Origin of the sequence: Pelagimonas sp., assembly GCF_050633425.1 — a bacterium.
Classification (GTDB): domain Bacteria; phylum Pseudomonadota; class Alphaproteobacteria; order Rhodobacterales; family Rhodobacteraceae; genus Pelagimonas.
Genome location: NZ_JBOEGM010000034.1, coordinates 1 through 172189, shown reverse-complemented (window position 1 = coordinate 172189; position 172189 = coordinate 1). Strand labels below are relative to the sequence as shown.

Below are 172189 nucleotides of genomic sequence, written 5' to 3'. Positions count from 1 at the left end.
AGATCCTGTTCCAGCCATTCATACAGGTCGCAACATTCGTCAATGTGGGCTCACTGCCGACATCCGACAAGTTTGGTGGGTCAAATCAGTGATTTCTCGTGTCGAAGGTCGGCAACGCGGGACGAATGGTCTTGAGGAGCGTTGCGACCTCCGCGATATTCAACTCATCAAAAGTGGGATGATTTGGGTGATGAGTATTCTTAGAAAAATAAACGAACACTGGGGGTGGACCGGCTTAAAAGCTATCGAAATTTTAGGACGCAATGAGTTTGGAAATTTCCTGGTTTTGGATGAAAAGCAAAACTATTGGCGGATTTGTCCGGAAGAACTGACATGCGAAGTGGTGGCGGAGAACCGGCAAGCCTACCTCCAACGAGTTAACAGTGAAGACTTTCAGGAGGATTGGAAAATGTCCAATGTAGTTGAACTTGCTCGCAAGCATTTAGGCCGTTTGAAAGCGCACAGGGCTTACTATCTGGTTATTCCGGGTGTGCTGGGTGGCCGGTATGATACGTCCAACATACGTACCGCACCACTAGAGGAGTTGATCGGGCATTCAGGCGATCTGGCATTGGCGATCAAAGATTTGCCCGACGGAGCGCAAATTGAATTACGTGTAATTGATTGACGTCCGATGATCAGATTGGAGGCAAACCGCTCATCCGACAAGTCCAGTCGGGAAATCTATTGTCATCGGTGTCGAATCTCGGTGGTGTGGGCGTTTCCGTCTTGCGCGACACGTGGGCGAGAGATCGCATCGGGTTCGTAGCTCTTCTTAGCCGTAGACTGGGGCCAGTGAAGTTGACCTGCTCCCTGCCCTGACTTTGTCGGCAAACGTGATCGGAGTGTTGATTGCCTCGTTCCGATAAGCGGCCAACACTTTCTCAAATAGTGATCCATTTGGGGCGACAAGCGTTAACGTCCGAGTGTGTGGAACTTGGTCAAACCGAATGAGACCTATTGCACCATTTCGCGGAGCATTTCGATGAGTTTGTCGGCCTCGTCCTTTCCAATCAAAGATTGAAACTCCGCATCTTGTTCTCGCACTTCTTGTCGGATTTGCAGCATCCTTTTCTTGCCAAGAGCGGTGGGAAGAACATTGATCTGACGGTGGTCAACCTGCGCAATCTGCCGGTGAACCAAACCATCAGACACCATCCGATCAACCAGTTTGGTCAGCGTCGGAGGATTCATCAGCACGACATCGGCAAGTTGCCCCATCGTCAGCCGCTCGCCTGCCTCCAGCGTTTCAAGAATGCGCCAGGCCTCGATCTGAATGCCGTGTTGTTTCAGACGGGCGTTGAGTGATGTCGACATCTTTCGATGTGCCGCAGCAAGAGCATACGACAGATAGTTCTGGATGGGGGGGGAGCTCGTGTTCATCGGGGCACCAGTTTATGACAATCAGAATTTAATTGACTTGGAAAGTAAAATCAATTGGTATGTAGCGGTTCCCGATCCGCCTTGGAAGGGCAGAGCTACTTTGACCACGCTACCAAGTGTTCCAACAGAAATTGAGGAACTGCGCGATGATCCAGTGTTGCGCAGCAAGGGAACATATCGGATCGCCCTCCTTATTCCCTTGTGTGGTGCTGCGGGCCTCTGGGCCCCGTCCTGTATCTCAAGTGCTCAAGTCGCTGTCGAGGAGCTGAACCGGACAAACGGCATTGATGGCCGCAAAGTGCAACTCATCATGATAGACGCCGCCATGGAGGCGAGCATTTCGATTGAAGAGACTGTCAACGACCTGATCGAAACGAACTCAATTGATGCCATTGTCGGCATGCATATCAGCGCGATCCGTCAACGTCTTAGCAAGGTTGTCCGACAACGGATCCCCTACATCTATACGCCGCTCTACGAGGGGGGGGAACGAACCGACGGATTGTTTGCCATAGGTGAAACCCCACAAGAGCAACTCGGCCCGTCGATGGCGCATATTCAGAATGAATACCGGCCTCGAAGCTGGGCTCTGATTGGCAACGACTATGTGTGGCCCAGAACGTCACATGGTTATGCCAAAGCCAAACTTCAGGAAATGTCAGTTGGACTGGCATATGAAAAATACCTTCCCTTCGGCCTAAAAAGCATGAGCCGGTTTGTCGAAGAGATTGCCAAAACAAGCGCCGAGGCCGTGCTGATCTCACTGGTTGGTCAGGATGCCGTCGCCTTCAACCGGGCATTCGGCAAGGCAAAGTTGCATGACCGCATGGTGCGATTATCCTGTGCCATCGAAGAGAACGGTCTGCTTGGCTGCGGTGCGAAAAACAGCCAGCGAATGTTCGCGGCATCGTCATACTTCGGGGCCCTGCCGACGGATGCAAACGCGGCCTTCAAAGAAAAATACTACCGCGTCCATGGCGATCAGGCCCCGGCGTTAAACGCATTGGGTCAGTCAACCTATGAGGGGGTTCATTTCCTGGCCGGACTGATGCAAGGGCACGCAACAGTTTGGCGCGAGCACAGCTTTTCCGATGCTCTGCCAGTGATTCACAAAAGCGGGAGAAAACTCTCACCGTCCAACAAGAGTGAGCGGGCACCAATCTACCTAGCCCGCGCCAGCGGCCTCCAATTTGAGGTCATAAAAGAGCTGTAAAACAATAAGTTAGCCAAAAATACTTTCCCATTCAAATTATTTACTTGAATTGGAAATTAAATTCCCCCACGGTTTACCGAACGAATGGGTCGCGGACCGCACGTCCGACGATTGATCACATGGGGAGAATTGCCTTGGCTTGGGTTATCCTGCTGGTTCTGCTGGTTGTTGTCGCGCTGATCGCGATTTGGTTTCTGCAAAAATATTACGCAAAGGCGACTTTGGATACCGCGCTGGTGAGAACCGGCTTTCGGGGGCGCCGTGTTGTCACCGACGGTGGCTGCCTGTCTCTGCCCATTCTGCATCAGGTCCAGAAAGTATCCATGGGGGCGCTGACTTTCAGCATCAGCCGTGAAGGTCGCGACGCAGTTTTGACACGAGACAAGATGCGGGCCGATGTCCAGTTTGAGTTTGAACTGCGCGTAGATCCAACCGAGGACGGCATTTCGACCGCAGCGCAGGCATTGGGCCCGCGGATTGCCAGGGGCGGCGAAACGGTAAAGGACGTTTTTGCGGGGTCTCTTGTCGATGCAATTCAACGCGCGGCCGCCGCTCGGACGCTGGAAGACATCCATCTGGATCGTTCCGGTTTTTCCTCGGACGTGGCCGAGGCGATCCAAGCGCAGGCGATGAAACTGGGGTTAACCTTGGTGTCGGCTTCATTGATTGCAGTTGATCAAAGCGACCTGAGCCAGTGGAATGAAAACAACGCCTTCAACGCCCAAGGAATGCGTCAGTTGGCCGAGCTGGTTGCAGAGCAGCGCAAGGCGCGTATTCGCATCGAAACAGAGGCGGACGTCGCTGTTCGCGAATGCCACCTCACGCAACATCAACGGCAACTCGCATTGCGCCGTGAAGAACGCGAAGCGGAGATCGCGCAGCAAGAACACCTGGCCAAGCTCGAAGCGGAAGCCAAATCGCGCGAGGATAGTGTGCGCGACGCCGCCAAGCTCGCCAGTGAAACCACCCGGATCGAGAATGAAAAACGGCTAAAGGCGACGCAAGTTGAAAGCGACGAGGCGCTGCGCAAGACCGAGATGACGGCCATTCGCACCCTCGAAGAGGAAAAGATCGACAACGATATTCTGATTGCCCGGAAACGTGCAACGGAAGCCCAAGCGCGCGCGGAAGAAGAAGAGGCTCGGGCCAAGGTCATTCTGGCAGCGGAACATGTTCAGGCGCAGAAGGAGCGGGCCATCGCAGAACGCGAAGGTGAAATCGCCCACCTGAGACAGGAAAAAGAACTTGAGCTCGAAAGTGCCAAGGTCAAGAGCGATGTCGAAACACTGCTTGAGAAAGCCAAGGCAGATGCCGCTGCGAAAACCGAGGCCAGCGACGCTGAGCGCGCGCGTATGGAGGCCGAAGCCGCTGGCCGTATCGCCCTGAACAAGGCCGAAAACACGCTTGGGGATGCTGTAATCCGGATGCGTCTGGAAGAACGGAAACTCGACCGGCTGCCTGACATCATGACGCAGATGATGAAGCCGGTTGAGAAGATCGATTCCATCAGGATCAACCAAATCTCCGGTGCTGGTACTGGCGCTGGTACTGGTTCTGGCGGCACCGGTGGTCCGGGCGCAGGCGTTGATGGCGCGTTCGGGGCGGCCATGGATCAAATTCTTGGAATGGCCGTGCGCTTGCCCGCGATGAAACAGATGGGCGAAGACATCGGGCTTGATTTCGATGCCAATCTGGCGGGCCGAACTGCTGATTATGCCAACCGGATCAAAGACAAACCCAAAACCGACACGTGACGCAAACGCCGTCCCGCATCCAACACAAACGACATGAGGAAGGAAACCGATATGACACTGAACCGCCGCAACTTCCTGGCCAGCACGGCTGCTCTTGCAGGGGCCTCCGTTCTGCCCCGCGTGGCAATGGCCGCAGACACGATCAAACTGGGCTCTATCCTTGATAGCTCGGGGATATTTGATGCCTATGGTCGGCCGATGGACATGGCCATGCGCCTCGCTGTGGACGAGATCAACGCAGCCGGAGGCCTTCTTGGTAAGCAGGTCGAGGTTGTCGCATATGACACCCAATCCGACATGGCGCTTTATTCACAATACGGCCAGCAACTGACGCGTCAGGACAAAGTTGATGTGGTGCATGGTGGCATTCTGTCTGCATCGCGTGAGGCAATCCGGCAGACAATGCGCAAGACCAAGACACCGTATTTCTACAACGTGCTTTACGAAGGCGGCGTTTGTGATCGGAACATCTTTATCAACGGCGTAACACCTGCCCAGCAGGTCGAGGCGCTTGTCCCTTACGCCATGGGCAAGTCGGGAAAGAAAGTCTACATTCTCGCCGCCGATTACAACTATGGCCAAATCACCGCACGCTGGATTCAAAAATTCGTGGCCGACAACGGCGGTGAGACAGTGGGCGTCGACTTCTTCCCGCTGGATGTGAGCGACTTTGGGTCCACCATCGCGAAAATTCAATCAGTCGGCCCCGATCTGGTGATTGCACCGCTCGTCGGCGGCGCACATTTGTCGTTCTTCCGTCAATGGGCCGCCGCTGGTATGAAAGACCGTATTCCGCTGGCGTCGACCACTTTGGGTGTTGGCAACGAACACAAGGTTCTGACGCCCGAAGAAGGCAACGGGATCATGGTCGCCTACAACTACAGTCAGGAACTCGACACCCCGGCGAACAACGCGTTCAAGGAACGGTGGGCAGCCGCCTATGGTGACAGCAACCTGATCCATGAGATCGCCGTGTCGAACTATCAAGGTGTGCTGACTTGGGCCGAAGCCCTACGTCAGGCAGGCTCGATGGATCGCGATGCCTTGATTGCGGCTCTGGAAACAGGCCTGTCGATTGAAGGCCCGGCGGGCAAAGTCACGGTTGATCCCAAAACGCACCACGCGGTTTTGGATGTTCACATCATGGAAATCGAAAATCAGGGAATGAAGGTTGTCGAAACGCTGCCGCAGCGCCAGCCGATCGACACGCAGGCTGTGTGCGATCTATCTGCCAATCCGAACGACAACACACAGTACGAAATCGCCATCTGATCTCCCCCAGATTTTGGCAGGGCGGCAAACCCGCCCTGCACGCCCAGAGTTGGGCCGCCTTTCTTGCCAACGGAAACTCGCTCTCATGGACTTATCCGTCGTTATTCTTGTTGAAATGCTCTATGCGGTCGCCTCGCTGATCCTGATCAGTGCTGGGCTTGCGGTCGTGTTTGGTATGATGAAAGTGATCAACCTCGCCCATGGCGAGTTCATGATGATGGGCGGCTACGCGACCATCACCGCCGTGAACCTTGGCGTGAATATCTTTGTGGCCATGCTGGTAATTGCACCGATTGTCGTCGGCTTGATCGGGCTTGTGGTCGAACGGCTGGTCATCCGCCATCTTTACGGGCGGCTGGTTGATACCATGTTGGCCACCTGGGGGCTGAGCCTGTTCTTCATTGGTCTGGCCACCATGATCTTTGGCAATACGACGACCGGAATTTCGACTCCCATTCCCGGCTTTGCCATCGGGAATTATCAGATCAATGGGTACAACTTTTTCATCATCGTGATCGCCATCCTGCTGCTCATTGGGATACGTTTGATCCTAAAGGCCACACGCGCCGGATTGATCGCACGCGGTGCGATGCAACGCTCTGATATGGCCGCGGCGCTGGGGTACAGCCCTGATCGCATCTACATGGCGACCTTCTTTTGCGGCTCTGCCCTCTCTGGATTGGCCGGGGCTGTTCTGGCTCCATTGGTTGGCCTCGTGCCAACATCGGGTGGGGCTTACATCGCCAAGGCCTTCATCACCGTGATCGCGGGCGGGCCATCCCTGATCGCAGGCCTTTTTTCAAGTGCCGGGTTCTTTGGTATCGTCAATCAGGTTTTCACCTTCGCCGTTTCACCCGTGATCGGTGAAGTTGCGTTGCTTGTCGCCGCGGTCGTCCTCCTGCGCCTGCTGCCGCAAGGCATTACGGGCAAGTTTTTCAAGGGGAACCTGTGATGCCCGGGACCCTGACAAAAGACGCCATCACGATCATCCTCGTTTCGGCATTTCTGATCTGGGTGATGCCGCTGATGATCGGCACCTACACGCTCACCATTTTGATTGTTTACGGCATGCTTGGGCTAAGCCTTGGTCTGATCTGGGGGTTCGGCGGCATCCTCTGCTTTGGCCAAGCGGCGTTTTTCGGGCTGGGGGCCTATACCTATGCCATCGCCGCCATCAACATCGGTGAAAGCACGGTTCCGATGATCCTTGCCGTTCTGGTTCCGGCAGTCTTCGCGGCGCTTTTGGGGGCCTTGATGTTCTATGGGCGGCTCACGGACGTCTATCTTGGGGTCATCACGCTGGTCGTGACACTGATCCTGTTCAAGTTCATCAATTCCACCGCAGGGCCACAATATGTGATCGGAAACGCGCGGTTGGGCGGGTTCAACGGCATCCCCGGCTTCCAGACCTTGAACATCCCCGGTCGTCCTGACGACTACATCTGGGGTGACGCCTATTTCTATGTCTGTGCGGTCTTGCTCGGATTGGTCGTCTTCCTCGTGTCTGCCCTGCTGCGATCAAGTTTCGGTCGTATCGCCGTCGGCATTCGCGAAAATGAAACCCGCATGTCGCTGATGGGATACGATGTCCGGGCCAGAAAAACCGTTCTGTTTGCCGTCGGCGCGGCCATTGCCGGGTTGGCCGGGGCGTTGTTTGCCAACTGGGCCGAGATTGTAACGCCCAGCTTATTTTCGCTTGGCCAATCGGCCGAAATCATCATCTGGTGCATTGTTGGTGGTCTGGGAACGCGGCTGGGGCCGATCCTTGGGGCCGCCGGATTGGCCTATCTAAAGTTCCTTCTGGGCCAGCAGACTATGGTGGATAACACACTGATCACCGGCCTGATCCTTGTGCTCTTTGTCCTTTTCCTGCCCAAAGGCATCGTGCCAGCACTGGCCGGTTTGTGGACGGTGAGCTTTGGCCGCCGCCCCTTTGGGCGCATTCATCAACAACGGCGAATGAGAAACAGGGGGCGGGTCAATGGCTGAAACTGTGCTTGAAACGTATGGGCTTACCATGCGCTTTGGCGGCGTGGTCGCCTCCGACAACGTTGACTTCAAACTCCGCGCACGAGAGCTGCGCTGTCTGATTGGCCCAAACGGGGCCGGAAAATCCACGTTCTTTAAATGCGTGACAGGGCTGCAAACCCCGACCGAAGGCGAAGTGTTTATGCGCGGAGTGGAAACCACGCATTGGATGCCGCACCAGATCGCGTCGCTTGGCGTCGGGATCAAGACACAAACGCCCAACGTCATGGACAGCCTGAGCGTTTTCGAAAACATCTGGCTTGCGGCACGGCGGTTTCACGATCCCTCGACCGCCAACAGAAAGACACAGGACATCATCGAACGTCTGGCCTTGGGCGCGATTGCCCGAGACGATCTCGGGCGGCTGGCCCATGGGGAACGCCAACGCGTGGAACTTGCTCTGGTTGCTGTCGGGGACCCTTGGCTGGTGCTTTTAGACGAACCGGCAGCGGGTATGAGCGCGCAAGACGTTGAGCGGATGACCGGCACAATCCATGAGCTCAATAAAACCGCTGCGATCATCATCGTCGAGCATGACATGCAGTTCATTCGCTCAATTGCCGAGAAGGTGACGGTGTTCCATCAGGGGAAAGTATTGATGGAAGATCACGTTGATCGCGTCATGTCCGATCCTACCGTACGCAATGTCTATCTTGGAAAGAAGAGCTGAGATGAATGACGACGTGACACATGTCCTCGAAGTCAAAGGAATTTCGGGCGGGTATGGCAAAGTGCCGATCCTGCACGGGATCGAATTCGCGGTCGCCGAAAACGAAGTCGTTGGCATTCTCGGCCATAATGGCATGGGCAAGACCACCCTTCTCAAGACCCTCATGGGGTTTCTGCCTGCCGGGTCGGGAACGATCAGGTTTCATGCCACCGACATCACCGGGATGCCCCCCTTTGAGCGCGCCGGTCTGGGGCTTGGCTATGTTCCGCAAGGGCGGGGCATTTTCCCGCAATTGACGGTTCGCGACAATCTGCGGTTCGCCTGGCATGATTATGCTGGTGCATCCGAACGCGATGTCATGGACGCCGTGCTCTCGGATTTCCCACGCCTGCGGTCGTTGCTTGATCGCCAGGGTGGTGCGCTGTCCGGCGGCGAACAACAATTGCTGGCCCTTGCCCGCTGCCTTATGGGCGACCCAGATTTCCTGCTTCTTGATGAGCCGACCGAGGGTATCCAACCCTCAATCATCGAAGAAATGGGCGAAACCTTGTTGGCCCTGCGCAAGAGCCGGGGGCTTTCCATCCTTCTTGTCGAACAAAACTTCGACTTCATCTCCGATCTCTCTGACCGGGTTCTCATCCTTGAACGCGGCCGCATGACCGGCGAGCTGAGCAAAGCCGATCTGTCCGATCAGGCCAAGGTCGATCAGTTCCTCGGTTTCGGTGCGGCTCGCTCAACCCGTGGACAAGCCAGCGGGCATCCCACCGCTCAGCCTGCCACACAGACATCTCCCAAATCCCAGGCAGAACCCGCAATGAAACTGGCTGCCGCAAGCATGGTGACCAACATGACCGTTAAACGACCAACACTTTCGCAGATGCGTGACATGGCCAGCCGGTTCGGGATGAACCTGTCGGATGAGGACCTGAACGAATACCGCGAGATCATCGAACCTTATATGCAGTCCTATGACCGTTTGGATGCAATGCCGGACTACTTGCCCGAGGTGCGCTATCCGCGCAACCCCGGCCATTTCCCAAGCCAGACCGAAAACCCTTTGAACGCATGGTACGTGAAAACCGAAGTGCGCGGCGCACCGGATGGCAAATTGCGTGGCAAGCGCATCGCGCTCAAAGACACGATTTGTCTGGCTGGTGTACCGATGATGAACGGCTCGTCGATCATGGAAGGTTATACGCCCGAGATTGACGCCACCATTGTGACCCGGATGCTCGATGCGGGGGCAATTATCACCGGCAAGGCGCATTGCGAAAACTTCTGCCTTTCGGGGGGCTCGCACACCAATGCCAAGGGGCCGATCCACAATCCTTGGAAGCGCGGATACATGGCGGGCGGCTCGTCTGGTGGCTCAGCGGCGCTTGTGGCGGCGGGTGAGGTCGATATGGCCATCGCGGGCGATCAAGGTGGATCAATCCGCATTCCGGCCTCCAATTGTGGCGTATACGGGATGAAACCCACGCATGGGCTTGTGCCCTACACCGGTGCGATGCCGATCGAACAAACCATCGACCATCTTGGGCCAGTGACCAACACAGTGGCCGATAATGCCTTGCTTTTGGAGGTTTTAGCAGGCGAAGACGGCCTTGATCCGCGCCAATACAAGCCGACGGTCTACAGTTATACCGAGGCACTTGGCCGGGGGGCGCATGGGATGCGGATCGGCCTGTTGAAGGAAGGCTTCGGCCATGCAAACTCGGAAGCCGACGTGGATGGCAAGGTGATGCAAGCCGCTGATCGCTTTCGTGAACTTGGCGCCCGTGTCGAAGAAATTTCCATTCCCGAGCATTATACCGCCATGGATGCCTGGACGGCGATTACCCTGGAGGGGCTCCAGGACGGGATGATGTGGGGCAATTCGACCGGCACCAATTACCGAGGCCTTTTCCTGCCCTCGATGACCGACCATATGGCGCAATGGCAGGGCCGCGCGGATGAGCTGAGCCATTCGCTCAAGGCCTGCATGTTCGTGGGTGAGCATTTTCAGCGACAGTACCGAGGGCGGTTCTATGGCAAGGGCCAGAATATCATGCGGCTTTGCAACGAACGCTATCTTGCTGCGCTCAAACAATACGATTTGCTACTGATGCCGACGCTGCCGATCAAGCCGCAACAGCATCCACCGGCCGACTGCTCGCTTAGCCTCTATGTGCAGCGGGCCTTTGAAATGGTGCCCAACACGGCCCCCTTCAACGGTGGGTTGCCGGCGATGAGCATACCCTGCGGGCTCAGCGAAGGTCTGCCCATCGGCATGATGTTGGTCGGGCCGCACTATGGTGAGATGAAGATCTACCAAGCGGCAGATGCCTTTGAGAAATCAAGCGAATGGCGCAACATGTAAGGGAGGTTCAACATGTCAATCCTGAGCGAAAGCCTGGCGACCCGGATATCTGATTGGGGGTCCAAGACCGAAGCGGCCCCGCAAACCGTTGCTCCGCAGGGCGGCCAATCCTATGTCCGTGGACCCTCAAGCCCACCATTGGCCTATATTACCATCCCACAGCTGTTGCGTGATGCGGTGTCGAGATTTGGTCCCAGAGAGGCCGCCGTCTTCTCGGACCAAAACATTCGGATGAGCTATTACGATCTGGACCGCGCCGTCGATGAACTGGCCTCCGGGTTGCTGGCGCTCGGCTTGGAAAAGGGGGATCGGGTCGGGATCTGGTCCCCCAACCGGTTCGAATGGGTTCTGACACAATTTGCGACGGCCCGTGTCGGGCTGGTTCTTGTGAACATCAACCCAGCCTATCGTTTGGCTGAGCTGGAATACGCGTTGAACAAGGTCGGCTGCAAAGCCCTCATCGCGGCCAAATCCTTCAAGTCCTCTGATTATACTAGAATGATCCGGGACCTTGCTCCCGAGCTTGATGAGTGCGAACCGGGACGTCTGCGCGCACCAAAATTGCCGAATCTGCGCAGCGTCATTATTATGGACGACCAACCGGGTGCTGGGGCCTATTCCTTTAAAGACCTCAGGAACCTGGGCGGTCCGGCCCAGCAACTCCGCATTCCAGAGATCGACAAGACACTCACGCCGGATGACGCAATCAACATTCAGTTCACCTCGGGCACGACGGGGATGCCCAAAGGGGCCACGCTTTCGCACTACAACATCGTTAATAATGCGCGCTATGTGACGGATCGCATTTGCCTGTCCGAGACTGATCGGCTGGCAATTCCTGTGCCGCTATATCACTGCTTTGGCATGGTGATGGGGGTTCTCGGGGTGGTCAGCAAAGGCGCGACGATGGTCTTTCCCGGCGAAGGTTTTGATGCGGCCCAGACACTTGATGCGCTGGCCAGCGAGCGCTGCACGGCCCTCTACGGGGTGCCAACCATGTTCGTCGCGATGCTTGAAAGTCTCAAAGGCACCCCGCGTGACCTGTCCAACATGCGCACGGGCGTCATGGCAGGGGCCCCCTGTCCGGTCGAGGTCATGCAGCGTGTGAACTCCGAGATGAACATGAAAGACGTCACGATCTGCTACGGGATGACCGAAACCTCGCCCGTCTCCTTCCAGAGTTCAGTGGACGATCCCACCGATAAACGCTGCGAAACGGTCGGTCGGGTTCATCCCCATCTCGAGGTCAAGATTGTCGATCAGGACGGGCAAATAGTACCCGTCGGCACCCAAGGCGAACTATGCACCCGTGGCTACTCCGTCATGAAGGGCTATTGGGAGGACACAGACAAAACCACCCAGAGCATTGTGAACGGGTGGATGCATACCGGTGATCTTGCCGTGTTCGACGACGAAGGTTTCTGCTCAATTGTGGGCCGTGTGAAGGATATGATCATCCGTGGCGGGGAAAACATCTATCCACGCGAGATCGAGGAATATCTGATGCGGAATCCAAAAGTCAGCGACGTTCAAGTCTTTGGCATTCCAGATGAAAAGTTCGGCGAGGAAGTCTGTGCCTGGGCAATTGCCAAGCCCGGAATGGATCTGACCGAAGACGACCTTCGAGATGGGCTAAAGGGCCAGATCGCTCATTTCAAGATTCCACGACACATCCGGGTCGTCGACGAACTTCCCATGACAATCACAGGGAAACCACAGAAGTTCGTCATGCGTGACAAGATGATAGACATGCTTGAATAGCGGCCATTTTAGCGGCGCGCAGCCTCTGTAAAGAGAGGCCCGCGCCGCCTTGCCGTCGCCCGGCACGCGCGCCTGCCTTTCCCGATCGGCTTGTTTCAGCTACGGCTGCGCTTTACCTGCCAAGCAGCGTTCCGGCCAAAAGCTGAACAACCGTTTGCTCATCCAAGAACCCGGAAACACGCAAACTATGCGCGCGCTGATATCTGCGGATGGCGTCGCGGGTGCGTTTGTCAAACTTTCCGTCCACCGGGCCGGGGTTCATTTTCAGATTGGCCAACCGTGACTCGGCCAGTTTGCGCGCGACCGAGTTGAGCCCTAAAGATTGCTCCTCACTCAGCGCCGCTTGGCGGTCGCGTTTTCGCTTGGCCAGCACCTTAAGCTCGGCAATTCGCGCCTTGGCTTCTGACGCAAAGGCCCCACCGGGTCTTTCCTTCAAATAGGCATTCAAAGCCGCAACCGTATCGGCCTCACGCGCGGCATTCCACGCCCGTTGATCCGCCGATGCCGCCGCCCCACCGCGTTGCTTTTCAATGGCGCGCAACAGGCGACGTGCCTCAACCGCGTGCAAACCATCGGGGTATTTGGTCAGATATTGGCGGATCGACACTTCGGTCCCCTGCTCCATCACCTTGGCCCACAAAGCCCGATCCGCCCTTTCCTGAGAGGCCTGACGTTTGAGAGCTTCTTGCTCCAATTCTTCGGCACGCAGGCCCGCTGCTTCTGAGAGGCGCTCGATCTCTTGTGCGGTCAAATAGGTGCTCGGGGCATCGCCAATGGATTCCTGCCAGCGACCAATCGCCTTGCGTGATCCGGGGCCAAAAATGCCGTCGATGCCGCGCGGATTAAAGTCGAGAATGGTCAAGTCACGTTGAATTTTACGGCGGGCATCACGGGACAGGCCCAAAGCCTCTTCGGCCCTGCGTTGTTTGTAAAAAGGTTCGGTCTCAATCGCCTTGAGGCGCTGTTTGGCTGCCGAGGCAAATGCCCCTTCCGCAAAGCTATCGAGATAGGCCTGATAGCCTTTGGCATTGTCCAAACGTTGCGCAGTTTGCCACGCCTCGACATCAGCATCCGGGTCAACCTTGGGCACAACAGGCAGGGGTTGTGCGATGACAACCTCGGTATCCCGCAGCAAGACCAAATCGCGCGGCAAATATCCGGCGACCTCCAGCCCATAATCGCTGGCCGCTGACAGGATCTTGGCGTTTTGTCGTGTTAATTCCTTGGAGGCAAACCGCACCACATCCGACGCCGCCCCACGGATCGCGGTCACACCGGACGGCAGATCAAGCCGCCCTGCCCCAGGCTGTAAATAGGCCCCCAGATCAAGGTCGACGGGGGTTTCGCCCAGCACAAGAAAACCGCGCCCCGGATATTGGCCCAAAATGGTCAGTGCGGCATCAATGGGAAAAGCGCGGGTCAAAACCTGTGCCGCTTCGGCCGCGTCTCCTTCACCCACCGGAAGCAAATAAGCTCCAGAGGACCCATGGACAATTGCCCCGGCAAGCAAAATCACCACCGGGCTGTCGGTCTCTTCTAACTCTTGCAGGAAATCCGCAAAGCCGAGACGCATTTCGTCGGATGAGGCGTCTTGGAGTTCGGTAACGTCCAGACCTTTGTTGCGCAGCGCTTCGGCGGCGACATCCATTCGGTCGGCTCCAAACAGGGTCTGGATGGTGTCATACTGGCTATTGCCAATCACCAGCGCGTCGCCTGCGGCCTGTGCTGTGCCGGACACTGTGACCAAGGCTGAGACTAGGGTCGAGAGCAGGGCCGCGCTCATAGAAGTAACGGAAATACGCATACAAACAATCCTCCTGCCCCAAGCCTAACCCCCGTCAGGCATGGGGCAAGACAGAATGTTAGTCGTAGGAGCGCGCGTCCTCGATCACCAGCCCATCGCGCGGCAATCCGCCGATTTCGACCAGTTCAACCCGGCCTTTAAGCTTAAGCAGCTCGGCCACCGACTTTTCAAACACAGCCGTATCGCCACCACCGGTTTCGATTCGCACCGTCATCACATCCATTTCGCCTTCGCGCGACGCCACGACCCGCGCCCGCGCGATATCGTCATGTTTGGCGACCAATTCGGCAACCTGCTCGGGGCGGACAAACATGCCCTTGATCTTGGTCGTCTGATCCGCACGCCCCATCCAGCCTTTGATCCGCATATTGGTGCGGCCACAGGGGCTAATGCCCTCCATAACGGCGCTTAAATCACCGGTGGCAAAGCGGATCAGCGGGTAATCCGGGTTGAGCGTGGTCACAACCACTTCGCCCACTTCACCGGGGGCAACAGGGTCACCCGTGCCGGGGGTAACGATTTCGACGATGACGTTTTCATCGACGATCATCCCCTCGATCGCGTCGCTTTCATAGGCAATATTGCCGAGATCGGCGGTGGCATAACACTGCAAACAGGTGATGCCTCGATCGGCATAATACTGTCTGAGCGACGGGAAGAGAGCGCCACCGCCAACGGCTGCGCGGGTGATCTTCAGCTCAAGGCCAAGCTCATCGGCTTTCTCAAGAATAACCTTGAGATAATCCGGCGTGCCCGCATAAGCCGTCACCCCCACGTCATGGGCAGCGCGCGCCTGCAGTTCGGTTTGTCCGATACCTGCAGGCAAAACAGCGGCCCCCACCGCGCGCGCGCCGCTTTCAAAAATCATGCCAGCCGGGGTCAGGTGATAGCCAAAACAGTTTTGGACAATATCGCCGGCTTTGATCCCAACCGCGTGCAAGAACCGCCCCATACGCCACCAATCATGGCTGACCCCACCGGGTTCATAAATCGGGCCGGGGCTTTGGAAGACATGAGCTAGATTGGACACTGGCAAACCACCAAAGGGCGGCTGTTCCTTTTGACGGGCCACAAGGTCGGATTTGCGCAAAACCGGCAGCCCCGCGAGATCGGCCAAAGAGCCAACCGGATCCATGCCATTGCGTGCCAGTTGAGCATTCAGAGCGTCAAGCTGGGCAGCTTCGCGCGCGTCTTGGCTCCGGGTTTCAGAGGCGTCGAAATAGGTGCTCATGCCACCCTCCGTCTGTCACTTTGATTTACATTTGAAGTACAAGGTCTTGCTAACCTCTGTCGTCTAGAGTGCCGCAACTGCGGAACGAGAGGAGGAGAAGCATGACCGACGAGTTTGCGAACAGATTGCGGTTCCACCACGATTTGGAGACTCTGGAAGCGGATTTTTCCGACTTCCGTTTCTGTGATCAATCTGTGGTTAATCGGTTCTATGATTTTATCGAAGACAGCATTGCCCAATCGGGGCATCGTCATTGGTTTTTTCTTGTCAACCTGCACGGTCTGCAGATCGATCAAAGCGCGTGGCCTGCCTATGCGTCGCGCGCAAAGGCGCTGAATATTGCCCATAGTATGGGAACGGTGCGCTTTGATGCCTCGTTCGAAACGGCCAAACGCATCGCTGACGCGGCCAAGACTGAACACTTTGACCCCAATTTGTTGAGTGATCGGGAAGCGGCCATTGCGCGGATCACCAAGCTGCCATCCCGACGCAAAGGTCGGTCTGGCAACATGCCGAACCATACCGAAGAGGATCTTGCCCGCCGGATAAGCTTCAACACCGAAGAAGACCTGCTTGAGGCTGATTTCTCGGGCTTTACCTTGTACCATTCGCGGGACGTCAACGATCTTTATGACCATATCCACAAACGGATTGACGCCAGCGGGCGCGACACATGGTATTTTTTGATCAATTACGACGGCTGCACCATCGAACCCGGTGCCTGGGTCCAATTTGCCCATCGCGGCAAACTGTTGAACAAAGCGCATTCGCTTGGCACGATTCGCTACGCCCCAGGAAGCGAAACCAAAGCCGACATTCGGATGCGCGCCGAAAGTCAGGACGTCCGCCCCAACGTTCGCAACAGCCGAGAAGAGGCTCTTGCGCGCATAGCTGAATTGAAAGCGTCGGAACACGCTTGATCTCCCTTCGGGTTTATGGGTCAGTTGGACGTCGAAACAGCAGGCGGCGTTAAGCAAGCCACCGTTTACGGCGGCGATAAGACCGCACATCGCGAAAGCTCTTGCGCCCGTCATCGGACACGCCGAGATAGAATTCTTTAACGTCCGGGTTTTCGCGCAAATCAGCGGCCAGCCCATCCATCACCACGCGGCCATTTTCCAGAATATAACCGTAGTGGGCGTATTTCAGGGCCACATTGGTGTTCTGTTCGGCCAAGAGGAAGGACACACCTTCGTTTTCATTCACTGATTTCACGATCTCAAAAATCTGCTCAACCAATTGCGGCGCAAGCCCCATTGATGGCTCATCAAGCAAAACCGTGTCGGGCCGAGACATCAGCGCGCGACCAATGGCAACCATCTGTTGTTCGCCACCCGAAGTATAGCCAGCCTGAGAACGTCGGCGCTCCTTGAGACGTGGGAAATAGTCGTACACCATCTGCAAATCGGCGTCGATTTCACCCTTGCTGGCCTTGCGGGTATAGGCCCCGGTCAGCAGGTTTTCTTCGACGGTCAGGTGTTCAAAACAGTGACGGCCTTCCATCACCTGAATGACACCGCGTTTGACCAATTGCGCCGGGTCCAGATCCTGAACCCCTTCGCCTTTGTAGATGATCGAGCCTTTGGTGACTTCGCCACGTTCGGAATGCAGCAGGTTTGAAATCGCCTTGAGCGTCGTGGTTTTGCCGGCACCATTGCCGCCGAGCAGCGCGGTGATACCGCCCTTTTTAACGTTCAGGCTTACGCCCTTGAGAACGAGGATCACATGGTTGTAGATCACCTCGATATTATTGACCTCAAGAAGGGTCTCGTCGGTCTTTGCGGCGTCTAGCATAGCGGCATCTTCTCTTGCAAAAGTCGCGGATTCCAGCGGCGAACCATGCCGCCGCTGGAGATGAAAAGGCGGATTAGCCTTCGCACTCTTCGTTTACAGCCCAAGGCGCATTCGCTTCGGCGTATTCGGCTGCTTTCGCCTTGGCGATGTCAGCATAGGCCGCAGTGTCAGGTGCCAGGTGATCGGACACTTTGACAAACTTCGCGCCGTCCCATTCCAGCATCCAACCACCAGAGTGACCAGTGTGGTTTGCACAGGATGTCGAGAAGGCAGGAACCATGCCGGACATGCCCAGCTCGGCCAGACGCTCTTCGGTAATGTTGATGTTTTCCAGACCCCAGCGCAGCTGTTCTGCGTTGACTTCGGCAACGCCATACTTGTCCTGAGCGACCTTGATGCCTTCGGCCAAGATCATCGACATAACCAGACCACGACCATAGAAAACACCCGACATTTCTGTCTCGTTCGACTCAGACAGGCCTGCGTCTACAACGTGCTTCTTGATGTCGGCCATAACGCCGGATGCGGCATCAGGGAAGGACCAGCTGATTGATTTGTAGCCTTTGCCTTTGTCGCCAACGATTGCCAGATCGGCATCGTGACCAGACCACCAAACGCCAACCATTTTCGACATGTCGAACTTGGTTTTAACCGCTTCGGTGATGGCACCGGCGTTCATCGCCCCCCAGCCCCACATGACAACATAGTCAGGACGCTCGCGGCGGATTTGCAGCCACTGCGCCGACTGGTTTTGCATTTCTTTCAGACCAACAGGGATCGGCAGAAGCTCATAACCCATTGACTCGGCTTTGGCTTCCAGCAGCGGCAGAGGCTCTTTTCCGTAGGGGTGGTCAAGGTGCAGGAAGGCAACTTTCTTACCCTTCAGGTCGCCCTGAGACTGTAGATACTGCAGGATCATGTCCGCACCATCCCAGTAACCCGATGGCATGTTGAATGCCCACTGGAAGGTTTTGCCGTCCATCATCGGAGAAAAGCCATAGCCCGGAGCCAGGATTGGGATCATATCGACGTTGGTTTTGGGCAGAACCTGCAGGGTGATACCGGTCGACCAAGGCTGGGTCACAATTGCTTTGCCTTTGGTTTTCTCGTAGCACTCAACGCCTTTTTCGGTCGAATAGCCGGTTTCGCATTCCTCAAAGTCAATCGCAACGCCGCCAACACCGCCGTCACGGGCGTTGAGCATCGCCATATAATCTTTCTGGCCATTCATCAGCGGAATACCAGTCGCCGCAAATGGGCCGGTCCGGTAGCTGAGGTTTGGCGTATAGAGGCCCTCGGCCATCGCGGCACCGGCTACAACGGATGCCACTACGGCGGCCGCTGCCATTTTTGCAAAAGTCTTCATCTTGTCTCCTCCCATGGATTTTGATGTCGAATATTGAAACTATTCAGGTGGTTCGGGTGGTCCGCCCCGCTTAGTGCGGGAAGGGCCAGATAATGAGTTTTTCGCGGATCAGGCGCCAAAGTTGGGCCAAGCCATGTGGCTCAACGATCAAGAAGAAGATGATCAAGCTGCCGATACACATGATATTGAGGTGCTCAACCGTGGCCGAGCTAATCGGGATGCCCAAGGCGGCAGGCAGCAGGTTGAGAACAACAGGAAGGCCAACAATCAGGATCGCGCCCAAGAAGTTGCCCATAACCGAACCAAGCCCACCGATGATCGCGATGAACAACACCCGGAAGCTTAGCGGGATGTCGAACAGGTTCGGCTCAGCCGCACCGCGCCACATAAAGACGAACAGCGCACCAGCCACACCAACGATATAGGACGAGACAGCAAAGGCGGTCAGTTTTGATTTCATCAGGTTGATGCCGATCAGTTCTGCCGCGATATCCATATCGCGTGTCGCTTTCCACGTCCGGCCAAGGTTGCCACGGGTCAGGTTGATACAGACCATGGTCAGCAGACTGACAATGAACAACACCACAAAATATTGCACAACCGAGCTTGCCTGAGGACCGGCGATATACACACCGAACATTTTCAGGTTAGGCACCTGGATCGCGCCCGAGGCGTTGTAGTTATAAAGCCAAGCCCATTTTTCAAACAGCCAGACCAGAAAGAACTGGGCCGCCAAGGTGGCAATCGCGAGGTAAAACCCTTTGATCCGCAAGGATGGGATACCAAAGGCAACCCCAACCCCGGCGCTAAAGACACCCGAGAACAAGATCGCAACGATCGGGTTCATCCACGGCATCAAGGTGACCATCTTGTAGCAGGCATAGGCCCCAACGCCCATAAACGCCGCCGTTCCAAGCGATAGCTGCCCCGCGAAACCGGTCAGAATATTCAACCCAAGCGCGGCGAGCGAATAGATCAGGATCGGGATCAGGATGGTTTGAAAGGTAAATTCACTTGCCGTCAGTGGAAAGATCACCACCGCGAAGAGCAGGATAACCCCCAACAAAAAAGCGTCTTGTTTGATCGGGAACAGCGCCTGATCAGATTTGTAGCTGGTCTTGAACTGGCCAGCGGTACGGTAAAGCATCAGACCATCTCCTCATTGGTGATGCGCACGCGGTTGGCGGGTTTGGCGTATCCGATTGCCTCGGAATGACGCACCAGCCAGAACCATGCCCAAAGTCCAACCGCCGCCCCGCCTGCTGCGAGCAGGACCGCGATGGTGGTTTGGTTCGGGTTTTCGGTGCCTGCGCTCAGCGCGAGGTATCCAAAAGACCAGAAGCCGGACCATGCCACGACGTTCAGGATTGCAATCAGTTTAGCCATGTTTTTCCACGTCCAATTCTAGTATCTTGTGTCTCAGTCTTTGGGTCGGGTGGGGCGCTCCTCCACGCCCCGCCCGATTTTGGATCCTGTGCAGCGCGCCCCGCGCTGCGCTAGACCCGTTCGATAATCTTTTCACCAAAGAGACCTTGCGGGCGGAACAGCAGAACAAAGAGCGCGAGGACAAAGGCAAACCATGTTTCGGTGTTGCCGCCCAACAGCGGTTGGCCCCAATAAATCTCAAACAGCTTTTCGAGGATGCCGATCATAAGGCCACCGATGATGGCACCCGTGATCGATTCCAAACCACCCAGCATTAGAACCGGCAGGGCTTTGTAAGCGATGACCTCTAGGGCAAAGCTCACCCCGGCCCGTGCACCCCAGGCGATGCCGGTGACCAGCGCAATGATACCGGCGATGAACCAAACCAAAACCCAAACGGTTTGCAGCGAGATGCCAACCGACAGCGCGGCTTGGTGATCATCCCCCAAGGCCCGGATCGCCCGGCCCATCTGGGTGTAGTTCAAGAAAGCCAAGAGCGCCGCAACCAAGGCCGTCGCCACAACAACAACCGTGATATCAAGGTGTTGTAAGATCAACAGACCGCCCCAAGGCTCCAGAACGGTATCCCCTGTCGGAATGCCGAGTTCTTCTGAGATCATGATCTTGTTTTCGCCACCAAAAATGATCTCACCGCCGCCAATCAGGAACAGCGTGATGCCGATGGTGGCCATAAACAGGATAATGTCAGGCTGCCCGACCAAGGGCCGCAGCACGATGCGTTCAATGCTCACCGCAAGAACGAACATAACCCCCAACGTCAGAGCCACCGAAATCCAGGCCGGAATGCCCATCGCATGCAGGCCGACAAGCGTCAGGGCGGCGAACACCACCATGATGCCTTGGGCAAAGTTAAAGATCCGGCTTGAACGGAAGATCAGAACAAAGCCAAGCGCGATCAGTGCATAGAGAATGCCGGAAACCAGCCCTTCCCAAAGCACCTGAAGCAAGAAATCCGGTGCCGCAATCATGTCGGCAAACGGTGCGATAAAGATGTCGTTCAGCATTGTTTTTACTGCCCCTCGCGGCTCAAGAGCGTCTGCGTGCGTGTGTTGACTTCGGCCATAACCAGATCACCGGCCTTGTCACCGGCCTTGTCGGGGAAACGGTATGTAACACCTCGGATCAGCAGGGCATCTTTGTGTGTTTCGAACACGATATTCTCCGGCTGCGCCCCGTCATTTTCTGTCGGAACCGTTTGATAAACCTCGAAACCCGCAGCACGAAATCCGTCATTCAGCGCGTGTCGGAGCGCAGTGCCATCTTGCGACGAGACCTGCCTCCAAGTCACCGCACAACTGTCACTGACAGGCCCTCTCCGGCGCCGTCCGGTTGGCGATCCTTGCTTAATACGCTTGTGACTGACTTCAAACGAGGCCCCCTGCTCCAAGATCCGCCGCCATTCAGTGTCAGCCTCCGCCGGTTCATCGCTTTGCGGAGAGATATCCTCGCCCACGAATACTGTCCCAATATCCCGCGCAAGCAGGACCTTGACGCAGCGCTCAATGAGATCGCTGGTAATGTCGGGGGACAACTCTCCGCTCACAATTTTGTTGTTATCGACCATCAGTGCGGCACCCCCAGATAAGCGTCGATGACGTCTTGGTTGTTGCGCACCTCATCGGGTGGGCCGTCGCCGATCTTTTTGCCGTAATCCATCACAACCACGCGGTCGGATAGGTCCATGACAACGCCCATGTCGTGTTCGATCAGACAAATCGTGGTGCCAAATTCGTCATTCACATCAAGAATAAAGCGGCTCATGTCCTCTTTTTCTTCAACGTTCATGCCGGCCATCGGCTCATCCAACAAAAGGATCGACGGTTCCGCCGCCAAGGCCCGTGCCAGCTCAACCCGTTTCTTCAACCCATAGGGCAAACGGCCAACCGGCGTTTTGCGGATATTCTGGATTTCAAGGAAGTCGATAACCTTTTCAACCACTTCTCGGTTGGCAATTTCTTCGTCACGGGCCTTGCCATACCACAAAGCCTGCGCGCCAATGCCCGCCTTCATGTGCGTCAAACGACCGGTCATGACGTTATCGAGAACGGTCATCCCTTCGAACAACGCAATGTTTTGAAAGGTCCGGGCAACCCCCATTCGCGCGATTTCATACGGTTTCATCGCCGGGCGCTTTTCGCCCTTGTACCAAAGCTCACCCACCGTTGGGGTATAGAACCCGGAAATGATGTTGAGCATCGACGATTTACCAGCGCCGTTTGGCCCGATGATCGCGCGAATTTCACCTTCGTGAATGTCGAACGAAATATCGCTGATCGCGGTCACACCACCAAATTTGAGCGTGATGTTTTTCAGCTCCATTAACTGGCCACCGATCTGACGGCCATCGGCGGTGACGTATCCTTCTGTCTCTGTCATGCCTGTGTCTTCTTTCTAAAATCGCGGCGGCTGCGGGATGGTGGGCGGGGCGATGTGCATCGCACGAGCGTCGTCCTCATCACTCCGCCGCCATTTTGGCCGCAACCGGCTGCACTTTGGTATCCCGAATTTGCAATGTCGCGGTGATTTTCCCTTTGCGGCCATCCTCATAGGTGACTTCCGTTTCAGTATAAATCTCATCCGACCCATCATAGAGAGCCGTCACCAGGTCATCGAATTTTTCGCCAACAATCTTGCGGCGCACTTTGCGCGTCCTTGTCATTTCCCCGTCATCCGCATCCAGCTCTTTGTGCAAGATCAAGAAGCGATGGATCTGACATCCTGCCAACATCTCATCCTGAGCAATGGACATATTGGTCTCTTCGATATGGCTTTGGACGGTGTCCAAAACCTGCGGATGCCCAGCCAACTCCTGATACGACGCATAGGCAATGTTATTGCGCTCTGCCCAGTTCCCCACCGCTGTCAGGTCGATGTTCACAAAGGCCGTGCAACGATCACGCCCGGCGCCAAACACCACAACTTCCAAAATGTTGGGATAAAACTTCAGTTTGTTTTCAACGTATTTGGGTGCGAACATGCCACCATCAGACATTTTGCCAACGTCTTTGATCCGGTCAATAATCCGCAGATGCCCGCTCTCTTTTTCAAAGAAACCCGCATCCCCAGTTGCAACCCAACCTTCCGCGTCCTTGGTATCCGCTGTCGATTCTGGATTATTGTAATACTCAACAAAGGTCCCCGGTGAGCGATAGTAAACCTCACCACTGTCCTCGATTTTGATTTCAACACCGGGGCTTGGCACGCCAACAGTGTCTGATCGCACTTCACCATCTGGCTGTTGAGTGATGAAAACAGTGGCTTCGGTCTGACCATAAAGTTGCTTCAGGTTGATCCCCAAAGAGCGATAAAAATCAAACAATTCCGGGCCAATTGCTTCACCAGCCGTATACCCGATGCGCACATTGGAAAAGCCCAGCGCGTTTTTCAGCGGCCCATAGGTTGTGAACTCGCCCAATGCGTATTTCAGACGATCAAATAGCCCGACCGACTTGCCTTCCAACAGCTTGGGGCCAACCCGCCGCGCATGGGCCATGAAATAATGGAACATCTTCTTCTTAAAGTTGCCCGCATCTTCCATCCGGATCATGATCTGCGTCAGCTGGCCCTCAAACACCGCAGGGGGCGCAAAGTAGTAAGACGGGGCGATTTCGCGCAAATCCGTCTTCATCGTCTCGGCACTCTCAGGGCAGTTCACACAAAAGCCCGCCCAATAGGCCTGCCCCAGCGAAAAGATGAAATCGCCAACCCAGGCCATCGGCAGATAGGCCAGAATTTCTTCACCTTCCGTCAGGCTATCAAAATCGGAACTCGCCTTGGCAGTCTCAACGATATTGCGGTTCGACAGAACAACACCCTTCGGCTTGCCCGTCGTTCCCGAAGTGTACAGCATCACACATGTATCATCATAGCTGAGCCCGGTGCGGCGCGTGTTCAGTTCCTCGATGAACTCATCATAGGCGGCACGCCCCTGATTTTGAACATGACCAAACTCATGCAACCGGCGGTGGTCATATTTCCGCATGCCACGCGGATCAACATAGAGCATATGTTCGAACTGATGCAGGTGCTCTTGGATGTCGATGACCTTGTCGACTTGCTCCTGATCGGCCGCAATGACAAAGCGTGCGCCACAATGCGACAGCACATATTCCATCTCTTCTGCCACCGCATCGGCATACAAAGGCACGGGCACCGCACCAACCATTTGCGCCGCCACCATCGACCAGTACAAATAGGGACGGTTGCGGCCGATAATCGCCACATGATCCCCCTTGTTCACCCCGAGGTTCAGCAGGCCAAGCGCCAATGCCTCAATCTCATCGGATGCCTCTTTCCAGGTCCAGCTCTGCCAGATCCCGTATTCCTTCTCGCGATAAGCGGGACGGTCGCCGAAAACTTCGGCGTTGCGTTGCAATAATGCAGGTACCGAGCACAGACCATCTGCGCCCTCAGCCAACTTAGCCACGTTGTGTCCTCCCTAATGCCAGCTCCTCAACTGGCACCAATCAGCGGCCCTGAAATCAGGACCAGATCGCTTGTGCGATTCTGCCGCCTATTTGGTCAGGCTCCAATCTGTCGGTCAACTTTTTCCTGAACATTTCCTGAATCTTACGAATTGTAACAGCCCGGCTTTTGCGCTTGGCCCCACCCTTTTGGGCGCGCTACCCTAAGCTCAACATGTAATGGACACTGCTCCGTCCGATCCATCCAACAGATGTGAGATGCGCTGCGGGATGGCGGGTGGGGCGATGTCCGCAGGACAAGCGACCCGTCATTCCAATGCTCAACCAAGCACTCACCCAAGCCGGCCTAAATCTGATTCAACAGGCTCTGTCGATCTATGACAGCGACCTGCGCCTTGCGGTGTGCAACGCCCCATTTGTGGAAATGTTCGATCTCCCGGATCGACTCAAAACCCCCGGTGCCAGTTTTGAAGACACCATCCGCCACCTTGTGATGCGCGGCGAATATGGTGAAGTCGATGACCCGGACTCATTTGTCCGCGCCCGCGTCGAGACTGCCCTCGCCTTTCAATCCCATTACGTCGAACGCACCCGCGCCAATGGTCGCATCGTGAGCATCGAAGGGGCCCCGCTTCCTCAGGGCGGCTGGGTCACGGTTTACACAGACATCACCGAAACCCGCGCCCAAGAACAACTCTTACGCACCCATTCCGAACAACTCTCCGAAGAAGTCCTCAAGCGCTCCGAAGAGCTCTCCGCCACCAACCGCGCCCTCGCCGCCACCAACAAAGCCCTGATGGAAGCGCGCCGCGAATTGACGGAAATGGAAGCCCGCACCCGTCTGACCACCGAAATGATGCCCGCACATATCGCCCGGGTTGATGAAAACGGTCACTACACGTTTTCTAACAAACGCCTGCATCTGGTCATGCCCGGCCGCCCGACGCAAATTCTGGGCACCCATATCTCCGACGCTTTGGGTGATCAGGCCTACACCAAAGTTCTGCCCTTCCTTGAGGCTGCCTATGAAGGCCAGCAAAACACGTTCGAGTTTACGCACGAAGCCTCGTCTCGCCGCATTCGCGTCGTCTTCACCCCCGATCCGCTGGAACCCGGCGTTTACATCCTGTCTCAGGATGTCACCGAAGAAACCCAAACCCGCGCGGCCCTGCAACAAACCCGCCGCCGCGAAATGGCAGCCCAACTCACCAGCGGCTTAGCGCATGATTTTTCCAACTTGCTGACCATTATTTTGGGCATGCAATCCAAGCTCGACCGTATGGACGTTGGTCCCGAGGCAGAGCCGCTTATTCAAGCAACATTGCAAGCGGCTCGGCGCGGTGGCAACCTGTTGAACCGCATCGCCGACATCACCGCTCATCGCGCCTGGCAGCCCGAACCGCTTGAACTGGGGCCGTTTTTGCAAGATTTACAGACCCTTGCGACCCCATCCTTGCCAGATGACATATCGCTCCAAGTCTCGGACGAAACTCAGAGCCGCCTCATGGTGGACGCAGGGTTGCTGCAAGATGCGCTGCTCAACCTGGTCCTCAATGCCCGCGATTCCTGTGGCAAGATCGGAACCATTCGTGTGGTCGCCCAAGAGGTCCAAGACACATGGCTACAACTCAGCGTCACCGACACCGGGCCGGGCTTTTCTGAACACGCGCTTGATCACGCGCTTGATCCGTTTTTCACCACCAAGGGCGGTGAAGGCTCTGGCCTCGGCTTGGCGATGGTCTACGACATGACCAAACTCGCGGGCGGGGATTTGCGCCTCTCCAACACCGAAACCGGTGCCAAAATTCGCCTGCGTCTGCCACTGCGCCGCGCCGATGCCCTGCCTCAAACCGGGTTGGTTTTGCTGGTAGAGGATAGCCCCGATATTCGTGCCTCGGTGCGTGGCATGTTGACGGATATGGACTATGCGGTTGTCGAAGCCGCATCCGTTGCCGAAGCCCGTGCATTGGCTGACGGTCTGCCTGATATTGCTCTTGTGCTTTCGGACATATCGCTGGAAGGTGACGAACCCGGTCTCGTATTGGCCGAAGATTTGCCGAAACTCCCTTTGCGTCTGATGACGTCGCTGCCGCGCTCGCATCCTTTGCATGCCCAAGCTCTGACACGTGTGCCGGTTCTGGCCAAACCCTTTGACGCTGACGATCTGGCCCGCTTTCTCAGTCATGGAAAGGACCACACATGAGTGCCTTGGTTACCATTCTCGACGATGAACCTGCGATCCGTGACATGCTCTCCGAAGCGCTCACCGAAGCGGGGTTTCGAACCTTGACGTTTGCGCGCGCAACCGAATTCGAAGCCGCATTGCGCCGGACGACCCCGGATGTCTGCCTCGTTGATCTGGGCCTGCCTGATCGGGATGGCCTATCAGTTGTGCACCGTCTTGCCCTAGAGCAAGGTGCAACAATCATTATCATTTCGGGGCGCGCACAGGTTCAAGACAAAATCACCGGATTGGAATTGGGGGCCGATGATTACATCATCAAACCCTTCGATCCCGCCGAAGTCGTCGCCCGCATTCGCGCCCGTCTGCGCAGCCCCAAAGCCGCCGCGCCCCATGGTGACACCGCCCGGTTTAACGGGTGGACAGCTCATTTTGACCGCTATTCCCTTGAGGACAACAAAGGAGATGAAACCCCGTTTAGCCATGCCGAAGGCGAAGTGCTCCGCCTGTTTCTGGAAAGCCCCAAACGGCTGATTTCACGCGCGCATATGCAAGAATCCCTCGGCGGGGCTGCGGGTGAAAGCTTTGATCGGACCATGGATGTCCGCATCTCACGGCTGCGGACGAAACTGCGCGAAGACCCCAAGAACCCGCGTTTGATCAAGACGATTTACGGCGCGGGATATATCTTTTTGGGCGATGTGGACTGGATCTAAGGGCGAGGGTCTGGACCCATTAATTGTCCAGCCTCAGGGGCGTCGATTTTATTTCTCGCCAGGAAAATCACCGCAGGAATAGTTGTTTTTCAATATGATATGACGCAGCTAGGCCCAAACTCCACGCCATCCAAACGGTAAAAGGCACTGCACCAGCTCAGCTGCGCGCGTCCCTTATCATGACCGAAGTCGTCACTTCGGAAAGCAATCCGCTGATCCCTCACAGTTTCCTTTGCTAAGGCCCAACAATTAATGGGTCCAAAGCCTAGGGCGAAACCGCGACATAACTCTCGGCCGCCCCCAGCAAAACCTTGAGATGCGGCAGAACTGACACCGCAACAATCCCAACAGCAGCACCGACACCAAGCCGGATCGGAGCCGTCCCAAGCTTGGGCCCGGCCAACCCCAACACACCGCACACCGTCGCATAAAACCCCAATGAAATCGGATCCATTGCTATCTCCTCCGCTCACTGAAGCCAGTATAGCGCAGAAACGGCTTTTTCGAAACGATCCTAGGTCTGCTTATCCGAGGTATGCTCGTCCTAAGTATATTTGGCGGGATGGCGGGTGGGGCGACGTGCCCATGGCACGAGCGTCCCCGTCATTGTGCCGCCAATTTTGAAGCGGCCTCGACCCGAACCGCGGAAAACTTGAACTCAGGAATTTTGCCATAAGGATCGACCGCCGGGTTGGTCAACACATTGGCCGCCGCTTCCACATAGGCAAAGGGAACAAAGACCATGTCTTCGGCAATCGCCCGATCCGCCCGCGCCATGATCTCAATCGACCCACGCCGTGTCGTCAATTTGAGCATATCACCGGCCTCAACCCCCAAAGCTCTCAATGTCTTGGGATGTAATGAACAATTCGCTTCTGGCTCCACCGCATCCAAGACTTTGGACCGTCGGGTCATTGACCCGGTGTGCCAATGCTCCAACTGGCGCCCTGTGGTCATGATCATCGGGTAATCTGCATCCGGAGCCTCGTCTGGGGCAATCACCGATGCCGGCGTAAACCGCGCTCGACCTTCTGCGCGTGGGAACCCATCGCCAAACACGATCGCCTGACCTGGATCGGTCTCATGCAGTGACGGATAGGTCACCGTCTCGGTCTTCAACCGCTCCCATGTGATGTTATCGAGCGATTTCATGTTCAGCTTCATTTCATCAAACACTTGGCTGACTTCGCTATATGTCCAATCCAAGCCACAGCGTTGCGCCAACTCAACGGTGACGGCCCAATCTTCGCGGGCCTCACCGGGCGGGGGCACAGCGGGACGCACCCGTTGCACCTGACGGTTGGTGTTCGAAACCGTGCCATTTTTCTCATACAAAGCCGACGCAGGCAGGATCACATCCGCGTAATTCGCCGTTTCGGTCAGGAAAATATCCTGCACCACCATACATTCAAGCTTGGCAAAGGCGTCACGGGCATGTTCCACATCCGGGTCCGACATCGCCGGGTTTTCGCCCTGAATGTACATGCCCTTGATATTGCCCGCATATACTTCATCAACGATTTCGGTGACCGTCAGGCCCTTTTCATTGCTGAAATCATCGCTATCCCACACATCGGTAAACGCCTGACGCACGCCATCATCTGTGACCGATTGGTAATCCGGCAGGAACATCGGGATAAGCCCCGCATCCGACGCCCCCTGCACATTGTTTTGCCCACGCAGCGGATGCAGACCTGCTCCGGGTTTCCCAACATTTCCGGTCATCAGCGCCAGCGAGATAAGACAACGCGAATTATCTGTGCCATGGATGTGTTGCGATACGCCCATTCCCCAGAAAATCAGGCCGGCTTTGGCCCCCGCATAAATCCGCGCGACGCGGCGAATTTGTTCGGGCGAGATGCCACAGATCTCTGACATCGCTTCAGGGCTGAAATCGGCGAGATGGGCTTTTTCCGCCTCCCAATTCTCGGTGAATTTTTCGATATAGGCGCTGTCATACAGCTCCTCTTCGACGATCACATGCATAATTGCGTTAAGCATCGACACATCTGCGCCGGGGCGGAATTGCAGCATTTCATCGGCAAAACGCCGCATGCCCACGCCGCGCGGGTCCATCACAATCAACTTGCCGCCGCGTTTGGTGAACTGTTTGAAAAAGGTCGCTGCAACAGGGTGGTTTTCGATTGGATTGGCCCCGATGACGATCGCCACATCAGCATTTTCGATCTCATTAAATGTCGCGGTCACGGCGCCCGATCCGACATTCTCAATCAAAGCCGAAACCGAAGACGCGTGGCACAATCGCGTGCAGTGATCGACATTGTTATGTTTAAAGCCCTGACGGATGAATTTCTGGAACAGATAGGCCTCTTCGTTGGTGCATTTGGCCGACCCAAAGCCAGCCACCGACCGGCCCCCATGGTCCCTGCGCAACCCCGTCAGGCCCTTGGCCGCCACATCCAGCGCCTCGTCCCAAGTTGCTTCACGAAAATGCGTCGACAGGTTGCCCGGATCAACGTTCAATCCCTTAGCTGGTGCATCATCGCGGCGGATCAACGGTTTGGTGAGCCGGTGCGGATGGTGGATATAGTCAAAGCCAAAGCGACCTTTGACACACAACCGGCCCTCGTTTGCAGGGCCATTGATGCCTTCCACATATTTGACTTTGCCGTCTTTCACCTTGAGCGACACCTTACAGCCAACACCACAAAACGGGCACACGCTCTCAGTTGCGCTGTCAAAATCCTTGCTGTCGCCGATCTCTTGGTCATCCAACACAGTTGCAGGCATCAATGCCCCGGTTGGACAGGCCTGAACGCATTCGCCGCAGGCCACACAGGATGACGTCCCCATCGGATCGGCCATATCAAAGGTCGGATAGGCGTCATGCCCCCGCCCCGCCATCCCGATAACGTCATTCACCTGGACTTCACGACAGGCCCGCACGCACAGACCACATTGAATACAGGCATCCAGATTGACGCGCATGGCAACATGCGTGTCGTCCAAGAGCGGAATGCGCTCTGGCTCAAGTGTCGGAAAACGGCTGTCCGTCAGATCGTTTTCATCGGCCATATCCCACAAATGGCTGGATTTATCATGCGAGGAGTCACGCTCGGGCTGATCTGCCAACAGCAATTCCATCACCAGCTTGCGCGCCCCCGTCGCGCGGGCATTGTTAGTCGTCACAACCATGCCCTCACTGGGTTCGCGAATGCACGAGGCCGCCAAAGTCCGCTCGCCTTCGATCTCAACCATACAGGCACGGCAATTGCCGTCAGGGCGATAGCCCGGCGCAGGCTTGTGACACAGATACGGGATTTTTAGCCCCCGGCCATTGGCCACTTCCCAAATGGTCATCCCCTGCTCAGCCTCAACTTCGGAGCCATCAAGTGTGAAACGAATTTTATCGGACATGCGTGCTTTCCTTTGGTCTTGCCAACAGTCTAGACCATTTCGGCAGCCAAAAGGGTGAGCTATTCCCGACACCTTCGCGCGAATTTGCGCCGAAATCGTTTCCTATGCAAAACAAAGGGCGCGCATTGAGACCACATGCAGGCGCGCACCATCCCCCCCCCGACCTTCACCCATTTTCATTTGGCGCACCAAAACGATCAACAAGCCAAGGATGGGCCAACCTAAAACGCGCGCCCCAGTCGCGGATTGAGCAAGCCCCGCCCCCCCAATTTCAGACAATACCGCACCTGTTTCTGGGTTTCCTTGGGCAAGATGCGACCCGAGCCTGCCCCGCTGATTTTGTCAGCCTGTGTCTCTCCCGTTGTATCTCGGCTCATTTTTGGCTGATGCCACTCATCAAGAAAAATGATGAATTGTGGGCCTTTGGGCGGCGCACTGCCCTAGACCTCTGCGTCGCACAGGCCTAGCTTGCCCAAAAATCAGGAGAACAGAAGATGGCGATCGGTAAAAACATCCGCACCTATTTCAATGGCGCATGGCACGATGGCGATGCGATGGTGATGCGGGCGGCGGATCACGGATCGTGGCTTGGGACCACAGTTTTTGATGGCGCACGGATGGTCAATGGGCTGGTCCCCGATCTGGAACCCCACTGTGCCCGCACCAATCGCTCTGCGACCGCTTTGCTGCTCAAGCCAACGGTCTCGACGGAGGATATGGTTGAGATCGTGCGCGAAGGTCTCAAGGGGTTTGCCCCCGGTGCCGCCGTGTACATTCGGCCGATGTATTGGGGCATTCATGGCAATCCGACAGCTATTATGCCGTCTGAGGATGAGACGGGATTTGCCATCAGTCTTGAAGAAATCCCAATGGCCCCGGAAACAGCCTCAACCACCTTGGGCTATACCCGTTTTCGCCGCCCTGTGATGGAAAACGCCGTGGTGAATGCCAAGGCCGGCTGCCTTTATCCCAACAATGCCCGTATGTTGGCCGAAGTCCGCACCCGCGGATTTGGCAACGCTCTGGTTGCCGATGCCATCGGAAACGTCGCCGAGACCGCTACGGCCAACGTGTTTATGGTCAAGGATGGCGACGTTTTCACACCCGCCGCAAATGGCACTTTCCTTGCTGGCATCACCCGAGCCCGCCACATCAGCAACTTGCGCGCAGACGGGATCACAGTACATGAATCAGTGCTGAGTTTTGAGGACTTCAACGATGCCGATGAGGTGTTCTTGTCGGGCAATATGAACAAAGTCACCCCGGTGACTGGCATCGAAGACCAGAGTTACCAAGTCGGGCCGATGACACGCCGCGTGCGCGAGTTGTATTGGGATTGGGCTGCCTCGCAATAGAGGCCGCTTGCCAGTCGCAAATCGCGCAGGCATGATCGACGCGAGAGGGAGTGTACCATGCGCAAGTTTCTAGTTGTCCTGGATGACAGCCGTGAATGCCTGAATGCGATGCGTTTCGCGGCGATGCGGGCGGCCAATACCGGCGGCGGAGTGGCTATTCTTTCGGTGATTCCGCCGGATGAGTTTAACCACTGGATCGGCGTGGGCGCAGTGATGCGCGAAGAAGCGCGGGAACGTATTCACGCCCATTTTGAGGTGTTCGCCAAATGGATGCGTGACAAACAGGGTGTCGACCCGGAACTGGTGATCCGCGAAGGCGACGCCGTGCCAGAGATCATTTCTCATGTGCAATCCGATCCCGAAGTCGGGGTTTTGGTTTTGGGGGCCGCCGTCGATAAAAAGGGCCCCGGTCCGATTATCACCCAATTGATGCGCAACAGTTCCGGGCTTCCAATCCCAATCACGGTTGTCCCCGGCGACATGTCCAAAGAACGTTTGGAAGCCGTGACCTAAACCTGCCGGCAACCAAGAGGTGACGGCAGGCGCAAAGGGATGGAAACGGCCATTTTTCGCCGTGCCAGGGATTGCGCAAACACGCCTTCCACAGGGGCATCTCAATTGTCTTAAAAGGTGTTTTCCGTTTTTTTCGCAGGTGCTTAACGCCTTGGCGGGCTGTTTTACCAGGTCTAAGGCCTAGAACCACACATCGTGTGATTGGATAAACCGGGGGCCGCCCCGTTTCGCCGCCCCAAGCGATGAGCCATGTCAAAGCCTTGCAAAAACGAACCCCTTAGTCTTCGCGACAAAGGAGAGAATCTATGCCCGCAGCCGCCTGCAAAGCCGATTTGTTATCTGTCGCCGCCAAGGAATTTGCCAAACTAGAGACGCTCTTGGACAAGGTTCCCAATAACGTCCAGACCGCCCCTGATTCCGAAGCCGACAATGCGACGCTCAAAGACATCGTCGGACACCGCGCCCATTGGATCGCCTTGTTCTTGGGATGGTATCACGATGGTCAGGACGGCAAAGACGTCGCCTTTCCAGCCCCCGGTTATAAATGGAACGACTTGAAGCGCTTCAATGCTGACCTTCGGTCAGAGCAAGCCGATCTGAGCTGGGCCGACGCGCGTGAGATGCTCAGACGCAATCACGCAAAACTTGTGGAATTTGTGGAAGAGCTGTCGGAAGATGCGCTCTATGGCGGCCCCATGACGGGGGCCAACAACAAATGGACACCGGGCCGATGGGCTGAAGCTGCGGGTCCGTCGCATTATAGATCCGCTGCGAAATACATCCGGGCCCGGCTTCGGGATATGGCGCATATGCCCCCTACGGACAATTCCTTAGAATAATTCTAAACCTTGACCTTTGGCCCGCTGGTGCGCATATTCCGCATAGATCAGAAAAGGCGCGTCCAAGATGTTCATCCAGACCGAATCCACACCTAACCCCGCCACGCTCAAGTTTCTGCCCGGCCTGACTGTGCTTGACATGGGTACCGCCGATTTCCCAAGCGCGGAAGCGGCCAGCGGCTCTCCTTTGGCCCAGCGTTTGTTCGCCGTTGATGGTGTGACAGGCGTATTTTTCGGCAATGATTTTGTCACCGTGACCAAAGGTGATGATGTTGACTGGGATCACCTGAAACCGTCGATCCTTGGCGGCATCATGGAACATTTCCAAAGCGGTCAGCCGGTGATGTCGGACGGCGCTGCTCAGGCTGGCGGTCATGCCGATCATGACGGCGAAGACGGTGAAATTGTCGGTCAAATCAAAGAGCTACTGGACAGCCGCGTGCGCCCTGCTGTGGCCCAAGATGGCGGCGACATCACGTTTCACGGCTTTGATCGCGGCGTTGTTTACCTGCACATGCAGGGGGCCTGCGCGGGCTGCCCATCGTCGACATTGACGCTGAAAATGGGCATCGAAAACCTGCTGCGCCACTACATCCCCGAGGTGACAGAGGTGCGCCCTGTTGCCGTCTGACACCCTGTCAGGCCGTTGTTATTGCGGCACAACTTCGTTTCACGCCGATGGGCCACCTTTGACGGTGGCCTATTGTCATTGTGGCGACTGCCGACGTTGGTCGGGCGCTCCGGTCTCTGCCTTTGCAGCGATGTCGCCGAGCGCGGTTCACGTCACTCCCCAGATGATCTGGAAATCCAGTTTTACGGGTGTCACGCGGGCCAATTGCCCTGAGTGCGGTTCGCCCTTGGCGGCGCGTTTTGACTATCTGCCCGACCAAATCTACATCCCAGTTGGCCTGTTTGATCAGCCGGAACTCCTCCTTCCCCAACACCATTCGCATTTCGGATCGCGGCTTGATTGGTTACATCTGACCGACGATTTGCCAAAATCCGAGGCTTCGGCGCGGGGCGCGCTCTTGTCTTCTGGCCCTACTCACGGCACAGACACGCCATGACACATGCGCCTCTGATCCTCGGTTTCGATACCTCCGGCCCCTGTTGCACGGCGGCTTTGTTGCGCGGTGACATTCTTGTCGCCTCGCAAACCCAAGACATGGCCCGTGGTCAGGCCGAGCGGATCATGCCCCTGATCCAAGAGGTTCTGATCGCTGGTAATGTGGATTTTTCCAACCTGGACGCCATCGGCGTTGGCATTGGCCCCGGAAACTTCACCGGCATCCGCATTTCGGTATCGGCCGCCCGTGGTCTTGCTTTGGCGCTGGATATTCCAGCCATCGGCGTGTCACAATTCCAGGCTTTGGCGCTTGGCGTCGACGGCCCGGTTGTCTGTAGTGTCGCCGCCCCGCGCGACCGGCTTTATGTGCAAACGTTGAATGACAATAGCGCAAGCGCCGCCGCACTTTGTGATTTGGACACGCTTAGGCTACCAAACCCCAAGGCAGAAGCCGCCGCGATTGGCGTGCATGCAGATGAGATCGCCAAGCGCACTGGTGGCCGGGTTTTGACCGCCAAATATCCGCCGGCAGAAGCCATCGCACGCCAAGCCCTGTGCAACATGCACAATGCGAACCTGACACCTCCGGCCCCGCTCTATTTGCGCCCGGCCGATGCCGCCCCGTCGCGCAACGCGCCGCCCGTCATTCTGGCGGACCCGTCTGCGTGACCTCCCCGGCGATGACACCCGCAGGAATGACAGCCCTCTATGCGCGCTGCTTTCCCGATCGCCCGTGGGAACAATCGGAAATCACGGCACTGTTGAAACGGCGCGATGTCATCTCAGCCATCGCCCCCCATGGCTTTGTCATGGCCAGTTGCATCCCCCCCGAAGCCGAGATTTTAACCATCGCGGTGTCGCCCGATCACCGGCGCCAGGGCATTGCTCAGGGGCTTTTTCGGACTCTTTGGTCAAATTTTTCAACGCGCGGCATAGATACGGTTTTTCTAGAGGTCGCATCGGGCAACACCGCCGCGCTTGGCCTGTACAAAAGCTTTGACTTCCAAGAGGTTGGCCGCCGAAAGGGCTATTATTCCCGCATCAATGCCCCGGCGGAGGACGCAGTGGTTATGCGATGGGCGCTGACCTAGCGGAATTTCCCCTAAACCCCTTTGTTGCCAAGATTCCGGTTGACCGCTGCGCGTGGCTTGCGTCTTTATTGCCTATCACAAACGAAACGGCGACTCTGTCCGCCGTTCACACCTGGGAGCAACACATGACTTTCATGAAAACAATTCTCGGCACAGCCGCTGCAATGGCGCTGACTGCCGGCGCGGCTTTGGCTGATCCGGCGCTGATCTATGATCTTGGCGGCAAGTTCGACAAATCCTTTAACGAAGCAGCCTTTGGTGGCGCGGAGCGTTGGGCAAAAGAAACCGGCGGGTCGTACAAAGACATCGAAATCCAGTCCGAAGCACAGCGTGAGCAGGCCCTGCGCCGTTTCGCCGAAGCGGGCTTTAACCCTGTTGTGACCACAGGCTTTGCCATCGCCGGGTCTATCGACGCGGTTGCGGCGGACTATCCTGACACCAAATTCGTCACAATCGACGGCTGGGTTGACCCGGCCAAGCACAGCAACGTTGTGTCGATCCTCTTCTCTGAGCACGAAGGCTCTTACCTTGTTGGCATGATGGCCGGTATGGCGTCCAAGTCGAAAACCGTTGGCTTTATCGGCGGCATGGACATCCCATTGATCCGCAAATTCGCCTGTGGCTATGCCCAAGGTGTTATGGCCGCCAACCCTGACGCGACTGTTGTCTCCAACATGACCGGCACCACCCCGGCGGCTTGGAATGACCCGGTAAAAGGCTCTGAGCTGGCGCGCGCCCAGATCAGCCAAGGCGCAGACGTGATCTATGCAGCGGCAGGCGGCACCGGCATTGGTGTTCTGCAAACCGCTGCCAAGGAAAACATCCTGTCCGTCGGCGTTGACAGCAACCAAAACCACATGCACCCCGGTCAGGTTCTGACCTCCATGCTCAAGCGCGTGGACGTGGCTGTGTTCGATTCGATGACAGCGGGTGCTGATCTCGAAACCGGCACCGTCAAAGTCTTCGGTCTGGCCGAAGAAGGTGTTGGCTACGCTCTGGATGAGCACAACGCCCCCTTGGTGTCCGATGAGATGAAAGCAGCCGTTGATGCGGCCCGCGATCAGATCATCGCAGGTGAGCTCAAAGTGCACGACTATTCGTCGGATGACAGCTGCCCAGTCCTGAAATTCTAATCCAAACGGATTAGGCTTTTAACGAAGGCCGCGCCTGATTTGGCGCGGCCTTTTTGTTTCCGATCCGCGCCCTTTCGAGGCACGAATAGAACGGATTAAGATTTCGTTACGAATTCCGAGACAAACCGGGCGCTTGGCCTTGACTCGGATGCCGCAAAGCAAAACAAATATGCTTTGAGCAATAACCACGCCCCTGGCCACCGGACTGACGGGCGGCCTGACAGGCAACAACAAAGACATGCTCTCGTGGAGGACGGATGACCGAAACCGCAGCCATCGAACTCAAAGGCATTTCCAAAGCCTTTGGCCCTGTGCAGGCCAACAAAGATATCTCGATCCGGGTGATGCCGGGCACGATCCATGGGATTATCGGTGAAAACGGCGCGGGGAAATCTACCCTGATGTCGATCCTGTATGGCTTTTACAAAGCTGACAGCGGCCAGATTTTCATCAACGGCAAAGAGACCGAAATTCCTGATAGTCAGGCCGCGATTGCCGCCGGGATTGGCATGGTGTTTCAGCACTTTAAGCTGGTGCAGAATTTCAGCGTGCTGGAAAACGTCATCCTTGGGGCCGAAGATGGCCGCATGTTGCAACCCAGCCTGCGCAAAGCGCGCGGTGTGCTCAAACATCTGGCGGAAGAATACGAGCTTCAGGTTGATCCAGAAGCCTTGATCGAAGACCTCTCCGTGGGTCACCAACAACGGGTTGAAATCCTCAAAGCACTGTATCGCGAAGCCGATATTCTGATCTTGGATGAACCAACCGGCGTGTTGACCCCGGCCGAAGCCGATCACCTGTTCCGCATCCTCGAAGGCCTTCGCAAAGAAGGCAAGACGATCATCCTGATCACCCATAAACTGCGCGAAATCATGGAAATCACCGATACCGTATCGGTGATGCGGCGCGGCGAAATGACCGCGACCGTCAAGACATCCGACACAAGCCCCGAAGAGCTCGCTGAACTGATGGTGGGCCGCAAGGTCTTGCTTCGGGTCGACAAAGTCCCCGCCAAGCCGGGCAAAGCGGTGCTTGAAGTGGAGAACCTGCGCCATATTGATGAAGCTGGGGTTGAGCGCCTCAAAGGAATTTCCCTGAACGTGCGCGCCGGTGAAATTGTTGGCATTGCTGGTGTTTCGGGCAACGGACAGTCCGAACTTATGCGGGTGCTGGGCGGTTACGGCCACGCCACCGGCAACATCCGCATGAATGGCGAAGAATTGGACCTGACGGGCAAACAATCAGACGGCCAATCGCGCCGCGCCCGTGGCATCGGCCATGTCCCCGAAGATCGCCACCACGAGGGCCTGATCCTTGATTATTCAGCGTGGGAAAACACGGTGTTCGGCTATCATCGTGGCCCCGAAACCGGCAACGGATTTTTGATGGATAACAAAGCCATCAAGGCCGAGGCACAAGCCAAAATGGATCGTTTCGACGTTCGCCCGCCCCATCCCTGGCTTAATGCCAAAGACTTTTCCGGCGGCAACCAGCAGAAAATCGTTTTGGCGCGCGAGATTGAGCGTAACCCAGATCTGCTCCTGATCGGCCAACCCACGCGTGGCGTCGATATTGGGGCGATCGAATTCATTCACCAACAGATTGTACGACTGCGCGATGCGGGCAAGGCGATCTTGCTGGTCTCGGTTGAGCTTGATGAAATCATGTCATTGTCTGATCGGATTGCCGTGATGTTTGACGGGCAAATCATGGGCGAACGCCTCCCCTCAGACACCGATCAAACCGAGTTGGGCCTGTTGATGGCCGGCGTGACAAACACCAAGGAGCTGGCCAATGGATAAGATGCCCGCCTGGGCCGACGCGGTCCTTGTTCCCCTGATCTCAATCCTGCTGGCCGCAGCCATTTCGGCGTTGGTCATTCTTGCCATCGGTGAGAACCCGGTTGAGGCCTTTATGATCATGGTCAAAGAGGCGCTTAGCACCTCACGCGGGATCGGCTATACGCTCTACTACGCGACCAACTTTATCTTTACCGGGCTGGCGGTTGCCGTCGCGTTTCACGCCCGTATGTTCAACATCGGTGGCGAAGGTCAGGCGATGATGGGCGGCCTCGGCGTGGCGCTGATCTGTCTCTATGTGCCATGGCCGCATTGGACGCTGGCTTTGTTCGGCGCGGCGGCGATTTCGGCTTTGTTTGGTGCGGCTTGGGCCTATATCCCAGCCTATTTGCAAGCCAAACGCGGCAGCCATATCGTGATCACCACGATCATGTTCAACTTTATCGCCTTTTCGCTGCTGAACTACATTCTGGTAAACGTGCTACGCCCGCAGGGCTCGATGGACCCGGCAACAGCCAAGTTCCCCGAAGCAACGTTTTTGCCGACCTTCCAAAGCATGTTCTCTACCGCCGACACGGTGATGTTCCGCAACGCTCCGGCGAATGTGACCTTCTTTGTGGCTTTGGCCGCTTGTGTTGCGGTCTACGTTCTGATCTGGCGCACCCGCTTGGGGTATGAAATTCGGGCCTTTGGGCTGTCGGAAACCGGCGCGCTCTATGCTGGCATTTCCCCGGTCAAAATCACCATCGTGTCGATGCTGATCTCTGGCGGCTTGGCCGGAATGATGGCGCTGAACACCACTATGGGCGAGGCCGAGCGTCTGGTTCTAAACGCCACCGAAGGCGCAGGTTTCATCGGCATTGCCGTGGCGCTGATGGGGCGGTCGCATCCGTTTGGCATCCTGCTTGCTGCATTGCTGTTTGGGTTTATGTATCAAGGCGGCTCGGAATTGGCCTTCTGGACCAACATTCCGCAACAGCTGATCATCGTGATTCAAGCCCTTGTGATCCTGTTCACCGGAGCGCTCGACAATATGGTGCGCATGCCACTCGAAAAACTGTTCCTGAGCATCCGTAAGGGAGACGCATGATGGATATTGATACCATTGTTCAGGTCTTGGACAGCTCCATCCGCCTCTCAACCCCGTTGCTTTTGGCCTGTCTGGCCGGCCTGTTTAGCGAGCGCGCCGGGATTTTTGATATCGGACTTGAGGGCAAGATGCTGATCTCGGCCTTTTTCTCGGCGGCCATTGCCTACACCACCGGCTCTGTCTGGCTTGGTCTTTTGGCGGGCATCGCGGCGTCACTGGCGCTTTCGGCGATCCATGGCCTTGCTTCGATCACCTTTCGCGGCAATCAGCTGATTTCCGGTGTGGCTTTGAACTTTCTTGCCTCAGGCCTTACGGTTTTGATCGCACAAAGCTGGTTCAAACAAGGCGGGCGCACCCCCACGATCCCAGAAGAACAGCGCTTCCAAGAAATCACCCTGCCCTTTGCCGATGCCTTGCGTGATGTTCCTTTGCTTGGCCCAGTCTATTCGGACCTGATCTCGGGCAACTCTGCGCTGGCCTATATCGCCTTTGCCATGGTGCCGCTGACATGGTGGGTGCTGTTTCGCACCCGCTTCGGCCTGCGCCTGCGCGCGGTGGGTGAGGCCCCCGATGCGGTCGACACCGCCGGTGTTTCGGTCATCGGACTACGCTTTGCCGCCGTCGGCATTTGCGGGGTTCTATGTGGTATTGCAGGGGCTTACCTCGCGACATCGCTCCAAGCGGGTTTTGTAAAAGAAATGACCGCGGGACGCGGCTATATCGCTCTGGCGGCACTGATCTTTGCAAAATGGCGCCCGTGGTACGCGTTGATGGCCTGTTTGCTGTTTGGCTTCCTGCAAGCGGTGGCACTGCGTTTCCAGAACATTGATCTTGGCGGCGTTGTGATCCCTGTACAAATGATGGAAGCTCTGCCCTACATCCTCACTGTGGTCATCCTCGCTGGGTTTGTCGGCAAAGCCATCCCCCCCCGTGCGGGCGGCGAACCCTATGTAAAAGAGCGGTAACCACACCGCGAAACAGAAGACGGAAAGCAACAGAAGCCCCTGACGCCAGAACGCCAGTATCCGCTTTGATCTCGATGTCGGTCTCGGCGTCTGGTCAGGGCGGATGTCTGGGCGGATGTCTGGGCATCGGTCAGGGGCTGTGTCCGTGCATAAAAACCAAGCAAACCCTGTGTGGGTCTCATTCTTGGTGCCGATTGTCCTATCCAGTTGTGGCCGTTTTGTAAGTCCAACGCCAAACACGCGTCGCTGCACTTGCATAAAAGCGGCCTAAGGCGCTAGGAAAGACTATGCAGGTCTACCTTCCTATCGCCGAAGTATCGGTCAATGCGTTCCTCCTTTTGGGGTTGGGCGGGCTCGTGGGTGTACTCTCGGGCATGTTCGGCGTCGGAGGCGGGTTTTTGATGACACCGCTTTTGTTCTTTATCGGCATTCCACCCGCGGTCGCCGTTGCCACAGAAGCCAACCAAATCGTCGCCTCATCCTTCTCCGGCGTTCTGGCGCATTTCAGGCGAAAGACGGTGGACCTCCGAATGGGCACGGTGCTGCTCATTGGCGGTCTCGCCGGGGCAGCACTGGGTGTTGTGGTCTTCAACTACCTCAAAAGCGTCGGCCAGGTCGATTTGTTGGTCAAGCTTTGCTATGTGGTTTTCCTTGGCATCATCGGCGGGTTGATGTTCATCGAAAGCTTGAACGCCATTCGCAAAACCAAGGCGGGCGTGGCCCCCAAGCGCAAGAAACATAACTGGATTCATGGCCTTCCGCTCAAAATGCGGTTCCGCACTTCCGGGCTTTATATCTCCGTCATCCCGCCACTGATTGTTGGCGTCTGCGTCGGTATTCTGGCTGCGATCATGGGTGTTGGTGGCGGCTTTATCATGGTGCCTGCGATGATCTACCTGCTTGGCATGCCAACCAAAGTTGTTGTCGGCACATCGCTTTTCCAGATCATTTTCGTCACCGCCTTCACGACCCTTTTGCACGCCACCACCAACTTTACAGTCGATATCGTTTTGGCGGTTCTCTTGCTGGTCGGTGGGGTCATCGGTGCCCAATTCGGTGCTGTGATTGGTGCCAAGCTCAAGGCCGAACAGCTCCGCATCTTGCTGGCGCTGATGGTTTTGGGCGTCTGCGGCAAACTGGGGTTTGACCTGTTGGTCATGCCAACCGAGCTGTTTAGCCTTGGCGCGGCAGGGGGCCATTGATGCGCATTCTAGCTGCACTCCTCATCCTGCTCGCCAGCCCGCTATTGGCCGAAGAAGTGGTCCTTGGCCTTAGCAAAGACCAAATCGCGATTTCTGCCGATTTCAATGGCTCCGAAATCCTGATCTATGGTGCGGTCAAACGCGAAACCGAAATTCCCAAAGATCCTTTGCATGTGATCATCACCGTTGCGGGCCCCTCCCAACCTGTGACGGTCCGCAAAAAGGATCGCCGCTTTGGCATTTGGATCAATACCGAAGCCGTTGAAATCGACAGCGCGCCAAGCTTCTACGCCGTTGCCACCTCGCATGAATGGCCAACGGTTATCTCCGACACCGAAGATTTGCGCTATAAAATCTCGGTTGAACGCGCGATCCGCGCCGTCGATGTCTCGGCCCCAGATCCGCAACGCTTTACCGAAGCCTTGACGCGTATCCGTACCTCGGAGAACAAGTTCCAGCAGCGCGATTTCGAAGTAAACCTGCGCGAACAAACGCTGTTCGACACCTCAATTGCCATGCCGGCAAACCTCACCGAAGGTGCCTATAAAACCCGCGTGTTCCTGACACGCGATCGGAAAGTCATTTCAGTCTATGAAACTGAAATAGAGGTGCGCAAAGTTGGCTTGGAACGTTGGTTGTTCAGCCTGTCACGCCAACAACCACTTATCTATGGGTTGATGTCCTTGGCCATCGCCATCATCGCCGGTTGGGGCGCGTCGACCGCCTTCACAATGCTGCGCCGCGGATGAAACGCCCAGCAGCGGCGAACCGCGAATCCTTTCGCGCATTTGTATCGCTACAAACCCGCTGGGCGGATAACGACGAATACGGCCACATGAACAACGCGACCTATTTGTCGTTGTTTGATACCGCGCTTAGCCTCTGGCAGATGCAAAACGGTCTCGACATCCGTGGCCCACAGGCCTTGCGCTTTCTCGTTGTCGAATCCGGCTGCAAATACCACGCTGAAATCGGCTTTCCAGATGCATTAACCGCTGGTTTGCGCCTCGCCCATCTCGGCACAAGCTCATATCGCGTCGAAATTGGCCTGTTTCGTGGTGACAGCGCACAGGCCGCGGCCGAAGGCTTCTTTGCCCAGGTCCTCGTCGACAACAGCACGGCGTCTCCAAGGCCAATCCCTGACGCGGTCCGCAAAACGCTCTCGCAACTGCTCCCGGTGACCTAGTGCCGTCACCTTGCCCCTTGGGACGAGGACAAGGCCAAAAGGCCGCAGGACGAGACATCACGCGTGCCGCAGGCACCCCATGTACCAGCGCCTACCCCTTTTCATGGAAATAGTCGTAGATCTTTTCCGCAAGCGCTTCGCTCACCCCATCCACGGCCTTCAAATCCGCGAGATTCGCCCGCGTCACCGCCTTTGCTGATCCAAAATGCGCCAGCAACGCACGTTTGCGCGCGGCCCCTACGCCAGGCACATCATCCAACGGGTTGGCCATCTGGGATTTTGCTCGTTTCGCTCGGTGTGTCCCGATGGCAAACCGGTGAGCTTCATCACGCATCCGTTGAACGAAATATAGGATCGGGTCATTGTGGCGGAGCGCAAACGGGCGGGTGCCAACCCGGTGAAACTCCTCTTTGCCGTGATCGCGATCCACCCCCTTGGCGACCCCCACCATCGGCACATCCTCGACACTGAACGCGCGCTGAATCTCAGCCACCGCAGACACCTGTCCGGCCCCGCCATCAATCAGCAACAAATCCGGCCAAAGCCCTTTGCTGCGGTCCGGGTCTTCCTTCAAAAGCCTTGTAAATCGTCGGGTCAACACTTCTTTCATCATGCCAAAGTCATCCCCCGGCACCAGATCCTCGCCTTTGATATTAAACTTGCGGTACTGGTTTTTCATAAACCCATCGGGCCCCGCAACAATCATGCCCCCCACGGCATTGGTGCCCTGAATATGGCTGTTATCGTACACCTCGATCCGCTGTGGCGGGCCATCCAGCCCAAAGGCCTCGGCCAGGCCCCGCAACAGTTTCGCCTGCGTCGCGGTTTCCGACATTTTTCGCGCCAAGCTTTCGCGGGCATTTCGCGCCGCCCCATCGACAAGTTCGGCCTTCTCGCCGCGCATTGGCACCGCAATTTCCACTTTGCGCCCAAGCTTGTCACTCAGCGCCTGCTGCATCAGATCATCATTCTCGATGCCGTGGTTCAAAAGGATCAACCGCGCCGGTTCCTTTTGATCGTAAAACTGGCCCATAAATGCTTCGAGAACCTCCGCCGCATCGACGTCTTCGCCCACCCGTGGGTAATAATCCTTGTTGCCCCAGTTCTGATTGGCCCGGATGAAAAACACCTGCACACAGGCCTGCCCGTTCTCCAGATGCAGGGCAATCACATCGGCCTCGGGCACCGTTCGCGGATTGATCCCCTGCGCCGTTTGCACCTGTGTCAGGGCCTTGATCCGGTCACGCAATGCGGCTGCGCGTTCGAACTCCATGGCATCCGAGGCCTCTTGCATCTGCGTCGCCAGCGTTTCCTGAATCTGGGTCGACTTGCCTTGCAAAAAGCGCGCTGCGTCTTGCACATTGTCCCCATATTCCTTGGCAGAAATCTTGCCGACGCATGGCGCCGTGCAACGTTTGATCTGATATTGCAAACAGGGTCGGGTGCGTGTGGCATACATCGCATCCGTACAGTTGCGCAGCTGAAACCCGCGTTGTAACTGAGCAAGCGTCCGGTTCACCGCCCCCGCACTGGCAAACGGCCCAAAATACTGGCCGGCATCCTTTTTGGCACCGCGATGCTTTTTGATCATGGGAAACTCATGATCCGTCACGACAATATTGGGAAAGCTTTTGTCGTCACGCAGCAACACGTTATATTTTGGCTTGAGCTGCTTGATCAGGTTTTGTTCAAGCAACAGCGCTTCGGTTTCGGTCCGAGTGGTCAGGAACATCATCGATTTGGTGGCCGCGATCATGCGCTCGATGCGATGTGAATGCCCCGTTGGCCGCGCGTAGCTCGACACCCGCGCCCGCAGGTTCCGCGCCTTGCCCACATATAAAACCCGAGACTGCTCATCCAACATGCGATACACCCCAGGCGAGCTATCGAGTGTCTTTAGATAGTCATGGATAATCTCATGTCCGAGCTGCATGTTTTTCCCGTTTTTGTCCAAGGCATGGCCGTAGGTATCAAAGGTGAATGATTCCACCTATTGGCTGCAATGCAAAGCGCTTTGATTCAAGCTGTATTACATCCACCGTTTCTGTGGATAACTCTGTAGGCAAAATCTGTGTATGCGGAAATTTCCCTTGTTTTTTGGGTTATTTTAGCGTGTGCCTATTTTTTAATCACTTTGATAAGGCTTTGATAACACTTGATTAAATTCTTTACGCCCGTCAAGTCATTGACTACATTAAGAAAATTGTAACGCTTTCGTAACGCCTGTGTGACCAGTGCAAAACTTGCATTCCAGCCATGTCATTCAACACCCAAAATGTCCGGCGTCTGCCAGCCCAGATGCTGTCCGCCATCGGCGCATATCAGCTGCCCAGTTACACCGGGTGCGTCCAAGAAATAGCCCAAAGTCGCTGTGATATCAGACGGGTTAGAGCCACGGCCAAGCACCGTATTTGCCCGCTGCTGCGCGAATTGCTCGGCGTTTTGTCGTGCGCCCTGCAACGTCGGTCCCGGCCCGATTGCATTCACTCTGACACGCGGGGCTAGCGCTTGGGCCGACGTCTGAGTCAACGCCCACAGCCCCATTTTTGCAAGCGTGTAGCTCATGAATTCGGGGGTCAGTTTGCGAACCCTTTGGTCCAGCATGTTAACCACGAGCCCCTGAGCGATTGGCTCCCCCCTATCATCCAGAACCGGTTCTGGAATTTGTTGCTCAAACATTTGCGTCAATACAAACGGAGCGCGCAGATTGCTCTCCATATGCCGATCCCAACTGCTGCGATCTGCCGTGCGGATGTTGTCATACTCAAAGACCGACGCGTTGTTGATCAAAACGCTGAGTGGGCCGTCCAAGGCGGCACTGGCGCGCGTGACAAGGTCTCGCATCTGCGACTCTTGGAGCAAATCCGCCTGCAATGCCTCCGCCTTCACCCCAAGCGCGCGAATTTCTGCAACGGTGTCATGCGCCTCGGCTTTGGACCCGGCATAATGGACCACAACGCTATAGCCGCGCTGCGCCAAATACAGGGCCATGGCGCGTCCCAATCGCCGGCCCGCCCCCGTCACCAAAGCACGCATGCCTGTCTCCTCAGGTCAGTACAATCTGAATGTAGACAATGTAGCCAAGGGTCAGTGCAATCCCCCATTTGCGGCCGATGTCGTGTTTGAACACCACAAAAGGCACCAACAAAAGCGACGCAGCCAGCATGACCCACAGGTCAAATTCAACGAAATTGCGCGCAACCGGCATGGGTTCAATGATCGACGCCACACCGACAACCGCCAGAAGGTTGAACATATTCGAGCCAATGACATTGCCTATCGCCACATCAGCCTGTTTGCGAATGGCCGCCATCACAGTGGTCGCCAATTCGGGCAAAGACGTGCCCAACGCCACCAGCGTCAGACCAATCACCGTGTCAGGAACACCAAACATCTCAGCGATTTCGGTTGCGCTATCCACCAAAAGATCGGCCCCCAGCGGCAGACCAATCAGGCCCAGCGCCAAAAACAGGCAAATCTTCCACCACCGCATCTCGGGGTCGGCGCCTTCAGGCTCTTCCAGGTCCTCATCGCAGATACCATCGCGGCGATGTTTCAACGCATCGCGAATGGCATCCCCTAGGACAAGCGTCAAAACGGTCAGCAAAACCAACCCGGCGATCCAGTCAAATATCCCGCGAAACGCCAGGGCAATAAACAGAACCGTCGACGCCATCATCAAGAAAAAGCTTTTGCGCGTGTCGCATTGGCTGGTGTGCATCACCGCAAACAACGCAGGCACACCAAGGACCAGCAACACATTCGCCGTGTTGGAACCAACAACATTGCCAAGCGCAATGCCCGGCACCCCTTCGAGCGCCGCCTGGACGGAAATCAAAAGCTCAGGCGCAGAGGTGCCAAAGGCGACAATCGTCAAGCTGACGATCAGCGCCGGAATACCAATACGCAGGCTCAGGTTCACCGCACCTTTGACCAAAGCGTCGCCAGCCAACAAGAGGATCAGCAACCCCAGAACCGCAAAGACAAAGACCATCTCAGCCCTTTCCCTTGCCGCAGTCACACGGACCACGGCCAATCTTAAAGCGCCCACAGCGGGGGCATTTTGCCGACTTCAGCCGGGCTTGGCCGGGAAATCGCAGGCGACCAAACATGGCTAACACAGCGATAAACACCAAAAAGATTGAAACAATCTTGACCAGCACGTCAGAGCCCAAACCGCGCAAACAGCGCTCGTTCCTCAACCTCGGTTATCGCACCCTGCATCGCTTGGATGCCAAGACGCGGCAAGAGCGGCTTTTTCTGTTCCAACCTGCGGAACTGCACCTTATCGCCAAAGCGGTCTTTCATTGTGGGCACCAGATGTCCGACCCCATCTGCCAGACCTTCGTCCACCGCAGATTGGCCGATCCAGACCTCCCCGGTGAATAAATCAGGATTGTCGGTCAGTTTCTCACCCCGGCGATCGCGCACCTGAGCGATGAATTGCTCGTGCAACTGGCCAAGCAACCGGTTCAGACGCTCCACATCTTCTTCATTCTCAGGTTTAAACGGGTCCAGCATGCTTTTGGACTTGCCCGCCGTATGCACACGCCGCTCAATCCCTTGCCGTTGCAGGAAAACATGCGCGCCAAAGCCCGCTGAAATCACCCCGATCGAGCCTAGAATAGAACAGCTGTCCGCGATAATCTCATCGGCTGCCGAGGCAAGCCAATAGCCGCCCGACGCCGCGACGTCTTCGACAAAGGCATAAACCGGAACCTCATGTTCATCCGCCAACCGGCGAATGCGCGCCCCGATCAGCGCGCTTTGCACCGGTGAGCCACCAGGCGAATTGATCTCAAGCGCCACCGCGTCGGGTTTGCCTTTGAACGCTTTTTCCAAAAGGTTTGCCACGGAACGGTCGCTCAGGCTTCCACGGCCTGATGCGCCAATTGCCCCCTGAAGGCGCACGACTGCAACCTTCGGGTGATTTTTCAGAAATGGGATCCAACGTCTCATGCCGCTGATGTAGAGCCGCTTGATGCGACAAACAAGGCACCCTATCCATTTGTCCGCCCTTTGTGGCCTTCGCGCCCAAATAGCCCCGAGCTCTGACCGGGTTTGGGGGCTTGCCCCCAAGGCCTGCGTGGCCTGAACGCAAAATATAGGGGGCGGACCGGCCTCCGCACCTGCTGTGAAACGTTGCGTCAGAAAAAGCTTTGCGGGTCGATGTCAATCGACATGCGTAAATCACCTTTGAGCTGCACTTGCCCCGCCCATTCCGCCAAGGCGCGTTGCAGCATCACGTCTTTTGGCGCTTTGATCAACAAGCGCACGCGGTGACGGCCTCGAACCCGTGCGATTGGCGCCGGGGCCGGGCCATAAATCGTCGCCCCAACCCGTCGCAGTGGGGCATCATGACGGGCCAGATGATTGCCCAAATCAAACACCTTCGCCGCATCCTCTCCCGAAAGGATCACCCCAGCCAGCCGACCAAAGGGCGGCATTGTTGCGCTTCGGCGCTCATCCAGCTCAGCCTTCCAAAACGCTTCCTCGTCCCCGGCCAAAATCGCGCGGATCACTGGATGCTCTGGCTGAAAAGTCTGCAACAAGGCTTGTCCCGGTTTTTCAGACCGCCCAGCGCGCCCTGCAACCTGTCGCATCAATTGAAACGTCCGCTCTGCGGCACGCAAGTCTGAGCCTTGCAGGCCCAGATCGGCATCAATCACCCCGACCAAGGTCAGTAAGGGAAAATTGTGCCCCTTGGCGACCAATTGGGTGCCTATGATAATATCCGCTGCCCCTGCGGCAATCGCCTCGATCTGCCCCTTTAGCTCGCGTGCTGTGCCATATAAATCCGAGGACAAAACCGCGATACGCGCGTCGGGAAACAGCTCCTGAGCTTCCTCGGCCAACCGCTCCACACCCGGCCCCACGGGTGCCAGCCGATCTTCGGCACCGCAGGATGGGCAGGTCTCGGGCATCGGTTTGCTTTCACCACATTGATGACACACCAAACGTTTCAGAAACCGGTGTTCAACCATGCGGGCATCACAATCATCACAGCCGATCTGCTGCCCACAGGCCCGGCACAGCGTCACCGGCGCATACCCCCGCCGATTGATAAACAAAAGCGACTGCTCCTGCCGCTGCATGCGCGCGGTGACCGCATGTTTGAGACTTGGTGAAATCCAGCGGTTCGACGGCAAATCCTCGCGGCGCATGTCAATCGCGCGCATTTCAGGCAGGACAGCCGGACCATAGCGAGACGCCAATATCACCCGCTGATATTTCCCGGCTTCTGCGTTGTTCCAGCTTTCAAGCGATGGTGTCGCTGAAGCCAAAACAACCTGCGCCCCTAGAATTGACGCACGCAGCACTGCCATATCGCGGGCATTGTACAAAACCCCATCGTCTTGCTTGTAGGAGGTGTCGTGTTCCTCATCGACCACCACAAGCCCAAGCCTCTGAAACGGCAAAAATAATGCCGATCGCGCGCCCACAACCACCTGGGCCTGCCCTTGCGCAATCATCCGCCAGACCCGGCGGCGTTCGGTCATCGTCACCCCGGAGTGCCATTCCGCCGGTTTCGCCCCAAAGCGCGCTTCGATCCGGGTCAGAAACTCGGCCGTCAGGGCAATCTCGGGAAGCAAGACCAAGGCCTGCCGCCCCTGCCGCAAGGCCTCGGCCACGGCCTCAAGATACACTTCGGTTTTGCCCGACCCGGTCACCCCTTTCAGAAGCACCGTGTTATAGGCATGTGAGGCTTGCCCCTTTTGTAAAACCTGCGCTGCGGCCTGTTGATCTTCGGTCAGCGCTTTGCCGCCGTGATCCGGGTCCAGCATTGCAAAGGCCGTGTCGCGCGGGGTTTGCTCTTCGCGCACCGCTCCGCTTTTCACCAGACCTTTGACAACCGATGTTGTCACCCCCGCCGCCTCGGCCAACTCCTTGAGTGTCAGCGACAAGCCGCCCACCTCGCGGCATGTGTCCAACACCCGACGCCGCGCATCGGTCATGCGCGGAGGCTCTCCCTCGCCCAATCGGTAAATCTTTTGCATCGACGGAGGATCACCAAGGCCCGGCGCGCGGGTTGCAAGCCGCAGCATCGCGTTCATGGGGGTCAGGGTATAGGCCCCGGCCCGCTCCAAAAATGCCCGCATCTCCTCGCGCATTGGGGCGACATCCAAAACGCGTATCACCTGCCGAATCTTGGAATAGTCAAAATCACCGCGTCCGGGGCCCCAAACCACGCCAATCACCTTGCGCGGCCCTAGCGGCACTTCGACAAACGCCCCCTGATGGCAACCGCCTTCGGGCGCACGGTAGTCCAGCAACCGATCAAGCGGTTGCGTCGTTTGCACCGCCACCAGCGCGTTTTCTTCAAAGAACCCCTGCATTTCGCCCCTCAAAATGGCCCTCGGATGGTCTTTAGGCCGTTAGCGCAACCATAAACCTGACAATGAGGCTTCCTCAGTCGCGCTTCCTGAGGTAAGACACCCGCGATCAATTGCCAAGCTTCGCCTGGAGGGCCAACCGCAATGAAATTCTTTGTAGACACCGCCGAAGTCGACGCCATCGCCGAGCTGAATGCTTTGGGCATGGTGGACGGCGTCACCACCAACCCGTCGCTGATTGCCAAATCCGGCCGTGACATTCTTGAAGTGACCAAAGAGATCTGCGGCATGGTCGAAGGCCCGGTCTCTGCCGAAGTTGTTGCGCTTGACGCCGACGCCATGATCGCAGAAGGCCGCAAACTGGCCGATATCGCCGAAAACATTGCTGTCAAAGTTCCGCTGACATGGGACGGTCTAAAGGCCTGTAAAGTGCTGAGCGACGAAGGCAAAATGGTCAACGTCACGCTGTGCTTCTCGGCCAATCAGGCGCTTTTGGCGGCCAAAGCGGGCGCGACGTTCATCTCGCCTTTCATCGGTCGTTTGGATGACATCAACATCGACGGTCTGGAACTGATCGAAGACATCCGCACCATTTATGACAACTACGGTTTCGACACCCAGATCCTGGCCGCGTCGATCCGCACCGCCAACCACATGAGCGAATGCGCCAAAATCGGTGCTGATGTTGCCACAGCACCACCCGCCGTGATCAAAGCGATGGCCAACCATGTTCTGACCGACAAAGGTCTGGCGGGCTTCCTTGCCGACATCGAAAAGGCCGGCATCAAGATTGTCTAATCGCGCAAAAAGCGGGAAGAAATCCCCGCTTTATCGCAAGATTAACACCCGGACCCACGGGGTACACCATGGGTCCGGCATGCGCGCCTCTTTTGAGCGCGGCACAAAATCCGGTAGCCAAACGTCAATGCATTCAGGGCAACGTCACGGGCTAGATTATACCCCATTGTTTCGATTTCTGCTGTCTCGCGTCGGACAGGACTGGGACCCTGTCTTTTCCGAAGCGGTGTCGCGCCTTGATCGACCCGAGCCGATTTTCTGGCTCGTGGCCGAACAGGACAACGACCGACGCGATGTCGTTCGGTTAGGCGAAAGCAGCTATTACAGCGGTCTGTATGTCGATGCAGGCGGCATTCTGAACATCGTTGATCCGACGATCACTTCTGAACGCATTCAGCCCCAATGCCCCTGCTGTACCCACAGTTTTAATGGCAAGGTTGTGCCTCGGAAATTTATCGAACACGGTTTGCCATTGGTGGTTTCGCCTGCGGATAAACCGTTAGGCTAAAACGGAAAACCAAATGGCTTAGACGTTTGGCTCGCCCTGAAGCCCGAGCAATTTGCGAAAGCCGGTCCAATAACCGGGCAAACGTGGCGGTTCTTGCAGGCCCGTCATCGCCTCTTCCAGCCAAGGTTGCATCCGACGTTGCGCGAAATCGCGGCCCCATGTCAGATAGGCACCGGCATCGGCTGGGCGCAGACGACAGGCCGAGCCAACCAAACCCACCAAGGTTTCTGGCGGCGAATACCATTCATCCTGAATACCGGTGACTTTGTTTTGGAACAACGGACCAACCAGACGCATCAGCCGCTTGTCGGAAAAGGTCAAAAGCATCTTGCCCATCTCATCGCGCGAATAATGGATCAACGGCGGGAAGGTATCAAAGAACACGGCCTTTCCATCCACATAGGCAAAATTGCGGATCGAAGGGTGAAAGCCGATGCGGCTCTCGCAGGTCTGTGCCCAATGCCAAAAGGTCGAGATCACATCGCCAGCGGCTTCCATCATCTCCAAGGTTTCATCCACTGAACCAGAGATCATCAATGGGCGCATCATGCTATCAGACGGCAACGCCTGCTGGACAATCACCGGAATACGGGCGCCATCCATATCCAGCAGGTGGAAATCTGTCTCTGGCAGGCCGACACCAGAATCGTACATCGCTTGGACGTAATCGTCATGGCAGGTTTTCAAACGATCCAATTCGCCGCCATCGGACAGCCCGCGATAAACCTTGATGACCTTGTCGGAAAACGCCCCAGAGGCGGGTCGAAACGGTGCACAAAAATAGCCCAGCTTGGAAACCGGCTGGCCCCGAGTGCTGGAATCAGCGCGGATTAGCTCTGCGAGCTGGGCAAGATCGGTCATGTCGGCTCTCCTTTGAGAGACCCTTTAGCGCGTTGCCAGCAGCTGCGCCACCTCTGCCGTCAGGCTCAGCACTTCGTCGCGTGCCGGAGACTTGCCAGTCTCGGTCGCGCCAAGCCCCTGCCCCATCGTTTCCGCAAAACTGACCCGATTGGCCAGCTCGGTCTCAGCGATACGCGCCCCAAGCTCTTGCGCGGCTTTGCCCACCTCGGCCCCAAGGCGTGTGCCTGATCGCGTGCGGTTCATCACCAACAGGGTTTCGCGGTTTTCGCGATTGGCGAGGTCAAGCACCCCTTCGGTGGCCCACAGATCGACGTGACTGGCCGCCACCGGCACCACAACCAAATCCGCGACGCGCAGGGCTGGTCGCAGATCGCTGTCAGCTTTGGGCGGCGTGTCGATGATGACAATATCGTTGGCGGCCCCCAATTTGCGACATTCCAGCGAAATGCCCCAGGCTGACGAAGTGGTGAAGTCGAGATCGGAGCACAGCTCTTGGTCCCGGTCCATCCGGGTCATGTACCAACGGCCCAAACTTCCTTGCGGGTCCAAGTCCACCAAAGCGACCCGTTTGCCCTGCGCCCGAAAGCCCAATGCCAGATGCGCCGCGAGGGTGGTTTTGCCACTGCCGCCCTTTTGTTGGGCAATGGTTATGACATATCCAGGCATGAAACGGACCCCCACGGTGTTTAAAACACTTTGCACTTGCAGCATTACAAAAACCAGCCCCTTTGGCTGAGGCGTTTAATCGCGCCTTAACCATTAGGAAGGCAATAATTAACCAAAATTAGGAAAGGTTTCATGCTCCTCCGCTATTTTGCCATTGTTGCTTTTTGTATGTGCGCATCCCTTGTGCAGGCAGGCGCGTGGCCGCGTGAACAAGGCAGCGGCTTTTTCAGCATGTCCGTCCGCCTAGGCTGGCCCCAAGATCTGGAACACTGGGCGTCAACAGATCCAACTGATCAATACCGCACCGCCTACTTCGAATATGGGTTAACCGACAGAATTACCTTGGGTTTTGACATTGGCAATTCTGTCTCGGGCGCTGGCAAGGCCATCGCTTTTGTCCAATTTCCGATTAGAAACCGCGACACCGGCCCCAAGGCGTCGCTCCAGTTTGGGCTAGGTCAAATCTCAGGCGAAAAAGTCGTCAGGCCCGGTCTGTCATTGGGCTGGGGCCTGAAAAAAGGCTGGATTGGCATCGATAGCTTCATGGAAATGAGCGTTGATTCGTTAGAGGCCGATTACAAGGTCGATATCACCTGGGGGCGCAACCTTGCCAAAGACCGCAAGCTGATCTTGCAATTGCAAACCGGTGTGCAACAGGGCGATCCGGCCTTTGCCCGCATTGCCCCCTCTTTGGTTTTTCCGATCCTCAAGCGCTTTAACAAACGTGTCAAAGTGGAAACGGGGGCAACATACGGCCTGACCGGGGATACCTCGATGGGGTTAAAGCTCGGGTTTTGGACGGAATTCTGATGACGGACCTTGGCGAAGCGGAGTACTGTCAGCACCATGACAAGCCCAATTCGCCCAACCGACGACCAAGCCCGTGACCTCGCGCGCGACTTGATCAAAACTGCCCGTTTTGGGGCGCTGGCCGTTATCGGCCAAGACGGGATGCCAATGGTCACGCGCATCGCCACCGTGCCGGGTCTTGATGGCATGCCGTTGTCCTTGGTCTCAGACCTGAGCACGCACACCCAAGCCCTCAAGCACAACCCGACCTGCGCCTTGATGCTAGGCGAACCCGGAGACAAGGGTGATCCTCTGACCCACCCCCGCCTAAGCCTGCAAGGGCGAGCAGGGTTTATCAGACATGGCCAAGCCGAACACAGCGCCCTCAGCGACCACTATCTGTCGCTCTATCCAAAAGCAAAATTGTATATCGGGTTTGGCGATTTCTCGTTCCTGCGCCTGAACGTTGTGCGTGGATTTCTAAATGGCGGGTTTGGAAAAGCCTTTGAGCTGACAGCAAACGACTTGGCACCAAACGCCCCACCACGCGGCACATAACCACAAAAAGGCCGAGCCCCCGCAAGGGCCCGACCGCACCAACAAGTATGCCAGCGCTTATTTGTCCATACGGATGTTCACAGTCACATCACCCTGCATGGGTTCGGGCCAAACGACATGGATCCGATCCTTTTGACCGCCCTGTTCCACATTCGCATATGGGAAGTGGTTCCGGGTGACATTCGCCTCGTTGCGGGGGCGCGACCGGCTGACCAAGCTCTCAACTTCCTTAGCGTAGCCTTCAAACGGCAAACGATTGTCCGTTTCGATCTCCCACACGCCTTCTGCGGTGTTTTGCGAGTGTTTGATCAACAAGGGATTCGCGGCACCGGACACAATGTTGTGGTAGGTATTGCCGGTGAAATAGATCGCCTTCATGCTGCCCTTGAGAACGGCCCCTTCCGAGGTATCAATCCGCTCAGCACGGAAAATCGTGCCACCCACACAGCGGAACGTATTGCCACTAACGTTCAAGCCATTGATAATATGGCCTGTTCCGAAGGGCTTCCAGACAATCGAGCTAAACCATTGGCTGACCTCTGAACATAACATCACGTTGTTGGTGATCGACAGACCCGCAAAGCCAAACCCGCCAGTATGGTTGGGCTCTGGTTCCCGTTCATTGGTCCATTCGATAAAGCAGTTATCAATATAGTTGCCGCTGATTTGCGCATTACACGCCCGCACGGCAATGACGATCCCCGCGGTGCGCAGCGCATTGATGCCTGCCCCCCCGCCTTGGAAAAAGTGGTTGCCAGTGATGATCGTATGCGTGCCGCTGATCACCGCAAAATGACGGAACTGAGACGCCCGGCAGTTGCGAATTTTCACGTCATTGGCGTTGGCATTGATCGCTACGGTGTGACGATCCTGCGGAACTTCACCCCCTTCATAGCTGATGAACTGGCAGTGATCGATCAAGATACCCTGACAGCCATCGCCAATCGACGTGATCCCACGGTTGCCCGGACGGTTGAACACACAGTTACGAACAACGTTGACAGTGCCAAGTCGTGGCAAAATCATACCAGAGGCGGCTTCCCCACACTGGAACTCAATCCCTTCCAGTTCAAAAACATTCAGGCGGTCGAAACCGGTAAAGTCCAACATGTATTTGAAACGTGTGAAGGTGTAATTCTGCGTGCCCTCAGCGCGCGAAAGCGGCTGGGATAGCGTGATTTCCTGCGCCGCAACATTGACTTGCTTGACATAGATTTCACGACCAACACCGTCATTGGCCTCCACAAGCGATCCAACCTGAATGTTGGCAATGTTGGTGACATTGGTCAAACGCCAGGGGTTGTTGGCGGCATAACGCGCCTGACTGGTCACCACTGTTGGGTTCCAGTTTGACGAACTTTCGGCGCGCAACTGACCATTTCGGATCACCCGGCGCTGCGCATAGGTCGTGCGGTTGGGAACTGCCGCCTGCACATCAATCGGCCCATAGACCGACACCCGGCGCCCGCCCAAATCAAGGCTTTCATGATCGGCGTTGTTCAGAAGTGATTGCAGCGCCTTCTTGAACGCGGTCTCTTCATCGCCGCCAAAGGCATCAATATAGGTCGGAAGACTGAAATCCTTGGTCAATGACAGGATCGCATCATCCGGCATCGTCACCGTGCCTTCAAATTGAACGCGGTTGTCCAATGTTATCGAACTGTTCAGACGGTATGTCCCGTTTGACACCAGAATGCGACGACCATCGGCCGCATCATCAGCCGCCACAAAGGCCGCGCTGTCATTGGTAACCCCGTCGCCCACCGCGCCAAAATCTCGCACGTCGACCCAATTCATGAGATCGCGCAAGAAAAAGTTGGTGACGTCTTCGATGACAATGTCATCAACCCGAACAACACCACCATTTTGACCGGTCAAATCAATGCCAAAGTGGCCGTAAACAGCCTCCGTGCCCCAGACCATATCGACACCGCTACGCGACCCAACGCCAACAATCGCACTGATCTCAACGACATCACCATATGTCGACAAGGCAACGCTTTCGCCGAATGTTGTGATGCCCGATACGGCATTGCCGCTGGCGTTACCGGCCCAGCCGGCAATGCGAACACTTGGCAAGGAGCCCGCAATCGCTTTGACCCGTGCTGTTACACGCAAATAGCAGCCCGCCAAAATCGGTGTCTGCCCCATGTAACGCAGTTTTTGCGTGCCCGCGGTTTTCTGGATTTCGAGGCAGCCGCCAAAATCCTGATCCGCCGGAACAAAGGCCGCGGTGGCCAAGCTGGCATAGGTGTCCGATCCCGGAACCCCGTTGGCTTGAGACCATTGCCCCAGATTGCCCGCAGAAAACGCAGGTGGCATAAAGACCACGCCGTCGGTAATCGCCTTGTTCATGCTGTACCCTTTCGTCACAAGAGGCTTCTGTGCCCCGATCGAGAAAGGGAAATATCAACGGGGTCTTAACGGTCTAAAACCGGACCGAACGCTCTTACAACACCCAGCGCAACGCAGCCGTCAAACAGTCATATCCGGGATTGGGATCAATTGAACCGCCGCGATCCGCCAAGACCCATCAACCTTTATCATCTTGTAATCCAGCGAGAAAACTCGGCTTTCCTGATCCGTGACAAGCACATTTTGCCACAATGCACCGTCGATGAGACGCAATTCACCGAAGCGGAGGTCTTGCGGTTTCCAGACCATTGGATAGCCATTTCGCACCATAGCGCCAAAGTTTTCCGCGGTTCCAAACAGGGTTTGAAGAGACGGGCTGGCAAATTCAAATCCTGCAGCAAAGTCGTTATTTTGAAACGCTTCAACCTGATTTTGAATGGTCGTTTCGATGGCTCTGTTCTGCGCTTGAATGTCCTGACTGGCTGCAATCCCTGCGACCATCGAGATGACAAAAGCTATGATCCATGTCTTCACAGTCACTCTCCTCTAACCGACCTACAACCTAGGGTGTTCGCCATGAGGATCAAATTTTCGGTGGCCCAAAAGAAAAGGCGAAACCGGAATAACCCCGATTTCGCCCCTGTTTTGTACTGATTGCCTCGCTGGGTCGGCCCAATCAGCCCAAGTCGCCAGCCAAGCCTTTTTCGATCAGCTTGACCGTTTCGTCGACACCATACAGCGCGATAAAACCGCCAAATCGCGGACCCTGACTTTGCCCCAGCAGCACCTCGTAAAGCGCTTTGAACCAATTGCGCAGCGGATCAAACCCGTGGTCTTTGCCAACCGCAAAGACAATGGTCTGAAGCTCTTCGTCATTGGCCTCACCATCAAAGCTACCCAACCGAGCTGCAAGATCTTCCATGGCCTTGCGCTCTTGCTCATCGGGGGCACGGAACACTTTGGAAGGTTTGACAAAATCTTCGTAATACTTGACCGCAAAACCCGCAGCAGCATCCAAATCGGGATGCGTTTCAGGTGTCGCATCAGGCGCATAACGACGGATAAAGCCCCACATCGCGTCCTTGTCCTCTGCACCCGCGGCCGACGCCAAGTTCAACAACATTGAAAACGGCACAACCATTTTCGATTCTGGAACATCACCATTGTGAATATGCCAAACCGGGTTGTTCACCTGTGCCTTGACGTCCTGTGTCGGATACGCGCGAAGCTGCTGATGATATTCATCCATCGCCTTTGGAATAACGTCGAAATACATACGCTTAGCCGTTTTGGGCTTCTGGTACATGAAATACGACAGGCTCTCGGATGAGGCATAGCTCAGCCATTCATCAATCGAAATTCCGTTGCCGGACGACTTCGAAATCTTCTGACCTTTGTCATCCAAGAACAGCTCATAGGTGAAGTGCTCGGGAGGCCGCACGCCAAGAACCCGGCAAATCCCGTCATAGATCGGCGTGTTGGTGCTATGGTCCTTGCCATACATCTCGAAATCGACACCCAAAGCGGCCCAGCGGGCACCAAAATCTGGCTTCCACTGCAGCTTGACGTTGCCGCCGGTCACCGGAAGCGTCCATTCCTTACCGTCTTCATCGTCAAAGGTAATTTCACCCTTTTCCGCATCGACGTTCTTCATAGGCACATACAAAACCCGCCCGGTTTCCGGGTGGATCGGCAAGAAGATCGAATAGGTCGCCGCACGTTCATCGCGCAGTGACTTGAGCATGATTTTCATCACGTCATCGTATTTTTCACAAGCACGCAGCAGGATGTCGTCAAACTTGCCAGCTTTGTAAAACTCGGTCGCCGAGATGAATTCGTATTCAAACCCGAACGTATCAAGGAACCGACGCAGCATTGCGTTGTTATGATCGCCAAAACTGTCATGGGTGCCGAACGGGTCGGGCACGGTTGTCAGCGGCTTTTGCAGGTGCTCGGCCAGCATGTCTTGGTTCGGCAAATTGCTCGGCACTTTGCGCATACCGTCCATATCGTCCGAAAAACAAATCAAACGGGTCGGAATATCGCTGATCACCTCAAAGGCGCGGCGGATCATTGTTGTCCGCGCGACCTCTCCAAAGGTGCCAATATGAGGCAGGCCAGACGGGCCATAGCCGGTTTCAAAAAGAACATATCCCTTTTCAGGAGGGTTCTTTTCGTACCGTTTGAGCAGACGGCGAGCTTCGTCAAAGGGCCATGCCTTGGTGCTCATTGCCGCGTCGCGCAGATCGGACATTAGATTCTCCTGAAATAAAGGTTGCGGAGCGCTTCCTATTGCCCTGAGCGCTCTGCGTCAATAAATTGCGCTGCAACGCCGCATTTTTGAAAGGCCGGTCCCATGTCAGATACCCCTCATCCCCTTAGCCCGCAAGATTGCCTTGTTGCTGTAATGATTGCGATTTCCGCGTCGGACGAAAATGTTCGGACCGCTGAATTGGTCAAAATAGAATCGGCTGTAAATAATCTTCCGGTATTCGCCGATTACGACGCTGATCGCGTCAGAGAAATGTCGGTTTTGGTGTTTGAGCTCTTTGCCCAAGAAGACGGCCTCGATGCGCTTTTTGGATTGATTCGCAATGATTTACCCGAACGCCTGTTCGAGACAGCCTACGCTCTGGCATGTGATGTTGCGGCCGCCGATGGCACGTTGCAGGAATCGGAACTGCGACTCTTGGAAGAAATTCGTTACGAGCTCGACATTGATCGTCTGCACGCGGCTGCGATCGAACGCGGCGCGCGGGCGCGACATCTTTCGTTGTAAACCAACTTTTCTATTAAATTGGTAGAAACATCGCTCTGGGTCAGGTTTCCCTGACTGACCCAGAGTTAACTTTATCGTATAGTTCCAACAGGCATCATTGCCACGCTGCTTTGAATTCTGGAGGGACATTATGAACCGGATTTTCGCGTCTATTTTAACGCTCACTATGCTTTTTGCTCTACCCGCGACTGGTTTTGCCGCGGCTCTCGTCGCAAAAGTCGACATCTCATCTCAGACAATGACCGTGATTCATAATGGGAAGGTTGCCTATCAGTGGCCCGTCTCTACGGCTCGTAAGGGCAAATACACGCCCCGCGGTTCATGGAGCGCTAAGTGGCTCTCAAAACACCATAAATCCAGCCTCTACAACAACGCTCCCATGCCGTATTCAATCTTTTTTAGCGGCAATTACGCGATCCATGGCACAAATCAGATTAGTCGATTGGGCCGCCCTGCGTCTGCCGGATGCGTGCGGTTGCACCCAGATCATGCCGCTCGGCTTTTTGAGCTCACACGCCGTGTCGGCAAGTCAAATATGAAAGTTGTCATTCACAACTAACCCCTTTGGATCAACCGCTGTAAACGATCCCCCAACGCTCAATAAGCGCTTGTTGTAACCCTTTCGCTCGACGGTTCCATTCACGGCCGCCGGGCGGACGCTCTCTCTCAGATTTTTTGAGTGAAGCGCGCTTATCCAGATTCGCGGCAAAAATCGCAAATACCAACTCGCGCCCGTCTGGAAGGTCGACATACCCTGCCAACCCACTGACAAAATTGAGTGTTCCGGTTTTAGCATGAACCGAAAGTGGGTGATCAGCAATCACCTTTCGTTTCTTATCCAGCATTCGAAACGGCTTTAACAAAGGCTTCAGCTCGCCTGCTTCTCGCAACAAACGCAGCGCTTGCATCATGTCTCGGGCACTGATCCGACTTTTGTCACCAAGTCCCGAATGGTCAACCAACGCCATCGACTGCGTCTCGAAACTCTCCTTGGCCCACTTATTCATAAGATCAGCCGACGCCGCCAAACTTGTCATGGGGCGCCCGCTTCGCTTCTGAGATGCCGTCAATCCCACCACCTCAGCGGTCAGGTTCGTTGACCATTTCAGCATATCTTTTAGAATTTTAAGGAGAGGCGCGCTCTGAATGCTGGCAAGCTTCTGACCGTCAATGCGGGCCTCGCTGATGACCGGTGCTGTCAGTTTTATGCCCTGTGCATGTGCGAGGCTCTGAAAAACTTCACCCGCATAAATCTCAGGTTTGCGAACCGGCAGCCAGCGGGCTCCACCTTTGCCCAACGCGCCTTTTGCAACCGTCCAATTGTCGAGCCCAGCGCGATCTTCGTAGGTGTAAACCGGAATATCGCGAGCGATGACTTGCATTTTCGCCATTCTGACATTGGGTCGATGCGACTCAGTCCGCGCCTGCATGGTTACAGCATAGCTGCCGTTGGCCCGTTTCCATTCAAAATGCACCCGATTATGGTTCAAATTGAGTCCAGAAACTGCGGGATTGTAGCCGACGTGATCAGGCTGACTTTGGTCAATGTCCCGCAAGTGTGGGAGCGCCCCGCCCCACACCTTAAACACGCCTTTAACGCCCTTGACCCCTGCCTCTTTTAGCTTGGCAGCCAACTGAGAAAGACCGTCTGTGTTCAATGTGGGATCGCCACCACCGATGAGGACAAGGTCACCCTGGATCACGCCTTCAACAATCGAACCCGTCGCAACCACCTGAGTTTCAAAGCGAAAACCTGCGCCTAACACATCAAGCCCATAGGCAGCTGTCAGGGCCTTGGCGACGCTTGCCGGTGGTTGACCGATTGCAGGCTCATGCTCTTCCAACAGCTTTCCCGTTGCGACATCAGCCACAGCAAAACCGACTCGCCCGCCTAATTTGGCGGCCTCAAGCAATTCTTCCGCAGGTTTTTGAAGCTCTCGTAGGAAGCTTGCGGATCGCGCAACCGGACGAAGCGACCGTTCAGGCGCATTCGCCAAAAGCGAAGAACCAAGCCCACCGGCCACAAACCCGGCAGTACCCCCTAAAAATATACGTCTAGAAATATGTTTCGTCATATCTCGATCTAAACTTAGTAAATGTCATTGGGCAACCGGGCAATTTTCACCGCCCGGCATTCGTTGAAGCCATCAGCTTTTGTTCCAGTCAGTGGTTTTGCGAATCTGAGACGAACTCACCCCCATCATTGGCATATTCACAAAACTCCATCGCGGGGCCGGACCTTGGGCAAGCAATCGCGCTTGTTTGCCCGACAACCGGGCACCGCTGTATATTCTGGATGTCACTGACATGCGCGCAGCTATGCGCAAATTTGGTCGCGCCAAGACGCCAACCGGTACCTCATTCATAATCCCACGCCAGTTTTCCCAGCGGTGAAACTGAAACAGGTTGTCCGCCCCCATGAGCCAGACGAAAGTCACGTCCGGCCAAACGGTTTTGAGGCGATGCAGGGTTTCGTACGTGAAACGGGTTTTGTGACGCAGCTCAAAATCGCTCACTTGAATGCGCGGGTGGGAAATCAGCTTATGCGCCGCGGCAATGCGGCGTTCGACTGATGCCGGGGGCGTCGGTTTAAGCGGATTTCCAGGACTGACCAGCCACAACACGCGGTCCAGATCAAAACGCTTAAGAGCCTCTTGAGACACGTGCACATGGCCAAGGTGTGGCGGATCAAAGGATCCCCCCAACACTCCGACACGCATACCCCGTGCCAAATTCACCCCTTCGGACCACTTCGCCACGTTGTCTCCGTTCCATTCCGCATTGCTGTGTTTGGGATAGGGGCTCATGTACAGGACTGCAAGAAAACAGCTTGTTTCGTTAACCAGTTTTCAGACCAAACTGTGTTCAATCCAACGCAGCATCAAAACTCTTGCCAAGGGCGCGCGCGCCCTGCCACCCGCCTTCGCCCGCTTTCAGGGGGGGCACTTGGGGCGTCTTGGCTCCAATCATCAAACGCGAAATCAGGCTTTCTGAGGGTGTCGGGACCCGCCGAGGTTTGTTGCTGAAACTGAGTGACCAAAGCCCGAATTCCAACGGCTTTTTCACGCAACGCTCGACCAGCCGCTGCGCTTTCGCCAACCATGGCGGCATTTTGCTGGGTGACTTGATCAAGCATCGAAATGCCATTGTTGATCTCAGACAACCCAGTTGCTTGCTCTGACGCACCGCTTGCGATGCTTTGCACGCGCGAGGTGACTTCGGTTACACCCTCTAGAATTTCCTCAATTGAATGTCCCATTTCCGAAACCAAAACCACTCCGTTGCTGACATTATCGTTTGATTCTTCAATCAACTCTCTGATCTCAGACGCACTGTCGGAGGACCGTTGTGCAAGGGCGCGCACTTCTGCCGCCACCACGGCAAAACCACGCCCGACTTCTCCAGCGCGGGCTGCCTCAACCCCCGCATTCAACGACAACAGGTTGGTTTGGAACGCGATTTCTTCCATCACCTGAATGATTTGTGCGATCTGTTTTGATGATTTTTCGATGGCCCCCATGGCCTCGACCGCCCGCCCGCGCACGATTTCGCCGCTTTCCGCCTTGTCGCGGGCCTGCGAAATAGCCGACACGATCTGCTTGGCACCATCTGCGGTGGAGGTAACACTTGAGGTGATTTGCTCCATCGCGGCGGCCGTTTGCTCAAGAGTAGCGGCCTGATTTTCGGTTCGCTGAGACAAGTTATCCGCGCCCTCACTCAAAACAGCAGCGTCGCGGTCAATCGATTCCGCACTTGCTCCCATCTCTGAAATGATATTGGCCAAGGAATCTACCGTTTGATTAAAATCCGCCCTGAGGGGTTCGTAATCGGCCTGCATTGGCTTGCGAATTTGACAGCTGAGGTCACCTGCCGACAGATTGCGTAGCCCTCCTCCCAGCTGCTCCATAACAAACGCCATTTCGGTCGCCCAATTCTCGGTCTCGCTTGCGTCGTGGCGGTCAGACGTCACCTTTTCTTTTAGGGTCTTATAGACTGTTTCCAGATCCCCGGCCCCAATATCTCGGCCAATATCACGGCTGACATCACCACCGCAGGACACCAGAAAATCTGCCATATCGTGAACCAATCCAGCGACTTGCCGCGTGTTGCGTCGGGCTTCCAATATGCAGGCGACGCTCACGCACATCAGGGTCAAAACCGGCAGCCCAATCATAACCACCTTGATCCGTTCGATTGCGCCTTGCCCCAGAGGTTCACCGCCGTTGATCGACAGCAGCCAATACCCGCCCCCAGACAACAACACCGATACGGTGAATACTGGCAGCGCAACCGCAAGCAAAATCCTCCGCTGCCCTCCGAAAGGCGGCGCAGTTTTCCGGCGCTTTTCAGGTTGTGCGGCGAACATCTGGCCTCTCCATACCGTCGACAGAGCCATTTCAGACCCGATTTGCCGCCCAAAAAACCAAGGAATTGTTTAAATCAAATTAATGGTTAACGGATGCGCGCCAAACAACAGGCACAGGCCGATTGCACAGACCCGCACAAACCGCTACTTCGGCGTTCAACACAGATTTCTCAACGGAGCAATAAGCCATGGCGTCTTACCAGTATGTCTACCACATGGATGGTGTATCCAAGACCTATCCGGGCGGGAAAAAATGCTTTGAAAACATCCGGCTGAGCTTCTTGCCGGGTGTAAAAATTGGTGTCGTAGGCGTCAACGGTGCCGGTAAATCGACGCTTATGAAAATCATGGCGGGAATCGACAAGGATTTTGTCGGCGAAGCCTGGTCCGCCGAAGGGGCCAAGGTCGGTTACCTGCCGCAGGAACCGCATTTGGACGAAAGCCTGGATGTTCGCGGCAATGTGATGCTGGGCGTTAAGGCCAAAAAGGACATCCTTGATCGCTACAACGAATTGGCGATGAACTATTCGGATGAAACCGCGGACGAGATGGCCACGCTGCAAGACGAAATCGACGCCCAGAACCTTTGGGATCTCGATAGTCAGATTGACGTTGCGATGGAGGCCCTGCGCTGCCCTGCGGATGACGCGGATGTTTCGACCCTGTCGGGTGGTGAAAAGCGCCGCGTTGCATTGTGCAAATTGTTGCTCGAAGCCCCTGATATGCTTTTGCTCGACGAACCGACCAACCACTTGGACGCCGAAACAATCGCTTGGTTGCAAAACCACCTGATCGAATACAAAGGCACCATCCTGATCATCACCCATGACCGTTACTTCTTGGATGATATCACAGGCTGGATTCTGGAACTCGATCGGGGCCGTGGCATTCCGTATGAAGGCAATTATTCAGCTTGGCTCGATCAAAAGGCCAAACGCCTGTCCCAAGAGGCGCGCGAAGACAAAGCCAAGCAAAAGACGCTTGAGCGCGAATTGGAATGGATGCAACAAGGGGCCAAAGCGCGCCAGGCCAAATCCAAAGCCCGTATCGCCGCCTATGAGGAAATGGCCGGGCAGTCAGAACGTGAACGCGTTGGCCGTGCCCAAATCGTTATTCCAAATGGTCAGCGCCTTGGAGCCAAGGTGATTGAGGTCGAAAACTTGACCAAGGCCATGGGTGACAAGCTCCTTATTGAGGACCTGTCCTTTAGCCTGCCCCCTGGTGGTATTGTTGGGGTGATTGGTCCAAACGGTGCTGGTAAATCCACCCTTTTCAAGATGTTGACGGGCAATGAGCAACCTGATTCCGGCTCGATTGAGCTTGGCGACACGGTGCAGCTGTCTTATGTGGATCAATCACGCGATGATCTTGAAGATGGCGAAACTGTTTGGGAAGCGATCACCGGCGGCGCTGAGGTTATCAAACTCGGCGATGCTGAAGTGAACTCCCGCGCCTATTGTTCATCGTTCAACTTCAAAGGGGGGGATCAGCAAAAGCCGGTCAATAAGCTCTCTGGTGGTGAGCGAAATCGTGTGCACATGGCGCGCTTGCTCAAGTCCGGCGGCAATGTGCTGTTGCTCGACGAACCGACCAACGACCTTGACGTGGAAACCCTGCGTGCTCTTGAAGATGCGCTGACTGATTTCGCAGGTTGTGCGGTTGTCATTTCGCACGACCGCTTTTTCCTCGATCGGATTTGTACACATATCTTGGCCTTTGAAGGCGAAGCCCATGTGGAATGGTTCGAAGGCAACTTTGAGGACTACGAAGAAGACAAGAAGCGCCGACTGGGCGAATCTGCGCTTGAGCCGACACGGGTTAAATTCAAGAAATTCGTTCGCTAAAAATGCCTGGGTTCCGCTGTCTCTATGCGGCGGAGCCCACACCATTTCCACCAAAGATGTGAGGCCCCCGATGCCTCTAGGGTTGAGCTCTACGCGGACCGCCACGGTGATGTTGCAGCGCTTTTTGAGCCCTCGGACCAAGCCGTCGCGTTATGCGGCTCCCGCTTGAGATGTCCCAATCTCTTTACAGAATTGCGAAAATCTGCGATACGAACCGCGCTACTCTCTACCTCGACCACTGTTTCCCTACCGGCCTCAGTCTCGACGTGACGACGACGCCGAAGCTGTCGCACCAACGCGGACAGCCAAATCCAAAGGGAACAAAAATGGCAACTGGCACTGTAAAATGGTTCAACACCACCAAAGGCTATGGCTTCATCGCACCTGACGATGGCGGCAAAGATATCTTCGTACACATTTCGGCTGTCGAACGTTCTGGTCTGACTGGCCTGCAAGACAACCAAAAAGTGTCTTTTGAGCTAAGCTCTGGCCGTGATGGCCGCGAAAGCGCAACAGACATTGAACTCGCGTAAGGCACGCCTTTCAAAACCAGATTGGGCCTGAGCATTAGCTGTCGGGCCCTTTTTGTTGGTGACACGATGCATTCACGCCTGTGACAGGTAAGTGAAACATGACTGTTAACACCCACGGTTTGTCCCCATCTTAGTGCGTAGGAGGACAATCCAATGGCCCACAAACACAATCAACCGACCCAAGATGCCCCACGGCTTCCGATGCCTGGCCCACGCTCCCCACGACGCTACCGTTTTCGCGATTGGGCGGCGCTGTGATCTGGCAAAATCCCCGCCAATTTCCCTGATTATGCGCGCATTTTTCTATATTTCAGCGTCTCCGCGCCGCCGCAAAGATACCCATCGTTAAGGCATACCCCTTAGGCCTGACAAAATGAAAATGGTCGGCCTTATATGCGCAGCGTTAAGCGCAGCTTTGTTCCTGAGCACGTCTGCATTTGCGATGATCGTCGTCAGTACAGGGGTGGATGACACCGATTTGATCCTTGTTGTGTCCTACCCGTGGGGGCCGCATGCTTCTGATATTATTAGAGGTTCAGGATTGAACGAAACATACCCTGTCCGCGCTCCTTTCGGCAGTCTGACCATGATCGAAACGCCCAATGACCTGAACTCACTTCGAGCAGGCGGGGCTTGGCTGTTATTAGACGGGAAAAAGGTCGCAAACCTATGCTCACCAAGGGTTTAAAAAAGCCATCCGGCAATCAGGAATTCAAGCTTCAGCTATTGGCCAGCCTAACGATGGCCCCCGGACCTATGCTTGTTTCGCTGTTTCTCAATCCTGCCATTGCCTGGTGGATATTGGGTGCGGCCAGCTTGGCGATTTCTGCTTTGACGGTGTTGGCGCGTCGCATGCCCGGTGCGATTGCCCCCTATGTCATTGCATTTACGTTTGTGGCCCATTGCGTTGTTTTTACGATTTCATTCATTGGTCATCCTTGGCAGATCGACTCACACATGCTTTATTTCGTGGCCATTGCGGTTGCCTCGACGCTGTACAACCCCAAGGCCCTATTCTTTACGGCTGCGGTCATTGCTGTACACCACCTGTCGTTGACTGTTCTTTTGCCTGGCCTAGTTTACCCGGACGGATCACTCGCCTCAAACCTTGGTAGAACGGTCATGCATGCTGTGATTGTCGTGATGGAAACCGGCGTTTTGTTGGCGAATATTCTGAAAAAACAAAGCGCTGATGCACAAGTTGAAGCACAAAGACGAGAGGCCATCACACAGGCCGAAATTGCTCAGGATGCACAAATGCAAGCCCAAAGTAGCCAAGAGCAATCCGAGAAAATTGTCGCGATCCTGACCGCTAATCTGGCTGAACTTGCGGACGGAAACTTGACTTGTGAGATCACGGAGGAATTCCCAGCCTCCCATGCCAAATTAAAAGACGACTTCAATCAGACAATTGAAACGCTCAATTCGACGATGGAGAGGGTCGTTTTGGTTGCCGCAGGCCTCCAGCGCAGATCGACCGAGGTCGCCCGTGCCTCCGATAATCTGTCGAATCGAACCGAATCTCAGGCGGCGACGCTTGAAGAAGCGGCTGCCGCACTTGAAGAGTTGACGAATAGTGTCGGCTCGGCCGCCGCAGGAACCAAAAACGTCGAGAGCAGCATATTGCTAGCCAAAGAAGGGGCCGAAAACAGTGGGCACGTTGTTCAAAACGCTATTGAAGCGATGAATGAAATTGAAAACAGTGCCAGCCATATCAATCAAATCATTGGTGTAATCGACAATATCGCATTCCAAACCAATTTGTTGGCCCTGAATGCAGGGGTCGAAGCCGCGCGGGCCGGAGACGCAGGCAATGGATTTGCTGTGGTCGCTTCTGAAGTCCGCGCCCTCGCCCAGCAATCCGCCGAATCTGCCAAAGAAATTAAGGCTTTGATCGGAAACAGTACTGAACAAGTCGATCACGGCGTTCAACTTGTTGGAAATGCAGGAACCGCATTGAGCGAAATCGTCGATCAAATCGGAGAGGTTTCCCGCCAAATGTCGGCGATCACTGAAGGAACAATGCATCAATCGTCAAGCCTCACTGAGATCAATAGCGGCGTCACACAGCTTGATCGCGTGACGCAAGAAAACGCTGCAATGGTCCAGCAATCCAATCAATCTAGCCACATGTTGGATAAAGATGCCCGCTCATTGGCAGACTTGGTTTCGCGGTTCAAAACCCGCGAAACAGAAAGACAAACTGCGGCCTGAAGACAGGCTATCGGAGGATTGTTTCACCGAAAGAATGGACCTCTCAACCAAAGTTGGTCGGTTTGGATGAGAGGCTCGGCACAGGTGCATGGGTTGTTTGATGTCTGGGATTTCATGTCCTTGCGCCCAACAAGGCACGAAACTCTAAAACAAGGCGCGCCGCAAAAGGTTAACCCCAGCCACAAGTAAAACGATCAAAGTCGCACGGCGAAATACTGATTGGTCAATCCGATCATGCAAAACCGAACCTATTTGCATCCCTAAAACAGCGGGCACCAGCATAACTGCGGAAAACCAAACCGTTGTCGCATTCAAAATCCCCGATGCCATATGCGCGCCAGTTAGCGCCAATGCCCCCAGACCATAGATCACGCCTTGGACGCGAATTTGCTCGCTCTTCTCCGTTCCAAGCGCCGTCAAATACGCCACAGTCGGCGGCCCCCAAACCCCCGACAACCCGCCAATAAAGCCTGCAAAGGCCCCGACACTCATTTCGACTTTGGGGCTGGGTTTGAGCCTCGGTTGCCAGCCGGCCAATTGCATTGCGCTAAACACCACGATCGGCCCACCGATCACGGCGAGCATCACCTCAATAGGAAGAACACGTACCAATTGTGACGACAAAAGGATTGTCACCAAGCCGGTTGCCAGAAACAAGCGAAACCGTTTGACTGATGCCAGTGCCTCTCCCAAACCTTGTCGCGTTGCTTGCATGCCATTTGTGACCAAGGTTGGCAGTATCAGCCCCGCGAGGGCAAGTTCCGGCGCGATCACACTTCCCAGCCCTGAGACAAGAATCATCGGCATCGCAAAACCGACCATCCCTTTGACCACGCCGGCCAAAAGCCCAATTCCTAGGCACAGCGACAAAAGCATGAAATTTGAGAAAATGGCGTCCATACCAGTGATTTAACACGGCAATCTGGAAGATGCGCCAAAATTCAGCCACGCAACTTTTGAACTTCAGCACCGCAGCATTCGTATTTATGTTGCGCTGCAAGTGCGAAATAGGTAAACCCGCTGAAGAAAAGTATAAGGATGCATATCATGGCGCATGACGGACAAGACCCAAGCCTCGGCGGTGCGATCCTGCCTGATCTTCTGACACTAACCGGCGCGGCCATTGCCCCGGTAGAAGCCGTCTTTGACGCGGCAAGAAATAGCGTGCGGGACATTGTCAGCAAAGACGGACGCGTCTCTGGAGCGTTGATTGAAGCTAATCAAACGGCAGCGCATGGTCTTGCATGGCTCGCAACCTACCTTGAATGCCTGCGGCAGATGCAGGGTTGGGCCGAACGCCTGCAAGCCGACGGCACGTTTGGAGAGCTGGAACAGCTGCTGCATCAGATCGCCTTTGGGGAGTACCTCTGGCAGATTTATGGTGGCATTCAGATGAACCAAGGCGAAATGGTTCGCCTGCAAGACATGGGGCTGTCGCAAGATGACGCCCGCGTATTGATGGCCGACGCTGTCATGACGTTGACCCAAGGTGGCAATACCCAAAGTGCCCGCACTCGCTTGGTCGAGCTGATCCAGCAACGTGAGGGTGACATCACCTATGGTGAAACCGGTCTTGACGAAGAGCTGGACATGTTCCGCGAACAAATGCGTCGCTATGCCGTTGATAAAGTAGAACCATTTGCCCATGAATGGCACCTCAAAGACCAGCTGATCCCGATGGAAATCATCGACGAGCTCTCTGAAATGGGTGTGTTTGGTCTAACGATCCCCGAGGAATATGGCGGGCTTGGAATGTCCAAGGCCTCCATGTGCGTTGTTTCCGAGGAACTGTCGCGCGCCTATATTGGGGTCGGCTCACTTGGCACCCGCTCAGAAATTGCGGCGGAACTGATCATTGCCGGTGGCACCGAAGAGCAGAAACAAAAGTGGCTGCCGGCGCTGGCATCCGGTGAAAAACTGCCAACCGCGGTCTTTACGGAACCCAACACCGGCTCCGATCTCGGGTCGCTGCGGACCCGCGCCGTCAAGGATGACAATGGCGACTATAAAGTCACCGGAAACAAGACTTGGATCACCCACGCCGCGCGAACCCATGTTATGACGCTTCTGGCCCGGACCGACCCAGACACAAGCAATTACAAAGGCTTGTCGATGTTCCTGGCCGAGAAAACACCCGGCACCGATGAAGATCCGTTCCCGACCGAAGGCATGACCGGCGGGGAAATTGAAGTGCTTGGCTATCGCGGAATGAAGGAATACGAACTCGGGTTTGATAATTTCCATGTCAAAGGCGAAAACCTGTTGGGCGGCGAGACCGGCAAAGGCTTCAAGCAATTGATGGAAACCTTTGAAAGCGCCCGCATTCAAACCGCTGCTCGCGCCATTGGCGTTGCACAATCCGCAATGGATGTCGGGATGAAATACGCGCAGGACCGCAAGCAATTTGGCAAGTCACTGATCGATTTCCCACGGGTGTCGGGCAAGATTGCCATGATGGCCACAGAAATCATGGTTGCCCGCCAACTGTCCTACTTCTCGGCCCGCGAAAAGGATGAAGGGCGGCGCTGTGACCTTGAGGCTGGCATGGCCAAGCTGTTGGGGGCCCGCGTTGCTTGGGCCGCTGCGGATAACGCATTGCAAATCCACGGCGGCAACGGTTTCGCGCTGGAATACACAGTGAGCCGCATCCTCTGTGACGCCCGGATTCTCAATATCTTTGAGGGAGCCGGGGAAATTCAGGCGCAGGTCATCGCGCGCCGCCTATTGGGCTAATTGGCCCACTTTTTACTCTCCACTAGGCCCTGTGCGACGATCGCCGGGGCCTTTTCTTTTGCCAAATTCGGTCTCACCTGAGCGAACATGATCCGGATCAATGTTTGCATTCCGGTTTCATGATGTGTGTCTCCCAAATTCTATTCAAGGAGACCATCATGACCTGGACAAACAAGCTTAACGACACAAAAGCTCAGCTAAAACAACTTGGTGCAATGATCCCAGACACCGTTGCAGGTTTTGGAGCGATTGGAAAAAGCGTTAAGAAAGACGCAGCGCTGACTTTCAAGGAGAAGGAATATGTCGCGCTTGGGATTGCTGTGGCAACACGTTGCGAACCTTGCATTTTATTCCACACCGAAGCCCTTGTAAGGCTGGGTGCCACACGCGAAGAAGTGTCGGAAGTCTTGGCGACTTGTATCCAAATGGCTGGTGGCCCCGGGCTGATGTATTCCGGAAAAGCACTCGAAGTTTTTGATGAATTGAGCGCCAAATCCTAACCTGCGACATCCTGGCCCGACGGGACTGCAGTTACATTCCGTATAATGAATGTAACTGCAAATAATCTGTTAGGAGACAACACATGATCCGCACCCTATTCCCCCTGATCGTTATCGCAAGCACCGCAGTGGCCGAACAATCGCCCGGAGCACATTTCATTGAAAACTGGGATTTGGACGAAGATGGCCAAGTGACTGTGGCCGAGGCTGCCGAACGGCGTGGTGATGTTTTTACAACCTTTGACGCCAATGACGACGGTTATCTCGATGCTGAAGAGTATGTTGCCTTTGACGAGGCGCGCGAAAACGACATGCGCGAAAATGCTATGCCCGGAAATGGTACGGGGCGCGGGCAACATGCTGCCAATGGCCTGCGACGTGAAGTGAATGACGCCGATAACGATGGCACAGTCAGCCGCGAAGAGTTTGTTAGCGGAACTGAAAGCTGGATCGTCAAAATGGACACCGATGGTGACGGCGTGATCACAACCGCCGATTTTGGCAGAGGCAAAGGTGCAGGGACGGGTCAGGGCCAGGGTCTGGGCAAGGGAAAAGGCCAAGGCATGGGCCAAGGAAAAGGCTGAAACACGAAAGGCCACCCTAAACCGGGTGGCCTTTTGATGAAGTTTATGGCCTGTGTTTAGCCGCGTAATTCGCCGCCTGTGGCCTTGTTCACTTTCTGAACGATCTTTGCAGCAACGGCCTCGATATCTTTTTCTTTCAGGGTGTTATCGGTTGGTTGCAGGCGCACTGTAATGGCGAGTGACTTTTTACCCTCGCCCAGATTACCGCCGATAAACTCGTCAAACACCCGCACATCCTCGATCAAGGCTTTGTCAGCACCCGCAGCGGCGTTCACCAATGTCAGCGCCTCAACATTTGTATCGACGACAAAGGCAAAGTCGCGCTCAACCGCTTGCAAATCGTTCATGGCAAGCGCTGAACGGGTTGCGTTGGATTTACGCGGCAATGGCACGTTTTCGGGATACAAGACAAAAGCAACAGCCGGACCCTTGATACCAAGTTCGCTGAGCACTTTGGGGTGCAATTCGCCAAAGACACCCAAGACTTTCTTGGGCCCCAAGCAAATCCGACCATGACGACCCGGATGCCACCAGCCTTCGCCACCACGCAGGACCTGTACCTTGGCAGGCGCTCCGATCGCAGCCAAAGCCGCTTCCGCATCGGCTTTGACATCAAACAGGTCAACGGCGCGCATGGCACCATACACATCTTTGGGGCCAGTGCGACCAACCAACAGGCCCGCAACTTGCAAGCTTTGCTCGCCAGGTTCGCCGCCTTCAAAGGTATGACCAACCTCAAACAGTGCCAAATCTGCGTAACCGCGGGCCTGATTGCGCGCTGCGGCCTGAAGCAAACCGGGCAGCAAAGACGGGCGCATGTGGCTCATCTCGGACGAAATTGGGTTTGCCAACATCGTAGCATCATCGCCACCGCCAAACAGGGCCGCGGCTGCCTGATCGATAAATGTATAGGTCACGCACTCATTGTAACCGAGCGTCGCAATGGTGCGGCGGGCGGTACGTTCGCGTTTTTGCATCGGTGACAGAATTGGCTTGGGCACGCCGGGCTGCAGGCGCGGCAAAGGTTTGCCCACCAGTTTGGTCAAGGACGCAATACGCGCCACCTCTTCGACCAAATCGGCATCGCCTTTCACGTCTGAACGCCAGCTCGGAACATGCGCCAAATCACCTTCCATACGGAAGCCGAGCGCAGTCAGGGTCTGGCGTTGTTCAGCCTCGGGAATCTCCATCCCAACCAGAGAGATCACGCGCTTGGCGTCCAAACGATAGCTGCGCGACACATCTGGCACCTGGCCCGCAGTGACAACTTTGGAGGCCTCGCCGCCACACAGATCTAGGATCATCTGCGCAGCATCTTCCATCGCCTGCATGTTATAGGCCGGGTCAATGCCGCGTTCATTGCGATACCGCGCGTCGCTGTTGATCTTCAGCGCGCGACCAGTATGAGCGATCTGGATGTGATCCCAAACCGCAGCCTCAAGGAACACATTTGTGGTTTCTTCGGTGCATCCGGTGGACAACCCGCCCATGATACCACCGATACTTTCAATGCCGCTGTCATCGGAAATGACAACCTGACCGTCTTTGAACGCATATTCTTTTTCGTCCAGACCAACCAGAGTATCGCCAGCCTTGGCACGGTGAATACGCAGATTGCCTTGAACTTTGTCAGCATCGAACACATGCAACGGACGATTACGATCAAAAGTGAAAAAGTTGGTGATATCGACCAGCGCCGAAATCGGACGCAAACCGATCGCTTTCAAACGCTGTTGCAGCCATTCGGGCGACGGTCCGTTTTTGACCCCTTTGATCAAACGGCCTGCGAACACCTCACACCCGTTTTCGCGGGTGTCTTCGTCAATGCTCACTGTGATTGGGCTTGCGAAGGCCCCTTCAACGGCCTCAACTTTGAGAGGTTTCAACGTCCCAAGGCCGCGCGCCGCGAGATCACGGGCGATGCCATGCACACCCAAAGCGTCTTGGCGGTTCGGGGTGATGGCAATTTCGATCACTGGATCAACTTTTTCGGGGCTATTTGCAGCCAGCCAATCAACGAACTTGTCGCCAACCTCACCGTTCCGCAATTCGATGATGCCGTCATGATCATCGCCAAGCTGCAGCTCTTTCATCGAAGCCATCATGCCGTGGCTTTCGACGCCGCGAATTTTGCCAACGCTCAGTGTAATATCAAGGCCGGGCACGTAATCGCCCGGCTTGCAGAGCACCACGGTGATGCCTTCGCGCGCGTTGGGGGCACCACAAACGATCTGTTTGTCACCTTCATCGGTGGCCACGGTGCACACGCGCAGACGGTCGGCATCAGGGTGTTGCTCAGCATGCGTGACCTTGGCGATTGTGAAATTCGCCAGCGCCTCGGCAGGGTTTTCTATGCCTTCAACTTCAAGGCCAAGATCAGTCAGAGTTTCGGCGATCTCATCGACCGAGGCCGAGGTGTCGAGATGGTCTTTCAGCCAGGAAAGAGTGAATTTCATGTGCCAGCGCCTCGGGTATTGGAATGGGTGTGTCTAACGGTTGGGATGTCCTTACCGGATAGACGATTGGGTGAAAAGAGGCTGGTGCATGTAAGTCGTCGATGGCTGCCGAACTAGTTCAATTCAGCCCGCATAGATCGGCGCATCGGCCCCATGCAATCACCAATCGTTAGGGTAAAACCGGTCGGATAGGCGGGGCGGTCAAAACTCACCATGGCGCGCCCCCAATTCATGCTCGGCTGGCCATCAGGGCGCATCATCGACACCGCGCATTGATCCGGCCCCGGCGCAATCCAAAGCGCATCATGCACGCCGCGATTGTCGTAATTGCCAGCAAGGCCGGGGATCACCAATTCGGCACGCGCCCCCGTTTCGGTGATAAAGGAAAAGATCGCCGCGCCGGCTTTTTCGTCCTCATAGATGACATCACCAGTGGTCGAGGTCCAAACCTCATCCGCCGTGGCGCTGGTGGCTATGATCGATAGGGCAAGGAGTGTGCGGAACATGGCGGGCCTCTGAGGTTGGTATAGCCTCAGAGTGGCACGGGATGCGTATTCAAGCGAGGGAATTCCGACGGACTGTTAACCACAAAGGGCGGCCCCCGTCCGCGGGTGGGGGAGAAGCCCCCGCCCATGGGGGGCGGTCGGGGGCTGCCCGGCTTGAGGCCGGGCGAAAGTTGTTAAAGCTTCAATCCGGTTTTGTCTTCTAAGGTTTTCTTCGCAAACCCGATGGCCAAATTCTTCACAATCTCTAATGTAAAGCTCCCACCGGCCTCGGTAATCGTATCCTTGGTTTTTTCCCATATACCGTTTGCGCGTATGGCATCTAGGTAATCATGGCCGGCAGGAGTTAACCGGCGAATGAAGATAGTTGGCTCGCCCTCATCCCAAAGAACCAGAGTGCTTCCAGCAGACTGTACTAAGCCAGCCAGGACACATTGCTCCAAATTGTACGCAATCAGATGTTTGTCGTCACTGTCAAAGAACGTTAGTTCAGAATCATCCAGCCGCACTTCGATGAAGTTATCCGCAAGACCTTGTTTTTCTATGTAGAAAAGCCATTTTCTAAGGATCCCGAGATCCCGTTTCACTTGCTCAAACCACCATGCAGCGTCGGCACATCCAACGGGGTGAACCCATAGTGTTTTAGCCAACGCAGGTCTGAGTCAAAGAACGCCCGCAAGTCGGGGATGCCGTATTTCAGCATGGCGAGGCGGTCGATGCCGATGCCAAAGGCAAAGCCTTGGTATTCCTTAGGATCAACGCCTGCGTTTTCCAGAACCTTGGGGTGAACCATGCCAGAGCCGAGGATTTCCATCCAGTCGTCGCCTTCGCCAACCTTGAGCACGCCATTTTCCCATGAACACTGAATATCGACCTCGGCCGATGGTTCGGTGAATGGGAAATGCGAGGCGCGGAAGCGCAGTTCTACGTGATCAACCTCGAAAAACGCTTTCACAAACTCTTCGAGGCACCATTTCAGGTTGGCCATCGAGACGTCTTTGCCAATACATAGGCCCTCGACCTGATGGAACATCGGTGTGTGCGTCTGGTCGTAATCGGCGCGATAAACGCGGCCCGGCGCGATAATGCGGATTGGCGCGCCTTGCGCTTCCATCGAGCGGATTTGAACCGGCGAGGTGTGCGTGCGCAGGATATGCGGCGGACGGTCATCACCCTCGGCGCGGTTCATATAGAATGTGTCCATCTCGGCACGGGCCGGGTGGTGGCTTGGGATGTTCAACGCATCAAACACATACCAATCGGAATCAATCTGCGGCCCTTCTGCAACCGCAAAGCCCATATCGGCGAAGATCGCGCTGACTTCCTCGGTCACCTGTGAAATCGGGTGGATCGAGCCGCTGCGTTGCGGACGCGCGGGCAACGTCACGTCAAGCCATTCGGTGGCCAAACGCGCATCCAATGCGGCATCTGCAAGCGCAGCTTTCTTGGCGGCCAGCGCGGCATTGATTTCATCCTTGAGCGCATTCAACGCCGGACCGGCGACTTGGCGTTCTTCCGGCGTCATTTTACCCAAAGACCGCATTTGCAGGCTGATCTCGCCCTTTTTGCCGACGGCCTGAACACGCAGCTCTTCGAGCGCGGCCTCATCAGTGGCGGTCTTGATAAGGTCGAGATATTTGGTTCTCAGATCATCCATGTCACGGCTCCAGAATACGCCTGAGACGAGTTACAGAGACCGGCGGCAAGTGGCAAGAGCGCACTTCGTTTCTAAGCCATCTATGCCGTTAATCACGCAGTAAACCAACCGCAATATTTGCCGCCGTTGTGACCTCCCCGTGCCCGGCGCATCGGTCCCCTGCCCCAGAAACGACATGCCCCATGGAATTTGCGATGTGTCGAACAAAAGTGCGCGACCCGAGTTGCGTCAAACCTGTCCGCAGGCCCATGCAATTTACGGTGGCTTGCTCGATGAGCAAAACAAACGACGGTCGTTCACAATGATCCGCCGTTTGAAGTCTGATCCGTCTGAACGCAAGGCGATTGCCCGTCGCCAAGGCGGGAGCCCATGGCTCAAAAGTCGATACAGTCACCATCACATTCTACGACACCATGCGTGCAATCATCATTGGCACAAATGGCAATCCAGTCGTCGCATATGAATTCGACGCCGTCCAACGGATGGGATGCATCCTGAGTATCCTTGCCAGTGTTTCGACCACGTTTTGCCAAGCCCAGAGCCAAGCGTTTGGGGGTCTTGCCGGTTTTCCAGGATTGCGGGGCCTGACTTGCCAGTGAGAAGCTCATTGATGGCTTTTTCTTGCTGGGCAATTGGCAACTCACGGCAAAAGCTGGTGCTGTGAACCCAATGGATAATAAGACGGCACTCGCGGCGATTTTGGTAAAAGTCATTTTTCACCTATATATCAGTTTTTCTTTACACGTTCATTCGAATTCGGGCCCCTATTTTAGTGGCCTGATTTACGACATCTTTTTACGTCATCGCCCACGTCTTCAAGCGCGTTGGCCCCACAAGACGCAAGTACCATTGTTGTGCATTCAAAGCCTTGCGTTGAATCGCAATAGCAATACTCCGCACCGCAGGTTACAACTTTTTCGCGCCGGGTTTTGGATTTAAACGATCCGCTTTGCACCTGAACCGGCGAATCCGGTTCATTGCTCTTCAAGGTATTTTGCGCGATTGCCGGTGTGGTCAATAGCAGCGCGGCCAAAGTACAGGTGATGAGGGTTTTCATAATAATTTCCTTTTTACAAATAGTTGCGGGAGCGGTCTATTTACCCGGCCGGCACAAAATCCTTGGCCCAGCATGTCAGAACACGGTCCGTTTGCCCGGCTGGTCCGGCCTGCACTTGGGTGCCATGAAGCTCGCAAACAGAGCGATCTGGTCGCAGATTATATTCGACGCCCATACAATTTTCGTTTTGCTCACAACTTTGACGGCATTTATTCCAGCTAATGTTGCGCTTGACGGAAATGGGATTCACGTTGGTGTTTGCCAGCGTGCGGCATGCGCCCACCCCTGTGAGCGTCCATTCTGCTGCAATTGCAACTTGAGAAAAGCAAAGGGATGCCATGAGGGTTGCCGTACATAGCGTCAATTTTTTCTGTAGAGTCTTATTCTTCACAAGTCCACTCCTGCATACTAACCAAATTTCATTTCAATTAAATTCTGCACGCAATTAAAAAGAGATTGCCCACCCGCACTGAAAAATCAGTGACCACGCGCGAAACATCAATTGCGATCATAATAAAAGACTATATGCCAGCCCGGCAGCACTTACCTGAGTTGCTCTACTCATTTTTGGGCGAGCAGCTACTCAATTTTCGGGGGTATTTTGCCCTGAAACGATCCCTGGCTCATCTTGGACCAAAATCAAAACATCAACGCGTTTGCTGCAGTTCAATTTTCCCAAAATGGATGAGACATGGTTTTCTATTGTGCGCACTGAGCGGGACATCGTTTCGGCAATATCCGCATTTGACAGCCCCTGAACCAAGAGCGCCAGCACCGCTTGTTCCTTGGCGCTAAGCCCATAAGGATGTTGGCGTGCCGGTCCGTAAGGCCCTCTCGCAAGTTTTGGCAATACCCCGTGGCGCGGCCAACGATCTGAGTTCTGGCGAAGGGTTTTGCGGGCCGCAACTGAGCCAATCTGGGCCAAAATCTCGTCGCCCTGCACTTGAGCCATGGCGTCATCTGTCAACGATAAACACCACGCCGACAGGTAACGCGACTGCTCCGCCTCAAACCCTAAGGCCGCCGTATCATATTCCCGCCGCACCGCCTGCAAGAACGGGGTGGGCAAGTTGTTTGGTATGTCTTCCGGCTCCGTTTCAAAGGCAATTGCCTTCCAAAAAAGGTATTCGCCTTGTTTCCAAGGGCTGAGCAAACCAGACTCGAGGGTCTCAAACCAAGCAACAGAGGCGTGTGCCAGTGTTTGATCTGACAGCAAAACCGCCGCTTCGATCAACGCGATGTGGATTGCGCTAAGATATTGAGGTTCATTGATTTTTTGGGCTGACTCAAGCGCCTCTGTCAACATGTCCAGCGCGTTTTCCGCCCCCACCCGCAAACTTGCGCGGGCGCGGACTATCCGTGCTGGCATTTGCATCAACAGGGTTTGGTCTTCGATTTTCAAAATCTCTTCGCAAATCCGAAGCGCATCGACATACCGATCCTGCTCAAACCGCAATTGAGCCTTTCGCCCGATCAAATAATAGGTCCAAGCATCCAAATCATGCGCCTGATCAAAGGCGATGCCGTCTTCCAGCAACGGATCGACCTTATCGAAGTGGCGCAGTTCGATCAGACATTCCGACAGATTGGTATACACGCGCGCAGCCTGTTCGTGACACCTGTGCTCCAACGAAATGCGAAGGCTCTCCCGAAGCAACGGCTCCCCCTCGATATCGCCCCGAAACAATTTCGCTGTGCCGATTGTATTCAGGGCATGCGCCTGCATTTCAAAATCGTCACCTTGTGCCAACAAACCCTGCGCACGCTCCCCCCACTCAACCGCTTGCTCCATGCGGTCTTGAAGCATGCAAAACTGCGCCCGAAGAGCAAAGGCTTTGCCGCGCGCGGTGACTGCGTGTTGGGCCTGCGTTTCGAGAATGTCGATGGCCTCTTCAATATAGATCTGCGCTTGCTTTGCATTGCCGCGATACCAATGTGACCGCGACAGCCAAGCAAGGTTTTCTCCAACTTTTTCAGGCCGGTGCAAGGAACGCCAGAGTTCGATGGCTTGTTCCCGTGTCTCGATCACCGCATCGTCAATTCCCAAAGCCAACCCAGCTTCATATGAGAATTTTTCGTAAATCTCGGCGGCAACCTGCGTGTCCGCCAAGGAGACGAATTCGAGCGCTGATTTATAATGTTGCGCGGCTTCCTTATGCGCCCCCAAAGCTGCGGCCTGCTCAGCCGCACGCGGAGCATATTTTAAAGTTGTATGCCCATCTTTGGCGCAATGGGCATGATGGACCAACACATCAGCCTGTGCTACAGGCCCGTCCCGAAGTAGGACGGACACGATTTGCGCATGTTTGGCCTGTTTGCCTGTGCCGGACATGCGGTCATAGGCCACCAACCGTGCCAGCTCATGGCGAAACTTTGCATTATCGCCTGAGAGGACAATAAACCGGCGATCACAGAGCTCTTCCAAATCATTTGAGACGCTCGGCCCCGCCAAAACACGCAGGTTGTGCATGGGCGCAGTGCTCGGAAAGCAAGACACCAATTCAAGCAGCTTTCGGGCCTCCTCGGGCAAGGCGTTTATTTTGGCGTTAACGGCATCAGAGACAGAGGTCGGAACAGGCCCGCCCCCGTAATTATGGTTCAAAATCTCGTTCAGAAAGAAAGGGTTGCCCCCTGTGGCCGCCATCAACTGGCGGGTTGAGAACTGGCTGTCTAACGAGATTTTTTGGACAGCCCCCTGAGACAGAGGCGACAGCGTCACTTGTGATTTTTGCCCTGCTGGAATGGCGGCCAAAACAGTTCGCAAAGGATGCACCACGGGAATTTCATCGTCCCGATAACTTGCAATCAACAAGATTGGCAGTTGGGAGATACGTCGCCCAACATGGCTCAGCCAATCGAGACTACGCTGATCGGCCCAATGCAAATCTTCGATCACCAGCACGGCTTGGCCATGAAACCCTGCTGCCCGCGTGATAAAGCTGTCAAAAAAGTGCCATTCGTCTTGGCTTTCTGAGTGCGTTGCAAACAGCTTGTCAAAGATGTCGCGAATAGGGCCAAGAGGTCTTGGGGTATGCAGCGGATCACACAAGCCGACGGCGCGGCGGGTGTCTGTCGGCAAAGTGGTTAGAAACGCTTCGATGACAGAGGTTTTGCCGATCCCTGCCTCACCGCAAAGAAAGACAGTTTGCCCGCCGAACTCGGAAGCCTGATCCAACTTGGCGCTCAATAACGAAAGGACATGATCCCGCTCTTCCAGCATTATTGATTTTCCAACTCGTGAACGATCGCGACCCTGTTTCCAAGGCTACAATGGGCGAAGTAGCTTCTCAACATCGCAGAAGTGTCTATCGTTTGGCCGTCAACGCAACACCTGTTTCAACCCTTCCCATCTTCGCAGATCACAATTCCCAACCCCTTCTCAATGCGGGGGAATTTCGGGAGGCGTTGAAATTTTCGGCGCGTTCGCTCTGGTGGAACAAGTTTGTTCCGATGCCCCTATTCCGATGTTCAAGTGCCCGTTATTCCAAGGCCATAGGCGGAATTGAGTGGGGCACGTTGGGCGGCTTGGTCGCCCAAGGGTCCAGCCTGTTGGCACCCGCAACGGCAAGGCCCCGGATACGTATTATTGAAAACGGTGCAAAGGGTGCCTGACGTATCGCCTTGCAAAACTAGGTTGCTGATTTCCACGAACATGCCCGAACCGCCCCACACGACACCGGCGCCACAGGATTGATCACTCAATCCCGCGCCGGTGTCCAATGGGACACATCATGCGAAATCCGCCCCTATCGGCAGATCGATTCCACGGATGCTTTGACCGATGCAGGATCAAAGACCTTGTCCAGCCATCCTTCTTTGAAGATCACCGGCTCGGCCTCTTCAATTGCCAACAGGCAGCCATCCGAGAGCTTGCCGCCGGGTTGATGGCCAAAGGCAACCGCGAGCAAAATCGTCAAATGGCCAAGCATGAAATCTTCAGCCGCCTGATAAGGGATGCCCCGATCTGCAGCGGCCTGTGTCGCATCCGCGAGCGCCTTTGCGAATGTCGCTCCGACAGATTCCGACAAGGCCGGTTCGAGGATTGCCATTTGTTCAACGGTACAACGGTGGGAGCGCATGACCGGCGCATAAAAGGCACGCGCAATATCTTCGCACAACTGGTAATGCTCCTCTGGCCCTTGGGCCAGTGAGCAAATGATATGCTGCTTGGCTTTGATGCCGCCAAAGTAATCCTTCTTTGCGTCGAGATCCGTTTCATCGTTGAACAACGGCGGATGACAGGGGTGTGCGACGAAATAGGTGATGTCGTCACGCGCGGGCAGAGTTCCGGCATGGGGGGCCGCCGCATCAAGCATAATAACGGCCGTATTGGGTTTGAGATCACTGACAAACCCAGAGAGAACTTTGCCGATAAGCCGATCCGGAACAGCAAGGATCACCACATCCGCGCGGCTCAATGCCTCTTCCTGAGTGACGCATTCCAATCCGGCTTCCGCCTTGAGCCGCTCCCTGCCCTCCGGGCTCACTTCAACAAAAAGAAGGTCGTTATCCGTCTTGGTCAGGTTCGTTGCAAGACGAACCCCCATCTTGCCGCCTGCACCAAACAAAGCAATCGTTGTCATTTTTTGTCTCCTTGATCTGTCGAACCCGTATTCGCGAGATCGGTTTTTGTGATGTCTAAGTGTTCAGGCCGCATTTGGTCTGAATGAAAAATTCCGGTCGCCCGATCTGGCCACCTTTGAGAGCGACCTGAAGCCCGTCGATGACCGGGCTGGTGCTGGCATGTACTCGGCACAGCGGGCCACCCGGTGCCAATGGCGCAACGGCTGACAAAGCCTCGGCCCCAAGCGCGGTGAGGGCATGGCCAGACGTGTCGCCACCGGCAATCGCAATCCGTGGCAAACCAGTTTTGGTACGGATGTCCGAAACAAGCCGACCAAGCGCTGCCCCGAGCTGATCGTTGACAGCACCGGCCGCCTGCCCGGATGTTGTGATCGCCTCAGACATGGCCGCCACGGCGGGGTCATCCGGCCCTCGTGCGGTGGCAACCAACACATCGCGGCCTTCGGACAAAGCCGACAGGCTGGCACGGCGCACTCTGTCAAATTCAGCGTCCAACCGTCCCAGATCAACCGCAGCTGTTGCGTCGAATTGAATGAAGTGAAAACCGCTTGCAACGGCACATGCGATTTGATCGGCCGTCGTTGCAGCAACCGATGCCGAAACCGCGAAAAGCTGATCAACAGGGGCAAACGGGGCTGGCACGAGGTCATTGGGCAACATCCCCGTTTGTTGCCAATACGCGACCAGCGCATATTCGACCCCCTGTGAGCCAAGCGCGAAAACCGGGGTTTCTCCGTCCTGCCAGATCAACCGACCGGCCTCGGCCAACGTTTCCTCATCAACCGCATCTAGGGCCACAATAGAGGCTCCGTCCGCGCGGGCTTGGGTCAGCGCAGCATCGGCCTGGCCTGTCTTCATATCGGCAAGGGTCACCATACCCACAGGCAGATCGGTTTGTTTTGACAGATGCCGGCCAAGATCAGCCTCGGCCATTGGAGTAACCGGATGGCGCGCCATGACCGGGTGACGATCTAGGCGAAAGACCCCGGTTCCAGCCGCGGCAAAGAGATTTCCAAAGGCCTGAAAGCGCCCCATTGCGGGTGCGCCCACAACCAGCGGGTTCCAGTCGCTTGGGCGGATGGAGCGGCCAATTTCGGCGGCAACACCAATGGAACCGATTTCAGGCGATGAATCGAATGTCGAACAGACTTTGTAATGCAACACAGGTGCGCCAAGCTGATCCAAGGCCCGATAGACAGGCGGGAGGTTGGCGCGCATCCAGTCCGGGTTTTGGGATCGAGCAACCCCCGCGACCCCCACGGCCTGCAACCCGGGGTACTTGGCCAGGTCCGCTTTGCTGGGCGGGTTCAGGAACAACATGGTGCGCAGGCCTGCAAAGCTCAGGACCTCCATCACCGCAGAGGCGCCGGTGAAATCGTCACCGTAGAATGTCAAAAGAGGAGCCATGCCATCGCCCTCAATAAATCGTGAGCGCGGATGACAGCGCGGGGTGGTCTTTGGCATATTCCGCGAGGTCAATCCCCTGCATCGCAGCATCCCATGCATCGCACATGGCCCTGACACCAGAGGCAACCCCATCAGGATGCGCCACCACCCCACCACCGGCTGTTACGATCAAGTCAGGAGAGCCAACCGCCTTGAGGGTCCCCGCAGCTTGCCGAATGGTTTGCCCAGAGGAGAAGACCGGGACCGCCCGCATGGGCTGTTTGTCAAACAACGGCTCGGTGAGCGATCTGGCGGAGGCAATCACGCTGTCATCGGCTTCGGTGAATTTATTGTCGAGCCCGTTCACATGCATGTGGTCAGCCCCGGCAAGCCGCCATAATTTGGACCACGCTGGATAGGACCAACCCAGCATCGGGTCTCGGGTCAACGCGCCCCAACCACAACGATGGGCGTGGATCGGCAGCTCGCTATGCCGGCCAAGCGCGATCATGCCGGACATGCCAACAGCTGTCAGACTGGCCATCACGCAGGTGCCGCCCTGGGCCAAAACAAAGTCATGCCGACGACGCATCTCATCAATTTCACCGGTCAGATTAAAGGCAACCATGGCCTTCTTGCCGGTCTTGTCAGCCTGCTGGTTGACCGCGTCCATAACGGCGCGCACCCGATCCTCAAACGGGCAAGCAGGGCCATCTGCCTGCAACTCATCATCCTTGATAAAGTCGATACCCCCTGCACACAGCTCGACCGCCAGGGCACCAGTCTCTTGCGCCGAGAGACCGACGCTCGGCTTAATGATTGTCCCGATTAAGGGCCGCCCCTCAACGCCGGACAAACGCCGCGTGCCCGCTATGCCAAACTTGGGCCCCGGATAGGCATCTGCAAAGGCGTTAGGCAACCTTACGTCCACCAGTCGAAGACCCGAAAACGGCTTGAGTTCAAACAAGTTACCAGCAATCGTCGCAATCAGGTTTGGCAATGAAACACCAAGATTGTCGATCGGCCATGACAGGGTGACCCGTGCTCTGGTGCGTGTCTCGTCCCCTGTTTCTGGGAGGCCGGACCCCGGCAATGTCGGCTCCATGCCGGTTTCGAAAACCTCTAGGGCTTCAACCCGTGCGGCAGAGCGCGCCTTGAGTTCGGGGGTTTCCCCAGGAACTGCAAGGAACGTGCCAGAGGATTGCTCACCTGCCATGATCTGGGCCGCCTCCATAGGATCAAAGGCAGTTTCGATCAGATAGTCAGCCTCAATTCGTGCCGGATTGATCTTGGACGTGTTCATGTCTGGACATTCAACTTTTGATTAGTGGAGAAAGAGCGTCGTGATCTGCGGCACCAGCAAGATCAGCATCAAAACAGCGAGCTGAATGCCGATGAAGGGCAGGAAGCTTCTGAAAATGTCTGGCAGGGTGATATGCGGCGGCGCGACGGATTTGAGATAAAATGCTGCGCCACCAAACGGGGGCGACAAAAAGCTTACCTGCATGTTCACGCAGAACAAAACACCAAACCAAACCTGCACCGCCATCTGGCTATCCAACCCGCCAAACAGGCCAAGCTCGTCGCGCGGCAGTTTGAGCACGATAGGAAGGAACACGGGCATGACCAGCAACACGATGCCTGTCCAGTCCATGAATGCCCCCATGAACAGGAAAACCAGCATCATGATCAGCAAGATACCCATGGTCGGCATATCCAGCCCGACAATCATATTGGCGACATAGGTCGGCCCGCCGGCAATGGTGTAGGCCCCGGCCAGAGCGGTTGCCCCAATCGTGACCCACAGGATGGTGCCTGTGGATTTGAAGGTCCTCATTGAGGCTTCGCGCAACAGGGTCCAGGAGAATTCTCCGCGCATGATGATCAACACAAGGACCGCCACAGAGCCAATTCCGGCGGCTTCGGTGATCCCGGTAATCCCGCCGTAGATCGAGCCAAGCACCACAAAGACGATCAACAACGGGGCCACCATGCCTTTGCCATTGTTCCAAGCCGCCTTGGTCTGGTCCAAACCGATACCAAACACAAGAAACGCTCCTAGGCCAAATGCGACAATTGCGGATTTGATGATAAACCCTTGGCTGATGTTGCCTGTGTCAATCTCAGGCGTCCCAACAGTGTTGAAGTATATGGCCCGCAACAACATGATCGCCGCAGCGCCGCCTATGAGGATGGCCACAAGCGCAAGGCCATAGACTTTCTTTTGCCGCCCGGTGAGATCCGTCTCAGACGGTTCAGGCAGCGGAGCCAACTCAGGCTGAAGGTTCGTTCGGATTAGAATGTAGGCAATATAGCACCCGGCAAGGATAAAGCCGGGAACAAAGGAGGCCTGAAACATTGCGTGGATCGAGGTTTCAGTGATCAACCCGTAGAAAATCAAAACGATCGACGGCGGGATCATCGTCCCAAGGGATCCAGACGCGCAGATCGTTCCGATGGCAAGGTTCTGATCATAGCCAAGCCGCAACATCTGCGGCAGGGCAATCAACCCCAACAGGACGACTTCGCCACCAATAATACCGGACATCGCCGCCATCACGATGGCCATCATCGCTGTGACTACTGCAATCCCACCGCGCGTGCGGCTCATCCAGCTGTCAAGCGTCGTGTACATGTCTCGGGCGATGTCAGATCGCTCAAGCAGATTGGCCATAAATATAAAGAGCGGCACCGACACCAGGACGTAACTGGTTGTTATTCCATAGATACGTTTGCTGAGGATATTCAGCGGGCCAGTGCCAAAATTGCTAAACAAAAGGTCCGGGCCGAATTTCAGAACCATGACCACAACGGCCAGAAAACCGGATGCAAAGCCAAGCGGCATTCCGATGGCAAGCAACAGCAACATCCCAAGCAACAGGATGAGTGATATGGTCCCGATGTCCACAGCGGTACCCTCCCTAAAGTTTTCTTTTGGTTATTTTTGACCGTGGTCTGTGGGCTCATCCATCGGATGATCCTCAGTGGACCCGGTTGGGCGCGCGTCAATGTGATCGGCCCCAATGTCTTGCAGCAGATCACCAAGATCTTCGATATGCTGGCGTTCGCCTTGATCTGTATTCCAATCGTAAATCAGGTTCGAAACCGACTGGATCGCCAGCAAAAACATCGTGATCAGGATCAATGGATAAAGTGTCGCCGGAATCGGTGGATCGAATTTCGTTCCAAAACGCTCCCACGTCATGAACTTGCCAACAGCGTCGTCAAATGCGCCCCAGATCACCGCAAAGGCAAAGATACAGACACATATGGTTGAAATCACATCAAACACTCGCCGTAACCATCGCGGCGCAAGATCATAAAGGATGAAAATGCGGATATGGCTGCGTTGTTGCATCGAATAGAGCCCGGCGGTCAGATACACCATGCCTGCCACCCAAAGCGATGTTTCGTTCACCCAGATTGTTGGTGATTGAAACACGTATCGCAGCACAACTTCGAGAAAAATGATCGACACAATAAAAAGCGGGAGCCACATCGTTACGCGGCTAATTCCCCATGTGATTAGGTCAAGCGGTCCGGTTCTTTTATGCTCAATCATTGATGCCTCTAACGACGTCTAAGTGGATGCTGCGCCAAATAGTTTTGGTGAGATCGTCGGCATCCCATGACACCGACGACCCAACTATTGGCTGATGAAGCCGATTACTCGGCCAGACCGATCCGTTTTAGGAACGCTTCATGGCTGGAAACCATCGCGCCCGCTTCTGGCGTTTTGGCACCCCATTCCGCCCAGGCCCCCTGAGCCGCAGCGCGGAAGGCTGCCCGGTCTTCGTTTGACCAGTTATAGGTTGTCACCCCTTTGTCGCCCATCTGGGCAAGAGCTTCGCCGTTCAAGACCAAGGTCGAAATCATCACATCCATCGCGACCTGAGTGTGCGCAACCTCAATGATCCGGCGCTGCTGTTCCGAAAGCCCCTCCCACACGTCGGTCCGGCAAGCCAACTGGTCCGACGACATGGAGTGGAAACCGGGATAGGTGGTGTGCTTGGCCACGTCATAAACGCCGATGTTCAGGTTGGTTGCCAAGGTCGACGCGTCCGCCCCATCGATGATGCCTGACTCCAATGCGGTGATGACCTCGGTGAAGTCCATAACGATGGGCGATGCCCCCAGCGACGCAAAGATGTCGGATTCCATGCCCGGAGGTGACCGGAATTTGAACCCTTTGAGATCTGCAACGCTGGCGATCGGGCGGGTCGAGTTGAGCGATTCCTGACCACCGACATGCGCCCCAATAAAGGTCATGTTATGCGAGGCATAAAGCTCATTTACGGCTTCTTTACCACCACCTTGCTGCACCCAGGCTTGGTACTGGAGTGGGGTATCGTAGCCCCCCATCGTGTCGGCGACAAACTGGAACGCCGCGTTTTTACCGGTTTGATAAGACCCGTTGGTCATGTCGCAATCAAGGATACCATTCTTGGCCGCGTCAAAGGTTTCAGCCGACGGAACCACCGAAGACCCATAGAACATTTCGACCACCAGATCGCCGCCGGACATTGTGCTGACGTTGTCCACGAATTTCTGGATCGCGACGCCGTAGGGCGATGATTGCCCCGAGTGTGTCTGCATCCGCAGTGTTGTTTCGGCGCTTGCGAATCCTGCGGCAGCGACAAAAGCGGCGCTGGCAAGGATGGTTGCTGGAACTTTGTTAAACATGTGGTCCTCCCTTTTTTATTCCGTCCAAGCTTTGAGCACGAGCACATGAGGCTCAGGTGATCCGCCGTGGGATCTGCTCAAAACACGGCACTGTTATTCCTGTCGGCACCGGCACCGGGGTGCCGCATTCGCCAACTGGTATAATCAGTATATCACTACTCCAACTTGTCAAGAATTTGAATAACCCAACGGAATTTGGCCGCATCCTTGTCAGGAAACGGCCAATATTTAATATATCTCTCAGACACCTAAGGTAAAAAGGACGAACACCCACCTTGTATGCAGACAGGCGGGCATCCCGTCTCGTCACCAAGAAATTTTTCTTGGCGACACTCGAATCAAGTCAAAGTTCGATGAATTTACGAGTTGGACGAGGTGTAGAGCGGATCCGAACGATCCAAATGTTCACGCATCAAAGCCGCGGCACCATCCGCGTCGCGGGCCTCCAGATGCTGGATGAGCTTTTCATGTTCTTGAAGGGTCGTGCCTTCGCGGCCAGACCAATGCAGCAGCGGTTTGTAATACTCAAACAACCATGTGAGCATGGCCCGTGTGATCGCCTGCAACAGCGGATTGCCCGACGCATTGGCCAGCGCGGCATGAAACTCGATATCGGCCTCAATAAAGCCCTTTGTGTTCTTCAGTTGCCGCTTTTGCCTGTCCAAAAGGGCGCGCAGGCTGCGCAGATCTTCGTCGCTTCGATTGGCCGCCGCCACCCGCACGGTCCCCGCCTCAAGAATCTTCCTTATCTGCTTGAGATGATCCAGGTTCGACGGTTCCGCAGACAATAAGAGCTTTGCGATCTCATCAACCTGTTCCAGCGCAATAGTGGCCGTAAGCTCATTCACACGGCTACGTTCACCATGCGAAATCGTGATCACACCCTTGCTGGCCAGAGCTTGCAATGCCTCACGCACGGCCGGACGACCAACGGAAAACTTCTCCATGAGAACCCGCTCGGACGGGATGACGTCACCCGGCCCTAAATCGCCGGAAACGATCATCTCCCATAGGCGATCATAAACTTGGTCCGACAGCTTTTGACGCGTAATCGGTGCCACTTCGATGCTGGCTTCTTGAGGCGCACTTTTCTTCATAACGTAATCCGACACCGTGCCATGGAACAGGGTGACAGCCTACAACCTGTCAACTGGTGTGACAAGGTGACATGGGCACCCTCGCCTTTTTGACAAAGAATTTCCTCGCCCGGCGAACGAATGCCCGCCGAGAGACTTGCAGTGTGGATGCTGGTTTGGTTACGTCCAGAAACCGGTTTGGACGGTAGCGGTTCGCTGCCCTTCTGGCGTATCGGCCATCATTTCGGTCCCTGCATCCCAAGAGCCTGACTCAACCATTGCAATGGCCACGTTGGTCTGGAAATCCGGGGACCAGGCCGCCGACGTGATCTGCCCCACGGTTTGACCGCCGCGAAACAGCGGCCAGGCGGTGGTGGTGGCGCTGACAGGGGCACCACCAATTGCAACGGCCCTGATCTTGCGGCTGGGCCCGGTTTCGGCTTCAATCCTTAGGGACTCTTTGCCAATAAAATCGACGGTTTCAGGTGCGTTGCAGAACTTGTCCAACCCGCATTCAAAAGGAGTATTTTCCATGGACATGTCATTGCCATAGCTCAACAATCCACTTTCGATGCGCTCAATCAAATTGGGGCAACCCGCACGCACATGAAGATCTTGACCCGCCTCAAACAGGGCGTTCCAAAGTGGCATCGCATAGCGACGATCTTCGACATAAATCTCGAATCCGCCCTGTTTAGAATAGCCGGAGCGCGCCACAATGAACGAAGTGTCGCCAAAGCTCAGGCGTTTTTGACGGAAAAAGCGGATGTCATGGACGGTCGCGCCAAAAATACGTTCCATCAATTGCCCAGAACGAGGCCCTTGCACGGCTAGCGGCGCAACATCAGGTTCGAAGACGTCCACGTCCAAGCCCATCCCAATCGCCAACCCTTTGACCCACAAAAGCAAATCACTGTCGGCAATTGAAATCCACCAGCGTGTCTCACTGTGCTTTAGCGCGACGGGATCATTCAGCATCCGTCCCTTTTGATCAACGATCGGCACATAATAACACTGATCTTCCTGCATCTTGGTCAGATCACGTGGGGTAAGAAGCTGCATCAGCTTTGACGCATCAGGACCGATCAATTCGACTTGCCGCTCAACCGACACATCCCAAACCTGAACGTGGTTTTTCAGGTGGTGGTAGTCACGCTCAACATCGTCAAACACGGTGGGCAGCAGCATGCGGTTGTAGACCGTATAGGCTTTGACACCTGCGGCCTTCACTCCGGCCGAGAAGGGCGTCTCACGCAGGCGACGGGATGGGGAAAGGAGAGACATTCAGGACCTCGTTTCTAGCGCCATCTGGCGCAGTTGGAATTTTTGGATTTTCCCGGTGGAGGTTTTCGGCAGATCGCCAAAAACCACCGACTTTGGCGTTTTGAACCCAGCAAGCCGCGCGCGGCAAAAGCGGATGATCTCATCGGCGCTGGCCGAGGTCTCGGCCCGTAGTTCGACAAAAGCGCAGGGGACTTCGCCCCATTTCGGGTCAGGCTTGGCAATCACGGCAGCGGCCAGAACCGCCGGGTGATCATGAATCACCGCTTCAACTTCGACTGAAGAGATGTTTTCCCCGCCCGAAATGATCACATCTTTTAAGCGGTCCTTGATCTGGATGTAGCCTGCGCCGTCAACCACGGCTCCATCTCCCGACCAGAACCACCCATCGGCAAACGCCTCCGCTGTGGCGTCGGGGTCTTTGTAATACCCCTTCATAACGGTATTGCCGCGAATGGCGATCTCGCCTTGGGTTTCGCCGTTTTGCTCCACAGCGGTGCTGGTCTTTCGGTCAATTACGGCGACCTCTTGGACCATCGGAAAGGCAATCCCCTGTTGGGCCTGAAGCCGCGATTGCTCTGCCGGCTCTGCCTCCTCCCAACCGCCCTGCCACAGGCATTGGGCAATGTGACCATAGGTTTCGGTCAGCCCATAAACTTGCATGACATCAAGCCCAACCGCGCGGGATTTTTCCAAAACAGACGGGGGCGGAGGAGCACCCGCAGTTAAAACTCGCACCTTGGGGTCAAAGCGGATGTTGTCCTGATCGACCGCGTCGACCAACCTTTGCAACACAATCGGAGCCGCCCCCAAATGCGTCACGCCATGGGTGCGGATCGCATCTAAAAGCAGATCAGGGCCCGGTGTTCGCGTAAATACGGTTGTCGCGCCCAGCATGGCCATAACCCAGGGATGGCCCCAACCATTGCAGTGAAACATTGGCACAACGCTTAGGTAGACTGGGTAATGCGGAACCTGCCACGCGGCGACGGTTCCCATCGCCATCAAATAGGCCCCGCGATGATGATAAACCACACCTTTGGGGCGCCCGGATGTGCCTGAGGTATAGTTCAGCGCAATGGCGTCCCACTCATCCGCAGGAAGCCCCGAGTGCGACATCGGCGCGTCTTGCTGAACGAGGTTTTCAAAAGGTGTGCCGCCGAATTTCGCCCCTCGTGGCGCGTTGTGATCAATGATTTCGACGGTCTCGATCGTGCGTCCGAGCTTTTGAAACGCTTGCGACAGCGTGCCCGCCAACTCTGTGTCAACGATCACCAGTTTGGTGTCGGCATGATCCAGAATATAGGCAATCGTCTCCGGCTCCAGCCGGGTGTTCAGCGTGTTGATCACACCACCGGTCATGGGGACCGCAAACTGCAGTTCAAACAGTTGCGGGATGTTGGGACACAAGACCGAAACAGTATCGCCCTTGCCGATTCCGAGCGCTCTAAGCCCTTCAGCAATGCCGCGAATGCGCCGGGCTAAATCCGCCCAGCTCACCTTCATATCTCCGTACACAACTGCAGGCCGATTGCCATGCAATTTTTCGGCCCGGTGAAGGAACGAAACAGGTGACAGAGGCACAAAATTTGCGTCGGTCTTTGGCAGACCATCATAGTGAAACTGCATGGTCGCTCCTCCCAAAAAGACCACCCGAAATTCAACTGATTGCCGATTTTCAAGCCGGCGTTCATATGTTTGGAAAGCTTTGCGATGAAAACATCTGCGCGTGTCAGACTGTTTTTAATCGCTTTACTGCGCTTCTTAGCCTAGTGCTTAGAACGAAATTTTCTGCCCGAAAATATGGAAAAAAAATCGACGAGGATTGAAAAATTCAATGACCCAAGCGCTGCCTACACTCAAGGGATTGCGTGCTTTCGAAGAAGCCTACCGCCTGCGAAGCTTTACTGCGGCGGCGAAATCCCTGAATGTTCAGCAACCGGCAATTAGCTATCAGATCAAACGTTTGGAGGAAGACCTAGGGGTGGTCTTGTTCGACAAGCGACAGGGACGGCCTGTGCCAACAGGCCAGGCGCATGAGCTTTTTGACACTCTTTCGCGTGCCTTTGATGCCATTCGCCAAACGTCAAATGACCTCCGGCAATCGGCACAAATGCCCAGCTTCACAATCGCCACCTATCCCGGCATCGGCACCTATTGGCTGTCTCCACGCCTGCCGATTCTGTCCGAGGAAATGAATATCAACACCAAGTTGATCACCGTCAAAAAGGACGCCGACCTTTGGGGGGAAAACGCGGATTGCTGGATTGTTTTTGGTCGCGGAAACTGGGCGGGGTTTGATGCTGAGCTTTTGATACTCGAGGAAGTTTGTCCGGTGGCCGCGCCGGGCTTGGCCGGGCGTGTCTCATCCCAGGATCCGTTTGATTGGCCCAAAGGAGCACGGATTATCGAACAGGATGATCCTGAGAATAGGTGGTTATGTTGGAATGACTGGTGCCGCAAGCAAAGGCAAAAACAGCCACCGGCAGCCCAACGTATTTCTGTTAACGATCATGGTCTTGCGCTGCATATGGCACTGGCGGGCCAAGGGGTTGCATTGGCGTGGTTGGGCATTGTCGATGATCTGCTTGCCAGCAAAAGCCTGATCCGAATGTCACCTCATGTTTTAACGTCAGGCGCTGGCTATTGGCTCGTTGGACGTCCGGGTTTCTTTGAAACAACGCGCGGTGAACTTGTGCTGCGATACCTGAAGGGCTCCAACGAGGTCTAGCGTCCCGCGCCTTAGGTGTTTGAGTACGATATGTCGTGCCCCCGAAGTCTGGTGACAGTCTTGCGACGATCAAAACATCTCAATCTTCGGACCATGTCGTGGTCATGATCAGCCCGGCCAGCTTTTCTGCATATTCATAAAACGGGGATTTCTCGCGTAGAAAGAGATGCACCTGCCGCTGCATTGACAGATCCGAAACCTCCCGGAAAACCAAATCCGAAGGCGCAATATGCAGCACGGTTTTGGGGAGGATGGTAACCCACCTGTCAGACTTGACCATCGCAATAAGCGACAAGGTGTTGCGGACGGAAATATCTGTTTGAGACGTCAAGAATTGGAAGTCTTGAGAGTCGATCATATCGCACAGATCGTTCTTTATATAATCAGCCGCGGCAATGTCGCCCAGTTTGAGCGGGCCCGGTTGCTGCGCCAACGGATGTCGCCGCGAACAGATCAAACCAAAGCGATCCGTAAACAAGGGTGTTTTCTGGACGCCATTCAACTCATAGTTCGCCGAGGCGATCCCGATGTCAGCGGTGCCCCGGCTCAACGCGTTGATAACTTGTTGGGAATCCGCATCTCGCAACTCAATTTTGGTCCCTGGGCAGAGATCTTTGAACCGCTGAACTATGCTCGGGAAAACCAATCCCGCGACCGACGGAACCGCCGCTATTCGAACAAGGCTTTTTGGCGCGCTGGCCGCTGTCTGAATCGCTTTGACGGTGTCATCAAACTGGCGCAATTCAGTTTGTGCCAGCGCAAAAATCTGCTGGCCGATAGGTGTCAATTGGCTTTTTCGATCACTCACAAAGAGCCGTTGCCCCAACCTTTCTTCAAATTGCTTCAGGGCCATTGAAACGGCCGGTTGAGTACGCCCCAGCCGCACAGCGGCATCGGCTAAATTGCCAGCCTCGGCAACAACACTGAAACATCGCAGCATTTCGATCTTGATCGCCATGACTTCAATTTTCCTGATGTAGGCTTAATTTATTTAAATTTGACTGATGCTGCAGTGCGAGTCCATCCTTTTCTCAATCAATGCGTGGAAAAACTAATGTCTGAGACCAAACTAAATCTGATCGCTGGAAACTGGGTTGCCGGAGAAAGTGACATTGAAAATCGCAGCCCGTCTGACCAAAACGACCTGATCGGATTGTTCACCCAGGCCACCACTGCCCAGTTGAACGAGACCCTGGATCAGGCACAAGCTGCGCAGGTTTTGTGGGCCTCTTATGGCATGGAACGCAAGCAAGCGGTTTTGATGAACATCGGCAATGAGCTGATGGCCCGCGCCGAAGAACTTGGCAGGCTGCTAAGCCGCGAAGAAGGTAAACCCTTGGTCGAAGGCAAAGGCGAAGTATACCGTGCGGGTCAGTTTTTCACTTATTACGCCGCCGAATGCCTGCGCCAATTGGGAGAAAACGCCGATTCCGTCCGCCCCGGCGTCGAAGTGGACGTTCGCCGCGAGGCGGTTGGTGTCGTCGCCATCATCTCTCCTTGGAACTTTCCCACCGCGACCGCCTCTTGGAAAATCGCGCCCGCGCTGTGTTATGGCAATGCCGTGGTTTGGAAGCCCGCAAATGCAACCCCCGCATCGGCGGTGGCCTTGGCCGAGATCATTGCAAAACAAGACATTCCCGACGGGTTGTTCAGCCTTGTGATGGGGGCCGGTGGCAGCATCGGCCAGCACTTGGTCGAAAGCCCAAAGGTAAACGCCATTTCCTTTACCGGATCGGTTCCTGTGGGCAAAGGGATCGCCACAGCTGCGATCCAAAACCTGACAAAAGTGCAGATGGAAATGGGGTCAAAAAACGCGCTGGCCGTTATGGACGATGCCGACCTTGATTTGGCCGTCTCTCTGGCATTGGGCGGTGCTTTCGGCGGAACCGGTCAAAAATGCACAGCATCTTCGCGCTTGATCGTACATCACGCCATTCACGACAGCTTTGTGGAAAAACTGGTTGCCGGGACCAAGGCCATGCAAGTCGGCCATGCCTTGGATGCCAACACCCAGATTGGCCCGGTTGTCAGCCAACAACAGCTTGATGAGAACCTGGCCTATGTTGATTTGGGCCGCGCTGAGGGGGCCGAACTTGCCTGCGGCGGCACCCGTTTGGGCATGCCACATGACGGCTTCTACATGGCACCGGGTGTGTTTTTGAACACGACCAACACCATGCGGATCAACCGGGAAGAAATGTTTGCGCCCCTCACAGCGGTGATCAAGGTCGGCAGCTATGACGAAGCTCTGAGCGTGGTCAATGACACCAACTTTGGGTTGACCTCGGGCATTGTGACCCAAAACCTTGCCCGCGCCACGCATTTCCGTCGCAACGCCCGCACCGGTGTTGTGACAGTTAACCTGCCCACCGCCGGCACCGATTACCACGTTCCGTTTGGCGGGCGCGGTGACAGCTCTTATGGGCCACGCGAACAAGGGAAAGCCGCGGCCGAGTTTTATACGACGGTCAAGACGGCCTATATCAGCGCGGGGACACCGGCATAATGCGTATCGACGGTCTGCAATACGCCAATTGGTCAGAAAAAATCTTTCGGCAATTGCGCCAAGGTGGCGTGGATGCGGTACACGTCACCATTGCCTATCATGAGACGTTTCGCGAAACGGTCTTGAACTTTGAGCAATGGAACCGCTGGTTCGAGCAATATCCTGATCTGATCATGAAGGGACAATGGGCCAGCGACGTCGACAAAGCGCGCGACACTGGGCGCACCGCCATTTTCTTTGGGTTTCAAAACCCCAGCCCAATGGAAGATGACATCGGGCTGATCGAAATCCTGCACAGTTTGGGCGCGCGTTTTATGCAGCTGACGTATAACAACCAATCGCTTTTGGCGACAGGTTGCTATGAGGCCGAAGACACCGGGATCACCCGAATGGGCCGCCAGGTTATCAAAGAAATGAACCGCGTTGGTCTTGTCATCGACATGAGCCATTCAGCGGATAAATCCACTATCCAAGCCGCCGATATTTCTGAACGTCCCATTGCGATCACCCATGCCAATCCGCATGCTTGGGCCCCTGCCCTGCGCAACAAAAAGGCGGATGTCATCCGCGCTGTAACCGAAAATGGTGGGATGTTCGGGTTCTCGATCTATCCCCATCATCTCAAGGGCAAATCGCAATGCACCTTGCCAGATTTTTGTGAAATGATCGCCCGTTGCGCCGATCAATTCGGAGTCGCGCAGTTGGGCATCGGAACTGACCTGTGTCAGGACCAGCCCGACAGTGTCGTTGAGTGGATGCGCGTTGGTCGGTGGAGCAAGGACATCGATTATGGCGAAGGCTCGGCGGACAAACCCGGCTTTCCTGACATGCCAGAGTGGTTCCGCGACAACCGCGATTTTGGCAACATTGACGACGGCTTGCGCGCTGTTGGCATGACCCCCGACGAAATCGCTGGAATCCGCGGCAAAAACTGGCACCGGTTTTTCGCCACCAACTTTGTGCCTCAGGGGTAGCGCCATGACACAATCCGCGTCCCATCCCGCGTCGCTGCGCCCCGCCGATCAGGTCATGCGGCTCAAGCGATTGGGCTCTTTGCATCAATGCCGCCTCAGCTTTATGCGAATTTTGACGCGGCGCATGGCGCGGGAGGCGTGGACGTTTACCAGACCGACCTTTGACATCGCGGCAGACGGAACCGGCCATGCTGTCTATTGCGCCCATGGGCCTGATCGCACCTATTCGCTTGTGGCTTTTGCCCATGACCTGCCTGCGGAACAACGGTCTGACCGGGTCATCGCCGACGCATGGGATGCCACGTTTTCTTTGTTTGACGGCGTACCGACCGCCCAAGATATCACCCGATTGTCGCAAAACGTCCCCCTCCAAGAGGCTGGCCGGGTCAGCGAAAGTGAGCTGTCCTTATCGCGGGCAAACCGGTCAGTCCGGCTTTGGGATCATGTGGTCGGGGCCTTGGCAAGCGGCAAACAACCCGACCCGGAACAGCTTGCAAGGGTTGGGTATTTGATGCGCACCACTGCCGTCTATGGTTCGGGTAAATTTGGGGCTGCGGACCGTGACGTGATCGCAAATAGGCCGGAATTGGCCGCCCCCTTCCAAGCCGAAATGTTGTCGGTGTTTTTAACGCGCGCTTTTGTCAGAGATTTGGTTGATCACGCCGCCAAGATTAAGGGCGCTGACACTGCAATCGCCTTGGAGGACAACATTGCGCGGCAGCTGGGGATCGGAAACTCTACCGGGCTGGGCATGGCCCCTTTTATCATCAATCACCCTATGCTGTTCAACAACTGGATCTTGACGCGGGAACAGGCGATTTTGCGCATTCGCGACATCCCACAGGCCACCCCCCAAGAGATCGCGCAATTTCTCGACCTCTTTGCCCGCAGCGAACAATCGGTGGCGGCTTGGCAGTCGCAACACCCTATTCAAGTCGAAAAACTTGCGGCATTGCACGCGGATTTAGCGGCATTGCGCGGCTATCTATTTGCCCATGATCTGACGGCAGAGCGGCCTTGGGATCATTTGGTGAAGTGGTGCGAGCAAAACCTAACCGAGGAAGGACAGGAACTCATAACGTCGCTGATTATGGAACCCTACGGTGATCTTGTTGACAGCTTGGAACCGGGTCTTTCAGACAGTGATACAGGGGCCCATCAAATCGATGGCAATATGACCGTCAGCGCGCTGAGCGATCTCATCGAAACTCGGTTCGGGTGGGCCTTGGCGCTGGATTGGGCCGACCCTCAAAATCAAGCGCGGACGTGGTATGTGTCCGCCGAAAAACTCGAGCCGCGTATTGGGTCTCGTTTTGACGAACCCATTGAAGATTATGAACAACCTTTGGCTCCGGCGCGGGACGCGGCACGCGCGTATCACGACCTGCAATCCTTAGATCAAAGCGCATCTGTTGCCGAATTTCTGTTGAACCATCCCCAGCACCGCCACACGGTTCGACGGGCACAAATCAGTGCCAAAGCGCCTTATAGTGAGGTCCAGGACAACACCATTAGCGACGATATTTTGCCCATTGATATGCTGCGGGCCAAGCTGTCTTTCTTTGGGGCCACGCATTTTGATCCCCGCTCGGATCGGTGGGTTCGGATTTGCATGTTCAAGAATGCGCCCTACCCCAAAGATTTATCGACCGAAAACGCTGATTTTTGGGTTTATCCGGCTTTGGAGACCTCATCATGAGCTTTTCTCTGAACGAAATAGACGCCATGAGCAAACGCGCGGCACGCGGAGCTGGGCTTGACTGGGGATTGGCAGAAGAGGCTGCAAAAGCAACGCGTTGGCTCTGTGCTCATCAACTTGATGGCTGCCAATTATTGGCCTGTATTTTGCAGGAACATCATGACAGACCGCATCATTTAAAGGCCCCGCCTTCCTTAACCGGCGATTGGCAAGCCGAGGCGCTTTGCCCAATCTCAACCGGTGCGAGCCTATCGGATTGCGCGTCTGAGGTCGCCCGCAGCGGGCAGGTTATTTGCAATCTGCACAGCCCCTTGTTTTTGCTCCCTTTTGTTGCCGCCTCCGCAGACGCAACCGATTGCACCCTTAGTATGGTTTGGCGTGACACGCATATCGTAACCGACGGCCGTCGGCTCCAAATGCAGCTGCCAGATCCCACTCTCGGTCCCCTTGAAACGGTGGATCGCGTGGTGATCGCGCAGGGAGGGACACTGACCACACCCGTAGCGCGGATTTCGCGCGCGCTCCCCTGCCCCCAAGCTTTGGAAACCCTCACCACACTGGCCGCCCTCACCTACGCGCCTGCAACAGAAAGCTCGCGCCGCCTTGGAGCCGGTTCTGAGCAATCTGACAACGACTGATCGGAGACACCATGATTGACACCCGAACCCTGAGCCTTGCCGAGATCGAGGACCTGTCGTTTAACGCATTGGTTGCTGCGGGAACCTCTGAGGAAAATGCCCGACCTCTGGCAAGAGCCACGGCCGCAACCGAAGCGGACGGCGTTGCCAGCCACGGTTTGGCCTACATCCCGATCTATGCCGAGCATGTCCAATGCGGCAAAGTTGACGGACAGGCCGTGCCACAACTCGACATGCCACGCCCCGGTGTGATCACAGTTGATGCCGCGACGGGTTTTGCGCATTCCGCAATCGACAAAGGTTTTGAAAAGTTGATCCCCCTTGCCAAACAACAGGGGGTCGCAGCCCTGTCGATCCGAAATTCCTACAATTGCGGTGTGCTCGGCTATCATACCTACCGATTGGCCCAAGAAGGATTGCTTGGCATCGGTTTTACCAACGCCCCGGCTTCTATTGCGCCATCAGGCGGACACAAGCCGGTTGTCGGCACCAATCCCTTTTCGATTGCTGCGCCGGGGTCTGACGGACAACCGGCAATTTTGATTGACCAAAGCGCCAGCACCATTGCCAAGAGTGAGGTGATGAAACATGCGCGCGAAGGCAAACCTATTCCTGTTGGCTGGGCTTTGGACGCTGACGGCAATCCGACAACCGATCCCAATGTCGGCCTCAAAGGGTCGATGGCCCCGTCTGGAGGCTACAAAGGCGTCGGCATTGCATTGCTGGTTGAGATGATGGCCGCGGCAATGACGGGGGCCACGTTGGGTATCAATGCCTCCCCCTTTTCGGGCACCGTTGGTGGGCCGCCTAAAACCGGGCAGTTCTTTTTGGCGATTGATCCTGCTGCGACTGCGGGTGACCTGTTTGCAGATCGCATCCGCGACTTGACCGCCGCGATCCACGATCAAAACGGGGCGCATCTTCCGGGTGATGGCCGGTCTTCCAAACGCGCGATTGCACAGACGCAGGGCGTTGCTGTGAACACGGCAACTCTGACCAAAATCGAGTCGCTTCTCGATTAACGAAACACCTGTCGGGGAGGCAGGTGAGTTGGTTGGGGGCCATGTGCCCCTATCCAAATGCTCAAAAGAGCCAACAGTGGAAGGGAGAGTACCAATGACAATTAAACCTCCATTTACGGAGCTAGACATCAAGAAGGCAGAGGGGGGATTCTATGAAGGATACAGTCTGCCAATTGCCCTCATTAGTAAGATTACAATGGCTCTGCTCGTCATTTGGGCGTTGGTTTGGCCCGCAAACGCAAATAGCGCATTGGGGAGCTTAAACTGGAAAATCTTAGGGGATTTCAACGCGTTTTACATTGTCATTGTCGGCGCATTCGCGTTCTTTTTGTTTGTGGTCGCAGCCCTGCCGCAAACCGGGAAACGGGTCATGGGCCGCGAGGGCGAAGCGCCTGAGTTTTCAAACTTTTCGTGGTTCTCGATGATGTTTGGTGCCGGTTTGGGCGTTGGCTTGATGGTCTTTGCGACGGCGGAACCCATGGGCCTTTGGGGGTCGAACCCGGTTGTTGTTGCTGGCGAAGTTGCTGGAAACTCAGAAGCGGCGCTGCAATCGGGCTATCGCTACACCTTCTTGCACTATGGCATTCACGCTTGGGCCATCTACGTGGTGACAGGTCTATCGTTGGCATACTACGCCTATACGCGCGACATGCCGCTTACGATCCGATCGGCCTTAACGCCACTGTTTGGCAAATATGTAAACGGCCTGTTTGGTCATATCGTTGATGTTCTGGGCGTGGTTGCCACCATTTTGGGGGTCTCCGTCACCATCGGTTTTGGCGTCAGTCAGTTTATCGACGGGCTTTATGCGATTTCCGGAATGGAATGGATGATGGACATGACCGGTGATGCTCCGACCCCTGGCACAGTCGGTTTGATCGCGGGATTGGCGGTTATCATGACACTCTCAATCATTTCGGCGGTGTCGGGCGTTGGACGCGGGGTGAAATACCTGTCGAACCTGAACCTTGTTCTCTCGGTTATCTTGTTGCTGACCTTTGTGATTTTCGGATCATTCATGTTTGCCATGACCACCTATGCGACGGCCTTGGTCGACTATATACTGCATTTCGTTTCGCTGAGCTTTGGGCCCTATAGCCCGCAATCAGCAGACGCCTTTGCCAGCGCGTTACCAGAAGTCGCCAAGCCGCTCGCCGGAGATTTGATGGCCGGGGCAACCAATGCATGGGGTTCCTTTGATGGTTTCAAATCGGGCTTAGAAGGGGCTGCTTCAGAGTTGCCCGAGGAAACGCTCGCTGCGGTTTATGAGGCTGGCAATGCCGGGCGTCAGTTCGGTTGGCAAGCCGGTTGGACCACCTTTTATTGGGCTTGGTGGATTGCCTTCTCGCCCTTTGTTGGATTGTTCCTTGCCCGCATCTCCAAGGGCCGATCTGTACGGGAGTTTATCATTGGCTGCGTGTTTGCCCCGACCTTGGTCTGCTTTGCCTGGATGACCATTCTGGGTGGCACTGCCATTGATTTGGAACTGACAGGGGGCGCAGATGGCGCGATCATCGGAGCATCAAACACTGCTAAACTGTTTGTAACCTTGGGCGAAATGCTGTCGGGCGGGTTCTTGTCAGCCATCACCGTGATGTGTGTTGTGCTAATCCTTACCTTCTTGGTCACATCAGCGGACTCGGGCATTTTGGTGATGAACACCATCATGTCCGGCGGCGAGCAAGAGACCGGTGTCAAACATCGCATCGTTTGGGGTGTCATCTTGACCTTGGTCATCGGCACATTGCTGATTGCCGGGAAAACGAACGGTGGCTCGGACCCGATGGAAGCGCTCAAAAGTGCGATGATTATCGGTGCCTTGCCCTTCACGATGGTGATGGGGTTGATGTGTGTGTCCTTGGCCAAAGCGCTGTTTCGGGACGGGCTGCGTGACAAGCATCACGCCACTGTTTCAGCTCCGGCCGAGTGAATTGAACATGCGGGTGGGCCCCAATAGGTGGCCCGCCTGATCCCGACGATTTTGAACAGGCCATGATTTTGAACAGGCCATGACAATGGGCTAGATCCGGTTGGTTTCCCTCAAGGCGCGGTTTATCCGCCTTTTGCGTTCGAAATCGCCTTGAATGCCAGACTTAGGAACATGCCCCGTTCTTCTGGGCTTAGTCCCGGCAAGATATCCTCTTGAAGTGCTGTGACAATTGGCAGGACGTCGTCCAAAATACGTTGTCCGCTTTTGGTCAATTTTACTTCACGGGCCCTTCTGTCGCGCTTGGAAACGGTCCGCTCAACGGTGCCTTTTTGAACAAGCCGATCTATCACGCCCCCGATTGTCGCCCGGTCATAGGCGATATTGGCAGCAACGCCGGCTTGATCAATTCCAGGATTGGCTGAGATCGTATCCATCGCCGCAAATTGGACCGGCGTTATGTCAAACCCCGCTGCTTGCGTCTGCCTGGCGAACTCATGCGCTGAAATCTGGTTTAATCGCCGGATCAAATGTCCCGGCATCAATTGGGCTTTCAAACGGCTTCCTCGCTGACGTTACTGGGAATGGCACCTTCTCTGGAACATTAGATCAGAATAAATAGAATGTATACTTATTTTATTTGACAAGATAGTAAGTATGGATACTATTAAGCCCAGCGCACCCCTATTGCCCAATCACATGAGGATCTGAGATGCAGTTTTACAAAGATGGATTTCGTGGGGGAAACCCCGACATCAAGACTGCCGCGCCGAACCGGCGTGACCGGCAAGACAACGCGCCCTTACCGGAAAAAGTGGATGTTTTGATCGTTGGAACTGGGCCTGCCGGGCTTTGCCTTGCAGCACAGCTGGCGCAATTTCCCGACATCAGCACAATGATCGTCGAGGCCAGCCCGTCCAATATCGTGAAGGGCAAAGCCGATGGCCTCAATACGCGCACGATGGAAATGCTGCAGGCCTTTGGGATTGCAGACACGGTCAAACGTGAGACCTATTGGGTGAACCAAACCAGCTTTTGGATGCCGGATGCGGATCAACCGGACACCATCAAACGCATCGGGCGGGTTCAGGATGTGACCGATGACAGTTCTGAAATGCCGCATACGTTGATCAATCAAGCGCGATTGCACCAACTCTTTCTGGATGTCATGGACAACGCCCCGGCGCGTCTGGTCCCGGATTACAATCTGGCCCTGAAAGACCTCTCTATTGACACATCAACCGAGGATCACCCGGTGACCGTGACACTTGAAGACACCGGAGTGAACTGGGGGGAAACCACCACAATACGGGCCAATTACGTGGTCGGGTGCGACGGGGCACGCTCTAAAACCCGCAAAGCCATTGGTGGCAAACTCATGGGGGATGCCGCGCACCAAGCCTGGGGCGTGATGGACATTCTGGCCAATACTGACTTCCCTGACATCCGACAAAAATGTCTGATCACATCGGCCAATCATGGCAATGTGCTGATCTTGCCACGCGAAGGCGGCTACCTTTTTCGGATGTATGTTGAGCTTGATAAGCTGGGGGATGATGAACGAGTCAGTGAACGGGGCTTTTCACAGGATGACATGATCGCGACGGCAAAACGGATCATGAATCCCTATACGATCGACGTGAAAGAAGTCGTCTGGTGGTCGATCTACGAAATCGGACATCGTATGACAGACCGGTTCGACGATGTCGATAAGGGACTAGATCGCGATCCCCGTGTGTTCACCGCTGGCGACGCCTGCCACACCCACAGCCCCAAAGCCGGGCAAGGTATGAATGTATCGATGCAAGATACGTTTAACCTTGGTTGGAAACTGGCGCATGTGTTGCAGGGCCGCGCCAAAGCCAGTCTTTTGCGCAGTTATTCAGCCGAACGCTGGGCAGAAGCCAAGCGCCTTGTCGATACCGACCATGAATGGGCCCGCATTATGTCGGCCCCTCCGGGAACGTCCGATCTCGACAATGGCGATGAGCCGCGATTCATGCGGGCCTTTAAGGAAAACCTTGAATTCACTGGTGGTCTGGCGGTTCAATACGACGAAAGCGCGCTCATCGGACCACCCACACATCAAGCCCTTGCGACAGGCGAAGAAATCGGCCGCCGCTTTCATTCCGCCCCTGTTGTGCGGGCTGCGGATGCCATGCAAATGCAGTTGGGCCATGCGGCTGAAGCGGATGGACGCTGGCGGCTCTATGCCTTTGCGGGCAAAGACGACACGGCCTTGCGCAATCTGGCGAATTGGCTGGAAAAGGACCCCAATTCGCCGGTGGTCAAACACACTGGTTCAGACGAAGACATCGATGCCGTGATTGACCTGCGCGCCGTGTTCCAAAAGACATTTGATCAACTGGACTACGAAAACATGCCGCCGCTTTTGAAACCCCAAACCGGCAAGCTCGGGCTGATTGATTTCGAGAAAGTCTTCTGTCTCGATCATAAGGGGGCCGGCGATATCTATGATATGCGGGGAATAGACCGGGAAGCTGGCTGTCTGATCGTCGTGCGCCCCGACCAGTACATTGCCCATGTCCTGCCTCTGGATCACTATGATGATCTCGCGACCTTCTTTGCGGGAATTCTCTTGCCAGTATGACAAAGACACCTTGCGTCATGGGCGTCACGACACTGTCTGCGCCTGTGGCAACATCGCCAGTGCCCCACCGGAATGCCCCACCGGGACGAAGGTGGCTTATTGTTGCGCGAAAACGACCGTGCTCAAGCACCTGTGCAACTTGCGACCCCAGAGACCTCGCAGATCAGGCTGTCCGTTTCGGCGACAAAGGATCACATCACCTCTCCGGGAGGCATAGACAGGTTTGGGCGCGGTGCAAATCAGCTCGCGCTCTCCGTCTCCAATTTGGCTCGAAACGCCTCGGCAAGGTGCCCGACATGTGTTGTCAACAAATCCACCGCTCTATCGGTATTTTGTTCCTGGCAAGCCGCAAGCAGCGCCATATGTTCAGCCATTGAGCGCTCAGCACCCTCCAACATGATCGTGAAGAGATGCGTACGAAGCGCTTTCAGCGGGCCGATCGTATGCGAATAGGATCGAATAATTGAGCGATTTTCACAGGAGGCGACAATTGCTTTGTGGAACTCTTGATCACCCGCTGTATAGCCATGCGCGTCGTCCGTTTCCAAAGCCCTTTGCATTTCAGCGATGGCCCGCTCCAACGTGCTCAAAAGCACGGTGTGATTGCCAATGATGGCCTTGCGCAATGCCGCCACTTCGAGGACCGCGCGATGTTCGCACAGCTCGTCCACAACACGCAGATCCGGTGTGAACACAAAGGTTCCGCGCTTGGGCGAAACATGCACAAGCCCTTCGGATTGTAGGGCCGCCAATGCATCTCTAACCGGTGATCGGCTGACCTGCAACGAATCGGCCAATCGTTGTTCCGACAGTTTAGACCCCAGCGGCAACTCGCCTGAGACGATGGCATTTCGAATGCGTGTTGCCGTCGTTTCCATCAACGATTCCGGTGAGTTAATTGGCTGCACGGCAAAATTCCCCCTGTTCATAGCATGTTATATTCGATGCATAACGAGCCGTCAAACTACCATGTTACATGTCACTTGACAGATTAAACTGACATGTAGCATGGTAGTTTTCATTGCGATGGACCAGTGCAGATACCCACTGTGTCCTCGAAAATGGGAGGGGAAAATTTGACCGTACAGACGTCCATGGATCAGTTCACGGCGATAACAGACGCGTTGCGCGTCATCGTGGGCCCCTCTCATGTTCTTTGCGATGCTGCCGATCTCGCCAGCTACGCGACGGATTGGACCGGCCAATTTAAGAACGAGGCCGATGCCATCGCCGTTGTTCGTCCTGAAACAACCGAGCAGGTCGCCGAAATCGTGAAGCTATGTGCCGCCAACGCCATCACTGTGGTGCCCCAAGGCGGTCGCACAGGATTGTGCGGCGGTGGTGTACCGGTCGCGGGACAACCATCCCTCATTCTATCCCTGACCCGAATGAATGCAGTGCGCGCCATTGATCCCGCCGGGCGTACGGTCGTTGCCGAAGCCGGGGTTGTGCTTGAGCCCCTTCAGGAAGCAGCACTGAGCAACGGGCTGATCTTTCCGCTGATGTTTGGGGCAAAAGGCAGCTGCACAATCGGCGGCAACCTGGCCACCAACGCTGGGGGATCGAATGTCGTGCGCTATGGCAACACGCGTGAACTCTGTCTCGGAATTGAGGCGGTGATGCCCGACGGCACCGTGGTCAATGCGCTGACAGGCCTGCGCAAAGACAACACGGGCTATGACCTCAAGGATTTGCTGATTGGGGCCGAGGGCACGCTAGGGATTATCACAGCAGCCGTCTTCAAGCTCTTCCCCAAACCCACAAGTCGCGCAACGGCCTTTTTGTCCGTCGCCTCACTGGACGGTGCCATTGATGTACTCAACCGCTTACAAGATTACACCGGCAGCGCGGTCGAAGCTTTTGAATTCATGCCTCGGGCGGCAGTAGACACGATTTGCACGGCCTTCCCCGATATTCGCCGCCCACTTGAGACCCCAGCAGAGATCGGCATTCTGATGGAAGTCGCCTCGTCCCGGCCCCATGATGCCGAAGAAATGGACGACGGAAGCATCCGGCTTGAGACCCAAGTCATGGAGCTTCTGGGGGCCTTGATGGAAGACGGTTTGGTTCTGGACGCAATGATCGCTCAGTCCGAACAACAACGTGCCGATCTGTGGCGCATGCGTGAATCGACCCTTGAAGCCATCACAGAAACGGGCCCGGCATACCATCTCGATATTTCGTTACCCTTGGCCAATATCGGCCCCTTTGTTGCCGAAATGGACGCTGCAGCATTGGATGCGGGGTTTCAGCCTGTGACGGTTGGGCATCTGGGCGACGGCAATTTGCATTATGCGCTGATGGCTGGCGCGGTGCATGAGTGGGACAGCTTGCCGCTGGACGCCACCAAGAACGTCGCCTTTGCACTTCTGACCCGTCTAAACGGCTCTTTTAGTGCCGAACACGGGATCGGTCAGAGCAAACTACCGGTGATGACCCAATTGAAAGAACCCACACAAGTCGCAGTTATGCGCGCCATTAAACATGCGCTTGACCCGCAGAACATGATCAATCCTGGCAAGCTTATTCCAGAGCTCAAAAACTAGGATAATGTCCGCTCATTTCTCATCGGGCACCAAAGGGAGAACGACCATGAAGCTGATGACAATTCTGAAAGCAGGCATCGCCGCAGCCGCACTAGGCACCGCAGCGCCAGCATATGCACAAGACCTTTTTGATGGCTGCCCGTCGGGGTCGATCCTCCAACGCTTCATTGGCTTTGGCAAAACGGGCAAGATGCCGCCGGATCTCGGCAAATGGCTCAACACCCCACCTGCACAATTCATTGAGCCCTGGAGCCCCTTTGATAACGTTGATTTTGTCGGCATTTGCTGGGTGTCGTCATGGTTGGTCCATACCGATGATGGTGTCGTGCTGATCGACACGCTTTATGGCCCGTTCACCAAATCCCTGGCCGAAAACATCAAAGCCGCCGGCGTTGATTATGCCGATATCAAATATGTGCTGATGACCCATGGTCACTTTGATCATGCGGGTGGAGCCAAGGCGATGAAAGAGCTTCTGCCCAACGCCACCTTTGTAATGACCCAAACCGGTTGGGACGAAGCAACAGCCTCTGCTGCGGCCTCAAGCGGGCGTCGCGCCTGGGAGATGATCGAGCCGGAAATGGTTGTTGCTGATGGCGACAGCATTGAGATTGGTGGGAACACCTTCAAGGTTTTTGAAACACCCGGCCACACATGGGGCACGGCGTCGTATTCCTTTGACGTCAAAGATGGAAACAACACACACCGTGCGATTGTGATCGGTGGGCTGGGCCTGAATGCCATTGAAGGCCCATCACAGGTCGAGGCCTATATCAATAGCGTCGATCAGGTCCGCGCGCTGATCGAAAGCCCCGAAGAGAAACTCGAGGTCAACTTGACCACGCACGGTTTCGCTGACAACCTCGACGAAAATCGACAGCTGTTGGCACAGCGGGCCGAAGGCGAGCCCAACCTGTTCGTCAACCCAGAGGGGCTGTTGAAACAGGTCGCTCGACTCCGCGCAGGTGCGGTGTCGCGACTGGAGATCGAACAGAACAAGTAACGCAAGAATGTGCTCGTCCGGTAAGGGACACAGAGACGGTCGAGCAACTGAAATACCTAAGGGAGGACTATTCATGAAACTCAAATCCAAAATTCTATCTCTCGGCGCCGCGGCGCTCATGGCTGTTGCTGCTCCGGCAGTTGCGGAAGACTGGGCACCCGATGGCCCACTGACCATCGAAATCGGTTTTGGTGCTGGTGGCTCCACTGACACAATGGGCCGAGTGCTGGCCAGCGTCATGGAAGAGAACACCGGCTGGAACATCGTTGTCGAAAACAAGCCAGGTGGCGGTGGCGTTGCCATGTTCACCGGCTTGTCACAGCGCCCGGCAAACGGCACAACGATCGGCATGGGCGTTAGCATCCCGGTGCTTGTCCAGCTTGTTCAGCGCGGCGACAGCTTGCCCTTTGACACCGAGAGCTTCGATTACCTCGGCACCATCGCCGTGGCCGAACTTGCTCTGGTTGCAAGCAAAGATGCGCCATTCGACGATCTGGAAGGCTTGGTGGCCTATTCCAAAGAGAACTCAGGCGCGACGGTTGCGACAATGGCCCCGCCCCAAGTTCTGATGATGAAACAGGCGACTGCTGCGACCGACGCGACATTTGATCTGGTTACCGCCGACGGTGGTGCAGAGGTCATGAAACTGATCCTTGGCGGTCAGGTTCTGGCGGGCTTTGGTTCGGGCGAGCACTTCCCATACCTCGAATCCGGCGACATGAAAGTTATTGCTGGTGCCAACCAGGCGCGCCTCAGCTATGCGCCAGACGTCAAGACCTTCACCGAATCCGGTGTTGCGGCCTATGTTGATCCAGTCTTCTTCCTTGCCATGCGCAAAGGCACCGATCCGGCTGCTCTCAAAGCGATTGCCGCCGCTATGGATGAGGCCATCGGATCGCCAGAAGTTGCCGAGATTGTCGCAAACGCAGTCAAAGGCGCGCCCCACAATATGGGCCCAGAAGGCACACATCAGATGATGGTCGACGGCCTGGCCAACGCCAAGGTTCTGTTCGCCAAATAATGTCACAGCCCCTCGCGCCTCAAGGCGCGGGGGGACCATTACGCTTGGGAGGGCATTATGGGAATTTCTGCGGATCGCATTTCGGGTGCGTTCTTTTTTCTGCTCGGGTTAGCGCTCTATTTCTTTGTGATCCCGACCTATGTGGAAACGGTTGAAGGCAGCAATCTCGCGCCGAAAACAGTCCCCAACTATATCTCAATTATTATTGCCATTTGCGGCGCATTTCTGGTTCTCAAACCCACCGAGCATCAGACCCAAAGCCTCCGCGCCTTTCTGGTGACCGGGGCCTATGCCGCCATTCTCGCCATCGGAATCTTTGCGATGTCGCTCTTTGGTTTCGAATATGTCGCCCCCGTGATGGCCTTCGTAATCATGTGGATGATCGGTGAGCGTCGCCCGCTTTGGTTTGGTGCCGGCACCATCCTGATGCCGCTCATTATTTGGTTCCTCGTAACCTATCCCCTTGGCCGCGCACTCCCCTAAAGGAAAAGACAATGGTTGACCTTTCGATCATCTTGGCAGGCTTCGGCGATGCCTTTTCGCTGACAAACCTGCTTTTTGTCCTGTTTGGGGTTGTCCTTGGACAGTTTGTTGGTGCCGTGCCCGGCATCGGACCAATCATGGCCATGGCCATCGCCATCCCCTTCACTTTCGCGCTTGATCCGCTTGTCGCGATTTCCTTTCTGGTTGGGGTCAACAAAGGCGGTTTGGTTGGCGGTGCGGTTCCCGCCGTTTTGATGAACACCCCCGGCACGCCGGACGCCGCCGCGACGGCTTTGGACGGCTATCCGTTGGCCAAGCAGGGTAAGCCGCTTAAGGCGACCAAAATGGCGCTGTTCTCGTCGATCACTGGCGACACCTTCAGCGACATCGTTCTCATAACCGTATCTGCCCCGCTGGCAGTTCTTGCGCTCAAGATGGGGCCAATTGAGATTGTCGCGCTGATGATCTTTGCCTTTTCCGTTCTTGCTGGCCTGATCGGCAATTCCCTGACCAAAGGCATCATCTCTGCCGCGCTGGGATTGCTTGTCGCCTCGATCGGCAGCGACCCTGAGAATTTCACCCCACGTCTGATCTTTGGCTATTGGGAGCTCTTTGACGGTCTCCCCCTGCCCTCTGTCGCCATCGGCATGCTGGCGATTTCTGAAATCTTGCGTCGGATGGCCGAGGCCCATGGCAACGTTCAATCAGCCATCAACCTCAATATGACCGATAACCCGGACGACCGCCGTGTCAGTTGGGCCGAGTATTGGTCCTGCCGCTACACCATGCTGCGCGGGGCTTCCATCGGCACAGTTTTGGGCGCATTGCCCGGAATTGGCTCAACCGCAGCGGCCTTTATGTCTTATGCGTTCACCAAGGCCTCGTCCAAAGATCCCGAGAGCTTTGGCAAAGGTAACATCCACGGCATTGCCGCAACCGAGTCTGCAAACTCGGCGGTTGTTGGCGCGAACCTGATCCCTCTCTTGACCCTAGGCATCCCCGGATCGGTTGGCGCGGCTCTTATCATCAGTGCTTTCATGATCCACGGCATGCAGCCCGGCCCACTGCTCTTTGAAACCCAAGGGCGTCTGGTCTATGGCTTGTTCGGTGCGATGATTATGGCCAACTTCGTCAACCTTTGGGTTGGTCAAATCGGTCTGCGTTTCTGGGTGCGGGTTGTCTCTGCGCCAGAATCCATCATTTTCGCCTCTGCGTTGCTGTTGTGTTTCGTCGGCGTTGCAATGGCAACAAACGGATTGTTCGGCGTCACCCTCATGCTGATCTTCGCAGTATTGGGATATGTGATGACAAGTTTCGGGTATTCCCTGGTTATCTTCATCATTGCCTTTTTCCTCGGACCACGGTTTGAAAAATCCATTGCCCAATCCTTGGCTCTGACCAAAGGGGACTTGTTGCAAGCCTATCAAAGCCCTGTCGCACTGGCGCTGATCGTACTGTCGGTCGTCTCGTTCTTTTGGTTCCTGAAGCGTGGGAGAACCGAAGAATCATGACCAAAAGCCCGAACTTTCTGTTCATTATGACCGACCAACACAGGTCGGACTGGCTAGGGTGTACCGGCCACCCGGTGGTAAAAACTCCGAATATTGATGCCTTGGCAGCGGCGGGAACCGTCTTTGACGATTTCCACGTCGCTTCGCCAATCTGCATGCCAAATCGGGCGTCTTTTATGACCGGGCGCATGCCCTCCCTGCACGGGCTGCGCCACAACGGCTGTACGCTGCCACTTCGGGCAAACACCTTTGTCGACGTCTTGGCCACCGCAGGATACCGCACGGCGACAATTGGCAAAAGTCATCTTCAACCGTTTTTTGACGGACGTCCGCCTCGTGCTCAGGATCTGGAGAACCGGCCAATCGCCGAAGCCTGGAAGCCTGAACACGGGTCCTTCGAAGAAGAACAACCAGAGCGGTTCGCCGGCCCCGAAGACTACGATGTAAAAGTGCCGTATTATGGGTATCAACATGTTGACCTCGCGACGGGTCACGGTGACCGATGTGGCGGGCATTACCAGCAATGGTTTCGAAGAACCTGCCCCGACTGGCAAGCGATGTCAGATCCCAAAAATGAACTTGAGCACAGTTACACCTGCCCCCAAGCCTACCGAACGCCGATCCCAGAAGAACTCTACCCCACACACTGGATCGCCGATCGCGCCATCGACTACCTTCATGCGCAGGCCGATCAACCAGACCCGTTTTTCACCTTTGTCTCGTTTCCCGATCCCCATCATCCATTTAATCCCCCCGGCAAATACTGGGACATGTATTCGCCAGACGATTTTGATCCCGACTTGCCCTTTGAGGCCCATCAAAATCCTTCGCCACCGATGCAATTCATCAATGACCGGTTCGAGAAAGGACTGGGGCCGGAAATCCCGCAAAGCGCATTTCGAGCGACACGCCAACACCTCCGTGAGGCGATGGCACTGACGGCGGGGATGATCACCATGATTGATGATCAGGTCGGCCGCATCGTGGCAGCGCTCAAGGAAACGGGCCATTACGACAACACGATCATTGTCTTCAACTCAGATCATGGCGACTATCTCGGCGACTTTGACATGTTGCTCAAGGGCGCGTTGCCGCTGCGCTCGGTCACGCAGGTGCCGCTGATCTGGTCGGACCCGAGCCATGAGACGGTCGCGCGCACCGCTGCATTGGCCTCAACACTCGATCTGTCCGCCAGCATTCTCGACCGTGCAGGATTGGCCCCCTATCACGGCATTCAGGGCAAGAGCTTCCTGCCCAGCCTGACCTCTGACACGCCGCACCGCGATGACCTGTTCATGGAATACAATGATGGTGGCTCGCGTCTTGGGTTCCAACCGCCCGCCCGTGTGCGATCTCTGCGCAACAAGGATTGGCGGTTCACCACCTATCTTGGGCAGGCGTGGGGCGAACTTTATGCGTTAGCCTCGGACCCTCGCGAAACCCGAAACCTGTGGGATGATCCCGCCTATGCCAGCGTCAAGGCCGAGCTGTCCTTGCGCATGATCGACCATCTCACAGCCCAGATGGATGAAAGCCCCCGCGCGGTCCGCCGTGCATAATACGCATCTTTTGTCCCCGCATATCGATTGGAGAACACCATGTCTGTCAAAAGTATCCTGAGCGCATATAGCGGCGACGCATCCAAGGGCAGCGGCCTGAAACACGCTCTGCTCCTTGCCAAGCATCACGACGCATGGATCACGGGCGTGTTGCGCCATGGCCAAAGCAAATTGGAGCGCACCCTACGGTCACAAGTGCCAGACAGCTATCTTGACGCCTTTTTTCAGGCTGAAAAGTCTCGCTTTGAGGATGTTGCGACGCGGTTTGCGAATATCACCGCCGAAAGTGGCTGGGCAGAGCGCTCCGACTTTGTTGACCTTGATGCGGTAAGTGGCATCGCCCTTTCCGATTTCGCGCGCCCCTTTGATCTGGTGGTGACCGGCGTCCATTCGCGTAAGGAAAACGACGAACATATGTCGGCCAATCCCGACCTGATTGCCCTGCGCAGCGGGCGCCCTGTGGTTGTTGTTCCAGATGCCTACGAAGCCGACGGTTTGGCCGAGCACGCGCTGGTCGCATGGGACGGGAAACGCGCTTCAGCTCGGGCGCTTGGCGATGCCATGCCCTACCTCGAAGAAAAGGCCCAAGTGACCATTCTCACCGTCGGCTCCAAAACCGTTCCCGGCACCGATTTCGTCATCCGTAACCTCGAACGCCACGGGATCGTTGCCAAACATATGGTGCGACCGCGCCAGAGTTCGATTGCCCATACGATCCTGGCGACCGCCCAAGAGCTTGATGCCAAACTTGTGGTCATGGGCGCCTTTGAACACAGTAAATTCAGCCATGACCTTTTTGGTGGGGTGACAACTGAGGTGATTCAGGATGCAACTGTCCCTGTCTTTTTATCCCATTGATGTGGATGTGCTAACCAGAGCCCTCGCCTGTCGTGCTGTGAGCAAGGTTTCAAACCTTAAAACACTGGTCCGGCAAAGTGGTCAGAGGGTACTTGGTTGTCATGTTAATTATTTTATTGACAGGTCCACCTCGCATAGCTAGAAAACCTACATACTTAACATGATAAGGAAAATGCGATGCCGCCCGTCAGCGCCAATTATGCCAACACCCTTTGCCAGGTCGTGGACATATCGGTTCTGCGCGACGAAAGTCGCATTTTGGCCTTGAAAATCAACGCGTTGCCGCTGCGCCTATGCGCGATCATCAGCACGCTTCTTGCCCCTATCATACCCCTAAATTCGATCACGCGCCGGCTTGTGATGCGTGTCATCGCCCCCGAATCTTCGCCCAAAACGGGCAAGACCCGCGACCATCTGGAGGATCCCTCATGAGCGCCTTAGAGCAAAACATCGAGAAGCTTTCGGGCTTCCTCGCACGGTTCAAAGAAACCGGCATCCGCAATCGCATTGGCGGCGAAGACCGCGACGGAGCGGGCGGCACCTTCGAGACGATTTCACCTGTCGACAAAAGCGTGACATGTGACGTCGCACGCGGCAATGAAACCGATGTCGACGCCGCCGCCAAAGCCGCATCAGACGCCTTTCCAGCCTGGCGCGACATGCCTGCCACCGAACGCCGACGCATTTTGCTGAACGTTGCAGATGCCATCGAAGCACGCGCCGAAGAAATCGCGCTTTGCGAATGCTGGGACACCGGCCAGACACTGCGCTTTATGTCAAAAGCTGCTCTGCGTGGGGCCGAAAACTTCCGCTTCTTTGCGGATCAAGCCACCTCGGCGCGTGACGGCAAGCATTTGCCCTCCCCCACCTTGATGAACGTCTCCACGCGCAAGCCAATTGGCCCCGTTGGTGTCATCACGCCGTGGAACACGCCCTTTATGCTCTCGACTTGGAAGATCGCTCCGGCGCTCGCTGCGGGCTGCACCGTGGTGCATAAACCGGCCGAAGACAGCCCGCTCAGCGCCCGCCTTTTGGTGGAAATCGCTGAGGACGCGGGCCTGCCACCCGGTGTGCTCAACACCGTCAACGGCTATGGGCATGACGCTGGCAAGCGGCTCACCGAGCATCCGGCGATCAAGGCCATTGCCTTTGTCGGAGAAAGCCGCACCGGGTCGATCATCACCAAACAAGGCGCAGACACGCTCAAGCGTATGCACTTGGAACTTGGAGGCAAAAACCCGGTCATCGTTTTTGATGACGCCGATCTGGACCGCGCGCTCGATGCGGTGATCTTTATGATCTTCTCGATCAACGGTGAGCGTTGCACCTCTTCGTCACGCCTGCTCATTCAGGACACGATCAAAGAAGAATTCGAAGCCAAGCTGGTGGAGCGGGTCAACAACATCAAGGTTGGTCATCCCCTGGATCCGGCGACCGAAATCGGCCCGCTTGTCACGGAAGAGCACTATAACAAGGTCACCTCCTATTTCGACAAAGCAACCGAAGACGGCGCGACGATTGCAGCCGGTGGCGTGAAACTTGGAGATGAGGGCTATTTCATCCGTCCGACCGTTTTCACCAACGCCACCAATCAGATGCGCATCGCGCGCGAAGAAATCTTTGGCCCTGTGCTGACTTCAATTCCATTCTCAACCGAAGAAGAAGCCCTCGAGATTGCCAATGACACCGACTATGGCCTGACCGGTTATGTCTGGACCAACGATCTGACCCGGGCTTTGCGTGTGTCGGACAAGGTTGAGGCTGGGATGGTCTGGGTCAATAGCGAAAACGTGCGCCATCTGCCGACACCTTTTGGCGGGGTCAAGGCGAGCGGTATCGGGCGCGACGGCGGCGACTGGAGCTTTGAATTCTACATGGAGCAAAAGCACATCGGTTTTGCGACCGGCCAGCACAAAATCATGCGCCTCGGCGCGTAAGGGAGGAAAGACAATGGGTGAAATAGTACTTGCGGCCAAAATGACCCACGTGCCGACTTTGTTGATGTCTGAGCAAGAGGGACCAGTCAAAGGCAAACGTCAGCCCGCCATTGACGGGCACCGTGAAATTGCGCGCCGGGCCAAGGAGCTTGGCGTCACCACCGTGATCATCTGTGACACGCATTGGGTGATCAACGCCGGTTTCCACATCAATGCAAATGCCAAGTTTGAAGGGATGTTCACCTCGAATGAATTCCCCCAGTTCATTCAAGATCTGCCCTATTCCTATGACGGCAACCCTGAGATGGGCGACGCGATTGCCAAAATCGCAACCGAAAAAGGGGCCTATACCCTGTGCCATCATCTCGACAGTCTTGAGCTTGAGTATGGGACATTGGTTCCGATGCGCTTTATGAGCCGCGAGCATGACATGAAAGTTGTGTCGGTCGCGGCATGGGCCACCGTTCATGATCATGACGAAAGCCGCATCATCGGCGAAGCGATCCGTGAAGCCGTGGAAGCGTCGGACGAAAAAGTTTTGCTGGTCGCCTCGGGATCACTGAGCCACAAGATCTGGGCCAACAAAGACTATGCCGCCAACAACGGCACCTTCACCATTTCCTCGGAATTCAACCGTCAGATGGATTTGCATGTGCTGGAGATGTGGAAGAACGGCGATCACACCACCTTCCTGAAAATGCTGGGCGAATATGCTGAGTTTTGCTGTGGTGAGGGGTCGATGCACGACACGGCGATGCTGTATGGCGCGCTTGGCTGGGACACATATGATGCGAAATGCGAAGTTGTAACCGAGTATTTCCCGTCCTCCGGTACCGGCCAGACCAACGTCATTTTCCCGGTTTAACAACCACGTCTGCCCTGTCCAACCGAGCGTTGGACAGGGCCCAAATTTTGCAGGATTCCCATGCTGTCTTTGAATGATCAAAGCCTGTTGCGTCAGGCCGCTCTTGTTGGCACCGATTGGGTCGATGCCACGCCAGACACCGGTATCGCCGTCACCAACCCCGCGACGGGTGACCTCATCGGCTATGTTCCCAAACTGGGGGCGGATGAGACGCGCCAAGCCATTGAAACGGCCGCCACAGCGCAGAAATCATGGGCCAAACGAACCGCAAAAGAGCGCAGTCAAATCCTACGCCGCTGGTTCGAATTGATGATGGAACATCAAGATGACCTGGGCGCGATCCTAACCGCAGAACAGGGCAAACCGCTGGCCGAGGCCAAGGGCGAAATCGCCTATGGGGCCTCCTTTATCGAATGGTTCGCCGAGGAAGCGCGCCGCGCATATGGCGATGTCACGCCGGGCCACGCCCCTGACAAGCGGATTATCACTGTTAAACAACCGATTGGGGTTGTGGCGGCAATCACGCCTTGGAATTTCCCCAACGCGATGATCACTCGCAAGGCAGGCCCGGCCTTTGCCGCGGGATGCGCCGTTGTGTTAAAACCCGCCAGCCAAACCCCCTTCTCGGCCATTGCTTTGGCGGTACTGGGAGAGCGTGCTGGCCTTCCTGCCGGATTGTTTTCGGTTTTGACCGGCTCCGCCAGCGCCATAGGGGGCGAGATGACCTCGTCGCCGATCGTACAAAAACTGACTTTTACCGGCTCGACCGAGATTGGCGCAAAGCTCTATGCACAATGCGCGCCAACGATCAAAAAGCTAGGGTTGGAATTGGGCGGCAACGCCCCTTTCATCGTGTTTGACGATGCCGATCTGGATGCAGCCGTTGAGGGTGCCGTGATCGCCAAGTTTCGCAACAACGGCCAGACCTGCGTCTGCGCCAACCGGATCTATGTGCAATCAGGCATCTATGACGCCTTTGCCAAGAAACTCGCCGAAAAACTGGCGGCCCTGCCGACTGGTAATGGCGTCGACGAGGGCGTGATCTTTGGTCCGCTTATTGATGCTGCCGCTGTCGCCAAAGTCGAAGAGCATATCAGTGATGCAACGGGCAAAGGGGCTTCGGTTCTGCAGGGTGGCAAGCGCCACGCTCTCGGAGGCACGTTTTTTGAGCCAACGATCCTGACGGATGTCACAGCCCAGATGGCGGTGGCAACCGAGGAAACCTTTGGGCCGGTCGCCCCGCTGTTTCGGTTTGAAACCGAAGCCGAAGTGATCGCCGCAGCGAATGACACAGAGTTCGGCCTCGCCTCATACTTCTATTCCCGTGACATGGCGCGCAGCTGGCGCGTCGGCGAAGCGTTGGACTATGGCATGGTCGGCATCAACACCGGATTAATCTCAACCGCCGAAGCCCCTTTTGGCGGTGTCAAAATGTCAGGGCTGGGCCGCGAAGGATCGCGGCACGGGCTCGATGACTTCATGGAACTCAAATACCTGTGCATGGGCGGGATCGACGCCGCCGAGGAGGCCTAAATGACGCGTATTGCAACCTATTCCGCCGATGGAACCACATTCTACGGTGCCGTCACCGATGATGGCATGATTGCCTTGAACGATGCCTTTCCGGCATGGCCGACGCTCTATGATGCTGTCGCTGCTGGCGGTTTGCCCGAGTTGAGCGCCGCTGCCGAAGGGCAATCGGTGACCCATACCGACTTTACCTATGAGATGGTCCTGCCGAATGCGCCGCGTATCTTGTGTGTCGGTGTGAACTTCCCCGACCGCAATGCCGAATACAAAGACGGCAGCGCACAGCCCAAATACATGTCGTTGTTCCCGCGCTTTGCCAGCGGCTTCACCGGGCATGGGCAAAATCTCGTGCGGCCCCCGGAAAACCACACGCTCGACTACGAAGGCGAGGTCGCCATTGTGATCGGCAAAGGCGGGCGCCGGATTTCCCAAGAAGACGCCTACGACCATATTGCCGCGCTGACCTTGTGCAACGAAGGCACCATCCGCGACTGGGTGCGCCACGCCAAATTTAACGTGACACAAGGCAAGAACTGGGACAGCTCTGGCGCGATCGGCCCATGGCTTGTTCCATTCACCGATGCCGCCCAGTTGGACGATGCAAGGATCATCACCCGTGTGAACGGCGAAGTCCGCCAAGACGACACGCTCAACCGGATGATGTTCCCAATCCGGCGCGAGATCGAATACATCTCGACCTTCATGACGCTCAAGCCCGGCGACATTATCGTGACAGGCACGCCCACCGGTGCCGGCGCACGCTTTGATCCGCCCCGTTACCTGAAACCCGGCGACGTCGTTGAGGTTGAGGTCGAGGGTATCGGTGTTCTGAGCAACGGCGTGGAAGACGAAGCGGTATGAGCACCACAATGCGCCCCGAAGATCATGCAAAGGCGGCCGCGGATCTGATCCGCGCCGAGCAGACCGGTGAACAGATCGGCCTGCTAACCTTGCGCCACCCCGAGATGACGATGGACGATGCCTATGAGGTTCAAAACGCCATCTATAGGACCAAGCTGGCGGACGGTCGGCGTGTGATTGGGTGGAAGATCGGGCTGACCTCCAAGGCCATGCAATATGCCTTGAATATCGACATCCCCGACAGCGGTATTTTGTTTGACGACATGGCGTTTGATCATGGCGCGACTGTCCCAGCGGGCCGGTATATCCAGCCCCGGATCGAAGCCGAAATCGCCTTTGTGATGAAAGACGCGCTGGGGGGCGAGAACGTGACCCGCGACGACGTGATTGCCGCAACCGACTACGTTGCTCCGTCGATTGAAATTCTCGACACACGTATTCAGCGCAGCGACCCACAGACCGGCAAAGCGCGGACTGTGCTCGACACCATCAGCGATAACGCGGCGAATGCTGGTATTGTGATGGGCGCTGAGCGTCACGCAATAGACGCTTTCGATTTGCGTTGGGTTGGCGCGATCACGACCCGCAACGGTGAGGTTGAGGAAACCGGTCTTGGCGCCGGTGTGCTCAATGATCCGGTTGAAAGTGTGGTTTGGCTGGCACGACGCATGGCGCAGTATGGCCAGAGCATTGAAGCCGGACAGACCATCCTATCGGGAAGCTTTATTCGCCCGGTTGAATGCCCGTCAGGGACAGAAATCTACGCCGATTTTGGGCAATTTGGCTCGGTCGAAGTCAACTTCGCTTAAAGGAACACAACATGCCTGCACCCCATAACCCGTTTAAGGCCGCCCTTCGCGAAAAACGCCCCCAGATGGGCTGTTGGCTTGGTCTCGCTGATCCCTATATCTCGGAAATTGCGGCCCATGCCGGGTTTGACTGGCTGCTTATTGACGCCGAACATGCCCCCAACGATCTGCGCTCGATCATCGGGCAGCTTCAAGTCATTGCCGGATCGCCAAGCCACGCCGTCGTACGCCCGACCATTGGCGAGACCTGGATGATCAAACAGTTGCTGGATGCCGGGGCGCAGACACTTTTGGTGCCCATGGTCGAAAGCGCGGACCAAGCCCGCGAATTGGTGAAGGCGGTGACCTATCCGCCCCACGGCATTCGGGGGGTCGGATCGGCCCTCGCCCGTGCGTCAAACTTTTCTGCCATCCCCGATTACCTTCAAACGGCGCGGGAAGAAATCTGCCTGCTTGTGCAGGTCGAAAATCGCGCGGGCATGGAAGCGCTGGATGACATCCTTGAGGTTGAGGGTGTGGACGGTGTCTTCATCGGCCCATCTGATCTCGCGGCGGACATGGACCATCTCGGCAATGCCGGAGCGCCCGACGTTGAACAGGCAGTTCTGGACGGGATGCGCAAGATCGTCGCCTCAGGCAAAGCCGGTGGCATTCTCACACTGAATCCCACGATGCAAAAAGCCTGTCTCGAGATCGGGGCCAGTTTTGTTGCCACAGACATTGACGTCACTTTGCTCGCCTCAAGTTTGCGACGCAGTGCGGCGGCCGCGTTGGCACATCTGCCCGACCAAACCGCCACAGGCAACGCCAAGACAGAAGCCGCGAGCAAATACTTGCAACAGCTCTGCAAACACTGGTCGCACAAGGCCGAAACCCAATTTGACGCGGCCACCGGCCAGATCACTTTTGCAAACGGAAACCGCATTGAAATGACTGCAACGTCAGACGCGCTGAACGTTGTTGCCACGACCGGACCACGCGGCGACCTGATGCGCTGGCGGCGCGTTATTGAACAGCATTTGACCCGCTTCGCCTTCCGCGAAGACTTCGAACTGCAGTGGGACGCGTAAGGCAGCCCAAAAGACAAAACCGCAGCGCTTTTTGCATCTTCGGCCTGACACGGCAGCAAATGTCGTCGCAAAACCAAAAATACCGGGAGGAAACACATGACTTTCGCACTCACGATCAACGGCAAACCGGCTCAGACTGCAGAGACCTTTGAGGTCATCAACCCCGCCACTGGCGACAGCGCAGCCACCTGTGCGCTTGGGACGGTAAGCGACCTGGACGCGGCGGTTGCAGCGGCCCGTTCGGCCTTTCCAGGCTGGGCCGCAACCCCGGACCAGGAACGCGCCGACGCCTTGAACAAGATCGCCGATCTGATCGAGGCCAATGCCGCTGAACTCTCCACCTTGATCACCCAAGAGCAAGGCAAACCGCAAACCGGCCCCGGTGCCAATTTCGAAGTCGGCGGCGCAGTCGGCTGGACCCGCGTCACCGCCGGGCTGTCACTTGAGCCTGAAGTGCTGATTGACAACGACGAAGAGCGCGTCGAGCTTCACCGCGAGCCGGTGGGTGTGGTTGCCTCAATCACGCCATGGAACTGGCCGCTGATGATTGGCATCTGGCACATCATGCCAGCGATCCGCATTGGCTGTACCGTCGTCATCAAACCATCCCCCTACACCCCGCTGTCGACCCTGAAACTGGTTGAATTGATCAACGCAGCAGGCATCCTGCCGCCCGGTGTGTTGAATGCCGTAACTGGTGATGCCGAAGTCGGCGATCGGATTTCGTCGCACCCCGATATCGACAAGATCACCTTCACCGGGTCCATCCCGACCGGCCGCCGGATCATGGAACGCGCCGGCCCAACCCTGAAAAAACTGACGCTGGAGCTTGGCGGCAACGATGCTGGCATCATCCTGCCCGGCACCGATATATCCACCCTGATCGAGCCCCTGTTTTGGGGCACCTTCATCAACGCGGGCCAGACTTGCTCCTGCCTCAAGCGTCTTTATGTGCACGAAGATGACGTCGAAACCGTTGGCGCGGCATTGGCCGAATTCGTCTCGGCCATTCCTGTTGGGGACGGCATGCAAGAGGGCAACCTGATCGGCCCATTGTCAAATGAGATGCAGTTCAAAAAAGTGTCTGCCATGGTCGAGGACGCCAAAGCCAAAGGTGCAAAAGTGCTGGCCGGTGGCTCCGCATCTGATGGGCCCGGCTATTTCTACCCGCTCACCGTTTTGACCGGCTGTACGGCTGAGATGGACGTGGTGCGTGACGAGCAATTTGGCACCGTCGTCCCGATCATCGCCTATAAAACCATAGATGAGGCCGTGTCTGCCGCCAACAGCCTTGAGGTTGGACTTGGCGCGTCGGTCTGGGGAAACGACACCGCAGAGGCCACCGAGATCGCCAAACAGCTGCAGGCCGGTACACGATGGGTCAACCGTCACGCCGTTCTGAACCCCACCGTTCCCATGGGGGGCGTGAAACAATCAGGCATCGGTGTTGAATTTTCCGAAGAAGGTTTGCGCGAATACACCACAGTGCAAGTTCTCTCGATCGCTAAGTAAGGAACCGACATGACCAAGCTCACTACCGGCGAAGTGATCGCCAAATCTCTGACAGCCAATGGCGTCGACACCGTGTTTGGTATCCCGGGCGCGCATATGTATGACTTCAACGACGCCCTCGCGCGCGAAGACGGCATACGCTTCATCCACACCCGCCACGAACAGGGCGCGGGCTATATGGCCTATGGATATGCGCGCTCGTCTGGCAAGCCCGGAGTCTATACTGTGGTTCCCGGTCCGGGCCTTTTGAACTCGGGCGCTGCGCTCTGCACGGCCTATGGTGGGAACACGCCCGTGATGTGTGTGACCGGCAATATCATGTCGCATCTGATCGGCCAAGGACGCGGCCAGCTTCATGAGCTGCCAGATCACCTTGCCACGCTCAAAGGGTTGACCAAATGGGCCGACCGGATCGACCACCCGACCGAAGCGGGCGAGACCATGGCCGAAGCCTTTCGCCAGATGACCTCTGGACGTCAACGCCCTGTCGGCATTGAGGCCCCTTGGGACGTCTTTGGAATGGCGGCCGAGGTTCCCGAACCAACCGCAACCGCGGCGCGCCCTGCGCCTTTGCCCGATCCTGACGACATCGCTGCCGCAGCAGAGATGATTGCGGCGGCCAAGAACCCGATGATCATGGTCGGCGGCGGTGCCTGGGACGCTTCCGATGAGGTGCAGGAATTGGCACGGCTCCTGCAAGCGCCCGTAACGGCGCATCGGCAGGGCAAGGGTGTCATGCCCGAAGATGACGACCTCGCGCTTTTGCCCCCGGCAGCGTGGAAATTCTGGCCCGAATGTGACTTGTTGATCGGTATCGGCTCGCGGTTGGAATTGCAGCATTTCCGCTGGCGTTGGTTCCCTGAGGGCCTCAAGACCTTGCGGATCGACATTGATCCCACCGAGTTTGTGCGCCTCAAGCCAGAGCTCGGTTTGGTGGCAGATGCAGCCCAAGGAACCCGCGCGCTTATCGCCGCGTTGAAAGACAAAGTTGGTGATCGCCCGGACCGTTCCGAAGAATACCGCGCCTTGTCCGAGGCCGCGACAGAGGCGTTGGCTTCGGTGCAACCCCAAGAGGGTTACCTCAAAGTGATCCGCGACGTGCTGCCCCGCGACGGTTTCTTTGTCGAAGAGGTCAGTCAGGTCGGCTTTACCGCGCGCATGTGTTTCCCGGTTTACGCGCCGCGCCAATACGTCACCTGCGCCTACCAAGACAACCTCGGTTTCGGCTTCAACACAGCGCTAGGCGTCAAGGTTGCCAACCCCGACAAGGCAGTGATCTCAGTCTCGGGCGATGGCGGTTTCATGTTCGGTGTCCAGGAATTGGCCACCGCTGTGCAACATGGCATCAACGTGGTTGCCGTGGTGTTCAACAATTCCGCCTACGGAAATGTACGCCGCGACCAACAAACCACCTATGGCAACCGACTGATGGGCTCGGATCTCGAAAACCCTGATTTCGTCGCTTTGGCACAGAGCTTTGGCGTCAAAGGTGTTCTCGCCACTACCCCGAATGAGCTCAAAGCCGCGCTGGAAGACGCGCTGGATGCCAATGCCCCGGTGGTGATCGAAGTGCCGATCGAGCGCGGCGGCGACGCCTCTCCGTGGCCGTTCATCCATCCTGCCCCACCGGCGGAATGAGCGAATTGCGCAGCAAAGCCCTTCAATTGGCCCTGATCCTTGGATCGGGGCTTCTTGGTGCAATGGTGGCGCGCGCACTTGGATTGCCGATCCCGTTTTTGCTCGGCAGTTTATCGGCGTCTGCGGCGGTTTCGCTCACGCATTATGGCCGCACCGGCAAACAGCTCTGGTTTCCTCCCACCCTGCGCAAAAGCTTTATCGCGATCATTGGCGTGATGATCGGCTCAACCTTTACCGCCGAGGCGCTGGCACTCGGGCCAAGTCTTGCCGTGACCCTCTCCGCCATGGTTGTGTTCATCGCCATAGCCCAGACTGTGAACACCCTGATTTTTCAGCGGATCGGTGGCTATGATCGGATCACAGCCCTCTACGCTGCAATGCCCGGCGGTTTGATCGAAGCGGTGACCTTGGGGGAAAAAGCCGGGGGTGACGTTGAAACGCTGAGCATTCAACATTTCGTCCGTATCATTCTAGTCATCGTTACGGTGCCGGCCCTGTTTTGGCTGGCCACCGGCGTAACCGTCGGTAGCGCGGCAGGGGTGACCATCGACCGAGGCGCATCGGATTGGCACGATTGGGGGCTGATTGCGCTGCTCGTCCCGGCTGGCATGTGGCTTGGCACCGTGCTGCGCCTCCCCGCGAGCCACCTTGTCGGACCGCTCGCCTTGACCGCAGGCGTTCAGGCGACGGGGATAGCCGACCTTCACGGACCTGCAGGCCTGTTGAATCTGGCGCAACTCGTGGTTGGAGCGGGGCTTGGCACCAACTTCGCACGCTCTACACTGCGGCGCTTGTTCGCCGCTTTCAGGCTTGGGGTGCTTTCAGTCGGCGTGACCCTGGCAATTGCCTCTGGATTTGCTCTCGGACTGTCGTATCTGGTCCCGAGCACGTTCGAAGCTCTTTTGCTGAGCTTTGCCCCCGGTGGGGTCACCGAAATGAGCTTGGTCGCCCTGAGCCTGGGTTTTGCACCGATCCAAGTCACCACCCACCATCTGTTTCGCATCGTGTTCACCGTCGCCGTAGCAGGCTATCTAACGAAACGCCTGCAACCACAGCGCAGCGGCTAGCTGTGTCTCACCGACATACGGCGACAAAACGAACCGACGTATAAGGTATTCCAAACCCCACCTGCGCCACGCACGCTCAAAGTGCGGGCTGTCGGGCGTGGCAACACCAGTCAGAATTGCCTCGGCCCTCTGAGGATGACGCCTACAGCCGTTCCAGATGCCCCGTTACCAGAGCAGAACACGCTTGTCTGGTACTTTGCCCCAAAGACGCTCCCTCGTGCCATCAGGTTGCGGTCTGATGCACTGACAAATTGCCTGTGCCACCGGCCATATTCCTCGTCCCAAACACGCTCAATCTGCGCCGCCGCGTCCTGAAGCGTCGGCGCTGATGGCGAGCACTATCGTGCCCTGTCGGCAGGTGGTTTTCATCGGATGGAGGGACGACCTAGCACAGGTCGCCATATGCCAAGGACTGCTGCTTGAACTGGAAAAGCTTGGCATGACTGCGATTAAAAAGGATGCCGCAGAAGCCGGGGTTCCGGCAGTCCTGTCCTGCACTCTGGGCATTCAGCGCGGGATGAGTGTGATCCCCGAAGTTCTCGAAAACCTGCTCCAGTCGTCAGCCGTTCTCTTCGCCGCCAAAGTAATATGGGCCAAGAAAACGCCGAAGCAATTGCAAAGTTCAACGAGGCTATGTTGCGTGACTGTGAATTCGCCCCCCACACCCCGAAGACACCGGCGGCATCAACCCCGAGAACGATACAAATGCCCGCGCCCTTCATCGAAACGGGTGAATCTGCGCCCTGCGTTGGGAAATTCACCTTAACCGAAGGGGAGCGGCCCAAGACAGGCTTGGCAAATTCGGCCGCATTGAAGTCAAGAAGGGCTGGCTACGCTCGGCAAAACACTGGGTGGTGCCCCCTATCTGCTGAATAAGGTCACCATCGCCGACGCTGGGCGGTTCGATCTTTTGCACCTTAAAGAACAGCGTTTCGATCAGGACCGGCGCAATGGCATTGGCCCGACGACCGTCTGGCCCGAACTCGTTAGAAACGCTGTGCCTCATTTGCGCGAGCGCGGTTTTCGGCACAGCATCGTGCAGGACGTCGGGCATGGTATCGGGCTTGATCTTAGCGTTGCCACGCATGGCTGACAGGCGTGACGGGAGGATGATCGCCCCGCTTGCACACCCATCGCGCCTTTTCAGGCCCTCGCCCACCAAAAGACCGAGAGCAGCGTGATCTGGTACGAAGGGACATGAGCCCCTCATCCTCTGTTGAGCAGTTTCACGACGTCTACAGCAAAACAGAGCCGCAACGATCACGACAAGACCGCAGAAGGGCGGGGGCACCCCCTTTGACACAACAAAAGCGCCAGGCGCGCTCCCTTGGAGTGTGCCACTAGAAAACCAAAGTATCTTGCGGCCTGCCGCGCTGAAATTACGCGGAAATCTCGAAGCTATAAAGTCTGTAGTTTTGCAAGAACATCATTTTGCGAGAGTTGGTTATTTTGAATGTAGTATCGTCCAAGAGGGTGACCTCCAAATATCCGGCATCATTCTCTTCCACGCTCTTGACCGAGGCGAAGGCAATCCAGACAGATCTGTTGATCTGGATACCAAGACGGTGGTCCAATTGTTCGACCGTTTCTTTCAGCCTGCCGCGCAGCATCATACTCGAGTGGACTTGTTGAATTTTGAGGTAGTGGTCTTCGGACTGCAAATAGACGATGTCGCGAAGATCCAATCGTTGTCCTGAAATTGTGACGAAAAACTCGGGAATATTATTATCAATTTCCGAGCTTTGCATCTCGGTGGATGTCAGGTCTCTCTCATCTGGTGCGGGGCCGTAATCTGATGCCGTCGCCATTGATGCGAACTGAATGTCCTGTCTGTCCTCCAAAGAGGTCTTACGTCCAACCGGCGGCACAAATGTTGGATGGGTCGGCGCAACGTAACGCCCATGCAAGATGTCAAAACATACAGCTGCCAAAAGGTTCTGTGCAATCGGTGCCACATTCTCGGGAAAGGCCAACCAATACTCAGCCCCTAAAAATTCCGCAACAAAGCCTGCCGCGATGATGTTGATCGGCACCATAGGAAAGATGAGTGCGGGCGTAAAAACATGTGAAACGTATCCACGCCTCACCAAGAACAAATTCAAATTCACACTAAAAACAAGCCAGGCAGCGGTTACAATAAACAAAATTATCCACAACAACACCTGAGTGTATGTGTCCAGCTGGGAGATGTCATCACGATGCATCAAGATGCCGTAGAGCATCACACAGAGGAACAAGAATCGGATAAAGCAGGTATCGAGAAGATACTCCGAAGCCGAACGTGCAGTGGTCTCAAAGGTTCCGCCATCCGAAAATCGGACCAAAAAGTTGGAAACAGTAGGGTCTTTTTGCAAATTTATCTCCTGGACCATGACAGCTTTTATTCGTCCTAGCCAAACTGCCGGTGGTGACGCGATGCGAACAAACCTAATTAGCCGTGGATTATGAAAAAATGGTGTCTGATTAAAGCCATTGTTTCGACACTTTACGCGGCCCCCTAGGCGCAAACCTATTTTTGCGTTCAGCGCAATTGACGCCAAGTGTCGCAAACTAAATTTCACGACATCAGGAAACAGTATTCAGTTGTCGCGACGGAAATTCCCGGCAAATCAGCAACGCCAAGCGCAGTGCGCGCAACGTGAATCAAATTTACGACAAAAATACACGTTTTAAGAAAAGCTTATGACTTCCCCCCTCCCACAACTCTTTGATCCGTTTAACAAAAGATATCGCATCAGCCTTTGTGGTCGCCATACGCCTATACAAGCCTGATGGACGCTAAGCTTTGATCCCCGTCTGCTCGGGGTTTTGAAAACTGTAAGGAGAGTCTGATGCTACGACGCCATCGCTCTGTAAGACTGCCGCGCATATTGCGCAAAACCCGGTTCCGATTGCTTGACGATTGCAGGGCCAAATAACGCTCTAGCTCTGCTTTGGCGCGGCCACGCCAAGCACTCCCCTTACGCCTTTACAGGCACCCAAACCTGAATCTCGTTCTGATGCGATGGCATCCAGAGCGCCCCCGTTCATGCGACCTTTTGCAAGTGTCGCCCGCATTGCCCTCTCGAGTGGCATCAAAACAGTAGAAGAGAGATCACCTCATGCCCATCATCCCAGGAACACCCGGCAACGACACGATCACAGGTTCACTCGTTGAGGACACCATCACCGCAGGTGCGGGTGATGACCTCATTGATGGTAACGCGGGCGATGACACCATCTATGGCGATGGATCCGACAGCACATCAGGCGGTGGATCAGTTACTCTTGGCACCACGCTGGGCGATGGCCCAGGGTCAACCGGCGGCGGTTATGATCGCGTCCGCGCGGAATCCGAATTTGACACTTTTGATTTTTCCACAGACGCTTTTTACCTTGGCAATGACATCCCTCTTCTGGCGCACCCTAATTACAACGGCTCCGCTGGGGGGGGCGGTGATTTTCGCGCCCTGGATGGCGTATCCTTTTCCCAAGATGGCGCTGGCACCGATCGCACATTCGGCCTAGATGAACTATCATTGACCGGCGGAAACCAATCCTATGTTGGTATTATCGACATCGAGCGTTCGGACATTTACGGTGTGGATACCTCGGTTTCGTCGAGCCTGACAGGTCCTCAGGACCTCGTCATGGTCAACAACGCCACTGTCAACTTCACGATGAACGACGGGACAGAGTTCCCACTCGTCCAAATGAAGATGATCCGCGATGAGGATGGCAACACCTTCATGGTTCCAGGTGACGGCGCGCACCCAGACGCTTTCAACTCGTTCCGCCATCTATTGGATTCAAACGATAGCGGCATCAGAAGCTTTGAAATCAATCATGTTTCAGACGTTACAAACGGCGTCATTGTCATGGGCGGGGACTGGGCTGATGGCCAGTTTCTTGAAACAATTGATGACGGTGGCGACGACGTCGGCGATGACACCATTGATGGTAGCGAAGGTGACGACCTGATCTTTGGCGACAACGGTGTCCCTTTGACAGGCGATGCAACAACTTTGGACATCTCTGACATGTCCGGTGGTCAGCTTGCGTCCGAGGATGGAGCCGTCACAACCGATGTTTCGCTGGACGGATTCATCCGGACCACCTCAAGCACCACCTATGGCAAAGCCACACCAGACAACGTGTTCTATTCCGGCCCCGAAGTCGGCGGAGAGAGCAACACCCTCGACTTTGAATTTGACACGCCGGTCTCTGACGTCAGCTTTACCCTCTATGACGTGAACCAAGGCGCAGGCTGGGACGATCAGGTGCGCGTCGTTGCGCTTGACGCCGATGGCAACGAAGTGCCTGTCACATTCTCGGGCGGCAACGTGGACAACGGCGGTGTGGACGTGCGCGGCAATACGATTGACGGCAACGACAGCCAATCAACCTACCGTCTGGACGGCAACAATCCCGACAACGTGCAGGTCCATATCGACGGGCCGATCTCGTCTTTGCAGATCATCCATGAGCCGGGCGATGACTCGTCGACCGTGATCGGCTGGATCGGCGTCGGCGACATTGATGTAACGCCTGTTATTGATCCAGACGGCCTAACTCCCTCCTCTGAAGAGGGTGGTGAAGATGTCATCACAGGCGGCGAAGGCCAAGATACGATCTTTGGTGAAGGTGGTGATGACACCATCATCGTCGGCAGCGCCGCCGAAGGCGCAGGCGATGTGATCGACGGTGGCAATGGCCCTGATGCGACTACCGACAACGACGTGCTCGATCTACGCGGCGCGGGTGACGTGACCGTTGATGCGGTTGCTGATGAAAACGATGCAGGCGCGCAGACCGGTACAGTCACCTTTGAAGACGGCTCCACGCTCGAGTTCGAAGGCATCGAAACGATCCTGCAAGATCCCGCGGCCCCGATCCCGGACGGCACGGTTGACGGCGAAGACACCGGTGAAGACATGGGTGTTGGCTATGACGACGCCAATGATCCCACCGATGGCGGCGGCGATCTGATCACCGACGAGGCCGATGTGGTCGAAGGCAACGGCGGCGATGACACCATCGACGCAGGCGCAGGTGATGACCTTGTTGATGGCGGCGGCGACGACGACCTTCTCGATGGCGGCGCGGGCGACGACACCCTCTTGGGCGGCATCGGTACCGATACACTTGACGGCGGCGCAGGTGCAGACGAACTTGATGGTGGCGGCGATGACGATGACATCACCGTTGGCGCAGGCGACATCGCACTTGGCGGCAGCGGCGACGACGACTTCTTTGTCGATCCGAGCGAGCCCGGCACCGATGGTATCACCGTAATCGGCGGCGAGACAGGCGAAGACCTGACCGACCCGACCAATGGCGGCGATGGCGACACACTTGACCTGCGCGGCCTTGGCCATGTGGACGTGGCCTATGACGACGACGATCCAGAAGCGGGCACAGCGACCTACATCAACGACGATGGTCTGCCAGTCACAATCACCTTCTCGGAAATCGAAGAGGTTCTGACCGATCCGCAAGCGGATGATGTGGTCGACGGTCTTGATGATGGCGAGGTCATGGCCCCCGGCTATACCGACGACGAAGGTGACCAGATCGACGGCGACGATGGCATTGATGATGTGATCGAAGGCAACGGCGGCCCTGATACAATTGACGCAGGCCTTGGCGACGACTCTGTTCTTGGCGGCGAAGATGACGATGTGATTGACGGCGGTGCCGGTGATGACACGCTGCTTGGCAACGAAGGCAATGACGATCTCGACGGCGGCGACGGCGACGACACGCTCTTGGGTGGCGAAGAGGCCGACACTCTGGCCGGTGGCGAGGGCGACGACCTTCTCGAAGGTGAAGACGGCGACGACGACATCGCGGTTGGCGGTGCCGACACAGCAGAAGGTGGTCTTGGCGACGATGTCTTCACGGTTGATCCAACCGACACCACACCAGATGTTGATGTGACCATCGACGGTGGCTCGGACGGCACAACCGGTGATCCGGCTGGCCCCGAAAATGGCGACGAGGGCGACATTCTTGATCTGAGCGATCAGACCGAAGATCTGGTCGTGACCTTTGAACCTGAAGATGGCGAAGCTGGCACCGTGGACGGTCTGGACGATGACGGCACGCCTGACATCACCTTTGAGGAAATCGAACAGGTGGTCACCGGTTCTGGTGACGATGAAGTGACCGGCCCTGAAATGGCTGGCCCCTGCATCGTGTCCACCGGCGACGGCGACGACACGGTCACAGGTTCAGGTGAAGACGACACCATTGACGGTGGCGGCGACGACGACCTTCTTGATGGTGGCGACGGCGACGACGACATCATGGGCGGTGACGGCAACGACACGCTGGACGGCGGCGAGGGTGACGACACACTCGACGGCGGCGCAATGGACGACGACATCACCGTCGGCACCGGCGACACCGCCCTGGGCGGCGCAGGCGACGACGAGTTCTTTGTCGATCCAACCCAAAGCGGCACGGCACCAATCACAGTGATTGGCGGCGAAGATGACGAAGAAGCACTCATTGATCCGACCAACAACCCCGACGGACGGATTGGTGACGTTCTGGACCTGACCGGCCTTGGCCCTGTTGATGTCGTCTTTGACGAAGACGATCCAGAGGCGGGCACGGCAACCTACCTGAACGACGATGGCGAACCCGTCACGATCAACTTCTCGGAAATCGAAGAGGTTCTGGTTGATGACGTGGTTGACACCAGCCCTGTTGCCAATCCTGACACGGCGGAAGTCACCGAAGAAGGCGTTGTCGAGATTGACGTTCTGGCCAATGACACCGACCCAGACACCCCAGTGGAAGAACTCGACGTTATCGACGCCGAAGCCGAGAATGGTATCGTAGACATCAACCCTGATGGGACGCTGTCTTATGAGCCGGATGCGGGCTTTACCGGAGAGGACACGATCAACTACACGATCACTGACCCGGACGGGAACGAGGACACCTCGACTGTGACCGTGACTGTCAATCCTGACACAGGCAGCAACGAACCGGATGCGGTTGACGATGCCTTTGACTTTGACATGGACGGCTATGGCGGCGGCAATGTCCGTCTTGCCAATGGCGCTCAGGGCTTGTTGACCAATGACACCGATCCTAACGATGACGCGCTGCGTGTTGTTGAAATCGATGGGTCTTCGAACCTGAGAACCTGGGTGGATGCCGACAACGGTGGTCAGATCCGCATCGGTGCAAACGGGGCTGTGCGCTTCCGTGACGTGGACGGTGACTTTGCCGACACGCCAGATGGCGAAGTTGTCCAAACCTCAGTCAGCTACACGGTTTCCGATGGCAACGGTGGAACAGATACAGCGACAGTAACAGTCAATGTGACCGGTGCCGCCGATGTCGGCACATCGGCACCTGATGCGGTGGACGACACAGCCAGCGCAACAGCGGGTGACGTCACAGTCATCGACGTTCTGTCCAACGATACCGACCCGGACACACCGCTGGCCGATCTCGATGTGGTTGATGCCGACGCCGAGAATGGCATCGTCGATATCAACGACGATGGCACGCTGTCCTATGAGCCAGACGAGGGCTTCACCGGACCCGATACGATCACCTACACGATCACGGATCCCGAAGGGAACACCGACTCGGCAATCGTCACGGTCAGTGTTGTCGAAGGCGAAGTGACACCAATTGCCAACCCTGACACAGCGGATGTGGACGAAGACGACAGCGTCATCATCGACGTGTTGGCCAACGACACCGACCCCGACACCCCCGTGGAAGAGCTTGTGGTCACTGAGGCCACAGCACCAAACGGAGAGGTCGAGATCAACGACGATGGCACGCTGAGCTACACGCCAGACCCCGACTTCAACGGCGAAGACCAGATCACCTATACGGTCTCTGATCCCGACGGGAACACGGCAACAGGCACAGCAACGGTCGACGTCGCACCTATCAACGATGCGCCAGAGGCAGAAAACGACACAGCCGCCACCGACGAAGAGACGCCGGTGACCATCGATGTGCTGGCCAACGACAGCGATGTCGACAATACCCCCGAGGAACTTTCGGTCATTGACGCCGATGCCCCCAACGGGATTGTTGACATCAACGACGATGGCACCCTGTCTTATGAGCCGGATGCAGGCTTTACCGGAACGGACACGATCACCTACACGATCAGCGATCCCTCCGGTGCCACCTCTACGGCCACGGTCGCGGTCTCTGTCGCATCGGTTGATCAAACTCCGGTTGCCAACCCTGACACAGCGGATGTGGACGAAGACGACAGCGTCATCATCGACGTGTTGGCCAACGACACCGACCCCGACACCCCCGTGGAAGAGCTTGTGGTCACTGAGGCCACAGCACCAAACGGAGAGGTCGAGATCAACGACGATGGCACGCTGAGCTACACGCCAGACCCCGACTTCAACGGCGAAGACCAGATCACCTATACGGTCTCTGATCCCGACGGGAACACGGCAACAGGCACAGCAACGGTCGACGTCGCACCTATCAACGATGCGCCAGAGGCGGTCGATGACAGCGCGACGACAGATGAGGGCGAAACCGTCACCATCGACGTGCTGGCCAACGACAGCGATGTCGAAGACGGCAACGACCTTGATGTCATCGCAGCGTCGGCGTCAAATGGGTCCGTGACCATCAATGATGATGGCACATTGGACTACACGCCGGATGCGGACTTCACCGGAACCGACACCATCAGCTACACGGTTGAGGACTCTGACGGCGCAACAGACACCGCTTCGGTTTCTGTCGAAGTCGATGAGGTCACAGGCGGAGACGGTGTGGTTGACGGGGCCGATACAGGCGAAGCCATGGATCCGGGCTACGACGATGGCGAAGGCGACCAGGTTGACGGCACAGACGGCATTGATGACGTCATCGAAGGCAATGGTGGCAACGACACCATCAATGCTGGCCTTGGCGACGACGACATTGATGGCGGCGACGGCAACGATGTGATCCGCGGCGGCGACGGCGACGACACGATCGAAGGATCGACAGGCCTTGACGAAATCTTTGGTGGTGCCGGTGACGACACCTACCAAGGCGATGATGAAGGCCACATAGTTGTCTATGTCGACGATGACGGTAACGGCGATGTCACCAAGTATCCTTCGCTAGAAGGCGACGGGGTCAACAGCATCGAGCACTTCTCCGGTGCCGAGATTGAGGGCCAGGATGACAAGATCTCCTTCACCACTGCGGTCGGCGAAAACAGCATCGAAGAGGATATCCAAGGGCTCGACGACACTGCCACTGGCTACTTCTTCCCTGAGGATGGCAACTACATCAGCTTCGGCCCCGAGAGTGACTATATGCTCTCGGATATCTTCAGCGGCACCTCGCCAGACGGTGAATTGCCTGCGGTTGGACCCGTCGGTGAGTTCTTCGTCAACGGTGGCCCAGAAGAGGGTCAGGTCGGTGATATCAGCTTCGAGAACTTCGAGCATATCTTCTTCACAATCGAAGAAGAGCCCGATGATGCAGAGGATTTCATGTCGATGATCTCAAACAGCGACACCATGAACGACACCATGGACGAAACCATGCCGCAGGAAGACGACATCGAAAATGAACAAGACCTGATGCTGCTCTAAGCTGATCGCAACAGTCTATAACAATCCAAAAGCCGGCGTTTTTTGCGCCGGCTTTTTTGAGCAGTGGCCCTTGGTTTTAACCAGCTTACAGCCCTGTTCAGGTGGGACACAGCGTCAATTAGATGTCCGGCACATCCTAACCACGGGAGTGGAAGCCCCCCGGCAGCCGCATGAGCCGGTCGAGCCGTTCACTGACGCAGAAACCTATTCATGTCAGAGGCTTCGGCCTTTCGTATCCTCACGTTCAGCCACCTGATTACCGGCCCTGCTTATGCCGTTCGGGCAGCGACAGATGAGTTCCGGGGCAAGACCGAACGGCCAAACCAGCACCGGCAGGGTGACTTCACCGACTTGAAGACCATCGGCTGGGGCTGGCTTGGGGCTTGGATAGGAGGCATCGAGGCGAACAGGCCAGCACGGCGTGACCAATTCCACCTTTATACCGTCGCGCGCCTATTTTCACGCAAGGGCCGGGCATAGCTCGGGCATGGCCGAGCCACCCCATGAGGGCCCAACCAAAACCTTCGCGGTTCTGAATACTAGTCTGGCCTTTGGATATGCTGGTGATGATGCCGATCTGCCCGTCAATGGGTCCTGCCCCTATGAATGATCCTATGAATGCCCCTAAGAATGACCGCGCCAAAACAGGCAGAAAACCTGGCCTCGTGGGGCAGACGTCAAAACAAAAAGCCTCACGCCATTTTGTCCAGTGCGAGCAGTTCTGATAATTCACATTACGCGACGCAAACGCGACTACCTTCCCTTTAAATGCCTGTCCGTAAAACAAAAAAGGGCAGAGCGCGAAGCTCTACCCCTATTTTTGTTCGCAACACAGCCACCAAATCAGCGTTTCAGACAGTCCACGCTGCGATTATCTGAAACGGCATCCTATGCCTGACACATACACGGTATCAATTCACCCGCACTTGGAATGTCCGCAATCTGAACACGTCATACAGCCCTCGACCATGCGCATAGTGAACTGGCCGCACGATGGGCAGGCTTTGCCACGCGGGGTGGACGAGATGTTGACAACATCGGCTTGCGGGTCCGACTTTAGCCCCATGCCTTCGCCCTCCAAGAACCCGGTCGACACCATGTGCTTTTCGATCACGCCGCCGATGGCTGCCAAAATCGACGGGATATATTTGCCCTGCACCCAAGCACCGCCGCGCGGGTCAAACACCGCCTTCAGCTCTTCGACCACAAAGGACACATCGCCACCACGACGGAACACCGCCGAAATCATCCGGGTCAGCGCCACGGTCCAAGCGAAATGTTCCATGTTTTTGGAGTTGATGAACACCTCAAACGGGCGGCGATGACCGCCGACAATCACATCATTGATGGTTAGGTAAATCGCGTGCTCGCTATCGGGCCACTTCAATTTATAGGTCGCGCCTTCCAACGATTGCGGGCGATCCAGCGGCTCGGACATATAGACCACATCGGCCCCTGCCCCGGCGGCCTGTGCCATTTCCGGCGTCTCGGCGGGCGTTTTCTCTGAGCTTTCCGACACCGACAAAACCGACCCGGTTACGTCGTTGGGGCGATAGGTGGTACAGCCCTTACACCCGGTCTCAAACGCCTCCAAATACACGCTCTGAAAGTCCTCAAACGAGATGTCTTCAGGGCAGTTGATGGTCTTGGAGATCGAGCTGTCGATCCATTTCTGCGCCGCCGCTTGCATACGCACATGATCCAGCGGGGCCAATGTCTGGGCGTTGACAAAATAGTCGGGCAACTCTTTGTCGCCAAACTTTTCACGCCACATTTGCACAGCGTAATCAACGACTTCTTCTTCGGTGCGGGTGCCGTCTTTTTGCAGGACTTTACGGGTATAGCTATAGGCAAACACCGGCTCGATCCCCGAGGAGACATTCCCAGCATAGAGCGAAATCGTGCCCGTCGGTGCGATGGATGTCAGCAGCGCGTTGCGAATGCCGTGTTCGCGGATGGCATCGCGCACATCATCGTCCATGGCGCGCATGGTGCCGCTTTCCAGATAGGGCTCGGCCTCAAACAAGGGGAACGCGCCCTTTTCCTTGGCCAATTGCACCGACGCCAGATATGCGGCGCGGGCGATCCGTTTTAGCCACTCCTCGGTCTGACGCGCCGCCTCCTCCGAGCCATAGCGCTGACCAACCATCAACAAGGCGTCTGCCAACCCGGTCACACCAAGGCCTATACGGCGCTTGTTTTGTGCCTCAATGCGCTGTTCCTCCAAAGGAAAGCGCGAGGCATCAACGACGTTGTCCATCATCCGAACGGCGGTCGCGACCAGATCATCCAACAGGGTTTCGTCAAGATCAGCACCCTCTTCAAACGGGCGATCCACCAAACGGGCCATGTTGATCGAGCCAAGCAAACACGCGCCATAGGGCGGCAATGGCTGTTCGCCGCAAGGGTTTGTCGCGGCGATGGTTTCAACATAAGACAGGTTGTTGGCCTTGTTGATCCGGTCGATGAAAATCACACCCGGTTCGGCGTAATCATAGGTGGCGCGCATGATCTTGTTCCACAGATCACGGGCCTCAACCGTATGGTACACCCGGTCGCCAAATTTCAGCTCCCAGCTGCCATTCGCCTTGACCGCGTCCATAAAATCATCAGTGATCAGCACCGATAGGTTGAACATCCGCAACCGGGCGCTATCGGCCTTAGCGCGAATAAAGTCTTCGATATCAGGATGATCGCACCGCATCGTCGCCATCATCGCACCGCGACGTGATCCCGCCGACATGATCGTGCGGCACATCGCGTCCCAGACATCCATGAACGACAGTGGGCCAGAGGCATCCGCCGCCACGCCTGCCACCGGCGCGCCTTTGGGGCGAATGGTGCTGAAATCATAGCCGATGCCGCCACCCTGCTGCATGGTCAGCGCCGCTTCGCGCAGCATATCGAAAATGCCGCCCATCTGGTCGGGGATGGTGCCCATAACGAAACAATTGAACAGCGTCACGCTACGCGCGGTCCCTGCCCCGGCGGTGATCCGGCCGGCGGGAAGGAATTTGAAATCCTCCAACGCGTTGTAAAACTTGTCTTCCCACTGCTTGGGCTCGGCCTCGACCTCGGCCAAAGACCGGGCAATGCGCCGCCAGCTGTCTTCGACTGTGATATCAATGGCTGTGCCATCGGCCTCTTTGAGACGATATTTCATATCCCAAATCTGTTCAGCAATAGGGGCGGCAAATCGGGTCATGGCGGCGAATCTCTTTTTGGCAGGCGGTGGCGTGGAGCGATTTTCATAGACAAGCGGGCCGCGCGGGAAAAGACATATTTTGAACTAACCTAACGCTACAGCTTGAAGGCGCAGATGAGTGTTATACCATATACAGCGTAATCTGGGGAAGAATCTGTGGATAAGATCACACATCTGATCAAACTGAGCGTCGGCACCGAAAGCGTTGAGGGCCTTCAGGCCTGGCAAGATATGCGCCGCAAGGAGCTCCCCGAGGGCTTGCCGCGCCATGTCACCCGCATGTGGCCACGTCGTGAGTCCGAGATTCTGGCAGGCGGATCAATCTATTGGGTGATCAAAGGCGTGATCCAATGCCGCCAACGCATCCTACGACTTGACGAAGTCATTGGCGAAGATGGCATCAAACGCTGTGCCATTATCCTCGACCCTGACGTTATCCGCACCGCCAACGCGCAACGCCGCCCTTTCCAAGGCTGGCGCTATCTTTCCCCTGCCGACGCCCCGCCCGATCTGTCGGGTTCGACCAAACAAGAAGACACCCTGCCCCCAGAACTCGCCGGGGCCTTGGCCGAAATCGGTGTGATTTGATAGCAACGGGTTTCTTCCAACGCTCCTTTCATTGCTACAGCGTTGTGCATGTGCTGATCAGTTTTGTCGTGTTGGCAACGCCCAACAGTTGGGAGTATTTTCGCTTTCCGGCCTTGGTCACTTGCGTCACCGTTGGCCCAATCGCGCTGCTGTTCTGGTGCCCAAAGCTCAGGAGCCGAAACGCTTTCCAAGCAAACTAGCCCTTCGAAAAATCCTGCTATTCTCCGCTCTTTGGGCCGCACTTATTTTCCTAAAATTTGTCGGTCTCCCCCATATGCCCATAGGATTACAATCGGGGATCGCCCTCTTGATTTGTTTCCTCCCCGGAATTTCCAACATATTGATTTACAATAAATACTTCAGTTGGATCGACGATCAGACCCAATAACCGTCCTGTAACTTTTCCTCGCCTTGTTCACTGTCAAAGACGTGATCGCGGCCGCGCTCTATACTTGTGCCCAAGGAAAGGCGCACAGACATAAGGGATTGGAGACAGGGATGAAACGCTTTTTAATCGCTGCAGCACTGGCCGCGGCCACTATGATGACCGCAACCATAGCACGCGCCGATCAGATCATTGGCAGCTATGTCGCCTATATTGGGCAGGACGATCTGTATAATTCCAAAGGCGCGCGGCTAAGTGAACCTTGGCAAATCCTGCGTCAGGATCGCGCCAATTACCACCGCTTTGGCATCAGCCAGCCGGGGGATGAATGGGATCCGTTCTTTGGCAGCATGGAAAATCGCGGTATCATGGAACGGATGATCATGAATGGGTCGATCGAACCGGCGGCAGCACGCAATTTGCTGCGCGGAGGCGCGACGGTCTTCGTCCGTATCTACGGAACCGGCAATCGCGGCCACTATGTCAACGTGACGGTCACCCGCTAAAGCCAACTTAAAGCCAGTTCAAAGCCTGCGGTTCACGCGCAGCCAATACCAAACAAAGGCCGGTATCTCGCGGAGACGGGCCTTTAAAGCGCGGCGACGCGGCGCGCCCTGTATGTCGGGGCAGTCCGCCTTGGCCTCAAGCCCAAACCGCCGCGCCACCAATAAGGCGCGCGGCGCATGGTAGCCATCTGTCACAAGAACAACCGGCCCGCCGCCAATTGCACCCAGCATGTGAGAAGAAAACAGGATGTTTTCTTCGGTGCTTGTCGACATGTCTTCAAGAAACAGCACCTCCTCTGGCACCCCGTCTGCTTTGCAAACCTCAGCAATGGCCTCGGCTTCTGAGGGTGGGTGTTGACCAATCCCTCCCGATGCAATGATCGCCCGGACCTGTCCGCCTTGCCAAAGCTGTGCTGCATGGCGCGCCCGTCGCCGCAGACTTGGCGATGGTGTGCCGCCCGGCCAAACAGCCGCCCCCAAGACAACCGCCACCGGCCGCATATCAGCATCATGTCCCATCTGCGCACAAAAGCACACGACCTGTGCATTGCCCATTGCAAAAAGACGAGCTCTGGCAATCTTGCTCAGCAGCGTTACGTTAGCCTCCAAATGCAAAAGCACAAAGGACGCGCGCAATGACTGAGAACTATACCCCCCCCAAGGTCTGGACTTGGGACAAGGAAAATGGCGGCCAATGGGCGTCTTTGAACCGTCCGATTTCTGGGGCGACGTCGGAAAAGGATCTGCCAGTCGGCGAACACCCGTTGCAGCTCTATTCAATGGCCACCCCCAATGGCGTCAAAGTCACTGTGATGCTCGAAGAGCTTCTCGAAGCCGGTCACGACGCTGAGTATGACGCTTGGCCGATCAAAATTGGCGATGGTGATCAGTTTGGCTCGGGCTTTGTTGCCGCCAACCCAAACTCAAAGATCCCGGCCCTGATGGATCATTCCGGCGACACCCCCGTGCGCATTTTCGAAAGCGCCGCGATTTTGATGCATTTGGCCGAGAAGTTCGACGCCTTTCTGGGCAAAGCGGAAAATCGCGCTGAAATGCTCAGCTGGCTGTTCTGGCAAATGGGCAGCGCGCCATATTTGGGCGGTGGTTTTGGCCATTTCTATGCCTACGCCCCCTTCCCAATGGAATACCCGATTGACCGTTTCACCATGGAAGTGAAACGCCAGCTTGACGTGTTGGACAAACAGTTGGCCGAAAACACCTTTATCGCTGGCGAAGATTATACCATCGCCGACATCGCGATCTTCCCATGGTACGGCAACCTCGTGATCGGCAATCAGTATGACGCCGCAGAGTTCCTGCAAGTGCACGAATATAAAAACGTTGTGCGGTGGGCCAACGCGATTGCTGCGCGCCCGGCGGTTCAGCGCGGCCGCATGGTCAACAAGCTCTGGGGTGAGGAGCACGAGCAATTGCCAGAACGCCACTCCGCCGCAGACTTCGATGCCCTCAAAGCGAAAGCGCCTGCCGAATAACAGGCGCTCCCTACACTTTTGCAAATTCCGTTCACGGAATTTGAGTTCACACCCCTAAAAGGTCGCGCAGTGCGTCAAGCGCTGCGCGGTCTTTGCCCTCTAGTTTGGCGATCCGGCTTCGGAACAGCGTCGCTTGCGAGCGCAGGACCGGCTCTTCGTCGAGGATTTTCAGATGGTTCGCCCGTAGCGTTTCCCCGCTTGACGTAATGTCCGCAATCGCTTCGGCGGTCAGGTTTTTGACCGTGCCTTCGGTCGCACCCTGACTGTCTACCAGCTGATAATCGGCAACGCCTGCGCGGTGCAGGTAATGGCGCACCAAGCGGTGATATTTGGTGGCGATCCGCATCCGAAATCCGTGTTTTTCTCGAAAAGCCGCCGCTGCCGCATCAAGATCATCCAGCGTGTTCACATCGACCCAACAATTGGGCACTGCAATGATCAAATCGGCAAATCCAAAGCCAAGTTCCGCCAACGGCTCAACCTTTTGATCCCATTGCACCAGCTTTTCCTGCACCAGATCGGTGCCCGTCACCCCCAAATGGATGCGCCCCGCTGCCAACTCCCGCGGGATTTCGCCCGCCGACAGCAGCACCAGCTCAACACCCTCAACGCCTTCGACGGCCCCGGCATATTCCCGGTCCGACCCGGTGCGGGCAAGCCGCACATCGCGACTGCCAAACCAGTCAAAGGTCTTGTCCATAAGCCGCCCCTTAGACGGCACCCCCAGCTTGATGCTCATGACGAGGCCTCCAGATCAAACAGCAGTCCGGGGCGCACAACGCCGCCCACCGCAGGGATTTCAGAGCCGCGCCCCAATCGCCGGGTCAGCGCATCGTAACGCCCGCCCGATGCAATCGCTGGCATGCCTGCCCCGTCGGCCAAAAAGCCAAAGACAAACCCATCATAATATTCCATCGAGCCACGGCCATAGCTGGCTTCGAACTCAAGCTGATCCACATCCACGTTCCGGGTGCTAAGCGCGTCACAGCGCCGTGCAAACCGTTCGACCGCGCCAGAAATCGCAGGCAAATCAACAGCAATATCGCGCAATCTCTCAATCGCAAAAGAGCAGGTTTCCGACACTTTGAGGATGCTTTCGATCAGCTCAACCTGAGATTTTGACAGCGCCTCCTCGGCCGCATCCGCCTTCAGCGCCGCAACACGATCCGCGATTTCGCCGTAAGATCGCAGCCCATTGATCGGCCCGGCATGCGCCATCGGATCGGCATCAGCCAACAAGGCCGCGCGCGATGGCGGCACGGGTGCGCGCCCCGAAAACCGATCTAACAGCGCCCGAAACCGCCGTGGCCGCCAGATGTGGCGCAACAGTGCCGCGCGCCGACGTTCCGAGGTTTCCAACCCTGCAACCGCGGCGGTCAAAATCCCGATATCCCCGGTCACAGCCCGCAGCCCATAGGGCGCAAGCGTCTGGGAAAACAGGGCAAAAACCTCAGCATCCGCCGCCTCAGGATCGGTCCGGTCAAAGACCTCATAGCCAACCTGATGGTATTCAGCCGCACGCTCTGGGTGCTCTTCCTGACGACGAAACACCGGGCCGCTATAGGTGTAGCGCGCTGGTTCTGCCCCCTCGTCCATATGCTTTTGCACAACCGGAACCGTAAAGTCCGGGCGCAGCATCACCTCGCCATGCACCGGGTCAGACGACACATAGGCACGGGTCCGAACATCCTCGCCATATAGGTCCAGAAACGTCTCGGCAGGCAGCAATATCTCGCATTCCACCGGAGCAGCGCCAGCGGCTTCGAACGCCCCCCGAAGCTCCGCAGCTTTGGCATTAATCGCGGTTAGGCTCATGAATTCAGGTCCAAAATCTCGCGCACCTTGGCGACCAATTGGTCACGCGGCACTTCATATTGCGATGGGCGTTCTTTCCATTCCTCAAGCGTGGCATTCTCAGCAATTTTCGCGCCAAGGATCAGGTCTTTGATCTGCACCACACCGTTTTCATGCTCATCCCCGCCTTCGATCACCGCCACCGGGCTCTGACGTTTGTCGGCGTATTTCAACTGGTTGCCAAAGTTTTTGGGGTTACCCAAATACATCTCGGCGCGAATGCCGGCATTGCGCAGTTCGGCCACCATGGTTTGATAATCGGCCATGCGATCCTTATCCATCACGGTCACAACCACCGGTCCCGATGCAACAGTCCCGCCCATTCGGCCCTTTTCACGCAAGGCCGCCAAAAGGCGATCCACGCCAATCGACACGCCCGTGGCAGGCACCGCTTGGCCGGTAAACCGCTTGACCAGATCGTCATAGCGGCCCCCACCGGCAACCGACCCGAACTGACGCTTGCGACCCTTTTCGTCAAGGATTTCAAAAGTCAGCTCAGCTTCAAACACGGGCCCGGTGTAATAGCCAAGGCCACGCACGACGCTTGGATCAATCTCAATCCGATCCGCGCCATAGCCCTGTGCCGCCAAAAGATCACCGATCTTTTCAAGCTCACCCACACCTTCGGCCCCAATCGCCGATCCCCCAATCGCATCACGCAAATTGGCAAAGGTCTTGGCAACATCCGCATCCTTGGATGTCAAAAACGCCACAACCGGCTCGGCTTGATCCGCCGACAGGCCAACACCGTCGATATAGGCCCCGGACGCATCCAAACGCCCCTTGCCCAACAGCTCACGCACACCGGCTTCGCCAACTTTGTCGAACTTGTCGATGGTGCGCAGCACATCAGCGGCTTGCGCCTCATCGGTGACGCCCATCGCCTCAAGCACTCCGTTAAGAACCTTGCGGTTGTTAACGCGCACCAGATAATCGCCACGCGGAATGCCGACGCGTTCCAACGTATCAGACAGCATCGCGCAGATCTCGGCATCTGCCGCCACATTGGCCGCCCCCACCGTATCCGCATCACATTGATAAAACTGGCGATAGCGCCCCGGTCCGGGCTTTTCGTTACGCCAAACCGGCCCCATCGCATAGCGGCGATAAGGCATCGGCAGATCGTTGCGGTATTGCGCATAAACACGGGCCAGCGGCGCGGTTAGATCATAGCGAAGCGCCATCCACGCGTCGTCTTCGTCTTGCCAGGCAAACACACCTTCATTGGGGCGGTCCACATCGGGCAGGAATTTGCCCAAGGCCTCAACCGTCTCAACGGCCGAGCTTTCCAGCGCGTCAAACCCGTAGTGATGGTAGACCTCGGCAATCATTTTGAGCATGTCTGCGCGTTCGGTCACCTCAGTGCCGAAATAGTCGCGAAACCCCTTGGGCGTTTGTGCCTTGGGGCGGGGAGCTTTTTTAACTTTTGCCATGGTCTCTTCCGGGTTGAAAATCCGTCGTGCCCCCCTCTACCTGCCCCAGTCCTTTGGGGCAAGCAAACAGGGGGAAACGGCTCAATCCTTGTGGCGCAGCTTCCAGTGCTGAATCAATGCGCCAACGCAGGCAAAAATGATGCTGGCCAACACGATGTCCAGCGCCAAGGTCTGACCCGTGTTCCAGATTTGGTTTTTGGCTAGAAGGCTCAGGCAGACAAGACCTGTGGCTATCAAAAATAGTGTTTGCATTATACTCTCCTCACGCGACCATACCGAAACGGAAAATTTCCCGCTTGCGGGTTCAGGCTCTCACAGCCCACTAGTGCACGTCAAGAAAATTTTGCGCAAAAAATGTAGCCACCAAGTACTGGCAGTCACATGAGATGCGTGATGCATTTATATTAGCTTTACCCCTTTTGAGCGCTTGCCTCTTTTTTACACTGACAAGTTAACCTTATGAGGGGTACAACTTAGACGAAATACAGAGCGTTCTATAATACGCTATCTTGCACAAATTTATATCACGTAAATTCAATAGCTTAACATGCACGCATAGACGCATGATGTATAAATTTGTATAATAACATATAATAGGCTAGTAAAGCATGCACAATCCGCGACAGTTTAGATTGACCATGGCTCTAAAGAGGTACTACTACGTAAACCGCGCCACAAAAGTAAGGTGCACATTATACTAGCTTTTGCAAAGCGAGGAAGGCTGCGACTATGGCTCCCGACGGCGTAGATGCCGATCCATTGAACCAAGATGCGAAAGAGTTGGTAACCCTGCTCTATTCCTGCGTTGTGCCTCTTAGCCGCTTTGTCGACGACTATATTGACGCCGGTTGTCCTCCGGCTTTGGAACGGGACTTGAACCGCGCCGTGCAAACTATTCAAACTCTTAACGAAAAGATCGCCGAAGCCCGGCCAAATGTTGCCGAAGCGTCACAGCCAAGCCCAGACCAACACCTCAATCCCCCAGCCCAAGAAACCGACACACCACAAACTCCAGAGCCCGCCCCACAACAGACCGTCCAACTTCGCAAAAGAAACAGCAAAATGCTAAGCTTTCTCATTCTTTTCGCCGTTGCGCGGCGGCGCTCTCAGGGCCGAACAATCAGCCAAGATGCTGTTTTTGATCTCCTGTGCAAATTCGACCAAACCCAAGCCCCCAAGCGCCCCAGTTATACCGCCAAACTGGCAGGTTTTCGGAGAAACAAATTTCTCTTCTGGACGGATACCGAAGATCTCAAAATTGATGAGATCGGGCTGGCGGAGCTTGTGCGCCTATATACAATCGTCAAGGAAAAAGGCGCGGAGTTTGAAGAGCTTCGCATAATTCTTGAAGATTTTGCTGATGGAAGGCTTGAAGCCATGGAGTTTCTGGCGCCAAAGCAGGCATAGGAATCTCAAGGAAGCCCAACCATGACCGACACCACGCATCTCGAAGAACGCATCGCGCATCTGATCAAGACGGTGGATGAGCTGTCCGATACCGTTGCCCGTCAGGACAAGGAGCTCGCGACGCTCAATGATCGGGTGATGATGCTCATGACCCGTGAGGCCGATCGCGAAACCCAAGGCGGGGGGGGCGTGATCCTTGGCGACGAACGCCCGCCGCATTGGTGATCGCATCGCTCTCTTACCACATGGTCAGGAACCATTTGATCATCACCGCATTGGCGATATCCACAAAGAAGGCCGAAATCAGCGGCAGCACGATAAAGGCCAGTGGCGACGGTCCGTAACGGTTTGTCACCGCTGTCATATTCGCAATGGCCGTGGGCGTCGCACCCAAGGTGAAACCGGCGAAACCCGACGAAATCACCGCTGCAAAGTAACTCTTGCCCATGGCGCGAAACACGACCAACACGATAAACGCAGTTGCGGCAATCGCCTGCAACACCATCGTCACTGTCAACACCCCGGCGCTTGAGGCCAGCGTCCAGAGTTCCATGCTCATCAAAGACATCGACAAAAACACCGATAGGCTAAACTGTGAAATCAGGTCGGTGGCTTTGCTGCGTGCGTAGAATGTCTTTTTAGGAAACAAAGCCGGGACAACATTGGCCACCAAAATCGCGCTCATCAAACAGGGCACAAACAGCGGCAATTTAAGACCCAGCTCGATCAAGGTTTCATTGACCGTGTAGCCAATGATGATCGACAGATGGATCCACAAAATACTGCGCATAAACAGGGTTTGGGTGATCTCATAACGCTCGGGATCTTCGTCTTTGATCTCACTGACCACATCAGGCACCACATCGGGCAAACCTGTCTCGTCTTCTCCGCTACCTGTGCCCTCTGCGGATAACTTATGTCGGTCAATCAAAAACTTCGCGATTGGACCGCCCACAACGCTGGCCATGATCAATCCAATTGTCGCCGAAGCAATCCCAAGTTCTGCGGCACCGGGCACGCCATAATCCCCTTGAACCGTCGGCCCCCAGGCAATCGCGGTGCCATGCCCACCAATCAGCGAGGCTGTGCCAAGCAAGACCCCCGCCTGTGGTTCCAGCCCAAACATAACCGCCCCGGCCACGCCCACAAGGTTCTGGATCACCATATAGCCAATGGTCAAAACCAACAGAACCGCCAAAATCGGCCCGCCCCGAAGCAAATCGGACACCCGCGCATTTAACCCGATCGTTGTGAAGAAATAGACCAACAGGAAATCCCGAGCCGCCAAATCATAGGCAACCTCACGCCCGGTCACATAGACCACCATAAGCGCAACCACAGCTGCCAAGAGTCCGCCGCTCACGGGTTCAGGAATGCTATATTTGCGCAAAAACCCAAACGTATCAGTAAGTTTCGCCCCAAGGAAAAACACCATGATCCCAAGGGTTAACGCCGCAAAGGCACTTATCTCAATCGCGTCAGAACTGGGCGGCATGGGCAAGGTATCCTATTGATTGACACAGGGTTTGGGTGATCGCATCACCGCGAACCTGCGCAATCAGCACAAAACAATCAAGACATCTTTGCTACCGGCCTTAGCCAGCCGATTTCAAATCCATCGCTTCGACTTTACCGTCATGCAAAAGGAAGTTTTTCCATCTCGGATTGCCGCCAAAGCGTTCGTACACGGTCACAAATACCGTATCTCGCGCCAGCTTCTTCATCTTGTCGCCGCAAGGTTTGCCCTTGGCGACGCGACACACCCGAGACTTGACCTTTTCATAGGCGCTGTCGGTCTTGGCCACCGGAAGAGTGCTCCCCGCGGGGCCATAATGGATTGCCTCATAGCTGTCGGGGGACGCAAACAGCACCAGCGCCGCGCTGAATTTACGCGCACAGCCGTCGCCAAATCCGGTCAAGTAAAAGCTGCGCTGCGCGGTGCCGCCCGGGGCGCTATCGTATAGTGTGTACGCACTGCCACGTTCCGGCCATTGTCCGACCTTTTGGCCCATTTGGGCAGGCCGCGCGCCGCAAACACGGGCAATAGACCCATAAGGCACCGGGGTCTCTAATGACACGATCTCAAAATCTGGGTCGCCCGGTTTTGGGCCTTTGGTCTTTTTCGGTTTGCGGGATGTGGGCCTGTCCGCACCAGAGCCGCCGCCAAGACCAAACAACCGCTTTTTCTTCGGCTTAGGGGCCGCTTGCGCCGCAGGCAAGGCCGCCAAAACCACAGGCGCATCACTGTCCTGCTCGGCGCGCTCAGCTGTCGGTGCCGTCTGTGCCGCCTGCCCCTCAAGCGCTGTCGCATTTGCGGCCATGGGCTCGGGCCCAACCTGCGCAACAACCGAAACTCCGGCATCGGCCACAGGCTCTTGCCCCGTTTCTTGTAACGTCTCAGGCACAGGCTCTTGCGCCGCCGCCGTCCGCTTGGCTTCCTCGGCCTTGCGCCCCAAGAACCCCATCAATCCTTTGCGGGGTTTGTTTTGTGCAGCAACAGGCGCGGGTGTTGGCTCGATCAACGCCTCGTTCACCGCCGTATCAATCGGAGCAGCCAAGGCATCGGCCTGCCCAGCATCCGCGGCCAGCTCAACATCACTCAACTTCGGAACGCTTTTCAGCGGATCGCCACAGCCAGCCACAACAAGCGCCAACGCCAGTGAAATGATAATACGGTGCATATCGCCCCCTTTGCCCACGCGCCCTTCTAGCGCATCTCCCGCAATGGCGTCCATGATACGCCCGTATATAACGGCGAAAATCCGCAGGCAGATCACGAAATGGGCACCCCCCGCCCGACGACAGCACCTGCCAAACACCAACCGTCAACACGCTGTCAAACTCCGGTCCCCATTCTCCGGTCCCCATGCTCCGAGCCCCATGTAATGACGCAAAGCTCGGGCTGGGGGGCAAACTTCCTTCGGTGCGGCCACCAAACGTTAGCTCGCAGGAACGTCTTCACGTGGTCGCTGGGGATCAACCAACAAAAGGTACAAGACGGCTCCGCCAAAGAACGTCCCTGCAAGCCCCACTCTAAACATAGCGCTGAGCGACAGACCTTGTTGGTTCAACCAGACCATGACCAATGACCGCAGCAAAAATGAGCCATAGAGCAGCAAAGCCCCCCACGCCCGAGCCCGCCCCTTTGTGAGAACTCGAACCAAAAGGAAAGCGACTAAAAACGGCAACCATGTTTCTGCGATATGGTTCAAGTAGTGCATTTCTGGCGTGGCACCCCCCGGAAAACTCTTGCCCATAAACAGGGCGAGCGCCGGATACTTCCAAGCGAGGAAGGGGTTGATTGCTTCGAGGACTGCAAACCCCAACCAAACAAGGAAGGCGGCAATGAAAGCGGCCAAATATCGCAGCAAACGCCCCCTCATATTGGCACCCCATATTGGCACCCCCATCCGGCATATCTCAAATACTCGAAAAGCAAACATCACAGTTCACTCGTTTTCGAAACCCCAGCAGACTTTTTCGACAGACGTCCGCACACCCGACAATTCAGCTCTCTATATTTGCTGGTGCCTGGGGCACTTTCGCCGTGTCACCAACGTTTAGCGCACAACCGTTCAATGCCTACGTTGGGCTGCAAGAGTCCCACTGCTGATCAATCACACAGGACAGAGGCTCGACCAAACGCGCCCCTAAAACTCCTCAACCGCCAAAACCCCATCAAGCGACTTGACCGCCCCCTTGGTTTCGGGCGTCACCGGAAAGCCCCGCTTCAGGTTCACTTCCACTTCGCCCGGCAACCCATGATCGCTCAGACACAAATGCACCGGCCCGCGTTTGGCTTTGGGCATCTGCTCTCTTGCCCTCTCCAAAACCGATGCGATCTGCGGCAGCGCCATTGAATTTTCGACGAAAATTCGCATCCCCGCAATCGAATTGCCCGCCACAGCGTTTTCAACAGGCATGACCGAACGCCCCAAAAGCTTGAGCTGATCACTCTCCATGGTTGCCTCAACCGTGATCACAACCTTCGATCCGGTGTCCAAATATTCCCGGCATTTCTCCAACGCATCCGAAAACAGCGTGACCTCATAGGCCCCGGTCGGATCGCTGAGCTGGGCAAAGGCAAACCGATTCCCACGGGCCGATTTACGCTCTTGGCGCCCGGCCACAACCCCGGCCAGTTTCGCGACCAAAGGCGAACGTTCCGCCTTGGCCATCACCTCATCCAGCGTCAGCACATCCGATCGTTTCAGCGCCGGCATATAGTCATCCAACGGATGCCCCGACAGGTAAAACCCAATCGCCTTAAACTCTTCGGCCAACCGTTCCGCCGGCAACCAATCGGGCACCGGAGACAGGCGCGGCTCCGGCAAATCATCCCCCGCCTCGCCAAACAGAGACACCTGCGCCGAGGCCCGTTGCTCATGGATCGCCGTCGAATAGGCCACCAGCGCATCAAGGCTGTCAAACACCCGCCGCCGATTGCCGTCCAGAATGTCAAACGCCCCGGCCCGCGCCATCATCTCCATCGGTCGCTTGCCGACCTTCTTCAATTCCACCCGGCGTGCCAGATCAAACAGGCTCACAAACGGCTGGTCACCTCTGGCCTCAGACACCAGTTTCATCGCCTCAACACCAACGTTTTTCAACGCGCCCAGCGCATAGACAAGATGCCCGTCCACCACGTCAAACGTCGCCAAAGACCGGTTCACGCAGGGCGGCACATAGGGCAGTTTCAGCCCCTTGCGAACCTCTTCGAAATACACCGCCAGCTTGTCGGTCAGATGAATATCGCAGTTCATCACCCCGGCCATAAACTCCACCGGATGGTTGGCCTTGAGCCAGCCGGTTTGATAGGACACCACCGCATAGGCCGCCGCGTGGGATTTGTTGAAACCATAGTTGGCAAACTTCTCCAACAGGTCAAAAACCTCCGACGCTTTCTTGGCCGGAACGCCGTTTTCTCCAGCCCCCTTTTCAAACTTGGGCCGTTCGGCATCCATCGCTTCTTTGATCTTTTTACCCATCGCACGGCGCAGCAAATCCGCCCCGCCCAGCGTGTATTTCGCCATCACCTGGGCAATCTGCATAACCTGTTCCTGATAGACGATAATACCCTGAGTTTCCTCAAGAATATGGTCAATCAGCGGGTGTACAGATTCGATCTCCTTGAGGCCGTTTTTCACCTCACAATAGGTTGGGATATTTTCCATCGGGCCGGGGCGATACAGCGCCACAAGCGCAACAATGTCTTCGATACAGGTCGGCTTCATACGCTTCAGCGCATCCATCATCCCCGTCGATTCAACCTGAAACACCGCCACCGTTTTCGCAGCCGAATACAGCTTGTACGTCACCTCATCATCCAGCGGAATCGCGTTGATCTGGTTCGTCGCGCCCTCGGCCGGTTCGTATAGGGTCTGACCATCCGCCGACACATGCAAATCGCGCCCGGACTTAAAGATCAAATCCATTGCATTTTGAATAACGGTCAGGGTTTTCAAACCCAGGAAGTCGAACTTAACCAGACCGGCCTGTTCCACCCATTTCATATTAAACTGTGTGGCGGGCATGTCCGAGCGCGGATCGCGATAGAGCGGCACAAGCTCATCCGTCGGGCGGTCAGCAATCACAACCCCCGCCGCATGTGTCCCGGCAGATCGCAAAAGCCCCTCAACCTGCATGCCGTATTTCAGCAATCGGTCGACAACTTCTTCGTTGCGGGCTTCATCGCGCAGACGTTCTTCCTGTTGCAAAGCCTGCTCAATCGACACAGGTTTGACCCCTTCCACAGGGATCATTTTCGACAACCGGTCCACCTGCCCATAGGGCATTTGCAGAACCCGGCCCATGTCGCGCACCGCCGCCTTAGACAGCAACGCACCAAAGGTGATGATCTGCCCGACCCGGTCCGCGCCGTATTTCTCTTGCACGTATTTGATCACCTCTTCGCGGCGATCCATACAAAAGTCGATGTCAAAGTCGGGCATCGAAACCCGTTCAGGGTTCAAGAAACGCTCAAACAACAGCGAATAGCGCAGCGGGTCCAAATCGGTCACCGTCAGCGCATAGGCCACAAGCGATCCCGCCCCCGAACCTCGGCCCGGTCCCACCGGAATATCGTGATCCTTGGCCCATTGAATAAAGTCCGCAACGATCAGAAAATAGCCCGGAAACCCCATGCCTTCGATGATGCCCAGCTCAAAATCCAGCCGCTCCTGATACTTCTCAACCGTATCCGCATGCGGAATCACCGCGAGCCGCTTTTGCAGCCCTTCATTGGCGATCCGGCGCAGTTCGGCCACTTCGTCATCGGCGAATTTCGGCAAAATAGGGTCACGACGATAGGCCATAAAGGCACAGCGCTGCGCGATTTCCACCGTGTTTTCAATCGCCTCTGGCAGGTCGGCAAACAACACCGCCATTTCCTGGGGCGTCTTCATATAGTGCTGCGGTGTCAATCGGCGGCGTGGCTCGATCTGGTCAACATAGGCGCCCTCGGCGATGCAAATCATCGCGTCATGGGCCTCATACATTGCGGCCTTAGGGAAATAGACATCGTTGGTCGCCACCAAAGGCAGGTCCATCTCATAGGCCATTTCAATCAGCCCGCGCTCCGACAGACGCTCGGCCTCGGGCTTGGTGCCATCCTCTTCCGGGTGGCGCTGCAATTCCACATAGAGCCGATCGCCAAACATGGTCTTCAGCCGCGTCATCAGCGCCTCGGCCGCAGGAACATGCCCGGTTTGTAACAATTGCCCCACAGGCCCATCCGGCCCGCCCGTTAGGCAAATCACATCTTCACAATGCTGCGCCAGTTCATCCAATTCCACATAGGGAAGCTCGCTCCCCTGTCGCATATAGAGACACGAGTTGAGCTTCATCAGATGCTCATATCCGCGCTCGCTCTGTGCCAGGAGTACGAGCGGAGCCGGTGGTTTGGGGCGTTCGCCCTGCGCTGGTTCCACAAAGCGTAACGACACTTGGCAACCCATGATCGGCTGCACGCCGGCCCCTGCCGCGCCCACCGAAAATTCCAATGCTGCAAAGAGGTTATTGGTATCCGTCACCGCCACAGCGGGCATGTCCATTTCGACGCACATGCCCGGCAGTTTCTTAAGGCGAATGGCCCCTTCTAGCAGGGAATATTCGGTATGGACGCGCAGGTGGATGAATCGAGGATCTGTCATCCCGACATCCTATGTGTACCCGTCGCTGATCAAAACCCCAAAACCGGCCCGAGCTCACTCCAAGGCTCAGATCAGCTCAGATCACCGGGGCCACTCTATCGCCCAGACCAACGCCCAGATCCGCGACCTAATCCATGCCCAGATCAATACCCTCGGCCGCCCCATTGACGCCCCGAGCGACCGCCTTTTTTTTTGGCGCCCCACCCGCGCCTGCATATAAAACCCACTTTTTCCTTGCCTTTTTTACCGCCCCGCCTCTAGCCTGAACAGAACAACAGGGATCAAGCGCGTTTTCTACGCCGCATCGAGGGCGCGCACCTGAGACACCGGATCAACCGGCCTCAGGGACATAGTAACGCGGCTGGCAAAACCCATGAATATCACCTTTCTTCTCAACGGAGAGAGCGTGGAGCTGTCAGATGTCTCCCCCGATGCGACACTCCTCAACTGGCTACGCGACACCCAAAATCTCAAGGGTACCAAAGAAGGCTGCAACGAAGGCGATTGCGGGGCCTGTACGGTGATGGTCACCGACACCAATGGCAGCCGCGCGCTCAACGCCTGTATCTTGCTGCTCCCGCAATTACACGGCAAGGCCATACGCACCGTCGAAGGCCTCGCCTCAGCCGACGCCCTGCACCCGGCCCAAGAGGCGCTGATCCAGCATCACGGAAGCCAATGCGGCTTTTGCACCCCCGGAATCGCGGTTTCCATGGCGGTTGCGCATCTCAACGACAACACCAATCATGACGACGCGCTGGCGGGCAATCTTTGCCGCTGCACCGGCTATGCCCCGATCATCCGCGCCGCCGAGACACTCGCGGCTCAGCCAAAACCCGCCTTCCCCGAAACCACCCCTGGTTTCGTCTTGCCCGGCTCAAACCCCTCCTCCCCCGAAACCCTCTCGGGCGGGGGGGCAGCGCCCAACGGCACCGCGCCTCTTGACGGGCACGCAACCTCCCACGCCCCAACAACTTCAGACGATCTCGCCGAGCTTTACGCCCAGATCCCCGATGCGACCCTGATCGCCGGGGCCACCGATGTCGGGCTTTGGGTCACCAAACAGTTCCGCCCGATCTCGCCTGCGATTTTCCTCAACCGCTGCACCGATCTGCAACAGATCACCGAAACGGACAGCACATTGCGCATCGGGGCGAGCGTCACCATGGACCGGGTCCATACCCTCATGGCCGCCCATCACCCCTCCTATGCCGAGATGATCCGCCGCTATGGCTCGACCCAGGTGCGCAACGCCGCCACCATCGGCGGCAATATCGCCAACGGCTCGCCCATCGGCGACAACCCTCCAGCCCTCATCGCGCTCAACGCAACCCTGCATCTTCGGTTCCGCGACACCCGGCGCGAAATGCCTCTCGAAGATTTCTACATCGACTATGGCAAACAAGACCGCTACCCCGGCGAATTCGTCGAAGCCATCTCCTTTGCCAAACAACCCGACAACCTGCGCGTCTACAAACTCTCCAAACGGTTTGACCAAGACATCTCGGCCGTCTGTGGGGCCTTCTATCTGACCATCACCGACGGCCACATCGCCAGCGCCCGCATCGCCTTTGGCGGCATGGCCGGTACTCCCAAACGCGCCACCCATGTCGAAGAGGCGATAACCAATCACCCCTGGGACGAAAACATCATCGCCACCGCCTGGGATGCCTGGGAGCGCGATTTCGCCCCCATGACCGATATGCGCGCCGGAGCCGATTACCGCCTGTCCTCGGCGCGTAATATGCTGTCGCGCTACCTTCTGGATACCCTCGGAGCCGCCACCAATGTGCTGGAGGTGAGCCCATGAATAATGCGCCCGTGAAAAATTCAACCATGAGCATCCGCAAACCTCTGCCCCACGATTCCGCTCGCCTGCATGTCACCGGTGCAGCGCGGTATATCGACGATATTCCCACCCCGGCCTCCTGCCTGCATCTCGCTTTTGGCCTGTCGCAAATCGCCCATGGCACGATAAATTCGATCAACCTCGACGCGGTCAAAAATGCCCCCGGCGTCGTCAGCGTCTGGGAGGCCCGCGACCTGCCCTCCGATTGCGATTGCTCGCCCTCGGTGCATGACGAACCGCTTCTGGCGCGCGATAAAATCATGTATTTCGGTCAACCGGTCTTCCTTGTCGCCGCAACCTCGCATCTTGCAGCCCGCCGTGCCGCGCAACTGGCCGAGATCACCTATGCGACAGAACCGGCGCTTCTCACCATCGACGACGCCATGGCCGCGCAAAGCGAATTCGATGGCAGCCCGCGCATTTGGCAATCCGGCGACGCCGCGCAGGCGATCACCAATGCGCCGCATCAGCTTTCCGGCTCGCTTGAAATGGGCGGCCAAGAGCATTTCTATCTCGAAGGTCAAACCGCCATGGTCCTGCCGCAGGACAATGGCGATATGCTGGTCCACAGCTCGACCCAACATCCCAGCGAAATCCAGCACAAAGTCGCCCACGCGCTCGACCTGCCCATGCATGCGGTGCGGGTCGAAACCCGGCGTATGGGCGGTGGTTTTGGTGGCAAGGAAAGCCAGGGCAACGCGCTCGCCATTGCCTGCGCCGTGGTCGCCGCCGAAACCGACCGGCCCGCCAAAATGCGCTATGACCGCGACGATGATTTCACCATCACCGGCAAACGCCACGATTTCCGCATCAATTACCGGGTCGGGTATGATGCAGACGGGCGCATTGATGGCATCGAATTTGAACAACTGGCCCGGTGTGGCTGGGCCCAAGACCTGTCCTTCCCCGTGGCAGACCGTGCCATGTTGCACGCCGATAACGCCTATTTCCTTCCCAATGTGCGCATCGCAAGCCATCGCTTGCGCACCCACACTCAATCCGCCACCGCCTTTCGCGGTTTTGGCGGTCCGCAGGGCATGCTTGGGATCGAACGGGTTCTGGATCACATCGCCTTTGATCTCGGCCGCGATCCCTTAGAGGTCCGCCGCGCCAATTTCTATGACACGCCAGAGACACCAGAAACCCCCAGCGCCTCCAAGGATATTTCGGCCCCCGACGCCCCTCCCAGAACGCACACCCCCTATGGCCAAGAGGTCGAAGATTTCGTTCTGGATGAGATGGTGGCCCGCCTGGAAGCCAGCGCCGATTACCAAGCGCGTCGCGCCGCCGTCGCCGAATGGAACGCCAGCAATCCGGTGTTGAAACGCGGCATCGCGCTGACCCCGGTGAAATTTGGCATCTCCTTCACGCTGACCCACCTAAATCAGGCCGGGGCCTTGGTGCATGTCTACCAAGATGGCTCGGTCCAGATTAACCACGGTGGCACCGAGATGGGCCAAGGTCTGTTTCAAAAGGTGGCACAGGTCGCCGCGCAGGTTTTTGGCCAGCCGCTTGAGGCGATCAAAATCACCGCCACCGATACCGGCAAAGTCCCCAACACCTCGGCCACCGCCGCCTCAAGCGGTACTGATCTCAACGGGATGGCGGTCAAGTTGGCCTGCGAAACGATCCGCGCCCGGATGGAAGAACATCTAGGCACCGAAGTCGCCTTCGAAGACGGTGTCGTCTTTGTCGATGGCACCGACATCTCCTTCGCCGAAGCCGCCAAGCGCTGTTACGAAGGCCGGATTAGCCTGTCCTCCACCGGCTTTTACAAAACCCCCAAGGTTGAGTGGGATCCCATCGCCGGACAGGGCCGCCCGTTCTTTTATTTTGCCTATGGGGCCTCTTGCACCGAGGTGGTCATCGACACGTTCACCGGTGAAAACCGCATCTTGCGCACCGATATTCTGCATGACGCCGGTGCGTCCCTGAATCCGTCGCTCGACATTGGGCAGGTCGAAGGCGGCTATGTCCAAGGGGCCGGATGGCTCACCACCGAAGAGCTGATTTGGGATGATAAGGGCCGTTTGCGCACCCATGCGCCCTCGACCTACAAAATCCCCGCCTGCTCGGATCGCCCTGATATTTTTAACGTTGATCTCTGGCAAGATGACAACCGCGAAGAGACGATCTATCGCTCCAAAGCTGTCGGAGAGCCGCCGTTTATGCTCGGCATTTCGGCTTTGATGGCGCTGTCGGATGCGGTGTCGGCTTGCGGCGAAACCTATCCTGATCTACACGCCCCCGCCACGCCGGAACGGGTGCTCAAAGCGGTGCAAAAGGTGCGCGATGGGCTTTGATCTCAACGCCCTGACCCAAGCCATCCAGACCCACGGCACCGTCGCCCGTGTGGTGATTGCTGATGTCGCGGGCTCCTCCCCCCGCGAGGTTGGTGCCGCCATGCTTGTCTGGCCGGGCGGCCAATCGGGCACCATCGGTGGCGGCGCTTTGGAATACCAAGCAGCGCAAAATGCTTTCACTAACACCGGTCTGAGCCGCCACGCGCTCGGCCCCGAACTTGGCCAATGTTGCGGTGGCGCTGTGACGCTGTTGACCGAAACCTTTACCGCAGAACAACTCCCTGATCTACAGGGGAAAACCACCATCGCACGCGGACCGGGCGACACGCCGCTTGCGGTCTGCCGCCTGCTCGACAAGGCGCGGGCACGGGGTGAAAAACCGATGCCCCAGCTGCTTCAGGGCTGGATGATCGAACCGGTTCAAACCCCCACAACCGACCTGTGGATTTGGGGGGCCGGTCATGTGGGTCGCGCCTTGGTCGACACGCTCTCGGCGCTGCCCGATTTCGCCCTGACCTGGGTCGACACCGCGCCGGATCGCTTTCCAGGCAACCCGCCGCACGCGGTCACCCTTTTGCCCGCCCGCGCGCCCGAACGCCTGATGCCGCACGCGCCCACAGATGCCGCGCATCTCATCCTCACCTACAGCCATGAGCTTGATTTTCGGCTCTGTCACAGCGCCCTGCGTCACGGCTTCACGTTCGCTGGTCTGATCGGCTCTGACACCAAATGGGCGCGCTTTCGCAAACGTCTGGCCGCGCTTGGCCATACGCCCGCCCAAATAGACCGCATAACTTGCCCAATTGGTCAAAAACAGCTGGGCAAACATCCGCATGCCATTGCCATAGGCGTGGCCTCCCAGCTACTTACGCTGGACAACAGGAAAGAGAGCGCGTGGACGATATCCTCCTCAGCATCCAAGGCCTGACCAAAGCCTATCCCGGCGTGGTGGCCAATGACGACGTCTCCTTTGACATTGGCAAAGGTGAAATTCACGCGCTTTTGGGCGAAAATGGCGCGGGCAAATCCACCCTTGTCAAAATGATCTACGGTCTTGTTGGCCCCGATCGCGGTGCGATGATTTTGGACGGGGCCGCGTTTGCGCCCCCCAAACCCTCGGTCGCGCGACAGGCTGGCGTCGCCATGGTCTTCCAACATTTCTCGCTGTTTGACGCGCTAAGCGTGGCGGAAAATGTCGCGCTTGGCATGGAAAACCCACCCAAACCCCGCGATCTCGCCGCACGCATTTCCGAGGTGTCCGAACAATACGGCCTGCCCCTTGATCCGGCCCGCCAAGTCGGAAGCCTCTCGGCTGGTGAACGTCAACGCGTTGAAATCATTCGCTGCCTCTTGCAAGATCCGCGCCTTCTGATCATGGATGAACCCACATCTGTTTTGACCCCGCAAGAGGTCGACATCCTGTTTGAGACCCTGCGCAAGCTCAAATCCGAAGGCACGTCGATCCTCTATATCTCTCACAAGCTCGAAGAAATTCGCGCCCTGTGTGATCACGCCACCATCCTGCGCCACGGCAAAAACGTTGGCACCTGCACGCCGTCTCAAACCTCGGCCCGCGAGATGGCCGAGATGATGGTCGGCAGCAGTTTCGCCACCCCCAAGGCCCGCGATGTGCAACTGGGCGAGGTGGTGCTCAAGGTTCGCAACCTGACCCTCCCGGCCCAGGATGGCATCGGCACGCCCCTGCGCGACATCTCGTTTGAGCTGCGCAAAGGCGAAGTGCTTGGCCTTGGTGGTGTCGCTGGCAACGGCCAGGACGAGTTGCTGATGGCGCTCTCTGGCGAACGGCTCTCTGATCCCGGCATGGTGGAATTCCAAGGCAATGATGTCAGCCGCCATGGCCCCGGTGAGCGCCGCCTGCCCGGCCTGCTTTCCGCCCCCGAGGAACGTCTCGGCCACGCCGCCGCCCCGGATATGAGCCTGACCGAAAACGGTGTTCTCACCGCCGGAAAACGCGCCGGACTGGTCTCAAACGGCTTTATCGACTGGGGCAAATCCCGCGCCTTTGCCGAAGACGTCATCGAAAAATTCGACGTGCGCACCCCCGGCCCCAACGTCGCCGCCCGCGCGCTTTCCGGCGGCAATCTGCAAAAATATGTTGTGGGGCGCGAGATCGTGCAAACCCCCGAACTCTTGGTGATCAACCAACCGACCTGGGGCGTTGACGCCGCCGCCGCGGCTTCGATCCGTCAGGCGCTTTTAGACCTTGCCCATGGTGGCGCTGCAATCCTTGTGATCAGCCAAGACCTTGATGAGCTTATGGAAATTTCCGACCGATTTGCCGCCTTAAACGAAGGCCGCCTGTCCAATCCGCGCCCTGTACAGGGGCTGGATATGGAACAAATCGGTCTGATGATGGGCGGTGCCCACGATATGGAGACCGCCGATGCTGCGTCTTGAAAAACGCCCCCAACCATCCCGAGGCTGGACGGCCCTCTCCCCGCTTCTTGCGGTCGCGCTCACCATGTTTGTCGGCGGCATTCTCTTTGCCGCGCTTGGGGCCAACCCGTTTGAGGCGATCCGCACCATCTTCTGGGATCCGATCTTTAGCGCCCAGTTTTCCGGCTTCACCCGTCCGCAACTGCTGGTCAAGGCCGGGCCTCTGATCCTCATCGCCATTGGCCTCTCTATCGGGTTCAAGGCGGGCATCTGGAACATCGGGGCCGAAGGCCAATACATCATGGGGGCGATCTGCGGCGCTGGCGCAGGCCTCGCGCTATATCCGTCCCAAAGCGTCCTCCTCTTTCCGATGATGATCATCGCAGGTGCGCTTGGCGGCTTTGCCTGGGCGATGATCCCAGCGATCCTCAAGACCAAGCTGGGCACCAACGAAATCCTCGTCTCGCTGATGCTGGTCTATGTGGCCGAAACCATTTTGGCCTCGGTCGCCTCCGGCCTGTTGCGCAATCCCGAGGGCATGGGTTTTCCCGGCTCGCGTAATTTCAAAGAGTGGGACGCCGCCCATAATGCCGAATTGATCTCGGGCACCGGCATGCATTGGGGGGTCGTGGCCGCACTGATCGCCGTTATCGCCGCCTATGTATTGATGAGCCGCCATATCCAAGGGTTCAATATCCGCCTCACTGGCGAAGCCCCCCGCGCCGCGCGTTTTTCCGGCGTCAATCCAACCCGTATCGTCCTGTTATGCCTTGGCATATCCGGGGCTTTGGCGGGCATGGCGGGCATGTTCGAAGCCACCGGGCCCGCCGGTCAGATCAGCATTGATTTCAATGCGGGCTATGGTTTCACCGCCATCATCGTCGCCTTTCTTGGCCGCTTGAACCCCATCGGCATTCTGCTGGCAGGGCTGCTTATGGCGCTCACCTATATTGGCGGCGAACTCGCTCAGCTTATGCTCGGTCTGCCCGGCGCGGCGATCCAGCTCTTCCAAGGCATGCTGCTGTTCTTCCTGCTCGCCACCGACGTGTTCACCAACTACCGGCTCCGACTGGCCAAAAAGGAGGTGGTGTGATGACCGTCTTCGATCAATCTCCTGATGTCTTCAATGTCTCGTCCGCCCTTCATTGTTCTGGGTCTCCGCACAAGTTGAGAAGTGCGCGGCCAGCAACTCAAATTTCAGGCCGGCGGCACCACCCCGTGTGCCGGTACACCCCTCGTTTCGTTAATCAACCGTTGCAAGAGAGGACCGAATAATGGACCTGAGTTCAATCTCCCCCGTCCTCCTCGTTGCCTCGATCATGGTCTCGGCGACGCCCATCCTCCTGGCGGCGATCGGCGAACTCGTCGTTGAAAAATCCGGGGTGCTCAACCTCGGGGTCGAAGGCATGATGATCACAGGCGCCGTTGTTGGTTTTGCCGTCGCGGTCAACACCTCCAACCCGCTGGTGGGCTTTGTCGCTGCTGCCATTGCGGGCGCGGCGCTGTCCCTCGCCTTTGGCTTCCTCACCCAGCACCTGTTGTCCAACCAAGTCGCCACCGGCCTTGGCCTCACCCTTGCAGGTCTGGGCCTGTCGGCGCTGATCGGCAAACCCTATGAGGGCATCAAATCCCCCACCCTGCCGAAACTTGATCTTGGTCCGCTGTCTGACATCCCGGTCGTGGGCAAGATGCTGTTTTCCCATGATATCATGGTCTATTTCAGCATCGCTCTGGTCGCTGCGGTCTGGGCCTTCCTCAAGTTCACCCGCGGTGGGTTGATCCTGCGCGCCGTCGGCGAAAGCCATGACAGCGCCCATGCGCTTGGCTACAAAGTTGTCCGCGTCCGCATGGTTGCCATCCTCTTTGGCGGCGCTTGTGCAGGGCTTGGCGGGGCGTATCTGTCGCTCGTGCGTGTGCCGCAATGGACCGAAGGCATGACCGCAGGCGCAGGCTGGATCGCGCTGGCCATCGTGGTGTTTGCAAGCTGGCGTCCCTGGCGCATCCTGATCGGGGCCTATCTGTTTGGCGGCGTCACCGTGTTGCAACTCAACCTTCAGGCCGCCGGAGCCAACGTGCCCGTCGCCCTGCTCTCGGCCTCGCCCTATCTCATCACCATTCTGGTGCTGGTCATTATCTCGGCGCGCGGTGCCCATGGGGCCCCGGCCTCGCTCGGCCGCTCCTTCCACGCGTCCAGTTAAACGCCCGCCCCCAGCCCCGCATGACGTTAGACCACAAAACCCGCATCGCTCAGGCCCTCGAGGGCCATGATCCCCACTACGGCAAACTGCCGTTGGTGGGGCTGCATGTGGCGATTGTGCTGTCGGCCTTTACCATCACGCTCCAAAGCATGCCGGGCCAAAACACCGATACGCAACGCATCCTGACCGCTCTCGAAGCCACGCTTCTGGCGGTCTTCCTCACCGAATTCTGCCTGCGCCTCTGGAGCGCGCCAAGCCGGTGGCGCTATGTCTTTAGCTTCTGGGGCCTCATCGACATCCTGTCGATCGTCCCGGCGCTGCTCTTCCTCATTCCCGATTCCGAAGTCCTGCGCACCCTGCGCCTGATGCGCATTTTCCGCCTGCTCAAGCTCTTGCGGATGCGCCGCGCCATTTTGCGCCTCGAACATGCGATCAGCTCAAACCGCGAAGAAATGCTGCTCTTTGGTGTGCTGGCCGCCATTGTGCTCTTCCTTGCTGCTGTTGGCATCTATCACTTCGAAAAAGACGCCCAGCCCGAGATTTTCGGCTCCATCCCGCAAAGCGCGTGGTGGGCCATCGCAACACTCACAACCGTTGGTTATGGCGATGTCTATCCGGTCACCACTGGCGGTCGGGTCTTTACTGCGATAACTTTGCTTGTGGGATTGGGGATCGTGGCGATCCCCGCAGGTCTGATCACCTCGGGCCTGCTCAACGCGCCACCCGACGAGTCAGAGACAAACTTAAACAACGAAACCACCAATGGGGACTAAACTATGAACCGCAGAACACTGCTTGCCACGGTTGCCGCCGCAACCATCGCCGGAACCTCCGCCTGGGCCGATGATCCGACCACCGTCGGCTTTATCTATGTCGGCCCTGTGGGCGACGGCGGCTGGACCTACGAGCACGACAAAGGCCGTCTCGCGGTCGAAGCTGCCTATGGCGACAAAGTTAAAACCATCTTCCAAGAGAGCGTACCGGAAGGTGCCGACGCCGAACGCGCCATCACCCAGATGGCTCTCTCCGGGGCGGACATCATCTTCACCACCTCCTTTGGCTACATGGACCCAACGCTCGCCGTGGCTTCCAAGTTCCCAAACATCAAGTTTGAGCACGCCACCGGCTACAAACAATCCGACAACGTCGCCACCTATAGCGCCCGTTTCTACGAAGGCCGCGCGGTTCAGGGCCACATCGCTGGCAACATGACCAAGACCAACAAGATTGGCTATATCGCCTCCTTCCCGATCCCCGAAGTTATTCGCGGCATCAACTCGGCCTATCTCCACGCCAAAGCCGTCAACCCTGACGTCGAATTCAGCATCGTTTGGGCCTACACATGGTTCGATCCTGCCAAGGAAGCCGACGCCGCCCGCGCCTTGATCGAAAACGGCGCTGACGTGATCCTTCAGCACACCGACTCCACCGCGCCTCAGGCCGCTGCCAAAGAAGCCGGCAACGTCATCACCTTTGGCCAGGCCTCTGACATGGCCGATTATGGCCCGCTGCCACGCGTGTCTTCGATCATCGACGATTGGGGCCCCTACTACGTGAAACGCGTCGGTCAGGTCATGGATGGCACATGGACCAGCGGCAACACCTGGGATGGGATCGGCGCTGGCATGGTTGGCATCGGTGAAATCTCCGACGCCGTCCCGGCTGAGCTCAAAGCCTCCGCTCTGGCCCTCAAAGAGAGCCTCGCATCCGGCGAATACCACAGCTTCACCGGCCCAATCAAAAAGCAAGACGGCTCTGACTGGCTTGCCGAAGGCGAAACCGCCGACGATGGGACATTGGCTGGCATGAACTTCTACGTAGAAGGCATCACAGGCGACATCCCGAACTAAGCCTGTGTTCCCATAAAATCACGACAGGGCCGCCCAACCGGGTGGCCCTTTTTCTGTTAGGGCCCTGTCTTACTGTGCCTGTCTTACTGTGCCTGCCTAACTGGCCCCTTTAGAACAAACCGCATTCCCGCCCCTGCGGCGATGCACCGGTTCACCGCTCAGGCTGCCACCTCTTCAACACCTCGTCACCGGTCAGGGTTTCCACAACTCCCGCCAAAAGGGACGTTTAGGGTCCGGTTCAACTCTTGGTCCCAAAACCTTAGCGCAGCGTTGCACCATCCCCATCTCTGGCAATCTGCCATAGCGGAACCCGAAAAAATGCGCGCCCAACTGGGCCGGGAGGTCAAAGACATGGTCCACGTCACGGCCCTCAACCGGGGCAACAGACTGCGTCCTTTGCGTCTCAAGCACCTCGTCGTGCAGAGCCGAAAAGACTCTGGGCGGCTTACCAGTGATTTTCAGATGCTCCTGATCGCCGCTATCCCCATGGAGGGTCACGCGCCCTCGTTTGAAACCCGTCGTATATTGGGCAAAATGTGAGCGCGTGTTAAATTCAGCAATCGACACAGAATAACACGGCTGACCCTAGGGGCAGGCAAAGTGCGGGTTGATCCGACTAAGATGTAACCCGTCCGCCTCTTCGAGCCACCAGATCGTCAGACCTTCGCAAGTTCCGCCATCCAAGCCGCGCCGCCCCTTGGCAATTCAGGGCCAACAGCACCCAATTCAACCCTATAGCGGTCAGCAAGTTCCGCCATCGGGAACTGGCTTGCCAAATATGAAATGTTCCCATTCCCGCTGTCCATTCCTGGGGCCCGCTGTCCATTCCTGGGGCCCGCTGTCCATTCCTGAGGCCCGCTGTCATCGTGACCGACCGGCCTGATAGCAAAATACGAATTTTCCAAATACCGCTCGGTCACCACCCAAGCGCGTTTTGCCCCAGTCGTTCCAAACGGGAACCAAACGGGCATCAGGCGGGCCCACCGCATCGTGCCCGCAAGCCTTCTGTGACCTGTCTCATTGCCCCCACTAGGGTGCAGATTGCCGCGGATCAGGGCCACTTTCCGTGCAAAAAACTGCGTCAATCACGGCAATGTGATCGCCAATTTCGGGCAAATTTCGCCACCACGCCTCCTCCTTGGCCAATCTCTCCCAAACTCGGCCAGAATCCTACACATTGGCCTCAAGCCCTGCTCTCAGGGGCCGAAAAAGGCCGGGGCAATCTCCCCCAAACGCGGCCTGTTTTGCACCAATTGCCCCTTAACACGCGCTTAAACGGGGTGGTTTAACGCAGCGCACGGTCGCAAAACCCCGCTTTTGACCAAAATCTGTACCGCAGAGGCCTGCCCCCTCATCGTCGCGCTCACCAGCTTGGCGTTGCGACTGCGCCAATCCTTGCCCAACTCAGAGAGGCAATGCCCGCAGGAAACCGCGTCATCGACCAAGAGCGCGCCGCAAATCTTGCACCAAAACGGGGCCCGAAAACACCGCCAACCCTCCCGCAATCTCAGGTGAAATCACAGAAAAATTTCAAACCACTTCGCACCCGCGTCCAGCGAATTGTCCCGGCCTGCCCCATGCCATGGCGGGTCGCGCCGCCGGGAAAAATTCCACAGCTTCAACGCCGCGCCGATGCGTCTCCTGCGCCTTTGGGTGACATTGACGCCAGCCATCAACCGCCCTAGGTTCCGCCCATGTCTTGGTTCTCCTCTTTAACCGGTATCCCGTTGGAAACGTTGGACTCTGTTCGCGACACCCTTGTGGTGCAGGACGGTTTTTTGATGTCTCGGGCCAACAATCATCGCTATCGTATCGGCGATTTGACCTGCCCAAGCTTGGCCGATCTGCGTCACATTCCAATCCCGCAAAACGCCCCGACACAGGTTTCAGAAGTCATTGCGAACGTTCAGGATCTCCACCGGGTTCCCGCAAATGCCGGTGCGTTTTTTCAGGTCGCCTCTCAGTTCAACCTGCTGGAAATGATTTATCCAAGCTATTGCCCCGAAGACGGGGTAACCCTCTATCAAGACGATCTGACCCAAGGGCCAGCCTGCGCCATCGCCTGTGGTGCCGGAACGATTTTTCGCAACTACTTTGTGCCACTGGGCGACCAGATCGGACAAAGTTCACGGCATCAAATCAATTGTCTCGCCGGGCTTGCCAATGCGCTCAACAATGACCACCACCAATACTGGCAAATGCAAAACGGCTACGCCCTCCCAACCCCAGATGGGCTGTCGCGCCTGAACGCCGCGCTGTCGAAACTTACAGCGCAGGAACGCGATCTCCTCAAGGCCACGCTGCAAATTGGCATTCAACAAGACACAGAAGTCACCCTCGGACAGGCTGATCACCTGGTCACCCAAGCCTTTTGCAGCGCCCTGCCAGTCGCCTATGGCCACGACGCCCCCGACCTATGGGAGCCTCTGGCCCGGATTGTCCTTGAAGCCAGCTATGAGGCCACACTGTTGGCCGCCCTACGCAACACGGCCCGCACTGGCAATAATCGGGTCTTTTTGACGTTGATCGGCGGCGGGGCCTTTGGCAACAGGTTTGACTGGATTGAAGATGCCGTTTGCGGGGCGCTGGAAACCGTGCGAAACAGCGATCTGGATGTACAATTCGTCAGCTACGCCAGCTCAAGCCACCTCGTACAAAACATTCTAAAACGCTGGGAAACAACGTAACTTTGGGCTGAAAAACCGCGCCGGTCACATCCCAGCGGCATGTCGCCCCGATGTCACGTCGTTTAACAAGGCTGTGAGCTTGCTCGAAAAAACAGGCTCGCTGAGATGGGTTTCGTAGGTTGCGGTCGCGCCCCGCCCAAGAGCGCTTACCGTTTCACGGTCCGATGCCAGCCGCCCCAAGTGTTGCGCCACAGACGCCATATCATGCGGATCCACAACCAACCCATCCTGACCATGCGTGATGTAGCCAGCGGACCCGCATTCATTGGAGATTACCGGCACGACACCATAGGCCATGGCCTCGACCGGCGCGGTTCCAAGAGGCTCTCCAAAGCTTGGCAAAATGCACACGTCATGGCGCGCATAGACATCGGCCATCTCAAGAAACGGAACGTTGCCGACCAATGTCACCCACGGCTTTTGCCCGAGTTTGTCCAACGCAGTGCGATGAGGATGATCCTCGGACGGCATCGAACCAACCAAGGTCAGCTCGATCTGATCCGCAACGCCGCTCTGTTCCAGCGCGTCTATCAATAGATGTTGGTTCTTACGTTCGGAATTGAACTTCCCCACCAGCAAAACACGTAACTTTGGCGGGTGTTTTATCGCGCATTTTGTATGGGGCAACTGCCCCACCGGCCAGGGGAGATAACGCCCAAAACGATCGCCTGATCCGCCGTTAGGCAGCCCGGCGACCGGGGTAATCCGATGCGCCGGTAGCCCCTTATGCGCAAGCTTGAGCCGTCGCAACAATGTTGTTTGCCGATTATAGGGCAATTGGTTGTACAGCACCCGAGGTATCCCAAGCTTTTTTCCAGCTCGGGAGGCACGCCGACTGATGGCCCACGCATTGCGAATAAAGAGCACATCGGGCTCAAACTGCCGAACGGCCTTTTCAACCTCGGCGCGACTTGGGTATTTGCCCATAACCTTGGGCTTCAAGGCCGAGTGGTCCTCCGATCCGGCGGAAGAATTCACAAGCAATTCAATAGCATGCCCATCGGCGATCATTTGGCGAACAGCAAACCACATATTCGTATGAAAGCGCGGTAGAGTGAATAATAGGCGCATGTGTGTCTCCGAAGGGCTGTGCGAGTTTGCACATCGGTTCGGCGTCGTCAATCTTATGACACCCTTGTAAACAAACACAGATTTGAAATGTCACTGGCTGGTCTCACCCCTTTGGGTGGCCCGTCTGGTCCACAACGCCGCTTTGCGCCGGATTTTGGTGACGTCACTGTGCCGGCCAAACTAGACCAGCCGCCCGCATCGGATTAACAGGGACAAGAGAGCGCGCTCTCAGGACCGGCCACCGGGTCGCATTCAACAAAGGCATGTCATGGAATATTGGATTGTCGCCGGGCTCGCGACCTTTTTGATGGGCCTTTCAAAGGGCGGCGTGCCGATGATCGCGATGCTGTCTGTTCCGCTCATGTCGCTGTTTATGGATCCGGCACAAGCCGCGGGGCTATTGCTCCCGATCTACATTGTCGCGGATTTCTATGCCATCTATCTGTTTCGCAAAGCATTTTCGGTTAGAAACCTGAAAATTCTGCTACCTGCGTCCATTCTGGGGATTTTACTTGGCTTTGGCTCAGTTTCTTATGTGCCGGGCGACGTCGTCAAGCTTCTCGTTGCGCTTATAGGATTGTTTTACCTCATGAAATCGCTTTGGGGGCGGTTTTCAAAGCAGGACATTCCTGCCAAACCGGCCGATATTCCGCGCGGGCTCTTTTGGGGTACGCTCACCGGGTTGACCAGCTATATCTCCCATGCAGGTGGCCCGCCCTATCAGACCTATGTGCTGCCCCAACGCCTTGATAAAATGGTATATCTGGGCACCACAACGATACTGTTTACGGCCATCAACCTGATGAAAGTCCCGCCCTTCATACTCGCTGGGCAAATCACTTGGGACAGCGCCATTCAGGCCCTCTGGCTCGCGCCCTGCGCTCTGGCGGGGGCGGCAAGCGGGGCAACTGTCTCCCGCTTGCTCTCTGAAAAACTGTTCTTTTTGATCATTGAGATCGCCTTGGCCGTGGTCTCTCTCAAGCTGCTCTACGAAGTGTTCTTTGCCCCAAGCCTTTGACAAAAAGGCCTCCGGTTTTCACCGAAGGCCATAATTAGTTCATACCGTTATCGCGGTGAAGGCTTAGTTTTCTTCAGCTGACACAAGACCGCTGCGAAACAAGATGCCTGCCGCCACGGCCCCTGCGATGGGTGCCACGATGAACAGCCAGAGCTGCGAAATCGCGCCTGCGCCTGCAAACAAAGCCGGGCCAATGGACCGGGCCGGATTGACCGAAACACCGGTCACATTGATACCGACCAAGTGAATGGCGACCAGCGACAACCCAATGGCCAAACCGGCCAGTTGCGTCGGTGCGCCTGCCCCTGTTGACCCCAGGATGACGACCATAAACAAAAACGTTGCCACCGCTTCGAAAACGAATGCCGCGATCATGGTGTATTCACCCAGATAGCCCGGGCCCCACCCGTTTTGGCCAAGCCCATTGGCCGCAACCGTGTAGTCTGCCTTGCCGGAAGCAATCAACATCAAGACCGCGGCGCCTGCGATGGCCCCCGCGACTTGGGCGATGATGTAACCAACGGCCTCACCGACGCTCATCCGCCCCGCAGCGACCATCCCAAGCGAAACCGCCGGGTTGATATGACAGCCAGACACCGCGCCGATCCCATAAGCCATGGCAATCAAGGCCAGACCAAAGGCAAAGCTAATACCGGTCAAACCAATGTCTGCGCCCGCGATCACAGCGGCACCGCAGCCGATCAACACCAGCGTAAATGTTCCCAAAAATTCCGCGATTTGTTTGTTCATAGTTCCCTCAACACGCGACCTATTTGAGGGCACCATCGTCTTGAAACGGAAACGGCATAAGGGGAAATGCCCTGGTGTTCGCTCATCCTCTTGGGCCAAGACAAGAAAAGGCCCCCGGCTTGCACCGAGGACCCTTCAATTTCAGACCATAGCGTGAGGTCTCACCTCACTGCCACCATCACAGACCTGTGGTCACGTCGATGGTGTTACCCTCTTCAAGGGTGACATAGGCTTTCTTAACGTCTTTACGGCGACCAGTGGTGCCTTTGAAACGCTTGACCTTACCTTTGGTGATGGTGGTGTTAACCGCCTTCACCTTCACACCAAAGAGAGCTTCAACAGCTTCTTTGATCTGTGGCTTGTTGCTGTCGATGGCGACTTCGAAAACCACGGCACCATTCTCAGATGCCATTGTTGTTTTCTCGGTTACGATCGGCTTGCGAACGATGTCGTAGTGTTGTGCTTTCGCGCTCATTTCAGGCGAGCCTCCAGTGCTTCGACACCTGCTTTGGTGAGCACAAGCGTGTCACGGCGCAGGATGTCATAGACGTTGGCACCCATAGTTGGGAGAACGTCCAGACCTTCGATGTTGCGAGCTGCCTTGGCGAAACCTTCGTCAACCGAAGCTCCGTCGATGATCAGCGCGCGCTTCCAACCCAGAGCCTTGACCTGATTGGACAGGGTCTTGGTCTTGCCGTCGGTGTTGATGTCCTCGATCACAACCAGCGAACCAGTTGCGGCCTTAGCGGACAACGCCATTTTCAGGCCGAGTGCACGGACTTTCTTCTGCAGGCTGTGACCGTGCGAACGCGGTGTTGGGCCTTTGTAGATACCACCCTTGCGGAAGATCGGCGCGTTACGGGAACCGTGACGTGCGCCACCGGTGCCTTTTTGGCGATAGATCTTCTTCTTGGAGTAGCTCACTTCCGAGCGTGTCTTAACCTTGTGGGTACCGGCTTGGGCGTTGTTACGCTGCCAGCGGACCACACGGTGCAGGATGTCGGCACGAGGCTCAAGGCCAAACAGTGCTTCGTCCAGATCTACGGAACCAGCTGCGGCGCCGTCGAGTTTGATCACGTCAAGTTTCATGCGTCACCTCCTTCTGCAGGAGCTTCTGCAGGTGCTTCGGCGGGGGCTTCAGTCGCGCGAATGGCGGCCGGAGTAGGCACGTCATTTGGCAGCGGCTTTTTAACGGCATCCTTCAAGGTGACCCAGCCACCTTTGGAACCTGGCACAGCGCCTTTGATCATGATGATGCCGCGATCCGCGTCAGTCTTCACAACCTGAAGGTTCTGAGTGGTAACACGGGCAGCACCCATGTGACCGGCCATTTTCTTGCCTTTGAAAACCTTACCGGGGTTCTGACACTGACCGGTGGAACCGTGCGAACGGTGGCTGATCGAGACACCGTGTGTCGCGCGCAGACCGCCAAAGTTCCAACGCTTCATACCACCAGCAAAACCTTTACCGATCGAGATGCCCGATACGTCAACGTACTGGCCCTCGTTATAGTGTTCTGCGGTGATTTCCGCGCCCACTTCGATCAGGTTTTCAGGCGCAACGCGGAATTCCGCAACCTTGCGCTTGGGTTCAACATTCGCCTTGGCGAAGTGACCACGCATGGCTTTGGATGTGCGTTTTGCTTTGGCTGCACCGGCACCCAGCTGAACAGCTGTGTAGCCATGCTCCTCAGCGGTACGCTGAGCAACAACTTGCAGGTTTTCGAGTTGCAGAACAGTCACTGGGATTTGCTTGCCATCTTCCATGAAGACGCGAGTCATCCCGACTTTCTTTGCGATAATACCAGAGCGCATAGGACCCCCTTATACTTTGATCTCGACGTCAACGCCGGCGGCGAGGTCGAGTTTCATCAGGGCGTCAACGGTCTGAGGAGTCGGGTCGACGATGTCGAGCATACGCTTGTGCGTACGGATCTCGAACTGGTCACGCGACTTCTTGTTTACGTGGGGGCCACGCAGAACGGTGAATTTTTCGATTTTGTTGGGCAGCGGGATCGGACCGCGGACCGTGGCACCGGTACGTTTGGCGGTGTTGACGATTTCCTGTGTGGAAGCATCAAGAACGCGGTAGTCAAACGCCTTCAGCCGGATACGGATGTTCTGGTTCATTGAACAGCCTTTTATTGGCATTGGAGTTGAGAGGAGGACAAGCGACCATCGCAAACCCTCATCGAACCCAAACGGCGGGAATCACCCCGCCGCAAATATCCCGTAGGACATTGCGCGCGTATACATGTGGGATTGGTGTGTGACAAGGCTTCAAACACCTTGTATCGGCGAATTCGCCGGGATTATGAACGTTGTATGATAAAGTTTGTTGTAACGGTCATTTTTCTTGGCTTTGGCATCGTATTTGGTGCTCTCCAAACCATCGGAACCAAGTTTGAACCCATTTCCCGCTATCTTGTGGGCGCGGCTTACCTGTTACGCCCTTTATCAAGAGACGTATCAGTTACCATAGACGGCATACCTGTGCCCAATATGCGTATTTTTTTGCACGACAGTTTCCAGCTTGTTTCCCGCGTTGTGATATTCCTGCAGACAGAAACGGGTGACTACTCTCTTTTGAATGTATTTCCTTTTAACGCGCGCGTCGGGCAGTCCATAAACACACCGCAAAACGCGGTTATGGAATTGCCGGGTGGCTATTTTTTGGTCCGAGACATCGCTTGGCCAATCGCCATACTGGGGCAGCCCATGAAAAGCCCGTTCAAGCCATCCGTGATTGATGCAAAGATCGGGAAACGGATTGCATTCTCGATCGTGACGAATTGCCAGAGCGAAAACTGCCTTGTAGGCGGGCGCGCCATTCCAACCGGAGACTGGAACATCACATTCGACCGGACAACCGACCGGCGAAATTCATTCTAAGTACCAAGTTTTATGTCATAGGCTCACAAAACAGCGCACGGGCGTTCACGCAAAACGGAACGCACTGAAACA

At 56.3% G+C, this 172189-nt stretch carries 147 protein-coding genes; 81 read left to right on the top strand and 66 right to left on the bottom strand.

Annotated features, from left to right (window positions below):
- A partial coding sequence (locus ACRBB0_RS23765) for a T6SS immunity protein Tdi1 domain-containing protein (RefSeq protein ID WP_431376962.1) occupies positions 1-628 on the top strand: 628 nt, incomplete at its 5' end.
- A 329-nt stretch (positions 629-957) separates the two neighbouring features.
- Here ACRBB0_RS23765 and ACRBB0_RS23760 read toward each other — a convergent pair.
- On the bottom strand, positions 958-1317 hold the full coding sequence (locus ACRBB0_RS23760) for a MarR family winged helix-turn-helix transcriptional regulator (protein WP_431376961.1): 360 nt from the start codon (positions 1315-1317) through the stop codon (positions 958-960).
- 166 nt (positions 1318-1483) lie between these two features.
- Here ACRBB0_RS23760 and ACRBB0_RS23755 point away from each other — a divergent pair, with 166 nt between their 5' ends.
- From ACRBB0_RS23755 to ACRBB0_RS23720, 8 genes are all read left to right on the top strand, one after another.
- Positions 1484-2596 carry a substrate-binding domain-containing protein gene (locus ACRBB0_RS23755; protein WP_431376960.1) on the top strand — a complete coding sequence of 371 codons (1113 nt, stop codon included), beginning with the start codon at positions 1484-1486 and terminating at the stop codon, positions 2594-2596.
- A gap of 134 nt (positions 2597-2730) precedes the next feature.
- Positions 2731-4350 carry a flotillin family protein gene (locus ACRBB0_RS23750; protein ID WP_431376959.1) on the top strand — a complete coding sequence of 540 codons (1620 nt, stop codon included), beginning with the start codon at positions 2731-2733 and terminating at the stop codon, positions 4348-4350.
- Between the two features lie 51 nt (positions 4351-4401).
- Positions 4402-5622 carry an urea ABC transporter substrate-binding protein gene (locus tag ACRBB0_RS23745; protein WP_431376958.1) on the top strand — a complete coding sequence of 407 codons (1221 nt, stop codon included), beginning with the start codon at positions 4402-4404 and terminating at the stop codon, positions 5620-5622.
- Positions 5623-5707: 85 nt separating this feature from the next.
- Positions 5708-6574 carry an ABC transporter permease subunit gene (locus ACRBB0_RS23740; protein ID WP_431376957.1) on the top strand — a complete coding sequence of 289 codons (867 nt, stop codon included), beginning with the start codon at positions 5708-5710 and terminating at the stop codon, positions 6572-6574.
- Positions 6574-7611, top strand: a complete 1038-nt coding sequence (locus tag ACRBB0_RS23735) for a branched-chain amino acid ABC transporter permease (RefSeq protein ID WP_431376956.1) — start codon at positions 6574-6576, stop codon at positions 7609-7611. The genes ACRBB0_RS23740 and ACRBB0_RS23735 overlap by 1 nt, the downstream gene beginning before the upstream one ends.
- On the top strand, positions 7604-8320 hold the full coding sequence (locus tag ACRBB0_RS23730) for an ABC transporter ATP-binding protein (RefSeq protein ID WP_431376955.1): 717 nt from the start codon (positions 7604-7606) through the stop codon (positions 8318-8320). The genes ACRBB0_RS23735 and ACRBB0_RS23730 overlap by 8 nt, the downstream gene beginning before the upstream one ends.
- 1 nt (position 8321) lies before the next feature.
- Positions 8322-10679: an amidase gene (locus tag ACRBB0_RS23725; RefSeq protein ID WP_431376954.1), complete on the top strand. Its 2358-nt coding sequence runs from the start codon at positions 8322-8324 to the stop codon at positions 10677-10679.
- 12 nt (positions 10680-10691) lie between these two features.
- Entirely contained in the window at positions 10692-12440 is a 1749-nt protein-coding gene (locus ACRBB0_RS23720; protein ID WP_431376953.1) for an AMP-binding protein, read from the top strand.
- A gap of 112 nt (positions 12441-12552) precedes the next feature.
- Here ACRBB0_RS23720 and ACRBB0_RS23715 read toward each other — a convergent pair whose 3' ends face one another.
- Both ACRBB0_RS23715 and ACRBB0_RS23710 read right to left on the bottom strand, forming a co-directional pair.
- The gene (locus tag ACRBB0_RS23715; protein ID WP_431376952.1) at positions 12553-14244 is read right to left on the bottom strand and encodes a peptidoglycan-binding domain-containing protein; all 1692 of its coding nucleotides are present in this window, start codon (positions 14242-14244) and stop codon (positions 12553-12555) included.
- A gap of 58 nt (positions 14245-14302) precedes the next feature.
- Positions 14303-15475 (bottom strand): phenylacetate--CoA ligase family protein, encoded by a 1173-nt coding sequence (locus ACRBB0_RS23710; RefSeq protein ID WP_431376951.1) that lies wholly within the window; start codon positions 15473-15475, stop codon positions 14303-14305.
- A 101-nt stretch (positions 15476-15576) separates the two neighbouring features.
- Here ACRBB0_RS23710 and ACRBB0_RS23705 point away from each other — a divergent pair, with 101 nt between their 5' ends.
- Positions 15577-16395 carry a hypothetical protein gene (locus ACRBB0_RS23705; RefSeq protein WP_431376950.1) on the top strand — a complete coding sequence of 273 codons (819 nt, stop codon included), beginning with the start codon at positions 15577-15579 and terminating at the stop codon, positions 16393-16395.
- Positions 16396-16444: 49 nt separating this feature from the next.
- Here the strand turns inward: ACRBB0_RS23705 and ACRBB0_RS23700 are convergent, their stop codons facing one another.
- The 8 genes from ACRBB0_RS23700 to ACRBB0_RS23665 all read right to left on the bottom strand — a co-directional run bounded on the left by ACRBB0_RS23700 (position 16445) and on the right by ACRBB0_RS23665 (position 24498).
- Positions 16445-17269 (bottom strand): ABC transporter ATP-binding protein, encoded by an 825-nt coding sequence (locus tag ACRBB0_RS23700; protein WP_431376949.1) that lies wholly within the window; start codon positions 17267-17269, stop codon positions 16445-16447.
- 73 nt (positions 17270-17342) lie between these two features.
- Positions 17343-18635, bottom strand: coding sequence for an ABC transporter substrate-binding protein (locus ACRBB0_RS23695; protein ID WP_431376948.1), 1293 nt, complete (start codon positions 18633-18635; stop codon positions 17343-17345).
- A 70-nt stretch (positions 18636-18705) separates the two neighbouring features.
- Positions 18706-19782, bottom strand: a complete 1077-nt coding sequence (locus ACRBB0_RS23690; RefSeq protein WP_431376947.1) for a branched-chain amino acid ABC transporter permease — start codon at positions 19780-19782, stop codon at positions 18706-18708.
- Positions 19782-20021 (bottom strand): hypothetical protein, encoded by a 240-nt coding sequence (locus ACRBB0_RS23685; RefSeq protein WP_431376946.1) that lies wholly within the window; start codon positions 20019-20021, stop codon positions 19782-19784. Before ACRBB0_RS23685 ends, ACRBB0_RS23690 begins: the two co-directional genes overlap by 1 nt.
- Positions 20022-20131: 110 nt before the next feature.
- Complete coding sequence (locus ACRBB0_RS23680) at positions 20132-21085, bottom strand: branched-chain amino acid ABC transporter permease (RefSeq protein ID WP_431376945.1); 954 nt, start codon at positions 21083-21085, stop codon at positions 20132-20134.
- 5 nt (positions 21086-21090) lie between these two features.
- Positions 21091-21645 (bottom strand): hypothetical protein, encoded by a 555-nt coding sequence (locus ACRBB0_RS23675; RefSeq protein WP_431376944.1) that lies wholly within the window; start codon positions 21643-21645, stop codon positions 21091-21093.
- Positions 21645-22457, bottom strand: a complete 813-nt coding sequence (locus ACRBB0_RS23670) for an ABC transporter ATP-binding protein (RefSeq protein ID WP_431376943.1) — start codon at positions 22455-22457, stop codon at positions 21645-21647. The genes ACRBB0_RS23675 and ACRBB0_RS23670 overlap by 1 nt, the downstream gene beginning before the upstream one ends.
- 79 nt (positions 22458-22536) lie before the next feature.
- Positions 22537-24498, bottom strand: coding sequence for an AMP-binding protein (locus tag ACRBB0_RS23665; RefSeq protein ID WP_431376968.1), 1962 nt, complete (start codon positions 24496-24498; stop codon positions 22537-22539).
- 323 nt (positions 24499-24821) lie between these two features.
- On the opposite strand from ACRBB0_RS23665, the gene ACRBB0_RS23660 reads away from it, so the two are divergent.
- Both ACRBB0_RS23660 and ACRBB0_RS23655 read left to right on the top strand, forming a co-directional pair.
- On the top strand, positions 24822-26708 hold the full coding sequence (locus ACRBB0_RS23660) for a hybrid sensor histidine kinase/response regulator (RefSeq protein WP_431376942.1): 1887 nt from the start codon (positions 24822-24824) through the stop codon (positions 26706-26708).
- Positions 26705-27403 (top strand): response regulator transcription factor, encoded by a 699-nt coding sequence (locus tag ACRBB0_RS23655; RefSeq protein WP_431376941.1) that lies wholly within the window; start codon positions 26705-26707, stop codon positions 27401-27403. Before ACRBB0_RS23660 ends, ACRBB0_RS23655 begins: the two co-directional genes overlap by 4 nt.
- A gap of 265 nt (positions 27404-27668) precedes the next feature.
- Here the strand turns inward: ACRBB0_RS23655 and ACRBB0_RS23650 are convergent, their stop codons facing one another.
- Positions 27669-27857, bottom strand: a complete 189-nt coding sequence (locus ACRBB0_RS23650) for a hypothetical protein (protein ID WP_431376940.1) — start codon at positions 27855-27857, stop codon at positions 27669-27671.
- A 149-nt stretch (positions 27858-28006) separates the two neighbouring features.
- Positions 28007-30781: a formate dehydrogenase subunit alpha gene (gene fdhF / locus ACRBB0_RS23645; protein WP_431376939.1), complete on the bottom strand. Its 2775-nt coding sequence runs from the start codon at positions 30779-30781 to the stop codon at positions 28007-28009.
- 494 nt (positions 30782-31275) lie between these two features.
- Between fdhF and ACRBB0_RS23640 the strand changes: the two genes are divergently transcribed.
- The 14 genes from ACRBB0_RS23640 to ACRBB0_RS23575 all read left to right on the top strand — a co-directional run bounded on the left by ACRBB0_RS23640 (position 31276) and on the right by ACRBB0_RS23575 (position 43020).
- The gene (locus ACRBB0_RS23640; protein ID WP_431376938.1) at positions 31276-32136 is read left to right on the top strand and encodes a branched-chain amino acid aminotransferase; all 861 of its coding nucleotides are present in this window, start codon (positions 31276-31278) and stop codon (positions 32134-32136) included.
- Positions 32137-32193: 57 nt separating this feature from the next.
- A complete protein-coding gene (locus ACRBB0_RS23635) occupies positions 32194-32649 on the top strand; it encodes a universal stress protein (protein WP_431376937.1) in 456 nt (151 codons plus the stop codon).
- Between the two features lie 305 nt (positions 32650-32954).
- A complete protein-coding gene (locus ACRBB0_RS23630) occupies positions 32955-33488 on the top strand; it encodes a ClbS/DfsB family four-helix bundle protein (protein WP_431376936.1) in 534 nt (177 codons plus the stop codon).
- A gap of 67 nt (positions 33489-33555) precedes the next feature.
- A complete protein-coding gene (locus ACRBB0_RS23625) occupies positions 33556-34119 on the top strand; it encodes a NifU family protein (RefSeq protein WP_431376935.1) in 564 nt (187 codons plus the stop codon).
- Positions 34109-34555 (top strand): GFA family protein, encoded by a 447-nt coding sequence (locus ACRBB0_RS23620; protein ID WP_431376934.1) that lies wholly within the window; start codon positions 34109-34111, stop codon positions 34553-34555. Before ACRBB0_RS23625 ends, ACRBB0_RS23620 begins: the two co-directional genes overlap by 11 nt.
- A complete protein-coding gene (gene tsaB / locus ACRBB0_RS23615; protein WP_431376933.1) occupies positions 34552-35223 on the top strand; it encodes a tRNA (adenosine(37)-N6)-threonylcarbamoyltransferase complex dimerization subunit type 1 TsaB in 672 nt (223 codons plus the stop codon). The genes ACRBB0_RS23620 and tsaB overlap by 4 nt, the downstream gene beginning before the upstream one ends.
- A gap of 26 nt (positions 35224-35249) precedes the next feature.
- A complete protein-coding gene (locus tag ACRBB0_RS23610; RefSeq protein WP_431376932.1) occupies positions 35250-35645 on the top strand; it encodes a GNAT family N-acetyltransferase in 396 nt (131 codons plus the stop codon).
- Between the two features lie 125 nt (positions 35646-35770).
- The gene (locus tag ACRBB0_RS23605; protein ID WP_431376931.1) at positions 35771-36778 is read left to right on the top strand and encodes a BMP family lipoprotein; all 1008 of its coding nucleotides are present in this window, start codon (positions 35771-35773) and stop codon (positions 36776-36778) included.
- A gap of 257 nt (positions 36779-37035) precedes the next feature.
- Positions 37036-38580, top strand: a complete 1545-nt coding sequence (locus ACRBB0_RS23600; protein WP_431376930.1) for an ABC transporter ATP-binding protein — start codon at positions 37036-37038, stop codon at positions 38578-38580.
- On the top strand, positions 38573-39667 hold the full coding sequence (locus tag ACRBB0_RS23595) for an ABC transporter permease (protein WP_431376929.1): 1095 nt from the start codon (positions 38573-38575) through the stop codon (positions 39665-39667). Before ACRBB0_RS23600 ends, ACRBB0_RS23595 begins: the two co-directional genes overlap by 8 nt.
- Entirely contained in the window at positions 39667-40632 is a 966-nt protein-coding gene (locus ACRBB0_RS23590; RefSeq protein WP_431376967.1) for an ABC transporter permease, read from the top strand. Before ACRBB0_RS23595 ends, ACRBB0_RS23590 begins: the two co-directional genes overlap by 1 nt.
- A 287-nt stretch (positions 40633-40919) precedes the next feature.
- Positions 40920-41834 carry a sulfite exporter TauE/SafE family protein gene (locus ACRBB0_RS23585; RefSeq protein ID WP_431376928.1) on the top strand — a complete coding sequence of 305 codons (915 nt, stop codon included), beginning with the start codon at positions 40920-40922 and terminating at the stop codon, positions 41832-41834.
- On the top strand, positions 41831-42583 hold the full coding sequence (locus tag ACRBB0_RS23580; protein ID WP_431376927.1) for a TIGR02186 family protein: 753 nt from the start codon (positions 41831-41833) through the stop codon (positions 42581-42583). Before ACRBB0_RS23585 ends, ACRBB0_RS23580 begins: the two co-directional genes overlap by 4 nt.
- Positions 42580-43020, top strand: coding sequence for an acyl-CoA thioesterase (locus tag ACRBB0_RS23575; protein ID WP_431376926.1), 441 nt, complete (start codon positions 42580-42582; stop codon positions 43018-43020). The genes ACRBB0_RS23580 and ACRBB0_RS23575 overlap by 4 nt, the downstream gene beginning before the upstream one ends.
- A gap of 91 nt (positions 43021-43111) precedes the next feature.
- Here ACRBB0_RS23575 and uvrC read toward each other — a convergent pair whose 3' ends face one another.
- The 5 genes from uvrC to ACRBB0_RS23550 form a co-directional block, all read right to left on the bottom strand.
- Complete coding sequence (uvrC, locus tag ACRBB0_RS23570) at positions 43112-44953, bottom strand: excinuclease ABC subunit UvrC (protein WP_431376966.1); 1842 nt, start codon at positions 44951-44953, stop codon at positions 43112-43114.
- Positions 44954-45279: 326 nt separating this feature from the next.
- The gene (locus ACRBB0_RS23565) at positions 45280-46056 is read right to left on the bottom strand and encodes an SDR family oxidoreductase (protein ID WP_431376925.1); all 777 of its coding nucleotides are present in this window, start codon (positions 46054-46056) and stop codon (positions 45280-45282) included.
- A gap of 10 nt (positions 46057-46066) precedes the next feature.
- On the bottom strand, positions 46067-47014 hold the full coding sequence (locus tag ACRBB0_RS23560) for a calcium/sodium antiporter (protein ID WP_431376924.1): 948 nt from the start codon (positions 47012-47014) through the stop codon (positions 46067-46069).
- Positions 47015-47184: 170 nt separating this feature from the next.
- Complete coding sequence (locus tag ACRBB0_RS23555) at positions 47185-47979, bottom strand: S49 family peptidase (protein ID WP_431376923.1); 795 nt, start codon at positions 47977-47979, stop codon at positions 47185-47187.
- A 188-nt stretch (positions 47980-48167) separates the two neighbouring features.
- Positions 48168-50357, bottom strand: a complete 2190-nt coding sequence (locus ACRBB0_RS23550; RefSeq protein ID WP_431376922.1) for a primosomal protein N' — start codon at positions 50355-50357, stop codon at positions 48168-48170.
- Positions 50358-50498: 141 nt separating this feature from the next.
- Between ACRBB0_RS23550 and fsa the strand changes: the two genes are divergently transcribed.
- Together fsa and ACRBB0_RS23540 are read left to right on the top strand one after the other, a co-directional pair.
- Positions 50499-51152, top strand: a complete 654-nt coding sequence (gene fsa / locus ACRBB0_RS23545; protein WP_431376921.1) for a fructose-6-phosphate aldolase — start codon at positions 50499-50501, stop codon at positions 51150-51152.
- Positions 51153-51231: 79 nt separating this feature from the next.
- Complete coding sequence (locus ACRBB0_RS23540) at positions 51232-51660, top strand: hypothetical protein (protein ID WP_431376920.1); 429 nt, start codon at positions 51232-51234, stop codon at positions 51658-51660.
- Between the two features lie 18 nt (positions 51661-51678).
- On the opposite strand, the gene ACRBB0_RS23535 is transcribed toward ACRBB0_RS23540, so the two are convergent.
- The gene (locus ACRBB0_RS23535; RefSeq protein ID WP_431376919.1) at positions 51679-52521 is read right to left on the bottom strand and encodes a DUF6206 family protein; all 843 of its coding nucleotides are present in this window, start codon (positions 52519-52521) and stop codon (positions 51679-51681) included.
- Between the two features lie 24 nt (positions 52522-52545).
- Entirely contained in the window at positions 52546-53187 is a 642-nt protein-coding gene (gene parA / locus ACRBB0_RS23530; protein WP_431376918.1) for a ParA family partition ATPase, read from the bottom strand.
- Between the two features lie 132 nt (positions 53188-53319).
- Between parA and ACRBB0_RS23525 the strand changes: the two genes are divergently transcribed.
- Positions 53320-53997, top strand: a complete 678-nt coding sequence (locus ACRBB0_RS23525) for a hypothetical protein (RefSeq protein ID WP_431376917.1) — start codon at positions 53320-53322, stop codon at positions 53995-53997.
- Between the two features lie 36 nt (positions 53998-54033).
- On the top strand, positions 54034-54534 hold the full coding sequence (locus tag ACRBB0_RS23520) for a HugZ family protein (RefSeq protein ID WP_431376916.1): 501 nt from the start codon (positions 54034-54036) through the stop codon (positions 54532-54534).
- Positions 54535-54591: 57 nt separating this feature from the next.
- Here the strand turns inward: ACRBB0_RS23520 and ACRBB0_RS23515 are convergent, their stop codons facing one another.
- The 3 genes from ACRBB0_RS23515 to ACRBB0_RS23505 form a co-directional block, all read right to left on the bottom strand.
- The gene (locus ACRBB0_RS23515) at positions 54592-56889 is read right to left on the bottom strand and encodes a glycosyl hydrolase family 28-related protein (protein WP_431376915.1); all 2298 of its coding nucleotides are present in this window, start codon (positions 56887-56889) and stop codon (positions 54592-54594) included.
- Positions 56890-57009: 120 nt separating this feature from the next.
- Positions 57010-57423, bottom strand: coding sequence for a DUF4864 domain-containing protein (locus tag ACRBB0_RS23510; RefSeq protein ID WP_431376914.1), 414 nt, complete (start codon positions 57421-57423; stop codon positions 57010-57012).
- Positions 57424-57565: 142 nt separating this feature from the next.
- Positions 57566-59143, bottom strand: a complete 1578-nt coding sequence (locus ACRBB0_RS23505) for a lysine--tRNA ligase (RefSeq protein ID WP_431376913.1) — start codon at positions 59141-59143, stop codon at positions 57566-57568.
- Between the two features lie 102 nt (positions 59144-59245).
- On the opposite strand from ACRBB0_RS23505, the gene ACRBB0_RS23500 reads away from it, so the two are divergent.
- A complete protein-coding gene (locus ACRBB0_RS23500) occupies positions 59246-59668 on the top strand; it encodes a tellurite resistance TerB family protein (RefSeq protein ID WP_431376912.1) in 423 nt (140 codons plus the stop codon).
- Positions 59669-59798: 130 nt separating this feature from the next.
- Positions 59799-60227, top strand: coding sequence for a L,D-transpeptidase (locus ACRBB0_RS23495; RefSeq protein ID WP_431376911.1), 429 nt, complete (start codon positions 59799-59801; stop codon positions 60225-60227).
- A gap of 10 nt (positions 60228-60237) precedes the next feature.
- On the opposite strand, the gene dacB is transcribed toward ACRBB0_RS23495, so the two are convergent.
- From dacB to ACRBB0_RS23480, 3 genes are all read right to left on the bottom strand, one after another.
- A complete protein-coding gene (gene dacB / locus ACRBB0_RS23490) occupies positions 60238-61743 on the bottom strand; it encodes a D-alanyl-D-alanine carboxypeptidase/D-alanyl-D-alanine endopeptidase (protein WP_431376910.1) in 1506 nt (501 codons plus the stop codon).
- A gap of 72 nt (positions 61744-61815) precedes the next feature.
- Positions 61816-62481 (bottom strand): nicotinate-nucleotide adenylyltransferase, encoded by a 666-nt coding sequence (locus tag ACRBB0_RS23485; protein ID WP_431376965.1) that lies wholly within the window; start codon positions 62479-62481, stop codon positions 61816-61818.
- A 68-nt stretch (positions 62482-62549) separates the two neighbouring features.
- Positions 62550-64034 (bottom strand): methyl-accepting chemotaxis protein, encoded by a 1485-nt coding sequence (locus tag ACRBB0_RS23480; RefSeq protein WP_431376909.1) that lies wholly within the window; start codon positions 64032-64034, stop codon positions 62550-62552.
- Positions 64035-64222: 188 nt separating this feature from the next.
- On the opposite strand from ACRBB0_RS23480, the gene ettA reads away from it, so the two are divergent.
- The 3 genes from ettA (at position 64223) to ACRBB0_RS23465 (ending at position 68625) form a co-directional block, all read left to right on the top strand.
- Positions 64223-65878 (top strand): energy-dependent translational throttle protein EttA, encoded by a 1656-nt coding sequence (gene ettA / locus ACRBB0_RS23475; RefSeq protein ID WP_431376908.1) that lies wholly within the window; start codon positions 64223-64225, stop codon positions 65876-65878.
- A gap of 326 nt (positions 65879-66204) precedes the next feature.
- Positions 66205-66411 (top strand): cold-shock protein, encoded by a 207-nt coding sequence (locus tag ACRBB0_RS23470; protein WP_431376907.1) that lies wholly within the window; start codon positions 66205-66207, stop codon positions 66409-66411.
- Between the two features lie 633 nt (positions 66412-67044).
- Complete coding sequence (locus ACRBB0_RS23465) at positions 67045-68625, top strand: methyl-accepting chemotaxis protein (protein ID WP_431376906.1); 1581 nt, start codon at positions 67045-67047, stop codon at positions 68623-68625.
- Between the two features lie 144 nt (positions 68626-68769).
- Here the strand turns inward: ACRBB0_RS23465 and ACRBB0_RS23460 are convergent, their stop codons facing one another.
- Positions 68770-69525 carry a sulfite exporter TauE/SafE family protein gene (locus ACRBB0_RS23460; RefSeq protein ID WP_431376905.1) on the bottom strand — a complete coding sequence of 252 codons (756 nt, stop codon included), beginning with the start codon at positions 69523-69525 and terminating at the stop codon, positions 68770-68772.
- A gap of 147 nt (positions 69526-69672) precedes the next feature.
- On the opposite strand from ACRBB0_RS23460, the gene ACRBB0_RS23455 reads away from it, so the two are divergent.
- From ACRBB0_RS23455 to ACRBB0_RS23445, 3 genes are all read left to right on the top strand, one after another.
- Positions 69673-71358 (top strand): acyl-CoA dehydrogenase family protein, encoded by a 1686-nt coding sequence (locus ACRBB0_RS23455; protein ID WP_431376904.1) that lies wholly within the window; start codon positions 69673-69675, stop codon positions 71356-71358.
- A 158-nt stretch (positions 71359-71516) separates the two neighbouring features.
- Positions 71517-71858 (top strand): carboxymuconolactone decarboxylase family protein, encoded by a 342-nt coding sequence (locus ACRBB0_RS23450; RefSeq protein ID WP_431376903.1) that lies wholly within the window; start codon positions 71517-71519, stop codon positions 71856-71858.
- 83 nt (positions 71859-71941) lie between these two features.
- Complete coding sequence (locus ACRBB0_RS23445; RefSeq protein WP_431376902.1) at positions 71942-72442, top strand: EF-hand domain-containing protein; 501 nt, start codon at positions 71942-71944, stop codon at positions 72440-72442.
- Positions 72443-72498: 56 nt separating this feature from the next.
- On the opposite strand, the gene pheT is transcribed toward ACRBB0_RS23445, so the two are convergent.
- From pheT to ACRBB0_RS23360, 17 genes are all read right to left on the bottom strand, one after another.
- Entirely contained in the window at positions 72499-74898 is a 2400-nt protein-coding gene (pheT, locus tag ACRBB0_RS23440) for a phenylalanine--tRNA ligase subunit beta (protein WP_431376901.1), read from the bottom strand.
- A gap of 113 nt (positions 74899-75011) precedes the next feature.
- Positions 75012-75404 carry a hypothetical protein gene (locus ACRBB0_RS23435; RefSeq protein ID WP_431376900.1) on the bottom strand — a complete coding sequence of 131 codons (393 nt, stop codon included), beginning with the start codon at positions 75402-75404 and terminating at the stop codon, positions 75012-75014.
- Between the two features lie 173 nt (positions 75405-75577).
- Positions 75578-75988, bottom strand: coding sequence for a DUF2513 domain-containing protein (locus ACRBB0_RS23430; RefSeq protein WP_431376899.1), 411 nt, complete (start codon positions 75986-75988; stop codon positions 75578-75580).
- Positions 75985-77058, bottom strand: a complete 1074-nt coding sequence (pheS, locus tag ACRBB0_RS23425) for a phenylalanine--tRNA ligase subunit alpha (protein WP_431376898.1) — start codon at positions 77056-77058, stop codon at positions 75985-75987. Before pheS ends, ACRBB0_RS23430 begins: the two co-directional genes overlap by 4 nt.
- Before the next feature lie 374 nt (positions 77059-77432).
- Positions 77433-77666 (bottom strand): hypothetical protein, encoded by a 234-nt coding sequence (locus ACRBB0_RS23420; RefSeq protein ID WP_431376897.1) that lies wholly within the window; start codon positions 77664-77666, stop codon positions 77433-77435.
- Positions 77667-77827: 161 nt separating this feature from the next.
- Positions 77828-78115, bottom strand: a complete 288-nt coding sequence (locus ACRBB0_RS23415; protein ID WP_431376896.1) for a hypothetical protein — start codon at positions 78113-78115, stop codon at positions 77828-77830.
- Positions 78116-78155: 40 nt separating this feature from the next.
- Positions 78156-78506, bottom strand: coding sequence for a PAN domain-containing protein (locus ACRBB0_RS23410; protein WP_431376895.1), 351 nt, complete (start codon positions 78504-78506; stop codon positions 78156-78158).
- A gap of 192 nt (positions 78507-78698) precedes the next feature.
- Entirely contained in the window at positions 78699-81335 is a 2637-nt protein-coding gene (locus ACRBB0_RS23405) for a helix-turn-helix transcriptional regulator (RefSeq protein WP_431376894.1), read from the bottom strand.
- Between the two features lie 526 nt (positions 81336-81861).
- The gene (locus tag ACRBB0_RS23400; protein ID WP_431376893.1) at positions 81862-82698 is read right to left on the bottom strand and encodes a phosphogluconate dehydrogenase C-terminal domain-containing protein; all 837 of its coding nucleotides are present in this window, start codon (positions 82696-82698) and stop codon (positions 81862-81864) included.
- Positions 82699-82753: 55 nt separating this feature from the next.
- Complete coding sequence (locus ACRBB0_RS23395; RefSeq protein WP_431376892.1) at positions 82754-84106, bottom strand: four-carbon acid sugar kinase family protein; 1353 nt, start codon at positions 84104-84106, stop codon at positions 82754-82756.
- Positions 84107-84116: 10 nt separating this feature from the next.
- Positions 84117-85388, bottom strand: a complete 1272-nt coding sequence (locus ACRBB0_RS23390; protein ID WP_431376891.1) for a ribulose-bisphosphate carboxylase large subunit family protein — start codon at positions 85386-85388, stop codon at positions 84117-84119.
- Between the two features lie 21 nt (positions 85389-85409).
- On the bottom strand, positions 85410-86993 hold the full coding sequence (locus ACRBB0_RS23385) for a TRAP transporter large permease (protein WP_431376890.1): 1584 nt from the start codon (positions 86991-86993) through the stop codon (positions 85410-85412).
- Between the two features lie 30 nt (positions 86994-87023).
- Complete coding sequence (locus ACRBB0_RS23380) at positions 87024-87647, bottom strand: TRAP transporter small permease subunit (RefSeq protein WP_431376889.1); 624 nt, start codon at positions 87645-87647, stop codon at positions 87024-87026.
- A 104-nt stretch (positions 87648-87751) separates the two neighbouring features.
- Positions 87752-88768 carry a TRAP transporter substrate-binding protein gene (locus ACRBB0_RS23375; RefSeq protein WP_431376888.1) on the bottom strand — a complete coding sequence of 339 codons (1017 nt, stop codon included), beginning with the start codon at positions 88766-88768 and terminating at the stop codon, positions 87752-87754.
- A gap of 359 nt (positions 88769-89127) precedes the next feature.
- Positions 89128-89865: a transcriptional regulator NanR gene (nanR, locus tag ACRBB0_RS23370; RefSeq protein WP_431376887.1), complete on the bottom strand. Its 738-nt coding sequence runs from the start codon at positions 89863-89865 to the stop codon at positions 89128-89130.
- 159 nt (positions 89866-90024) lie between these two features.
- Positions 90025-91128, bottom strand: coding sequence for a dimethylsulfoniopropionate demethylase (locus ACRBB0_RS23365; RefSeq protein ID WP_431376886.1), 1104 nt, complete (start codon positions 91126-91128; stop codon positions 90025-90027).
- Entirely contained in the window at positions 91129-92754 is a 1626-nt protein-coding gene (locus ACRBB0_RS23360) for an AMP-binding protein (protein WP_431376885.1), read from the bottom strand.
- A 208-nt stretch (positions 92755-92962) separates the two neighbouring features.
- Between ACRBB0_RS23360 and ACRBB0_RS23355 the strand changes: the two genes are divergently transcribed.
- Positions 92963-93856, top strand: a complete 894-nt coding sequence (locus tag ACRBB0_RS23355; RefSeq protein WP_431376884.1) for a LysR family transcriptional regulator — start codon at positions 92963-92965, stop codon at positions 93854-93856.
- Between the two features lie 79 nt (positions 93857-93935).
- On the opposite strand, the gene ACRBB0_RS23350 is transcribed toward ACRBB0_RS23355, so the two are convergent.
- Complete coding sequence (locus ACRBB0_RS23350) at positions 93936-94814, bottom strand: LysR family transcriptional regulator (RefSeq protein ID WP_431376883.1); 879 nt, start codon at positions 94812-94814, stop codon at positions 93936-93938.
- A 96-nt stretch (positions 94815-94910) separates the two neighbouring features.
- On the opposite strand from ACRBB0_RS23350, the gene ACRBB0_RS23345 reads away from it, so the two are divergent.
- From ACRBB0_RS23345 to ACRBB0_RS23320, 6 genes are all read left to right on the top strand, one after another.
- Positions 94911-96362: an aldehyde dehydrogenase family protein gene (locus ACRBB0_RS23345; protein WP_431376882.1), complete on the top strand. Its 1452-nt coding sequence runs from the start codon at positions 94911-94913 to the stop codon at positions 96360-96362.
- The gene (locus ACRBB0_RS23340; protein ID WP_431376881.1) at positions 96362-97336 is read left to right on the top strand and encodes a membrane dipeptidase; all 975 of its coding nucleotides are present in this window, start codon (positions 96362-96364) and stop codon (positions 97334-97336) included. The genes ACRBB0_RS23345 and ACRBB0_RS23340 overlap by 1 nt, the downstream gene beginning before the upstream one ends.
- Positions 97337-97340: 4 nt before the next feature.
- Entirely contained in the window at positions 97341-99035 is a 1695-nt protein-coding gene (locus ACRBB0_RS23335; protein ID WP_431376880.1) for a hypothetical protein, read from the top strand.
- Positions 99032-99673: a DUF3726 domain-containing protein gene (locus ACRBB0_RS23330; protein WP_431376879.1), complete on the top strand. Its 642-nt coding sequence runs from the start codon at positions 99032-99034 to the stop codon at positions 99671-99673. Before ACRBB0_RS23335 ends, ACRBB0_RS23330 begins: the two co-directional genes overlap by 4 nt.
- 11 nt (positions 99674-99684) lie before the next feature.
- Positions 99685-100695, top strand: coding sequence for an Ldh family oxidoreductase (locus tag ACRBB0_RS23325; protein WP_431376878.1), 1011 nt, complete (start codon positions 99685-99687; stop codon positions 100693-100695).
- A 94-nt stretch (positions 100696-100789) separates the two neighbouring features.
- Positions 100790-102625, top strand: coding sequence for a BCCT family transporter (locus ACRBB0_RS23320; RefSeq protein ID WP_431376877.1), 1836 nt, complete (start codon positions 100790-100792; stop codon positions 102623-102625).
- Positions 102626-102747: 122 nt separating this feature from the next.
- On the opposite strand, the gene ACRBB0_RS23315 is transcribed toward ACRBB0_RS23320, so the two are convergent.
- Positions 102748-103179, bottom strand: a complete 432-nt coding sequence (locus tag ACRBB0_RS23315) for a MarR family winged helix-turn-helix transcriptional regulator (protein WP_431376876.1) — start codon at positions 103177-103179, stop codon at positions 102748-102750.
- Positions 103180-103334: 155 nt separating this feature from the next.
- Here ACRBB0_RS23315 and ACRBB0_RS23310 point away from each other — a divergent pair, with 155 nt between their 5' ends.
- Positions 103335-105233: an FAD-dependent monooxygenase gene (locus ACRBB0_RS23310; protein WP_431376875.1), complete on the top strand. Its 1899-nt coding sequence runs from the start codon at positions 103335-103337 to the stop codon at positions 105231-105233.
- Positions 105234-105472: 239 nt separating this feature from the next.
- Here ACRBB0_RS23310 and ACRBB0_RS23305 read toward each other — a convergent pair whose 3' ends face one another.
- Positions 105473-106111, bottom strand: a complete 639-nt coding sequence (locus tag ACRBB0_RS23305) for a GntR family transcriptional regulator (RefSeq protein ID WP_431376874.1) — start codon at positions 106109-106111, stop codon at positions 105473-105475.
- A 198-nt stretch (positions 106112-106309) separates the two neighbouring features.
- Between ACRBB0_RS23305 and ACRBB0_RS23300 the strand changes: the two genes are divergently transcribed.
- From ACRBB0_RS23300 to ACRBB0_RS23220, 17 genes are all read left to right on the top strand, one after another.
- Positions 106310-107779, top strand: a complete 1470-nt coding sequence (locus tag ACRBB0_RS23300) for an FAD-binding oxidoreductase (RefSeq protein ID WP_431376873.1) — start codon at positions 106310-106312, stop codon at positions 107777-107779.
- A 46-nt stretch (positions 107780-107825) separates the two neighbouring features.
- Positions 107826-108782 carry an MBL fold metallo-hydrolase gene (locus ACRBB0_RS23295; RefSeq protein WP_431376872.1) on the top strand — a complete coding sequence of 319 codons (957 nt, stop codon included), beginning with the start codon at positions 107826-107828 and terminating at the stop codon, positions 108780-108782.
- Between the two features lie 73 nt (positions 108783-108855).
- Positions 108856-109803 (top strand): tripartite tricarboxylate transporter substrate binding protein, encoded by a 948-nt coding sequence (locus tag ACRBB0_RS23290; RefSeq protein ID WP_431376871.1) that lies wholly within the window; start codon positions 108856-108858, stop codon positions 109801-109803.
- Positions 109804-109860: 57 nt separating this feature from the next.
- On the top strand, positions 109861-110286 hold the full coding sequence (locus ACRBB0_RS23285) for a tripartite tricarboxylate transporter TctB family protein (RefSeq protein WP_431376870.1): 426 nt from the start codon (positions 109861-109863) through the stop codon (positions 110284-110286).
- A gap of 11 nt (positions 110287-110297) precedes the next feature.
- A complete protein-coding gene (locus tag ACRBB0_RS23280) occupies positions 110298-111797 on the top strand; it encodes a tripartite tricarboxylate transporter permease (protein ID WP_431376869.1) in 1500 nt (499 codons plus the stop codon).
- Entirely contained in the window at positions 111794-113356 is a 1563-nt protein-coding gene (locus ACRBB0_RS23275; protein WP_431376868.1) for a sulfatase family protein, read from the top strand. The genes ACRBB0_RS23280 and ACRBB0_RS23275 overlap by 4 nt, the downstream gene beginning before the upstream one ends.
- Positions 113357-113395: 39 nt before the next feature.
- Positions 113396-114214 carry a universal stress protein gene (locus tag ACRBB0_RS23270; RefSeq protein ID WP_431376867.1) on the top strand — a complete coding sequence of 273 codons (819 nt, stop codon included), beginning with the start codon at positions 113396-113398 and terminating at the stop codon, positions 114212-114214.
- A gap of 177 nt (positions 114215-114391) precedes the next feature.
- Positions 114392-114646: a hypothetical protein gene (locus ACRBB0_RS23265; protein WP_431376866.1), complete on the top strand. Its 255-nt coding sequence runs from the start codon at positions 114392-114394 to the stop codon at positions 114644-114646.
- Complete coding sequence (gene hpaE, locus ACRBB0_RS23260) at positions 114643-116151, top strand: 5-carboxymethyl-2-hydroxymuconate semialdehyde dehydrogenase (RefSeq protein WP_431376865.1); 1509 nt, start codon at positions 114643-114645, stop codon at positions 116149-116151. The genes ACRBB0_RS23265 and hpaE overlap by 4 nt, the downstream gene beginning before the upstream one ends.
- A gap of 13 nt (positions 116152-116164) precedes the next feature.
- Positions 116165-117016: a 3,4-dihydroxyphenylacetate 2,3-dioxygenase gene (hpaD, locus tag ACRBB0_RS23255; RefSeq protein ID WP_431376864.1), complete on the top strand. Its 852-nt coding sequence runs from the start codon at positions 116165-116167 to the stop codon at positions 117014-117016.
- Positions 117017-117076: 60 nt separating this feature from the next.
- Entirely contained in the window at positions 117077-118549 is a 1473-nt protein-coding gene (locus tag ACRBB0_RS23250; protein WP_431376863.1) for an NAD-dependent succinate-semialdehyde dehydrogenase, read from the top strand.
- Positions 118550-119407, top strand: coding sequence for a fumarylacetoacetate hydrolase family protein (locus tag ACRBB0_RS23245; protein ID WP_431376862.1), 858 nt, complete (start codon positions 118550-118552; stop codon positions 119405-119407).
- Between the two features lie 8 nt (positions 119408-119415).
- Positions 119416-120216 carry a 2-oxo-hept-4-ene-1,7-dioate hydratase gene (hpaH, locus tag ACRBB0_RS23240; protein WP_431376964.1) on the top strand — a complete coding sequence of 267 codons (801 nt, stop codon included), beginning with the start codon at positions 119416-119418 and terminating at the stop codon, positions 120214-120216.
- 11 nt (positions 120217-120227) lie between these two features.
- Positions 120228-121286 (top strand): aldolase/citrate lyase family protein, encoded by a 1059-nt coding sequence (locus ACRBB0_RS23235; RefSeq protein WP_431376861.1) that lies wholly within the window; start codon positions 120228-120230, stop codon positions 121284-121286.
- A gap of 96 nt (positions 121287-121382) precedes the next feature.
- Positions 121383-122798, top strand: a complete 1416-nt coding sequence (locus ACRBB0_RS23230) for an aldehyde dehydrogenase family protein (protein WP_431376860.1) — start codon at positions 121383-121385, stop codon at positions 122796-122798.
- A 9-nt stretch (positions 122799-122807) separates the two neighbouring features.
- Positions 122808-124436 carry a thiamine pyrophosphate-dependent enzyme gene (locus ACRBB0_RS23225; protein WP_431376859.1) on the top strand — a complete coding sequence of 543 codons (1629 nt, stop codon included), beginning with the start codon at positions 122808-122810 and terminating at the stop codon, positions 124434-124436.
- A complete protein-coding gene (locus ACRBB0_RS23220; protein WP_431376858.1) occupies positions 124433-125503 on the top strand; it encodes an AbrB family transcriptional regulator in 1071 nt (356 codons plus the stop codon). Before ACRBB0_RS23225 ends, ACRBB0_RS23220 begins: the two co-directional genes overlap by 4 nt.
- A 757-nt stretch (positions 125504-126260) precedes the next feature.
- On the opposite strand, the gene ACRBB0_RS23215 is transcribed toward ACRBB0_RS23220, so the two are convergent.
- Both ACRBB0_RS23215 and ACRBB0_RS23210 read right to left on the bottom strand, forming a co-directional pair.
- Positions 126261-126590 carry a hypothetical protein gene (locus ACRBB0_RS23215; RefSeq protein ID WP_431376857.1) on the bottom strand — a complete coding sequence of 110 codons (330 nt, stop codon included), beginning with the start codon at positions 126588-126590 and terminating at the stop codon, positions 126261-126263.
- Positions 126591-126882: 292 nt separating this feature from the next.
- The gene (locus ACRBB0_RS23210) at positions 126883-127857 is read right to left on the bottom strand and encodes a LytTR family DNA-binding domain-containing protein (RefSeq protein ID WP_431376856.1); all 975 of its coding nucleotides are present in this window, start codon (positions 127855-127857) and stop codon (positions 126883-126885) included.
- A 747-nt stretch (positions 127858-128604) separates the two neighbouring features.
- Here ACRBB0_RS23210 and ACRBB0_RS23205 point away from each other — a divergent pair.
- Together ACRBB0_RS23205 and ACRBB0_RS23200 are read left to right on the top strand one after the other, a co-directional pair.
- On the top strand, positions 128605-135081 hold the full coding sequence (locus ACRBB0_RS23205) for an Ig-like domain-containing protein (RefSeq protein ID WP_431376855.1): 6477 nt from the start codon (positions 128605-128607) through the stop codon (positions 135079-135081).
- 210 nt (positions 135082-135291) lie between these two features.
- The gene (locus tag ACRBB0_RS23200) at positions 135292-135561 is read left to right on the top strand and encodes a hypothetical protein (RefSeq protein WP_431376854.1); all 270 of its coding nucleotides are present in this window, start codon (positions 135292-135294) and stop codon (positions 135559-135561) included.
- Between the two features lie 436 nt (positions 135562-135997).
- Here ACRBB0_RS23200 and ACRBB0_RS23195 read toward each other — a convergent pair whose 3' ends face one another.
- A complete protein-coding gene (locus ACRBB0_RS23195; protein WP_431376853.1) occupies positions 135998-138286 on the bottom strand; it encodes an adenosylcobalamin-dependent ribonucleoside-diphosphate reductase in 2289 nt (762 codons plus the stop codon).
- 156 nt (positions 138287-138442) lie between these two features.
- Between ACRBB0_RS23195 and ACRBB0_RS23190 the strand changes: the two genes are divergently transcribed.
- On the top strand, positions 138443-138874 hold the full coding sequence (locus ACRBB0_RS23190; RefSeq protein ID WP_431376852.1) for a DUF1489 family protein: 432 nt from the start codon (positions 138443-138445) through the stop codon (positions 138872-138874).
- Between the two features lie 498 nt (positions 138875-139372).
- Positions 139373-139765, top strand: a complete 393-nt coding sequence (locus tag ACRBB0_RS23185; protein ID WP_431376851.1) for a hypothetical protein — start codon at positions 139373-139375, stop codon at positions 139763-139765.
- 18 nt (positions 139766-139783) lie between these two features.
- On the opposite strand, the gene ACRBB0_RS23180 is transcribed toward ACRBB0_RS23185, so the two are convergent.
- A complete protein-coding gene (locus ACRBB0_RS23180) occupies positions 139784-140284 on the bottom strand; it encodes a YdcF family protein (protein WP_431376850.1) in 501 nt (166 codons plus the stop codon).
- Between the two features lie 116 nt (positions 140285-140400).
- Between ACRBB0_RS23180 and yghU the strand changes: the two genes are divergently transcribed.
- Positions 140401-141258: a glutathione-dependent disulfide-bond oxidoreductase gene (gene yghU / locus ACRBB0_RS23175; RefSeq protein ID WP_431376849.1), complete on the top strand. Its 858-nt coding sequence runs from the start codon at positions 140401-140403 to the stop codon at positions 141256-141258.
- A 46-nt stretch (positions 141259-141304) separates the two neighbouring features.
- Here the strand turns inward: yghU and hisG are convergent, their stop codons facing one another.
- From hisG to ACRBB0_RS23155, 4 genes are all read right to left on the bottom strand, one after another.
- Positions 141305-141997: an ATP phosphoribosyltransferase gene (gene hisG, locus ACRBB0_RS23170; RefSeq protein ID WP_431376848.1), complete on the bottom strand. Its 693-nt coding sequence runs from the start codon at positions 141995-141997 to the stop codon at positions 141305-141307.
- Complete coding sequence (locus ACRBB0_RS23165; protein WP_431376847.1) at positions 141994-143073, bottom strand: ATP phosphoribosyltransferase regulatory subunit; 1080 nt, start codon at positions 143071-143073, stop codon at positions 141994-141996. The genes hisG and ACRBB0_RS23165 overlap by 4 nt, the downstream gene beginning before the upstream one ends.
- On the bottom strand, positions 143070-144545 hold the full coding sequence (gene hisS, locus ACRBB0_RS23160) for a histidine--tRNA ligase (protein ID WP_431376846.1): 1476 nt from the start codon (positions 144543-144545) through the stop codon (positions 143070-143072). The genes ACRBB0_RS23165 and hisS overlap by 4 nt, the downstream gene beginning before the upstream one ends.
- An 81-nt stretch (positions 144546-144626) precedes the next feature.
- Complete coding sequence (locus ACRBB0_RS23155; protein WP_431376845.1) at positions 144627-144797, bottom strand: hypothetical protein; 171 nt, start codon at positions 144795-144797, stop codon at positions 144627-144629.
- A gap of 477 nt (positions 144798-145274) precedes the next feature.
- On the opposite strand from ACRBB0_RS23155, the gene ACRBB0_RS23150 reads away from it, so the two are divergent.
- Both ACRBB0_RS23150 and ACRBB0_RS23145 read left to right on the top strand, forming a co-directional pair.
- Positions 145275-145952 (top strand): hypothetical protein, encoded by a 678-nt coding sequence (locus tag ACRBB0_RS23150; protein ID WP_431376844.1) that lies wholly within the window; start codon positions 145275-145277, stop codon positions 145950-145952.
- A 21-nt stretch (positions 145953-145973) separates the two neighbouring features.
- A complete protein-coding gene (locus ACRBB0_RS23145; RefSeq protein WP_431376843.1) occupies positions 145974-146177 on the top strand; it encodes a SlyX family protein in 204 nt (67 codons plus the stop codon).
- A gap of 13 nt (positions 146178-146190) precedes the next feature.
- Here the strand turns inward: ACRBB0_RS23145 and gltS are convergent, their stop codons facing one another.
- The 4 genes from gltS to dnaE form a co-directional block, all read right to left on the bottom strand.
- Entirely contained in the window at positions 146191-147447 is a 1257-nt protein-coding gene (gene gltS, locus ACRBB0_RS23140; RefSeq protein ID WP_431376842.1) for a sodium/glutamate symporter, read from the bottom strand.
- 100 nt (positions 147448-147547) lie between these two features.
- On the bottom strand, positions 147548-148687 hold the full coding sequence (locus ACRBB0_RS23135) for a hypothetical protein (RefSeq protein ID WP_431376841.1): 1140 nt from the start codon (positions 148685-148687) through the stop codon (positions 147548-147550).
- A 204-nt stretch (positions 148688-148891) separates the two neighbouring features.
- Positions 148892-149323 (bottom strand): hypothetical protein, encoded by a 432-nt coding sequence (locus tag ACRBB0_RS23130; protein WP_431376840.1) that lies wholly within the window; start codon positions 149321-149323, stop codon positions 148892-148894.
- A gap of 279 nt (positions 149324-149602) precedes the next feature.
- A complete protein-coding gene (gene dnaE, locus ACRBB0_RS23125; protein WP_431376839.1) occupies positions 149603-153103 on the bottom strand; it encodes a DNA polymerase III subunit alpha in 3501 nt (1166 codons plus the stop codon).
- 373 nt (positions 153104-153476) lie between these two features.
- Here dnaE and xdhA point away from each other — a divergent pair, with 373 nt between their 5' ends.
- From xdhA to ACRBB0_RS23085, 8 genes are all read left to right on the top strand, one after another.
- Positions 153477-154913, top strand: a complete 1437-nt coding sequence (xdhA, locus tag ACRBB0_RS23120) for a xanthine dehydrogenase small subunit (protein WP_431376838.1) — start codon at positions 153477-153479, stop codon at positions 154911-154913.
- Between the two features lie 26 nt (positions 154914-154939).
- Positions 154940-157255 (top strand): xanthine dehydrogenase molybdopterin binding subunit, encoded by a 2316-nt coding sequence (gene xdhB, locus ACRBB0_RS23115; protein ID WP_431376963.1) that lies wholly within the window; start codon positions 154940-154942, stop codon positions 157253-157255.
- On the top strand, positions 157245-158183 hold the full coding sequence (gene xdhC, locus ACRBB0_RS23110) for a xanthine dehydrogenase accessory protein XdhC (RefSeq protein ID WP_431376837.1): 939 nt from the start codon (positions 157245-157247) through the stop codon (positions 158181-158183). Before xdhB ends, xdhC begins: the two co-directional genes overlap by 11 nt.
- The gene (locus ACRBB0_RS23105; RefSeq protein ID WP_431376836.1) at positions 158150-159673 is read left to right on the top strand and encodes an ABC transporter ATP-binding protein; all 1524 of its coding nucleotides are present in this window, start codon (positions 158150-158152) and stop codon (positions 159671-159673) included. Before xdhC ends, ACRBB0_RS23105 begins: the two co-directional genes overlap by 34 nt.
- Positions 159660-160745: an ABC transporter permease gene (locus ACRBB0_RS23100; protein ID WP_431376835.1), complete on the top strand. Its 1086-nt coding sequence runs from the start codon at positions 159660-159662 to the stop codon at positions 160743-160745. Before ACRBB0_RS23105 ends, ACRBB0_RS23100 begins: the two co-directional genes overlap by 14 nt.
- A gap of 181 nt (positions 160746-160926) precedes the next feature.
- Entirely contained in the window at positions 160927-161850 is a 924-nt protein-coding gene (locus tag ACRBB0_RS23095; RefSeq protein ID WP_431376834.1) for an ABC transporter permease, read from the top strand.
- 20 nt (positions 161851-161870) lie between these two features.
- Positions 161871-162623 carry an ion transporter gene (locus ACRBB0_RS23090; protein ID WP_431376833.1) on the top strand — a complete coding sequence of 251 codons (753 nt, stop codon included), beginning with the start codon at positions 161871-161873 and terminating at the stop codon, positions 162621-162623.
- Between the two features lie 3 nt (positions 162624-162626).
- Positions 162627-163700 carry a BMP family ABC transporter substrate-binding protein gene (locus ACRBB0_RS23085; RefSeq protein WP_431376832.1) on the top strand — a complete coding sequence of 358 codons (1074 nt, stop codon included), beginning with the start codon at positions 162627-162629 and terminating at the stop codon, positions 163698-163700.
- A gap of 1517 nt (positions 163701-165217) precedes the next feature.
- Here the strand turns inward: ACRBB0_RS23085 and ACRBB0_RS23080 are convergent.
- Positions 165218-165373 (bottom strand): hypothetical protein, encoded by a 156-nt coding sequence (locus tag ACRBB0_RS23080; RefSeq protein ID WP_431376831.1) that lies wholly within the window; start codon positions 165371-165373, stop codon positions 165218-165220.
- 21 nt (positions 165374-165394) lie between these two features.
- Here ACRBB0_RS23080 and ACRBB0_RS23075 point away from each other — a divergent pair, with 21 nt between their 5' ends.
- The gene (locus ACRBB0_RS23075; RefSeq protein ID WP_431376830.1) at positions 165395-166387 is read left to right on the top strand and encodes a hypothetical protein; all 993 of its coding nucleotides are present in this window, start codon (positions 165395-165397) and stop codon (positions 166385-166387) included.
- A gap of 24 nt (positions 166388-166411) precedes the next feature.
- Here ACRBB0_RS23075 and ACRBB0_RS23070 read toward each other — a convergent pair whose 3' ends face one another.
- Positions 166412-167458: a glycosyltransferase family 4 protein gene (locus tag ACRBB0_RS23070; protein ID WP_431376829.1), complete on the bottom strand. Its 1047-nt coding sequence runs from the start codon at positions 167456-167458 to the stop codon at positions 166412-166414.
- A gap of 268 nt (positions 167459-167726) precedes the next feature.
- Between ACRBB0_RS23070 and ACRBB0_RS23065 the strand changes: the two genes are divergently transcribed.
- Entirely contained in the window at positions 167727-168476 is a 750-nt protein-coding gene (locus ACRBB0_RS23065) for a sulfite exporter TauE/SafE family protein (protein ID WP_431376828.1), read from the top strand.
- 63 nt (positions 168477-168539) lie between these two features.
- Here ACRBB0_RS23065 and ACRBB0_RS23060 read toward each other — a convergent pair whose 3' ends face one another.
- From ACRBB0_RS23060 to rpsJ, 5 genes are all read right to left on the bottom strand, one after another.
- A complete protein-coding gene (locus ACRBB0_RS23060) occupies positions 168540-169226 on the bottom strand; it encodes an aquaporin (protein ID WP_431376827.1) in 687 nt (228 codons plus the stop codon).
- Between the two features lie 178 nt (positions 169227-169404).
- Positions 169405-169701 carry a 50S ribosomal protein L23 gene (locus ACRBB0_RS23055; protein ID WP_299930652.1) on the bottom strand — a complete coding sequence of 99 codons (297 nt, stop codon included), beginning with the start codon at positions 169699-169701 and terminating at the stop codon, positions 169405-169407.
- Positions 169698-170315: a 50S ribosomal protein L4 gene (gene rplD, locus ACRBB0_RS23050; RefSeq protein WP_431376826.1), complete on the bottom strand. Its 618-nt coding sequence runs from the start codon at positions 170313-170315 to the stop codon at positions 169698-169700. The genes ACRBB0_RS23055 and rplD overlap by 4 nt, the downstream gene beginning before the upstream one ends.
- Positions 170312-171040 (bottom strand): 50S ribosomal protein L3, encoded by a 729-nt coding sequence (gene rplC, locus ACRBB0_RS23045; protein WP_431376825.1) that lies wholly within the window; start codon positions 171038-171040, stop codon positions 170312-170314. Before rplC ends, rplD begins: the two co-directional genes overlap by 4 nt.
- 9 nt (positions 171041-171049) lie before the next feature.
- Positions 171050-171355 (bottom strand): 30S ribosomal protein S10, encoded by a 306-nt coding sequence (rpsJ, locus tag ACRBB0_RS23040; RefSeq protein ID WP_121631216.1) that lies wholly within the window; start codon positions 171353-171355, stop codon positions 171050-171052.
- Between the two features lie 195 nt (positions 171356-171550).
- On the opposite strand from rpsJ, the gene ACRBB0_RS23035 reads away from it, so the two are divergent.
- Positions 171551-172117, top strand: a complete 567-nt coding sequence (locus ACRBB0_RS23035) for a hypothetical protein (protein WP_431376824.1) — start codon at positions 171551-171553, stop codon at positions 172115-172117.
- Positions 172118-172189 lie beyond the last annotated feature (72 nt).

Coding starts and splice junctions, on each gene's coding strand:
- fsa (WP_431376921.1), top strand. CDS start 50,499: ATGAAATTCTTTGTAGACACCGCCGAAGTCGACGCCATCGCCGAGCTG.
- ACRBB0_RS23635 (WP_431376937.1), top strand. CDS start 32,194: ATGCGCAAGTTTCTAGTTGTCCTGGATGACAGCCGTGAATGCCTGAAT.
- ACRBB0_RS23180 (WP_431376850.1), bottom strand. CDS start 140,284: ATGGGACATGATGCTGATATGCGGCCGGTGGCGGTTGTCTTGGGGGCG.
- ACRBB0_RS23625 (WP_431376935.1), top strand. CDS start 33,556: ATGTTCATCCAGACCGAATCCACACCTAACCCCGCCACGCTCAAGTTT.
- ACRBB0_RS23505 (WP_431376913.1), bottom strand. CDS start 59,143: ATGTCCGATCTGCGCGACGCGGCAATGAGCACCAAGGCATGGCCCTTT.
- ACRBB0_RS23135 (WP_431376841.1), bottom strand. CDS start 148,687: ATGGACGCCATTGCGGGAGATGCGCTAGAAGGGCGCGTGGGCAAAGGG.
- ACRBB0_RS23375 (WP_431376888.1), bottom strand. CDS start 88,768: ATGTTTAACAAAGTTCCAGCAACCATCCTTGCCAGCGCCGCTTTTGTC.
- ACRBB0_RS23290 (WP_431376871.1), top strand. CDS start 108,856: ATGAAACTCAAATCCAAAATTCTATCTCTCGGCGCCGCGGCGCTCATG.
- ACRBB0_RS23200 (WP_431376854.1), top strand. CDS start 135,292: ATGTCAGAGGCTTCGGCCTTTCGTATCCTCACGTTCAGCCACCTGATT.
- ACRBB0_RS23480 (WP_431376909.1), bottom strand. CDS start 64,034: ATGTTCGCCGCACAACCTGAAAAGCGCCGGAAAACTGCGCCGCCTTTC.
- ACRBB0_RS23680 (WP_431376945.1), bottom strand. CDS start 21,085: ATGCTGAACGACATCTTTATCGCACCGTTTGCCGACATGATTGCGGCA.
- ACRBB0_RS23395 (WP_431376892.1), bottom strand. CDS start 84,106: ATGGCTCCTCTTTTGACATTCTACGGTGACGATTTCACCGGCGCCTCT.
- nanR (WP_431376887.1), bottom strand. CDS start 89,865: ATGAAGAAAAGTGCGCCTCAAGAAGCCAGCATCGAAGTGGCACCGATT.
- ACRBB0_RS23720 (WP_431376953.1), top strand. CDS start 10,692: ATGTCAATCCTGAGCGAAAGCCTGGCGACCCGGATATCTGATTGGGGG.
- ACRBB0_RS23330 (WP_431376879.1), top strand. CDS start 99,032: ATGAGCTTTTCTCTGAACGAAATAGACGCCATGAGCAAACGCGCGGCA.
- ACRBB0_RS23400 (WP_431376893.1), bottom strand. CDS start 82,698: ATGACAACGATTGCTTTGTTTGGTGCAGGCGGCAAGATGGGGGTTCGT.
- ACRBB0_RS23760 (WP_431376961.1), bottom strand. CDS start 1,317: ATGTCGACATCACTCAACGCCCGTCTGAAACAACACGGCATTCAGATC.
- ACRBB0_RS23695 (WP_431376948.1), bottom strand. CDS start 18,635: ATGAAGACTTTTGCAAAAATGGCAGCGGCCGCCGTAGTGGCATCCGTT.
- ACRBB0_RS23650 (WP_431376940.1), bottom strand. CDS start 27,857: ATGGATCCGATTTCATTGGGGTTTTATGCGACGGTGTGCGGTGTGTTG.
- ACRBB0_RS23705 (WP_431376950.1), top strand. CDS start 15,577: ATGACCGACGAGTTTGCGAACAGATTGCGGTTCCACCACGATTTGGAG.
- ACRBB0_RS23085 (WP_431376832.1), top strand. CDS start 162,627: ATGAACCGCAGAACACTGCTTGCCACGGTTGCCGCCGCAACCATCGCC.
- ACRBB0_RS23660 (WP_431376942.1), top strand. CDS start 24,822: ATGCTCAACCAAGCACTCACCCAAGCCGGCCTAAATCTGATTCAACAG.
- ACRBB0_RS23460 (WP_431376905.1), bottom strand. CDS start 69,525: ATGGACGCCATTTTCTCAAATTTCATGCTTTTGTCGCTGTGCCTAGGA.
- ACRBB0_RS23675 (WP_431376944.1), bottom strand. CDS start 21,645: ATGGTCGATAACAACAAAATTGTGAGCGGAGAGTTGTCCCCCGACATT.
- ACRBB0_RS23225 (WP_431376859.1), top strand. CDS start 122,808: ATGACCAAGCTCACTACCGGCGAAGTGATCGCCAAATCTCTGACAGCC.
- ACRBB0_RS23245 (WP_431376862.1), top strand. CDS start 118,550: ATGACGCGTATTGCAACCTATTCCGCCGATGGAACCACATTCTACGGT.
- ACRBB0_RS23145 (WP_431376843.1), top strand. CDS start 145,974: ATGACCGACACCACGCATCTCGAAGAACGCATCGCGCATCTGATCAAG.
- ettA (WP_431376908.1), top strand. CDS start 64,223: ATGGCGTCTTACCAGTATGTCTACCACATGGATGGTGTATCCAAGACC.
- ACRBB0_RS23095 (WP_431376834.1), top strand. CDS start 160,927: ATGGACCTGAGTTCAATCTCCCCCGTCCTCCTCGTTGCCTCGATCATG.
- yghU (WP_431376849.1), top strand. CDS start 140,401: ATGACTGAGAACTATACCCCCCCCAAGGTCTGGACTTGGGACAAGGAA.
- fdhF (WP_431376939.1), bottom strand. CDS start 30,781: ATGTCCGATAAAATTCGTTTCACACTTGATGGCTCCGAAGTTGAGGCT.
- ACRBB0_RS23560 (WP_431376924.1), bottom strand. CDS start 47,014: ATGGTCTTTGTCTTTGCGGTTCTGGGGTTGCTGATCCTCTTGTTGGCT.
- ACRBB0_RS23555 (WP_431376923.1), bottom strand. CDS start 47,979: ATGAGACGTTGGATCCCATTTCTGAAAAATCACCCGAAGGTTGCAGTC.
- ACRBB0_RS23740 (WP_431376957.1), top strand. CDS start 5,708: ATGGACTTATCCGTCGTTATTCTTGTTGAAATGCTCTATGCGGTCGCC.
- hpaE (WP_431376865.1), top strand. CDS start 114,643: ATGAGCGCCTTAGAGCAAAACATCGAGAAGCTTTCGGGCTTCCTCGCA.
- ACRBB0_RS23435 (WP_431376900.1), bottom strand. CDS start 75,404: ATGTTCCGCACACTCCTTGCCCTATCGATCATAGCCACCAGCGCCACG.
- ACRBB0_RS23090 (WP_431376833.1), top strand. CDS start 161,871: ATGACGTTAGACCACAAAACCCGCATCGCTCAGGCCCTCGAGGGCCAT.
- ACRBB0_RS23605 (WP_431376931.1), top strand. CDS start 35,771: ATGACTTTCATGAAAACAATTCTCGGCACAGCCGCTGCAATGGCGCTG.
- hisS (WP_431376846.1), bottom strand. CDS start 144,545: ATGGCAAAAGTTAAAAAAGCTCCCCGCCCCAAGGCACAAACGCCCAAG.
- ACRBB0_RS23055 (WP_299930652.1), bottom strand. CDS start 169,701: ATGAGCGCGAAAGCACAACACTACGACATCGTTCGCAAGCCGATCGTA.
- ACRBB0_RS23380 (WP_431376889.1), bottom strand. CDS start 87,647: ATGATTGAGCATAAAAGAACCGGACCGCTTGACCTAATCACATGGGGA.
- ACRBB0_RS23690 (WP_431376947.1), bottom strand. CDS start 19,782: ATGCTTTACCGTACCGCTGGCCAGTTCAAGACCAGCTACAAATCTGAT.
- pheS (WP_431376898.1), bottom strand. CDS start 77,058: ATGGATGATCTGAGAACCAAATATCTCGACCTTATCAAGACCGCCACT.
- xdhB (WP_431376963.1), top strand. CDS start 154,940: ATGAGCATCCGCAAACCTCTGCCCCACGATTCCGCTCGCCTGCATGTC.
- ACRBB0_RS23080 (WP_431376831.1), bottom strand. CDS start 165,373: ATGGCTGGCGTCAATGTCACCCAAAGGCGCAGGAGACGCATCGGCGCG.
- ACRBB0_RS23600 (WP_431376930.1), top strand. CDS start 37,036: ATGACCGAAACCGCAGCCATCGAACTCAAAGGCATTTCCAAAGCCTTT.
- ACRBB0_RS23565 (WP_431376925.1), bottom strand. CDS start 46,056: ATGCGTGCTTTGGTGACGGGGGCGGGCCGGCGATTGGGACGCGCCATG.
- ACRBB0_RS23365 (WP_431376886.1), bottom strand. CDS start 91,128: ATGTCTCTCCTTTCCCCATCCCGTCGCCTGCGTGAGACGCCCTTCTCG.
- ACRBB0_RS23305 (WP_431376874.1), bottom strand. CDS start 106,111: ATGGAAACGACGGCAACACGCATTCGAAATGCCATCGTCTCAGGCGAG.
- tsaB (WP_431376933.1), top strand. CDS start 34,552: ATGACACATGCGCCTCTGATCCTCGGTTTCGATACCTCCGGCCCCTGT.
- ACRBB0_RS23165 (WP_431376847.1), bottom strand. CDS start 143,073: ATGAGCCTAACCGCGATTAATGCCAAAGCTGCGGAGCTTCGGGGGGCG.
- ACRBB0_RS23275 (WP_431376868.1), top strand. CDS start 111,794: ATGACCAAAAGCCCGAACTTTCTGTTCATTATGACCGACCAACACAGG.
- ACRBB0_RS23745 (WP_431376958.1), top strand. CDS start 4,402: ATGACACTGAACCGCCGCAACTTCCTGGCCAGCACGGCTGCTCTTGCA.
- ACRBB0_RS23405 (WP_431376894.1), bottom strand. CDS start 81,335: ATGCTGGAAGAGCGGGATCATGTCCTTTCGTTATTGAGCGCCAAGTTG.
- ACRBB0_RS23525 (WP_431376917.1), top strand. CDS start 53,320: ATGCTCCTCCGCTATTTTGCCATTGTTGCTTTTTGTATGTGCGCATCC.
- ACRBB0_RS23390 (WP_431376891.1), bottom strand. CDS start 85,388: ATGAACACGTCCAAGATCAATCCGGCACGAATTGAGGCTGACTATCTG.
- ACRBB0_RS23715 (WP_431376952.1), bottom strand. CDS start 14,244: ATGCGTATTTCCGTTACTTCTATGAGCGCGGCCCTGCTCTCGACCCTA.
- xdhA (WP_431376838.1), top strand. CDS start 153,477: ATGAATATCACCTTTCTTCTCAACGGAGAGAGCGTGGAGCTGTCAGAT.
- ACRBB0_RS23540 (WP_431376920.1), top strand. CDS start 51,232: ATGCGCGCCTCTTTTGAGCGCGGCACAAAATCCGGTAGCCAAACGTCA.
- ACRBB0_RS23345 (WP_431376882.1), top strand. CDS start 94,911: ATGTCTGAGACCAAACTAAATCTGATCGCTGGAAACTGGGTTGCCGGA.
- ACRBB0_RS23265 (WP_431376866.1), top strand. CDS start 114,392: ATGCCGCCCGTCAGCGCCAATTATGCCAACACCCTTTGCCAGGTCGTG.
- ACRBB0_RS23455 (WP_431376904.1), top strand. CDS start 69,673: ATGGCGCATGACGGACAAGACCCAAGCCTCGGCGGTGCGATCCTGCCT.
- ACRBB0_RS23350 (WP_431376883.1), bottom strand. CDS start 94,814: ATGGCGATCAAGATCGAAATGCTGCGATGTTTCAGTGTTGTTGCCGAG.
- ACRBB0_RS23685 (WP_431376946.1), bottom strand. CDS start 20,021: ATGGCTAAACTGATTGCAATCCTGAACGTCGTGGCATGGTCCGGCTTC.
- ACRBB0_RS23710 (WP_431376951.1), bottom strand. CDS start 15,475: ATGAGCACCTATTTCGACGCCTCTGAAACCCGGAGCCAAGACGCGCGC.
- ACRBB0_RS23250 (WP_431376863.1), top strand. CDS start 117,077: ATGCTGTCTTTGAATGATCAAAGCCTGTTGCGTCAGGCCGCTCTTGTT.
- ACRBB0_RS23075 (WP_431376830.1), top strand. CDS start 165,395: ATGTCTTGGTTCTCCTCTTTAACCGGTATCCCGTTGGAAACGTTGGAC.
- ACRBB0_RS23320 (WP_431376877.1), top strand. CDS start 100,790: ATGACAATTAAACCTCCATTTACGGAGCTAGACATCAAGAAGGCAGAG.
- pheT (WP_431376901.1), bottom strand. CDS start 74,898: ATGAAATTCACTCTTTCCTGGCTGAAAGACCATCTCGACACCTCGGCC.
- ACRBB0_RS23640 (WP_431376938.1), top strand. CDS start 31,276: ATGGCGATCGGTAAAAACATCCGCACCTATTTCAATGGCGCATGGCAC.
- dacB (WP_431376910.1), bottom strand. CDS start 61,743: ATGACGAAACATATTTCTAGACGTATATTTTTAGGGGGTACTGCCGGG.
- ACRBB0_RS23270 (WP_431376867.1), top strand. CDS start 113,396: ATGTCTGTCAAAAGTATCCTGAGCGCATATAGCGGCGACGCATCCAAG.
- ACRBB0_RS23355 (WP_431376884.1), top strand. CDS start 92,963: ATGACCCAAGCGCTGCCTACACTCAAGGGATTGCGTGCTTTCGAAGAA.
- ACRBB0_RS23590 (WP_431376967.1), top strand. CDS start 39,667: ATGGATATTGATACCATTGTTCAGGTCTTGGACAGCTCCATCCGCCTC.
- ACRBB0_RS23070 (WP_431376829.1), bottom strand. CDS start 167,458: ATGCGCCTATTATTCACTCTACCGCGCTTTCATACGAATATGTGGTTT.
- ACRBB0_RS23630 (WP_431376936.1), top strand. CDS start 32,955: ATGCCCGCAGCCGCCTGCAAAGCCGATTTGTTATCTGTCGCCGCCAAG.
- ACRBB0_RS23670 (WP_431376943.1), bottom strand. CDS start 22,457: ATGACAGAGACAGAAGGATACGTCACCGCCGATGGCCGTCAGATCGGT.
- ACRBB0_RS23575 (WP_431376926.1), top strand. CDS start 42,580: ATGAAACGCCCAGCAGCGGCGAACCGCGAATCCTTTCGCGCATTTGTA.
- rpsJ (WP_121631216.1), bottom strand. CDS start 171,355: ATGAACCAGAACATCCGTATCCGGCTGAAGGCGTTTGACTACCGCGTT.
- hpaH (WP_431376964.1), top strand. CDS start 119,416: ATGCGCCCCGAAGATCATGCAAAGGCGGCCGCGGATCTGATCCGCGCC.
- ACRBB0_RS23215 (WP_431376857.1), bottom strand. CDS start 126,590: ATGCGTGGCAACGCTAAGATCAAGCCCGATACCATGCCCGACGTCCTG.
- ACRBB0_RS23700 (WP_431376949.1), bottom strand. CDS start 17,269: ATGCTAGACGCCGCAAAGACCGACGAGACCCTTCTTGAGGTCAATAAT.
- hisG (WP_431376848.1), bottom strand. CDS start 141,997: ATGAGCATCAAGCTGGGGGTGCCGTCTAAGGGGCGGCTTATGGACAAG.
- ACRBB0_RS23735 (WP_431376956.1), top strand. CDS start 6,574: ATGCCCGGGACCCTGACAAAAGACGCCATCACGATCATCCTCGTTTCG.
- ACRBB0_RS23230 (WP_431376860.1), top strand. CDS start 121,383: ATGACTTTCGCACTCACGATCAACGGCAAACCGGCTCAGACTGCAGAG.
- hpaD (WP_431376864.1), top strand. CDS start 116,165: ATGGGTGAAATAGTACTTGCGGCCAAAATGACCCACGTGCCGACTTTG.
- ACRBB0_RS23220 (WP_431376858.1), top strand. CDS start 124,433: ATGAGCGAATTGCGCAGCAAAGCCCTTCAATTGGCCCTGATCCTTGGA.
- ACRBB0_RS23415 (WP_431376896.1), bottom strand. CDS start 78,115: ATGAAAACCCTCATCACCTGTACTTTGGCCGCGCTGCTATTGACCACA.
- ACRBB0_RS23595 (WP_431376929.1), top strand. CDS start 38,573: ATGGATAAGATGCCCGCCTGGGCCGACGCGGTCCTTGTTCCCCTGATC.
- ACRBB0_RS23550 (WP_431376922.1), bottom strand. CDS start 50,357: ATGCAGGGGTTCTTTGAAGAAAACGCGCTGGTGGCGGTGCAAACGACG.
- ACRBB0_RS23585 (WP_431376928.1), top strand. CDS start 40,920: ATGCAGGTCTACCTTCCTATCGCCGAAGTATCGGTCAATGCGTTCCTC.
- ACRBB0_RS23340 (WP_431376881.1), top strand. CDS start 96,362: ATGCGTATCGACGGTCTGCAATACGCCAATTGGTCAGAAAAAATCTTT.
- ACRBB0_RS23235 (WP_431376861.1), top strand. CDS start 120,228: ATGCCTGCACCCCATAACCCGTTTAAGGCCGCCCTTCGCGAAAAACGC.
- ACRBB0_RS23060 (WP_431376827.1), bottom strand. CDS start 169,226: ATGAACAAACAAATCGCGGAATTTTTGGGAACATTTACGCTGGTGTTG.
- rplD (WP_431376826.1), bottom strand. CDS start 170,315: ATGAAACTTGACGTGATCAAACTCGACGGCGCCGCAGCTGGTTCCGTA.
- gltS (WP_431376842.1), bottom strand. CDS start 147,447: ATGCCGCCCAGTTCTGACGCGATTGAGATAAGTGCCTTTGCGGCGTTA.
- ACRBB0_RS23035 (WP_431376824.1), top strand. CDS start 171,551: ATGATAAAGTTTGTTGTAACGGTCATTTTTCTTGGCTTTGGCATCGTA.
- ACRBB0_RS23155 (WP_431376845.1), bottom strand. CDS start 144,797: ATGCAAACACTATTTTTGATAGCCACAGGTCTTGTCTGCCTGAGCCTT.
- ACRBB0_RS23325 (WP_431376878.1), top strand. CDS start 99,685: ATGATTGACACCCGAACCCTGAGCCTTGCCGAGATCGAGGACCTGTCG.
- rplC (WP_431376825.1), bottom strand. CDS start 171,040: ATGCGCTCTGGTATTATCGCAAAGAAAGTCGGGATGACTCGCGTCTTC.
- ACRBB0_RS23730 (WP_431376955.1), top strand. CDS start 7,604: ATGGCTGAAACTGTGCTTGAAACGTATGGGCTTACCATGCGCTTTGGC.
- ACRBB0_RS23515 (WP_431376915.1), bottom strand. CDS start 56,889: ATGAACAAGGCGATTACCGACGGCGTGGTCTTTATGCCACCTGCGTTT.
- ACRBB0_RS23725 (WP_431376954.1), top strand. CDS start 8,322: ATGAATGACGACGTGACACATGTCCTCGAAGTCAAAGGAATTTCGGGC.
- ACRBB0_RS23150 (WP_431376844.1), top strand. CDS start 145,275: ATGGCTCCCGACGGCGTAGATGCCGATCCATTGAACCAAGATGCGAAA.
- dnaE (WP_431376839.1), bottom strand. CDS start 153,103: ATGACAGATCCTCGATTCATCCACCTGCGCGTCCATACCGAATATTCC.
- ACRBB0_RS23195 (WP_431376853.1), bottom strand. CDS start 138,286: ATGACCCGATTTGCCGCCCCTATTGCTGAACAGATTTGGGATATGAAA.
- ACRBB0_RS23420 (WP_431376897.1), bottom strand. CDS start 77,666: ATGAGCTTCTCACTGGCAAGTCAGGCCCCGCAATCCTGGAAAACCGGC.
- parA (WP_431376918.1), bottom strand. CDS start 53,187: ATGCCTGGATATGTCATAACCATTGCCCAACAAAAGGGCGGCAGTGGC.
- ACRBB0_RS23535 (WP_431376919.1), bottom strand. CDS start 52,521: ATGACCGATCTTGCCCAGCTCGCAGAGCTAATCCGCGCTGATTCCAGC.
- ACRBB0_RS23470 (WP_431376907.1), top strand. CDS start 66,205: ATGGCAACTGGCACTGTAAAATGGTTCAACACCACCAAAGGCTATGGC.
- ACRBB0_RS23520 (WP_431376916.1), top strand. CDS start 54,034: ATGACAAGCCCAATTCGCCCAACCGACGACCAAGCCCGTGACCTCGCG.
- uvrC (WP_431376966.1), bottom strand. CDS start 44,953: ATGCAGCTCGGACATGAGATTATCCATGACTATCTAAAGACACTCGAT.
- ACRBB0_RS23185 (WP_431376851.1), top strand. CDS start 139,373: ATGAAACGCTTTTTAATCGCTGCAGCACTGGCCGCGGCCACTATGATG.
- ACRBB0_RS23335 (WP_431376880.1), top strand. CDS start 97,341: ATGACACAATCCGCGTCCCATCCCGCGTCGCTGCGCCCCGCCGATCAG.
- ACRBB0_RS23445 (WP_431376902.1), top strand. CDS start 71,942: ATGATCCGCACCCTATTCCCCCTGATCGTTATCGCAAGCACCGCAGTG.
- ACRBB0_RS23205 (WP_431376855.1), top strand. CDS start 128,605: ATGCCCATCATCCCAGGAACACCCGGCAACGACACGATCACAGGTTCA.
- xdhC (WP_431376837.1), top strand. CDS start 157,245: ATGGGCTTTGATCTCAACGCCCTGACCCAAGCCATCCAGACCCACGGC.
- ACRBB0_RS23295 (WP_431376872.1), top strand. CDS start 107,826: ATGAAGCTGATGACAATTCTGAAAGCAGGCATCGCCGCAGCCGCACTA.
- ACRBB0_RS23065 (WP_431376828.1), top strand. CDS start 167,727: ATGGAATATTGGATTGTCGCCGGGCTCGCGACCTTTTTGATGGGCCTT.
- ACRBB0_RS23100 (WP_431376835.1), top strand. CDS start 159,660: ATGCTGCGTCTTGAAAAACGCCCCCAACCATCCCGAGGCTGGACGGCC.
- ACRBB0_RS23450 (WP_431376903.1), top strand. CDS start 71,517: ATGACCTGGACAAACAAGCTTAACGACACAAAAGCTCAGCTAAAACAA.
- ACRBB0_RS23655 (WP_431376941.1), top strand. CDS start 26,705: ATGAGTGCCTTGGTTACCATTCTCGACGATGAACCTGCGATCCGTGAC.
- ACRBB0_RS23360 (WP_431376885.1), bottom strand. CDS start 92,754: ATGCAGTTTCACTATGATGGTCTGCCAAAGACCGACGCAAATTTTGTG.
- ACRBB0_RS23500 (WP_431376912.1), top strand. CDS start 59,246: ATGTCAGATACCCCTCATCCCCTTAGCCCGCAAGATTGCCTTGTTGCT.
- ACRBB0_RS23310 (WP_431376875.1), top strand. CDS start 103,335: ATGCAGTTTTACAAAGATGGATTTCGTGGGGGAAACCCCGACATCAAG.
- ACRBB0_RS23495 (WP_431376911.1), top strand. CDS start 59,799: ATGAACCGGATTTTCGCGTCTATTTTAACGCTCACTATGCTTTTTGCT.
- ACRBB0_RS23280 (WP_431376869.1), top strand. CDS start 110,298: ATGGTTGACCTTTCGATCATCTTGGCAGGCTTCGGCGATGCCTTTTCG.
- ACRBB0_RS23610 (WP_431376932.1), top strand. CDS start 35,250: ATGACAGCCCTCTATGCGCGCTGCTTTCCCGATCGCCCGTGGGAACAA.
- ACRBB0_RS23285 (WP_431376870.1), top strand. CDS start 109,861: ATGGGAATTTCTGCGGATCGCATTTCGGGTGCGTTCTTTTTTCTGCTC.